This is a genomic window from Allobosea sp. GW821-FHT12C12 (genome assembly GCF_058807355.1).
Map to the genome: position 1 here is coordinate 1 of NZ_JBXAQP010000007.1, position 222,295 is coordinate 222,295.

The 222,295-nt window shown below is 67.8% G+C and carries 220 protein-coding genes, 2 tRNA genes, 2 other RNA genes and 3 pseudogenes (1 of these 227 cut by a window edge); 149 read left to right on the forward strand and 78 right to left on the reverse strand.

From position 1 onward, the window contains the following. Positions 1–115: 115 nt before the first annotated feature. The 3 genes from rimM to trmD are packed head-to-tail and all read left to right on the forward strand — an operon-like array spanning position 116 to position 1,996. Positions 116–640: a ribosome maturation factor RimM gene (gene rimM, locus AC1RRW_RS11560; protein WP_492900902.1), complete on the forward strand. Its 525-nt coding sequence runs from the start codon at positions 116–118 to the stop codon at positions 638–640. Then, positions 630–1,307: an HAD family hydrolase gene (locus tag AC1RRW_RS11565; protein ID WP_492900903.1), complete on the forward strand. Its 678-nt coding sequence runs from the start codon at positions 630–632 to the stop codon at positions 1,305–1,307. The genes rimM and AC1RRW_RS11565 overlap by 11 nt, the downstream gene beginning before the upstream one ends. Continuing rightward, positions 1,304–1,996, forward strand: a complete 693-nt coding sequence (gene trmD, locus AC1RRW_RS11570; protein ID WP_492900904.1) for a tRNA (guanosine(37)-N1)-methyltransferase TrmD — start codon at positions 1,304–1,306, stop codon at positions 1,994–1,996. The genes AC1RRW_RS11565 and trmD overlap by 4 nt, the downstream gene beginning before the upstream one ends. Here the strand turns inward: trmD and AC1RRW_RS11575 are convergent. Next, positions 1,987–2,418, reverse strand: a complete 432-nt coding sequence (locus AC1RRW_RS11575; protein ID WP_492900905.1) for a rhodanese-like domain-containing protein — start codon at positions 2,416–2,418, stop codon at positions 1,987–1,989. The two genes, trmD and AC1RRW_RS11575, sit on opposite strands and share 10 nt — an antisense overlap. Positions 2,419–2,446: 28 nt before the next feature. After that, on the reverse strand, positions 2,447–3,649 hold the full coding sequence (locus tag AC1RRW_RS11580; protein ID WP_492900906.1) for a pyridoxal phosphate-dependent aminotransferase: 1,203 nt from the start codon (positions 3,647–3,649) through the stop codon (positions 2,447–2,449). Between the two features lie 134 nt (positions 3,650–3,783). Here AC1RRW_RS11580 and AC1RRW_RS11585 point away from each other — a divergent pair, with 134 nt between their 5' ends. Further along, on the forward strand, positions 3,784–4,008 hold the full coding sequence (locus AC1RRW_RS11585) for a hypothetical protein (protein WP_492900907.1): 225 nt from the start codon (positions 3,784–3,786) through the stop codon (positions 4,006–4,008). Positions 4,009–4,289: 281 nt separating this feature from the next. Here the strand turns inward: AC1RRW_RS11585 and AC1RRW_RS11590 are convergent, their stop codons facing one another. Further along, complete coding sequence (locus AC1RRW_RS11590) at positions 4,290–4,523, reverse strand: hypothetical protein (RefSeq protein WP_492900908.1); 234 nt, start codon at positions 4,521–4,523, stop codon at positions 4,290–4,292. Between the two features lie 7 nt (positions 4,524–4,530). Next, a complete protein-coding gene (locus AC1RRW_RS11595; RefSeq protein ID WP_492900909.1) occupies positions 4,531–4,704 on the reverse strand; it encodes a hypothetical protein in 174 nt (57 codons plus the stop codon). A 139-nt stretch (positions 4,705–4,843) separates the two neighbouring features. Between AC1RRW_RS11595 and AC1RRW_RS11600 the strand changes: the two genes are divergently transcribed. Then, positions 4,844–5,314, forward strand: a complete 471-nt coding sequence (locus AC1RRW_RS11600) for a YaiI/YqxD family protein (RefSeq protein WP_492900910.1) — start codon at positions 4,844–4,846, stop codon at positions 5,312–5,314. A 99-nt stretch (positions 5,315–5,413) separates the two neighbouring features. Here the strand turns inward: AC1RRW_RS11600 and AC1RRW_RS11605 are convergent, their stop codons facing one another. Then, positions 5,414–6,226 (reverse strand): crotonase/enoyl-CoA hydratase family protein, encoded by an 813-nt coding sequence (locus tag AC1RRW_RS11605; protein ID WP_492900911.1) that lies wholly within the window; start codon positions 6,224–6,226, stop codon positions 5,414–5,416. A gap of 266 nt (positions 6,227–6,492) precedes the next feature. Here AC1RRW_RS11605 and AC1RRW_RS11610 point away from each other — a divergent pair, with 266 nt between their 5' ends. Both AC1RRW_RS11610 and AC1RRW_RS11615 read left to right on the forward strand, forming a co-directional pair. Continuing rightward, positions 6,493–7,467 carry a Bug family tripartite tricarboxylate transporter substrate binding protein gene (locus AC1RRW_RS11610; RefSeq protein ID WP_492900912.1) on the forward strand — a complete coding sequence of 325 codons (975 nt, stop codon included), beginning with the start codon at positions 6,493–6,495 and terminating at the stop codon, positions 7,465–7,467. A 101-nt stretch (positions 7,468–7,568) separates the two neighbouring features. Then, entirely contained in the window at positions 7,569–8,684 is a 1,116-nt protein-coding gene (locus AC1RRW_RS11615; RefSeq protein WP_492900913.1) for a PQQ-dependent sugar dehydrogenase, read from the forward strand. Between the two features lie 15 nt (positions 8,685–8,699). Here the strand turns inward: AC1RRW_RS11615 and AC1RRW_RS11620 are convergent, their stop codons facing one another. After that, positions 8,700–9,599 (reverse strand): DMT family transporter, encoded by a 900-nt coding sequence (locus AC1RRW_RS11620; protein ID WP_492900914.1) that lies wholly within the window; start codon positions 9,597–9,599, stop codon positions 8,700–8,702. Positions 9,600–9,688: 89 nt separating this feature from the next. Between AC1RRW_RS11620 and AC1RRW_RS11625 the strand changes: the two genes are divergently transcribed. Next, positions 9,689–10,621, forward strand: a complete 933-nt coding sequence (locus tag AC1RRW_RS11625) for a LysR family transcriptional regulator (protein ID WP_492900915.1) — start codon at positions 9,689–9,691, stop codon at positions 10,619–10,621. A 153-nt stretch (positions 10,622–10,774) separates the two neighbouring features. On the opposite strand, the gene AC1RRW_RS11630 is transcribed toward AC1RRW_RS11625, so the two are convergent. Together AC1RRW_RS11630 and carA are read right to left on the reverse strand one after the other, a co-directional pair. After that, the gene (locus AC1RRW_RS11630; RefSeq protein ID WP_492900916.1) at positions 10,775–11,107 is read right to left on the reverse strand and encodes an NIPSNAP family protein; all 333 of its coding nucleotides are present in this window, start codon (positions 11,105–11,107) and stop codon (positions 10,775–10,777) included. A 105-nt stretch (positions 11,108–11,212) separates the two neighbouring features. Next, on the reverse strand, positions 11,213–12,415 hold the full coding sequence (gene carA, locus AC1RRW_RS11635) for a glutamine-hydrolyzing carbamoyl-phosphate synthase small subunit (RefSeq protein ID WP_492900917.1): 1,203 nt from the start codon (positions 12,413–12,415) through the stop codon (positions 11,213–11,215). A 161-nt stretch (positions 12,416–12,576) separates the two neighbouring features. Here carA and AC1RRW_RS11640 point away from each other — a divergent pair, with 161 nt between their 5' ends. Next, the gene (locus tag AC1RRW_RS11640; protein ID WP_492900918.1) at positions 12,577–13,038 is read left to right on the forward strand and encodes a GatB/YqeY domain-containing protein; all 462 of its coding nucleotides are present in this window, start codon (positions 12,577–12,579) and stop codon (positions 13,036–13,038) included. Positions 13,039–13,099: 61 nt separating this feature from the next. Then, positions 13,100–13,600 (forward strand): YfjT/YkfB family phage-associated protein, encoded by a 501-nt coding sequence (locus tag AC1RRW_RS11645; protein ID WP_492900919.1) that lies wholly within the window; start codon positions 13,100–13,102, stop codon positions 13,598–13,600. 8 nt (positions 13,601–13,608) lie between these two features. Here the strand turns inward: AC1RRW_RS11645 and AC1RRW_RS11650 are convergent, their stop codons facing one another. After that, complete coding sequence (locus AC1RRW_RS11650; RefSeq protein ID WP_492900921.1) at positions 13,609–13,998, reverse strand: type II toxin-antitoxin system VapC family toxin; 390 nt, start codon at positions 13,996–13,998, stop codon at positions 13,609–13,611. Continuing rightward, positions 13,995–14,270, reverse strand: a complete 276-nt coding sequence (locus tag AC1RRW_RS11655; RefSeq protein ID WP_492900923.1) for a type II toxin-antitoxin system VapB family antitoxin — start codon at positions 14,268–14,270, stop codon at positions 13,995–13,997. Before AC1RRW_RS11655 ends, AC1RRW_RS11650 begins: the two co-directional genes overlap by 4 nt. A gap of 117 nt (positions 14,271–14,387) precedes the next feature. Between AC1RRW_RS11655 and dnaG the strand changes: the two genes are divergently transcribed. The 9 genes from dnaG (at position 14,388) to AC1RRW_RS11700 (ending at position 26,851) form a co-directional block, all read left to right on the forward strand. Beyond that, positions 14,388–16,289, forward strand: coding sequence for a DNA primase (gene dnaG, locus AC1RRW_RS11660; RefSeq protein ID WP_492900925.1), 1,902 nt, complete (start codon positions 14,388–14,390; stop codon positions 16,287–16,289). 317 nt (positions 16,290–16,606) lie between these two features. Further along, positions 16,607–18,655: an RNA polymerase sigma factor RpoD gene (gene rpoD, locus AC1RRW_RS11665; protein ID WP_492900926.1), complete on the forward strand. Its 2,049-nt coding sequence runs from the start codon at positions 16,607–16,609 to the stop codon at positions 18,653–18,655. An 18-nt stretch (positions 18,656–18,673) separates the two neighbouring features. Then, positions 18,674–19,549, forward strand: a complete 876-nt coding sequence (locus tag AC1RRW_RS11670; RefSeq protein ID WP_492900927.1) for a restriction endonuclease — start codon at positions 18,674–18,676, stop codon at positions 19,547–19,549. A gap of 298 nt (positions 19,550–19,847) precedes the next feature. Then, positions 19,848–21,395 (forward strand): acyl--CoA ligase, encoded by a 1,548-nt coding sequence (locus AC1RRW_RS11675; protein ID WP_492900928.1) that lies wholly within the window; start codon positions 19,848–19,850, stop codon positions 21,393–21,395. After that, complete coding sequence (locus AC1RRW_RS11680; protein ID WP_492900929.1) at positions 21,392–22,369, forward strand: 2-dehydropantoate 2-reductase; 978 nt, start codon at positions 21,392–21,394, stop codon at positions 22,367–22,369. The genes AC1RRW_RS11675 and AC1RRW_RS11680 overlap by 4 nt, the downstream gene beginning before the upstream one ends. 71 nt (positions 22,370–22,440) lie before the next feature. Further along, positions 22,441–22,725, forward strand: a complete 285-nt coding sequence (locus tag AC1RRW_RS11685; protein WP_492900930.1) for an HlyU family transcriptional regulator — start codon at positions 22,441–22,443, stop codon at positions 22,723–22,725. Positions 22,726–22,985: 260 nt separating this feature from the next. Continuing rightward, entirely contained in the window at positions 22,986–24,776 is a 1,791-nt protein-coding gene (locus AC1RRW_RS11690; RefSeq protein ID WP_492900931.1) for a putative bifunctional diguanylate cyclase/phosphodiesterase, read from the forward strand. Positions 24,777–24,860: 84 nt separating this feature from the next. Then, complete coding sequence (locus tag AC1RRW_RS11695) at positions 24,861–25,421, forward strand: type 1 glutamine amidotransferase domain-containing protein (protein ID WP_492900932.1); 561 nt, start codon at positions 24,861–24,863, stop codon at positions 25,419–25,421. A gap of 206 nt (positions 25,422–25,627) precedes the next feature. Then, complete coding sequence (locus AC1RRW_RS11700; protein ID WP_492900933.1) at positions 25,628–26,851, forward strand: MFS transporter; 1,224 nt, start codon at positions 25,628–25,630, stop codon at positions 26,849–26,851. On the opposite strand, the gene AC1RRW_RS11705 is transcribed toward AC1RRW_RS11700, so the two are convergent. Continuing rightward, on the reverse strand, positions 26,852–27,265 hold the full coding sequence (locus tag AC1RRW_RS11705) for a VOC family protein (RefSeq protein WP_492900934.1): 414 nt from the start codon (positions 27,263–27,265) through the stop codon (positions 26,852–26,854). A 107-nt stretch (positions 27,266–27,372) separates the two neighbouring features. Between AC1RRW_RS11705 and AC1RRW_RS11710 the strand changes: the two genes are divergently transcribed. The 9 genes from AC1RRW_RS11710 to AC1RRW_RS11750 all read left to right on the forward strand — a co-directional run bounded on the left by AC1RRW_RS11710 (position 27,373) and on the right by AC1RRW_RS11750 (position 36,110). Further along, entirely contained in the window at positions 27,373–28,401 is a 1,029-nt protein-coding gene (locus AC1RRW_RS11710; RefSeq protein ID WP_492900936.1) for a methionine synthase, read from the forward strand. Then, positions 28,391–28,783 carry a hypothetical protein gene (locus tag AC1RRW_RS11715; RefSeq protein WP_492900937.1) on the forward strand — a complete coding sequence of 131 codons (393 nt, stop codon included), beginning with the start codon at positions 28,391–28,393 and terminating at the stop codon, positions 28,781–28,783. Before AC1RRW_RS11710 ends, AC1RRW_RS11715 begins: the two co-directional genes overlap by 11 nt. Next, positions 28,776–29,189, forward strand: coding sequence for an acyl-CoA thioesterase (locus tag AC1RRW_RS11720; RefSeq protein ID WP_492900938.1), 414 nt, complete (start codon positions 28,776–28,778; stop codon positions 29,187–29,189). The genes AC1RRW_RS11715 and AC1RRW_RS11720 overlap by 8 nt, the downstream gene beginning before the upstream one ends. Before the next feature lie 126 nt (positions 29,190–29,315). Further along, positions 29,316–30,689, forward strand: coding sequence for a pilus assembly protein TadG-related protein (locus AC1RRW_RS11725; protein ID WP_492900939.1), 1,374 nt, complete (start codon positions 29,316–29,318; stop codon positions 30,687–30,689). A 156-nt stretch (positions 30,690–30,845) separates the two neighbouring features. Then, positions 30,846–32,012 (forward strand): ABC transporter substrate-binding protein, encoded by a 1,167-nt coding sequence (locus AC1RRW_RS11730; RefSeq protein WP_492900940.1) that lies wholly within the window; start codon positions 30,846–30,848, stop codon positions 32,010–32,012. A 34-nt stretch (positions 32,013–32,046) separates the two neighbouring features. After that, the gene (locus AC1RRW_RS11735) at positions 32,047–34,458 is read left to right on the forward strand and encodes a methyl-accepting chemotaxis protein (protein ID WP_492900941.1); all 2,412 of its coding nucleotides are present in this window, start codon (positions 32,047–32,049) and stop codon (positions 34,456–34,458) included. Positions 34,459–34,742: 284 nt separating this feature from the next. After that, entirely contained in the window at positions 34,743–35,276 is a 534-nt protein-coding gene (locus AC1RRW_RS11740) for a peptidase associated/transthyretin-like domain-containing protein (RefSeq protein WP_492900942.1), read from the forward strand. After that, positions 35,257–35,910 carry a ferric reductase-like transmembrane domain-containing protein gene (locus AC1RRW_RS11745; protein ID WP_492900943.1) on the forward strand — a complete coding sequence of 218 codons (654 nt, stop codon included), beginning with the start codon at positions 35,257–35,259 and terminating at the stop codon, positions 35,908–35,910. The genes AC1RRW_RS11740 and AC1RRW_RS11745 overlap by 20 nt, the downstream gene beginning before the upstream one ends. Before the next feature lie 124 nt (positions 35,911–36,034). Further along, a tRNA-Ile gene (locus tag AC1RRW_RS11750) sits at positions 36,035–36,110 on the forward strand. A gap of 16 nt (positions 36,111–36,126) precedes the next feature. Here the strand turns inward: AC1RRW_RS11750 and AC1RRW_RS11755 are convergent. From AC1RRW_RS11755 to AC1RRW_RS11775, 5 genes are all read right to left on the reverse strand, one after another. Continuing rightward, complete coding sequence (locus AC1RRW_RS11755) at positions 36,127–36,831, reverse strand: fumarylacetoacetate hydrolase family protein (RefSeq protein ID WP_492900944.1); 705 nt, start codon at positions 36,829–36,831, stop codon at positions 36,127–36,129. Positions 36,832–36,884: 53 nt separating this feature from the next. Further along, a complete protein-coding gene (locus tag AC1RRW_RS11760; protein ID WP_492900945.1) occupies positions 36,885–37,637 on the reverse strand; it encodes an ABC transporter permease in 753 nt (250 codons plus the stop codon). Between the two features lie 5 nt (positions 37,638–37,642). Continuing rightward, positions 37,643–38,443 carry an ABC transporter ATP-binding protein gene (locus AC1RRW_RS11765; RefSeq protein WP_492901138.1) on the reverse strand — a complete coding sequence of 267 codons (801 nt, stop codon included), beginning with the start codon at positions 38,441–38,443 and terminating at the stop codon, positions 37,643–37,645. 14 nt (positions 38,444–38,457) lie between these two features. Next, complete coding sequence (locus AC1RRW_RS11770; protein ID WP_492900946.1) at positions 38,458–39,276, reverse strand: ABC transporter permease; 819 nt, start codon at positions 39,274–39,276, stop codon at positions 38,458–38,460. A 171-nt stretch (positions 39,277–39,447) separates the two neighbouring features. Next, positions 39,448–40,443 carry an ABC transporter substrate-binding protein gene (locus AC1RRW_RS11775; RefSeq protein ID WP_492900948.1) on the reverse strand — a complete coding sequence of 332 codons (996 nt, stop codon included), beginning with the start codon at positions 40,441–40,443 and terminating at the stop codon, positions 39,448–39,450. A 227-nt stretch (positions 40,444–40,670) separates the two neighbouring features. Here AC1RRW_RS11775 and AC1RRW_RS11780 point away from each other — a divergent pair, with 227 nt between their 5' ends. Beyond that, on the forward strand, positions 40,671–41,369 hold the full coding sequence (locus AC1RRW_RS11780; protein WP_492900949.1) for a FadR/GntR family transcriptional regulator: 699 nt from the start codon (positions 40,671–40,673) through the stop codon (positions 41,367–41,369). A gap of 4 nt (positions 41,370–41,373) precedes the next feature. On the opposite strand, the gene AC1RRW_RS11785 is transcribed toward AC1RRW_RS11780, so the two are convergent. The 3 genes from AC1RRW_RS11785 to AC1RRW_RS11795 all read right to left on the reverse strand — a co-directional run bounded on the left by AC1RRW_RS11785 (position 41,374) and on the right by AC1RRW_RS11795 (position 44,768). Further along, a complete protein-coding gene (locus AC1RRW_RS11785; RefSeq protein WP_492900951.1) occupies positions 41,374–42,408 on the reverse strand; it encodes an amino acid ABC transporter permease in 1,035 nt (344 codons plus the stop codon). After that, positions 42,405–43,568, reverse strand: coding sequence for an amino acid ABC transporter permease (locus AC1RRW_RS11790; RefSeq protein ID WP_492900952.1), 1,164 nt, complete (start codon positions 43,566–43,568; stop codon positions 42,405–42,407). The genes AC1RRW_RS11785 and AC1RRW_RS11790 overlap by 4 nt, the downstream gene beginning before the upstream one ends. 171 nt (positions 43,569–43,739) lie before the next feature. Further along, positions 43,740–44,768 carry an amino acid ABC transporter substrate-binding protein gene (locus AC1RRW_RS11795; protein ID WP_492901139.1) on the reverse strand — a complete coding sequence of 343 codons (1,029 nt, stop codon included), beginning with the start codon at positions 44,766–44,768 and terminating at the stop codon, positions 43,740–43,742. Between the two features lie 239 nt (positions 44,769–45,007). Here AC1RRW_RS11795 and hpxZ point away from each other — a divergent pair, with 239 nt between their 5' ends. Continuing rightward, positions 45,008–45,388: an oxalurate catabolism protein HpxZ gene (hpxZ, locus tag AC1RRW_RS11800; RefSeq protein WP_492900954.1), complete on the forward strand. Its 381-nt coding sequence runs from the start codon at positions 45,008–45,010 to the stop codon at positions 45,386–45,388. An 80-nt stretch (positions 45,389–45,468) separates the two neighbouring features. On the opposite strand, the gene AC1RRW_RS11805 is transcribed toward hpxZ, so the two are convergent. After that, complete coding sequence (locus AC1RRW_RS11805) at positions 45,469–46,215, reverse strand: superoxide dismutase (RefSeq protein WP_492900955.1); 747 nt, start codon at positions 46,213–46,215, stop codon at positions 45,469–45,471. Between the two features lie 458 nt (positions 46,216–46,673). Between AC1RRW_RS11805 and AC1RRW_RS11810 the strand changes: the two genes are divergently transcribed. The 11 genes from AC1RRW_RS11810 to AC1RRW_RS11860 all read left to right on the forward strand — a co-directional run bounded on the left by AC1RRW_RS11810 (position 46,674) and on the right by AC1RRW_RS11860 (position 57,386). Next, on the forward strand, positions 46,674–48,128 hold the full coding sequence (locus AC1RRW_RS11810) for a methyl-accepting chemotaxis protein (protein ID WP_492900956.1): 1,455 nt from the start codon (positions 46,674–46,676) through the stop codon (positions 48,126–48,128). Between the two features lie 110 nt (positions 48,129–48,238). Further along, complete coding sequence (locus AC1RRW_RS11815; protein WP_492900957.1) at positions 48,239–48,706, forward strand: response regulator; 468 nt, start codon at positions 48,239–48,241, stop codon at positions 48,704–48,706. 143 nt (positions 48,707–48,849) lie between these two features. Further along, positions 48,850–49,146, forward strand: coding sequence for an STAS domain-containing protein (locus tag AC1RRW_RS11820; RefSeq protein WP_492900958.1), 297 nt, complete (start codon positions 48,850–48,852; stop codon positions 49,144–49,146). Between the two features lie 5 nt (positions 49,147–49,151). After that, positions 49,152–49,511, forward strand: a complete 360-nt coding sequence (locus AC1RRW_RS11825) for a response regulator (RefSeq protein ID WP_492900960.1) — start codon at positions 49,152–49,154, stop codon at positions 49,509–49,511. A 9-nt stretch (positions 49,512–49,520) separates the two neighbouring features. Continuing rightward, complete coding sequence (locus tag AC1RRW_RS11830; RefSeq protein ID WP_492900961.1) at positions 49,521–51,869, forward strand: chemotaxis protein CheA; 2,349 nt, start codon at positions 49,521–49,523, stop codon at positions 51,867–51,869. A gap of 2 nt (positions 51,870–51,871) precedes the next feature. After that, positions 51,872–52,381, forward strand: a complete 510-nt coding sequence (locus AC1RRW_RS11835; protein WP_492900962.1) for a chemotaxis protein CheW — start codon at positions 51,872–51,874, stop codon at positions 52,379–52,381. A gap of 75 nt (positions 52,382–52,456) precedes the next feature. Beyond that, the gene (locus AC1RRW_RS11840; RefSeq protein ID WP_492900964.1) at positions 52,457–54,439 is read left to right on the forward strand and encodes a methyl-accepting chemotaxis protein; all 1,983 of its coding nucleotides are present in this window, start codon (positions 52,457–52,459) and stop codon (positions 54,437–54,439) included. A 23-nt stretch (positions 54,440–54,462) separates the two neighbouring features. After that, on the forward strand, positions 54,463–55,314 hold the full coding sequence (locus AC1RRW_RS11845) for a CheR family methyltransferase (protein ID WP_492900965.1): 852 nt from the start codon (positions 54,463–54,465) through the stop codon (positions 55,312–55,314). After that, entirely contained in the window at positions 55,311–55,904 is a 594-nt protein-coding gene (locus tag AC1RRW_RS11850) for a chemoreceptor glutamine deamidase CheD (protein ID WP_492900966.1), read from the forward strand. The genes AC1RRW_RS11845 and AC1RRW_RS11850 overlap by 4 nt, the downstream gene beginning before the upstream one ends. Continuing rightward, entirely contained in the window at positions 55,904–56,992 is a 1,089-nt protein-coding gene (cheB, locus tag AC1RRW_RS11855) for a chemotaxis-specific protein-glutamate methyltransferase CheB (protein WP_492900967.1), read from the forward strand. The genes AC1RRW_RS11850 and cheB overlap by 1 nt, the downstream gene beginning before the upstream one ends. 10 nt (positions 56,993–57,002) lie before the next feature. Beyond that, the gene (locus AC1RRW_RS11860; protein ID WP_068180541.1) at positions 57,003–57,386 is read left to right on the forward strand and encodes a response regulator; all 384 of its coding nucleotides are present in this window, start codon (positions 57,003–57,005) and stop codon (positions 57,384–57,386) included. Positions 57,387–57,988: 602 nt separating this feature from the next. Here AC1RRW_RS11860 and AC1RRW_RS11865 read toward each other — a convergent pair. After that, positions 57,989–58,138 (reverse strand): hypothetical protein, encoded by a 150-nt coding sequence (locus tag AC1RRW_RS11865; RefSeq protein ID WP_492900968.1) that lies wholly within the window; start codon positions 58,136–58,138, stop codon positions 57,989–57,991. A gap of 58 nt (positions 58,139–58,196) precedes the next feature. On the opposite strand from AC1RRW_RS11865, the gene AC1RRW_RS11870 reads away from it, so the two are divergent. Further along, complete coding sequence (locus tag AC1RRW_RS11870; protein WP_492900969.1) at positions 58,197–59,126, forward strand: N-carbamoyl-D-amino-acid hydrolase; 930 nt, start codon at positions 58,197–58,199, stop codon at positions 59,124–59,126. A gap of 4 nt (positions 59,127–59,130) precedes the next feature. Then, positions 59,131–59,769 carry a flavin reductase family protein gene (locus tag AC1RRW_RS11875; RefSeq protein ID WP_492900970.1) on the forward strand — a complete coding sequence of 213 codons (639 nt, stop codon included), beginning with the start codon at positions 59,131–59,133 and terminating at the stop codon, positions 59,767–59,769. A 6-nt stretch (positions 59,770–59,775) separates the two neighbouring features. On the opposite strand, the gene mog is transcribed toward AC1RRW_RS11875, so the two are convergent. The 4 genes from mog to fliK all read right to left on the reverse strand — a co-directional run bounded on the left by mog (position 59,776) and on the right by fliK (position 63,272). Next, positions 59,776–60,318, reverse strand: coding sequence for a molybdopterin adenylyltransferase (mog, locus tag AC1RRW_RS11880; RefSeq protein ID WP_492900971.1), 543 nt, complete (start codon positions 60,316–60,318; stop codon positions 59,776–59,778). A gap of 73 nt (positions 60,319–60,391) precedes the next feature. After that, positions 60,392–61,522 carry a GNAT family N-acetyltransferase gene (locus AC1RRW_RS11885; protein WP_492900972.1) on the reverse strand — a complete coding sequence of 377 codons (1,131 nt, stop codon included), beginning with the start codon at positions 61,520–61,522 and terminating at the stop codon, positions 60,392–60,394. After that, positions 61,519–61,824 (reverse strand): EscU/YscU/HrcU family type III secretion system export apparatus switch protein, encoded by a 306-nt coding sequence (locus tag AC1RRW_RS11890; protein WP_492900973.1) that lies wholly within the window; start codon positions 61,822–61,824, stop codon positions 61,519–61,521. Before AC1RRW_RS11890 ends, AC1RRW_RS11885 begins: the two co-directional genes overlap by 4 nt. Continuing rightward, positions 61,821–63,272 (reverse strand): flagellar hook-length control protein FliK, encoded by a 1,452-nt coding sequence (fliK, locus tag AC1RRW_RS11895; protein WP_492900974.1) that lies wholly within the window; start codon positions 63,270–63,272, stop codon positions 61,821–61,823. Before fliK ends, AC1RRW_RS11890 begins: the two co-directional genes overlap by 4 nt. Before the next feature lie 159 nt (positions 63,273–63,431). Here fliK and AC1RRW_RS11900 point away from each other — a divergent pair, with 159 nt between their 5' ends. Continuing rightward, positions 63,432–64,457 (forward strand): aldo/keto reductase, encoded by a 1,026-nt coding sequence (locus AC1RRW_RS11900; RefSeq protein ID WP_492900975.1) that lies wholly within the window; start codon positions 63,432–63,434, stop codon positions 64,455–64,457. Between the two features lie 318 nt (positions 64,458–64,775). Here the strand turns inward: AC1RRW_RS11900 and AC1RRW_RS11905 are convergent, their stop codons facing one another. Beyond that, the gene (locus AC1RRW_RS11905; protein WP_492900976.1) at positions 64,776–65,606 is read right to left on the reverse strand and encodes an MBL fold metallo-hydrolase; all 831 of its coding nucleotides are present in this window, start codon (positions 65,604–65,606) and stop codon (positions 64,776–64,778) included. A 130-nt stretch (positions 65,607–65,736) separates the two neighbouring features. Further along, positions 65,737–66,702 carry a Bug family tripartite tricarboxylate transporter substrate binding protein gene (locus AC1RRW_RS11910; RefSeq protein ID WP_492900977.1) on the reverse strand — a complete coding sequence of 322 codons (966 nt, stop codon included), beginning with the start codon at positions 66,700–66,702 and terminating at the stop codon, positions 65,737–65,739. A 236-nt stretch (positions 66,703–66,938) separates the two neighbouring features. Between AC1RRW_RS11910 and ettA the strand changes: the two genes are divergently transcribed. The 3 genes from ettA (at position 66,939) to AC1RRW_RS11925 (ending at position 69,303) form a co-directional block, all read left to right on the forward strand. Then, on the forward strand, positions 66,939–68,591 hold the full coding sequence (gene ettA / locus AC1RRW_RS11915; RefSeq protein WP_492900978.1) for an energy-dependent translational throttle protein EttA: 1,653 nt from the start codon (positions 66,939–66,941) through the stop codon (positions 68,589–68,591). 62 nt (positions 68,592–68,653) lie between these two features. Then, the gene (locus tag AC1RRW_RS11920) at positions 68,654–68,929 is read left to right on the forward strand and encodes a type II toxin-antitoxin system Phd/YefM family antitoxin (protein ID WP_492900979.1); all 276 of its coding nucleotides are present in this window, start codon (positions 68,654–68,656) and stop codon (positions 68,927–68,929) included. Positions 68,930–68,934: 5 nt separating this feature from the next. After that, on the forward strand, positions 68,935–69,303 hold the full coding sequence (locus AC1RRW_RS11925; RefSeq protein WP_492900980.1) for a type II toxin-antitoxin system VapC family toxin: 369 nt from the start codon (positions 68,935–68,937) through the stop codon (positions 69,301–69,303). 3 nt (positions 69,304–69,306) lie between these two features. Here the strand turns inward: AC1RRW_RS11925 and AC1RRW_RS11930 are convergent, their stop codons facing one another. Beyond that, positions 69,307–70,470, reverse strand: a complete 1,164-nt coding sequence (locus AC1RRW_RS11930) for an alpha-hydroxy acid oxidase (protein WP_492900981.1) — start codon at positions 70,468–70,470, stop codon at positions 69,307–69,309. A 171-nt stretch (positions 70,471–70,641) separates the two neighbouring features. Here AC1RRW_RS11930 and AC1RRW_RS11935 point away from each other — a divergent pair, with 171 nt between their 5' ends. From AC1RRW_RS11935 to AC1RRW_RS11945, 3 genes are all read left to right on the forward strand, one after another. Continuing rightward, positions 70,642–72,870, forward strand: coding sequence for a glycoside hydrolase family 3 N-terminal domain-containing protein (locus AC1RRW_RS11935; RefSeq protein WP_492900982.1), 2,229 nt, complete (start codon positions 70,642–70,644; stop codon positions 72,868–72,870). 134 nt (positions 72,871–73,004) lie between these two features. Continuing rightward, on the forward strand, positions 73,005–73,208 hold the full coding sequence (locus AC1RRW_RS11940; RefSeq protein WP_068181288.1) for a cold-shock protein: 204 nt from the start codon (positions 73,005–73,007) through the stop codon (positions 73,206–73,208). A gap of 42 nt (positions 73,209–73,250) precedes the next feature. Next, entirely contained in the window at positions 73,251–73,862 is a 612-nt protein-coding gene (locus AC1RRW_RS11945) for an MOSC domain-containing protein (RefSeq protein WP_492900983.1), read from the forward strand. On the opposite strand, the gene AC1RRW_RS11950 is transcribed toward AC1RRW_RS11945, so the two are convergent. Next, positions 73,804–74,739 carry a DMT family transporter gene (locus AC1RRW_RS11950; RefSeq protein WP_492900985.1) on the reverse strand — a complete coding sequence of 312 codons (936 nt, stop codon included), beginning with the start codon at positions 74,737–74,739 and terminating at the stop codon, positions 73,804–73,806. The genes AC1RRW_RS11945 and AC1RRW_RS11950 overlap by 59 nt on opposite strands. Before the next feature lie 83 nt (positions 74,740–74,822). On the opposite strand from AC1RRW_RS11950, the gene AC1RRW_RS11955 reads away from it, so the two are divergent. From AC1RRW_RS11955 to AC1RRW_RS11985, 7 genes are all read left to right on the forward strand, one after another. Then, positions 74,823–76,250 (forward strand): aminotransferase-like domain-containing protein, encoded by a 1,428-nt coding sequence (locus tag AC1RRW_RS11955; RefSeq protein ID WP_492900986.1) that lies wholly within the window; start codon positions 74,823–74,825, stop codon positions 76,248–76,250. Between the two features lie 101 nt (positions 76,251–76,351). Further along, a complete protein-coding gene (locus AC1RRW_RS11960; protein ID WP_492900987.1) occupies positions 76,352–77,362 on the forward strand; it encodes an ArsR/SmtB family transcription factor in 1,011 nt (336 codons plus the stop codon). Next, on the forward strand, positions 77,362–78,276 hold the full coding sequence (metF, locus tag AC1RRW_RS11965) for a methylenetetrahydrofolate reductase [NAD(P)H] (protein WP_492900988.1): 915 nt from the start codon (positions 77,362–77,364) through the stop codon (positions 78,274–78,276). Before AC1RRW_RS11960 ends, metF begins: the two co-directional genes overlap by 1 nt. 53 nt (positions 78,277–78,329) lie before the next feature. Continuing rightward, on the forward strand, positions 78,330–78,587 hold the full coding sequence (locus tag AC1RRW_RS11970) for a hypothetical protein (RefSeq protein ID WP_492900989.1): 258 nt from the start codon (positions 78,330–78,332) through the stop codon (positions 78,585–78,587). 2 nt (positions 78,588–78,589) lie between these two features. After that, complete coding sequence (metH, locus tag AC1RRW_RS11975; RefSeq protein ID WP_492900990.1) at positions 78,590–82,342, forward strand: methionine synthase; 3,753 nt, start codon at positions 78,590–78,592, stop codon at positions 82,340–82,342. Further along, positions 82,339–82,758 carry a GNAT family N-acetyltransferase gene (locus tag AC1RRW_RS11980; RefSeq protein WP_492900991.1) on the forward strand — a complete coding sequence of 140 codons (420 nt, stop codon included), beginning with the start codon at positions 82,339–82,341 and terminating at the stop codon, positions 82,756–82,758. Before metH ends, AC1RRW_RS11980 begins: the two co-directional genes overlap by 4 nt. A 122-nt stretch (positions 82,759–82,880) precedes the next feature. Further along, on the forward strand, positions 82,881–83,450 hold the full coding sequence (locus AC1RRW_RS11985) for a flavodoxin family protein (RefSeq protein ID WP_492900992.1): 570 nt from the start codon (positions 82,881–82,883) through the stop codon (positions 83,448–83,450). A 36-nt stretch (positions 83,451–83,486) separates the two neighbouring features. Here AC1RRW_RS11985 and AC1RRW_RS11990 read toward each other — a convergent pair whose 3' ends face one another. From AC1RRW_RS11990 to AC1RRW_RS12015, 6 genes are all read right to left on the reverse strand, one after another. Beyond that, positions 83,487–84,443: a diguanylate cyclase domain-containing protein gene (locus tag AC1RRW_RS11990; protein WP_492900993.1), complete on the reverse strand. Its 957-nt coding sequence runs from the start codon at positions 84,441–84,443 to the stop codon at positions 83,487–83,489. 102 nt (positions 84,444–84,545) lie between these two features. Next, complete coding sequence (locus tag AC1RRW_RS11995) at positions 84,546–85,778, reverse strand: ABC transporter permease (protein ID WP_492900994.1); 1,233 nt, start codon at positions 85,776–85,778, stop codon at positions 84,546–84,548. Next, entirely contained in the window at positions 85,775–86,533 is a 759-nt protein-coding gene (locus AC1RRW_RS12000) for an ABC transporter ATP-binding protein (protein WP_492900995.1), read from the reverse strand. The genes AC1RRW_RS11995 and AC1RRW_RS12000 overlap by 4 nt, the downstream gene beginning before the upstream one ends. Positions 86,534–86,537: 4 nt before the next feature. Next, positions 86,538–88,205, reverse strand: a complete 1,668-nt coding sequence (locus AC1RRW_RS12005) for a hypothetical protein (RefSeq protein WP_492900996.1) — start codon at positions 88,203–88,205, stop codon at positions 86,538–86,540. Between the two features lie 124 nt (positions 88,206–88,329). Then, complete coding sequence (locus AC1RRW_RS12010) at positions 88,330–89,118, reverse strand: N-acetylmuramoyl-L-alanine amidase (protein WP_492900997.1); 789 nt, start codon at positions 89,116–89,118, stop codon at positions 88,330–88,332. A gap of 7 nt (positions 89,119–89,125) precedes the next feature. After that, positions 89,126–89,875, reverse strand: coding sequence for a TerB family tellurite resistance protein (locus AC1RRW_RS12015; RefSeq protein WP_492900998.1), 750 nt, complete (start codon positions 89,873–89,875; stop codon positions 89,126–89,128). A gap of 375 nt (positions 89,876–90,250) precedes the next feature. On the opposite strand from AC1RRW_RS12015, the gene AC1RRW_RS12020 reads away from it, so the two are divergent. Together AC1RRW_RS12020 and rnpB are read left to right on the forward strand one after the other, a co-directional pair. Further along, entirely contained in the window at positions 90,251–91,030 is a 780-nt protein-coding gene (locus AC1RRW_RS12020) for a lytic transglycosylase domain-containing protein (RefSeq protein ID WP_492900999.1), read from the forward strand. A gap of 53 nt (positions 91,031–91,083) precedes the next feature. Further along, an RNA gene (gene rnpB, locus AC1RRW_RS12025) (RNase P RNA component class A) lies at positions 91,084–91,500 on the forward strand. A gap of 164 nt (positions 91,501–91,664) precedes the next feature. Here the strand turns inward: rnpB and AC1RRW_RS12030 are convergent. After that, entirely contained in the window at positions 91,665–92,087 is a 423-nt protein-coding gene (locus AC1RRW_RS12030) for an organic hydroperoxide resistance protein (RefSeq protein ID WP_492901000.1), read from the reverse strand. 194 nt (positions 92,088–92,281) lie between these two features. Between AC1RRW_RS12030 and AC1RRW_RS12035 the strand changes: the two genes are divergently transcribed. The 20 genes from AC1RRW_RS12035 to recN all read left to right on the forward strand — a co-directional run bounded on the left by AC1RRW_RS12035 (position 92,282) and on the right by recN (position 116,906). Next, complete coding sequence (locus AC1RRW_RS12035) at positions 92,282–92,749, forward strand: MarR family winged helix-turn-helix transcriptional regulator (protein WP_492901001.1); 468 nt, start codon at positions 92,282–92,284, stop codon at positions 92,747–92,749. 342 nt (positions 92,750–93,091) lie between these two features. Then, complete coding sequence (locus AC1RRW_RS12040) at positions 93,092–93,568, forward strand: division/cell wall cluster transcriptional repressor MraZ (RefSeq protein WP_492901002.1); 477 nt, start codon at positions 93,092–93,094, stop codon at positions 93,566–93,568. Further along, positions 93,565–94,611 (forward strand): 16S rRNA (cytosine(1402)-N(4))-methyltransferase RsmH, encoded by a 1,047-nt coding sequence (gene rsmH, locus AC1RRW_RS12045; protein WP_492901003.1) that lies wholly within the window; start codon positions 93,565–93,567, stop codon positions 94,609–94,611. The genes AC1RRW_RS12040 and rsmH overlap by 4 nt, the downstream gene beginning before the upstream one ends. Next, positions 94,608–94,997 carry a cell division protein FtsL gene (gene ftsL / locus AC1RRW_RS12050; RefSeq protein ID WP_492901004.1) on the forward strand — a complete coding sequence of 130 codons (390 nt, stop codon included), beginning with the start codon at positions 94,608–94,610 and terminating at the stop codon, positions 94,995–94,997. The genes rsmH and ftsL overlap by 4 nt, the downstream gene beginning before the upstream one ends. After that, positions 94,994–96,757, forward strand: coding sequence for a peptidoglycan D,D-transpeptidase FtsI family protein (locus AC1RRW_RS12055; protein ID WP_492901005.1), 1,764 nt, complete (start codon positions 94,994–94,996; stop codon positions 96,755–96,757). The genes ftsL and AC1RRW_RS12055 overlap by 4 nt, the downstream gene beginning before the upstream one ends. Before the next feature lie 78 nt (positions 96,758–96,835). Next, a complete protein-coding gene (locus tag AC1RRW_RS12060; protein WP_492901006.1) occupies positions 96,836–98,290 on the forward strand; it encodes a UDP-N-acetylmuramoyl-L-alanyl-D-glutamate--2,6-diaminopimelate ligase in 1,455 nt (484 codons plus the stop codon). Then, positions 98,287–99,711, forward strand: a complete 1,425-nt coding sequence (locus tag AC1RRW_RS12065) for a UDP-N-acetylmuramoylalanyl-D-glutamyl-2,6-diaminopimelate--D-alanyl-D-alanine ligase (protein ID WP_492901007.1) — start codon at positions 98,287–98,289, stop codon at positions 99,709–99,711. Before AC1RRW_RS12060 ends, AC1RRW_RS12065 begins: the two co-directional genes overlap by 4 nt. 18 nt (positions 99,712–99,729) lie before the next feature. After that, positions 99,730–100,812, forward strand: coding sequence for a phospho-N-acetylmuramoyl-pentapeptide-transferase (gene mraY / locus AC1RRW_RS12070; RefSeq protein WP_492901008.1), 1,083 nt, complete (start codon positions 99,730–99,732; stop codon positions 100,810–100,812). 4 nt (positions 100,813–100,816) lie between these two features. Then, a complete protein-coding gene (gene murD / locus AC1RRW_RS12075) occupies positions 100,817–102,247 on the forward strand; it encodes a UDP-N-acetylmuramoyl-L-alanine--D-glutamate ligase (RefSeq protein WP_492901009.1) in 1,431 nt (476 codons plus the stop codon). A 609-nt stretch (positions 102,248–102,856) separates the two neighbouring features. Next, a complete protein-coding gene (locus AC1RRW_RS12080) occupies positions 102,857–103,990 on the forward strand; it encodes an FtsW/RodA/SpoVE family cell cycle protein (protein WP_492901010.1) in 1,134 nt (377 codons plus the stop codon). A gap of 4 nt (positions 103,991–103,994) precedes the next feature. Further along, positions 103,995–105,089, forward strand: coding sequence for an undecaprenyldiphospho-muramoylpentapeptide beta-N-acetylglucosaminyltransferase (gene murG / locus AC1RRW_RS12085; RefSeq protein ID WP_492901012.1), 1,095 nt, complete (start codon positions 103,995–103,997; stop codon positions 105,087–105,089). Between the two features lie 38 nt (positions 105,090–105,127). Next, positions 105,128–106,531, forward strand: coding sequence for a UDP-N-acetylmuramate--L-alanine ligase (gene murC, locus AC1RRW_RS12090; RefSeq protein WP_492901013.1), 1,404 nt, complete (start codon positions 105,128–105,130; stop codon positions 106,529–106,531). A gap of 40 nt (positions 106,532–106,571) precedes the next feature. Then, positions 106,572–107,498 (forward strand): UDP-N-acetylmuramate dehydrogenase, encoded by a 927-nt coding sequence (murB, locus tag AC1RRW_RS12095; protein ID WP_492901015.1) that lies wholly within the window; start codon positions 106,572–106,574, stop codon positions 107,496–107,498. A gap of 319 nt (positions 107,499–107,817) precedes the next feature. After that, positions 107,818–108,732, forward strand: coding sequence for a D-alanine--D-alanine ligase (locus AC1RRW_RS12100; RefSeq protein WP_492901140.1), 915 nt, complete (start codon positions 107,818–107,820; stop codon positions 108,730–108,732). Then, positions 108,729–109,664 (forward strand): cell division protein FtsQ/DivIB, encoded by a 936-nt coding sequence (locus tag AC1RRW_RS12105; RefSeq protein ID WP_492901017.1) that lies wholly within the window; start codon positions 108,729–108,731, stop codon positions 109,662–109,664. Before AC1RRW_RS12100 ends, AC1RRW_RS12105 begins: the two co-directional genes overlap by 4 nt. After that, positions 109,661–110,986, forward strand: coding sequence for a cell division protein FtsA (gene ftsA, locus AC1RRW_RS12110; protein WP_492901018.1), 1,326 nt, complete (start codon positions 109,661–109,663; stop codon positions 110,984–110,986). The genes AC1RRW_RS12105 and ftsA overlap by 4 nt, the downstream gene beginning before the upstream one ends. A 102-nt stretch (positions 110,987–111,088) precedes the next feature. After that, on the forward strand, positions 111,089–112,777 hold the full coding sequence (gene ftsZ, locus AC1RRW_RS12115; RefSeq protein WP_492901019.1) for a cell division protein FtsZ: 1,689 nt from the start codon (positions 111,089–111,091) through the stop codon (positions 112,775–112,777). Between the two features lie 315 nt (positions 112,778–113,092). Continuing rightward, positions 113,093–114,040 carry a UDP-3-O-acyl-N-acetylglucosamine deacetylase gene (gene lpxC / locus AC1RRW_RS12120; protein ID WP_492901020.1) on the forward strand — a complete coding sequence of 316 codons (948 nt, stop codon included), beginning with the start codon at positions 113,093–113,095 and terminating at the stop codon, positions 114,038–114,040. Between the two features lie 231 nt (positions 114,041–114,271). After that, complete coding sequence (locus AC1RRW_RS12125; protein ID WP_492901141.1) at positions 114,272–115,162, forward strand: outer membrane protein assembly factor BamD; 891 nt, start codon at positions 114,272–114,274, stop codon at positions 115,160–115,162. A 55-nt stretch (positions 115,163–115,217) separates the two neighbouring features. Beyond that, positions 115,218–116,906, forward strand: a complete 1,689-nt coding sequence (recN, locus tag AC1RRW_RS12130) for a DNA repair protein RecN (RefSeq protein ID WP_492901021.1) — start codon at positions 115,218–115,220, stop codon at positions 116,904–116,906. A gap of 14 nt (positions 116,907–116,920) precedes the next feature. Here the strand turns inward: recN and AC1RRW_RS12135 are convergent, their stop codons facing one another. Together AC1RRW_RS12135 and AC1RRW_RS12140 are read right to left on the reverse strand one after the other, a co-directional pair. Further along, entirely contained in the window at positions 116,921–117,439 is a 519-nt protein-coding gene (locus AC1RRW_RS12135) for an RES family NAD+ phosphorylase (protein WP_492901022.1), read from the reverse strand. Next, positions 117,432–117,800 (reverse strand): antitoxin Xre/MbcA/ParS toxin-binding domain-containing protein, encoded by a 369-nt coding sequence (locus AC1RRW_RS12140; protein WP_492901023.1) that lies wholly within the window; start codon positions 117,798–117,800, stop codon positions 117,432–117,434. The genes AC1RRW_RS12135 and AC1RRW_RS12140 overlap by 8 nt, the downstream gene beginning before the upstream one ends. A gap of 259 nt (positions 117,801–118,059) precedes the next feature. On the opposite strand from AC1RRW_RS12140, the gene AC1RRW_RS12145 reads away from it, so the two are divergent. Next, positions 118,060–120,240, forward strand: coding sequence for a DEAD/DEAH box helicase (locus AC1RRW_RS12145; RefSeq protein ID WP_492901024.1), 2,181 nt, complete (start codon positions 118,060–118,062; stop codon positions 120,238–120,240). 64 nt (positions 120,241–120,304) lie between these two features. On the opposite strand, the gene AC1RRW_RS12150 is transcribed toward AC1RRW_RS12145, so the two are convergent. After that, positions 120,305–120,460 carry a hypothetical protein gene (locus tag AC1RRW_RS12150; RefSeq protein WP_492901025.1) on the reverse strand — a complete coding sequence of 52 codons (156 nt, stop codon included), beginning with the start codon at positions 120,458–120,460 and terminating at the stop codon, positions 120,305–120,307. A 114-nt stretch (positions 120,461–120,574) separates the two neighbouring features. Between AC1RRW_RS12150 and AC1RRW_RS12155 the strand changes: the two genes are divergently transcribed. From AC1RRW_RS12155 to AC1RRW_RS12165, 3 genes are all read left to right on the forward strand, one after another. After that, entirely contained in the window at positions 120,575–121,813 is a 1,239-nt protein-coding gene (locus AC1RRW_RS12155; RefSeq protein WP_492901026.1) for an ABC transporter substrate-binding protein, read from the forward strand. Between the two features lie 122 nt (positions 121,814–121,935). Then, on the forward strand, positions 121,936–122,805 hold the full coding sequence (locus AC1RRW_RS12160) for a carbohydrate ABC transporter permease (protein WP_492901027.1): 870 nt from the start codon (positions 121,936–121,938) through the stop codon (positions 122,803–122,805). Further along, positions 122,802–123,605, forward strand: coding sequence for a carbohydrate ABC transporter permease (locus AC1RRW_RS12165; protein ID WP_492901028.1), 804 nt, complete (start codon positions 122,802–122,804; stop codon positions 123,603–123,605). Before AC1RRW_RS12160 ends, AC1RRW_RS12165 begins: the two co-directional genes overlap by 4 nt. A gap of 64 nt (positions 123,606–123,669) precedes the next feature. Here the strand turns inward: AC1RRW_RS12165 and AC1RRW_RS12170 are convergent, their stop codons facing one another. Next, positions 123,670–123,990 (reverse strand): hypothetical protein, encoded by a 321-nt coding sequence (locus AC1RRW_RS12170; RefSeq protein WP_492901029.1) that lies wholly within the window; start codon positions 123,988–123,990, stop codon positions 123,670–123,672. Between the two features lie 193 nt (positions 123,991–124,183). Here AC1RRW_RS12170 and AC1RRW_RS12175 point away from each other — a divergent pair, with 193 nt between their 5' ends. After that, entirely contained in the window at positions 124,184–124,870 is a 687-nt protein-coding gene (locus AC1RRW_RS12175) for a hypothetical protein (RefSeq protein WP_492901030.1), read from the forward strand. Positions 124,871–124,901: 31 nt separating this feature from the next. On the opposite strand, the gene AC1RRW_RS12180 is transcribed toward AC1RRW_RS12175, so the two are convergent. Continuing rightward, on the reverse strand, positions 124,902–125,702 hold the full coding sequence (locus tag AC1RRW_RS12180; RefSeq protein WP_492901031.1) for a DUF2189 domain-containing protein: 801 nt from the start codon (positions 125,700–125,702) through the stop codon (positions 124,902–124,904). A 210-nt stretch (positions 125,703–125,912) separates the two neighbouring features. On the opposite strand from AC1RRW_RS12180, the gene ligA reads away from it, so the two are divergent. The 4 genes from ligA to AC1RRW_RS12200 all read left to right on the forward strand — a co-directional run bounded on the left by ligA (position 125,913) and on the right by AC1RRW_RS12200 (position 130,100). Then, on the forward strand, positions 125,913–128,081 hold the full coding sequence (ligA, locus tag AC1RRW_RS12185; RefSeq protein WP_492901032.1) for an NAD-dependent DNA ligase LigA: 2,169 nt from the start codon (positions 125,913–125,915) through the stop codon (positions 128,079–128,081). Between the two features lie 125 nt (positions 128,082–128,206). Continuing rightward, complete coding sequence (locus AC1RRW_RS12190) at positions 128,207–129,070, forward strand: AraC family ligand binding domain-containing protein (protein ID WP_492901033.1); 864 nt, start codon at positions 128,207–128,209, stop codon at positions 129,068–129,070. A gap of 5 nt (positions 129,071–129,075) precedes the next feature. Further along, positions 129,076–129,804, forward strand: a complete 729-nt coding sequence (locus AC1RRW_RS12195; protein ID WP_492901034.1) for an AzlC family ABC transporter permease — start codon at positions 129,076–129,078, stop codon at positions 129,802–129,804. Then, the gene (locus AC1RRW_RS12200) at positions 129,801–130,100 is read left to right on the forward strand and encodes an AzlD family protein (protein ID WP_492901035.1); all 300 of its coding nucleotides are present in this window, start codon (positions 129,801–129,803) and stop codon (positions 130,098–130,100) included. The genes AC1RRW_RS12195 and AC1RRW_RS12200 overlap by 4 nt, the downstream gene beginning before the upstream one ends. Before the next feature lie 35 nt (positions 130,101–130,135). Here AC1RRW_RS12200 and AC1RRW_RS12205 read toward each other — a convergent pair whose 3' ends face one another. Beyond that, positions 130,136–131,971, reverse strand: coding sequence for an aminopeptidase P family protein (locus AC1RRW_RS12205; protein ID WP_492901036.1), 1,836 nt, complete (start codon positions 131,969–131,971; stop codon positions 130,136–130,138). A 303-nt stretch (positions 131,972–132,274) separates the two neighbouring features. On the opposite strand from AC1RRW_RS12205, the gene AC1RRW_RS12210 reads away from it, so the two are divergent. Together AC1RRW_RS12210 and AC1RRW_RS12215 are read left to right on the forward strand one after the other, a co-directional pair. Beyond that, the gene (locus tag AC1RRW_RS12210; RefSeq protein WP_492901037.1) at positions 132,275–132,502 is read left to right on the forward strand and encodes a hypothetical protein; all 228 of its coding nucleotides are present in this window, start codon (positions 132,275–132,277) and stop codon (positions 132,500–132,502) included. A 55-nt stretch (positions 132,503–132,557) separates the two neighbouring features. After that, positions 132,558–132,686 carry a hypothetical protein gene (locus AC1RRW_RS12215; RefSeq protein WP_492901038.1) on the forward strand — a complete coding sequence of 43 codons (129 nt, stop codon included), beginning with the start codon at positions 132,558–132,560 and terminating at the stop codon, positions 132,684–132,686. 149 nt (positions 132,687–132,835) lie between these two features. On the opposite strand, the gene AC1RRW_RS12220 is transcribed toward AC1RRW_RS12215, so the two are convergent. Beyond that, on the reverse strand, positions 132,836–133,783 hold the full coding sequence (locus AC1RRW_RS12220) for a 50S ribosomal protein L11 methyltransferase (protein WP_492901039.1): 948 nt from the start codon (positions 133,781–133,783) through the stop codon (positions 132,836–132,838). 136 nt (positions 133,784–133,919) lie between these two features. Here AC1RRW_RS12220 and AC1RRW_RS12225 point away from each other — a divergent pair, with 136 nt between their 5' ends. Beyond that, positions 133,920–134,417: a ricin-type beta-trefoil lectin domain protein gene (locus AC1RRW_RS12225; RefSeq protein WP_492901040.1), complete on the forward strand. Its 498-nt coding sequence runs from the start codon at positions 133,920–133,922 to the stop codon at positions 134,415–134,417. A 30-nt stretch (positions 134,418–134,447) separates the two neighbouring features. Here the strand turns inward: AC1RRW_RS12225 and AC1RRW_RS12230 are convergent, their stop codons facing one another. After that, positions 134,448–135,203 (reverse strand): SDR family oxidoreductase, encoded by a 756-nt coding sequence (locus AC1RRW_RS12230; RefSeq protein WP_492901041.1) that lies wholly within the window; start codon positions 135,201–135,203, stop codon positions 134,448–134,450. Positions 135,204–135,306: 103 nt separating this feature from the next. On the opposite strand from AC1RRW_RS12230, the gene AC1RRW_RS12235 reads away from it, so the two are divergent. Next, positions 135,307–135,714 (forward strand): winged helix-turn-helix transcriptional regulator, encoded by a 408-nt coding sequence (locus AC1RRW_RS12235; protein WP_492901042.1) that lies wholly within the window; start codon positions 135,307–135,309, stop codon positions 135,712–135,714. A 505-nt stretch (positions 135,715–136,219) separates the two neighbouring features. Here AC1RRW_RS12235 and AC1RRW_RS12240 read toward each other — a convergent pair. Both AC1RRW_RS12240 and AC1RRW_RS12245 read right to left on the reverse strand, forming a co-directional pair. Continuing rightward, positions 136,220–138,586 carry an ATP-dependent helicase gene (locus AC1RRW_RS12240; protein ID WP_492901043.1) on the reverse strand — a complete coding sequence of 789 codons (2,367 nt, stop codon included), beginning with the start codon at positions 138,584–138,586 and terminating at the stop codon, positions 136,220–136,222. A 56-nt stretch (positions 138,587–138,642) separates the two neighbouring features. Further along, a complete protein-coding gene (locus AC1RRW_RS12245; protein ID WP_492901044.1) occupies positions 138,643–139,374 on the reverse strand; it encodes an endonuclease III domain-containing protein in 732 nt (243 codons plus the stop codon). A gap of 142 nt (positions 139,375–139,516) precedes the next feature. Here AC1RRW_RS12245 and AC1RRW_RS12250 point away from each other — a divergent pair, with 142 nt between their 5' ends. Beyond that, positions 139,517–141,166: an acyl-CoA dehydrogenase family protein gene (locus tag AC1RRW_RS12250; RefSeq protein WP_492901045.1), complete on the forward strand. Its 1,650-nt coding sequence runs from the start codon at positions 139,517–139,519 to the stop codon at positions 141,164–141,166. A gap of 55 nt (positions 141,167–141,221) precedes the next feature. On the opposite strand, the pseudogene msrA reads toward AC1RRW_RS12250, so the two are convergent. From msrA to AC1RRW_RS12265, 3 genes and pseudogenes are all read right to left on the reverse strand, one after another. Next, positions 141,222–141,851 (reverse strand): annotated as a pseudogene (msrA, locus tag AC1RRW_RS12255) (peptide-methionine (S)-S-oxide reductase MsrA). Positions 141,852–141,858: 7 nt separating this feature from the next. Then, on the reverse strand, positions 141,859–142,302 hold the full coding sequence (gene msrB / locus AC1RRW_RS12260; protein WP_492901142.1) for a peptide-methionine (R)-S-oxide reductase MsrB: 444 nt from the start codon (positions 142,300–142,302) through the stop codon (positions 141,859–141,861). A 196-nt stretch (positions 142,303–142,498) separates the two neighbouring features. Further along, the gene (locus tag AC1RRW_RS12265) at positions 142,499–142,708 is read right to left on the reverse strand and encodes a hypothetical protein (RefSeq protein ID WP_492901046.1); all 210 of its coding nucleotides are present in this window, start codon (positions 142,706–142,708) and stop codon (positions 142,499–142,501) included. Between the two features lie 220 nt (positions 142,709–142,928). Here AC1RRW_RS12265 and AC1RRW_RS12270 point away from each other — a divergent pair, with 220 nt between their 5' ends. Next, positions 142,929–143,726, forward strand: coding sequence for a potassium channel family protein (locus AC1RRW_RS12270; RefSeq protein ID WP_492901143.1), 798 nt, complete (start codon positions 142,929–142,931; stop codon positions 143,724–143,726). 48 nt (positions 143,727–143,774) lie between these two features. On the opposite strand, the gene AC1RRW_RS12275 is transcribed toward AC1RRW_RS12270, so the two are convergent. After that, a complete protein-coding gene (locus AC1RRW_RS12275) occupies positions 143,775–144,335 on the reverse strand; it encodes a thioesterase family protein (protein WP_492901047.1) in 561 nt (186 codons plus the stop codon). Between the two features lie 227 nt (positions 144,336–144,562). On the opposite strand from AC1RRW_RS12275, the gene AC1RRW_RS12280 reads away from it, so the two are divergent. Together AC1RRW_RS12280 and AC1RRW_RS12285 are read left to right on the forward strand one after the other, a co-directional pair. Continuing rightward, positions 144,563–146,002, forward strand: a complete 1,440-nt coding sequence (locus AC1RRW_RS12280; RefSeq protein WP_492901048.1) for an FAD-binding oxidoreductase — start codon at positions 144,563–144,565, stop codon at positions 146,000–146,002. Between the two features lie 133 nt (positions 146,003–146,135). Then, on the forward strand, positions 146,136–149,798 hold the full coding sequence (locus tag AC1RRW_RS12285) for an AsmA family protein (protein WP_492901049.1): 3,663 nt from the start codon (positions 146,136–146,138) through the stop codon (positions 149,796–149,798). 117 nt (positions 149,799–149,915) lie between these two features. Here AC1RRW_RS12285 and AC1RRW_RS12290 read toward each other — a convergent pair whose 3' ends face one another. From AC1RRW_RS12290 to AC1RRW_RS12320, 7 genes are all read right to left on the reverse strand, one after another. Continuing rightward, positions 149,916–150,140 carry a ribbon-helix-helix domain-containing protein gene (locus tag AC1RRW_RS12290; RefSeq protein WP_492901050.1) on the reverse strand — a complete coding sequence of 75 codons (225 nt, stop codon included), beginning with the start codon at positions 150,138–150,140 and terminating at the stop codon, positions 149,916–149,918. 10 nt (positions 150,141–150,150) lie between these two features. Beyond that, a complete protein-coding gene (locus AC1RRW_RS12295; RefSeq protein WP_492901051.1) occupies positions 150,151–150,336 on the reverse strand; it encodes a DUF4169 family protein in 186 nt (61 codons plus the stop codon). Positions 150,337–150,350: 14 nt separating this feature from the next. Next, positions 150,351–151,745 (reverse strand): class II fumarate hydratase, encoded by a 1,395-nt coding sequence (fumC, locus tag AC1RRW_RS12300; RefSeq protein WP_492901052.1) that lies wholly within the window; start codon positions 151,743–151,745, stop codon positions 150,351–150,353. A gap of 26 nt (positions 151,746–151,771) precedes the next feature. Beyond that, positions 151,772–152,404, reverse strand: coding sequence for an SspB family protein (locus AC1RRW_RS12305; protein WP_492901053.1), 633 nt, complete (start codon positions 152,402–152,404; stop codon positions 151,772–151,774). A 78-nt stretch (positions 152,405–152,482) separates the two neighbouring features. After that, positions 152,483–152,869: a transfer-messenger RNA gene (gene ssrA / locus AC1RRW_RS12310) on the reverse strand. A gap of 75 nt (positions 152,870–152,944) precedes the next feature. Then, a complete protein-coding gene (locus AC1RRW_RS12315) occupies positions 152,945–153,247 on the reverse strand; it encodes a PepSY domain-containing protein (RefSeq protein ID WP_492901054.1) in 303 nt (100 codons plus the stop codon). Between the two features lie 74 nt (positions 153,248–153,321). Continuing rightward, positions 153,322–153,558 carry an EamA family transporter gene (locus AC1RRW_RS12320; protein ID WP_492901055.1) on the reverse strand — a complete coding sequence of 79 codons (237 nt, stop codon included), beginning with the start codon at positions 153,556–153,558 and terminating at the stop codon, positions 153,322–153,324. Positions 153,559–153,641: 83 nt separating this feature from the next. On the opposite strand from AC1RRW_RS12320, the gene AC1RRW_RS12325 reads away from it, so the two are divergent. The 7 genes from AC1RRW_RS12325 to AC1RRW_RS12355 all read left to right on the forward strand — a co-directional run bounded on the left by AC1RRW_RS12325 (position 153,642) and on the right by AC1RRW_RS12355 (position 159,561). Further along, positions 153,642–154,436, forward strand: a complete 795-nt coding sequence (locus AC1RRW_RS12325) for a thymidylate synthase (RefSeq protein WP_492901056.1) — start codon at positions 153,642–153,644, stop codon at positions 154,434–154,436. Next, positions 154,433–154,930 carry a GNAT family N-acetyltransferase gene (locus tag AC1RRW_RS12330; protein ID WP_492901057.1) on the forward strand — a complete coding sequence of 166 codons (498 nt, stop codon included), beginning with the start codon at positions 154,433–154,435 and terminating at the stop codon, positions 154,928–154,930. The genes AC1RRW_RS12325 and AC1RRW_RS12330 overlap by 4 nt, the downstream gene beginning before the upstream one ends. Positions 154,931–154,934: 4 nt before the next feature. Then, positions 154,935–155,456 (forward strand): dihydrofolate reductase, encoded by a 522-nt coding sequence (locus AC1RRW_RS12335; protein ID WP_492901058.1) that lies wholly within the window; start codon positions 154,935–154,937, stop codon positions 155,454–155,456. Between the two features lie 145 nt (positions 155,457–155,601). Beyond that, positions 155,602–156,777 (forward strand): FtsH protease activity modulator HflK, encoded by a 1,176-nt coding sequence (gene hflK, locus AC1RRW_RS12340; protein ID WP_492901059.1) that lies wholly within the window; start codon positions 155,602–155,604, stop codon positions 156,775–156,777. Beyond that, on the forward strand, positions 156,774–157,694 hold the full coding sequence (gene hflC, locus AC1RRW_RS12345) for a protease modulator HflC (RefSeq protein WP_492901060.1): 921 nt from the start codon (positions 156,774–156,776) through the stop codon (positions 157,692–157,694). The genes hflK and hflC overlap by 4 nt, the downstream gene beginning before the upstream one ends. 20 nt (positions 157,695–157,714) lie before the next feature. Continuing rightward, positions 157,715–157,903: a DUF2065 domain-containing protein gene (locus tag AC1RRW_RS12350; RefSeq protein WP_492901061.1), complete on the forward strand. Its 189-nt coding sequence runs from the start codon at positions 157,715–157,717 to the stop codon at positions 157,901–157,903. Positions 157,904–158,031: 128 nt separating this feature from the next. After that, positions 158,032–159,561 carry a Do family serine endopeptidase gene (locus tag AC1RRW_RS12355; RefSeq protein WP_492901062.1) on the forward strand — a complete coding sequence of 510 codons (1,530 nt, stop codon included), beginning with the start codon at positions 158,032–158,034 and terminating at the stop codon, positions 159,559–159,561. An 82-nt stretch (positions 159,562–159,643) separates the two neighbouring features. On the opposite strand, the gene serB is transcribed toward AC1RRW_RS12355, so the two are convergent. Continuing rightward, entirely contained in the window at positions 159,644–160,531 is an 888-nt protein-coding gene (gene serB / locus AC1RRW_RS12360; RefSeq protein ID WP_492901063.1) for a phosphoserine phosphatase SerB, read from the reverse strand. On the opposite strand from serB, the gene miaA reads away from it, so the two are divergent. Beyond that, entirely contained in the window at positions 160,525–161,472 is a 948-nt protein-coding gene (gene miaA / locus AC1RRW_RS12365) for a tRNA (adenosine(37)-N6)-dimethylallyltransferase MiaA (RefSeq protein WP_492901064.1), read from the forward strand. The two genes, serB and miaA, sit on opposite strands and share 7 nt — an antisense overlap. On the opposite strand, the gene AC1RRW_RS12370 is transcribed toward miaA, so the two are convergent. Then, positions 161,469–162,935 carry a GGDEF domain-containing protein gene (locus AC1RRW_RS12370; RefSeq protein ID WP_492901065.1) on the reverse strand — a complete coding sequence of 489 codons (1,467 nt, stop codon included), beginning with the start codon at positions 162,933–162,935 and terminating at the stop codon, positions 161,469–161,471. The genes miaA and AC1RRW_RS12370 overlap by 4 nt on opposite strands. Before the next feature lie 364 nt (positions 162,936–163,299). Between AC1RRW_RS12370 and AC1RRW_RS12375 the strand changes: the two genes are divergently transcribed. The 7 genes from AC1RRW_RS12375 to AC1RRW_RS12405 all read left to right on the forward strand — a co-directional run bounded on the left by AC1RRW_RS12375 (position 163,300) and on the right by AC1RRW_RS12405 (position 168,073). After that, positions 163,300–165,063 carry an acetolactate synthase 3 large subunit gene (locus AC1RRW_RS12375; protein ID WP_492901066.1) on the forward strand — a complete coding sequence of 588 codons (1,764 nt, stop codon included), beginning with the start codon at positions 163,300–163,302 and terminating at the stop codon, positions 165,061–165,063. A 117-nt stretch (positions 165,064–165,180) separates the two neighbouring features. Next, positions 165,181–165,891 carry an aspartate/glutamate racemase family protein gene (locus AC1RRW_RS12380; RefSeq protein WP_492901067.1) on the forward strand — a complete coding sequence of 237 codons (711 nt, stop codon included), beginning with the start codon at positions 165,181–165,183 and terminating at the stop codon, positions 165,889–165,891. Then, on the forward strand, positions 165,888–166,601 hold the full coding sequence (locus AC1RRW_RS12385; RefSeq protein WP_492901068.1) for a glutathione S-transferase family protein: 714 nt from the start codon (positions 165,888–165,890) through the stop codon (positions 166,599–166,601). Before AC1RRW_RS12380 ends, AC1RRW_RS12385 begins: the two co-directional genes overlap by 4 nt. Continuing rightward, entirely contained in the window at positions 166,598–167,137 is a 540-nt protein-coding gene (gene ilvN / locus AC1RRW_RS12390) for an acetolactate synthase small subunit (RefSeq protein ID WP_492901069.1), read from the forward strand. The genes AC1RRW_RS12385 and ilvN overlap by 4 nt, the downstream gene beginning before the upstream one ends. Before the next feature lie 56 nt (positions 167,138–167,193). After that, positions 167,194–167,385 carry an AbrB/MazE/SpoVT family DNA-binding domain-containing protein gene (locus AC1RRW_RS12395; RefSeq protein WP_492901070.1) on the forward strand — a complete coding sequence of 64 codons (192 nt, stop codon included), beginning with the start codon at positions 167,194–167,196 and terminating at the stop codon, positions 167,383–167,385. Between the two features lie 101 nt (positions 167,386–167,486). Continuing rightward, positions 167,487–167,867, forward strand: a complete 381-nt coding sequence (locus AC1RRW_RS12400) for a type II toxin-antitoxin system PemK/MazF family toxin (protein WP_492901071.1) — start codon at positions 167,487–167,489, stop codon at positions 167,865–167,867. Next, a complete protein-coding gene (locus tag AC1RRW_RS12405) occupies positions 167,864–168,073 on the forward strand; it encodes a hypothetical protein (protein WP_492901072.1) in 210 nt (69 codons plus the stop codon). Before AC1RRW_RS12400 ends, AC1RRW_RS12405 begins: the two co-directional genes overlap by 4 nt. Positions 168,074–168,082: 9 nt before the next feature. Here the strand turns inward: AC1RRW_RS12405 and AC1RRW_RS12410 are convergent, their stop codons facing one another. Beyond that, positions 168,083–168,631: a DUF924 family protein gene (locus tag AC1RRW_RS12410; RefSeq protein WP_492901073.1), complete on the reverse strand. Its 549-nt coding sequence runs from the start codon at positions 168,629–168,631 to the stop codon at positions 168,083–168,085. Between the two features lie 149 nt (positions 168,632–168,780). Between AC1RRW_RS12410 and AC1RRW_RS12415 the strand changes: the two genes are divergently transcribed. The 4 genes from AC1RRW_RS12415 (at position 168,781) to AC1RRW_RS12430 (ending at position 171,165) form a co-directional block, all read left to right on the forward strand. Beyond that, positions 168,781–169,455 carry a TetR/AcrR family transcriptional regulator gene (locus tag AC1RRW_RS12415; RefSeq protein ID WP_492901074.1) on the forward strand — a complete coding sequence of 225 codons (675 nt, stop codon included), beginning with the start codon at positions 168,781–168,783 and terminating at the stop codon, positions 169,453–169,455. A gap of 35 nt (positions 169,456–169,490) precedes the next feature. Then, positions 169,491–170,510 carry a ketol-acid reductoisomerase gene (gene ilvC, locus AC1RRW_RS12420; protein ID WP_492901075.1) on the forward strand — a complete coding sequence of 340 codons (1,020 nt, stop codon included), beginning with the start codon at positions 169,491–169,493 and terminating at the stop codon, positions 170,508–170,510. A gap of 151 nt (positions 170,511–170,661) precedes the next feature. Next, positions 170,662–170,850: a hypothetical protein gene (locus AC1RRW_RS12425; protein WP_492901076.1), complete on the forward strand. Its 189-nt coding sequence runs from the start codon at positions 170,662–170,664 to the stop codon at positions 170,848–170,850. Positions 170,851–170,925: 75 nt separating this feature from the next. Continuing rightward, a complete protein-coding gene (locus tag AC1RRW_RS12430) occupies positions 170,926–171,165 on the forward strand; it encodes a hypothetical protein (protein ID WP_492901077.1) in 240 nt (79 codons plus the stop codon). A gap of 245 nt (positions 171,166–171,410) precedes the next feature. Here the strand turns inward: AC1RRW_RS12430 and AC1RRW_RS12435 are convergent, their stop codons facing one another. Together AC1RRW_RS12435 and AC1RRW_RS12440 are read right to left on the reverse strand one after the other, a co-directional pair. Beyond that, complete coding sequence (locus AC1RRW_RS12435; RefSeq protein ID WP_492901078.1) at positions 171,411–171,749, reverse strand: ComEA family DNA-binding protein; 339 nt, start codon at positions 171,747–171,749, stop codon at positions 171,411–171,413. A 206-nt stretch (positions 171,750–171,955) separates the two neighbouring features. Continuing rightward, entirely contained in the window at positions 171,956–172,480 is a 525-nt protein-coding gene (locus tag AC1RRW_RS12440) for a DedA family protein (protein ID WP_492901079.1), read from the reverse strand. A gap of 199 nt (positions 172,481–172,679) precedes the next feature. On the opposite strand from AC1RRW_RS12440, the gene AC1RRW_RS12445 reads away from it, so the two are divergent. The 9 genes from AC1RRW_RS12445 (at position 172,680) to AC1RRW_RS12485 (ending at position 179,721) form a co-directional block, all read left to right on the forward strand. After that, entirely contained in the window at positions 172,680–173,558 is an 879-nt protein-coding gene (locus tag AC1RRW_RS12445; RefSeq protein WP_492901080.1) for an ABC transporter ATP-binding protein, read from the forward strand. Further along, complete coding sequence (locus AC1RRW_RS12450; protein WP_492901081.1) at positions 173,555–174,346, forward strand: ABC transporter permease; 792 nt, start codon at positions 173,555–173,557, stop codon at positions 174,344–174,346. The genes AC1RRW_RS12445 and AC1RRW_RS12450 overlap by 4 nt, the downstream gene beginning before the upstream one ends. A gap of 32 nt (positions 174,347–174,378) precedes the next feature. Next, positions 174,379–175,464: an NAD(P)H-dependent flavin oxidoreductase gene (locus AC1RRW_RS12455; RefSeq protein WP_492901082.1), complete on the forward strand. Its 1,086-nt coding sequence runs from the start codon at positions 174,379–174,381 to the stop codon at positions 175,462–175,464. A 101-nt stretch (positions 175,465–175,565) separates the two neighbouring features. Next, complete coding sequence (locus AC1RRW_RS12460; protein WP_492901083.1) at positions 175,566–176,597, forward strand: ABC transporter substrate-binding protein; 1,032 nt, start codon at positions 175,566–175,568, stop codon at positions 176,595–176,597. An 83-nt stretch (positions 176,598–176,680) separates the two neighbouring features. Next, the gene (locus tag AC1RRW_RS12465; protein ID WP_492901084.1) at positions 176,681–177,061 is read left to right on the forward strand and encodes a RidA family protein; all 381 of its coding nucleotides are present in this window, start codon (positions 176,681–176,683) and stop codon (positions 177,059–177,061) included. An 8-nt stretch (positions 177,062–177,069) separates the two neighbouring features. After that, positions 177,070–177,918, forward strand: a complete 849-nt coding sequence (gene pdxY, locus AC1RRW_RS12470; RefSeq protein WP_492901085.1) for a pyridoxal kinase PdxY — start codon at positions 177,070–177,072, stop codon at positions 177,916–177,918. A 5-nt stretch (positions 177,919–177,923) separates the two neighbouring features. Then, complete coding sequence (locus AC1RRW_RS12475; RefSeq protein WP_492901086.1) at positions 177,924–178,106, forward strand: hypothetical protein; 183 nt, start codon at positions 177,924–177,926, stop codon at positions 178,104–178,106. After that, positions 178,103–179,005 carry a PhzF family phenazine biosynthesis protein gene (locus AC1RRW_RS12480; protein WP_492901087.1) on the forward strand — a complete coding sequence of 301 codons (903 nt, stop codon included), beginning with the start codon at positions 178,103–178,105 and terminating at the stop codon, positions 179,003–179,005. The genes AC1RRW_RS12475 and AC1RRW_RS12480 overlap by 4 nt, the downstream gene beginning before the upstream one ends. Beyond that, a complete protein-coding gene (locus AC1RRW_RS12485) occupies positions 179,002–179,721 on the forward strand; it encodes an NUDIX hydrolase (RefSeq protein ID WP_492901088.1) in 720 nt (239 codons plus the stop codon). Before AC1RRW_RS12480 ends, AC1RRW_RS12485 begins: the two co-directional genes overlap by 4 nt. Before the next feature lie 23 nt (positions 179,722–179,744). Here the strand turns inward: AC1RRW_RS12485 and AC1RRW_RS12490 are convergent. The 4 genes and pseudogenes from AC1RRW_RS12490 to AC1RRW_RS12505 form a co-directional block, all read right to left on the reverse strand. After that, positions 179,745–180,367, reverse strand: a pseudogene (locus AC1RRW_RS12490) (Ldh family oxidoreductase). Positions 180,368–180,440: 73 nt separating this feature from the next. Next, a complete protein-coding gene (locus AC1RRW_RS12495; protein ID WP_492901089.1) occupies positions 180,441–182,117 on the reverse strand; it encodes an aldehyde dehydrogenase in 1,677 nt (558 codons plus the stop codon). Then, positions 182,023–182,811: an amino acid ABC transporter ATP-binding protein gene (locus AC1RRW_RS12500; RefSeq protein WP_492901090.1), complete on the reverse strand. Its 789-nt coding sequence runs from the start codon at positions 182,809–182,811 to the stop codon at positions 182,023–182,025. The genes AC1RRW_RS12495 and AC1RRW_RS12500 overlap by 95 nt, the downstream gene beginning before the upstream one ends. A gap of 1 nt (position 182,812) precedes the next feature. Beyond that, positions 182,813–183,685, reverse strand: coding sequence for an amino acid ABC transporter permease (locus AC1RRW_RS12505; protein ID WP_492901091.1), 873 nt, complete (start codon positions 183,683–183,685; stop codon positions 182,813–182,815). Positions 183,686–183,871: 186 nt separating this feature from the next. Between AC1RRW_RS12505 and AC1RRW_RS12510 the strand changes: the two genes are divergently transcribed. The 5 genes from AC1RRW_RS12510 (at position 183,872) to AC1RRW_RS12530 (ending at position 189,420) form a co-directional block, all read left to right on the forward strand. Then, a complete protein-coding gene (locus tag AC1RRW_RS12510; protein ID WP_492901092.1) occupies positions 183,872–185,092 on the forward strand; it encodes a D-arabinono-1,4-lactone oxidase in 1,221 nt (406 codons plus the stop codon). A 206-nt stretch (positions 185,093–185,298) separates the two neighbouring features. Then, positions 185,299–186,405 (forward strand): mandelate racemase/muconate lactonizing enzyme family protein, encoded by a 1,107-nt coding sequence (locus AC1RRW_RS12515; protein WP_492901093.1) that lies wholly within the window; start codon positions 185,299–185,301, stop codon positions 186,403–186,405. Continuing rightward, complete coding sequence (locus tag AC1RRW_RS12520; protein WP_492901094.1) at positions 186,402–187,466, forward strand: proline racemase family protein; 1,065 nt, start codon at positions 186,402–186,404, stop codon at positions 187,464–187,466. Before AC1RRW_RS12515 ends, AC1RRW_RS12520 begins: the two co-directional genes overlap by 4 nt. Before the next feature lie 25 nt (positions 187,467–187,491). Continuing rightward, positions 187,492–188,397 (forward strand): dihydrodipicolinate synthase family protein, encoded by a 906-nt coding sequence (locus tag AC1RRW_RS12525; protein ID WP_492901095.1) that lies wholly within the window; start codon positions 187,492–187,494, stop codon positions 188,395–188,397. 63 nt (positions 188,398–188,460) lie between these two features. Then, a complete protein-coding gene (locus tag AC1RRW_RS12530; RefSeq protein ID WP_492901096.1) occupies positions 188,461–189,420 on the forward strand; it encodes a dihydrodipicolinate synthase family protein in 960 nt (319 codons plus the stop codon). Positions 189,421–189,616: 196 nt separating this feature from the next. On the opposite strand, the gene AC1RRW_RS12535 is transcribed toward AC1RRW_RS12530, so the two are convergent. The 3 genes from AC1RRW_RS12535 to AC1RRW_RS12545 form a co-directional block, all read right to left on the reverse strand. Next, the gene (locus tag AC1RRW_RS12535) at positions 189,617–189,940 is read right to left on the reverse strand and encodes a hypothetical protein (protein WP_492901097.1); all 324 of its coding nucleotides are present in this window, start codon (positions 189,938–189,940) and stop codon (positions 189,617–189,619) included. 29 nt (positions 189,941–189,969) lie between these two features. Then, positions 189,970–190,437: an ABC transporter ATP-binding protein gene (locus AC1RRW_RS12540; protein ID WP_492901098.1), complete on the reverse strand. Its 468-nt coding sequence runs from the start codon at positions 190,435–190,437 to the stop codon at positions 189,970–189,972. A 158-nt stretch (positions 190,438–190,595) separates the two neighbouring features. Continuing rightward, positions 190,596–191,225 (reverse strand): helix-turn-helix domain-containing protein, encoded by a 630-nt coding sequence (locus AC1RRW_RS12545; RefSeq protein WP_492901099.1) that lies wholly within the window; start codon positions 191,223–191,225, stop codon positions 190,596–190,598. 243 nt (positions 191,226–191,468) lie between these two features. Between AC1RRW_RS12545 and AC1RRW_RS12550 the strand changes: the two genes are divergently transcribed. The 9 genes and pseudogenes from AC1RRW_RS12550 to AC1RRW_RS12590 form a co-directional block, all read left to right on the forward strand. Further along, positions 191,469–192,368, forward strand: a complete 900-nt coding sequence (locus AC1RRW_RS12550; protein ID WP_492901100.1) for a dihydrodipicolinate synthase family protein — start codon at positions 191,469–191,471, stop codon at positions 192,366–192,368. Positions 192,369–192,442: 74 nt separating this feature from the next. Next, on the forward strand, positions 192,443–193,810 hold the full coding sequence (locus tag AC1RRW_RS12555) for an FAD-binding oxidoreductase (protein ID WP_492901101.1): 1,368 nt from the start codon (positions 192,443–192,445) through the stop codon (positions 193,808–193,810). 121 nt (positions 193,811–193,931) lie between these two features. Then, positions 193,932–194,780, forward strand: a complete 849-nt coding sequence (locus AC1RRW_RS12560) for a transporter substrate-binding domain-containing protein (protein WP_492901102.1) — start codon at positions 193,932–193,934, stop codon at positions 194,778–194,780. Positions 194,781–194,882: 102 nt separating this feature from the next. Beyond that, positions 194,883–195,548, forward strand: a complete 666-nt coding sequence (locus tag AC1RRW_RS12565; protein ID WP_492901103.1) for an amino acid ABC transporter permease — start codon at positions 194,883–194,885, stop codon at positions 195,546–195,548. Between the two features lie 4 nt (positions 195,549–195,552). Continuing rightward, positions 195,553–196,320 carry an amino acid ABC transporter ATP-binding protein gene (locus AC1RRW_RS12570; RefSeq protein ID WP_492901104.1) on the forward strand — a complete coding sequence of 256 codons (768 nt, stop codon included), beginning with the start codon at positions 195,553–195,555 and terminating at the stop codon, positions 196,318–196,320. Between the two features lie 8 nt (positions 196,321–196,328). Further along, complete coding sequence (locus AC1RRW_RS12575) at positions 196,329–197,123, forward strand: NAD(P)/FAD-dependent oxidoreductase (RefSeq protein ID WP_492901105.1); 795 nt, start codon at positions 196,329–196,331, stop codon at positions 197,121–197,123. Next, positions 197,120–197,383 (forward strand): hypothetical protein, encoded by a 264-nt coding sequence (locus AC1RRW_RS12580; protein ID WP_492901106.1) that lies wholly within the window; start codon positions 197,120–197,122, stop codon positions 197,381–197,383. Before AC1RRW_RS12575 ends, AC1RRW_RS12580 begins: the two co-directional genes overlap by 4 nt. Then, the gene (locus AC1RRW_RS12585; protein WP_492901107.1) at positions 197,380–198,558 is read left to right on the forward strand and encodes an alpha-hydroxy acid oxidase; all 1,179 of its coding nucleotides are present in this window, start codon (positions 197,380–197,382) and stop codon (positions 198,556–198,558) included. Before AC1RRW_RS12580 ends, AC1RRW_RS12585 begins: the two co-directional genes overlap by 4 nt. Before the next feature lie 56 nt (positions 198,559–198,614). Beyond that, positions 198,615–198,983 (forward strand): annotated as a pseudogene (locus tag AC1RRW_RS12590) (IS481 family transposase); the annotation flags it as partial. A 134-nt stretch (positions 198,984–199,117) separates the two neighbouring features. Here the strand turns inward: AC1RRW_RS12590 and AC1RRW_RS12595 are convergent. Continuing rightward, on the reverse strand, positions 199,118–200,020 hold the full coding sequence (locus tag AC1RRW_RS12595) for a transporter substrate-binding domain-containing protein (RefSeq protein WP_492901108.1): 903 nt from the start codon (positions 200,018–200,020) through the stop codon (positions 199,118–199,120). A gap of 120 nt (positions 200,021–200,140) precedes the next feature. Here AC1RRW_RS12595 and AC1RRW_RS12600 point away from each other — a divergent pair, with 120 nt between their 5' ends. Then, positions 200,141–201,196, forward strand: a complete 1,056-nt coding sequence (locus tag AC1RRW_RS12600) for a proline racemase family protein (protein ID WP_492901109.1) — start codon at positions 200,141–200,143, stop codon at positions 201,194–201,196. Next, positions 201,193–202,227 (forward strand): proline racemase family protein, encoded by a 1,035-nt coding sequence (locus tag AC1RRW_RS12605; RefSeq protein WP_492901110.1) that lies wholly within the window; start codon positions 201,193–201,195, stop codon positions 202,225–202,227. Before AC1RRW_RS12600 ends, AC1RRW_RS12605 begins: the two co-directional genes overlap by 4 nt. Before the next feature lie 67 nt (positions 202,228–202,294). Here AC1RRW_RS12605 and AC1RRW_RS12610 read toward each other — a convergent pair whose 3' ends face one another. Both AC1RRW_RS12610 and AC1RRW_RS12615 read right to left on the reverse strand, forming a co-directional pair. Next, entirely contained in the window at positions 202,295–202,942 is a 648-nt protein-coding gene (locus AC1RRW_RS12610; RefSeq protein ID WP_492901111.1) for a GntR family transcriptional regulator, read from the reverse strand. A gap of 60 nt (positions 202,943–203,002) precedes the next feature. After that, positions 203,003–203,449, reverse strand: a complete 447-nt coding sequence (locus tag AC1RRW_RS12615) for a hypothetical protein (protein ID WP_492901112.1) — start codon at positions 203,447–203,449, stop codon at positions 203,003–203,005. Positions 203,450–204,015: 566 nt separating this feature from the next. Here AC1RRW_RS12615 and AC1RRW_RS12620 point away from each other — a divergent pair. After that, entirely contained in the window at positions 204,016–206,100 is a 2,085-nt protein-coding gene (locus AC1RRW_RS12620) for a M3 family metallopeptidase (RefSeq protein WP_492901113.1), read from the forward strand. A gap of 26 nt (positions 206,101–206,126) precedes the next feature. On the opposite strand, the gene AC1RRW_RS12625 is transcribed toward AC1RRW_RS12620, so the two are convergent. Both AC1RRW_RS12625 and AC1RRW_RS12630 read right to left on the reverse strand, forming a co-directional pair. Then, a complete protein-coding gene (locus AC1RRW_RS12625) occupies positions 206,127–206,462 on the reverse strand; it encodes a hypothetical protein (RefSeq protein ID WP_492901114.1) in 336 nt (111 codons plus the stop codon). 339 nt (positions 206,463–206,801) lie between these two features. Continuing rightward, entirely contained in the window at positions 206,802–207,446 is a 645-nt protein-coding gene (locus AC1RRW_RS12630; RefSeq protein ID WP_492901115.1) for a YoaK family protein, read from the reverse strand. A 356-nt stretch (positions 207,447–207,802) separates the two neighbouring features. Between AC1RRW_RS12630 and AC1RRW_RS12635 the strand changes: the two genes are divergently transcribed. Beyond that, positions 207,803–209,386, forward strand: a complete 1,584-nt coding sequence (locus AC1RRW_RS12635; protein ID WP_492901116.1) for a 2-isopropylmalate synthase — start codon at positions 207,803–207,805, stop codon at positions 209,384–209,386. Positions 209,387–209,422: 36 nt separating this feature from the next. On the opposite strand, the gene AC1RRW_RS12640 is transcribed toward AC1RRW_RS12635, so the two are convergent. Continuing rightward, complete coding sequence (locus tag AC1RRW_RS12640; protein ID WP_492901117.1) at positions 209,423–209,905, reverse strand: Lrp/AsnC family transcriptional regulator; 483 nt, start codon at positions 209,903–209,905, stop codon at positions 209,423–209,425. A 123-nt stretch (positions 209,906–210,028) separates the two neighbouring features. Here AC1RRW_RS12640 and phhA point away from each other — a divergent pair, with 123 nt between their 5' ends. The 4 genes from phhA (at position 210,029) to AC1RRW_RS12660 (ending at position 214,015) form a co-directional block, all read left to right on the forward strand. Then, entirely contained in the window at positions 210,029–210,904 is an 876-nt protein-coding gene (gene phhA, locus AC1RRW_RS12645) for a phenylalanine 4-monooxygenase (protein WP_492901118.1), read from the forward strand. Positions 210,905–211,001: 97 nt separating this feature from the next. Next, positions 211,002–212,384, forward strand: a complete 1,383-nt coding sequence (locus AC1RRW_RS12650; protein ID WP_492901119.1) for a methyl-accepting chemotaxis protein — start codon at positions 211,002–211,004, stop codon at positions 212,382–212,384. 123 nt (positions 212,385–212,507) lie between these two features. Then, a complete protein-coding gene (locus AC1RRW_RS12655) occupies positions 212,508–213,779 on the forward strand; it encodes a solute carrier family 23 protein (RefSeq protein ID WP_492901120.1) in 1,272 nt (423 codons plus the stop codon). 160 nt (positions 213,780–213,939) lie between these two features. Continuing rightward, positions 213,940–214,015, forward strand: a tRNA-Lys gene (locus AC1RRW_RS12660). Between the two features lie 91 nt (positions 214,016–214,106). On the opposite strand, the gene AC1RRW_RS12665 is transcribed toward AC1RRW_RS12660, so the two are convergent. Further along, positions 214,107–214,469, reverse strand: a complete 363-nt coding sequence (locus AC1RRW_RS12665; RefSeq protein WP_492901121.1) for a hypothetical protein — start codon at positions 214,467–214,469, stop codon at positions 214,107–214,109. A gap of 165 nt (positions 214,470–214,634) precedes the next feature. Between AC1RRW_RS12665 and AC1RRW_RS12670 the strand changes: the two genes are divergently transcribed. Then, positions 214,635–214,883: a hypothetical protein gene (locus AC1RRW_RS12670; protein ID WP_492901122.1), complete on the forward strand. Its 249-nt coding sequence runs from the start codon at positions 214,635–214,637 to the stop codon at positions 214,881–214,883. Positions 214,884–214,893: 10 nt separating this feature from the next. Here the strand turns inward: AC1RRW_RS12670 and AC1RRW_RS12675 are convergent, their stop codons facing one another. Continuing rightward, positions 214,894–216,282: a M20 family metallopeptidase gene (locus tag AC1RRW_RS12675; protein ID WP_492901123.1), complete on the reverse strand. Its 1,389-nt coding sequence runs from the start codon at positions 216,280–216,282 to the stop codon at positions 214,894–214,896. A gap of 127 nt (positions 216,283–216,409) precedes the next feature. Between AC1RRW_RS12675 and AC1RRW_RS12680 the strand changes: the two genes are divergently transcribed. Together AC1RRW_RS12680 and treY are read left to right on the forward strand one after the other, a co-directional pair. After that, positions 216,410–217,846 carry an SNF2-related protein gene (locus AC1RRW_RS12680; RefSeq protein WP_492901124.1) on the forward strand — a complete coding sequence of 479 codons (1,437 nt, stop codon included), beginning with the start codon at positions 216,410–216,412 and terminating at the stop codon, positions 217,844–217,846. 72 nt (positions 217,847–217,918) lie between these two features. Continuing rightward, positions 217,919–220,543: a malto-oligosyltrehalose synthase gene (gene treY, locus AC1RRW_RS12685; RefSeq protein WP_492901125.1), complete on the forward strand. Its 2,625-nt coding sequence runs from the start codon at positions 217,919–217,921 to the stop codon at positions 220,541–220,543. Here treY and malQ read toward each other — a convergent pair. Further along, on the reverse strand, positions 220,540–222,295 hold the 3' portion of the coding sequence (malQ, locus tag AC1RRW_RS12690) for a 4-alpha-glucanotransferase (RefSeq protein WP_492901126.1). The gene runs 305 nt beyond the window's last position; 1,756 of the gene's 2,061 nt are visible here — the last part of the coding sequence; its start codon lies beyond the right edge, outside the window; its stop codon occupies positions 220,540–220,542. The genes treY and malQ overlap by 4 nt on opposite strands.

The following is a 222,295-nucleotide window of genomic DNA, read 5'->3' on the forward strand; positions in this document are numbered from 1 at the left end:
GGGGAGAGTCGCCAAGACGATCCTTCTCGTCCCTTTCTGCACGCCCCCCCATCCCTAGCCCTTCCCCACCGCAAGCGGGGGGAAGGGGACAGGGCGGCGCTTGCGTGTGCATTCCATGACCGCCGAAAACCTCGTCCTGCTCGGCACGATCGGCGCAGCCCACGGCATCAAGGGCGAGGTCCGGATCAAGGCCTTTACCGGCGATCCGATGGCGATCGCCGATTACGGCCCGCTCAGCGACGAGAGGGGCCGCCGTTTCGAGATCGCCGAGGCGCGTCCCGCCAAGGAGGTCGTGATCGCGCGGCTGAAGGGCGTGACCAGCCGCGAGGCGGCCGAGACGCTGACCGGCGTCAAGCTGTTCGTGGCGCGCGAAAAACTGCCGCGGCCCGACGACGAGGACGAGTTCCTGCAGGCCGATCTCGTCGGCTGCGCGGTAGCCGGTCCCGACGGCGTCGCGCTCGGGACCATCACGGCGATCGCCAATTTCGGCGCCGGCGACCTGCTCGACGTCGAGACGCCCGACGGGCGCTCGGTGCTTTTGCCCTTCACCAAGGCCTTCGTGCCGGTGATCGACATCGCCAGCCGCCGCGTCGAGGCCGTTCCGCCCGAGGGCCTGTTCGAGAGCGACGATGCCAAATGAGATGCCCGTCGGGGCGCTGATCTTCGACATGGACGGCACCATTGTCGACAATATGCGCTTCCACGACGATGCCTGGGAGATCTGGCATCGCGACAACGGCCTGCCCTTCACGCGCGAAGGCTTCTTCGCCGCGACGGCCGGCAAGGCCAACAGCGAAATTCTCGGGGCCTATTATCCCGATGCCGACGCCGACGAGATCGGCAGGCTCTCCGAGGGCAAGGAAGAGCTCTACCGCGCCACCTACAGGCCGCATGTCGCGGCGCTGCCGGGGCTGCTCGCGCTGATGGACAGGGCCGAGGCCGCCGGTCTGCCGATGGCCGTGGCCTCCGCCGCGCCGCCGGCCAATATCGACGTGGTGCTGGACACGCTGGGCATCCGCGAACGCTTCGCCACCATCATCGCGCCGAGCCAGGGCTTTCGCGGCAAACCGTTCCCGGACCTGTTCCTCGGCGCGGCCGAGCGCATGGGCGTGGCGCCCGGGAACTGCATCGTCTTCGAGGATGCGCCGCTCGGCGTGGAGGCGGCGCGCCGCGCCGGCATGCGCGCCATCGCGCTGCTCACCATGCTGGAGGCGGAGGCGTTCGCCGCCTTCGACAACGTCATCGCGTCGGGCAAGGATTTCACGGCGCTGGACGGTCTCGCCGCCTTGCGTTTCTCTGGCGCATGAGCTTTCGCGCCTCGATCCTGACCCTCTACCCCGAGATGTTTCCCGGCCCGCTCGGCGTCTCGCTGGCCGGCGAGGGGCTGCGCAAGGGACTGTGGTCGCTCGACGCGCACCAGATCCGCGATCACGGCATCGGCCGGCACCGCACCGTCGACGACAACCCGGCCGGCGGCGGGGCCGGCATGGTGCTGCGCTGCGACGTGCTCGCGGCGGCGATCGACGCGGCCGTTTCGCCCGAGGACAGAAGGCCGCGCCTGCTGATGTCGCCGCGCGGACGCAGGCTCGACCAGAGTCTCGTGCGCGAGCTCGTGGCGGACGAGGGGGCGGTGATCGTCTGCGGCCGCTTCGAGGGCGTGGACGAGCGCGTGATCGAGGGGCGCGGGCTGACCGAGGTTTCGGTCGGCGACTACATCCTGTCCGGCGGCGAGATGGCGGCGCTGGTCCTGCTCGACGCCTGCGTGCGCCTGATCCCCGGCGTGATGGGCAAGGAGGCGTCCGGGCAGGACGAGAGCTTCGAGAACGGGCTGCTCGAATACCCGCACTATACGCGTCCGCGCGAATGGGAAGGACGGAGCCTGCCCGAGACGCTACTGTCGGGCGACCACGCCCGGATCGCGAAGTGGCGGCGGCAGGAGGCGGAGAGGATCACGCGGGAGCGGCGGCCGGATCTGCTCGGCAAGGCTCAGGGATAGCCATTCACCGGCAGCTTCTCCGTTAGCCAGCCACCATCCCCGAGGATTCCGCCGCGCACCACGACAAGATCCCGCCAGCCGCGCGCGGCGAGCTTCTGCAGCACCGACGCCGCCAGCCCGCCGGTGCGGTCGATCAGGGCGATGCGCTTGCCGGGATTGTCGAGCCGCAAGCCTGCCAGCCTGACCTCGAAACCGGCGCTCTCGGCGTCGAGCCGGATCGCGCCCCGGGGCACGCCGGTGTCGGCCCATTCGGCGGGCGTGCGGATGTCAACGAGGAGGATGCGGCCGGCTTTCGCCGCGTCATGGGCTTCACGCGTCGACAAGGCGGGCGATGGAGCCTGCGCCAATGCGGCCGCCAGCCCTTGAAGCGACAACGCCGCGCCCAGCAGGGCGCGGCGCGTCGTCGCGGTCTCGAGCGTCACGGGCGTCAGCCCTGCGTGGCGCAGAGCCTCAGCGCAGCTCGGCGCAGAAGCGCTGGATGCGCCGGCAGGCCTCTTCCAGCTTCTCGTCCGAGGTCGCGTAGGAGATGCGGAAGTTGGGGCCGAGCCCGAAGGAGGAGCCGTGCACGGCGGCGACGGCTTCCGTTTCCAGCAGGCCCATGACGAGGTCCTCGTCGGTCTCGATCGTCTTGCCGTTCGGCAGTTTCTTGCCGATCAGCCCCGAGCAGTCGGGGTAGACGTAGAAGGCGCCTTCCGGCGTCGGGCATTTCAGGCCGCGCGTCTGGTTCAGCATCGAGACGACGAGGTCGCGCCGGCGCTCGAACGCCTTGCGGAACACCGGGATGTGCTCCTGCGTGCCGTCGAGCGCCTCGACGGCGGCCCATTGCGAGATCGCCGATGTGCCCGAGGTCTGCTGGCCCTGGACCAGGTCCATCGCGTTGATCAGGTGCTGCGGGCCCGCCGCGTAGCCTATGCGCCACCCGGTCATGGCATAGGACTTCGAGACGCCGTTCATGGTCAGCGTGCGCTCGTAGAGGCCGGGCTCGACCTGCGCAGGCGTCACGAACTTGAAGTCGCCATAGACGAGATGCTCGTACATGTCGTCGGTCAGCACCCAGACATGGGGGTGGCGCATCAGCACGTCGGTCAGCGCCTTCATCTCGGCATGGGTATAGGCCGCGCCGGACGGGTTCGAGGGCGAGTTCAGGATCAGCCACTTGGTCCTGGGCGTGATCGCGGCTTCGAGATCGGCGGGCTGGAGCTTGAAGTCGTTCTCGAGCCTGGCCTCGCAGAAGGTCGCCGTGCCGCCGCAGAGCGCCACCATCTCGGGATAGCTCACCCAGTACGGCGCGACGCAGATCACCTCGTCGCCCGGGTTCAGCGTGGCGAGCAGGGCGTTGTAGATGACGTGCTTCCCGCCGGTCGAGACGATCGTCTGGCTCGGCTTGTAGTCGAGCTCGTTCTCGCGCTTGAGCTTGCGGGTGATCGCCTCGCGCAGCTGCGGGATGCCGGGGACCGGCGTATACTTGGTCTCGCCGCGGTTGATCGCCGCGATGGCCGCCTGCTTGATGTTGTCCGGCGTATCAAAATCCGGCTCGCCGACGGAGAGCGAGATCACGTCCTTGCCCTGCGCTTTCAGGTCGCGCGCCTTCTGCGTGATGGTGATGGTCGCAGACGGCTTCACACGCTTCAGGGCGTCGGCAAGGAAGGCCATGGCAAGGTTCTCCGGATCTCGGACGGGGCGCGCCTGGCGCAGGCGCGGGCGTGGTTTAGGGTGCCCTTGCCGGCGCCGCAAGCCAAACTCCTTGATGGCGCCGGTCAATCCGGCGAATGTCGTGCGGGATCGCGTTGCGGCACTCCTTGCCGGGGCGTGCCGACCCGAAACTCACGGATCAAGCGCGCCATGTCGAAACTCGTGAAGTTCACCGCGCCGAGCGATGGCAAGTCGTCTACAGCTTCAAGGGCGAGCCGCCCGACACGATCATCGCCTTCCGCAAGGATTTTCACCTCGTCGTGAAGGAGGACCTCGCCGAGACGGTCGCCATGCTCGACAAGGCGACGGCCGAAACCTGATTACGACGCCTGCCTGGAGCTGTTCCATGCCGAGGCTTATCGTCAAGCCGCTTCGTCGCGATGCGCGAGACGCCTAAGCACCGCGCGAACGGCGGCAGTGGTCCAGCGGCGGCGGCCATAGAGCGGGAAGCCGCGCCGGTTGAGCCGGCGGGCGATGTCGGCGGGATCATGGACGCCGACGCCGAGCAGTTGCCCGATCAGCCCGGCTGCGGCGCGCTGCGCGATCTCGGCGAGGTCGCGCTCGAGGCGGCGCGCCTGCTTGCCCGCATCGCTGTCCTTGGTCAGTGGATGCCCATGCCGAAGCTCGGCTCGACGGCGTTGGGCGAGAGCATCACGGCGTTGGGGTGGCCGCCCTCGAACAGGGCGAAGCGGATCGCCTCCTTCCTATCGCGAAAGATGCCTTCCGAACTGCCTTCGAGGTCTCGGGCGACCCAGAAGCCGCCCTTGGACTGGCCGACGAGGAAGAGATGACCCGTGCTCTCGATCACGGGCTGGAACGATGTCGATTGGCCCATGGCCGCCTCAGATCGAAAGCCAGGCGCGCAGGCCGACGACGCATGCGACGGCCAGCGTCATGACGGCGAGCAGGCCGAGCTGGGCCGCGATCACGCTCGCGACCGGGCCGCATTTGCGCTGCGAGGCATAGACCGCCTTGGCGCGGCGGCCCTGGGTGGTGTGGGCGAACTGCGTCGTCATGTTCATCATCCACCTCCATCGATGACGGCGATGTAGCTCCGGCCCCGCTAAGCTCGCCATTGTGGAAGATGCCTGCCGGCATAAGGCGGGCATAAAGACGGCTTGCGCCGCTTTGCGCTCCCTGCGATGGGCTCGGGCCATGACCAGCGCCCCGATCGCGATCTATGTCGACGCCGACGCCTGCCCGGTAAAGCCCGAGATCTACAAGGTCGCGGAGCGGCACCGCCTGCATGTCTTCGTCGTCGCCAACAGCTTCATGGCGGCGCCGCGCGAGCCCTGGATCGAGCGCGTCGTCGTCCCGGACGGGTTCGACGCGGCCGACGACTGGATCGCGCGGCGGGCGGCGCGGGGCGCGATCGTGGTCACCGCCGACATCCCGCTCGCCGATCGCTGCATCAAGGCCGGCGCGGACGTGATCGGACCGACCGGCAAGCCGTTCACCGAGGCCTCGATCGGGATGGCGCTGGCGACCCGCGACATGATGGAGGATCTGCGCGCCATGGGCGTCGCCGGCGCCGGGCCGAAACCGTTCTCGGCGCGCGACCGCTCGGCGTTCCTGCAGGCGCTCGATGTGGCGATCCAGCGGCTGAAGCGGGCGGGGTTGGGTTGAATCGTCATTGCGAGCGCGGCGAAGCAATCCAGCGTCTCGCGCTAAGCCCTCCAGGATCGCTTCGCTGCGCTTGCAATGACGGGAGGGTGTGCAAGCTCTTCAAATACTCGAAAAATCCCCGCCGCGACCCTTGCCGGCCGCAAACCGTCCCGCGCCGGCCGCGCCTTCGGTCGCGATCGTCCTGACGCCGCCGTGCCATTCGCGCGCCAGCGCCTCGCGGACTGTGAGGCCGTGACCTTCGATCGCACTCTTGCGGTCGGCCAGCATCGCGCCCCGCGGAAAGCGGGCGATCTCCTGCGCCATCGCTTCGGCCGCCGCCCGCGCCTGCCCGCGCGGCACGACCGTCTCGCACAGCCCGATGCGCAGCGCCTCGTCGGCCGGCACCTTGCGGCCGGTCATGATGATCTCGAGCGCGCGGCCCTGGCCGACGAGGCGGGGCAGGCGCACCGTGCCGCCATCGATCAGCGGAATGCCCCAGCGCCGGCAATAGACGCCGAAATAGGCGTCCTCGGCCATCACACGGACGTCGCACCAGAGCGCGAGCTCCATGCCGCCCGCCACCGCCGGACCCTCGACGGCGGCGATCAGCGGCTTGCCCATCTCCAGCCGGGACGGGCCCATGGGCCCGCGCGGCGCCGGCGCGTCGCCCGGTGGAAAGGCGAGGCCCTCGACGATCTCGTCCTCGAAACGCGCCGGATCGGTGAAGGCCTGGGCGTATTTCAGGTCCCAGCCGGCGCAGAAGGCCCCGCCCTCGCCCCAGAACACGATCGCGGCCGTCTCCGGATCGGCGTCGAGCCGCATGAAGGCCTCGTTCAGGGCGACCGCGCTGTCGGGGTCCATGGCGTTGCGCGCCTCGATGCGGCTGTGGATCACGGTCGCGACCTTGCCGTCGCGTTCGATGCGGATCGCCATGGGTGCTTCTCTCGCCCGGTTTCTCAGCCCTCATCCTGAGAAGCCGCGCCAGCGGCGTCTCGAAGGACGCTCCAGAAGGCGCTGACTGGAGCGTCCTTCGAGACGCGACTTCGTCGCTCCTCAGGATGATGGAAGCGATTGTCTTGGAGTACAGCCTACCGCACCGCACGACGGATGCACCCGGCTCTGGACGCAATGCCGCTTTGTCCGTAATCCTCTCGCGCGATCAAGCCCTTCTCCAAGAAGGGGCTTCCGGGAGGATTTTCATGTCGTATAGCCGCCGTTCCGCGCTTGGCCTGTTGGCCGGCGCCGTTGTCGCGCCGTCCGTGCTGCGCGCGCAGAGCTTTCCGTCGAAGGCGATCACGCTGGTCGTGCCCTATCCGGCGGGCGGGCCGACCGACGCGATCGCGCGTTTCGTGGCGCAGGATCTGACGGGCTCGATCGGCCAGAGCGTCGTCGTCGACAACCGGGCCGGCGCGTCCGGCGCGGTCGGCACGCGCGCCGTCGCCAAGGCCGATCCGGACGGCCACACCATCGTCTTCGGCAACAACCAGACCCATGGGAACAACATGTTCCTGCTGAAGGAGCCGGGCTACGATGCGGTCAAGGACTTCGCGCCGCTCTGCGGCGTCGGCGCGTTCGAGCATGCCTTCGTCGTGCGCAAGGATCTGCCGGCCAAGGACATCAAGGAGCTGATCGCGCTGGCGAAGGCCGATCCCGGCAAGCTCAACTACGGCTCGACCGGCATCGGCTCCGGCTCGCATCTCGCCATGGAGCTGTTCATGGCGCGCACCGGCATCAAGATGACGCATGTGCCCTTCCGGGGAGCGGCGCCGCTGGTGCAGGAGATCATCGGCGGGCGCATCGACATCGCCAATTCGACGCTGCCCTCGGTGCTGGAGCAGATCATCGCCGGCAATCTGCGCGCCATCGCGCTCGCCAGCCCCGAGCGCAACCCGCGCGCCAAGGACATCCCGACCTTGCGCGAGCAGGGCGTGAGCGATGCCGACGCAGACAGCTGGGCCGCGTTCTTCGCGCCGGTCGCGACGCCGGCTCCTGTCCTCGACCGGCTGTCCAAGGCGGTGATGGCCTCGATCGCCAAGCCGACCGTGACCGAGCAGATCCTGAAGCTGGGCTTCACGCTGAAGGTGCGCGATCCCGCCGCCTTCAAGCCCTATCACGTCGCCGAGATCGCGATCTGGGAGAAGATCATCAAGGATTCGGGCGTGAAGCCGGAGTGACGCCGCGGCGTCGATCGCAGGTTGCACCTGGCGGCTCGCGGCCTATCTCAGTTTCCAAGGTTGAAACCCGAGGAGCCGAGATGCGCGGACCTTTCCGACCCTTGCCCGCCCGAGCCCTGATCGCCGCCGCCCTGCTTGCGGCCGCGGCTCCCGCCGTCGCCCAGCAGAGCTTTCCGTCGAGCGCCGGCCCCTTGCGGGTGGAGACCGTGGCGAGCGGGTTGCAGAACCCGTGGGGCCTCGCCTTCCTGCCGGACGGGCGCATGCTGGTGACGGAGCGGCCGGGCCGGCTCAGGCTGGTCGAGGCGGACGGGAAACTCTCGCCGCCGATCACGGGCGTGCCGAACGTCATGGCGCGCGGGCAGGGCGGGCTGCTCGACGTCGTGCTCGATCCGAACTTCGCGCGGAACCGGATGGTCTATCTGTCGTTCGCCGAGCCGCGCTCGGGCGGCAACGGCACCAGCGTCGCGCGCGGGCGGCTGACCGAGCGCGGCGCCGCGCTGGAGGATGCGACCGTGATCTTCCGGCAGATGCCGACGATCGAGTCGAGCATGCATTTCGGCTCGCGGCTGGTCTTCGACCGGACGGGGGCGCTTTTCGTCACGGTCGGCGACCGTAACAGCCAGAAGGACCAGGCGCAGAATCCGGCCAACCATATCGGCAAGGTCATCCGCATCCGCCCCGAAGGCGGCGCGCCGGCCGACAATCCCAAGGTCTCGGGCTGGCAGCCGGAGGTCTGGTCGATCGGCCATCGCAACGTGCAGGGCGCGGCGCTCCACCCCGAGACCGGCCAGCTCTGGACGGCCGAGCACGGCGCGCGCGGCGGCGACGAGGTCAACACGCCGAAACCGGCCAAGAACTACGGCTGGCCGGTGATCAGCTATGGCGTCGACTATTCCGGCGCGAAGCTCGGCGAGGGCACGCAGAAGGCCGGGATGGAGCAGCCGCTGTTCTACTGGGATCCCTCGATCGCGCCCTCGGGCGCGGCCTTCTACACCGGCGAACGCTGGCCGGCCTGGAAGAACTCGCTCTTCGTCGGGGCGCTGGCCGGGCAGATGCTGGTCAGGCTCTCGACCAGCGGCGAGGCGGTGACCGGGGAGGAGCGCCTCCTGAACGGGCTCAACGAGCGCATCCGCGATGTCCGGCAGGGGCCGGACGGCTATCTCTACCTGCTCAGCGACGACGGCGGAAAGATCCTGCGGGTGAGGCCGGCGGGCTGAGCCCGCCGCCTCGTCTCAGCGCTTGAGGTTGACCAGCACGACGCCGCCCAGCGCCATCGCGCCGCCGATCAGGCCGAAGGCGGTCGGGACCTCGCCGAGCCAGACGAAGCTGATCAGCGTCGCGACCGGCGGCACGCAGTACTGGAAGTTCGAGGCGCGCGCCGCCGGCAGCCGCGACAGGGTGATCGCCCAGGTGCCATAGGCGATCAGGCTGGGAACGACCGCGAGATAGACCACGGACAGCAGCGATACGGTCGACGCGACCTGCGCCTGCCCGATCGCCGAGGGCAGGAAGGGCAGCAGCACGAAGCCGCCGATCGCCATGTTCCAGGCCGCCACCGAGAGCGGCTTGTGGCGGGAAAAGAGCGGCTTCTGGACCACCGTGCTGATGGCGTTGCAGAAGGCCGCGCCGAGGATGAGCAGCACGCTCACTCCGATCTCGGCGTCGAGCCCCTTGCCGAGCGCGATCACGCCGATGCCGGCGAAGGAGATCGCGGTGCCGAGCCAGGCCAGCCGGCCGAAGCGCTCGCCGAGCACCAGCATGGCGAGACCGGCCGTCATGATCGGGTTCGTGTTGATGATGAAGCTCGCGGGGCCGGCCGGCACGACGAGCTGGCCGAAATTCAGGAGCAGCGCGTAGCCGGCGATGAAAAGGACGCCGCCGACGAGGAAGCGCCAGATGTCGGCGCGGGCAGGGAGGCTCGCTCGGGTCAGGACGAGGAAAAGCGCGGCCGGCGCGCCGGCCATCGCGAAGCGCAGCGAGGCCATCTCGGCCGGGCCGAAGCCCGCGAGCCCGGCCCGGATCGCGGGGAAGGACGAGGCCCAGGCCGTGACCGTGAAGGTGATCGTGAAGATGAGCAGCGGATCGAGCCCGATCGCGGGCTTGGCTTTGAGGGAAGGGCAGGCGGGCGACATGGGGCTGATCCCGAATGGCTTGCGATCCACCCGATAGACGCCGCCGCGAGCTGATTGACAAACGAGCAATTCGCGTATGAGCTGTGACGATGGATCACAGCTTGCAATTGCCTCCGCTCGACACGCTGCGCGCCTTCGAGGCCTCGGCCCGCACCGGCAGCTTCTCGGCCGCGGCCGAGGCGTTGAACCTGACCCATGGCGCGATCAGCCGGCAGATCGCCAGGCTCGAGCGCTGGCTCGGCCTGCGCGTCTTCCTGCGGCAGGCGCGCGGCGTCGCCCTGACGCCGGAGGGCCAGCGGCTGCTGCAGCGGACGCAGGAAGCCTTTTCGCTGATCGCCGACACCGCCGACCGCTGGAGCGAGTCGCGCGGGGCCTCGGTGGTGCGCTTCAGCGCGACGCCGTCGGTCTGCTCGCTCTGGCTGATGCCGCGCTGGCAGACGCTGGAGGCGGGCGAGCCGCCGCTCAGGATCGTGCTGCAGGTCGATCATCGCCGCGTCGATCTCGACGAGGAGGGCATCGACCTCGCGATACGCTGCGGGCGCGGCGGCGCGCCCGGGCGTGTCTCGGTGCAGCTCTTCGAGGAATGGTGCTTCCCGATCGCCTCGCCGGCGATGGCGCGCGCGATCGGGGCGGGCCAGCCGGAGCGCCTGCTGAAGCAGCCGCTGATCCATGATTCGGACGCCGCCGGCTGGCGCGCCTGGTTCGCCGCGCATGGGCTGGACTACCGGCCGCGCCCGCAGGACCGGCGCTTCGAGGACTACAATCTCGTGCTCGACGCGGCCGCCTGCGGGCTCGGCGTCGCGCTGGCGCGGCCGCCCTTGGCCCAGAGCCAGATCGAGGCGGGACGCGTCGCGACGATCGATCCGCGGATCGCGCTCAACCCGGTCTCCTACTGGCTCGACCGCCCGCTCGGCCAGCCGCGCCCGGCGGCGGTGGCGCTGGCGGGCCGGATCGCGGCCGAGGCGGAGTTGCCGCCCGGCAAGCTGGCGGCTTTCCTGAAAAGCGAGGCGAGAGCGGCGTGAGGTCGCCCGCCCCGCTCCCGCGCGTCAGGCGGCCGGCGCTTCGGCGGCGATGCCGGCAAGGCGGGCTGAGCACCGGCGTGTGCTTTTGACGGTGAGCGATCGAGGCTCGCCGTGATCTTGTCGGCGCGCTTCAGGCGGAGGGCCAGGCGGCTGTCAACCGCCGAAGCGCGGGGAGTAGTCGGTCAGGCTCATCACCCGGTCCTCGATCGCGCCGACGAGATCGCCGGACTCGGCCGAGGTGACGCGCTTGACCTCGATCCATTCGGGATCGGCCATGAAGCTTGCCCAGCGCGCCGCCTTGGTGTGCGTGTCCTGCCAGGCGAGCAGATAGGCGAACTCGGTGCGCGCGGCGCTGGCAGTCTCCCACATCGCCACGATCTGGAAGCCGTGACGCGCCATGATGCGCATGGCGTGATCGCGGAAGCGGGCGTGGAACGCCGCCTTGTTGCGCTCGAAGATCTCGTAGATGCGAAGCTGATGGATCATGGCGGCTCGATCGCGGCGGACGTCCCGCCGGATCAACGCGGGCGGCCCCGACCGCGTTCCTGCGCCTCGGAGCGCGACAATCGCCTACTCAGCTCTTTGGTCCGCTCAGCCCTTTGCCTTCTCGCCGTCCATCATCGCGACGAAACGCTGGAACAGGTAATGGCTGTCCTGCGGGCCGGGCGAGGCCTCCGGGTGGTGCTGGACGCTGAAGGCCGGCCGGTCGGTCAGCGCGACGCCGCTGTTGGAGCCGTCGAAGAGCGAGACATGGGTCTCGACCGCATGCGCCGGCAGGCTCGCGGGATCGACCGCGAAGCCGTGGTTCATCGAGACGATCTCGACCTTGCCGGTGGTCTTGTCCTGGACCGGGTGGTTGGCGCCGTGATGACCCTGCTTCATCTTCAGGGTCCGGCCGCCGATGGCGAGCGCCATCATCTGGTGGCCGAGGCAGATGCCGAAGGTCGGGATCTTCCGGTCCAGCAATTCCCTGATCACCGGCACGGCGTATTCGCCGGTCGCGGCCGGGTCGCCCGGGCCGTTCGACAGGAAGATGCCGTCGGGCTTCAGCGCCAGGATGTCGTCCGCGCTGGCCGTCGAGGGCACCACGGTCACCTCGCAGCCGGCCTTGGAGAGCAGGCGCAGGATGTTGCGCTTCACGCCGTAGTCGATGGCGACGACCTTGTGGACGGCCTTGTCGCGCGTGCCGTAGCCGGCCGGCCAGACCCAGGGCGTCTCGTTCCAGTCGTAGCGCTGCGCCGAGGTCACGAGCGGCACGAGGTCGAGGCCGGCCATGTCGGGCAACTCGGCCGCGAGCGTCTTCAGCCGGGGGATGTCGAAGACGCCGTCCGGGCTGTGGGCCAGCATGGCGTTGGGCATGCCGTTGTCGCGGATCAGCGCCGTCAGCGCGCGGGTGTCGACGCCGCAGATGCCGACGATGTTGCGGGCCTTGAGCCAGGCGTCGAAATGGCGATGGCTGCGCCAGTTCGAGGGCTCAGTGATCGCCGCATGCAGCACGACGCCGCGCACGCCGGAGGAGGCGGCCGCGTTGACCGTCTCGGTGTCCTCCTCGTTGACGCCGGCATTGCCGATATGGGGAAAGGTGAAGGTGATGATCTGACCGGCATAGGACGGGTCGGTCAGGATCTCCTGATAGCCCGTCATCGCGGTGTTGAAGCAGACCTCGCCCGGCGCCTCGCCGGTGGCGCCGAGGCCGAAGCCCTCGAGAACGGCGCCGTCCGCCAGAACCAGGAGCGCGGTCGCGCGCGGTTCGCTCCAGCCGCTCGTCGCGGGGTTTCCTTCGGCAGCGGTCATGTCTATGTCTCGGTCCAGGCCGCAGGCGACGCGGCGAAAAGGGTGCGGGCCGCGGCTGTCAGGCCTCGAGCCCGCGTCTGGAGCGCGAGCCTTAAAGGCGCGCTCTCATGCCGTCAATCGACGCCGGCTCAGGCCGGCCGGACAGACAAGGGATAACCGTCATGACCAGCCTGCGCGAGCGCTTCACGGCCGATCTCAAGGAGGCGATGAAGGCCGGCGAGAAGGGCAAGGTCTCGACCATCCGCCTGATCACCTCGGCCCTGAAGGACAAGGACATCGAGGCGCGGGGCTTGGGCAAGGGCGAGACCACGCCCGACGAGATCCTGGCCCTGCTGCAGAAGATGGTGAAGCAGCGCCAGGAATCGATCGCGATCTACGACGCCAATGCGCGGCCCGAACTGGCCGAGAGCGAGCGCGCCGAGGTCGCGGTGATCGAGGGCTATCTGCCGAAACAGATGGACGAGGCGCAGGTCAAGGCCGCGATCGAGACGGCGATCGCCGAGACGGGCGCGGCCGCCGTGAAGGACATGGGCAAGGTCATCGGCGCTTTGCGCGCCGCTTACGCCGGCCAGATGGATTTCGGCAAGGTCAGCCCGCTGGTTAAGGGCATGCTCGGCGGCTGAGGCCGCCGGCGGCCCGATTTCGCCACATCCCGCGCCCAGTCTGCGGCGCAGGAGGATGCCGATGCCGCGCAGCACACCAATGATATTCGCCAGCGCCTGCTGCCTGCTAGCGACCGCCGGGAGCGGCTTTGCCCAGCCGGCCGGCTGGTCGACGAGCTACAATATGGGCACGCTCGCGGCCGGCGCCGCCAATGCCGAAAACGGCCGCATCACCTTCTATTGCGGCGACGGCGCCGCCGCGCGCGCCAATCCCGTGATCAAGGGCGGGCCCTATCTCGAAGTCTCGCTGCCGAAGGCTCCAGGCCTTGAGCGCGCGACCTCGCTCGATCTGGTGATCGACGGCAAGGCGACCGCGATCCCGGTCGCGGCGCGGGCCGAGGGCGAGAGCGTCTCGCTGAGCTGGACGCCGGAGCGCCGCTTCGAAACGGGCCGGATGAAGACGGTGGTCGCGAGCCTGCGCAAGGCGAAGGCGATCGAGATCAGGGCAGGCGGGCAGAGTGCGCGTTTTCCGACGGAAGGCGCGGCAAAGGCTTTGGCCGACGATCCGCTCGGCTGCCGCTGACGCGCGCGTCAGGCGCGCTCGACATCCGTCCGTGAAAAATCCTCGCCCTTGAAGAGCAGCGGCCAGCCGCGCGATGTCGCCAGCGCGTAAGCCGCGCAGTCGCCCATGTTGAGTTTCGCGGGATGGCGGCCCTTGCCGAAGCGGCGATAGGCCTCGAAGGCGAGATCGGAGAGGGGTTCGTCGAAGGGGACGATGTCGATGTTTTCCCGATGCAGGAAATCATCGACAGTGTCGGGTGACAGCCCTTTGGAGAAAGTCAGGACGATCCGGGCTTCGAGAACGTTCATGGTGGTCATCTGCCTGACGTCGGCAGCGACGAGCTGGTCCATAAAGGCGATCGCTTCCGGTTCCTCGGTCATGATCGCCACGATCGCCGAGGTGTCTACGGCGAGTTTCACCACATGCCGTTCTCGTCATAGCCGATGATGTCGTCCATCTCCTCTTTGGTCATGGAGCGCTCGGCCGGCTTGATGTCCCATTTCTCGTAGAACTCCTTCAACCGCGCGCGCCCCTCAGCGATGCGACGCTCCTTTTCCTCCGGCGACAATTCGTCCTTGTCGAGCTCGCTCCTGACGGCGTGACGCACGGCTTCGGTCAGGCTGGTGCCGCGTCGGCGGGCGAGCGTGCGCACCGCATTCTCCGTCTCCGGATCCTTGATGTTGAGCGCCATGGCTTTCTTCCTTTTGCCGGATTTTCTTTATCACAGCGCTGTGGATAGCGCCAACAACGCGGCCTCCCGCCACATCCGCGATTGGCTTCCGCCGCGCCCGGGCCCACATAGGAAATCATGAAGTTCCCGCCCTCCGTCCTGGAAGAGATCAAGGCGCGGCTGCCGGTGTCGGCGGTGGCCGGCAAGCGCGTGCGGCTGGCGAAATCCGGGCGCGAATGGAAGGGACTCTCGCCCTTCAACGCCGAGAAGACGCCGTCCTTCTTCGTCAACGACCAGAAGGGTTCGTTCTTCGATTTCTCCTCCGGCAAGAACGGCGACATCTTCAAGTTCGTGATGGAGACCGAGGGGCTGTCCTTCCCCGAAGCGGTCGAGAAGCTGGCCTCGGAAGCCGGCGTCGCGCTGCCCAAGGTCACGGTCGAGGCGCAGGTCCAGGAAGAGCGCCGCAAGGGGCTGCACGAGGTCGTCGAGCTGGCGGCGCGCTTCTTCGAGGCCGAGCTTCAGGCTGAGCGCGGCGCGGCGGCGCGGCGCTATCTGTCGGGGCGCGGGCTCGAAGGCGAGGCGCGCAAGGCGTTCCGCATCGGCTACGGCCCGCCCGACCGCTTCGCGCTGCGCGACCATCTCGCGGGCAAGGGCGTCGATGCGGCCTTGATGATGGAGACGGGGCTGCTGGTCCATGGCGAGGAGATCGCCGTGCCCTATGACCGTTTCCGCGACCGGATCATGTTTCCGATCCACGATGTGCGGGGCCGGGTGATCGCCTTCGGCGGACGCGCGATGAATGCGGAGGTCGCGGCGAAATATCTGAACTCGCCGGAGACGCCGCTCTTTCACAAGGGTTCGCTGCTGTTCAACCACCACAATGCCCGCAAGGCGGCGCATGACACCTCGCAAATCATCGTCGTCGAGGGCTATGTCGACGTCATCGCGATGGCGCTCGCCGGCTTTCCGCAGACGGTCGCGCCGCTCGGCACGGCGCTGACCGAGGACCAGCTCGGCCTGCTCTGGCGCATGGCCGACGAGCCGGTGATCTGCCTCGATGGCGACAAGGCCGGACGCAAGGCCGCAAGCCGCGCGATCGATCTCGCGCTGCCGCTGCTGGAGCCCGGCAAGTCGCTCTCCTTCGCAACGCTGCCTGACGGTCAGGACCCCGACGATCTCGCCCGTTCCGGCGGAAAGGTCGCGGTTCTCGAGGTGCTGGGCGCGGCGCGGCCGCTCGTCGACATGCTCTGGACGCGCGAGGTCGAGGCCGGGCCGCTAGATACGCCAGAGCGCCGCGCCGCCTTCGAGCGCCGGCTGAAGGAGCCGCTCGGCCAGATCCGGGACGAGGCGACGCGCCGGCATTATCGCCGCGAGATGGACGAGCGGCTGGCGCAGCTCTTCGCCAGCTCCGCCCCAGCGCGGTCAGAACGGGGCGCTGGCGGTTTCCAGCGCGGGCATGGCCAGAAGCGCGGCAACGGCCGCGGCGGCCGGCCGCCGCAGATTGCGCCTTGGGCGACCGGACTACTCACGGCTTCGAACCGGCTTACGCAGTCGAAAATCATATCGCGCGCGCGAGGGGAAGATGCGCGCGAGGCCTTTATCTTCCTAGCGCTCGCAAGCCATCCGGAACTAATCCCGCGCTGCGCCGACGAGATCGCGGAACTCGCGCTCGATGGGCCGGCGGCGGAGCGTTTCCGGCAGGTGTTGCTTGATGCGACGATGGAGCAGGGGTTGAGCGAGGCCGCGCTTGAAGAACGCCTTACCCAGCCTCGCGTTCAAGAGGCGCAGGCCGCGCTACTGGCCGTAACCAAGGCCGCGGAGCGGCTGAAACTGACGCAAGGCGCTGATCCTGAATCGGTTTTCGACTCGATTCGTCAGGCTGTCGTCTTGCATCATCGCGCGCGGACGCTACATAGCGAGCTGAAGGCAGCCGAGCGCGCATTTGCTGACGAAGCGACCGAAGCCAATTTAGCCTGGATCAAGGACGTCAAGGCCCGCCTCGAGACGATCGAGGGGACGGAGGCCATGTCCAAGGATTGACGGGCCAGGCTCGCGATGTCGTCATGGGATGCGCCGGACGCCTGGGATGGTTTACGGTTCATCAACGATGACCGGACCATCTGGCCTGGAGCATGACGCCGAAAAGTGGGAACCGGTTTTCGGATGACACAATGCTCCAACTTTTAGTTTAGAGACGGCTTCAGCTATCAGGTCGATTCGACCTGATATGATCCGGCTCTAGGTGATTTGGGTGGGGTGAGCGCGCCGGACCAGCCGGCCGCGTCGCCCTTTTATGCGTCTGCACGGTCCCGCTGGCGGGACGGTTCCGGCGCGCGGTGACTGCGGAGCGCTGATCCATGGCGACAAAAACGAGCGAACGGGACAAGACCGACCAGGTCGCGCCGGAAGCCCCTCCGACTTCCGATGGCCCGTTGCTCGATCTGACGGATCAGGCCGTCAGGCGGATGATCAAGCTCGCCAAGAAGCGCGGCTATGTCACCTATGACGAACTGAACGAGGTCCTGCCCTCGGAGGAATTCTCGTCCGAGCAGATCGAGGACGTGCTCGGCCAGCTCAGCGAGCAGGGCATCAACGTCGTCGACAACGAGGATCCCGAGGCGTCGGGCGAGGAGCGCGCGGCCGCGCGCACCGGGGCAGGCGGCGACGACGACGAGCCCGAGGGCGGCGAACTCGCCGAGACGCAGCGCTCGGCGCTGCCAGTCGAGATCAAGCGCAATCTGGAGCCGACCGAGCGCACCGACGATCCGGTGCGGATGTATCTGCGCGAGATGGGCTCCGTCGAGCTGCTCTCCCGCGAGGGCGAGATCGCGATCGCCAAGCGCATCGAGGCCGGCCGCGAGGCGATGATCGCGGGGCTGTGCGAGAGCCCGCTGACCTTCCAGGCGATCATCATCTGGCGCGACGAGCTCGTCGACGGCAAGGTCTTGCTGCGCGACATCATCGATCTCGAGGCGACCTATGCCGGCCCCGACGCCAAGAACCCGGTCCAGGCGCCGGGCGAGGGGGCTGAGCCTGGCGTTCCCGGCATCCCCGGAGAGGCTGCGCCCGCCACGCCCGAGGGCGAGGTTCCCGAAGGCGAGCTGCCGTCCGATCTCGACGACGACGACATGGAGAACAACGTCTCGCTCTCGGCCATGGAGGCCGAGCTCAAGCCGCGCGTGCTGGAGACGTTCGACTCGATCGCCGACAACTACAAGAAGCTCCGCCGCCTGCAGGACCAGGACATCGCCAACCGGCTGGAGAACACCAAGCTCTCGCCGGCGCAGGACCGCAAATACCGTAAGCTCAAGGACGACATCATTACCGCGGTGAAGTCGCTCTCGCTGAACAACAACCGCATCGAGGCGCTGGTCGAGCAGCTCTACGACATCAACAAGCGGCTGATCTCGCACGAGACGCGGCTGCTGCGCCTGGCCGAGAGCTATGGCGTCGGCCGCGAGGACTTCCTCAAGCAGCATGTCGGCGGCGAGCTCGACCCGAAATGGCTGCTGCGCGTCTCCAAGCTCGGCTCGCGCGGCTGGCGCGAATTCGTCGCGGTCGAGAAGGAGCGCATCAAGGAGCTGCGCGAGGACATCCATACGCTCGCCTCCGAGACCGGGCTGGAGATCCAGGAATTCCGCAAGATCGTGCTGATGGTCCAGAAGGGCGAGCGCGAGGCGAGGCAGGCCAAGAAGGAGATGATCGAGGCCAATCTTCGCCTCGTGATCTCGATCGCCAAGAAGTACACCAATCGCGGCCTGCAGTTCCTCGATCTGATCCAGGAAGGCAATATCGGCCTGATGAAGGCGGTCGACAAGTTCGAGTATCGCCGCGGCTACAAGTTCTCGACCTATGCGACCTGGTGGATCAGGCAGGCGATCACCCGCTCGATCGCCGACCAGGCCCGCACCATCCGCATCCCGGTCCACATGATCGAGACGATCAACAAGATCGTGCGGACCTCGCGCCAGATGCTGCACGAGATCGGCCGCGAGCCGACACCGGAGGAACTGGCGGAAAAGCTCGCCATGCCGCTGGAGAAGGTGCGCAAGGTCCTCAAGATCGCCAAGGAGCCGATCTCGCTCGAAACGCCGATCGGCGACGAGGAGGATTCGCATCTCGGCGACTTCATCGAGGACAAGAACGCGATCCTGCCGATCGACGCCGCGATCCAGTCAAACCTGCGCGAGACGACGACGCGGGTCCTGGCCTCGCTCACGCCGCGCGAGGAGCGCGTGCTGCGCATGCGCTTCGGCATCGGCATGAACACCGACCACACGCTCGAAGAGGTCGGCCAGCAGTTCAGCGTGACGCGCGAGCGCATCCGGCAGATCGAGGCCAAGGCACTGCGGAAGCTGAAGCATCCGTCACGGAGCCGGAAGCTCAGGAGCTTTCTGGATAACTGAGCGGCTGCATGACTACGCTTGGCCAAATTGCTGGGGAATCAAGATTTGGCCAAGTTAACAGCCCTTCCGAAATATCCTGACTATGTTCTCCCGACTCTAAAAACGGTCAAAGAGCGGGGCGGCTCAGCCACAATTGAAGAGATCGAAGACGGCGTTGCGGATTTTATGCAGCTTAGCGATAAGGTGCTATCAATTCCGCATGGTGACACCGGGCGAACTGAATTCCAATACAAACTCGCTTGGGTTCGCACATATCTAAAGAAGTATGGCGCTCTGGATAATAGTGAGCGCGGTGTTTGGTCGATTACTGACCAGGGTGAAAAGATCGGTGAATTGGAGGCGCGCAATGTCTTCAAAAAGATCCAAACCCAGCGCAAGGAGGCAATTCAGAAGCCGCATCCAGAGTCGGATGAGATTGATTCTGAACTAGTTGAACAGAGTTGGACTGAGCGTCTCTTAAGTGTGATCGGTGAAATGACACCGGCAGCATTTGAAAGACTTTGCCAGAGGCTTCTTCGGGAATCAGGTTTTATAAAAGTTGAAGTCACCGGAAGCCCGTCCGATGGTGGCATTGATGGAATAGGTGTGCTTAGGATGAACTTAGTTTCATTCCAAGTGCTTTTCCAGTGCAAGAGATGGAAGGGGCCGGTCGGGGCACCCGTCGTTCGTGACTTCCGGGGCGCTATGGTTGGTCGAGCCGACAAAGGTCTCATAATAACTACAGGAACATTTACTTCTGACGCACGCAAAGAGGCGACGCGGGATGGGGCCCCAGCAATTGATTTGATTGATGGCGAAAATCTATGTAATCTCCTCAAAGATAGAAAATTGGGTATTCATATTCAATTAGTTGAAGCGATAAGTGTTGATGACAAGTTTTTCCAATCAATATAGTTTTATATTTGATAAATAGACCATTTTTGTTTTGCGATTGCCTGTCTGAAAGGTTTTGATCGTGAAAATTTGGGTTAAACGCGATTAAATACTAAGAGTCTGCTTATTGAAGATGACGGTGTGGCGTGAGGTTCTGCTAGCACAGTTCCCGGCAGAGGGTTCGGATTGGGCTGCTGCGCTCCCCAATTTGCCTTCACCCGCCTGCCATGATCCTCTCCGGCCAGCGCGGCGCGAGGCATCCGGATGAAACCGGGCAGCCGATTGTGCCGCCTTGAGGAAACGAAGCGAGCGAGAAGCCATGGCCGGCCAGACCACAGCGACGATGCACGACATCCTCCAGCGCGGCGCGGACGACGCGCCGGCGATCGGCGCGCCCGGCCAGCCCTGGCTCAGCTTCGGCGGCTTGCGCGCGCTCGCGGGCGAGACGCTGGCCGCGCTCAACGGCGTCGGCATCGGGCGCAGCGACCGGGTCGCGATCGTGCTGCCGAACGGGCCGGCGATGGCCTCGAATTTCGTCGCGGTCGCCGGCGCGGCGACGGCCGCCCCGCTCAATCCCGCCTACCGCGCCGAGGAGTTCGAGTTCTACCTGACCGATCTCCAGCCCAAGGCGCTGATCGTGCAGGAGGGCGACGAGACGCCGGCGCGCGCGGTGGCGGAAAAACTCGGCGTCGCGGTGATCGTGCTGATGCCTGAGGCCGGTGGCCCGGCCGGGCGCTACAGGCTCGACACGAGCGGGCTCGCACAGGCCGCGCCGGCGGCCGGCGGTCCGGCTGAAGCCGACGACGTCGCGCTGGTGCTGCACACATCCGGCACCACGGCGCGGCCCAAGATCGTGCCGCTGAGCAACGCCAACCTCGCGGCCTCGGCCCGCCACATCGCGGCTTCGCTCGCGCTGCAACCGGACGATCTCTGCCTCAACATCATGCCGCTGTTTCACATCCACGGCCTGATCGCGGCGGTGCTGAGTTCGCTCGGCGCAGGCGCGTCGGTCTCGTGCACGCCGGGCTTCAACGCGCTCAAGGTCTTCGGCTGGCTCGAGGAGGTGAAGCCGAGCTGGTATACCGCCGTGCCGACGATGCATCAGGCGATCCTGGGCCGCGCCGCGCACAATGCCGAGCGCGTGCGCAGCGCGCCGCTTCGCTTCGTGCGCTCGTCCTCGGCCTCGCTGCCGCCGCAGGTGATGGCGGAGCTGGAAGCCGCCTTCGGCTGCCCGGTGATCGAGGCCTACGGCATGACTGAGGCGACGCACCAGATGTGCGCCAACCCGCTGCCGCCGCGCGCGCGAAAACCCGGGTCGGTCGGCGTCGCGGCCGGACCCGAGGTCGCGATCATGAATGACGCCGGCGCGCTGCTCGCGCAGGGCGAGACCGGCGAGGTGGTGATCCGCGGGCCGAACGTGACCGCCGGCTACGCCTCCAATCCCGACGCCAATCTGAAGGCCTATGCCGGCGGCTGGTTCCGCACCGGCGACCAGGGCAGGCTCGACGAGGAGGGCTATCTCTTCCTGACCGGGCGGCTGAAGGAGATCATCAACCGCGGCGGCGAGAAGGTCAGTCCGCTCGAGGTCGACACCGTGCTGATGGACCATCCGGCGGTGGCGCAGGTCGTGACCTTCGCGATGCCCCATCCCAAGCTCGGCGAGGAGGTCGCGGCGGTCGTGGTGCTGCGCGAGGGCATGAGCGCCACCGAGCGCGAGATCCGCGATTTCGCCGGTGCGCGGCTGGCCGATTTCAAGACGCCGCGCAGGGTGCTCTTCGTCGACGAGATCCCGAAGGGCGCGACCGGCAAGCTGCAGCGCGTCGGCCTCGCCCAGAAGCTCGGCCTCGGCGCGGAGGCGGCCGCGTGAGCGCTTCGCCTTCGATCTGCATCTTCGGGGCCGGCGCCATCGGCGGTTTTCTGGCGGCGAAACTGGAGGCTTCCGGCACCCCGGTCACGGTGATCGCGCGCGGACCGCATCTGGAGGCGATGCAGGCGCGCGGCCTGACGCTGCTCAGCGGCGGCGAGACGGTCGCGACGAAGCCGCGTGTCGCCGCCGATCCCGCGTCGGTCGGAGCGCAGGACTATCTCTTCATCACGCTCAAGGCGCATTCGATCGAGCCGGCGCTGCCGCAGCTCAGACCGCTGATCGGGCCGCGGACGACGATCGTCGCCGCGGTCAACGGCGTGCCCTGGTGGTATGCCTACAAGCTCGACGGCCCGTTCCGGGACCGGATCGTCACCTCGGTCGATCCTGACGGCACGCTCTGGCGCGACCTGCCCGCCGGCCAGGCGCTGGGCTGCATCGTCTATCCCGCCGCCGAGATCGCCGAGCCCGGAGTCATCGTCCACACCTATGGCGACCGCTTCACGCTCGGCGAGCCCGACGGCAGCCGCTCGGAGCGGGCGGCAAAGCTCTCCGAGCTGATGATCAGGGCGGGGCTCAAGGCCCCCGTCAGGCCGCGTATCCGCGACGATCTCTGGGTCAAGCTCTGGGGCAACATGGCCTTCAACCCGCTGAGCGCGCTCACGGGCGCGACACTCGACGTGGTCGTCGCCGACGCCGGCACGCGCGCGGCGGCGCGCGCCATGATGCTCGAGGGCCAGGCGGTGGCCGAGGCGCTCGGCGTACGCTTCGCCATCGACGTCGACAAGCGCATCGAGGGCGCTGCCGAGGTCGGACGGCACAAGACCTCGATGCTGCAGGATCTGGAGAAGGGTCGCCCGCTCGAGATCGAGGCGCTGCTCGGCGCGGTCGTCGAGATGGCCGGCTGGGTCGAGGCGCCGACGCCGATCTCGCAGGCGATCCTCGCTCTCGTGCGACAGCGCGCGGCGATGCGCTGAGCGTCGCCCGCGACCATCTGGGCAAGCGCGCCGCCGCCGCTATACTGGCTATGCAAAACCGGAGCCGCGCGATGTCCTTCCTGAAATCCCTGTTCGGCGGCAAGAAGGAGCCGGCTGCCGCGGCCGGGCCGCTCAAGAGCCTGGAACATGCCGGCTTCACCATCCATGCGACGCCGTATCGGGAAGGCGGGCAGTTTCAGCTCTGCGGCGTGGTCGAAAAGGAGATCGACGGCGTGCTGCGTTCGCACCGTTTCGTCAGGGCGGATCGTTTTCCCAGCGCCGAGGAGGCGGCGGACTTCGCGCTCGTGAAGGGCCAGCAACTCATCGATCAGCAAGGCGAAATAATTTTCAGATGATGACTTTGCGTTTTCTGTGCTAGTATTGCGCCTGACGTTTCGGCAGAAGCGTCTCCGGAGCAGCGCGAATGACGATCTCGACTGGTATTTTTCATTCTGAAATTACTGATGATCAATAAATAGGCAATCTATATTTCAAATCATTGCCCCGGACCCTCTGCCGTCGATAAAGGTGGTCGATCGAATTTTAATGATTTTTTGTCACATCTATTGCTTGATGAATGCGCGCTCCTGCATTCGTTGCCCGATGGAATGTCCTGATGCCCAAGGCGGTGGCCGAATCCGACGCCCCCGATCGCGACGACACTGTGTTCGCACGACGGATCGCGTCCGGGTTGGAGACGCTGATCGAAGGCGACCTCGGCCCAGCGATCGCCGCGCCGGGGGCCGGCCTGTCGCAGTCCTGGTTCTCGGACGTACTCGAGCACTTGCCGGCCTGCGTCTACATGACCGACCCGGAGGGGCTCGTCACCTATTACAACCGCGCCGCCGTGGCGATGGCCGGCCGCGAGCCGCGGCTGGGCGAGGACCGCTGGTGCGTGACGCATCGCCTCTTCAGCATGGATGGGGCGCCGCTCGCCCATGACGACTGCCCGATGGCGCTGGCGCTCCGCGAAGGCCGGCCGATCCGCGGCGTCGAGGCGCAGCTGGAGCGGCCCGACGGCGCGCGCGTGCCGTTCATGCCGTTTCCGACGCCGATCTTCGATCCCGCCGGCCGCCTGGTCGGCGGCTTCAACCTGCTGCTCGACATCAGCGAGCGCAAGCAGGCCGAGAAGCGGCTGGCGGAGGCGCGCCGGCGCGACATGCTGACCGGCCTGCCGAACCGGCCGGCGCTGAGCGCCCATCTGTCCCAGCGCATCGCGCAAGCGGGACAGGAGCCGGCGGGCTTCATCGTGATGCGGCTCGATCTCGACGGCTTCAAGGCGCTGAACGACGAGCACGGCCATGTCCTCGGCGATGCGATCCTGGTCGAGGCGGCCGAACGGCTGCGCGGCGTCGCCGGCGACGCCTTCCTCGCGCGGATCGGCGGCGACGAATTCGTTCTGGTCTTGGGCGCAGGCGAGGCCGATGCCGAGATCGGCGTCATGGCCGAGCGCGTGCACGGGGCGTTCGCCGCGCCGTTCCAGTTCGGCGGCGGCGCCTTCCGCGTCAGCCTCAGCGCGGGCTGCGCCCGCTTCCCGCGCGACGGCGACGACGAGATCAGGCTGGTCGCCGCAGCCAACGCGGCGCTGCATCTGGCCAGGCCCGAGGGTCCCGGCTGCGTGCGCATGTTCGATCTGGCCGAGCAGGAGCGCGAGCAGCAGCGCCTCGGCTTCCGGCGCGATCTCGGCGCGGCGATCGCGGAGGGCGCGATCGGGGTGCATTACCAGCCGCTGTTCAGGGCCGACGGCGCGATCGCCGGTTTCGAGGCGCTGGCGCGCTGGTTCGATCCGCAGCGCGGCGAGGTCGCGCCCGCGAGCTTCATCCCGGCGGCGGAGGAGGGCGGGCTGATCGCGGCGCTCGACGCCTTCGTGCTGCGGCAGGCCTGCCGCGAGGCGGCCGGCTGGGGCCAGCCGCTGCGCATCTCGGTCAACGTCTCGGCGCTGGAGTTCCAGTCGGGCGATCTCGTGGCGCGCGTCGAGGCGGCGCTCGCCGAGACAGGTCTCGATCCGGAGCGGCTCGAACTGGAGGTCACCGAAGGCGTGATGGTCACCGACGCCGACCGCGCCATGGCGACCTTCGCGCGACTGAGGGCGCTCGGGGTGCGCATCGCGCTCGACGATTTTGGCACCGGCTATTCCTCGCTGTCCTATCTGCATCGCTTCCCGCTGACGACGCTGAAGATCGACAAGAGCTTCGTCGCCAAGCTCGGCGTGACGCTGGAATCGGTCGCGATCACGCGCGCCGTGATCCAGCTCGGCCATGCGCTCGGCATCGAGGTCGTGGCCGAAGGCGTCGAGACGCCCGAGCAGCTCGACTTCCTGATCCAGGAGGGCTGCGACCTGACGCAGGGCTTCCTGCTCGGCCGGCCGCTGGAAGCGGAGGCCTGGCGCACGGCCACGGCGGCCTGAGGCGCGACATCCGGGCGCGGCCGCGGAACGATGCCGGCATGGGCCGGTTGATGAGACATATCCATCAACCAAGGAGTGATGCCGATGGGCGCCCTCACAGGGAAATCGATTCTGATCCTCGCCGCGAGCGGTTTCGAGCAATCCGAGCTCGACGTGCCGCATGCGAAGCTGAAGGAGGCAGGCGCGACCGTTGACGTCGCCTCGCTCGAGGCCGGCGAAATCAGGGGTTGGGACAAGAAGGACTGGGGTAGACCGGTCAAGGTCGACAAGACGCTCGATCAGGTCAGCGCCGACGCCTATGACGCGATCGTCCTGCCTGGCGGCCAGATGAATCCCGACACGCTGCGCGGCGAGGCTGACGCGCTGGCGCTGATCAGGAGCTTCTTCAGTCAGGGCAAGGTGGTCGCCGCCGTCTGCCATGCGCCCTGGCTTCTGATCGACACCGGCATCGCCGAGGGCCGCAGACTGACGTCCTACAAGACGATCAGGCAGGATCTCGTCAACGCCGGCGCGCAGTGGGAGGACAGCGCCGTCGTCGCCGACAAGGGCGTCGTGACCTCGCGCAATCCGGGCGATCTGCCGGCCTTCGTCGCCAAGATCATCGAAGAGGTGAACGAGGGCCGCCACGAGCGCAAGGCAGCCTGAGGTTTCGACACCTATTGCTGCAAAGCCGATACCGAGGGCCTCCCATCAAGCCGGGAGGCCCTGTCTCATCGACGGCTTCGCCTTCGCGGCCACGACTTCCATCGACGCCGGGCCGCCCTGCCGCCGAAGCGCTTGTGCGGCCTCGCGCCCGCGCCTAATCCTCGACGCAGGACGCCGCCATCCAGAAGCGGCGCTGGCGAGGAAACATGGTCTCCGACGATCCGCGCTTCGCGCCGGACTCCTCCTATGCCTGGCTCCGGCTCGCGCTCTCGCTCCTGCTCGGCGCCGTCGCCTGCGTCGGCACCTGGTCGGTCGTGGTGGTGCTGCCGACGGTGCAGGCCGAGTTCGGCACGCTGCGGGCCGGCGCTTCGCTGCCCTATACCAGCGTCATGCTCGGCTTCGGCTTCGGCAACCTGATAATGGGCCGCGTCGCCGACCGCTACGGCATCGTCGTACCGATCGTCATCGGCGCGCTCTGCCTCGGCCTCGGCTTCACGCTGGCGGGCCTGTCCGGCTCGCTCTGGCAGTTCGCCCTGGCGTATGGGCTTCTGATCGGAATAGGCGGGGCGGCGGGCTTCGCGCCGCTGATCGCCGACCTGTCGCACTGGTTCCACAAGCATCGCGGGCTCGCCGTGGTGGCCGGGGCGTCGGGCAGCTATCTCGCAGGCGCGATCTGGCCCCAGATCATCACCTGGGGCCTCAACAATCATGGCTGGCGCGCCACCCATATCGGCATCGGCATCGTGGCGCTGGCGGTGATGCTGCCGCTGGCGGTGTTCTTCCGCAGGCGGCCGAACGCCGCCTCGCTGGCCGCGGCCGAGGCGTCGAGCGCCGGCGCGCGCGGCGATCTCGGCCTGTCGCCGAATCAGCTCACGGCGCTGCTGGCCGCGGCCGGTTTCGCGTGCTGCGTCGCGATGGCGATGCCGCAGGTGCATCTCGTCGCCTATTGCGGCGATCTCGGCTACGGCGTGGCGCGCGGCGCCGACATGCTCTCGCTGATGCTGCTGCTCGGCATCGTCAGCCGCATCGGCTCGGGCTTCGTCTCCGACCGGATCGGCGGCACGGCGACGCTGGCGCTGGGCTCGGCGATGCAGGCCGTGGCGCTGTTCCTCTATCTCTGGTTCGACGGTCTGACCTCGCTCTACATCGTCACCGCGATCTTCGGCCTGTTCCAGGGCGGGATCGTGCCGATGTACGCCGTCATCATCCGCGACTACCTGCCGCCGCGCGAGGCCGGCGCGCGCATCGGCCTAGTCATGTCGGCGACGGTCCTCGGCATGGCCTTCGGCGGCTACGTCTCGGGCGCGATCTTCGACTGGACGGCATCGTATCGGGCGGCGTTTCTGAACGGGCTGGCGTGGAACATGCTCAACCTCGCAGTCGTGGCGTGGCTGATGCTGCGGGCGCGGCCGCGGCTGGCGGCGGCCTGATCAGCCGCCCGGCCGATACGTCCCGAAACACCAGAGATGGCCTTCCGGGTCCTTGCAGATGAAGTCGCGGCTGCCATAGGGCTGGTCGGTCGGCTCCATGCAGATGTCGGCGCCGGCCGCGCGCGCCCGCTCGCAGCGGGCGTCGATGTCGTCGGTCGCGACATAGGGCGAGGCGGTCGTGCCGCCGAGGTCGGCCGGGCGCGAGACCAGCTTGCCGAAGTCGTTGTTCTCGGACGAGCCGAGCATGATAACGCTGGCGCCGAGCCGCAATTCGCCGTGCAGCAGCGTCTTGCCGTCTTCGGAATAATAGGCGGCGAGTTTCTCGAAGCCGAAGGCCTCGATCAGCCAGTCGAACATGCCCGGCCCATCGGCATAGCGCAGCGAGATGCAGATCATCGGCGGTTGCGTCGGCATGATGTCTCTTTTCCCGGATCGAGTGCTTTCTCGCGGCGGCGCTTGACGCATTCCGCGCGCTGGACGATGTCGGCTCAACGAAGAAGAATCCAGCCGAGGATACGTCCATGCTCAAGACCACCATCGCCGGCAGCCTGCCGAAGCCGCTCTGGTTGGCCGAGCCCGAGAAGCTCTGGGCGCCGTGGCGGCTGGAGGGAGAGGCGCTCGAGGCGGGCAAGCGCGATGCCACCATCCTGGCGGTGAAGCTGCAGGAGGACGCGGGCCTCGACATCGTCGGCGACGGCGAGCAGGCGCGGGTGCATTTCGTGCACGGCTTCCTGACCAATCTCGACGGCATCGACTTCGCCAGGAAGACGATCATGGGCATCCGCAACGACCGCTACAAGGCCGAGGTGCCGACAGTGACCGGGCCGATCCGGCGTAAGGGTGCGGTGCACCGCATGGAGGCGGAAGCGGCCCGCGCCCACACCACGCGCAAGCTGAAGTTCACGCTGCCGGGTCCGATGACCATCGTCGACACCATCGCGGACGAGCATTATGGCCGGCGCGAGGACCTCGCCATGGCCTTCGCCGAGGCGCTGAACGAGGAGGCGCACGAACTGCAGGCGATCGGGGTCGACGTGATCCAGTTCGACGAGCCGGCCTACAACGTCTACATGGAAGCGGTCCCGGACTGGGGCATCGCCTGCCTGGAGCGCGCCGCGCGCGGCCTGACCGCGACCACCGCCGTCCACATCTGCTACGGCTACGGCATCAAGGCGAACATCGACTGGAAGGCGACGCTCGGCGAGCAATGGCGCCATTACGAGCAGACCTTTCCGGCGATCGCGAAGAGCTCGATCGGCCAGGTTTCGCTCGAATGCCGCAACTCGAAGGTGCCGCTGGAGCTGATCAGGCTGCTCGACGGCAAGGACGTGCTGGCCGGCGCGATCGACGTGGCGTCCGATGCGATCGAAACGCCCGAGGAGGTCGCGGCGACGATCCGCGCGGTGCTGAAATTCGTCGCGCCCGAGAAGCTCTACCCCTGCACCAATTGCGGGCTCGCGCCGATGTCCTTCGACGTCGCCTATGGCAAGCTCGCCGCATTGGCGCGGGGCGCGGCGCTGGTGAGGCGGGAACTCGGTCGTGCCGGTTGAGAAGAGGACCATGAAGGGCGTCACCCGTTTCGAGCATCGTCGCCAGCCGGTGATCCCGGCCAGGCGTTTCGCGCTGCGGCTCGTCCGGGCGGTGGCGCTTTATCTCGGGCTCGCCATCGTCGGCATGGCGATCGGCATGGCGGGCTATGGCCTGACCGAGGGGATGAGCACGGTCGACGCCTTCGTCAACGCGGCGATGATCCTCTCCGGCATGGGGCCGATGGGCGAACTGAAGACCGAGGCAGGGAAGATCTTCGCCGGTTTCTATGCGTTGTTCTCCGGGCTCTTCGTGGTGATCGCGAGCGGCTTCGTGCTGGCGCCGGTGATGCATCGTGTGCTCCATTCCTTTCATGTCGACGAGGGGAAGGGCGACGATGGCTGAACCGGGACTGATGCCGGAGGAGGAGCCGCGGGGCGCGCTGACGGTGCGCACCATCGCGATGCCGGCCGACACCAACGCGAATGGCGACATTTTCGGCGGCTGGGTGATGTCGCGGATGGATTCGGCCGGCGGCATCGCCGGGGTCGACCGGGCGCAGGGCCGTGTCGTCACCGTCGCGGTCGAGGCGATGACCTTCATCCGCCCGGTCAAGGTCGGCGACGTGCTCAGCGTCTACACGCAGGTCGAGAGCGTCGGCCGGACCTCGATGAAAATCCATGTCGAGGCCTGGGCGCGGCGCTTCCGCACGACGCTGCACGAGAAAGTGACGGATGCGAGCTTCACCTTCGTCGCCATCGACGAGGAGGGGCGGCCCAGGCCCGTTCCTGACCTGTCCCGTTCGGCCTAGAAAATGCGGTGAATTCTGCGACGGCGATAAGTGAATGTTCACCGCCCCGACAGGTTGAAGCAAAGCATTAACATTTGTGACAGGCGATGATGGTTTCGTTGGGTCAGGTCCACCCGAGTAGCCATCATGAGTTCGCCGATCGTCCGTATCGCCAGCCACCTCCGCCGCACGTTCGACAGGCTGCGGTCGGATGAGCGCGGCGCCATCATCCTCATGTTCGCGTTGGTGCTGCCCGTCATCCTGGCGCTTACGCTGTCGCTTGTCGACTACAGCCGCGCCGCGACGGCGCGGCAGGTCCTGCAAAGCAGCCTGGATGCGGCAACGCTCGCGGCCGCGAAGTCGACCGCGACGACCGACAGCGAAATCCAGGCCCTCGGCTTGCGGATGCTGAACGCCAATCTGGCCGCCAGCGGGCTGGGTCCGGCCAAGACCGCGACCTTCACGATCAGCTCGGATCTGCGCGTCTCCGGGTCGGCGACGTTCGACGTGCCGGCGACGGTCGCGAGCCTGATCGGCCGCTCGACCGTGCCTGTCGGCACCTCCGCGGAAGTCGCGCGCAGCTCCAACAACATCGAGGTCGGGATCGCGCTCGACATCACCGGCTCGATGGCCGGCGCGCCGCTGGCCGACATGAAGAGCGCGGCCAAGGAACTCGTCGATCTGATCGTCAAGGACGTGCAGACCCCGCATTATTCGAAGGTGGCGCTGGTTCCTTATGCGAGCGCCGTGAACCTCGGCGCCTACGCGAACACTGTCCGCGGCACCCTGACGAACGGAAGCTGCGACACCCCCGGCTGCCAGCGCTACCGCTTCTACGCCGCCGACAATAGCCGGCCGACATATGACGCCTCCACCTGCGTGACCGAACGCACGGGTTCCGAAGCCTATACCGACGCCGCACCGTCGATCGCGCGGGTCGGGCGGCAGTATATCGGCAGCCCCAATGGCGACGCCAACCGCTGCCCGAGCGCGTCCATCATCCCGATGACGACGAACCGGACCACGCTGAAGAACAGCATCGACACCTATCAGGCTCAAGGATCCACAGCCGGGAATATCGGGCTGGCCTGGGCCTGGTACATGGTCTCGCAGAATTTCGGCAGCCTGTGGCCGTCCGCGGAATCACGGCCCGCCGCCTATGGCACGCGCGACCTCATCAAGGTCGTCATCCTGATGACCGATGGTGAGTTCAACACCGCCTATGCGGACGGCGTGCTGTCGAAGGATTCCAGTTTCGGCTCCGACAGCTATCAGATCAACAAGAACGCCACCAACGGCACGTCGCACAACCAGGCCGTTGCGCTTTGCAACGCGGTCAAGCAGAAGAACATCATCCTCTACACGGTCGGATTCAACCTGAACTCGGCCAATGCCCGCAACCTGATGCAGACATGCGCCACAAGCCCGGCTCATGCCTACCTGCCCAGCAGCGGCACGGCGCTGAAGGACGCTTTCCGGGCGATCGCGCAGGAAATCAATTCGCTGCGGATCTCGCGCTGAAGCAGTGGGCAAGCCTTAAGCAAACATGAAGGCCGGGTTGCAAATACTGATTCAGAAGAATCCGATGCTTTAAGCGTTTTTTAAGCGCGTTCCCCGCACTCTGTCGGTCAGATGGCCTGATCCGATAGATCGCTCAAAAAAAGAGGGGAACGTTCCATGCTCAATCGTCGCACCGTCGTGACTGGCCTTGCCTCCGCCTCCGCCGTTTCGCTGCTTCCCAACATCGCCTTCGCCGAAACCGGCGTGACGGCAGACAAGATCGTGCTCGGCCAGGCGGCGGTGTTCGAGGGGCCCGCCAGCGCGCTGGGTCTGGGCATGCGCGACGGCCTGACGGCCGCCTTCGCCGAGGTCAACGCCAAGGGCGGCGTCGGCGGGCGCAAGCTCGAACTGATGACGCAGGACGACGGCTACGAGCCCGGAAAGTCGGTCGAGGCGACCAAGGCGCTGATCGCCAAGGACGTCTTCGCTCTCGTCGGGCCGGTCGGCACCCCGACGGCGATGGCCGCCCACCCGATCGCCAAGGAGGCCGGCCTGCCCTTCATCGGCGCCTTCACCGGCGCGGAAGGCCTGCGCGACCCCTATCTGCCGCATGTCGTCAACGTCCGCGCCTCCTATTTCCAGGAGACCGAGGTCTGGATCGAGCGCCTCGTCAAGGACAAGGGCTTCTCCAGGATCGCGATCTTCTATCAGGACGACGCCTTCGGCCGCGCGGGTCTCGCCGGCGTCAAGAAGGCGATGGAAGCGCGCAAGATGACCCTCGCCGCCGAGGGCACCTTCGAGCGCAACACGGTCGCGGTCCGTTCCGCCCTGCTCGAAATCCGCAAGGCCAATCCGGAAGCCGTCGTCATGGTCGGCCCCTACAAGCCCTGCGCCGAGTTCATCAAGCTGTGCAAGCAGGTGAAGTTCGAGCCGGTGTTCATGAACATCTCCTTCGTCGGGTCGGACGCGCTCGCCGCCGAACTCGGCGACGCCGGCGCCGGGGTCTACGTCACCCAGGTCGTCCCGCTGCCGAGCGACGCCTCGATCCCGGTGGTCAGGGCCTATCAGGCCGCGCTCGCCGCCAGCGCGGCCGCGGACAAGAAGCCCGGCTTCGTCTCGCTCGAAGGCTATCTCGTCGGCCGCACCGTGATCGCGGCGCTGGAAAAGGCCGGCAAGGAGCCGACGCGCAAGGCCTTCATGGAAGCCCTGACCAACGGCTCCTACGACTTCGGCGGGTTCAAGATGACCTTCGGCCCGAACGACAACCGCGGCTCCGACGACGTCTATCTGACGGTGATCGGCTCCGACGGCAAGTTCAAGTCGGTCACCTCGCTGACCGCCTGAGCCTCATCTTCCGCGTTGCATTCCGGAGAGTAACATGACGAAGGCCAAGAAGCCGACGCGCCAGCGCGCGCCGCTGCGCATCGGCATCGCCGCGCGCATCTACGCCGCGCTCGGCGTCCTGACCACGCTGACGCTCGTGGCGTCGGCCGTCGCCTGGCTCTCCTACGACCGCGTCAACCTGACGGTCGGCGAAATGGTCGAGCGCAAGATGCCCACCGTGGAGGCTGCGCTCGAACTCTCCCAGGCCGCGACGCAGTCGACGGCGCTGGCGCCGCGCTTCATGAGTGTCCAGTCCGTGCAGCAGCGCGCCAAGCTGACCTCCGAGCTCGATGCGATCGAGGCCAGGCAGTTCGATCTGATCCGGCGCGTGGGTCAGGTCGGCGGCGTCGACATGAAGCCCGTCCAGAAGGCGGTCGACGAGTTGTCGCGCCAGATCAACGACATCAACGACCTGACCGGAGAAAGGCTGCGCAACGCGGCCGAGATGGCGACCTCGCTCGAGCAGCTCAACAAGGTCCGCGAAGACTTCGTCAAGGCGGTCGGCACCGAGGCCGACGAGCGCCAGTTCAACGTCGTGCTCGGCATCGAAAGCGTGAAGGGGCTGACCGGCGCCGAGCTGGACGATTCGCTCAAGACGCTGAACGAGCGCGAGTTCCCGGCCTTCGACCTCGCCCGCAAGCTGGAGGCGCAGGTCAACGAGCTGATCGGCCTGCTTCGCGAGGTCGTGCAGATCGCCGACAAGTCCCAGCTCGGCATCGCGCGCGAGCGTTTCAACGCGGTCGTGATCCGCATCCGCAGGGACATGGTCGCCGCCGACAAGATCGCGCCCAATACCGCGCGAACCCGCACCATCAACGCCGTCATCGATGTCGGCGAGGGCTCGAGCGGCGTGGTCGAGGTCCGACAGCGCGACATTGTCACGCAGGACGCGATCAATGCCGGCCTGCGCGAGGTCGACCAGGCGGCCGCGGCGATGCGCGCCGAGGTCGACAAGCTCGTCAAATCCGCCCGCTCCGAGGCGGTCGCCGCCAGCGCCTCGACCTCGGCCCTGATCGAGCAGAGCAAGATGTGGCTCGGCGCGATCGGCGTCGGCTCGCTGCTGGTGGCGCTGGTGCTGTCGCTGCTCTATGTCCGCCCCATGATCGTCGGCCGCCTCAACCGGCTCTGGTCGGCGACGCGGGCGATCGCCGACGGCCAGCTCGAAACCGTGGTCGACGCCAAGGGCAACGACGAGATCTCCGACATCTCCAGGAGCGTGCTGCTCTTCCGCGACAATGCGGTGGCGCTGCGCGCCGCCGAGGCCGCCAAGATCGATGACGATCTGCGCGCCCGGGAGCAGCGCCGCGAGATGATGCAGGAGCTCGGCGCGGCCTTCGGCGCCGTGGTCAGCGCGGCCGCGGCCGGCGACTTCAGCCAGCGCGTCGCCGCGACCTTCGCGGACGCCGAGCTCAATTCGCTCGCCGAGGCGGTCAACACGCTGCTTGAAACCGTGCAGACAGGCCTGTCCGAAACCTGCGAGGTTCTGGGCGAGCTCTCGGCCGGGCATCTTTCGACGCGTGTCAAGGGGATGTACCAAGGCGCTTTCGCCGAACTCAAGACCGGCGCCAACGGCCTTGCCGACGAGTTCGAGAGCACGCTGGCGCGGCTTTCGGACACCGTTTCGGCGGTGCGCAGCGCGACCTCGGAAATCCTCGACGGCGTCACCGACCTCGCCGAGCGCACCAGCGAGGAGAGCAACGCCGTCTCGATGGCGACGAACCAGCTCGGCGCCTTCGCCGGGACGGTCAAGAAGACCGCGAGCGAAGCCGCCCAGGCGATGGGCATGGCGGAGGGCGCCGAGGCTCGCGCCCAGCAGGGCGAGAAGGTCGTTGCCTCGGCGCTGGAAGCGATGCAGCGCATCAGAAGCTCGTCCAACAAGATCTCCGAGGTCATCGCGATGATCGACGAGATCGCCTTCCAGACCAATCTGCTGGCGCTCAACGCGGCGGTGGAAGCGGCGCGGGCCGGCGATGCGGGGCGCGGGTTCGCGGTCGTCGCCTCTGAGGTGCGCAGCCTGGCCAAGCGCTCGGCCGACGCCTCCAACGACGTCAAGAAACTCGTCCAGGCCGCCCATGGCGACGTGCAGGTCGGCGTCGGCCTCGTCGAGGAGACGTCGGCGATGTTCGAGGCGATCGTGTCCTCCGTGAACGACCTGACCGGGCTGATGAACGGCATCTCGCTCACCGCCCGCAGCCAGGCCAACGACGTCTCGACGATCAGCAACGAGATCGACGGCATCGGCACCATGGCGCATCAGAACGCGGCGCTGGTCGAGGAGACCAATGCGGCGCTGGCGCTGACCGACGAGCAGACCCGCGCCCTCACCGAGCATATCGGCCGCTTCAAGTTCCGCGAGGGGCATGTCGCCGAGCACGAGGACGGCGAAATGGTGGCGCGCGCCGCCTGAGCGGGGTTGGAATTCATCGACGGGATGCCGCCGCTCCGCTGAGCGGCGGCATGCCTGTTTTTGGAATGGTCGGCGACAGGCTGGCTTTTCTCGTGCGCGCCTGAGCCGGGGCGCATGACGCGATGGTGATCGCATTCCGCCCCCGTCGCGGCCTCCGCCGGTGGACTTGGACGGCACCTCTTCGGTAGATTGACTGTTCATGAGGGCCTGACGGAGCAGGCGCATCGCTGCTTTGCCGCCTGCTCGACCTCACCTCACGTCACAGGGATCGCGAGGACCAGCCAATGACCGGAACACTCATTCAGGCTAATCGCAGAGGGCTTCTGATCGGCGCCGCCGCGGCCGGCGCCACGGCATGGCTGCCGCGCCTCGTCGGGCCCGCCGCCGCGCAGGCGCCGGCGGGCGGCTCGTTTTCGCCGACCGCGACCATGCCCGGCGGCGCCAACAACTACATCGCCAATGCGCCGCTCGTGCAGAATCTCGGGACCGGATTCGTCGCGTCGGGCGTGGTCCGCAGGGCGGGCACCGGCGCGCCGCTGTCCAACATCCGGGTTCAGATCTGGGCCGCGACCGAGCGGGGCGGGGAGCGCGAGCCGAGCAATCGCGGCAGCGTGATGACCGGCCAGGACGGGCGCTACAGGCTGGAGATTTCGCCGATCGTGCCGCAGTTCGGGCAGCCCCACATCCATATCGCCTATGACGATCCGGGCTTCGCGACACTGTTCCTGCGCCCGGTCCTGGGCAGCCGGTACGACAAGAGCATAACGGCCGATTTCGTTCTGGCGCCGACCGCCTCGAATGAGCCGCGCCGAAGCTGACGGGCGCGGGCGGGTCGCGGCCTGGCGAATCTCGGCCTGGATCGTCATGACGGCCATCGCGGTCGTGCCGGTCGCCGTCGCCGCCGCAAGCCCGTTGCAGAAGGGGCGCGAATTTCTCTGGATCACCGGCGGCATGGCCGGTGTCGTGGCGCTGAGCCTGCTCTTCGTGCAGCCGCTTCTGATGGTGGCGTCGCCGTCTTTGCCGTCGCTGCGAAACGGCGTCGATTGGCATCGCCGGGGCGGGATCGCGATCGTCGTTATGGTCGCCCTGCATGTCGGCGCGCTCTATGCCTACAGTCCCGACGACGTGACCGACGCGCTGCTGCTGGTCGCGCCGACGCCATTCTCGCTCTACGGCGTGATCGGCCTGTGGTGCCTCGCGCTGACGGCCGCGCTGGCCGCGACCCGTCGCAGATTGCGGTTCTCCTACCAGCTCTGGCGGATCCTGCACAGCGCGCTCGCGGTCGCGATCGTCGGCGCCAGCGCGGTGCATGCCATCCAGATCGAAGGCGCGATGGAAACCTATTCGAAATGGGCGATCTGCATCGCCGCCATGGCGGCGACGACCATCGGCGCGCTCGAGGTCAACGTGCTGGCGCCCTTGCGCCGCCGCCGGAGGCTTCAGCGCGGCTAGCCGCCTTGAATGCCGGCCGGCGGCCCCACGCCGCCGCCGAGTGGCGACGCGCTTTTTCGCGGCCGCGACGCTGGCTCTGCGCGCCGGTCGTGTGGTATCGAGCGGCGCGCCGAAAGCCGGGCCTGGGGGCGTAGCTCAATGGTTAGAGCCGACCGCTCATAACGGTCTGGTTGCAGGTTCGAGTCCTGCCGCCCCCACCAGCGCCGCGAGAGCGGATCAGACGACTTTCGTGGTCAGCGTACCCACGCCCTCGATATGGCCTTCCATCACGTCGCCGCGCACGACCGCGCCGACGCCGGACGGCGTGCCCGACATGATCAGGTCGCCGGGCTGCAGCTCGAACAGGCCGGAAAGGTAGGAGATCATCTCCGGCACCTTCCAGATCATGTGGTTGAGGTCGCCCTGCTGACGCGTCTCGCCGTTGACCTTCAGCCAGACCGCGCCGTTCTCGGGGTGGCCGATCGTGCTCGCGGGGACGATCTCGGTCATCGGCGCCGAATGCTCGAAGGCCTTGCCGATCTCCCAGGGTCGGCCCGCCTTCTTGCACTCGTCCTGCAGGTCGCGCCGTGTCATGTCGAGGCCGACGGCATAGCCGTAGACGTGGTCGAGCGCGCGCTCGATCGGGATATCCTTGCCGCCCTTGGCCAGCGCCACGACCAGTTCGATCTCGTGATGGACGTTGCTGCTGCGCGGCGGATAGGGGAAGTCGCCGTCGTCCAGGACGACGCTGTCGGGGTTCTTCTGGAAAAAGAACGGCGCCTCGCGATTGGGGTCGCCGCCCATCTCGATGGTGTGGGCGGCGTAGTTGCGGCCGACGCAGTAGATCCGGTGGATCGGAAAGCGGTTCTGCGTCCCCTTCACGGACACCGAGACGGGCGCGGGAGCCTGGACGACATGGCTCTGGGGCGTGGCGATATTCATGGTGTCGGGTCCTCTATTGGCTCAGGCCGGTGGTGGTGAAGGGTGAAAAGCGCTCAGCGCGAGGCGGCGTAGTAGCCGACGCTGCGTTCGAGCCGCGCCAGCCCCTCGTTGAGGGTGAAGGCGAAGGCGAAGAGCACCAGAAGCAGCGCCCAGAAGTGCTCCATCAGGAAATGCGACTGGTAGATCTCGAAGAGGGTGCCGAAGCCGACGACCGAGACCAGCAATTGCCCGATGACGACGCCCTTGACGGCGCGGATCATGCCGAGCCGGATTCCGGCCAGGATCTCGGGCAGCGCCGCCCAGAGATAGATCTTGCCGAAGGCCTGCCATGGGTTGGCCCCGAAGCTGCGCGCCATCTCGACCAGGGATGGCGAGATGCCGCGCACGCCGGCGCGGGTGTTGAGGACGATGATCCATACCGAGAACAGCACGACGGTCAGCACGATCGTGGTCTCGCCGAGCCCGAACAGCACCATGATGACCGGCACCAGCGCGCTGAGCGGGGCCGAGAGGAACAGGTTGACCCAGGGCAGCAGCAGCCGGTCGGCGATGACCGAGCGACCCATCAGGATGCCGAGCGGAACGCCGGCGCCGATCGCGATCAGGTTGCCGAGGATGAAGCTGCGCCCCGTGATCAGCAGCGCTTCCAGGAAGGACGCCGTCGGCACGATCTCGAAGACGCGCCAGACGATGCGCGAGAGCGGCGGCAGGATGAAGCCGGCGTCGGTGCGGCCGGCGATCTCCCAGAGCACGGCCCAGACCAGAAGCGCGGCCGCCATCGGCAGGCGGAAGCCCGAAATCACCATGGCGATCAATCCAGATAATGCTTGAGCTGCTGCCAGATCTCCTCGACGACATCGAGGTAGCCTGAATCGCGCCTGATCTTCTCGGGGTCGCCCTCGCGCGAGATCTTCGGCTCGATGATCGCCGAGACGCGGCTCGGCCGGCGCGACAGCAGCGCGATCCGGTCGGAGACGTAGACCGCCTCCTCGATCGAATGCGTCACGAAGATGAAGCTCTTGCCCTCGTTGGCGACGAGTTCGAGCAGCTCCTCCTGGAACTTGCGCCGCGTCTGCTCGTCGACGGCCGAGAAGGGCTCGTCCATCAGCACGACCTTGGCGTCGACCGCCAGCGCGCGGGCCAGCCCCACGCGCTGGCGCATGCCGCCGGAGAGTTCGTGCGGGAATTTCTGCTCGAAGCCTTTCAGTCCGACGCGGGCGATGTGGCGCTCGGCCGCGGCCTCGCGCTCGGAGCGGGCGACGCCGCGCAACTCGAGCCCGAAGGCGACGTTGCGCATCACGCTGGCCCAGGGCATCAGCGCGAAATCCTGGAAGACGAAGGCCCGCTCCGGCCCCGGTCCCGCGACCTCCCTGCCGTCGACTAGAACCTGACCGCCGCTATGCGGGATCAGCCCGGCGATGATCTTGAGCAAGGTCGTCTTGCCGCAGCCGGAAGGGCCGAGCAGCGTCGTCAGCTTACCCTCGGGAAAATCGAGCGAGATGCCGCTCAGCGCCTCGACGCCGCCGGGATAGGTTTTCGAGACGTTGCGGACCTCGACGACAGGACGCGTCGCGATCGGCGCGGGGCCCTTCGCCTCGAGCGGCGAAACCATGGCTTGGCCGGCGTTCATGCGCGTACCTCCGGTCGAAACAGCGTGAGTTCGATCCGCTCCAGCGCCTCGATGAACAGCACCGAGAACAGGATGATCGAGAGGATCGCCGCATACATCTTAGGGTAGTCGGCGACCGACTGGTTGTAGGAGATCAGGTCGCCGATGCCGGTCGGCGTGATCAGCAGTTCGGCGAGGATGACGCCGATGAAGGCGGCGGCGCAGCCGAGCCGGAGGCCTGCGAAGATCATCGGGCTCGCCGCCGGCAGGATGACGCGGCGTATGGACTGGCTGCGCGTGGCGAGGAAGGACCGGCTCATCTCCAGCAGCGATTGCGGCGTGTTGCGCACCGCGCCGAGCGTGTTCAGCACGATCACCGGCATCGCCATGATGCAGACGGTCATGATCTTGGCGGTCAGGCCGATGCCGTAGGCGAAGGTCAGGATCGGGATCAGCGCGGCGAGCGGCGCGGCCTGCGCGATGATGAACAGCGGCGCGATCAGCCATTCGGACGGCTCGTGCAAACCCATCAGCACGCCGAGCGAGACGCCGAGCACGACCGAGACGGCCAGTCCGATGACGAGCGGATAGAGCGTGATCAGGAAGGCCTTGAACAGGCTGCCGTCGACGACCAGGCTCTTCAGGCCCGCGAGCGTTTCGATAAAGGTCGGGAAGGCCGGACTGAGCGGAATCCGGCCGGCATATTCCCAGAGCGCCAGAGCGATCGAGAACGAGACCAGCCGCAGCGCGAGCGGATGGACAGCGAGGTCGCGCCAGTTGCGCGCGGGCGTCCGGCGCAGCGTCGGCAAGGCGGGAGCGAGTTCGGAGGTCTGCAAGGGAAGCCTCACTCGGTGCGAAAGGCGGCCGGAAGACAAACCCCGTCGTCCCGGACAAGCCGCGAAGCGGCGCCGATCCGGGATCCATCATAGGGCAGGACGGCGCTCGATGACGGATCCCTGGTCAAGCCCGGGGTGACGGCGGTGCTTCCGAGCGAAATCGACATTGCTTCAGCTGCCGAGCGCCTTGCGGGCGCGGTCGAGCGGCGCGAGATACCAGAAGTCCTCGACCTTGAGGTCCTTGGCCGGGCCCTGCATCTGGCCGGCCTCGACATAGAACTCGAAATCGGCCGCCGCGACCTCGGCGTTGCCGCCACCCGGCGCAAAGATGCCTTCCTTGGTCGCCATGGTGTAGAACCTGGTTATGCCTTCCAGCACCTCCTTGGGCTGGTCGGCCATCAGCTTGCGCTTGGCGCGCTCCTGCTCGATCACCGCCGGATTTGCGGCCATCTCGGCCCACAGCCGCATGAACTCGGTGACGACGATGTCGACCTTGGCCTCGTTCTTCTTGATCCAGTCGATCTGCCCGAACAGCGTTTCGTCCGACGCCGGCTGCGAGACGCCCGGCAGGACATGGAAGCGGTCGCCGGCCTTCTCCAGCAGCAGATTCTTGTTGGCGAGATCGACGATCGTCGCCTTGATCTGCCCCTTCATCATGCCGATGATCCGGTTCTCGGAGCCCGGCACATAGGAGCGGTCGCCGAACTGGATGCCCTCGCGCTTGGCGATGATGTTGCCGATCGCCTCGGTGCCGGTGGCGCGGGCATGGAAGGCGATCGGCTGGCCGTTCATGTCCTTCCAGCTCTTGTAGGACTTGTCGACGACGGGGAAGAAGACCAGCCTCGTGCCCTGGAAGAGGATGCGCAGCGGGGCCTTGCTCTTCTGCACCACGGCGTAGGGCGTGCCGATGCCGAGATCGGCCTGGCCGTTGATCACGGCCTGGATCGCGAGGTCCTCCTTGGCGAAATGCGTGACCTGATAGTCGACGCCTTTCTCCCTGGCGCGCTCCAGCGCGATGATCATCGACAGCGTCTCGGTCGAGAGCACGTCGCCGAGCGCGATGCGGATCTTCTCCTGCGCCTGCGCGACCATGGATCCCGCCGACAAGGCGGCGGCGATCGCGACGGCGTACAGAGCTGTGGACAGCCTTCTTCCTGGCGCTTTCATTTCAATGCTCCTCCCAGAGCGTTCTTGTTCATTGCCGCTTATGGTCGCAACCAATTCGATTTTGGCCACTGTCAGAGCGCCTATTGATCCTGTCAAGGCCGAAAATGCGCGTTGCAGCGCACCAAAATCGACAGAATCCGCCAAATCGCGCCAACCAATCCTTGAATGGTTGCAATCGCCGCAAATCCGTGAAATCAAGGATCGTTCTCGGTTGGGCCCGGTCACGCATGCTGGACAGACAAGTCGACGCCTCCCCCTCGCTCGCCATGTCGGGCGTGCTGACGCAGCTCTCGGGCTATCTCGCCGCCGCCGAACTGCCCGATGACGGGCGGCTGCCGCCCGAGCGCGAGCTCGCCGAACTGCTCGGCGTCAAGCGCACCGAACTGCGCCGCAGCCTCGCCGTGCTGGAGCGCGAGGGGCGGCTCTGGCGACAGGTGGGGAAGGGCACCTTCATCGGCCCGCGCCCGCCGCAGCTCCTCGACATCGCCGACCTCGCCGAGCGCAGCAACCCTCTGCAGGTGATGCGGGCGCGCATCGGCCTCGAACCGGAACTCGCCCGGCTCGCGGCGATCAGCGCCACGGCGATGGAGATCGCGACGCTGGCGGAGCTGAACGCCGCCTGCCGCGCGGCCGGAACCTGGCGCGAATACGAGGCCTACGACGCGCGCTTCCACCACCAGATCGCGGAAGCCGCGCACAACCCGATCCTGCTCGCGCTGCTGGAGACGCTGAACGCGGTGCGGCGGGCCGTGACCTGGGGCCGGCCGCGCCCGAGCCATCTCAGGCCGCCCGCCGATCATCACAGCTTCGCCGACCATGAGCGCATCGTCGACGCCATCGCCCATCGCGAGGCCGCGGTCGCGGCCGATGGCATGCGCCGGCACCTCCAGAACGTCGAGGACCGGCTGATCGGCCGCCAGCCTTGAGCGGTCAGCGCCGCCGCTCCAGCCCGCGGCTCCAGCGCGAGAGCGCAAAGCAGATCAGCCAGTAGATGCCGCCGGAGAAGACATAGGCCTCCATGTTCATGCCGACCCAGGCCGGGTCGGCGAGCGAGGCCTGGGCGATGCCGAGCAGATCGAGGATCGAGACGACGAGCACCAGCGTCGTGTTCTTGACCAGCGCGATGAACTCGTTGGTCATTGCCGGCAGCGAGATGCGCAGGGCCTGGGGCAGCACGATCAGCCCCGTCGCCTTCCAGTAGGTCAGGCCGAGCGCGGTCGCGGCCTCGCGCTGGCCGGCCGGCAGGGCTTGAAGTCCGCCGCGCACGGCCTCGGCCATATAGGCGGCGATGACGAGGCCGAGCCCGATCACGGCCCGCGCCAGCCGGTCGACGCCGATGCCGCCCGGCAGGATCAGCGGCAAGAGCAGCGAGGCGAGGAAGATCACCGCGATGATCGGCACGCCGCGCCAGAACTCGATGAAGATGACGCTGACGAGGCGGATGACGCGCAGGTTCGACTGCCGCCCGAGCGCGAACAGGATGCCGAGCGGGATCGCGATCAGGCTGGCATAGACCGAGATGAACAGGGTCAGCATCAGCCCGCCCCATTCGCGGGTCTCGATGGGGCGCAGGCCGTAGCCGCCGGCGAGCAGCCAGATGCCGAGTGGAGGCAGCACGACCAGCGCGGCGATGCCGAGCTTCAGCTTGAAGCGCTTCGGCGCGAGGATGATCGCGGCGCCCGACAGCGCGAACGCGATGCCGGTCAGGTCGACGCGCCAGCGCTGGTCCGGCGGATAGAGCCCGTACATGAACTGGCCGAAACGGGCCTTGACGAAGACCCAGCAGGCCCCGCCCGGTGCGCAATCGTTGCGGGTCGTGCCGGTCCAGGTCGCGTCGATCAGCGCCCAGCGGATCATCGGGACTGTGATCCAGGCGAGGGCGAGCCCGATGACCAGCGTGCCGGCCGCGGTCGCAGGCGTGGCGAAGAGGCGGTGACGCCAGAGGGTAAGGCTCGCGGCGTTCATCGCGTCACCAGCGCGATGCGGGCATTGTACCAGTTCATGAAGGCGGAGACCGCGAGCCCGATGACGAGATAGACCGCGAGCGTCATCGCGATGATCTCGATCGCCTGGCCGGTGTTGTTCAGCGCCGAGCCCATGAACAGGCTAACCACGTCTGGATAGGCGATCGCCGCCCCGAAGGACGAGTTCTTCAGCACGTTGAGATACTGGTTCGTCATCGGCGGGATCATCACCCGCAGCGCCTGCGGGATGGTGACGAGGCGCAGGATCTTCCCGCGCTGGAGGCCGAGCGCGGAGGCCGCCTCGATCTGACCGTGCGGCACGGCCTGAATGCCGCCGCGCACGATCTCGGCGATGAAGCCGGCGGTGTAGGTGACGAGCGCCGCCAGCAGCGCCACGAATTCCGGGATGACGACGAAGCCGCCGCGATAGTTGAAGCCGCGCAGCACGGGGACATCCCAGCGCGTCGCGAGGCTCGCCCAGGCGATGGCGATGACCGGCACGATCACGATGAGGACGATGCCGACGCGGATGACCGGCGGCGACCGGCCGGTCAGCGCCTGGCGTCGGCGCGCCCAGCGCAGGAAGAGCCAGTGGACGAGCGCCGCCAGCAGGATCGCGCCGAGCGCCCACTGGAAATTGCCCGGCGCATCGGGCAGCGGGATCGTCAGACCGCGATTGTTGAGGAAGGCGATGCCTAGGAGATTCACGCTGTCGCGCGGGGCGGGCAGGGCGGCGATGACGCCGAAATACCAGAACAGCACGAAGAACAGCAGCGGGATGTTGCGGACGAACTCGATATAGGCCCCGGCGATGGTCGAGAGCAGCCAGTGCGAGGAGAGCCGCGCGATGCCGAGCACGAAGCCGAGCGCGGTCGCCAGCACGATCGCGATCACGGTCACCAGCATGGTGTTGGCGACGCCGGCCCAGAACAGGCGGAAGATGCTGTCGGCCTGGGTGTAGCTGGTCAGGACGAAGGGCACGTCGATGCCCGAGGTGCGCCAGAGGAAGTCGAAGCCCGAGGCGATGCCGGCCTTGACCATGTTCTCCGAGGCGTTGCGCACGAAGAACACGGTCAGGCCGACGAGCCCGACCACGACCGCGGCCTGGTAGATCCAGTCGCGGACGCGCTTGTCGTTGATGAGGGCGATGGCTTTGGTCACGATGGGCCGGCTCGATCCAACGAACTTCATGTCGTTCCGGGGCTTCGCGCAGCGAAGAACCCGGAACCCGCGACCGGGTGAGTGCTTGAAACGGTTACCCGCCGAACGACCCGGTCGTGGGGTTCCGGGTTCATGCCTGCGGCATGCCCCGGAATGACAGAGCGACCGCTCTCACTGGAAGGGCGGCGTGAACAGGAGCCCACCCTTGGTCCACAGCTGGTTCTGGCCGCGTTCCAGCTTCAGGGTCGAGCCCATGCCGACGGTGCGCTCATAGCTTTCGCCATAGTTCCCGACCTGCTTGATGGCGTTGTACATCCAGTCGTTGGACAGGCCGAGCATCGCTCCGAAACCACCCTCGGCGCCGAGCAGGCGGCGGACCTCGGCGTTCTTCGAGTTCGCCTTCATCTCGTCGACATTGGCGGCGGTGACGCCGAGCGCCTCGGCGGCGATCTGGCCGTTCAGCACCCAGCGCACGATGGTCTGCCAGCGATCGTCGCCCCAGCGCGTCACCGGGCCCTGCGGATCGTTCGAGATCGGCTGGGTCAGGATGATGTGGTCGCCGGGGACCTTGAGCTTGACGCGCTGGCCGGCGAGCGCGCCGACGCCGGCGGTATAGGCGTCGCAGCGGCCGGAATCATAGGCCGTGATCGCGTCGTCGTTCTTCTGGAAGTTGGTGATGGTGACCTTGAGGTTGCGCTCGCGGAACCAGTCGGAGGCGTTCTTCTCCTCGGTCGAGCCGGCGGCGACGCAGACCGAGGCGCCGTCGAGATCGGCAGCCGACTTCGCGTTGGTCGCCTTGCGGACGATGAAGGTCTGGCCCTCGTAGAAGTTGATGCCCTGGAAGTTCAGGCCGAGCGTGGCGTTGCGCGAGAAGGTGATGGTCGAGTTGCGCGAGAGCAGGTCGACCTGGCCCGATTGCAGGATCGGCCAACGCTGCTGCACCGAGGTCGGCGTGAACTTGACCTTCCTGGCGTCGCCCAGCACGGCCGCGGCGAGCGCCCGGCAATAATCGACGTCGAGCCCGGTCCACTCGCCCTTGTCGTCGGCGAAGGAGAAGCCCGGCAGGCCCAGATGCACGCCGCATTCGATGTTGCCGCGCGCCTTGATGGCGTCGAGCGTCGGGCTCGGCGCGAGCTGCTGGGCTCCGGCGGCAGAGGCGGTCGCGACCAGGACGGCCGCCGCGAAAACTGTCTTCATGATCGTGTGCTCCCCGAATCCCGAAGCGGCGTTGCGCTTCCCGGCCGCGACTATGCAACAGCCGCGTTGGGAGAAACAGTCTCCGTCGCTCGATCCTGGCAGGAGCGACGGCTCTATGGCTTTGGACCGCTCAACCGGGCAAATGCGGCGCGCTCGCGATGGCTTCCCGTGTTGACCCGGTCGTCGGTTCCGGGTTCTTCGGTCTGCGAAACCCCGGAATGGCAAAGGTTCGAAGGATCATCATGAAAATCAACGATCCCGCGGTGCTCGCCGAAGTCGAGGCCGCCTTCGCGGCCTATGAGAAGGCGCTGACGACGAACGACGTCGCGGTGCTGGACACGCTGTTCAGGAATGCGCCGGAGACGGTGCGCTACGGCGTGGCAGAGAATCTTTACGGCTATGCCGAGATCGCGGCCTTTCGCGCGGCGCGCTCGCCGGTCGGGGTCACGCGCACGATCGAACGCACGGTGATCACGACCTATGGCGATGCTTTCGCCACCGCTAACACGTTGTTCCGGCGCGACAGCATGGCCGGACGGGTCGGGCGACAGAGCCAGAGCTGGATCAAGTTCCCCGAAGGCTGGCGGGTGGCCGCCGCGCATGTCAGCGTGATCGCCGAATAGACCGGCTGTCCGCGACCAAGCCCCGAAATGCAAACGCCCGGCCTCACGGCCGGGCGCGATCAAATTCATGCAATCCGAGCCTAGACCGTCAGCTTGCCGGCCTTGGCGGCGGCATAGCGCTCGTTGACCTTGGCCCAGTTGACCGTGTTCCACCAGCTTTTGAGATAGTCGGCGCGACGGTTCTGGTATTTCAGGTAATAGGCGTGCTCCCAGACATCGTTGCCGAAGAGCGGCATCTGCTTGTCCATCAGCGGGTTGTCCTGGCCGGGCTTGGTGATCAGCGCGAGCTTGCCGTCGCTGGCGACCGTGACGAAGACCCAGCCGGAGCCGAAGACGCGCAGGCCCGCCGCCTCGAAATCGGCCTTGAACTTGTCGAAGCCGCCGAGGTCCTTGGTGATCGCGGCCGCGACGTCGCCGGTCGGCGCGCCGCCGGCGTTCGGGCCCATCACCTCCCAGAACATGGTGTGGTTGGCATGGCCGCCGCCGGCGTTGCGGACCGGGGTGCGCACGGCCTCCGGCACCGACATGAGGTCGCCGAGGAGCTTGTTGAGCGGGGTCGAGGCCACGACGCCATGGTCCTTGGCGACGCCGTTCAGTCCGGCGACGAAGGCGGCGTGATGGCGGCTGTAGTGGATATCCATCGTTGTCGCGTCGATATGGGGCTCGAGCGCGGCGGCCTCGTAGGCGCGCTTGGGCAGCGAGAAGGGGCCGGCGGCCGGCGCGGGCGCGGCAGCCTGGGCCCAGACCTTCGGCGCGGCCGAGACCGCGATGGCGGCCGCGCCGAATCCGATCAGCGAGCGGCGGGAAAACGAAGTCGCGTTCGTCATGACATCCTCCGAGGGGCGGCGGCGTATGCGCCGGCGTTACCGTTGCGGTAATCGCACGGCGCGACCGCGGATGCATCGGCTCGATGCGAAGGCGACGATTTTTTCGTCGGCGACGATCGGCGTGATGCAGAGCAGGTGCGATGTAGCGCCCGGTTTCGCATGACGGCGCGGCGTCGCGGCATAATCACGCGCCGGCACAATCGCGCCCGCATCTCCTTGTTCCGCTGCTCGGCCTGTCCTGCCGATGCTGGGGGAACGGCCGCTCGTCAGCGACTGGCTCGGCCTCGTGCCGATCGTGGCCGCCTCCGGCGCGATCCTGCTGCCGTCCGGCGATACCTTGCGTGCGCAGCCTCGAGCTGCGCGAAACGTCCTTTCTTGCGCGATCCGTCTCATTAACCGCGGGTTTACCGCGTTTTGCCTAGAGTTAGCTTGCCCATAGCCTTCGGAAGCCCGCCATCATGCAAGCGCACGCCGTCAAGGCGCCCGAGCCCGCCAACGAAGACATGCCGGCCGAGGCGGGCGCTGCGCGTGCGGTGCGGGAGATCGCCGAGCGTTTCGGCAAGCTCGGCGCGGAGATTACCGATATCTCCGGCAGCATCGGCGACGTCACGCGTCAGCTCGAAGGCCAGACCGACGGGCTGCACCGGCTCGTCGTCGCGGTCGAGCAGGTTTCGCTCGCCAACCGTTCGATCGAGCAGGCGGCCGAGGGCGCGCAGCAGACGGCCTCCGTGGTCCGCAGCGGGCTCGCCCGCGTCACCGACGCGGTCAAGGTCGGGCTCAACGTGGCGCAGTCCGACATCGAGGCGCTGACGCAGGGCGCGGCGACATTGGCCTCGGCGCTCGCCGAGGCCGTCGGCGAGGCGCACAAGGCGCGCGCCTCCAGCGACGCGATCCAGTCGATCACCCGCGAAATCCAGCTGCTCTCGATCAATGCCGGCGTGGAGGCCGCCCGCAGCGGCGCGGCTGGAAAAGGTTTCGCCGTGATCGCGGCGGCGGTGAAGCAGCTCGCCGAGCAGACCCGCGAGGCGACGACGCTCGGCGCCAGGCAGCTCGACGCGCTGGTCAAGGCCGTGGACCTGCTGGCGCATAAGAGTCAGGAGAACGCCGAGACGGCGCGGCGCGCCAGCGAGCAGAGCCAGGGCATCGCGCTGCAGCTCGGCGAACTCGATTCCTTCGGCAAGTCGGTCGTCGGGCTGATCGGCAATATCGACGCGATCTCGGCGCCGACCCGCGAGAACGCCGTCGCCTTCGCCGAGGTCGGCAAGGATCTGCGCGGGCTCGTCGCCGGCGTCGACGCCTCCAGCGTCAATCTGGAGCGCGCCTCGCAGCGCACCGACCAACTGGTCTCGATCAGCGAGGCGATCCTGGGCTCCATCGCCGCGTCGGGCGTGCGGACCGCGCAGTCCGAGCTGATCGCGACCGCGATGGAGACGGCCGCGACGATCGGCGGGCTGTTCGAGCAGGCGCTGGCGCGCGGCGAGATCGCGATGGGCGACCTGTTCGACGACGCCTACCGGCCTGTCGAGGGCTCGGACCCGATCCAGCACATGACGCGCTTCGTCGCGCTGACCGACCGGCTGCTGCCGCCGATCCAGGAAGAGCTCCTGTCGACCAACGGCCGCATCGTCTTCTGCGCGGCGGTGGACCGCAACGGCTTCCTGCCGACGCATAACCGGAAGTACTCGCAGCCTCAGGGCCGCGATCCGGTCTGGAACAACGCCAACTGCCGCAACCGGCGCATCTTCGACGATCGCACCGGCCTGGCGGCCGCGCGCAACCGCAAGCCGTTCCTGCTGCAGACCTATCGCCGCGACATGGGCGGCGGCCAGTTCCTGGTGATGGAAGACCTGTCGGCCCCGATCATGGTCAAGGGCCGGCACTGGGGTGGTTTCCGCTTCGGCCTGAAGACCTGAGCGCAGACAGGACGCGGCCCTTGGCCCGCCCGCCTGCGCGTCGCCTGTATGTATTCCGTCGTGCCTTTCGTGTGTTTCGTCGCGTTGAGTGAGCCGGTCGATCAAGCGCCATGCATATCGCGCCATCCTTCCCGAACCTCTCGGTTCTGCTGATCGATCCCAGCCCGCACTACCGGCGGATCATCCGCACGATGCTCTATCAGGCGCAACTGCATCGCATCTTCGAGGCGTCGGACCTGGCATCGGCCGCGACGACGTTCATCCAGAAACAGCCCAATATCGTCATTCTCGACTGGGACCTGCCCGATTCCGGCAGCACGAAGTGCCTGGCCTCGATGCGCTCCTTCAAGACCTCGCCCTTCGCCAAGGCGCCGGTGCTGGTCATGATGGAGCGACCGGACCGGCGCTCGGTCGTCCATGCCGCCAAGCTCGGCGCGCACGAGATCATCACCAAGCCGATCTCGCCGAACAATCTCTGGGTCCATCTGTCGGGCGTGATCAACGTGCCGCGCAAATACAAGGAAGTCGGCGGCAGCATCTCGCTGGTGCCGCGCGCGATCAGCAACAGCATGTTCTGAGCGGGGCGCGCAGCGTTCCGGACACAAGCCGAAGCCAAAGCCCCAGGACGCAATTCCGCTGCGGAAACGCCCAAAAGGTTGACGGGCCGAGAACGGCTTAGCGAAATTTTTACCATTCTGGCGCGATCGTCTGCGAAGCATTCATGGGTCGCGCAGCCGTGGTCATCACAGTCTCCCTACCGCCGTTCCTGGGCCGCTCCGAGGCCGCGGCCTTCCGCAACCAGCTGCTCGTCGCGCTGGAGCAGAAGGAAAGCGTCAGCGTCGAATGCGCCGAGGCCGGGCCGTTGCCGAGCCTCTGGATCCAGCTTCTCCATTCAGCCGCCGCCAGCGCGAAGGCCAAGGGCCTCTCGGTCTCGCTGAAGGCGGCCTCGGCGGAATGCCGCCAATCCTTGCAGGCGATCGGGTTCGATCCCGCTCACAGCGCTCTCGTTCTGGAGTGATACGGATGAAAATCCTGGCCATCGACGACACCAAGACCCTGCTCAGCCTGCTCTGCCTGACGCTGAAGAACGCCGGCCACGAGGTCGCTTCCGCCGAGAACGGCGAGGAGGGGCTCGCCCAGTTCGACAAGTTCAAGCCCGATGTCGTCATCACCGACCTGAACATGCCGATCATGGACGGCATCGAGTTCACCCGCGCCTGCCGGGCGAGGCCCGCCGGCCAGAACACGCCGATCATCGTGCTGACCACGGAGAACGGAGCGGAGATCAAGGCGGAAGGCCGCCGCGCCGGCGCCAGCGCCTGGATGGTCAAGCCTTTCGAGCCCAATACGCTGCTCGGCCTCGTCGCGCGCTACCAGAACTGAGGCGGCCCCATGGATCCGTTGGCTGAACTCAAGCAGACCTTCTTCCAGGAGTGCGAGGAGCTTCTCGGCGCGCTGGAGATGAAGCTCCAGGCGCTCGACGAGGGCTCGACCGATCCAGAGGACGTCAACGCCGCCTTCCGGGCGATCCACTCGATCAAGGGTGGCGCGGGCGCGTTCGGCTGCACCGAACTGGTGTCGTTCGCGCATGTCTTCGAGGCCTCGCTCGACCATCTCCGTTCCGGCCGTGTCGCGATCGAGGATGCACCGTTCTCGCTGTTCCTGCGCTGCTCGGACGCGGTCGCCGATCTGGTCTCCGCCGCCCGCAACGACGAACCGGCAAGGCCGCGCCCCGACCTCCTGGCCGCGCTCGAGCAGGTCGGCCAGGCGCCACAGCCTGCGGCCGCCCCGGCTCCCGCAGCGGCGGCGCCGGCCACTGCCCCGGCAGCGCCCGCCGCTGCCGCCTCCGACGCGCCTCCCGGCATCGCCGCGCTCGGCAACCTGCTCGCCATGGTCGAAGCCAAGACCGGCGTCGCGCCGCCCGCGACGGCCGATTCCGGCTGGGACGACGAGCCGGCGGCCGCCAAGGCTGCGCCCGCAAAGGCCGGCCATGACATCTGCCTGAAGATCCGCCCCGAGAGCGACCTGTTCCGCCGCGTGATCGAGCCGCGCGTCGTGCTCGGTTCGCTGCCGGCCGACGACATCGTCTCGGTGACCTGCGACCTGAGCCAGGTGCCGTCGCTCGAGACGCTCGACGTCAGCGATTGCTTCATGCGCTTCACCGTGATGCTGCGCACCGAACTCTCGGTCGAGGAAATCTACAGCCGCTTCGACTTCACGCTCGCGGCCGAGGAGTTCGAGATCGAGACCGTGACGGTCGAGGCCGCGAACGACGATGCGCCCGCCCCCGTGCCGACGGCCGCCGCCGTCGCCCTGGCGGCGTCGTCGGAAGTCTCGGCCAATGTCGCGGCCGACCTGTCGGCGATCCTGGCCAGGCTCGGCCCGGCGACGGCCGTCGCGCCCGAACCCGAGATCGCGCCCAAGCCCGTTGTCGTGGCGCCTGCGCCCGTTCCGGTCGCGGCTGCGCCCGTCGAGGCCGCGCCGGTCGCGCGCGCGCCCGCCCGCGCTCCGGCCAACGACGCCGCCGCGGCGCGCCAGCGCCAGGCCGTCAGCGTGCGCGTCGATCTCGACCGCATCGACAAGCTGATGAACCTCGTCGGCGAGATCGTCATCACCCAGTCGATGCTGGTCGAATGCGTCCGCTCGCTGCCCTACGACATCTACGCCAAGACCGCCGAGGGCATCCTGACCCTGTCGCGCCAGACGCGCGAGCTGCAGGACCACGTCATGGCGGTGCGCGCGCAGCCGGTGAAGGCCGTGTTCCAGCGCATGCCGCGTCTGGTGCGCGAGCTCGCCCAGACGCTCGGCAAGGAGGTCCGCCTCGTGCTCGAGGGCGAGAACACCGAGGTCGACAAGACGATCATCGAGGAACTCGCCGATCCGCTCACCCATATGATCCGCAACTCGATGGATCACGGGCTGGAGACGCCGGACGACCGCATCGCCGCCGGCAAGCCGCCCGAGGGCGTGATCAAGCTCGTAGCCGAGCATCGCGCCGGCCGCATCGTGATCTCCGTCACCGATGACGGGCGCGGCATCGGCCGCGACAGGCTGCTCGCCAAGGCGCGCTCGCGCGGCCTCGTCGGCCAGGACGAGAAGCTCGCGCCCGAGGAGATCGACCAGCTGATCTTCGCAGCCGGCCTCTCGACGGCCGAGGTGGTCAGCGACGTCTCGGGCCGCGGCGTCGGCATGGACGTCGTGCGCCGCAACGTCGAATCGCTCGGCGGCCGCATCTCGGTCGATTCCGAACCCGGCCGCGGTTGCAAGTTCACGCTCGCCCTGCCGCTGACGCTCGCGGTGCTCGAAGGCATGGTCATCCGCTGCGGCGACGACCGCTACGTCATCCCGATCGCCTCGGTGATCGAGACGCAGCATCTCGCCTCGACGCCGATCGAGCACCTCACCTTCGGCCAGGAGGTGCTGCGCTGGCGCGGCGAGGTCACGCCGCTGCACCGTCTCGGCGCGGTGATGGGCTCCACCGGCACGCGCAACGAGAACATCATCATCATCGCCGAGACCGAGCGCGGCGACAATGTCGGCATCGCGGTCGACGAGATCGTCGGCCAGCAGCAGGTCGTCGTGAAGAGCCTCGAAGGCAATTACGGCACGGTCAACGGCGCCTCCGCCGCCACCATCCTCGGCGACGGCCTCGTCGCCCTGATCCTCGACGTCGATTCGATGCTCCGCCTCGCCGCGTCCAGCGGCCGTCTCCCTGTTCCCGCACTGAAAATGGCTGGATGACCATGACCCTTCAACTCGGCGAAAAGCACTTCTCCTCGGCCCAGGCGGAGTCCTCCGTCCGCCGCATCGTCACCTTCAAGGTCGGCGACCGGACGTTCGGCATCGATGTCGGCATGGTCCGCGAGATCAAGGGCTGGCAGACGACGACGCCGCTGCCGCATGCCGCCCCGCATGTGCGCGGCGTGCTGAACCTGCGCGGCGTCATCCTCGCGGTCTACGACCTGCGCACCTCGATCGGCCTCGGCCAGACCGAGGCGACCGCGACCCATGTCATCGTCGTCGTCGACATCGAGGACAAGGTCGCCGGCCTACTGGTCGATTCGGTGTCCGACATCGTCGACGTGCCGGTCAGCGCGGTCCGGCCCGCGCCGGATCTGGAGCGCGACGAGCACGGCCTGATCGAGGGTCTCGTCCTGCTCGACACCGACATCGTGGCGCTGCTCGACCTCGGCGCGGTGATCCGCGACGGCGGCGTCGATCCGGCCATGGTCAAGGCCGCGCGGGCGAACTGAAGGCCGCCGAAGGGGGCGGGAAGCCCCCTGTCACGGTCGAGACGGATATCGCGCCAAGAAAGAAACGCCAACGACATGCGCAGCCAGGATCCCTTTGCCAGATTGTCGGTCAGGCTGCCGCTGATGTTCGCGGGCGCGGCCGCGGCCGCGGGGGGGTCCGTGGCGGCGATCGCCTATGCGATCGCGGCGAGCCGGCTCGGCGGCCTCGTGGCGCAGGGCAAGCTCGGCGCGGCCGAGGCCGATGCGCTGCTCGGCTCCGCCCTGCCGCAGATGCTGGCCATGGGCGGCGGCGCGCTCTGCACCATTGCCGGGATCGGCTGGCTGGTGGCGCGCTCGGTCCACAGGCCGCTCGGTGCGATGAACCATGCGCTCGGGCGGCTGGCCCAGGGCGAGCCGTGCGAGATTCCCGGGCTGACGCGGGCCGACGAGATCGGCGACCTCGCGCGCGCGCTGAAGAGCGTCCATGAAACCGGGATCGAGGCCGCCCGCATCCGCGCCGCCCTCGACGATTGCCGCACCAAGATCATGGTCTGCGATGCGCAAAACCGCGTCGTCTACGTCAACAAGTCGCTGCTGAAGTTCTTCGCCGAGGCGCAGGAGGATTTCCGCCTCGCCTTTCCGGGCTGCTCGGCCAAGGACATGCTCGGCAGGGTGATCGACGCCGTCCAGCGCGAACCGGCGGCCGTCGGCGGCGATGCCCGCGCCGTGCGCTTCGCGCTCGGGCGCCGCACCGTCTCGCTGTCGCTGTGCCCGATCGCGGGCGCTGCCGGCGAGCGGCTCGGCACCGCCGTCGAATGGCTCGAACTGACCGATGAGCTCGCGGCCGCGGCCGAGGTCGCAGCCGTCGTGAGCGCCGCCGTCGAGGGCGATTTCTCGCGGCGCGTGCCGCTCGCCGGCAAGCCCGAGGCATTGGCCCAGATCGCCGACGGCATGAACCGCATCAATGGCCTGGTCGAGCAGGCGCTCGGCGAATTCGCCGGCGCGCTCGGGGGCCTCAGCGAGGGCGACCTGACGCGGCGCATGCAGGGCGACTATCGCGGGCTTTTCGCCGAGCTCAAGCAGAACCTCAACGGGACCCTCAGTCATCTCGGCGAGACGGTCACGACCATCCAGTCGAGCGCCGGCAACGTCGCTCGCGCCGCCGGCGAGATCAGCCAGGGCGCCGGCGATCTCGCCGCGCGCACCGAGGAAACCGCGACCAATCTCGAGGAGACCGCCGCCACCACCGAACAGCTCGCGGCCTCGGTCAAGCACAGCGCCGTGCGCTCGCGCGAGGCGACGGAACTCGCCGGCGAGGCGATGGGCGTCGCGAGCGACGGCCAGGCGGTCGTGGTCCAGGCGGTCGGCGCGATCGAGCGGATCGAGACCTCGTCCGCCCGGATTTCCGAGATCGTCGGCGTCATCGACGAGATCGCCTTCCAGACCAATCTTCTGGCGCTGAACGCCGCCGTCGAGGCGGCCCGCGCCGGCGACGCGGGCAAGGGCTTCGCCGTCGTCGCCTCGGAGGTGCGCGCGCTGGCGCAGCGCTCGGCCCAGGCGGCCAAGGACATCAAGGGACTGATCGTCTCCTCGAACGAGCAGGTCGGCGAGGGCGTCCGCTTCGTGCGTTCGACCGGCGCGGCGCTGGAGCGCATCGTCGCGGCGGCCGGCAAGGTCTCCGCCACCGTCGCCGAGATCTCGTCGGCCGCGGCCGAGCAGGCCCACGGCATCGAGGAGATGAGCCAGACGGTCGCCCATATGGACGAGACGACGCAACAGAACTCGGCGTTGGCCGAGCAGAGCGCGACCTCGGCCACCGAACTGATGGACGAGATCGCACGCTTGCGTTCGCTGGTCGCGTTCTTCCGCACGGACGCGGCCGGCCCGAGCCTGACCATGATGGAGCCGGCCCGGCTGCAGCGCCTCGCGCAGACCGTTCTTGCCGAAAAGACCCGTCCCGCCGCCGCTCAGGTCCCGCGCCGGCCGCAGCCTGCTTCAAACGAGCCGGCTGCGAGCCGGTCCAGCCTGCGTCGCCGCGCTGCTGGCGGCGGGCGCGCCGATGACTGGGCGGAGTTCTGATCGCGATGTCCAGGTCCAACGCCATGCCCGCCCCCCAGCCCGGCCTCGCGGACGCGACGCTGACGCGCGACGACATGGGCTTCATCTCGAAGCTGGTCTACGAGCAGGCCGGCATCGTCATCCGCGAGCACAAGGAAGCGATGACGCGCGGCCGGCTGGCGCGCCGCGTCAAGGCGCTCGGCCTGAGCTCGGTCGCCGAATACTGCGCCTTCCTGAAGTCGCCGGGAGCCGTCGACGAGATCCCCGAGCTGATCAACGCCGTCACCACCAACCACACGGCGTTCTTCCGCGAGCGGCACCATTTCGACCATCTGCGCAAGGACGTGCTGCCGAAGCTGATCAGCGAGCGCGGCGGCAAGCGCGGACGCGTCCGGATCTGGTCCTCGGCCTCGTCCTCGGGCGAGGAGCCCTACAGCATCGCCGCGATCGCGCGCGACGTGCTCGGCTCGCGCAGCGACGTCGATCTCAAGATTCTCGCGACCGACATCGACACCGACATCCTCGACCGGGCCGATGCCGGGCTCTATTCGCCCGAGCTGTTCGAGCGCTTGCCGGCCGATCTCAAACCGCTGCTCAGGCTGGACGGGGCAGGGCGCGCCGGCGAGGCCAGGATCAGCGACGACCTGCGTCGGCTGCTCACCTTCAAGCGGCTGAACCTGATCGAGAAATGGCCGATGAGCGGTCCGTTCGACGTGATCTTCTGCCGCAACGTCTTCATCTATTTCGACACCCAGACCAAGGCCTCGATCCTCGACCGCTTCGTCACGCTGCTGGCGCCGGGTGGGTTCCTCTATCTCGGCCATTCGGAATCGCTCCCGCAACCGCACGCGCAACTCAGGTTGATCGGCCGCACCATCTACGAGAGAATCCCATGAGCCTCGCCCGGTCCTCTCGCCGCTATTTCGATCCCCGTTTCGAGGCGACGATCATCACCGTCGCGCCGGGCGAGCATGAGATCACGTCGGCCAAGGACGAGATCGTGGCGACCGTGCTCGGCTCGTGCATCTCGGTGTGCATGCGCGATCCGACCGCCGGCGTCGGCGGGCTCAACCATTTCCTCCTGCCGAAGAACAATGGCGGTTCGGACGCCAGCGCCGGCGAGCGCTATGGCGACACCGCCATGGAAGTCCTGATCAACGGTCTGCTGAAGCGCGGGGCGCGGCGCGGCAATCTCGAAGCCAAGGTCTTCGGCGGCGCGCGCGTTCTGTCCGGCGCGACGATGCTGGCGATCGGCGACGGCAACATCGCCTTCGTCACCGAGTTCCTGCAGCGCGAGAGCATTCCGGTCGTCTCCAAGGATGTCGGCGGCACGCGCTCGCGGCGCATCCACTACCAGCCTGCCACCGGCCGCGCCTGGGTCCAGCACGTCCAGTCGACGGCGCGCGATCCCGAGCACGAGCAGGAAGTCGCCTACCTCAACCGGCTCAAGAGCCAGCCCGTGGTCTGCGAAGTCGAAATCTGGTGATGAGCATGATGACCTCCTCCGCCAACCCGGTGAAAGTCCTCGTCGTCGACGATTCGCTTCTGATGCAGAAGCTGATGACGCAGATCATCAACAATGCGCCCGGCTTCCAGGTCATCGGCGTCGCCGGCAGCGCCGAGGAGGGCTGGGACGCCATCCAGGAACTGCGGCCCGACATCCTGACGCTCGATCTCGAACTGCCGGGCCGGCACGGGCTGAAGCTGCTGGCGCGCGTGCTCAAGCAGGATCCGCTGCCGGTGCTGATCGTCTCGGCCTTCGGCGGACCCGGGGCCGACAACACCATCCAGGCGCTCGAACTCGGCGCGATCGATTTCATCGAGAAGCCCGACGGAACGACCCACACGCTCGAAGGCTTCATGAAGCACCTCGTCGCGGCGCTTTCGCGCGCCTCGGCGAGCCGGCGCATGTTCGCATCCGCCCGCGAGAGCGCCCCCGCGCGGCCCGCGCCCGTTCGGGAGCCGGCGCGCATCGGCGGGCGGACCTCGCTGATCGCCATCGGCGCATCGACCGGCGGCGTGCCCGCCGTCCAGGTGGTGATGCGCGACCTCGCCAGCCACCGCATCCCGATCGTCGTCGTCCAGCACATGCCTCCGGGCTACACGGCGAAGTTCGCCGCCCGGCTCGCGGCCGCGACCGGCCTCGACGTGAAGGAGGCCGCCGACGGCGACCGCCTCAGGCCGGGCATGGGCGTGGTGGCGCCGGGCGGCCCGCGCCATCTCGAGATCGAGGAGCGGCGCGGCGAGTTCATCTGCAATCTCCGCGAGGGTCCGCTGGTCAGCGGCCACAGCCCGTCCGTCGACGTGATGTTCCACTCGGTGGCGCGCAGCCTCGGCAGCCACGCCATCGGAATCCTTTTGACCGGAATGGGCCGCGACGGCGCTGACGGTTTGTTAGCCATGCGCAAAGCGGGCGCCGAGACGTTAATCCAAAGTGGGGAAACCTGTGTGGTAAACGGAATGCCGAAAGCGGCATTCGAGATCGGGGCGGCCGACCGGGTCGTGGCCCTCGACCAGATCGGCGCCGCGGTCGGGCATTTGATCGGCGAGCGCCCCCATCTGCGCACCGCCTGAGGAGAGCGTGATGAAAGCGAGAAGCGACTACAGGATCCTCGTGGTCGACGATCAGAAGAGCATGCGCGGCCTTGCGACGTATTTCCTGAAGCAGATCGAGTTCCAGGACATCGACGAGGCCGAGAACGCGCGCGAGGCCCTGATGAAGATGCAGGGCAAGCGCTACGATCTCCTGCTGCTCGACTGGAACATGGACGGGATGAGCGGCATCGACCTGCTGCGCGCCATTCGCTCCGTGCCGGAGCTGAACCAGATCAAGATCATCATGGCGACCTCGGAGCGCTCGGTCGACAAGATGGACGAGGCGACGACCAACGGCGCCGACCATTACGTCGTGAAGCCCTATGAGCTGCGCGACCTCGAAGTGCGCGTGAAGAAGGTTCTGGCCTGCTGAGCGAGGAGACTTCCGCATCCGCCGGGCGGGTGCGGCGTAGAACGGACAGCTTGGGAAAGCGGCCGTTCGGAGAGGGTGACAGATCGGGCTGGTGCCGGCTCGCGCCGAAGCGCCCGTGGTCGCCGGGAACTCTCCCGAGCCGGCCGTCGCGCCGGTTCCGGCCAAACCCGTCACGGCTCATGATTTCGGCTTCGACCGGTCGGGCGGCGGACGCTCGGAGCTCGCGGCCTATGCCGGCCGGCCACCAACCGCGGCTTCGCTGCTCAGCTCGCCATGCGGGAGGTGCCCTGGCAGCGCCATTCGCGACGCGGGCTGATGCTGCTGGCGACGCGAGCAACGATTTCGGCGGACAGGAGCCGCTCGAAGGCCGGGCGATCGCGGACTCCGCGCGCAGCCCCTATGGCGCGCCCTGTGCCTTCGCCGGGAAGGTCAGGCTGCGCGGCCCCAATGCGCTCCGTTCTATCGCCGGTGGCGATGCGCAAGCCGGCCGAGACGCCGGCGTGGAACTTCCACAAGTACCCGATCGGCCGCGGCTGATCCAGGCGATCGGCCAGGAGCCGCAGGCTTAAGCTGTGCCTGCGGCCGCCGAAAGCGGTGCTCTTTCACGACAACGGGGCATGCCCTCCGCGCAGGGTGGCTGGCGCGTTTTTCGCTCGGCCGCGGCGCACGTCGCCCTTGGCGTAGGCGCGGATCGGAGCGAGATTGCGCGCCGGCACCGCGATGCTGACGCATTCATGGACCAGTCCCTGCATGGGCCAGTTCCTGCCTTGCGCCATTCGCCCAACGATCGCCCGTTCAGACCGAGGTTCCATGTCCCGTATCCTGACCGTCGCCGCCGCCCAGCTCGGACCGATCCAGAAATCTGAAGCGCGTGAGGACGTGATCACGCGGATGATCAGGCTGATGGACCTCGCCAAGGCCAAGGGGACCGACCTGATCGTCTATCCGGAGCTTGCGCTGACGACGTTCTTCCCGCGCTGGCACCATAAGGACCGGACCGAGGCCGACCGCTGGTTCGAGACGGCGATGCCGAACCCCGGCGTGCAGGCGCTGTTCGACCTGGCGCGCCATTACAAGATGGGCATGAGCTTCGGCTATGCCGAGCTGACGCCGGAGGGGCGGCATTTCAACAGCTCGGTGCTCGTCGACAGGCAAGGCCGGATCGTCGGCAAATATCGCAAGATTCACCTGCCCGGACATGTCGAGTACGACCCCAAGCGCACGCATCAGCATCTCGAGAAGCGCTATTTCGAGCCGGGCGATCTCGGTTTCCCGGTCTGGCGGACCATGGGCGGCCTGATCGGCATGTGCATCTGCAACGACCGGCGCTGGCCGGAAACCTACCGCGTGATGGGTCTGCAGGGCGTCGAGATGGTGGTGCTGGGCTTCAACACGCCCTCGGTCAATTCCCAGCGCAACGAGGAGGCGGCCGACCGGCGCATGTTCCACCACAAGCTCTCGCTGGCGGCCGGGGCCTATCAGAACTCGACCTGGGTCGTCGCCGTCGCCAAGGCCGGCGACGAGGACGGGCATCACCTGATGGGCGGGACGATGATCGTCAATCCCGATGGCGAGATCGTCGCCCTGCTCGACGGCGAGGAGGACGGCGTGCTCGTCCACCCCTGCGATCTCGACGACACGAAGTTCGGCAAGGAGACGATCTTCGATTTCCAGCGCCATCGCCGGATCGAGCATTACGGCCCGATCACCGAACGTGTCGGCGTGGTCGAGCCGGAGTGAGGTTTTGAGCGCCTTCACCGCGGCCTTCGCCGATCTCGAACCGCGCGAGCGCTACAAGCTGCTCTGCGCCAGCGTGACGCCGCGCCCGATCGCGCTCGTCACCTGCGTCTCCAGCGACGGCGTCGTCAACGCCGCGCCGTTCTCGTTCTTCAACGTGTTCTCGGAGGAGCCGGCGTTGATCGTGCTCGGCCTGCAATACCGGCCGGGCAACCAGCCCAAGGACACCTCGCGCAACATCGCCGCCGCCGGCGCCTTCGTCGTCAACCTGGTCGACGAGGGGCTGGCCGAGGCAATGAACGTCTGTGCGATCGATTTCCCGCCGAATGTCAGCGAGATCGACGCGGCGGGCCTGTCGCTGCTGCCGGGCGTGACGATTTCCGTACCGCGGATCGCGGAGGCGCCCTTCGCGCTGGAATGCCGCAAGCACAGCACGCTGAGCTTCAGCCCGACGCGCGAATTGCTGATCGGCGAGGTCGTCCGCATTCATGCCCGCGAGGGGCTGGTCGACCCCGCGACGCTGAGGGTCAGCATGGACGCCTACAAGCCGGTCGGCCGGATGTTCGGCGACGGCTATTCGCGCCAGAACGGGCGCTTCGACCTGCGGCGCGGCACCTATGAGGAGTGGAAGGCCAAGCGTGATTGAGAGCGCTCAGCTCTTCGCCTTCCCCGGCCGGAACGCGGCGATCACCGCCGGATCGGTCTCCAGATACGGGCCCTCGATCAGGTCGATGCAGTAGGGGATCGCCGGCATCACGGCGTCGAGGCATTCGGCGATGGCGCGCGGGCGGCCGGGCAGGTTGACGATCAGCGACTTGCCGCGGATGCCGGCGGTCTGGCGCGACAGGATCGCGGTCGGCACCTTCCGCAGGCTGACCTGGCGCATCAGCTCGCCGAAGCCCGGCATCGGCTTTTCGATCACCTCCTCCGTCGCCTCGGGCGTGACGTCGCGTGGCGCGGGGCCGGTGCCGCCGGTGGTGACGATCAGGCAGCAGCCTTCCGCGTCGGCGAGCGCGATCAGCGTCTCCGCGATCAGCTTGCGGTCATCCGGGATGATTCGCGCGACCGGCGTCCAGGGCGAGATCAGGGCCTCGGCGAGATAGGCCTCGATCGCCGGGCCGCCCTCGTCGGCATAGACGCCGGCCGAGGCGCGGTCCGAGACGGTGACGATGCCGATCCTGATGGGGTTGCTCATGGTGGCCTGTCCTGCGCTGCGCCTGCGGCAGATGTGGCCGATCACGGCGCTGCCGGCTAGTCCGTTTCCACGCTCAGCGCTTCAGCCTTGCGCGCAGGCGGCGCAGCGTCTGGCGCGCGGACGCCGCCAGCTCGGGCAGGGCAGGGCGCTTGCGGCCGAGCCCGACCACGACGTTCCCGGTCAGGCGGCGCTCGCCCCAGACATAGGTTCCGGCATCGACGCCGTCGCCCGCGCCGCTGTCGAAGACGGTTGCGGGCGCGCCGGCGAAATCGGCCTGGAGCATGGCGATGGTCAGCGCGCGGCCGGGCGAATGGCGGCTTTGCGTCTCGTCATGGGCGATCTTGAGGAAATGGCGGGTGCCGGCGCTCTCGATCAGGAGCCCCATCGCGATCGGCGCGCCGTCCAGCGTCAGCGTATCGATCTGCAGACCGTCGTGCCCGGCGAAGCCTTCGGCCAGGGCGCGGAAATAGGCCGCGTCCCTGGGGCTGGAGGCGATCGCCGTGCCGGCCTTGCCCTTCCAGCCGGCGGCCTCCAGCGTCAGGAAGCTCTCCAGCGCCTCGCGCGCCGCCTCGCGGCGTCGGCGTTGAAAGCCGACCGCGCCGTGCTTTCCGATGGCGCGGAACTGCTGCATGCGCTTCTTGTGCCCGGGCCCGAGCGCGCGCCTGAGATAGGTCTCGGCCGTGTCGCCCGCCCGTGGGAGCAGCATTGGCCGCTGCCAGCGCTCGAATGCGGCCAGCCGGCTGCCGGTGACGCGGCAGGCCTCGACGAGCGCCGCGTGGCTTGGTCCCTCCAGCGGCATCAGCGGCAGGGCAAGCGTGCCCGGCAGGTCGCGAGCGGAGAGCAGATGCCGCAGCATCGCCTGCATGATGTCGTCGGCATGGTCGCGGTCGATCACGGGCGCCGACGAGACCTCGTAGATCGGCAGCAGCGGCGCGCGGAGCACGGTCGCGAAGCCGGCGCGCCAGTCTCGGACGCGCAGCATGGCCCAGATGCCGGCGAGCCGCTCCGAGCCGAGCGCCTCGTTGAACCAGACCGCGATGACGACGATGTCGGCGGCATCGACCAGTTGGGTCGCGGCGGCCACGGCCGCCGGGGCCATGTGCGGGTTGGGTTCGAGCGCGCGCGCGCACAGCTCCGCGAAGGCCGGGCCGAGCGCGGCGTAATCCGCCGGCCGGATGCGCCTGACGACGATGCCCGAGCTCAAGACCCGACACCGTCCCGGTTGGCGCGCCGCATCTCGCCGCGCATCGACAACACGAAGGCGATGACCTGCGCGGTGGCGCGGTAGAGTTCCTCCGGGATCTGGTCGTCGAGTTCGACGGCCGAGAGCGCCTGCGCCAGCACGGCGTTCTGCTCGATCGCGACGCCGTGCTCGCGCCCGGTCTCGACGATGCGCTCGGCGAGTTCGCCGCGGCCCTTGGCGGTGACGCGCGGCGCGCCCTGCCCGTCATATTCGAGCGCTACGGCGATGCGCGGGGGAGAGCGCTTGTGCGAAGGCGTCGTCATGACATCCGGTCCAGGAACTGGCCGGCGGTCGCCTGCATCACGCGCGGCTGCCCGGTGTGGATGTCGACGACGCCCTGCTCGAAGCGGGCCTGCGCCAGCGCCGCCTCCAGATCGGGCGCCGCGCCGCGCAGCATCCGGCTGGTATCCTCGCGCTCGGCCCAGAGCGTGACGTCGACCTTGCGGCCCTGCAGCGCCACCACCCCCTGCAGCGGCCCCATCGGCTCGACATCGAGCGCGAAGCGCATGCGCCAGAGCGGCCCTTCCGCAGCGCCGGCGTCGCGCCGCTCCGGCTCCTTCTCGATCCGCAGCGGCATGACGGCGTGCCCGGACTGGAAGGCGAGCGGGATCTCGGTCAGCCAGCGCTGGCCCTGGTTCGGGTCGAGCCGCGCGCCATCAAGCGGCAGCGAGGCGAACTGCGTAAGCGTCAGCCGGTCGAGCGCGGCGTCGGTCTGGTCCAGCAGCGTCTGCGCCGCCGTCAGCGGCTTGTCTCCGGCCGAGAGGCTTGGCGCGGCGGGGGGCTGGGCGCTGAGCGGGCCGTCGCGGCGCGGGGCGGCCGGTCGCGCGGAGAGATCGGGTGCGGAGGTTGCCGGATCGATGTCGGCAGCTCTGGCGGCTTCTTGCGTCTTCGCATTCGGCGTCCCGGCCAGCGTTTCGACCAGAGCCGCGAGCGCCTCCCGCAAATTCCGCAGGCTGGCCTTGAGATCGCCCCGCGGCGCGGGCTGTCCCTGCGCCTGCCGCGCCTCGAGGAAGACGCCGGAGCGCCCCACCGCGTCCTTGAGCGCCGCGGCTGTCGGCGCACGGCGCTCGGCCGGCAGGGCTTGCGCCAGCATGCCCCCTATCAGCGAGAGAAGCGGCTTCGGCAGCGCCAGCGCGACCCCGCCGCCGGCGATGCTGCGCAGATTTGCCAGAAGCGGCGCGAGGCTGTCCTGGTTCGCCAGCGCCGGCCCGAGCAGCGGACCGGCCACGGCGCGCTGGGAGGCGTTGGCGGCCTGAGCCGGGACGGTGGACTGGGCGGCGGCTGCCGGCCGCGCGCCCGGCGCGAGGGACGCCTGCACGCGCTGGAGCAGAGCCGCCGGTCCATTGGGGGCAAGCGTGGCCGGATTGTCGGGCTGGCCTTGAACCGGGGCTGGTGTCGCGGCGGTCATGCCGGCCGGCTGCGGCGGACGCACCTCCAGCAGCGTCGCGCGAAGCGCGCCGCCGCGCTGTTCCGGCGCATCGATCCGCAGCAGCAGCGTCGCGCCCGGCTGGAGCGCCGCCGCCTTGGCCCGCGGGCCGGCAAGCACGAGCGAGAACTTTTCGCCCCCGGCCTGCGCGGTGGCGCGGCCCTCGCCGTCGAGCGAGAGCAGCGTCGCCGCGAGCGTCTTGCCGGCGACCAGCCCGGTCGCCGGCTGGAGCGCATCCAGCAGCGTGGTCAGAAGCTGGTTCTGGACGAGCGCGGCGAGGTTCATACGGTCCCGGGCGTCGGCGGCGACAAGGCGGCGATGCCGCAGGGTGACAGGAAAGGTTAAGCATTTCCTTGCGCCCCGCATGGACAGCATGCGCCGCCGCGCTGGCGCGGCATGGCGCGCTGGGGCAGGGTCCTCCGCTCACGTCGCAGGAGCGCGCCCATGGAATACCGTCAGCTCGGCCGCTCGGGCCTGAAGGTCTCGCCGCTCTGCCTCGGCACGATGATGTTCGGAGGGGCGACCAGCGAGGTCGACGCCGTCACGATCATCGATCATGCACGCGAGGCCGGGGTCAACTTCATCGACACGGCCGACGTCTACACGGAGGGCCGCTCCGAGGAGATCACGGGACGCGCCATCGCGGCGCGGCGCCACGACTGGGTGCTGGCGACCAAGCTGGCGAACGCGATCGGCGAGGGGCCCAATCGCGCCGGCCTCTCGCGCAAATGGATGATGCAGGCCTGCGAGGACAGCTTGCGCCGGCTCGGGACCGACTTCATCGACATCTACTATCTCCACAAGGAGGACCATGCGACGCCGCTGGCCGAGACGGTGCGCGCCATCGGCGATCTCGTGCGTCAGGGCAAGATCCGCCATTTTGGCGTGTCGAACTACCGCTCCTGGCGCGTCGCCGAAATCTGCCGGCTCTGCGACGACCTCGGCATCGACCGGCCGGTGGTGAGCCAGCCCTACTACAACGCGATGAACCGCATGCCCGAGGTCGAGCACCTGCCGGCCTGCGGCTTCTACGGGCTCGGCGTCGCCTCCTACTCGCCGCTGGCGCGCGGCGTGCTGACCGGCAAATACGAGCCCGGCCAGGCGCCGCAGCAGGGCACGCGCGCGGCGCGTGGCGACAAGCGCATCATGCAGACCGAATGGCGCGAGGAGAGCCTCGTCATCGCCCAGACGATCAAGGCGCATGCGGCGGCGCGCGGGATGACGCCGATCCAGTTCGCCGTCGGCTGGGTGCTCAACAACAGGCTGCTGACCGCGGCCATCGCCGGGCCGCGCACGCTGGAGCAGTGGCAGGCCTATCTGGCCGCGCTCGACATCGCCTTCTCGGCCGAGGACGAGGCGCTGGTGGACGGGCTCGTGCCGGCCGGCCACCCCTCGACGCCGGGCTACAGCGATCCGGCCTATCCGCTGGAGGGCAGGCCTCGCTCGGCTCCTGCCTCGCCGACCGGGTGATGGGCCCGGCACGCTCCGCGCGATGAGCAAGGCGGCGCGCTTCGTCACCGGAGCCGGCCCGCCCCGGCGGGGGCGCGGCGCGGGCGCGGCGACAGCCTCGTCCGGGCTCGGACGACTGCTGCTGAAGCGCGCCCTCGCCGCCTTGGCGCTCGCCGGCAGCAGAGCGGCCGCAACGACGGAGATCATCAGACGGCGGGTCATGCGGACCTCCCGGACCCGTCGTCGGAATGCCCGACATTGCGCTTGCCCGACGGAACGGCCTGCAAGCAGCCTAAGCGGCGGGTTAAGGCGCGTGAGTTCCGGTTGGTCTTGCCGTCGTCAATTCCCCGGCAGCACGATGATGGTCGGCCTGGCCGGCAGGGTCGACTTGCTCAGCGTGATCGCGGGCTCGGCCTTGCGTTCGGCCGGCCATTGCCCGTCCGTCAGACGCAGGAAGCGTTCGAGGCTGGAGCCGCCGAAGAAGTGCATCGGCACCATCACCTTGGCCTGCAGGCTCTTAAGCACCTCCATCATGCCGGTCTGGTCGAGCGTGTAGCTGCCGTCGACCGGGAAGAGCACGACATCGACGCGGCCGAGCGCGCGCAGATGGCTGGGCTCCAGCGGGTGATGCAGATGGCCGAGATGGGCGACGCAGAGATCGCCGATCTCGAAGACGAACATCGAATTGCCGTCGAAATCGGTTGAGCCGGAATAACTGCGGATATTAGTCGGCACGTTGCGCACGCGCATGTCGCCGAGCGTGACGTCATGCTTGGCCGCTCCGACCCCTGCCGGATCCCAGCCCGGCAGGACGTACCTGACGCCGGGATCGGGGTTGCGCGAGTTGTGGCTCGAATGAGCCTTGTTCATCGTCGCGATGTCGGGCGTGCGCTGAGGCCGGACATAGTCGTTGTAGTCGGTCGCGGCGGTGACGCCGCCCGGCGTCTCGATGGTGAAGGTGGCGTGGCCGACGAAGGTCAGGCGGACCTCGTCCTTGGCCAGATTCGCCAGCGTCAGGTTGGCGCGCTGGATCGGCAGTTTGAGCGAGGCCATCTCCGGCCGGCAGCCCGGCGCGTCGGACTGGGCGTGGGCCGGCGAAGCCAAGCCGGAAAGGGCCAGCACGGCGCAGGCTGCCAGGGCCCGGAGCAGAAACGTCCTCGACAACTGCATGGCGCATTCCCTCATGGCCCCGACCGGGCAAAGTCTCGGGCAATTGCCGGGCCGGGGGAAGAGGGAGGCGGCTACGCTTGCGCGGTTGTGATCGCCTTCGCGGCCGTCGGCCTCGTGTCAACGCCGATCATCAGTCCTTGGCGAGTCCGAGCTCCTTGAGAACCGCGATGCCGCGCGTCACGAAGACCTTGGCGTAGGCGTCGAACTCGCCGGGCTTGTCCCAGACCGGGGTGATGCCGCGATCGGCCATCGCCTTGCGCACGTCGGGGCGCTGCAGGACGCGCTCGGCCGCGTCGAACAGGATCTTGCGGCGGTCGGCGGGCACGCCCTTCGGCGCGGCGAGCGCGAACCAGTTCTGGTAGGTCCAGTCGAGCCCGGCCTCCTTGGCGCTCGGCACGTCGGGGAAGTTCGGGTGGCGTTCCTCGGTCATCATCAGGATGGTGCGGACGCGGCCGGCGTCGAGCATCGCCTTGGCCTCGATCGGCGAGCCGGTGAAGACGGTGATGCCGCCGGCGACGAGGTCGTTCAGCGCCGGGGCGCCGCCATTGCTCGGGACCCATTTCACCGCGTCGGGCGCAAGGCCCGCCGCCTTGAGCAGCCCGCCGGAGGCGATGTGCCAGGAGCCGCCGACGCCGGTGCCGGAGCCCAGCATCGAGCCCTTCGGCGCGTCCTTCACCGCCTTGAGGAAGTCGGCCGGCGTCTTCCACGGGCTGTCGGCCTTGACCGTGACGCCGGCCGGAATGAGCGAGACGCGCGAGAAGGTGTCGACGCTGTCGAGGGTCAGGTCGCCGAGGCCGAGCGCCTTGAAGAAGGTTATCTCGGGGCTGATGCCGCCGATCGAGTAGCCGTCGGCCGTCGCGTTCGCGATCGCGCTATGGCCGGTGATGCCGCCGCCCCCGGTGCGGTTGACGACGTTGACCGGCGTCTTGAGTTCGGTCTCCAGACCGTTGGCGACGATGCGCATGACGGCGTCCATGCCGCCGCCGGCGGCCCAGGGCACGATCAGCTGGATCGGCCGGTCGGGGAAGGCAAGCGCGCTCGCCGAGGCGGCGATCGTCATGGTCAGGGCAAGCGCGGTTCTGGCGAGCAGCTTCATGGTCCGGTTCCTCCCGAAAAATCTCGGCGAGCCGCTCTGAGGCGGCCTTGGGGGCCGAGGCTAGCGGGAGGTCGCCGTCCGAGCAAGGGCGGCATGCTGTATGCAGATCGGGGGTGGGTTGCGCCATCGATCGGCAGGACAAGCCCCGCCGTTGCCACCGGCCTCCCCGTCGCCTACATACCCGCCATCATTCCCGACACGCCAGAACGCCTGTCCGCAGCGGAGCCCGCACGCCCATGTCCCGTCAGTTCATCTACCACATGCGCGGCCTGTCGAAGACCTATCCGGGCGGCAAGCAGATCCTCAAGGACATCCACCTCTCGTTCTATCCCGACGCCAAGATCGGCGTGCTCGGCGTCAACGGCGCGGGCAAGTCGACCCTGCTCAAGATCATGGCCGGGTACGACAAGGAATGGACCGGCGAGGCCTGGGTCGCGGAGGGCGCGCGCGTCGGCTACCTGCCGCAGGAGCCCAAGCTCGACGAGAGCCTGAACGTCCGCGACAACGTCATGCTCGGCGTCGCGCCGCAGAAGGCGATCATGGACCGCTACAACGAGCTGGCCATGAACTATTCCGACGAGACCGCCGACGAGATGACGGCGCTGCAGGACGAGATCGAGGCCAAGGGCCTGTGGGATCTCGATTCCAAGGTCGACCAGGCGATGGACGCGCTGCGCTGCCCGCCGGACGACTGGGAGGTCTCCAAGCTCTCGGGCGGCGAACGCCGCCGCGTCGCGCTGTGCAAGCTCCTGCTGGAGCAGCCGGAACTGCTGCTGCTCGACGAGCCGACCAACCATCTCGACGCCGAGACCACCGCCTGGCTGGAGGGCCATCTGCGGAGCTATCCGGGCGCGATCCTGATCGTCACCCACGACCGCTACTTCCTCGACAACGTCACAGGCTGGATCCTCGAGCTCGATCGCGGCCAGGGCATTCCCTACGAGGGCAACTATTCGGCCTGGTCGGTGCAGAAGCAGAAGCGGCTCGCGCAGGAAGGCCGCGAGGACGTCTCGCGCCAGAAGACGCTTGAGCGCGAGCAGGAGTGGGTCCGGGCGTCGCCGAAGGCCCGACAGGCCAAGAGCAAGGCCCGCATCCAGCGCTATGACGAACTGGTGCAGAAGGCCAACAACAAGGGTCCGGACACCGCCCAGATCATCATCCCGATCGCCGAGCGGCTCGGCAACAACGTCGTCGATTTCGAGAACCTGTCGAAGGGGTTCCAGGACAAGCTGCTGATCGACGGGCTGTCGTTCAAGCTGCCGCCGGGCGGCATCGTCGGCGTGATCGGCCCCAACGGGGCCGGCAAGACGACGCTGTTTAGGATGATCACCGGGCAGGACAGGCCGGATGCCGGCACGATCAGGGTCGGCGAGAGCGTGACGCTCGGCTATGTCGACCAGAGCCGCGACTCGCTCGACGACAGGAAGAACGTCTGGGAGGAGATCTCCGGCGGCAACGACATCATCTATCTCGGCAAGAAGGAGATCAATTCCCGCGCCTATTGCTCGGCCTTCAACTTCAAGGGCGGCGACCAGCAGAAGAAGGTCGGCTCGCTCTCGGGCGGCGAGCGCAACCGCGTCCACCTCGCCAAGATGCTGAAGGCCGGCTCGAACGTCCTGCTGCTCGACGAGCCGACCAACGACCTCGACGTCGATACGCTGCGGGCGCTGGAGGAGGCGCTGGAAGACTATGCCGGCTGCGCCGTGATCATCAGCCACGACCGCTGGTTCCTGGACCGGATCGCGACCCATATCCTCGCCTTCGAGGGCGACAGCCATGTCGAGTGGTTCGAAGGCAACTTCGCCGATTACGAGGAAGACAAGAAGCGCCGGCTGGGGATCGATTCCACCATCCCGAAGCGGATCCAGTACAAGAAGTTCTCGCGCTGAGGGCGACATGTTCAATGGAAGCAATCCGTGTTAGCTAGCTTGGCTAACACGGAGGTTCCGGGATGACCGTCGTCAATGTTCACGAGGCCAAGACGCAGCTTTCGCGCTTGATTCAACAGGCGTTGCGCGGCGAGGAGGTCGTGATTGCGCGCAACGGCGTCGCCGCTGTCAAGCTGGTGCAGGTTGCGACTATGCATGCGGCCAAGCCAAAGCGCCAGCCGGGACTTTGGGCCGGTCTGATCGAGGAAATCGATCCAGATTGGTGGAAGCCGGAGAACGATCTGACCGACCATTTCGAGGTCTACGCCGACCAGCCGGGCGATGCGCCTAAACGATGAGATATATGCTCGATAGCCATGTCGCCTTGTGGTGGCTGGGAATGGACAGTTCCAAGTTGCGGAGCCCACTGCGCGACGCCATTGCAGAGGCGGAGGCCGTCTTCGTCAGCATCGCGACCGTGTGGGAACTCGAGATCAAGCGGTCCATCGGGAAGCTCAAACTGCCGATCGACGACTGGAAACGGGTCGAGGAAGCCGGTTTGATTTTTCTTCCGATGGAACTTGCCGATGCACTACGGGCCGCGCATCTACCGCCGATCCATCGCGACCCCTTCGACCGGATGATGGTCGCGCAAGCTCTGACCCGCGACCTTACCTTGATCACGCGCGATACAAGACTGCTCGAATACGGCGTCGCAACGCTGAAAGCGTGAACTCTATCGACCTGCCCGCCGCTGCCTGTTCCCATCCGCCAGGATGCGCCCGTCGACATCCTTCACGTCCCGCAGCCCGCACAGCGCCATGGTGATGTCTAGCTCCTTGCGGATGATGTCGAGGCAGGCGGTCACGCCCGCCTCGCCCATCGCGCCCAGCCCGTAGAGGAAGGCGCGGCCGATGAAGGTGCCCCGCGCGCCGAGCGCCAGGGCCTTGATCACGTCCTGGCCGGAACGGATGCCGCCGTCGAACAGGATCTCCATGCGCCCGCCGACGGCGTCGACGATCGCCGGCAGCGCCTCGATCGAGGACAGCGCGCCGTCGAGCTGGCGGCCGCCATGGTTGGAGACGATCAGCGCGTCGGCACCGGTCCTCAGCGCCATCTCGGCGTCCTCGGGGTCGAGGATGCCCTTCAGGATCAGCTTGCCGCCCCACTGATCCTTGATCCACTGGATGTCGTCCCAGTTCAGCTTCGGGTCGAACTGCGTCGAGGTCCAGGTCGAGAGCGAGGACATGTCGGCGACGCCGCTGACATGGCCGACGATGTTGCCGAAGGAGCGTCGCGGCGTGTCGAGCATGCCGAGGCACCAGCGCGGCTTGGTCGCTAGGTTGATCAGGTTGGCGAGCGTCGGCTTCGGCGGCGCGGAGAGGCCGTTGCGAAGGTCCTTGTGGCGCTGGCCGAGGATCTGGAGATCGAGCGTCAGCACCAGCGCGGTGACGCCGGCCTTCCTGGCGCGCTGGATCAGCCTGGCGATGAAGTCGCGGTCCTTCATCACATAGAGCTGGAACCAGAAGGGCTGGCCGACGTGGTTGGCGATGTCCTCCAGCGAGCAGATGCTCATGGTCGAGAGCGTGAACGGCACGCCGGCCTTGTGCGCGGCCCGCGCCGCCAGGATCTCGCCGTCGGCGTGCTGCATGCCCGTCATGCCGGTCGGCGCGATCGCGACGGGCATGGAGACCTTCTCGCCGACCATGATCGATTCCAGCGTGCGGTCGGTCATGTCGACGGCGACGCGCTGGCGCAGCTTGATCCTGGCGAAATCGGTCTCGTTGGCGCGGTAGGTGCTCTCGGTCCAGGCGCCTGAATCGGCATAGTCGTAGAACATGCGCGGCACGCGGCGCTTGGCCATCACGCGCAAGTCTTCGATGGTCAGGGGCTGGGCCATGGTTCGTCGCCTCCACGCTTGGCTTTGCAGCCGAGGTCGCATGGAATGTCGCAGCGGGCAACCCGGATCGAGCCCGCCGGCGGCGGCCCGGCGCGACGATGCGACGGTTGAGCCATGCCGGGCGATCCTGTAGGGCGGCTGCATCCTGTTTCGATTTCAGAGAGACTGTTGATGATCCTGCGGCTGGCTGTTGTCCTGCTCGCCTTGTGCTGTCTTGCGCCGCAAGCCAATGCCCAGGCATTGTCCGTGCAGGCTCCCGCGGCGCAAGGCGTCGGCTGGAAGACCGGGCGCGATGCGGCCGCGATCGAGCGGCGCATCGACGCGCTGATCGCGCGCATGACCCTGCCGGAGAAGGTCGGGCAGCTCGTGCTGACCGGGCGCGGCGACGGCTTCGACATTCAGCGCATCCGCGACGGGCTGATCGGCGGGGTGATGAACTTCGTCGTGCCGCGCGAGATCAAGGAGGTGCAGGAGGCGGTCAGGGCCTCGCGGCTCAGGATCCCGCTGCTCATCGGGCTCGACGCCGTCCACGGCTTCTCGACCTATTTCCCGCTGCCGCTCGGCCAGGCCTCGACCTTCAACCCGGCGCTGATCGAGGCGGCGGCCTACTGGACCGGCCGCGAGGCGGCCGCCGCCGGCGTCAACTGGACCTTCGCGCCGATGGTCGACATGTCGCGCGATCCGCGCTGGGGCCGGGGGCTGGAAGGCGCGGGCGAGGACCCCTATTACGCCTCCGTCGTGGCGGCGGCGCGGACGCGCGGCTACCAGCGCGGCGGGGTCGCCGCGACGGTCAAGCACTTCGTCGGTTATGGCGCGTCGGAAGCCGGGCGCGACTACAATTCGACCTGGATCCCGACGAGCCAGCTGCACGACCTCCACCTGCCGCCGTTCAGGGCCGCTTTCGAGGCCGGTTCGATGACGGCGATGGCGGCCTTCAACGCGCTGAACGGCATGCCGGCCACGGCCAATCGCGGCATGCTGACCGGGCTTCTGCGCGACAGGTGGAAGTTCAAGGGCTTCGTCGTCTCGGATTTCGGCTCGATCACCGAATTGCGGCTGCACGGCATCGCCAGGGACGACGCCGAGGCGGCGCGCAAGGCGCTGCTCGCCGGCATCGACATGGACATGATGTCCGAGGCCTACGCAAAGCATCTCGCTGGCGAGGTCACGGCCGGCCGCGTGCCCATGGCTACGCTGAACGAGGCGGTGCGGCGCGTGCTGCGGGTCAAGTTCCATCTCGGCCTGTTCGAGCGCGCCGATGTCGACGTCGCGGCCGCGCCCGCGATGATGCAGACGCAAGCCGCGCGCGACGTCGCGCTGAAGGCGGCGCAGGAGAGCGTCATCCTGCTGAAGAACGCCGGCGACATCCTGCCGATCCGCGACGGCGTGCGCTCGGTCGCGGTGATCGGGGCGATGGCCGTGCCGGAGGACGAGCGGGTCTGGACCGACCCTGCCGGCCTCGGCCGCCGCGTCGTCCAGCCGCTGCCGGACGCGCTGCGCGAGCGGCTGCCGGCCGGGGCCGAGGTCCGCTACCAGCCGGCCTTCACAAAAGCCTGCGGCACCGAGTTCGCCGACAAGGCGGCGGCGATCGAGGCGGCCGCCGGAAGCGACCTGATCGTCGCCATGCTCGGCGAGGATTGCGAGTTCATGGGCGAGGGCGCCTCGCGCACGCAGCTCGGCCTGCCGGGCGTGCAGCAGGAACTGCTCGAGGCGCTCGTCGCCACCGGCAAACCGGTCGTGCTGGTGCTGGCGACGGGGCGGCCGCTGGTTCTGAGCTGGGCCAACGAGAAGGTCGCGGCGATCGTCCAGACCTTTCATGGCGGCACGGAAGGTCGCACCGCCATCGCCGACGTGCTGACGGGCAAGGTCAACCCGTCCGGCCGCACGCCGGTGAGCTTCCCGCGCTCGGTCGGGCAGATTCCCGTCTACTACAACCAGCTCCCGACCGGGCGGCCGCAAGTCATCCGCCAGCGTTACGAATCCATCTTCATGGACGAGGCCAACGAGGCGCTCTACCCGTTCGGATTCGGGCTGTCCTACAGCCGCTTCAGCTATGCCGATGCCCGCGTCGCCAAGCCTTCCGTCGGCGTCAACGGCACGGTCGAGGTGATGGTCGACGTGACCAATGCCGGGCCGCGCGACGGGCAGGAGGTGGCGCAGCTCTATATCCGCCAGCCTGTCGCCAGCCGCTCGCGGCCGGTGCGCGAACTGAAGGCGTTCGAAAAGGTCCTGCTACGCGCCGGCGAGACCAAGACGCTGCGATTCAGGCTCGACGCGAACCGGCTCGGCGTCCATGACGATCAGGGGCGCTATCTCGTCGAGCCCGGCCTTGTCGAGATCTGGCTCGGAGGCTCGTCCAGGGCCGATCTGAAAACGCAGGTGCTGTTGACCAAGTCTTGATCCCATGCGCCTCGCGCATGCCTGCCAATTGCTCTCGACACGAATGCGATTTCGGTCAATCCTTTCCGGGCGCGGGCCTTCGGACGCTTGCATCCGAAGCACCGCGAGACGCGATGGCTCCAGAGGATGCGGCGATGGCGACCGGAACCGTGAAATGGTTCAACACCGAGAAGGGCTTTGGCTTCATACAGCCTGCGGACGGCGGCAAGGATGTGTTCGTGCACATCACGGCCGTCAAGGAAGCCGGCTTCATGACGCTGACGGAAGGACAGAAGGTCTCGTTCGAGCTCAAGACCGAACGGGGCAAGACGGCGGCAGGCTCGCTGCAGTTGCTCTGAGCCGACCAGGCATCATTTTCCGACAAGGATCGCATCGCGGCGATGAGGACTGGTCTTGCGCGCGGCGTCGTCGCCGGCGTCTATGAAATTCCGCCCGATGCGACCGGGCCGCATCATTTCGCGACGCGCGCCTGCGGGAAGCTGACGCTCGATCTCTCCGGCATTCCCGGGGATCCGCATGGCGGCGCGACGCGGCAATCCGGCGCGCGCGAGCCATGGCTGCCGCGCGGCACGGTGCTGCGCAACGAGCGCCAGCTTTCGGCGCTCAGCGCGGAAGAACTGGCCGAGGTCGCGGGCCGTCTCGACCTCGGCGAACTGCCTCCCGAACGGATCGGCGGCAATCTTCTGGTTTCGGGGCTCGACGGCTTTTCGCGGATCGCGCCGGGCAGCCGGCTCGCGATCGGCGGCGCCTGGGGCGGCGTCGGGCATTTCGACGGCGGCGCGGTGCTGCGGGTCGAGGCCTATAACTTTCCGTGCCGGCTGGCTGGACGGGCCATCGCCGCGCAGGCCGGCCGGCCGGAGCTCGAATTCGCCTTCGTCAAGGCCGCCGCCGCCCTGCGCGGGCTGGTGCTCAGCGTCGATCTCGCCGGCTCGGTCACGCCGGGCGATGCGGTGATCGTGATGCCGCCGGCGGTGCCGAAGGTCGAAGGCTGAGCATAGGTTCTGCGCGTATGGCGAAGCGTCGCGCCGCGGCGACGCACGCCGCGACGGCGGCGCAGACGGCGAGCATCGCCGCGCTCACGGTCTCACCGAGCAGCAGCGCCGCCAGCGTCAGCCCGAAGAAGGGCTGGAGCAATTGCAATTGGCCGACCGAGGCGGTGCCGCCCTGCGCCAGGCCGCGGTACCAGAAGACGAAGCCGATCAGCATGCTGAACATCGCGACATAGGCGAGGCTGAGCCAGGCCGTGCGGCTCACGGCGCCGAAGCTCGCAGGCGCGGTCCAGAGCGTGAGCGCCAGCATCACCGGCAGGCTGAGGACGAGCGCCCAGGAGATCACCTGCCAGCCGCCGAGCCGGCGCGAGAGCCTGGCGCCTTCGGCATAGCCCAGCCCGCAGCTCACGATCGCGGCCAGCATCAGCAGGTCGCCGATCGGCGAGGCGGCGAAGCCCTGGGTCAGCGCATAGCCGACGACCAGTGCGCTGCCGAGGCAGGAGAACAGCCAGAAGGCGGGTCTCGGCAGTTCGCCGCCGCGCAATACGCCGAAGATCGCCGTCGCCAGCGGCAGGAGCCCGACGAAAACGATGGAATGGGCGGAGGTGACGTATCGCAGCGCCAGCGCCGTCAGCAGCGGAAAGCCGACGACGACGCAGAGCCCGACGACGATGAGCGGCGCGATGTCGGCGCGCAGGGGGCGGGGCTGGCGGAAGGCGAGCAGCAGCGCCAGACCCGCGGCGCCCGCGATCGCGGCGCGCGCCGCCGTCAGGAAGACCGGGTCGAACTCCGCCACCGCAAGCCGCGTCGCCGGCAGCGAGCCGCTGAAGATCAGCACCCCGATCAGCCCGTTGATCAGGCCGCTGGTCGTCTTCGTCATGGTCGCTGCTCCGCTTTCCCGCTGGATCGGCCGGGCAGGCTGGCTTATCCAGAGACAGCACAATACAGTTGGACCAAACTGTCATGGTCATGACATCGATACAATTGCCGGATCGGGACAGATCCGAAGCGGACGGCGGTACGCTGGTCGGTCGCGTCATGACGACCGTCCGGCAGCGCATCGCCGGCCGCATGCTGGCGCCGGGGGCGAGGCTGCCTTCGATCCGGGGCTTCGCCGCGACGATGCGCGTCTCGAAATCGACGGTGGTCGAAGCCTATGACCGGCTCGCCGCCGAGGGCGTGATCCAGGCGCGGCGCGGCTCGGGTTTTTATGTCGCCGGCCATGCGCCGCCCTTCGCGCTCGCCGAGATCGGCCCGAGGCTGGAGCGGGCGGTCGATCCGTTCTGGGTCTCGCGGCAGTCGCTGGAGGCGGGCGAGGCCGTGCTCAAGCCGGGCTGCGGCTGGCTGCCGGCCGACTGGCTGCCGGAGGACAATCTGCGCCGGGCGCTGCGGAACCTGTCGCGCGCGCCGGCGGAGACGCTTGGGGACTACGGCACGCCACTGGGGCTCGGCCCCTTGCGGCAACTCCTCGTCCGCCGCATGGCGCTCAACGGCGTCGAGGCCGCGCCGGACCAGATCCTGCTGACCGAATCCGGCACGCAGGCGCTCGACCTCGTCTGTCGCTTCCTGGTCGAACCGGGCGACACGGTTCTCGTCGACGATCCCTGCTACTTCAATTTCCACGCGCTGCTGAAGGCGCACCGCGTCCGCGTCGTCGGCGTGCCCTATACGCCGACCGGCCCGGACATCGCGGCTTTCGAGCAGGTGCTTGAGGCCGAGCGTCCGCGCCTCTACCTCACCAATTCCGCGCTCCACAATCCGACCGGCGCGACGCTGTCGCCGGTCACGGCGCATCGCGTGCTCAAGCTCGCCGAGGCGTTCGGGCTGACGATCGTCGAGGACGACATCTTCGCCGATTTCGAGCCGGAGCCGGCGGCCCGGCTGGCGGCCTTCGACGGGCTCGACCGGGTCGTCCAGATCGGCAGCTTCTCCAAATCGCTCTCGGCCTCGGCGCGCTGCGGCTACATCGCGGCCAGACGCGACTGGATCGAGGCGCTGATCGACCTCAAGATCGCGGCCTCCTTCGGCGCCGGCCGGCTCGCCGCCGAACTGGTGCTGGCCATCCTCAGGGATGGCGGCTACCGCAAGTATATGGACGGCTTACGCACGCGGCTGGCGCGGGCCCGGAGCGAGACCTCGGCGCGGCTTCGGGCGATCGGCGTCGTGCCCTGGATTGAGCCTCGCGGCGGCATGTTCCTGTGGTGCGCGCTGCCGCAAGGGGTCGATGCGGCGACGATCGCCCGGCAGCTTCTGGCCGAGGACATCGTGCTGGCTCCGGGGAATGTCTACAGCCTCTCCCAAGGAGCGAACGGCTTCATGCGCTTCAACGTCGCGCAATCCGGCGATCCGCGCCTGTTCAGCGTGTTGCAGCGGGCGCTGCGGCGCGGTTGACCCGGTAGGCGAGCCGGAAGCAGATTGCGCTTGCGAGTGCCTGGAAATTGACATAAAGATATCTTTATATCTTTTTTCGAGTCGTGCGGGAGTATGAGCGCTTGCGTCACACCACGCTCTCTTCAGATTTTCTGCTCGCCGGCCTGCGCGCCGCGGGCGAAGAGACGCGCCTGCGCATCCTGGCGCTGCTCTCGGAAGGCGAGCTCTCGGTTTCCGACCTGACCGATATTCTAGGCCAGTCGCAGCCGCGCATCTCGCGCCATCTCAAGCTGCTCGCGGAGGCGGGCCTGGTGCGGCGCTCGCGCGAGGGCGCCTGGGCCTTTTACCGGCTCGACGAAACCGGCACGGGCGGGGCTTTTGCCGCCTCGCTCGCGGCCTGGCTCAACCCCGCCGATCCGGTTCTCGCCGCCGATCGCGAGCGGCTGGCTGCCGTGCGCGGCTCGCGCGCCGAGGCGGCGCAGACCTATTTCGCCAATGTCGCGCGCGACTGGGATCGCTTGCGCTCGCTTCATGTGCCGGACGAGGCGGTCGAGGCCGCGGTGCTGGCCGCCGTCGGCGAGGGCACGCGCGGCGCGGCGCTCGATCTCGGCACCGGCACGGGGCGCATGCTGGAGCGGATCGCGCCGAAATTCGGCCGCGCCGTCGGCGTCGACGCCAATCACGCCATGCTGGCGGTGGCGCGCGCCAATCTGGAGAAGGCCGGGCTCTCGCGCGTCGAGCTGCGTCAGGGCGACATCCACGCGCTGCCCTTCGCGCGCGGCTGCTTCGACTGCGTCATCATCCATCAGGTGCTGCATTTCCTCGACGATCCCGGCCGCGCCGTGCGCGAGGCCGCCGCCATGCTCGGCCCCGGCGGCAAGCTCATCGTCGTCGATTTCGCCCCGCATGAGATGGAATTCCTGCGCACCGAGAACGCCCATCGCCGGCTCGGTTTTTCGCGGTCGCAGATCGCCGGCTGGTTCGCGGAAGCCGGCTTGTCCTGCGATCTCGCCGAAGAGGTCAAGGCGACAGGCGGGCAGGCGAGCGAGTTGACCGTGATGCTCTGGCGCGGCCGCGACGCCCGCGTGCAGGGCGATCTTCCGTTGCGACAAGACAGTTTCGAGGTGGCCTGATGAACGCGTTTCGCCCCAGCCGGCACGGCTCGCGCCGCCCGAAAGTCTCGTTCGAGTTCTTCCCGCCGAAGACGCCGGAGATGGAAACCGCGCTCTGGGAGAGCGTGCGCCGGCTGGAACCGCTCGGCCCCGCCTTCGTCTCGGTGACCTATGGCGCCGGCGGATCGACCCGCGAGCGCACGCATGCGACAGTCAAGCGCATGGTCGAGGAGACGGGCCTGAAGCCCGCCGCGCATCTGACCTGCGTCTCCGCCACGACCGACGAGGTCGACGAGGTGATCCGCGCCTATTGGGATGCGGGCGTGCGCCATATCGTGGCGCTGCGCGGCGACCCGGCCGGCGGGCTCGGCACGGTCTACGAGCCGCACCCCGAAGGCTATCACCAGACCTCCGATCTCGTCGCCGGAATCCGCCGCGTCGGCGATTTCGAGGTCACGGTCTCGGCCTATCCCGAGAAGCACCCGGAGGCCGCCTCGCTCGACGCCGATATCGACGCGCTGAAGAAAAAGGTCGATGCGGGTGCGACGCGCGCGATCACCCAGTTCTTCTTCGATAACGACGTCTATTTCCGCTATCTCGACAAGGTGCGCGCGGCCGGCATCGACATCCCGGTCCTGCCCGGGATCGTCCCGGTGCAGAACTTCAGGCAGACGGCGAGCTTCGCCCGCAAGACCGGCGCGAGCGTGCCGCAATGGCTTGCCGACCGCTTCGAGGGGCTGGAGGAGGACGCCGCGACCCGCCGGCTGGTGGCGGCCGCCGTCTGCGCCGAACAGGCGCTGGACCTGATCGACCGCGGCGCGACCGACCTGCATTTCTATACGATGAACAAGGCCGACCTGGTCTACGCGATCTGCCATCTGGTCGGGCTGAAGCCCGAGCGGGCGGCGGTGGCGCAGGCCGCGGCGGCGGAGTAAGGGCATCGAACGAATACCCATACGATAGAGGGTGTTTGTTGGAGGGCGACCAGATGGAAGAGTCGAGCGGTCTCATTCTTCCGATGCTGCGCGAGATGCGTGCAGAGGGCGCCGCCTTTCGTGAAGAGATGCGGTCGGACATGGCTGAGTCGAGGAAGCGACTAGGAAGCGTCCGGCAGGCCGCTTTCGGCGAATCCGTCCTTGGTCGCCATGCGGCTGCCGAGGTTGAAGAACGAATGGAGTCTTTCGAGAAGCGATTGGCCGCGCTCGAAGGCAAGCACCGAATCTTTCTAGACCCTGCGAAAGCGTGACGATGTCCGACTTCATTCCCACCCCCGTCGACGGCGCCGAGATCGAGCGCGCGCTGCGGCAGTCCGCCTCCGAGCGCATCCTCGTGCTCGACGGCGCGATGGGCACGCAGATCCAGGACCTCAGGCTGTCGGAGGCTGATTTCCGGGGCGAGCGCTTCAAGGGCTGGAACCATGACCTCAAGGGCAACAACGACCTGATCGCCCTGACCCAGCCCGCGGCGCTGCGCGACATCCATCTCGCCTATTTCACCGCCGGCGCCGACATCGTCGAGACCAACACCTTCTCCGGCACCTCGATCGCCCAGGCCGATTACGGCATGGAGGGGCTGGTCCATGAGCTGAACGTCGCGGCGGCGAAGCTCGCGCGCGAAGCGGCCGCGATCGCTCGGAAAGCCGACGGCCGCCGACGCTTCGTCGCCGGCGCGGTCGGCCCGACCAACCGCACGCTCTCGATCTCGCCCGACGTCAACAATCCGGGTTTTCGCGCGGTCACCTTCGATCAGGTGCGCGAATCCTATGCCGAGCAGGTGCGCGGCCTGATCGACGGCGGCTCCGAGCTGATCCTGATCGAGACGATCTTCGACACGCTCAACGCCAAGGCGGCGATCGTCGCGATCGAGGAGGTCTATCGCGAAAAGGGCATCCGCCTGCCGGTGATGATCTCCGGCACGATCACGGACCTCTCCGGCCGCACGCTGTCGGGCCAGACCACCGAGGCGTTCTGGAACGCGATCCGCCATGCCGCGCCGCTGACGGTCGGGCTCAACTGCGCGCTCGGCGCGCGCGAGATGCGCGCCCATATCAAGGATCTGTCGCGCGTCGCCGACACGCTGATCTGCGCCTATCCCAATGCCGGCCTGCCGAACGAGTTCGGCCTCTATGACGAGAGCCCCGATGCGACCGCCGGCATGCTGGCCGAATTCGCCGATGCGGGGCTCGTCAACGTCGTCGGCGGCTGCTGCGGCACGACGCCCGACCATATCCGCGCGATCGCGCAGGCCGTCGCCGGCAAGGCGCCGCGCCAGGCGCCGGAGATCAAGCGCTATCTGCGCCTCGCCGGGCTGGAGCCGTTCACGCTCGACGAGACGATTCCCTTCGTCAATGTCGGCGAGCGCACCAACGTCACCGGCTCGGCCAGGTTCAGGAAGCTGGTCAAGGAGGGCGACTACGCCGCCGCGCTCGACGTCGCGCGCGACCAGGTCGCCAACGGCGCGCAGGTCATCGACATCAACATGGACGAGGGTCTGCTGGATTCGCAGGCCGCGATGACCGAGTTCTGCAACCTGATCGCCTCGGAGCCGGATATCAGCCGCGTTCCGATCATGGTCGATTCCTCGAAGTTCAACGTCATCGAGGCCGGCCTCAAGACGATCCAGGGCAAGCCGATCGTCAACTCGATCTCGATGAAGGAGGGCGAGGAAGCCTTCCTCGAACATGCCCGCATCTGTCGCAACTACGGCGCGGCGGTCGTCGTCATGGCCTTCGACGAGGTCGGCCAGGCCGACACCTTCCAGCGCAAGATCGAGATCTGCACGCGGGCCTACAAGCTCCTGACCGAGCAGGCCGGCTTCCCGCCGGAGGACATCATCTTCGACCCGAACATCTTCGCGGTGGCGACGGGCATCGAGGAGCACGACAATTACGGAAACGACTTCATCAAGGCGACCAGGGCGATCCGCGAGACGCTGCCCCACGCCCATATCTCGGGCGGCGTCTCGAACCTGTCCTTCTCCTTCCGCGGAAACGAAAAGGTCCGCGAGGCGATGCATTCGGTGTTTCTCTACCATTGCATCAAGGCCGGCATGGACATGGGCATCGTCAATGCGGGCCAGCTCGGCTCCTATGACGATCTCGACCCGGAGCTGCGCGAGCTCTGCGAGGACGTCGTCCTCAACCGGCGCAAGGACGCGACCGAGCGGCTGCTCGACGCAGCGCCGCGCTTCAAGGGCGACGGCTCGGTCTCCTTCTCCGGCAAGGACATGGCCTGGCGCGAGAATCCGGTCGAGAAGCGGCTGGAATACGCGCTGGTCAACGGCATCACCGCCTTCATCGACAGCGATGTCGAGGAGGCGCGGGTCGCGGCCGAGAAGCCGCTGCACGTCATCGAAGGACCGCTGATGGCCGGCATGAACGTGGTCGGAGACCTGTTCGGCGCCGGCAAGATGTTCCTGCCCCAGGTGGTGAAGTCGGCCCGCGTGATGAAGCAGGCGGTCGCCTATCTCATGCCCTTCATGGAGGAGGAGAAGCGCCTCAACGGCGGCGGCGAACGCTCGGCCGCCGGCAAGGTGCTGATGGCCACCGTCAAGGGCGACGTCCACGACATCGGCAAGAACATCGTCGGCGTCGTGCTCCAGTGCAACAATTACGAGGTCATCGATCTCGGCGTGATGGTGCCGACGCAGAAGATCCTCGACACGGCCCGCAAGGAGAAGGTCGACATCATCGGGCTGTCTGGCCTGATCACGCCCTCGCTCGACGAGATGGTGACGGTCGCGTCGGAGATGGAGCGCGAGGGCTTCGACATCCCGCTGCTGATCGGCGGCGCGACGACGAGCCGCGTCCATACGGCGGTGAAGATCCACCCGGCCTATGAGAAGGGCCAGACGGTCTACGTGACCGACGCCTCGCGCGCAGTCGGCGTCGTCTCCAGCCTGCTCTCGCGGGACCAGAAGCCTGCCTATGTCGAGGGCGTCAAGGCCGAATACGCCAAGGTCTCCGCCGCGCATCGCCGCTCGGAGGCCGACAAGCAGCGCCTGCCGCTGGCCAAGGCCCGCGCCAACGCGTTCAGGCCGGACTGGTCGTCCCACGTTCCGCCGAAGCCGACCTTCCTCGGCACGCGTGTCTTCCGGACCTATGACGTCGCCGATCTCGTGCCGGTGATCGACTGGACGCCGTTCTTCCAGACCTGGGAGATGAAGGGCCGCTTCCCCGCGATCCTCGAGGACGAAAAGCAGGGCGAGGCGGCGCGCGCGCTCTGGGACGACGCGCAGGCGATGCTCAAGCGCGTCGTCGAGGAGCGCTGGTTCAACCCCAAGGCGGTGATCGGCTTCTGGCCGGCGAACGCCGTCGGCGACGACATCCGGCTCTATACCGGCGAAAGCCGGCAGGAGACGCTCGCGACCTTCCACGGCCTGCGCCAGCAGCTCTCCAAGCGCGACGGCAAGCCGAACCTCTCGATCTCCGACTTCGTCGCTCCGGAGGGCACGGCGCCGGACTATATCGGCGCCTTCGTGGTCACGGCGGGCGCGGAGGAGGAGCGCATCTCGGAGAAGTTCGCGCGCGACAACGACGACTACCGCTCGATCATGGTCAAGGCGCTGGCCGACCGCATCGCCGAGGCCTTCGCCGAGCGCATGCACCAGCTCGTGCGCCGCGACTTCTGGGCCTATGCGCCCGACGAGGCCTATTCCAACGAAGACCTGATCCGCGAGGAGTATCGCGGCATCCGGCCCGCGCCGGGCTATCCGGCCCAGCCCGACCATACCGAGAAGGCGACCCTGTTCGAGCTGCTGCAGGCCGAGCGCCGCGTCGGCGTCAGGCTGACCGAGAGCTTCGCGATGTGGCCGGGCTCCTCGGTCTCGGGGCTCTATCTGGCGCATCCCGACGCCTATTATTTCGGCGTCGCCAAGGTCGAGCGCGATCAGGTCGAGGATTATGCGGCGCGCAAGGGCATGGCGATCCACGAGGTCGAGCGCTGGCTCGCGCCGATCCTGAACTACGAGCCGAGCGCCTACCGGCTGGAAGCGGCGGAGTGATCGTCCGCGAGGCGACGCGCGCCGACCAGCCGCGCGTCCATGCCATCCGGATGGCCGTCACCGAGAACGTGCTTTCCGACCCGTCGAAGGTGACGGACGCGGAGGTCGGCTGGTATCGCGACAACGCGATCTTCCTCGTCGCCGAGGTCGAGGGCGATATCGCTGGCTTCATCTGCGCCAACCACCAGACCGGGCTGATCTGGGCGCTGTTCATGGATGCAGGCCATGAGGGGCGCGGCATCGGTCGGGCGCTGCTGGATGCGGCGCTGGCCGGTCTGGTCGCCGCCGGCCACGCTCAGGCCTGGCTGACGACGAGCGCGGGCACGCGCGCCGAGCGCTTCTACCGCGCCCATGGCTGGCGCGACATGGGCCGGGAGCTGGACGGACGGATCGTCTTCGTCAAGCGCCTCGGCTGAGGCGAGTCATTGTCCGGACGCCAAACCGCTCCTGCGCGCTTGCAATCACGCCGGCATTGAAGCGCCTGCCGCGCCGCAACATGTTGCGCCTCATCGAACGCAACCATCCGACAGGGGCTCACATGACCAGGATCGCCATCGTCTTCCATTCCGGCTACGGCCATACCGCCAAGGTCGCCGAGCATGTCCGGAAGGGCGCGGCCTCGGCCGGCGCCAGCGTCGATCTCGTCGCGATCGACGCCGAGGGCAACCTGCCCGACTCCGCCTGGGAGACCATCAAGGCCGCCGACGGCGTGATCTTCGGCTCGCCGACCTATATGGGCATGGTGTCCTGGCAGTTCAAAAAGTTCGCCGACGCGTCCAGCAAGCCCTGGTACACGATGGACTGGAAGGGCAAGGTCGCGGCCGGCTTCACCAATTCGGCGACGCTGAACGGCGACAAGGGCTCGACCATGGCCTATCTCGCGCTGCTCGCGGCCCAGCACAAGATGCTCTGGACCGGCAGCGGCATGCACCCGTCCAACGCCAAGGCGCATACGCGCGACGACCTCAACAATCTCGGCGGCTACCAGGGGCTGCTCGTGACCTCGCCCTCCGACGCCGGCGTGGACGAGATGGTGCCGGGCGACCTGAAGACCGCCGAGGCCTTCGGAAGAAACGTCGCCGAGGTCGTGGCGAGCGTGAAGGGCTGAGAAAGCCGACGGAGTTTCGCTCGCCGAAGGCCGTTTTCAGGACAGGGCGAAAGCCCGATCCATCCGCGGGACGGGCGTTTCGACCGCATCTCCGAACAGGCGGGCCTGGCCGCGGCCGGACGCCTTGGCGAGATAAAGCGCCGAATCGGCCTCGGCGAAGAGCCTCGGCGGATCGCGGCGATGCGACGGCTTCAGGATCGCCGCGCCGATGGAGACGGCGATCTCGATCGGCGCGCCGTTCCAGTAGACCGGGCAGGACAGCATCCGCAGGGTGTGCTGGAGGGTCAGGTCGAGATGCGGCCGGCCGAGCGGCAGGCGCAGCAGCGCCGCGAACTCGTCGCCTCCGATGCGCGCGACCATCAGCGCATCGCCGAGCGCATGGCCGAGCCGCACCGCGATCTGGCGCAGGCATTCGTCGCCGGCTGCGTGGCCGTACTGGTCGTTGATCTGCTTGAACATATCGACGTCGATGACGGCCAGGGCGGAGAGCCCCATCGTTTCGGTCTCGCGACGATGAAGCTCGTCGCACTGGCTCTCGAAAGCCCGGCGATTGGCGAGGCCGGTCAGCGGGTCGCTATAGGCCAGTTGCTTCAGCCCGGTCCACAACGCCCTTTCCTGGGTGATGTCCTGCTTCGCGCCATAGATCCGCGACGGCCGCCCATGAGCCTCGTCAACGCGGGCGCTCAGCCGCATCCAGCGTGAGACGCCGTCGGCTCCCATGATCTCGGCGTCGAGGCGGAAGCCGCCGCAGGTGACGATCGCCTCCGCGCGCAGCCGCTCCATCTGGGCCCGCGATTGGTCGGCATATTGAGCGGCGGCCGAAGGCCGATGCAAAGTCGAGCCGCGCGGCAGGCCGAAGATGTCGTAGACGCCGTCGGTCCAGGTCAGGGCCTGCGTCGACAGATCGCATTCCCACGCGCCGATCCCGGCGAGCGCGGCGGCCTGATCGTATAGACGCCTTGCTTCTTCGGCGGCGAGAAGGTTTCGGGTCAAGGGAACCTCGGTCTCGGGCGCGGCAAGCCGTGCGACGGGGTCTTGACCCGTCGTCCGGGCCCAAGACTAGGACAAGGCTGGTTAACGAGGTCTGAGCAGAGTCTATTCGCGCCTAAGCGCCTCGATCGGATCGAGCCGCGCCGCCTGCCGCGCCGGATAGAAGCCGAAGAAGACGCCGATCAGTCCCGAGACGCCGACCGCGATCAGGATCGTCTCGATCTGCACGACCGAGGGCCAGCCGGCGATGTTGGCGATGGTCAGCGCCGCCCCGATGCCGAGCGCGATGCCGACCGCGCCGCCGATGGTGGCGAGCGTCGTCGCCTCGATCAGGAATTGCGCCAGCACGTCGCGCTGGCGCGCGCCGACCGCGAGCCGCAAGCCGATCTCGCGGGTGCGCTCGGTCACCGAGACCAGCATGATGTTCATGATGCCGATGCCGCCGACGAGCAGCGAAACCGCCGCCACCGCCGCCAGGAGCCAGGACAGCGTATTGGCGGCGGCGGTCGCGGTGTTGGCGATCTCGGTCAGGTTGCGGACGATGAAGTCGTCGTCGGCGTCCTCGGTCAGGCGGTGGCGCTGGCGCAGCAGGGCGCGCGTCAGCTCGATGCCGGGCGCGATCGCCTGCTCGCTCTCGAACTTGACCATGATGGTCTGGACCGAGCGGTCCCGGGCGTAGTTCCTGCCGACGATGCGGCGGCGGCCGGTGTCGAGCGGCAAGAAGATGACGTCGTCCTGGTCCTGCCCCAGCGCCGACTGGCCCTTCGGCGCCATCACGCCGATGACCTTGAAGGGCACGTTGCGGATGCGGAACTGCTGGTCGAGCGGGTTCTGCTCGCCGAACAGGTTCTTCGCCACCGTCTGGCCGATGATCGCGACGATCTCGCCCCGGCGCAGTTCCTCGGGCTCGAACAGGCGCCCGTCGGCGACATCCCATTCGCGCGCGGCGAAGAAGTCGAGGTCGGTCGCGGTGATCTGCGTCGACCAGTTCGCGCCGGCATAGATCGCCTGGGCGCGGGTGACGATCACGGGTGCGGCGGCGACGACGCCGTCGACCTCGCGCAGCACGGCGCTCGCGTCCTCGTCGGTCAGGGTCGAGGAGGCTCCCGCGCCCAGCCGCGCGCCGCCCTGCGTGACGTTGCCGGACTGGATGATGGCGAGGTTGGCGCCGAGCGACTTGATCTGCGCGGTGACGCGTTCGCGCGCGCCCGAGCCGATCGCGACCATGGCGATGACGGCGGCGACGCCGATGATGATGCCGAGCATGGTCAGGGCCGAGCGCAAAGCGTTCGCGCCGATCGCGGAGAGCGCCGAGCGGATCGCCTCGATCAGGCTCATGCCGCGAACTCCGGCTCGGGCTCGACGGCGTGGCCGGCGTCGAGCGCGGCCAGCGCCTCGCGTGCGTCGGCGGCCTGCTGGCGCTGGTCGGAGAGCAGGTGGCCGTCGCGGAAGCGGATGACGCGGCTGGCATGGCGCGCGACCTCGGCGTCGTGAGTTACGATGACGACGGTGACGCCCTCGCCGTTGAGATCCTGGAACAGCGCCAGGATCTCGAGCGCGGTGCGGCTGTCGAGCGCGCCGGTCGGCTCGTCGGCGAGCAGCAGGCGCGGCTCGTTGACCAGCGCGCGGGCGATGGCGACGCGCTGCTGCTGGCCGCCCGAGAGCTGCATCGGCCGATGATGCGCGCGCTCGGCCAGCCCGACGCGACCGAGCGCCGCGAGCGCACGCGCCTTGCGGGTCTTGCCGTCGGCGCCGGCATAGACCATCGGCAATTCGACATTGGCGCAGGCGTCGACGCGCGGCAGCAGGTTGAACTGCTGGAAGACGAAACCGAGCTTGCGGTTGCGCAGCTCCGCCAACCTGTCGCCCGGCAGGCTCTCGACCGCGACGCCGTCGAGGCGGTAATGTCCGCCGGTCGGCCGGTCGAGGCAGCCGATCAGGTTCATGAAGGTCGATTTGCCCGAGCCGCTCGGGCCCATCACCGCGACGAGATCGCCGGCCTCGATGTCGAGCGAGACACGGTCGAGCGCCGTGACGCGGCCTGAATCGAGGTCGTAGACACGGGAGAGCTCGCGCGCTTCGATCAGGGGCATCGCGTCAGAACAATCTCGGACCGCGCGCCGGCGGGCCGCCGGCTGGCGCTGCCGGCGCGACGGGGCGGGGGCCGCCGCCGACGATCACCTGCGCGCCGTCCTTCAACTCGCCTGAGACGATCTCGGTATAGGCGCCGTCGGTCGGGCCGAGCGCCACCGGGACGGGCTTGGGCTGGCCGCCGGAGTCCAGCACATAGACGCGGCCGGGCGAGCCCGGCTGTCCGGCGGGACGGCCCTCCTGCATGATCGCCTCGAACTTCGCCCTGCGCTCGGGGTCGAGCACGGCTGCGACCTTCGTCATCGTCTCGATGCGGGCCGAGCGGAAGGCGGCGCGGCGTTCCTCCTCGGAGAGGCCGGCCATGGCCTCGCGGCCCCCGGCGCGGCGCTCCTGCAGCACGGCGGCGATCGCCTGCTTCTGCTCCGGCGTCGGCTGCAATTCGGTCTCGATGCGCTCGCGCAGCGCCGCGCCTGCGCGGTTGCCGCCGCGTCCGCCACGCTCCTCGCCTGTGGCGGCTGGTGCCGCAGCCGGTGTGGAGCCAGCCGCCGCGCCGGCCGGGCGGAAGCGCAGCGCCGCGTTGGCGACGCGGAGAACGTCGTTGCGATCCTCGGTGACGACCTGGAGATTGGCGGTCATGCCCGGCAGCAGCGCCATGTCGCGGTTCTGGACACGGACGACGCCGGTATAGGTGACGACGTTCTGGATCGTCTGCGCCCCGAGCCTGACCATCTCGACCCGGCCCTCGAAGGTCCGGTTGGGATAGGCGTTGACGCTGAAGGTGACGGCCTGCCCGGTCTTGAGGCGGCCGACATCGGCCTCGTCGACGTTGGCGTAGATGTCGATGACGCGCAGGTCCTGTGCGATCTGGAAGAGCGTCGGGGTCGAAAGCGAGGCCGCGACCGTCTGGCCGAGATCGACCTGGCGCTGGACCACGACGCCATCGACCGGCGAGCGGATCTCGGTCCGCTCGAGGTCGATCAGGATGCCTTTCAGCGTGGCGTCGCGCTGCGAGATCAGCGCCTCGCCGGACTTGACCTGGCCCTCGGCCAGCAGGATGTCGGCGTCAAGTCCGTTCAGCTCGGCCTTGGCCGAAGCGATCTGCGCCTCGCCGGAGGCCAGCGCTGCGGTCTGCACCTCGAGCTGGGTGCGGGCGGTGTCGAGAATCTGCTGGGACCCGGCGCCGCGCGAGAACAGCTCGGTCTGGCGCTCGAAGGTCCGCTTCGCATCCGCGAGTTGCGCCGCGGCGCGGTCGCGCTGCGCTTCGATGTCCTTGACCGTCGAGTTCGCCTTGATCCGCGTCGAGCGGGCGCGGTCGAGCTGGGCGCGCTTGACCAGGAGATCGGCCCGCGACTGGGCGACATCGGCCTCGGCCGCATCGCGCTTGGTCTTGATCTGGTCGCTGTTCAGCCGCGCCACGACCTGGCCGGCCTTCACCTGCGAATTATAGTCGGCGAGGATCTCGACGATCTGGCCCGAAAGCTGCGAGCCGACCAGCACGGTGGTAACCGGCGTCAGCGTGCCGGTGGCGCGCACGGCCGCCGTGATCCGCCCGCGATCGAGCGCGGCTGTGCGATAGGCCTGCTCATTGGCCGAGCCGCCGGAAGGACGCAGCGTCCAGTAACCGGCGGCAAGCGCAAGAACCGCCAATCCCGATCCGATGAGCCATTTGCGCAAGGTCGTTCCCCATCCGGCGCGGATCTGGTCCAGACCATGCGCCCTATGCGCCGGACAATGCCAGAATCCGTCATGTCAGGCGAGTTAAACTGCGGCAATGTTGCTGCAAGATGCGCGACATGGATCAGGCCGTCCGAGCGTCTTGCGTCGCCGCGAGCAGGTCGCGCAGCGTTGTGATCGTCGAGGCGTCGGCGACGCCGTCGACCTTGTCGGGCCGCCAATGGCGCTGGAAGGCGGCGACGACGGCCTCGAGCCTCTCGTCGAAGACGCCGTCGACCGCGACGCCATAGCCCAGCATCGCGAACATCGCCCGCAGCGCCTCGACCGGCTGGCCGCTTTCGCCTTTCGACAGGAACCGTCCGCCGCGGATCGGCGCGGGCTCGCTCCACAGGCCGACGCCGCCTTGCGCGAAATGCCGCCACGGGAATTTCTCGCCGGGGTCGATCTTGCGGCCGGGCGCGATGTCGGAATGGCCGAGCACGCGCTCGGGCGGAATGGACCAGCGCTCGCAGATGTCGCGGCAGAGGTTCAGCGTCGCGGCGATCTGCTCCGGCGGGAAGACGGGCAGGCCGCCGGGATGGCCGGGATTGGCGATCTCGATGCCGATCGAGCAGGAGTTGATGTCGGTCTCGCCGGCCCAGTGCGAAGCGCCGGCATGCCAGGCGCGGCGGGCTTCCGGCACGAGCTGGAGCACATGGCCGTTCTCGAAGACGAAGTAGTGCGAGGAGACCTGCGAGACCGGATTGCAGAGCCATTGCAGCGCGGAGCCGGCATCCGGCATGCCGGTGTAGTGCAGGATCAGCATGTCCGGCCGGCGCGGCGCGCCGTCGGGTGCGGCTGGCTTGCGCTCGCCGTGGTTGGGCGATGGAAACACCTTCGCCGCGAAGCGGCTGTCGGGGCTGGCCGCGCTCATGGCGGCGTCAGGCGGGCTGGATCGCGCGGGAGGCGGCCGCGCCGCGCTCGCGCTCGATCGCATCCCAGGCGGCGTTGATCGCGGCGAGGCGGCGGGTCGCGATCGCCACCGCCTCGGCGGGCAGGCCGCGCGCGATCTCGCGGTCGGGATGGGTTTCCGCGACCAGCCTGCGGTAATGCTGTTTCAGGTCGGCGTCGCTCATCTCGCGGGACGCGCCGAGCACGAGATAAGGGTCGTCGGGCCGGCGCATATGGCGGGCCTCGATCCGTGCGAAGCCTGTCTCGTCGATGCGGAAGATCGCCGCGACCTGCTGGAGATAGGCATGTTCCGCCTCGTGGATCGCGCCGTCGGCGGCGGCGATCAGGAACAGCCCGTCGAGCACGTCCTCCAGCAGCGCCGGCTCGTCGCGGAAGGCTTCCGCGATCTGGCCGGCATAGGCCTCGAAGCCGGCGCTGGTCTGCTTGGCGAGATCGAACAGCCGCGCGATCGGTTCATGCTCGCCGTCGGGCACATTGACGATGCGCTCGAACGCCGCGACCTCGTCGCGCGTCACGACGCCGTCCGAGCGCGCCATCTTGGCGGAGAGCGCGACGAGCCCGGTGGTGAAGACGAGTTCGCGCGGGGCCGGACCGAAGGGCGCGCCTTCGCGGTCGACCAGCACATGGCCGGCGAGCGCGCCGAGCAGCGCGCCAAGCGGGCCGCCGAGCACGAAGCCGACGCCGCCGCCGCCGAGAAGGCCCCAGAAGGAGGATACCATGGTCGCGGCGTCTCCCGGCCGACGGTCCCGCGCGCCCTTCGCGCCATGGCGTCCGGCCTTGACCCTTCAGCCTTAGCGCGACCCGCCGCCGCGCGACAAGGCCGGGCGCGCGGCGGTTTTCACGGCGAAACGCTCAATTAAGTCGGGAATGCGGCAGGTCTTCGCGCCGATGCTCTCCTTGGGTCAGCGCGAATCGGCGCCAGAGGGGTGGTTCGGCGAAAACTTGCGACTATTGCTGTTCCAAGTAAAATATCTGTCGGGTCAAGATAAAATATCGCCGCGCGAATACGCTTGGATGCGTCAGATTATGACCACATTCCACCAGCATCAGGCCGCTCATCCTCACATGCTCCGGAATGAAAGGCGTCCGCAAAGATGCTGACCAAGCGCTCCTATGCCTTCGCTGCCTTCGCCGTTTGCCTGGCGAGTTCCCAGTCATCCCTCGCAGACGTCAACAGCGAAACCGGCGCCCGCGATTTCATCGTCAGGCAGGCCGAGATCGAGCGCGCCAAGACGGCCGGTCCGGACGCCGCCGAGGCAGGCGAAAGCGAGAGCCGGCCCGCGGTCAAGCCGAACGCCGAGGCCCCGAAAGCCTCCGCCAAATCGGCGAGCCCCTCGGCCGTGGAGCGAGCCCGGGCCGCGTTCCAGCGTTCGATGCAGGCGACCGTCCAGATCGATCCGATCGGCTCGCGGGGAGCGCCTGTTCCTCCCGTGGCCGCCACGCCTGCCGCCAAGCCCACTCCCGTCGTCGCGACTGCTCCCGCTTTGGCCGCGCCAGCCGGCGCCGCCGGGCTCCAGGCCCTGGTGGCGCGCCATGCCGCCGCCAATGGCGTGCCCTTCGCGCTGGCCGACGCGGTGGTGCGGGTCGAGAGCCGCTACAATCCCCGCGCCGCCAATGCCGGCAATTACGGCCTGATGCAGATCCGCCATCAGACGGCGCGCGGCATGGGCTATGACGGCAGCCCCGGCGGCCTGCTCGATGCCGAAACCAATGCCCGTTTCGGCATGAAATATCTCGCCATGGCCTATCGCATGGCCGGAGGCGACACCTGCCGCACGATCATGAAATATCAGAACGGCCATATGAGCGAGCGCATGAGCGGCGCGAACCGCGCCTACTGCGCCAAGGTCCGCACCATCAGCGCGCGCAGCTGAGCAGTGGCCTGCGCGCTTGACGCAGGTCCTCACAGCGCGCACTAGCCTTCCCGCCAGTCGGCCGGACGGCCGCTCCCGGAAGAGTCCATATTCTTCCGGGGGAGGAAAGTCCGGGCTCCACGGAAACACGGTGCCGGATAACGTCCGGCGGGGGCGACCCCAGGGAAAGCGCCACAGAGATCGGACCGCCTCGCCCGGAGAGCTTCGGCTTTTCCGGCGAGGTAAGGGTGAAAAGGTGCGGTAAGAGCGCACCGCGGACCCGGCGACGGGGACGGCATGGCAAGCCCCACCGGGAGCAAAACCGAATAGGGACGATGCTCTCTCCGCGAGGGGAGGGGGGCCTGTTTCCGCGGCCTTGTCGTCCGGGTTGGTTGCTCGAGGCGCGCAGCGATGCGCGTCCCAGAGGAATGGCCGTCACGCCGGGAGCGATCCCGGCCATCCAGAACCCGGCTTACAGGCCGGCTGGCGCCTCGACCGTCGTAAATTCTACTCCGGCGGGCATCTGAAGCGGTGATCCGCGCTTCCGGTGCTCACGGACCAATGTCCGCTCCGCTCCGGTTCTCGACCTTCGCTCCAGCTACCTCTCCGGAGCGAATTTCCGATCGGCCTCGGCCGTCGCAGGCCGAGCGTTAGCTCAAGCGACCTTGAGGTCGACGTCGATGTTGCCCTTGGTCGCGTGCGAGTAGGGGCAGACGACATGGGCCTTCTGGACGAGGTCCTCGACCACGGCCTTGTCGACGCCCGGAACCGAGATCGTCAGCTTGACCGCGATGCCGAAGCCCTGGCCGTCGTCGCGCGGGCCGATGCCGACATCGGCCGAGACCCTGGCGTCGTCCGGGATTTTCACCTTCTCCTTGCCGGCGACGAATTTCAGCGCGCCGAGGAAGCAGGCCGAATAGCCGATCGAGAAGAGCTGCTCCGGGTTGGCGCCGTCGCCGCCGCCGCCGCCGAGTTCCTTCGGCGTGTTCAGCACGAGGTCGACATTGCCGCTGTCGGTCGCGGCCTTGCCTTCGCGGCCGCCGGTGGCGGACCCATGCGCGGTGTAGAGGATCTTCATCGGATTGCTCCTTCGCCGTTGTCGGAAGCGGGCCGGCGTCGCCTCGAAGTCGCGGCTACCGTCCCCTTGCAGGATCAAAATAGATAGCGCACAATCTAATTGTCAACGATCGAAACGCGCGCTCACGCGGTGTTGATGGCGTGCCCGCGCCGCGCGCTTCGATCCGGCAGGCGACTTTCATCGGGAGGAACGTCATGGCGGAGTCTGCGGTTCCGGCGCCATCGACGCCACAGGTCGAAAACCAGCTCTGCTTCGCGGTCTATCTCACCGGCCATGCCTTCAACCGGCTCTATCGGTCGGTGCTGTCCGATCTTGGCCTGACCTATCCGCAATATCTGGTCATGCTGGTGCTGTGGGAATGCGACGGGCTCGGCGTGAAGGCGGTCGGCGAGCGGCTGGCGCTCGATTCCGGCACGCTGACGCCGCTGCTGAAGCGGCTGGAGGCGGCCGGCCTGATCCGGCGCGAGCGCAGCCGTCAGGATGAGCGGCAGGTCCGCCTGCTGCTGACACAGGCTGGCGAGGCGATGCGCGAAAAGGGCCGCTGCGTGCCCGAGGCGATCGGGAAAGCCATCGCTCAGGCTCCCGCCGACCATGAGCGGCTGGCCACGCAACTGAGCGCCCTGCGCGTCGCCCTGCTGAGCGCGGCCGCCGGCAAGGCGTGACCTGCGAAAATGCACATGCCAAATGCCGGTTTTTGCACGGCGCGCGCGATCATGCCGCCTGCGCGCCGACCAAACTTCGCATGCTTACGGATACTTAACCTTAACGGGCTGTGATGCTCCGGCGGTCGTCTATCGACTGTCCGGAAACGCGATTCCATTGACGCCCATATAGGCCCATGCTATCCCAAATCACCCCGTCGAAACCGGCAGGCAAAGCTCAGGTCAAGGTCCGTGTGCCGCGCGGATTTCGGCTCAAGGACGCGCTTTGCCGGCTTCGACGGGGTATCGCGTCCGCGTCCTTTCCGGCGCGGTCAGGTCTCGTAGTGTGGCCGGGGGGCGGCGTTGACGGACCGCTTCGTCTCGAACTTCACGAACCGGCTGGACGCCAAGGGCCGCGTCTCCATCCCCGCGGGTTTTCGCGCCGTCCTGGCGAAGGACGGCTACGAGGGGCTCTACGTCCACCCCGCGCTGGAGCTCGCCGCGATCGATGCCGGCGGGCTGGCGCTGCGCCAGACGATCGACGACATGCTGGCGCGTTTCTCGCCCTTTTCGGAGGAATGGGAGTTGCTCTCGACGGCGCTGAACGGCGCCTCCGAGGTGCTCAAGGTCGATCCGGAAGGCCGCATCATGCTGGGCGAGGCGCTGAAGGCGCATGCCGGCATCGGCGACACGGTGACCTTCGTCGGGCAGGGACACAAATTCCAGATCTGGGAGCCTTCACGGTTCCAGGCGCATCTGGAGACGGCGCGGTCGCGGCTGCGCGACGTCAGGCGCTCTCTTGGCGCGCTCGCGAGCCCGTCGGGGGGCGGCGCGTCATGACGCGGCGTGGGCGCGACGAGGAGACGGCTGTCGGCGAAAGCGGACGCCATATCCCGGTCCTGCTCGACGAGGTCGTCGCCGCGCTCGCGCCGAAAGCGGGCGGGCGCTATCTCGACGGCACCTTCGGCGGCGGCGGCTATGCCCGCGCCATCCTCGACGCCGCGCCGGATGCAACGCTTTTGGGGCTCGACCGCGATCCGGGCGCGATCGCCGGCGGGGCCGGTCTCGTCAGCGACATGGCGGGGCGGCTGACGCTGTCGCAGGCGCGCTTCGGCGAACTGGCCGAGGAAGCGGAACGCTTCGGAATGGTCCCGCTCGATGGCGTGGCGCTCGATATCGGCGTCTCGTCGATGCAGATCGACGAAGCACGGCGCGGTTTCTCGTTCCGCTTCGACGGCCCGCTCGACATGCGCATGGAACGCGATGGGCGAAGCGCCGCCGACCTCGTCAACGAGGCCGAGGAGGGGCTGATCGCCAATATCCTCTACCATTACGGCGAGGAGCGCCGCTCGCGCGCCGTGGCCCGCGCCATCATCGAGGCGCGGCGCAAGGGTCCGATCGAGACCACGAAGCAACTCGCCGATCTCGTCGCCGGCATCGTCAGGGCCGAGCCCGGCGGAGCCAACCCCGCGACGCGGACGTTCCAGGCGCTGCGCATCGCGGTCAACGACGAACTCGGCGAACTGGTGCGTGCGCTTCACGCCGCCGAAGCCGTGCTCAAACCCGGCGGGCGGCTCGTGGTGGTGACCTTCCACTCGCTGGAGGACCGAATCGTCAAGCAGTTCCTGAGCGCGCGCTCGGGCCGTGCCCCGGCGGGCTCGCGCCATGCGCCGGCGGTCGCGGCCGCGGAGCCGACCTTTACGCTCGTAAGCCGGGGGCCGACCGCGCCATCCGAGGCCGAGATGCGAGCCAATCCGCGTTCGCGCTCGGCCAAATTGCGCGCCGCCGAACGCACCGATCGTCCGGCGAGTCCGGCCGAGCCGTCGCTCGTCGCGCTGTCCGAGGTTCCCGATCCTCAAGCCCGGCGGAGGCCATCGGCATGATCAAGCTGCTGCATGTCGTGGCGATCGGGGCGCTCGTCTCGTCGGCGCTCTACGCCTACACGATCAAATACGAGACGATCCTGGAAGCGGAGCAGCTCCAGAAGCTCAAGGCGAAGACGCAGCGCGAGCGCGACGCCATCGCCGTGCTCAAGGCCGAATGGTCCTATCTCAGCCGGCCCGACCGGCTGCAGGCGCTGGCCGACAGCCATCTCGACCTGCAGCCCTTCGCGATCGGCCAGGTGGTGCGCGCCTCCGACATCCCCGAGCGCGGGCCGAAGGTCGATGCGATCGGCCGCAAGCTCGAGGATTTGGGCCTCGGCCTGCCGACCGAGACCCCGAAGGACCGCAAAGCCAGCGGCGTCACCACGCCCGGAGCCCGCCCATGAGCGAGAATTCGATCATCGAGCCCGCCCAGCAGGCTCAAGCGGCGCCGCGCCGCCCCCGTCTCGGCTGGCTGCGCGCCATCTTCCGGATGAGCGGCGAGAAGAGCCAGCCGCGCGTCGGCATCGTCATCCTCGGCTTCTCGGCGCTGTTCATCGCCATCACCGCCCGCCTCGTCATGCTTGCGATCGCGCCCAACGAGCAGGTCGGCCTGCGGCGCGCGACCTCGACCGCGATCTCGGCGGCCCGTCCCGACATCGTCGACCGCGAAGGCAGCGTGCTGGCGACCGATATCCGCACGGTTTCGGTCTTCGCCGAGCCGCGCAAGATCCTCGACAAGGACGAGGCGACCGAACTGCTGACCGCCGTCCTGCCCGATCTCGACGCCAAGGACCTGCGCGACAAGCTCGCCACCAAGAAGGGCTTCGTCTGGGTCAAGCGCGAGATCACGCCGCGCCAGCAGGCCGAGGTGCATCGCCTCGGCATCCCGGGCGTCGGATTCGTGCCCGAGAACAAGCGCGTCTACCCCAACGGACCGGCGGCCGCCCATGTGCTGGGCTATGCCAACATCGACAATGTCGGCATCGCCGGCATCGAGAAATACATCGACTCGCAGGGGTTGCAGGACCTGAACGGGGCGGGGCTCGCGACGCAGGCCTCCGACCTCAAGCCGGTGCAGCTCTCGATCGACCTGCGCGTCCAGCATCTGCTGCGCGAGGAGCTGGTCAAGGGCATCGAGAAATACCGCGCCATCGCGGCGGCGGGCGCGATCATGGACGTCAACACCGGCGAGATCATCGCGTTGGTCTCGCTGCCCGACTACGACCCGAGCACGCCGACCGACGCGCAGGAGAAGGACCGGATCAACCGGATCAGTGTCGGCGTCTACGAGATGGGCTCGACCTTCAAGGCGCTCACCGTCGCCATGGCGCTCGATACCGGCAAGGCCAACATCAACTCGACCTATTCGACCGCCGGCGGGATGATGCGCTTCGGCAGCCAGGTGATCCGCGAATACAAGGGCACCGGCCGCACGCTGACCGTGCCGGAGGTGTTCGTGAACTCCTCCAACATGGGCTCGGTCAAGATGGCGCTCTCGGTCGGCGTCGAGGGCCACAAGGCCTTCCTGGCCAAGATGGCGCAGCTCGACCGGATGCGCACCGAACTGCCAGAAAGCGCCGCCCCGATCGTGCCCGGCCGCTGGGGCGAGTTGAACACCGCCACCATCGCCTTCGGCCACGGGCTGGCGGTCGCGCCGATCCAGGCGCTTGCCGCCGTCGCCGCGCTGGTCAATGGCGGCAATCTGATCCCGCCGACCTTCATCAAGCGCTCGCAGGAAGAAGCGAGCAAGCTCGGCGTGCGCGTCATCAAGCCCGAGACCTCCGAGGCGATGCGCTTCATCATGCGGCTCAACGGCGAGCGCGGCTCGGCCCGCAAGGCCGACGTCGCCGGCTATTTCGTCGGCGGCAAGACCGGCACGGCCGAAAAGGTCATCAACGGCCGCTACGCCAAGAACCGCAACTTCACGACCTTCATGGCGATCGTGCCGTCCGACAAGCCGCGCTACCTCTTCCTCTCGATCTATGACGAGCCAAAGGGCTATGCCGAGAGCGGCGGCTACTCCACCGCCGCCTGGAACGCCGGCATCACCACCGGCAAGGTGATCGAGCGCGCCGCGCCGATCCTCGGCCTGCCGCCGCGCTTCGAAGCGCCGGTCGCACCCTTCCCGCTTATGGCCAGGCTCGGAGCATGGGGCACGCGCTGAGACCGGATCGACGGGCCATGGCTTGCCCCTCGGCATGAGGGCTGAAAGGGTCGTGTCCTGCCGAATCGAGACCTGACGATGTCCTCTTACCGCCTCGGCGAGCTCTTTCCGGATGCGTTTTCGCCCGCCGAGGCGGGACGCGTCGTGGCGGGCGTCGCCTTCGACAGTCGCAAGGTGGCTTCGGGCGCGGTCTTCGTCGCGCTGGCCGGGGCGAAGGCGGACGGGGCGCGCTTCATCACCGACGCCGTCGCGCGTGGCGCGAGCGCCATCGTATCCTGCGGACCGAAACCCGCCGATCTCCCCAAAGGCGTCGCCTTTGCGCGGGTCGCCGATCCGCGGCTGGCCCTTTCGCTGGCGGCCGCCGTCGTCTATCCGCGTCAACCCGGCGCCATCGTCGCCGTGACCGGCACCAGCGGCAAATCCTCGGTCGCCGATTTCACGCGGCAGATCTTCGCGGCGCTCGGGCATGAGGCTGCGAGCCTCGGCACCATCGGCGTGGTGACGTCGAAGGGCGCGGACTACGGCTCGCTGACGACGCCGGACCCGCTCTCGCTGCACGCCTCGCTCGACCGGCTGGCGCGGACTGGCGTCACGCATCTGGCGATGGAGGCGTCCTCGCACGGGCTCGACCAGCGCCGGCTCGACGGCGTGCGCCTCGAGGCCGGAGCCTTCCTCAATCTCGGCCGCGACCATCTCGACTATCATCCGACCGTCGAGGACTATCTCGCCGCCAAGATGCGGCTCTGGCGGCTGCTGCCGCCGGGCGCGCCGGCCGTGATCAACCGCGACGAGCCGTATGCGGCCGAGGCGGCCGAGGCCGCGTCGGCCGCCGGTCACCGCCTGATCAGCGTCGGGCGCAGGGGAGAGACGCTGAGACTGGTCGCCGGCGCCCGCGACGGTTTTGCCCAGCGCCTGACGGTTGCCCATGGCGGCCGGGAGCGCGAGATCGTGCTGCCGCTGGTCGGGGATTTCATGGCCGGCAATGCGCTGGTCGCCGCAGGGCTTGCGATCGCGACTGGCGAGAATGGCGATGCGGCGCTCGCCGCCATGTCCGGGCTGACAGGCGTCGCCGGCCGGCTGGAGCGTGTGGCTGAGGTCAATGGCGGGCTCGCCATCGTCGATTACGCCCATAAGCCCGATGCGCTAGCTGCCGTTCTGTCGACGCTGCGGCCCTATGCGACGGGCAGGCTGATCTGCGTCTTCGGCTGCGGCGGCGACCGCGACAAGGGCAAGCGCCCGCTGATGGGGGCGATCGCGGCCGAGAAATCCGACATCGCCATCGTCACCGACGACAACCCGCGCAGCGAGGATCCTGCCGCGATCAGGGCCGAGATCATGGCCGCATCGCCCAGGCTCGCCGAGATCGGAGACCGTGCGGAGGCGATCCGCCATGGAGTCGGCCTGCTCGGGCGGGGCGATCTTCTGGTGATCGCCGGAAAAGGCCATGAAAGCGGCCAGATCGTGGGCGATCGCACCTTGCCCTTCTCGGATCACGAGGCCGTCAGGGCAGCCATCGCGGAGATTCACGGATGAGCGCGCCCCTGTGGAGCGGCGAGAAGCTGGCGTCGGCGCTGGGCGCGCGGCTCGTCGGCGCGATGCCGGCGACCGTGACCGGAGCCTCGATCGACACGCGCACGATCGAGCCCGGCGAGGCCTTCTTCGCGATCCGGGGCGAGGCGCGCGACGGGCATGATTTCGTCGCAGGCGCTTTGGAGAAGGGCGCCGGTCTCGCCGTGATCGACGAGGCGCATGCGGCCGCGTTCGCCGGAGCCGGTCCCTATGCGGTCGTGCCCGACGTGCTGAAGGCGATGGAGCGGGCCGGCGTCGCCCGCCGCGCCGAGCTGAAGGCCGGCGTCGTCGCCGTCACCGGCTCGGTCGGCAAGACCGGCACGAAAGAAGCGCTGCGGCTCGTGCTGTCGCGCCAGGGCAAGACCCATGCGCCGGTCGCCTCCTACAACAATCATTGGGGCGTGCCTTTGACGCTGTGCCGAACGCCGGCCGATGCGCGCTACGGCGTCTACGAGATCGGCATGAGCAATCCCGGCGAAATCCTGCCGCTGGCGAAGCTCGTCATGCCGGATGTCGCGATCGTCACGACGGTGCAGCCTGTGCATCTGGCGGCGTTTTCCTCGCTCGACGGCATCGCCGAGGAGAAGGGCTCGATCTTCTCCGCGCTGAAACCGGGGGGCGCCGCGATCCTGAACGCCGACATTCCGCAGACGGCGCAGCTGCGCCGGCTCGCCGAGGCGGGGCCGGCAGGGCGCATCGTCACCTTCGGCGAGAGCCCGGACGCCGATGTGCGGCTGCTGTCCTGCGCGCTGAAGCCGGCCGTCTCCACCGTCGACGCGGTGATCCACGGCCAGCCGGTCACCTACCGCCTCGGCAGCCCGGGCAAGCATATCGTCCTCAATTCGCTGTCCGTTCTGGCGGCGGTCGAAGCGCTGGGGGCCGATCTCGCGCTGGCCGCCCTGGCGCTGGGCGATCTCGCCCCGCCGACCGGGCGCGGCGCGCGCCAGAGCCTGCAGGCGCCGGGCGGTCCGTTCACGCTGATCGACGAAAGCTATAACGGCAACCCGGCCTCGATGCGCGCCGCGCTCGAGAATCTCGGCCGCATCCCGGTCGCAGGTCGCGGACGGCGCATCGCCGTACTCGGCGACATGCTCGAGCTCGGTCCGAGCGGGCCGGCCCTGCATGAGGAACTGGCGGACGCCGTCCTGACCAATGGGGTCGACAAGGTTTTCGCCTGCGGGCCGCTGATGCGCGGACTCTATGACGGATTGCCTTCCACCGTCAGGGGGGCTTATGCGGGCGCGGCGAGCGGGCTGGAGCCGCTCGTGCTGGACGCGATCCGGGCCGGCGACGTCATCACTGTCAAGGGATCGCTCGGCTCGCGCATGGGGCCGATCGTCAAGTCGATCACGGCGCGCTTCCCGGCCGTGCCTGCGGACGAATAGAACGAAAGTCACTGAAAGATGCTCGTCTGGCTGGCCGATTTCTCGAGCACGTTCCCGGTCCTGAACGTGTTTCGCTACATCACCTTCCGCACCGGCGGGGCGACAGCGACGGCGCTGCTCTTCGTCTTCTTCTTCGGCCCGGCCGCGATCTCCTGGCTGCGCATCAAGCAGGGCAAGGGCCAGCCGATCCGCGTCGACGGACCGGAGTCGCATCTCGCCAAGCGGGGCACGCCGACCATGGGCGGGCTGATGATCCTGACCGGGCTCTTCGCCGCGACGCTGCTCTGGGGCAATCTGCGCAATCCTTACGTCTGGATCGTGCTGATGGTGACAGCGACCTATGGCGCTATCGGCTTCTACGACGACTATCTCAAGGTGACGAAGCAGTCCCACAAGGGCTTCTCGGGCAAGGCGCGGATCACGCTCGAGGTCGCGATCGCGCTCGTCGCCTGCACCGCCATCATGCAGGTCGGCCCGCCGGCGATCTCGTCGGGATTCGCCATGCCGTTCCTGAAGGAACTGATCGTGCCGCTCGGGCTTATGTTCCCGCTGGTCGCGGCCTTCGTCGTCGTCGGGGCGGGCAATGCCGTCAATTTGACCGACGGGCTCGACGGGCTCGCCATCGTCCCGGTGATGATCGCGGCGGCGACCTTCGGCTTCATCTCCTATCTCACCGGAAACGCGATCTTCGCCAACTACCTGCAGATCCACCATGTGCCCGGCGTGGGCGAACTCTCGGTGATCTGCGGGGCGCTGATCGGAGCGGGGCTCGGCTTCCTCTGGTTCAACGCGCCGCCGGCGCAGATCTTCATGGGCGACACCGGCTCTCTCGGCCTAGGGGGGCTGCTAGGCACCATCGCGGTCGCGACCAAGCATGAGATCGTGCTCGCCATCGTCGGCGGGCTGTTCGTGCTGGAGGCTCTCTCGGTCATCATCCAGGTCTTCGTCTACAAGCGCACCGGCCGGCGCGTCTTCCTGATGGCGCCGATCCACCATCATTTCGAGAAGCTCGGCTGGACCGAGCCGCAGGTCGTGATCCGCTTCTGGATCATCTCGGTGGTGCTGGCGCTGGTCGGCCTGTCGACGCTGAAGCTGCGCTGATCCGATGACGCCGGTCACGGTCTTCGCCGGGCAGCAGGTCGCCCTGTTCGGGCTTGGCGGATCGGGATTCGCCACCGCGCGCGCGCTCGTGGCGGGCGGAACGAGGGTCGCGGCCTGGGACGACAGCCAGGCCAGCCGCGACAAGGCGGTGAGCGCAGGCATCGCGGTCGTCGATCTCGCTAGCGCCGACTGGTCAGGCTTCGTCGCGCTGGTGCTGGCGCCCGGCGTCCCGCTGACGCATCCGCAGCCGCACTGGACGGTGGAGAAGGCGAGGGCCGCCGGCATCCCCGTCATCGGGGACATCGAGCTGTTCTTCCGCGAGCGTGCGGCGAGCGCGCCCGATACCCCGGTCGTCTGCATCACCGGCACCAACGGCAAGTCGACCACCACGGCGCTGATCGCGCATGTCCTGCGCAGCGCCGGCCGCGACGTGCAGATGGGCGGCAATATCGGCGTCGCCGTGCTGGCGCTGGAGCCGCCGGCCGCGAACCGCATCCACGTCATCGAATGTTCGAGCTACCAGATCGATCTCGCGCCCTCGCTCGGCCCCACCGTCGGCATCCAGATGAACCTGACGCCCGACCATCTCGACCGGCACGGCACGTTCGAGGCGTATGGCGCGATCAAGGAGCGGCTGGTCGCGAGCGCCGATATCGCGGTGGTCGGCGTCGACGACGAGGCGTCCAAGCAGATGGCGCGGCGGCGCGCGGCGTCGGGGCGGCCGCTGGTGAAGATCAGCGGCGAGCAGCCGCTCGGCGAGGGCGTCTTCGCCGGCATCGCCGCCAATGCCGGTGCGCTCGACACCCGCATCGTGCAGGTCCGCGACGGCAAGCCGAAAATCGTGGCCAACCTTGCCGGAATCGGCAGCTTGCGTGGCTCGCACAACGCCCAGAACGCGGCGGCCGCCTTCGCCGCCTGCTTCGCTCTCGGTCTGTCGGCGGACGAGATCGCGGCGGGTTTCAGGAGCTATCCGGGACTGGCGCACCGGATGGAGGAGATCGGCCGGATCGGCCGCGTCGTCTTCATCAACGATTCCAAGGCGACCAATGCCGACTCGACCGAGAAGGCGCTGACCTCCTTCCGCGACATCTTCTGGATCCTGGGCGGCAAGGCGAAGGAGGGCGGCATCGAAAGTCTGACGCGCTATTTCCCCAACATCGCGAAAGCCTATCTGATCGGAGCCGCGAGCGACCTGTTCGCGCGGACCTTCGAGGCGGCCGGCAACGTGACCCATGAGCGCTGCGGCGCCCTCGACGTCGCGGTGGCGGCCGCGACCCGCGATGCGCTGGCGCATGGCGGGTCGGGCGAGATCGCCGTGCTGCTCTCGCCGGCCTGCGCGTCCTTCGACCAGTTCCCGAATTTCGAGGCGCGCGGGGAGGCGTTCCGGGGGCTGGTGACGGCGCTGCCGGGATTTGCGCCGTTCGTGGCGCGGTAGCGCGCGCCATCGCCACATCAGCCGCCCGTGTCGCGGCCTTTTCGAGAGGCGCTCGGAATGTCGTGCGAGCGGCATCATCGTCATTCAGACCAGGCTGCGCCTCGATATTGCGTTCCTTGCTTGCCGCAGGATCGAGAAACCTGTCGCTCGATTGAATGTGGCGCCTGCTCGAGTTCATGGAGCAGATCGCCGGTCGACAGGGCGATCACGCGCTTTGGCGGCAAGCACACGAAGCTGCGTCGGCCACGGCCGCGTTGGGCACTTCCAGAGCCGAAAGTTCACCGCGACCCTTCGAGCGTGCGGCCGGATTCGCCAGGCTCAAGACCTGAAACTCCGCGAAGACGCTCGTCGGACTGGTCGTGACCTGCCCCGGCCGGCGGCGCGCCCAGGCCACGATACCTCCGCGCCGGTTCGCGCCATATCGCGGGTGACCATGGCACGAAGCATAGCTTGTCGGCCGGGTGATGTCGGCTGTCTGGCGAGACATCCCGACGAGTTCGGGTATGGTCGACGCTGCCGATTGGAATCAAACGCTTAACCATTCGTTGACAGTATGATTCGCTACGAAGGCGTGGCCCGGCCGCGCCTTGAACGATATCGGAGCGATTCATGGTCTCGCGCGCGGAACCCAGTTTCAGCGGTCGCTGGTGGTGGTCTGTCGACCGGGTGATCCTGGGCGCTCTCGTCGCGCTGATGGTCTCTGGCGTCGTTTTGCTGATGGCGGGCGGGCCGCCCGTGGCCGAGCGGCTGGGGCTCCCGACCTTCCATTTCGTCAACCGCCAGGCAGTCTATCTCCTGGCGGCGCTCGGCATCGTGCTCGGCGTCTCCTTCATGTCGCCGCGCCAGGTGCGCCGGGCGGCGCTGCTGATCTTCATCGTCTCGCTCGCCATGGTGGTGGCGACGCTTTATTTCGGCGTCGAGGTCAAGGGCGCGCGGCGCTGGCTGACGCTGGGGCCGCTCGGCTCGATGCAGCCCTCGGAATTCATGAAGCCGGCCTTCGTCGTGCTCTCGGCCTGGGCCTTCGCGGAAGGCACGCGCCGGCCCGACCTGCCGGGCACCTGGCTCGCCTTCCTCCTACTGCCGCTGGCAATCACGCCGCTCGTGCTGCAGCCCGATTTCGGCCAGACCGTGCTGGTCAGCCTGGTCTGGTGCGGGCTGTTCTTCGTCGCCGGCCTGCACTGGTTCTGGGTGCTGGGGTTGGGCGGGGCAGGCGCATTCGGCATCCTGATCGCCTATCAACTCGTGCCGCATGTGCGCGACCGTATCGAGCGGTTCATGGACAAGGGCTCCGGCGACACATTTCAGATCGACACGGCTCTGGAGAGCTTTGCGGCAGGCGGCTGGCTCGGCAAGGGGCCGGGCGAGGGTACCGTCAAACGCATCCTGCCGGACGCCCACACCGATTTCATCTTCGCGGTGACGGCCGAGGAATTCGGCATCGTCGTCTGCATCCTGCTGGTGATGCTCTTTGCGCTGATCGTGCTGCGGTCGCTTTCTGTCGCGCAGAAGGCCGAGGACCCGTTCATGCGGCTGGCGGTAACGGGTCTGGCGCTCCTGTTCGGCATTCAGGCGGCGATCAACATGATGGTCAACCTGCGCATGATGCCGGCCAAGGGCATGACGCTGCCCTTCGTCTCCTATGGCGGCTCGTCGCTGCTCTCGCTGGCGATCAGCACCGGCTTCCTGCTGGCGCTGACGCGCAAGCGGCCACGCGCCACGGGGTATGGCGAGCACGGACGCTGACGCCATGACGAGCGGACCCCTCGTCATCCTCGCCGCCGGCGGCACCGGCGGCCATCTGTTTCCAGCCGAGGCGCTGAGCCACGCGCTCCATGAGCGCGGCATGCGCGTCTTGCTGATGACCGACACGCGCGCCGCCGAGTTCGCCAAGGGTTTTCCGGCCGAGGCGGTGCGTGCCGTGCCGGCGGCGACGCCGTCGGGACGCTCGCCGCCGAAGATGGCCGGCGCATTGCTCCAATTGGCAAAGGGCACGATCGCCGCGCGCCGCATCGTCCGCGAGCTCAAGCCCGTCCTCGTGGTCGGCTTCGGCGGCTACCCGACCGTGCCGCCGGTGCTCGGCGCGGCGCTCGGCGGCTTCCGGACCATGATCCACGAGCAGAACGCCGTAATCGGCCGGGCCAACCGCTTCCTGTCGGCGCGCGCGAGCGTGATCGCGACGGGCTTCGCCGAGGTCGGCGGCCTGTCCGCGCCGGCCAGGGCGAAATGCCGGCAGGTCGGCAATCCGGTGCGGCCCGCCGTTGTCGATGCGGCCGCGCCCTATGAGTGGCCGGGCGAAGGCGCGTTCGAACTGCTCGTCTTCGGCGGCAGCCAGGGCGCGCGCATCATGGCAGACATCGTGCCGCCGGCGATCCAGTTGCTCACCCAGAGCGAGCGGGCGCGGCTCAGGATCGTCCAGCAGGCCCGCACCGAGGACCATGACCGCGTCCACGGCATCTATGCGGGATTGGGCGTCCGCGCCGAGATCGAGCCCTTCTTCAAGGATCTGCCCGCGCGAATGGCCAAGGCCCATCTCGTGATCGGCCGGGCCGGCGCTTCGACCGTCGCCGAACTGACCGTGATCGGCCGTCCCGCCATCCTCGTGCCGCTGCCGGGCTCGCTCGACCAGGACCAGGCCGCCAACGCCGCGGTGCTGGAGCGGACCGGCGGCGCGATCCGCATCCTGCAGAGCGAGTTCTCGCCGCGTCGGCTGGCCACCGAGCTGTCGCAGCTGCTGGCGCAGCCGGCCCACTTGACGACCATGGCCGCAAACGCGAAGAGCGCCGGCATCCCCGACGCGGCGGAGCGGCTCGCCGCACTCGTCTGCGAGAGCGCCGGATTCTAGTTTCTCGCGGGTTCCAGTTTTTCAAGGATTGTCCGATCATGAAGCTGCCGCCAAAACTCGGCGCCATCCATTTCGTCGGCATCGGCGGCATCGGCATGTCCGGCATCGCCGAGGTGCTGCACAATCTCGGCTATCAGGTGCAGGGCTCGGACGCCGCCGACGGCGCCAACGTCAAGCGCCTCGCCGAGAAGGGCATTCGTACCTTTGTCGGCCACAAGGCCGAGAATGTCGGCGAGGCCGAGGTCGTCGTGGTCTCGACCGCGATCAGGCGCGACAATCCGGAGCTGACCGCGGCGCGCGAAATGCGCCTGCCTGTGGTGCGACGGGCCGAGATGCTGGCCGAGCTGATGCGTCTGAAGAGCTGCGTCGCGATCGCCGGCACGCATGGCAAGACGACCACGACCTCGCTCGTGGCGACGCTGCTGGAGAAGGGCGGGCTCGACCCGACCGTGATCAATGGCGGCATCATCAACGCCTACGGCACCAACGCCCGCATGGGCGAGAGCGACTGGATGGTGGTGGAGGCCGACGAATCGGACGGCACCTTCCTGAAGCTGCCGGCGGACGTCGCCATCGTCACGAACATCGATCCCGAGCATCTCGACCATTTCGGCACCTTCGACGCGATCAAGGCGGCGTTCCGGACCTTCGTCGAGAACCTGCCCTTCTACGGTTTCGCGGTGATGTGCATCGACCATCCGACCGTGCAGGGGCTTGTCGGGCAGATCGAGGACCGGCGCGTCGTCACCTATGGCGAGAACCCGCAGGCCGATTTCCGGCTGATCGACATCGATCTCTCCGGCGGGCAGGCCAAGTTCACGCTGCTGATCCGCGACCGCAAGCGCGGCCGCGACGAGGTGGTGCGCGACCTGGTCATGCCGATGCCCGGCCATCACAACGCGCTCAACGCCACGGCGGCGATCGCAGTCGCCTATGATCTCGGCGTGCCGGTCGAGCGCATCCGTGCGGCGCTGGCAGGCTTCGGCGGCGTCAAGCGGCGCTTCACCAAGACCGGCGAATGGAACGGCGCGCTGATCTTCGACGATTACGGCCACCACCCGGTCGAGATCGCCGCCGTGCTCAAGGCGGCGCGCGCCTCGACCAGGGGCAAGGTCATCGCGATCGTGCAGCCGCATCGCTATACCCGGCTCGCCAGCCTGTTCGACGATTTCGCCGCCTGCTTCAACGACGCCGACACGGTGATCGTGGCCGACACCTACGCCGCCGGCGAGGCGCCGATCCCCGGCGCCGATCGCGACGGCCTGGTCTCGGGCATCAAGGCGCGCGGGCATCGCCATGCCCTGGCGCTGGAAGGACCGGAGCAGCTCGCCGGCATGGTCGCGGAGCTGGCCGGGCCGGGCGACTACGTCGTGTTCCTCGGGGCCGGGAACATCACGCAATGGGCCTATGCGCTGCCGGGCGAGCTGGCGGCTCTTGCTTGACCCTTCTCCCTTTGGGGGAGAAGGGCTATAGCGCCCGGCCATGACCTTTCCCGACATCGCTCCCGATCTTCGCGCCGCCGCGCCCGCTCTGCGCGGACGGCTTCTCGCCAATCACGACATGGCAGGGCTGACCTGGTTTCGCGTCGGCGGGCCGGCGCAGGCGCTGTTCGCGCCCGCCGACGAGGACGATCTCGCTCTGCTGCTGTCGGTGCTGCCGCCCGAGATTCCGGTCACGGTGGTCGGGCTCGGCTCCAACCTCATCGTGCGCGATGGCGGCGTTCCCGGCGTCGTGATCCGGCTCGGCGGCAAGGCTTTCGGCGAGATCGCACTGGAGCCGGGCGACCGGCTTCGCGCCGGAACGGCCGTGCCGGACGTCAAGGTGGCGCGTGCCGCCGCCGACGCGTCGCTCGACGGGCTCGCCTTCTATCGCGGCATTCCCGGCTGCATCGGCGGGGCGCTCAGGATGAATGCCGGCGCCCATGGCGGGGAGACCACCGACGTGCTGGTCGAGGCGCGCGGCGTGACCCGGACCGGCGAGGTCGTGACGCTCTCCCACGCCGACATGGGCTTCACCTACCGCAACAGCGCGACCTCGACCCACGAGACCGTCTTCACCTCGGCGCTGTTCCAGGGCCGGCCGGGCGAGCAGGCGGCGATCCAGGCCGAGATGGACCGCGTCACGGCGGCGCGCGAGGCGGCCCAGCCGATCAGGGAACGCACAGGCGGCTCGACCTTCAAGAACCCGCCCGGCGGCAAGGCCTGGCAACTGATCGACGCCGCCGGCTGCCGCGGCCTGCGCATGGGCGGCGCGCAGGTCTCGGAAATGCACTGCAACTTCCTGATCAACGCCGGCGGCGCGACGGCGGCCGATGTCGAGGGGCTCGGCGAAGAGGTGCGCCGGCGGGTCAAGGAGACCTCCGGCTTCGATCTCCATTGGGAGATCAAGCGGATCGGGGTGGCCGCCTGACGGCGGCGCCCCGCCAGGGCAAGCGCAATCGCGGCAGGGCGTAAGGACTTCATCGTGGAGCAGTCCCATGACGCGCGACGCGGATCGCATCCACGGTCAACCCGCATCGCGCTCGCCGCTCCCGCTGGCAACGTCATTCGCAGGATCCGCTTAAACCGCCACAGCAACCGCCCCGATTTTGCGTCTTGTTGGCGCTGAGCTCGGCAAATCCGGCTTCGGCGCCCTTGCCCCGTCGGCATCGCGGCCTTTTCTCCAACCCCTTAACGCCGCATTAACCGTCCAAAAGCGAGGGTCGGCGCGTTGCGCATCGGGGACCCGCATGACCAAACATGTCGCAGTGCTGATGGGCGGCTGGTCCGTCGAGCGCGAGGTCAGCCTCAACACCGGCGCGGGCTGCGCCGCGGCGCTGGAAAGCGTCGGGTATCGGGTGACGCGGATCGACGCGCGGCGCGACGTGGCCGAAGTGCTGGCGCGACTGAAGCCCGACGTCGTCTTCAATGCCCTGCATGGCCGCTTCGGCGAGGACGGCACGATCCAGGGCGTGCTGGAAATCCTCGGCATTCCCTACACCCATTCCGGCGTTCTCGCCTCGGCGCTCGCCATCCGCAAGGACCGGGCGAAGACCGTAGTGGCCGCCGCGGGCGTCGCCGTGGCGCATGGCGTCAACGTCTCGCGCTTCGAGGCTGCCGAGCGCCACGTTCTGCCGCCGCCCTATGTGCTGAAACCCATCGACGAGGGCTCGTCCGTCGGCGTCGTCATCGTCAAGAAGGGTCGCGAGCATCCGCCGCAGGAGATCGCGCGGGCCGACTGGCCCTGCGGCGACATGCTGATGGCGGAAGCATTCATTTCGGGCCGCGAACTGACCTGCGCCGTGATGGGCGATCGCTCGCTCGGCGTGACCGAAATCCGCGCCGCCACGGGCGAGTTCTACGACTACGACGCGAAGTACACGAAAGGCGGCTCGATCCACATCTGCCCGGCGCAAATTTTACCAAATATTTACCAGCAGATCGAAGAGTGGTCGTTAACGGCGCATCAAGCAATCGGGTGCCGGGGCGTCAGCAGGTCGGACTTCAGATACGACGACGAGAGCGACACGCTCGTCTGGCTGGAGGTCAACACGCAGCCCGGCATGACCGAGACCAGTTTGGTGCCCGAGTTGGCCGCCCATGCGGGCATGAACTTCGGTGAACTCGTCAGATGGATGGTGGAGGACGCCTCCCTGGATCGGTGAAAGCGGGAACGGCCCTGGCCGTCCGCCGCTCGACGATCCCCGCCGCCGGCCCGCAATTGCTGGTCGGACAGCGCCCGGGCCGCTGGCTTGGGCGCTCGCGCCGCAGCGCGGTCGCGGTGCCGCTGGCGCAGCGCCTGCCGCGCCGCATCGGCACCGGCCTGGCGCTGGGCTTCCTGACGCTGAGCCTCGGCATCGGGTCCGTGCTCGGCGGCCATTTCGACAGGCTGCGCGAGGCCTACGGCGAGCCGCGCCACATGCTGGCGAAGCTGGTCGGCCTCGGCATCGACAGGGTCACCATCTCCGGCATCGCCGAACTCTCCGAGATCGAGGTGCTGATCGCGGCCGGCATCGACCCGAAGGTCTCCCTCGCCTTCTTCGACGCCGACGAGGCGCGCAAGCGCCTCGAGGCGACGCCGCTGATTCGCGAGGCGACCGTCCGCAAGCTCTATCCCGGCGAAGTCTCGATCACGCTGACCGAGCGGGCCCCCTTTGCGCTCTGGCAGGTCAAGGGCGACCTCTTCGTCATCGCCGCCGACGGCACCGTGATCGACAAGATGGATGACGGCCGCTTCGCCCACCTGCCGCTGGTCGTCGGCGCGGACGCCAACAACCGGGCCAAGGAATATCTGGCGCTGCTGGCCGAGGCCGGTCCTCTCGCGCCGCGTGTGCGCGCCGCGACGCTGATCGCCGGTCGGCGCTGGACGCTCAAACTGGACAACGGCATGGATGTACGCTTGCCCGAGACCGGCGCGCCGGAAGCGGTCAGGCGCCTCGTCGCGCTGCAGAGCGATTTGCGTCTGCTCGACAAGGACGTGCTGGCGATCGATCTGCGCCAGCCCGACCGCGTCGTCATGCGGCTCTCGGAGGAGGCGGCCTCCGCCCGCGCCGAGCAGCTCAAGACCAAGGGCAAGAAGAAGGGAGGCGAGGCATGAACCTCACGTCCCAGGGCCTGACGCCGCGGATGCGGCCGCTCTCGTCGCGCAAGAGCGCGACGCTCTCGATTCTCGACATCGGCACCAGCAAGGTCGTCTGCCTGATCGCCGAGCTGAACCCGGCCGAGGCCAACCAGCGCCTGCGCGGCCGCACCCATGTCGCGCGCATCATCGGCATCGGCCATCAGCGCTCGCTCGGCGTGAAGGGCGGCGCGATCATCGATCTGGAGAACGCCGAGCGCGCGATAAGGGCGGCGGTCGACGCGGCCGAGCGCATGGCCAAGGTCGAGGTCCAGTCGGTCGTGGTCAACCTGACCGGCGGCCGGCTCGGCTCGCAGCATTACGAAGCCGGCGTCGACCTTCGTTCCGGCTCGGTCGGCGGCAACGACGTCAAGCGCGTGCTCGCGGCGGCCGCGACCCATGCGCTCCGGCCCGGCAAGGCGGTGCTGCATGCGCTGCCGACGGGTTATGCGCTCGACGGCATTCCCGGCGTGCTCGATCCGCGCGGCCTGATCGGCAACAAGCTCTCGGTCGACATGCATGTCGTCGCCAGCGAGGCGGCGGCAGCGCGCAACGTCATGCTGGCGGTCGAGCGCTGCCATCTGGAAGTCGAGGCGGTGGTCGCGACGCCCTATGCTTCGGGTCTTTCGGTGCTGGTCGACGACGAAGCCGAAATGGGCGTCGTCGTGGTCGACATGGGCGGCGGCACGACGAGCCTCGGGGTCTTCTCCGGCGGGCATCTGATGCATGCCGACGCGATCGCGGTCGGCGGCAACCATATCACAATGGACGTGGCGCGAGGGCTCTCGACCCGCGTCTCGGCGGCCGAGCGGCTGAAGACGCTGCACGGCTCGGCGATCTCCAGCTCTTCCGACGAGCGCGACATGATCTCGGTGCCTCAGGTCGACGACGACGAGCGCGACACGCCGAACCATCTCGCCAAGTCGCATCTGATCCGGATCATCAAGCCCCGCGTCGACGAGATCCTCGAACTGGTGCGCGACAGGCTCAACGCCGCCGGCTACTCGGCCCAGGCCGGACGCCGCGTCGTGCTGACTGGCGGCGCCTGCCAGCTCACCGGCCTGCCGGAGACGGCGCGGCGCATCCTCGGCGGTCAGGTCCGCACCGGGCGTCCGCTCGGGATCAAGGGCCTGCCGGAAGCCGGCAAGGGCCCGGCCTTCGCGGCCTCGGTCGGCCTGCTGGTCTATCCGCAGGTCGCCCATGTCGAGCATTTCGAACCACGCAGCGCCGGCGCGTTCCAGCCGACGGGCATGGACGGCTATCTCTCGCGCGTCGGGCGGTGGCTCAAGGAAAGTTTCTAAAGTGTTCAGATGCGCGGGGCGTTTTTCCGGTCGCATCAAAGTCGAATCGTGGCAATCGGGACGGCTCCCGCCAGGCGCCGGACAAGGATCATAGAGGCAACCATGGCGATGAATCTGCAAGCCCCGGACATCCGGGAACTGAAGCCCCGGATCACGGTGTTCGGCGTCGGCGGCGCCGGCGGCAATGCGGTCAACAACATGATCGAGGCCGGTCTCGACGGCGTCGATTTCGTCGTGGCCAACACCGACGCGCAGGCTCTCGCCTTGTCGCGGGCCTCGCGCATCATCCAGATGGGCCTGCAGGTCACCGAGGGTCTCGGCGCCGGCTCGCAGCCGGAAGTCGGGCGGGCTGCGGCCGAGGAGGTGATCGACGAGATCCGCGATCATCTCGCCGGCGCGCACATGGTCTTCATCACCGCCGGCATGGGGGGCGGCACCGGCACGGGGGCGGCTCCCGCCATCGCCCGCGTCGCCCGCGACATGGGCATCCTGACGGTCGGCGTCGTCACCAAGCCGTTCCAGTTCGAGGGCCATCGCCGGATGCGCATGGCGGAAGCCGGCATCGGCGAGCTCAACGAGGCGGTCGACACGCTGATCGTGATCCCGAACCAGAACCTGTTCCGCGTCGCCAACGAGACGACCGGCTTCGCCGACGCCTTCGGCATGGCCGACCAGGTGCTCTATTCCGGCGTCGCCTGCATCACCGACCTGATGGTGCGTCCGGGCCTGATCAATCTCGACTTCGCCGACGTGCGCGCCGTGATGCGCGGCATGGGCAAGGCGATGATGGGAACCGGCGAGGCGCAGGGCGAGAAGCGCGCGCTCAGCGCCGCCCAGGCCGCGATCAACAACCCGCTGCTCGACGACGTCTCGATGAAGGGCGCGCGGGGCCTGCTGATCTCGATCACCGGCGGGCGCGACATGAAGCTCTACGAGGTCGACGAGGCCGCGACCCGCATCCGCGAGGAGGTCGATTCCGAGGCCAACATCATCGTCGGCGCGACCTTCGACGAATCGCTCGAGGGCACCGTGCGCGTCTCCGTCGTGGCGACCGGCATCGACAAGCCGCAGACCACCCAGGCCGAGATGGACGAGACCGAGGCCCGCATCGCCCAGGTCGCCGAGCGCCTGAAGGCGGAAGCCCGCCTGCGCACCGCGGCTCCGGCCCCGCGCCAGCAGGCGATGCCGGCCGAGCCGGCGATGGCTCCCGGCATCGAGACGCTGCGCCCCGCGGCCGCGCCCGCTCCGGTCGCCATGTCCGAGCATATCCGCATCGAGCCGGCCCAGCCGCGCCCGGTGATGGCGGTGGCGCCGGCGCTGGAGCCGGTCGCTCCGGCGGAACCCGTCATGGCGCATGCGGAGAGCTTCATCCCCCCGGTCGCCGAGCGTTCGGTCGTCCGTCCGACGCGGATGCCCCGGATCGAGGATCTGCCGGTTCCGGCGCAGAACCAGATCGCCGCCAGCCGTGGCGCGCAGGCCGTGCCGCAGCCCGCCGCCTCCGCCGACCAGAAGCGGATGTCGCTGATGCAGCGCCTCGCCGCCGTCGGCTTCGGCCGCAAGGACGAGGACGCCGCCGAGCAGCCGGCGCCGCCTATCCGCCAGGCGCCCGCCGCGCCCGCGGCCACCCCCGCGCCGAGCGCTGCCCATGCGGAATATATGCGCCGGCCGGCCCCGCCAGCCTCGCGCCCCGCCCAAGGCCAGCTCGATACGCTCGGCCGCGTCCAGCCGAATCGCAGCAGCGAGGAGGATCACCTCGAAATCCCGGCCTTCCTGCGCCGTCAGACCAGCTGAGCCGCCGGCCGGTCGTCGCCTGACTGTAGCAGGTCCCGGCGCAGAGCCCCGCGCCGGGACCTGTTCACGTCTGGAAAACCATATCTATCAATCGGATCGTCAGTATTCTCTGGCGTTCTGCGGTTGTAACAGAGCGAAAGAAAGCGTGATTTTGTCTGCCGGTCCAGGGCGCTTATGTTGCAGCTGCACTAAGGGGGACATCGGCGCGGGATTTTGCTCCGCGCCGCGCTTTCAGGGGTACCGCAAAAGGTGACTGACCGGACGCTTCCAGCAAGCGCCCCCAGCCTTCTTGCGGTCTAGGATTTGGATACCGGAATGAACTTCGATCGGCAGACCACATTGCGCGCTCCCGTGACCCTGACGGGCATCGGTGTGCACTCCGGCTCTCCCGCCACGATCTGCCTCAAGCCTTCCAGTGCGAATTCCGGCATCGTCTTCCTGCGCAAGGGCCCCGACGACGGCCCGGCCCAACTCATCCACGCCAGGCACACCAAGGTCAGCGCGACCGAGCTCTGCACCGTGATCGGCGACAAGGCCGCGGCCTCCGTCGCGACGATCGAGCATCTGATGTCGGCCTGCGCCGGCCTTGGACTCGACAACGTGCTGGTCGAGATCGACGGGCCCGAGATGCCGATCATGGACGGCAGCGCCGCCGAGTTCGTCGCCGCGATCGAGGCGACGGGCACGGTCTCGCTGAGCGCCGGCCGCCGCTATCTCAAGGTCCTGCGGCCGGTGCGCGTCGAGAACGGCCGCGCCTTCGCCGAGCTCCTGCCCTTCGATGAGGGCTTTCGCCTCGATGTCGAGATCGACTTCGACACCACGGTGATCGGCCGCCAGCGCAAGGTCTTCGATCTCGATCCGGTCGCTTACGCCCGCGAGATCTGCCGCGCCCGCACCTTCGGCTTCATGCGCGACGTCGAGCAGCTCTGGAAGGCCGGCTTCGCGCTCGGCGCCTCGCTCGACAACACCGTCGCCATCGGCGAGGACAAGGTCATCAATCCGGAAGGCCTGCGCTACGCCGACGAGTTCGTGCGTCACAAGGTCCTGGACGCGATCGGCGATCTGGCCCTGGCCGGCTACCCGCTGCAGGGCGAGTTCCGCTCCCATTGCGGCGGCCATCGCCTCAACGTGCGCATCCTCGAGGCGCTCTTCGCCGACCGCGCGAACTACGCCATCGTCGAGGCCGCTCCCGTCTACGCCGCGCCGCGCGCCGTGCAGATGGCCGCCGCCGCGCCGGCCGCCTTCGCGCCCGACATTCGCTGAGGCGCGCGCCGCCGGTCTTTCAGAACGCCGGGAAGGTCCGGGCCGCTGCTGGTCCCGCCTTCGATTCGTCGATTTTCTGTCGCATCCGGGGCTCCGGTTCCGACCGGCGCTCGGCGCAGTGGCGCAACGGTCGCGTCTGAGGTATGGCATGCGCTTCCGACCGCGGGAACGCAGCGAAAGAGGACGGACGACGTGAGCGTCAATCGGCAAAGCATTCCGACCCCCCATCTCATCGGCAGGACCGTCGCCGGCCGGATCGGCGCCGGCCCCGCGCTGGCGCTGGGCGCAGCCTTGCTGCTCGGCGGCTGCGATACGATGTCGTCGCTCAATCCGTTCGACCGGCCCGAGGTCTACAAGCCCGAGGTCGTCGCCGAGGTCCCGGCCGACAGGCTCTACAACGAGGGTCTGGCGCGGCTGCAGAACGGCGACAGCGAAGGCGCGTCGAAGAAGTTCGACGAGATCGACCGGAACGCGCCGTTCTCGCCCTATGCCAAGAAGGGCCTGATCCTCGCCGCCTACACCAACTATCAGGCGAACAAGTGGGAAGAGGCGATCACCGCCTCGAAGCGCTTCATCGCGCAGAACCCGGCCAGCCCCGATGCGGCCTATGCGCAGTACATCATGGCGATGTCCTACTTCAACCAGATCCCGGACGCGACGCGCGACCAGGAGCGCACCGAGCGGGCCATCCTGGCGCTGCAGGAGCTGGTGACCAAATATCCGAAATCGGAATACGTGCTCGACGCCAAGGAGAAGCTCCTGGTCGCCCGCGACCAGCTCGCCGGCAAGGAGATGAATGTCGGGCGCTATTATCTCGAGAAGCGCAACTATACCGGCGCGGTGAACCGTTTCCGCGACGTGATCACCAAATATCAGACCACACGCCATGTCGAGGAGGCGCTGATGCGCCTGACCGAGGCCTATATGGCGCTCGGGATCACCAACGAGGCGCAGACAGCCGCCGCCGTGCTCGGGCACAACTTCCCCGACAGCCCGTGGTACAAGGATTCCTACGTGCTGCTGGAGAGCGGCGGCCTCGCCCCGCGCGAGGATCGCGGCTCCTATATCAGCCGCGCCTTCCAGGGTTTCTCGCGGGCGGTCATCAGCCTTAACCCGTTCTGATACCTGCCGCATGAAGGCTCGCGCGCGCCCGTTCCGCTCTTCGAGCCTTTAGGCCATGCTGGCCCAACTCCTGATCCGCGACATCGTCCTGATCGACCGGCTCGACCTGTCGCTCGGCGAGGGCTTGAGCGTCCTGACCGGCGAGACCGGGGCGGGAAAGTCGATCGTGCTCGACGCCTTCGCGCTGGCGCTGGGCGGGCGCGGCGATGGGTCTCTCGTGCGCCATGGCGAGGCGCAAGGGGCGATCAGCGCCGTCTTCGACCTGCCGAGGGCCCATCCCGCGCGCAAGCTCGCGGAGGCGCAGGAGATCGACACCGATGGCGACCTGATCCTGCGCCGGGTACAATATGCCGACGGCCGCACGCGCGCCTTCGTCAACGACCAGCCGGTCAGCGTCCAGATCCTGAAGCTGATCGGGGCCGCGATCGTCGAGATCCACGGCCAGCATGACGACCGCGCTCTGACCGACGCGGGCGAGCACCGCGCCATCCTCGACGGGTTCGGCGGGCTCGAAGGGCAGGCGGCGCAGGTCGCTGCCGCGAGCGAGACGCTGAAGCGCGCGCGACAGGCCTTGCAGGCGCAGCGCATCCGCGTCGAGGCGGCGCGCAAGGAGGCCGATTTCCTGCGCCATGCCGTGGCCGAACTGACCAGGCTCGCGCCCGGGGCCGGCGAGGAGGAGGCGCTGGCCGCGACGCGGCAGGGCATGATGCAGGCCGAGAAGGTCGCAAGCGATCTCGGCGAGGCCTACGAGGCCGTCGGCGGGCAGGCCTCGCCCCTGCCGGCGCTCTCGGCCGTGCTGCGCCGTCTTGAGCGCCGCGCGGGGCAGGCGCCGACGCTGATCGATCCGTCCTGCGCCGCGCTCAACACGGCGCTGGTGGCGCTGGAGGAGGCGGGCGAGGCGCTGCAGGCCGCGATGCGCGCCGCCGAATACGATCCGCGCGAGCTGGAGCGCACGGAGGAGCGGCTGTTCGCGCTGCGCGCCGCCGCCCGCAAGTTCGACGTGCCTGTCGATGGCCTCTTGCCGCTGGCGGAGAGCATGGCGGCGGATCTCGCCGCGCTCGACGACAGCGAGGGCGCGCTCGGCCGACTGGCGGACGAACTGAAGCACGCGGAGTCGACCTTCGTCGGGCTTGCGCAGGCGCTCTCATCGGCGCGACGCGAGGCCGCGTCCCGGCTCGACGCCGCGGTGAAGACCGAACTGCCGCCGCTCAAGCTCGAACGCGCCCGCTTCATCACCCAGATCGAGACCGACGCAGCCGCGCGCGGACCGGAAGGCTTCGACCGCGTCGAGTTCTGGGTCGAGACCAATCCCGGCACCCGGCCGGGTCCGATGATGAAGGTCGCGTCGGGCGGCGAACTCTCGCGCTTCATGCTGGCGCTGAAGGTGGTGCTGGCCGAGCGCGGCTCCGCGCCGACGCTCGTCTTCGACGAGATCGACACCGGCGTCGGCGGCGCCGTCGCGGACGCGATCGGCGAGCGGCTGGCCAGGCTCGCCCGGCGCGTGCAGGTGATCTCGGTGACGCATGCGCCGCAGGTCGCGGCCAAGGCGGGCCGGCATTTCCTGATCGCGAAATCGGCGCTGGACGGCGACGCCGCCGGGCGCACCGTGACCCGCGTGACCGCGCTGGAAGAGCGGAGCCGCCGCGAGGAGATCGCCCGCATGCTGGCGGGCGCGAGCATCACGGAAGAGGCGAGGGCTGCGGCGGGGCGGCTGCTGGAGGCGGCGGGCGTCGGACGGTCATAGGTGGCCTCGCCGGATCATTCCCAGGAGCGGGAATCCTTCGGCAGGCGCTGTTCCGGATCGACGATCTCGATCCGTGGCCCGTCGATTCCGTTCCAGCGCCAGAGCGCGACGCAACTGCCGCCGGGCGACATGAAGGACGGGTAGATCACACCGTCCCAGCCATCGTTTCGCAGCCGCTCGGCGAGGATGTGCGTCGGAGGTTTGACGCCATCATCGAGAAGCGCGCGCCAGGCGACGTTATGGATGTCAGCCGGGGCGCCTGTCTCGCGCAGCCCTGGGACATCCGTCAGATCGACCAACCGGACATTGCTCAGCTTGAGTTGTGCGATCAGGGCCGGGTGCTGAACGAAGCCCTGATTGTATTCGGCCCATGCTGTCGAAAGTTCGCGCGCCGCGTAAAGGCAGGGCTGTCCGACCGCGTTCCAGCGCCCGCCGTAGCGGGCCGCGCCCTCTCCCGACAGCGGGCGATAGGACCAGCGCGGGACATAGGCCCGCCAGAGCGCCAGCGCCTGAGCCGGCCCCGGCTCAGGCATAGACCCCGGCGCGAACCGATTCGAGATAGTCGAGCACCTTCGCGCCCTTGCCCTCACGGACCAGATCGAGCGCCGTCTTGCCACCCCAGCCCGGCAGCGGCTGGTGCTTGAACCAGATCGCGGCTCGGCCTTCGTCGCCGGCCATCTCGGCCGCCATGGCGACGATGCGCACGAGCGGGCTGAGCGCGCCGTCGACCTTGCGCGCGCCGGACTTCGCCGTCAGCGTCGAGCGCGCCACGCCGATCATCGCAGCAAGGTCGCTCAGGGGAAGCCCCAGCTTTTCCGAGACGCGGCGGGCCGAGAGATAGGGCTGGCCGCTTTCACGGAAAGCCGTCGCGCTCAACTCCAGTGCCGCGGGCATGGCGCAATTCCTGCATCATTCAGTCTCTGCCTGTCCAATATGAGACCGAGACGCGCGATTATCAATCCATGTCCTGCGGTCTTTGCCGCTTCCCGTCTTGCCTCCGTGCCGCTTCCATTCCCTTTTGTCCCGATCTGCTCTATGAGCCGCGTCCAACCGATGGCCGCGCGCCGGCTTGTGCTTTTTAGTGCCGCGCGCCCGTCGTCCGATTTCATGCGCCGTTTTCGTCTCTGCGCCGTAACCTCAGGCTCGACATCCCATGTCCTTTCTTCCCACGAGCGCGCCGCTCGCACGCGCGCTCGCCGAACGCAACTATTCCGATCCGACGCCGGTGCAGAACGCCGTGCTGGAGGAGCATGCCGCCGGCCGCGACCTGCTCGTGTCGTCGCAGACCGGCTCGGGCAAGACCGTCGCCTACGGGCTCGCCATCGCGACGACGCTGCTCGGCGAGGCCGAGGCCTTCGGCCGTGCGGCCAAGCCGCTCGCCCTGATCATCGCGCCGACGCGCGAACTGGCGCTGCAGGTCCAGCGCGAGCTGGCCTGGCTCTACAAGCACGCCAACGCCCGCGTCATCGCCTGCGTCGGCGGCATGGACCCGCGCCGCGAGGCGGCGCTGCTCGACGAGGGCGCGCATCTCGTCGTCGGCACGCCCGGCCGCCTGCGCGACCATATCGAGCGCCATCGCCTCGACGTCTCGGCGCTCAAGGCCGTGGTGCTCGACGAGGCCGACGAGATGCTCGACCTCGGCTTCCGCGACGATCTCGAATTCATCCTGAAGACTACGCCGGCCGAGCGCCGGAGCCTGCTGTTCTCGGCGACGCTGCCCAAGGCGATCATCCAGCTCGCCACCAACTACCAGCGCAACGCGCTGCGCATCGAGGTGACGGGCGGTTCGCGCGGCCATGCCGACATCGAATACCGCGCCATCCGGGTCTACCCGAAGGAGGCCGAGCTCGCCGTCGTCAACCTGCTGCGCTTCCACGACGCGCCGACGGCGCTCGTCTTCTGCAACACCCGCAATTCCGTGCGCCATCTCGAGGCGATCCTGCTGGAGCGCGGCTTTTCGGCCGTGGCGCTGTCTGGCGAGCTCTCGCAGAGCGAGCGCAATTCGGCGCTGCAGGCGCTGCGCGACGGCAGGGCGCGGGTCTGCGTCGCGACCGACGTCGCCGCGCGCGGCATCGACCTGCCGGGGCTGGAGCTGGTGATCCATGCCGAGCTGCCCAACGACCCGGAGGTGATGCAGCATCGCTCCGGCCGCACCGGGCGCGCCGGCAACAAGGGCACGAGCGTATTGCTGGTGCCGGCCTCGCGCCGCCGCAAGGCCGAGATGCTGATCGCCGAGGCCAAGGTCGAGGCGGTCTGGGCCGGCCCGCCGACGCAGGACGAGATCCGCGCGCTCGACCAGGAGCGCCTGCTCAACGATCCGATCCTGACCGGCGAGCCGGCGGAGGAGGACGCCGCCATGGTCGCGGCGCTGCTCGCGGGCCGTTCGATCAATGAGATCGCGGCGGCGCTTGTGCGTGTCTACCGCTCGCGTCTGCCGGGCGCCGAAGAGGTCGGCGATCCGAATTTCGGCCGCGACACGCGGTCGGCTCGTGCTCGCGCGGACTACGCCCCGCGCGAGGGCGCGCGCTTCGGCGAGGGTCGCGAGGCCAGCCCGCGCCCGGATGCCCCACGCCACAAGGCCGGTCCGCGCGGCGACACCGTCTGGTTCCGCCTCAATATCGGCCGGAAGGACGGGGCGGATCCGCGCCAACTGCTGCCGATGCTGTGCCGGCGCGGCAAGATCACCCGCGACGAGGTCGGCGCGATCCGCATCTTCGACAAGGAGACCAAGGTCGAGATCGACGCCGGCGTGGCCGAGCGCTTCTACGAACTGGCCAGGGCGGTCGACCGCGACAGGATCGTGATCGAGCCCGTCACCGGCGAGGAAGAGCGCCGTCCGGCCAAGCCTTTCGGCGAGAAGGCGAGCCATCGACCTTCAGCTCATGCGCCCGCCGCCCATGCCGGGCCCGAGCGCGACGACGGGCGGCCGGCCAGATCGTTCGAGAAGAAGCCGTTCGAGAAGAAGCCCTACGAGGGAAAGCCGTTCGAGGGCCGCGCGCCGGAGACAAGGCCGTCCGACACCAGGGCGTTCGACGGCAAGAAGCCCTACGGGGGCAGGAAGAAGGCCTATGAAGGCAGTGGCAAGCCGTTCGGCGCGGCCAGGTCTTTCGACACGGCAACACCGTATGACCCGGTCCGCCGCGACCGGGACCAGCAGGTCGCGGATCCGAACGTGTCGTTCCGGTCAGGCCCGAGACCCGACGGCAAGCCCGCTGGAAAGTCCCATGCCGGGGGCAAGCCCGGCTTCGGCAAGCCTTACGCCGGCAAGGGCGAGAGGCGGGCCGGCAAGCCCTTCGGCGCAGCCAAGCCGTTCAAGTCGAAAAAGCCGCGCTGAAAGCGGTGCCAATCAAAACGGCCGGCGTCATGCCGGCCGTTTTCGTTTCCGTCCGACGCCGCGCTCAGCGCAGGCCGAGGAAGGACAGGATCGCGAGGACGACGACGATCAGGCCGACGATGTAGATGATGTTGTTCATGGCGAGCCCCCAGGCTTGAGCGGGCCATCGCAGCCCGCATGATGGATGCCGCGCGGTTTTGATCCGCTGGCGCGAATTCAACCGCGTCCGCTCGCGAATGTTCCCGGATCGTCGCATGCCTGTCGCAAATGCGGCTCACTTGCCCCCATCCTTCGCCGGACCTAGGCTCGGCGAAAATCATCCGGGGGAACGTCCATGAAGCTCATTCGCCACGCGGCCTCGGCCGTGCTCGTCCTGCTCGCCACCTCGCTCGGGGCCGCGGCGCAGGACCGCCTCGTCATCGCCGGGCGCGATGCCGGGTTCGCGCCCGCGCTCGCCAGGATGGTCGAGCTTTACCAGGCCAGGAATCCGGCCGTGAAGATCGAGCGGCTCGAACTGCCGGGCGGCCCGCTCTACGAGCGGCTCGCCATCGGCGCGCGCGAGAAGACAGGCGCGACCGATGTCGCAATGCTCGACGACATCTGGGCGCCGGAGTTCATGTCGCGAGGCTGGCTGACCGATCTCGACACGGTGGGCGGTCTGCCGGGCGAGTTCGTCACGTCGGCGGCGGCGGTCTCGCGTCATCCGGTCGGGACGGGCAAGCTCTTCGCCGCGCCTTTCGTCGGCAACATCGCGATGTTCGCCTATCGCAAGGACCTGCTCGCCAAGCACGGGTTCGACCGGCCCAAGAGCTGGAGCGAGGTCGTCAAGGCGGCTGAGACGATCCAGGCCAAGGAGGAGGGCGTCTCCGGTCTCGTCTTCCGCGGGCTGAAGGGCAACCCGATCGTGACCTCCTTCCTGCCGGTGCTCTGGGCGCAGGGCGGGCAGGTCGTCGACGATGCCGGCAAGGCCGTGCTCGACACGCCCGAGGCGCTGAAGGCGCTGACCCAGTTCCTGAGCTTCAAGGCGCTCGCGCCCAAGGGCGTCGAGACCTACAACGCGACAGAACTGCGCGACGCGATTCATCAGGGCCGCGCCGCCATCGCCGTCGAGATGTGGTCGTCCTGGGCCGGCTCGCTCGACGACGGCAAGGTCTCGAAGGTGGCCGGCCAGGTCGAGGTCGTGGCCTCGCCCGGCGAGGTCAAGGGGCCGGCCCCGATGCTGGGCGCCTGGCTTCTGGCGATCCCGGCCGATTCCCCCAACAAGGCGCGCGCGGCCGATTTCATCCGCTTCGTCACCTCGCCCGAGAACCAGAAGCTGATCGCGCTGGAGACCGGCAATCCGCCGACGCTGGCGGCGCTGTTCAACGACAAGGACCTCGTCGCGAAATATCGCTGGTATCCGGCCCAGCTCGAGGCGCTCAACCTCGCCCAGGCCCGCCCGCGCATCACGCAATGGGCCCGCGTCGAGACGATCCTGGGCGACTATCTCCAGCTCGCCCTGATCGGCCAGATGCCGCCGCGGCAGGCGCTGACCGAGGCGAACGCGCAGATCGCGCGGGCGCTGGCGCGCTGAGCGTCTCGTCATTGCGAGCCTAGCGAAGCAATCCAGCGGACTGGCCTCTACGCCCCCCTGGATTGCTTCGTCGCTTCGCTCCTCGCAATGACGGGGAGCGAAGACCTCGTCCGGCCCGAAGCATGATCGCCCATCACCGCCTGCTGCCCTGGCTCCTGCTCATGCCCGCCGCGCTCCTGCTCGGCGGGCTGACGCTGTATCCGCTCGGGCGGACGCTGGCCTTGTCCTTCTTCGCCACCGATTACGGGTTCGCCGATGCGAAGTTCATCGGCGTCGCGAATTATCTCGACCTGCTCGGCGACCGTTTCTTCCGGCAGGCGGTGACCAATACTGTCGTCTTCACGCTGGCCTCGACGGTCATCGAGGTGGCGCTCGGCCTTGGGCTAGCCCTGCTGCTCGATCGCGCCTTCGCCGGCCGGGGTCTCGTGATGACGCTCCTGCTCGCGCCCTTCGTGCTCTCGACCATGGTCGTCACCGCGATCTGGCGGGCCTGGTTCCATTTCGACCTCGGCTTCCTCAACAACCTGCTGCGTGCCATCGGCCTGACGCCCGTGCCCTGGCTGTTCGATCCGAGTCTCGCGCTCTGGTCGATCGTGCTGGTCGATGTCTGGCAGAGCACGCCTTTCGCCTTCCTGATCATCCTCGCGGGCCTCAGGCTGATCCCGCGCGATGTCTACGAGGCCGCGCGCATCGACGGGGCCGGGCCGTGGCGGCGCTTCCTCACCATGACCCTGCCGCTGCTCTCGCCCTATCTCTTCATCGCGGCGCTGCTGCGCTGCGTCGACAGCTTCAAGCTGTTCGACAAGGTCTATGCGATGACAGGCGGCGGGCCGGGGCAGGCGACCGAGACGGTCTCGCTCTACATCTACCGGCAGGGTTTCCGCTTCTTCGACATCGGCATGGCGTCGGCCGCCGCGATCGTGATGATCGTCGTCGCCGGTGCGCTGGCGCTGGTCTATGCCGCCTCGATGCTGCGCGGGGCCGGGCGATGATCCGGATCTCCGCCGCCTGCCTCGTCGCGCTGCTCGGCCTCGTCCCGCTGATCTGGATGGGCGCGACCTCGTTCAAGCCGCCGTCCGACTACGTCTCGTCCTCGGTCTCGCTCTGGCCGCGGACGCCGACTCTGATGCACTACCGCGCGCTGCTCGAGACCTCCGCCTGGCGGCTGGGCCTGAACAGCGTCGTCGTCGCCATCGGCACCGTCCTGCTCTCGCTCGCGGTCGCGCTGCCGGCGGCCTATGCGCTGGTCAGGCTCTCGCTGCCGCGCAAGCTCGACCTCGTCCTTCTCGGCTTCGTGCTGGTGATCAAGCTGGCGCCGCCTATCGCCTTCGCCATCCCGCTCTACCAGTTGCTGCGGGCGCTCGGCCTGATCGACAGCCATCTCGGCCTCGTCCTGGTCAATCAGATCTACGCGCTGCCCTTCGCGATCTGGATGCTGCTCGGTTTCGTGCGCGACGTTCCGGTCGCGTTCGAGGAGGCGGCGATGATGGACGGCGCCGGCTTCCTGCGCCGGACGGTCGACATCGTCGCGCCGCTCTTGATGCCGGGGCTGATCGCGACCGGCGTCTTCGTCGCGATCATGAGCTGGAACGAGTTCCTGTTCGCATTGCTCTTCGTGCAGACGCCGTCGAACTTCACCCTGCCGGCCTATATCGCGACGCTGATCACCGAGGACGAGACGCTGTGGGGTCGGCTGTCGGCGATCGGGCTTCTGGCCTCGCTGCCGGTGCTGGCGGCGATCGGCCTGGTCCGGCGCGGTTTGTTGCGCGAGGTCTCGGTCGACCAGCATTGAGCAGGTCCCGAGCGAGGGAGCCGGATCGCTCCGGCTCCCTGTCTGCGCGACGCATGGCGCATGCTCAGTAGCAGCGCCGGACCGGACGCTCGACCAGGCCGATGCCGGGAACGAAGCGGGCCTTGATCACCGTGTAGCAGCCGCCGCCGTAGAAGCCGGCATAAGCGGGGGCATAGCCCCAGCCGCGATGGCCCCAGTGGCGGCGCGGCTCGCCCCAAGGACGCGGATGACGCCAGCTGTCGCGGACATGCCCATGATGGCCGTGGCCGGGCAGGACCGTGAAGGCTTTGGCCGAACTCGAACTCGCGATCGAGCCGCCGATCAGTGTGCCCGTGCCGATGACGAAGGCGGCCGCGAGGCCGGCGAGGGTGAGGCGCTTGGTCATGTAAGTTGCTCCCTTGTTGAGGAGCCGCACCACGCCGCTCCATGCCCGTTGGTCGCGGGACAGAGCGGGAAGGTTCAAAGCCTGATGCAGAATCTTTTTTTGCTCAAAGCGAAGTAGGCTGTTGCCAGCACTACACAAATCAATCACACTTTTAGCGAGCATGACCTAGAGCTATCGATCAAGGGGTTTTAGGATGAGCCAAAAAGATCCAGTTGAGAACAAATCTTTGAGCGAGCTTGCGCCAACTCCAGTCATAAGTGAAAATATTCTAGGCGCAGCACGTGCAGCTTTTACTGTTTTTAGAATATCAATCATATTTCTAGCGCTTGTTATAATAATTCCACCTTTGATATCTGCTCTACTAGATCGACCAATATTTGTTGGCGCGAACATAATTCGGTCTGAGTACGGACCTTTTACAAATCTTTTTACACTGTATTTTGTGCATATACTTATTTTTATTGTAACAATTACTAGTGGATACATAGGATATAAATTAACAATAGCTTCTGGAGCAAGTAGCGACAATCCAATTCCGTCAGGAAATTATGCATTGTTGGCGCCGCTGATTTCTGAAGGAAAATCAGAAGCGATTGATCAGTATGTTCGTCTAAGCAGCCTGAGTGGTTTTACTGGAGGTTTTACAAAACTAGGACTGACAGGACTGCCTTTGGCTACTGTAGGTCTTACATTAATTTTTTCTTTATTGGCAATTTTGTCTTTGGTTCCGGCTCAGCAGACAAATTTTTTTGATCTTACCAAGCTGACATTGGGCGCTTTCATTGGCTCCTTCGTACAAAGGCAAGTCGAGCAACGAAGAACTGCTGCTAACGAAAAGCTAGACCAGTCTAAAGTGCAACCTCGCGAGCCTCAGCCCTAGCGGGGCTCGCGAGAGATGTTTACAAGTCCCGTCAGACCTCGACGACCTTGCGGTACAAATGCCAGCTCGCATGGCCGAGCACCGGCATGACGACGACGAGGCCGACCAGCACCGGCAGCGAGCCGAGCACGAGCAGGCCGACGATCATCAGGCCCCAGATCATCATGACGCGCGGATTGGCCTCCACGGCCGCGATCGAGGTCTTGATCGCGGTGGCGGCGTCGACGCGCTTGTCGATGATCAGCGGGAACGACACGACCGAGATCGCGAAGGCGGCGATGGCGAAGAGAAGGCCGACCGAATTGCCGACGACCATCATGACCCAGCCGTCGAAGGTGGTCAGCACGGCGTGCAGGAAGTCGCGAGCGTTGGACGTGGGTTCGAGCACAAGAAATGCGCGGTAGATGAACCAGGCGGAGGCCATCCAGGCCACGAATAGTCCGGTCAGCATCGCGCCGAGCAGGGCGATCTGGCCGATCGAGGGCGAGCGCAGGATCGCGAGGGCATGGCCCCAGGAGGAATCGATGCCCTTCTCGCGCCGCCTGCTGATCTCGTAGAGCCCGATCGCCGCGAAGGGGCCGAGCAGCGCGAAGCCGGCGATCAGCGGAAACAGCAGCGGCACGATATTGTAGCTCACCGTGAGCTGGCCGAGCAGGAGCCCGGCGACGGGATACATCAAGGCGATGAAGACGAGATGGCTCGGCTTGGCCTTGAAGTCCTCCCAGCCGCGCCAGAGCGCGTCGCGAAGATCCTGCGTGGTGATGGTGCGGATGCGCGGCATGCCGGCTTCGCGGCTTTGCGCCTGCATCATGGTTGCGTCGAGATTGGCCATGGCGTGACTCCCGGTTCGGCCCGGTTCGCCTTCGGCTTTTGACGCTATCCTCGGGTCAACAGCCTGCAGGCGTCGAGCTTCCAATTCCAAGCGGACCGATCTTACACCGGAATCGGGCGCTTGTCGCATCCACCGCGGACACGAAACCGGGAGTGGGCAGGAAAGGTTCCTGCCGTTTCCCGAACGGCCGATCTCGCCTAATAGGTGCCCATGAGCGAGTCCGACGACACCCCCGGCGAGAGCCTGCCCATCGAGAGCCTGACGGCCCGCCAGGCAAAGACCGAGCACAAGGCGCTGGCCGCCGAGATCGCCAGGGCGGATCTGGCCTATCACCAGAACGACGCCCCGATCCTCGACGACGCCGCCTATGACGCGCGTCGCCGCCGGCTCGTGGCGATCGAGGAGGCCTTTCCGGCCCTGAAGGGAACAAACGCCGTCAGCGGCCAGGTCGGCGCGAAGCCGTCGTCGAAATTCGCTAAGATCAGGCATCGCGTGCCGATGCTGTCGCTCGGCAACGCCTTTGCCGACGAGGACATCGCCGAGTTCGTGCAGCGGGTGCGCGGCTTCCTCGGCATGAAAGGCGATGTCGCAGGCCCGGCCTTCACCGCCGAACCGAAGATCGACGGCCTCTCGCTCTCGCTGCGCTACGAGAGGGGCGAACTCGTCCATGCCGCGACGCGCGGCGACGGCGAGGAAGGCGAGGACGTCACCGCCAACGCCCGCACCATCGCCGAGATCCCGCACCGGCTCGCCGGACAGGATGTGCCCGACATCGCCGAGGTCCGCGGCGAGGTCTATCTCCGCCATGACGACTTCGCCGGCATCAACCAGCGGCAGCGCGAGAAGGGGCTCGCGGAGTTCGCCAATCCGCGCAACGCCGCGGCGGGCTCGCTGCGCCAGCTCGACGTCTCGATCACCGCCGCGCGGCCCTTGCGCTTCTTCGCCTATGCCTGGGGCGAGATGCCGGACAAGCCGGCGCAGACGCAGGCCGGCGTCGTCGCGGCCTTCGGGCGCTGGGGCTTCAGCATCAACCCGCTGATGGCCCGCTGCGAAACCGTCGAGGAACTGCTGGCGCGCTACCGGCTGATCGAGGAGCAGCGCGCCACGCTCGGCTACGACATCGACGGCGTGGTCTACAAGGTCGACGACCTGGCCTTGCAGGCGCGCCTCGGCTTCGTCTCGCGCGCGCCGCGCTGGGCGATCGCGCACAAGTTCCCGGCCGAACTGGCGACCACCGTGCTGGAGGCGATCGACATCCAGGTCGGCCGCACCGGGGCGCTCTCGCCGGTGGCTCGGCTCAAGCCCGTCACCGTCGGCGGCGTCGTCGTCACCAATGCGACGCTGCACAACGAGGACTATATCCGCGGCTTCGATTCGAGGGGTGCGCCGATACGCGACGGCTCCGACATCCGGATCGGCGACACGGTGACGGTGAAGCGCGCCGGCGACGTGATCCCGCGCGTCGAGGCTGTCGACCTGTCGAAGCGCCCGGCCGATTCCAAGCCCTATGCCTTTCCGACGGCCTGCCCGATCTGCGGCAGCGATGCGGTCCGCGAGCACAATCCGCGTTCGGGCAAGGAGGACGCCGTGCGACGCTGCACCGGCGGCCTGATCTGCGCGGCTCAGGCCGTCGAGCGGCTGAAGCATTTCGTCGCGCGCGACGCGCTCGACATCGACGGGCTCGGCGACAAGCAGATCGAGCTCTTCCATGCCGACCCCGATCTGCCGGTGAAGGAACCGGCCGACATTTTCACGCTTGCGGAGCGCGATGGCGCGAACCTCAAGAAGCTCAAGGACAAGGAAGGCTTCGGACCGCAGAGCGTGGCCAAGCTCTTCGCGGCTATCGAGGATCGCCGGACGCCGCCGCTCAACCGGTTCGTCTTCGGGCTCGGCATCCGCCATATCGGCGAAACCAATGCGCGGCTGCTGGCGCGGCATTACGGTTCGTTCGAGGCCTTGCAGGCGGCCGTTATCGCGGCCGCCGATCCGGCCGCGCCGCAACGGCAGGAGCTCGATGCGATCGACGGCGTCGGCCCGACCGTGGTCGAGGCGCTGCTGCAGTTCTTCGCCGAGGCGCATAATCAGGAGATGCTGACCCGCCTGCTGGCGCGGGTGACGCCGCAGCCGCTGGAGGCGGTCGCCTCGGTCAGCCCCGTCGCCGGCAAGACCGTCGTCTTCACCGGCGCGCTGGAGCGGATGACGCGCGACGAGGCCAAGGCGATGGCGGAACGGCTCGGGGCCAAGGTCGCCGGCTCGGTCTCGTCGAAGACCGACCTGCTGGTGGCGGGTCCGGGCGCGGGCTCGAAGCTCAAGGACGCGGCCAGGCACGGCGTGCAGGTGATCGACGAGGCCGGCTGGTTCGAGCTCGTGGGCCAGTAGTCAACAGGCGGTCGGCGGTCGGAGCATTGGTTGGAGGCCCTGTCGGGCGGTCGCCGGCTGCCGCTGGTCCTTCCCATCACTTTTCTTCAAGACAGCCTGGCGCGATTCCGCTCTAACCTCGCGCCATGAATCTGATCAGCCAGGCGCAGGCCCTGCACGAGACGCCGCCGCGGGCGGGCGAAAGCGCGCACCTGTTCACCGCGCCGCGCTTCGACGGCCTGGAATTCCTCGCCGCGACCTTCCGCACCCACGCCTACGCGCCGCATGCCCACGACACCTATGCGATCGGGACGATCGAGCATGGTTGCGAGGTCTGGCATGCGCGCGGCCGGAAACTCCATGCCGGGGCCGGCGATATCGTCATGAACCAGCCTTTCGACGTGCATGACGGCGCGCCGAGCGATGGCGGATACCGCTACCGGATGAGCTATCCGGCGATCGGACTGATGCAGGAACTGGCCGGCTCGCTGAGCGGGCGCGAGGCGATCGGCATCCCCTTCTTCCGCGAGCCGGTGGTGAAGGACGCGATCGGGGCGGCGCTGTTCTCCGCCGCGCATCGGCTGCTGGAGGAGGGCGGCGACGCGCTCGCCGGCGAGGAGGCGCTGCTGCGCGCCTATGGGCATATGCTGGCGCGGCATGCCGACCTTTCGATCCGGACGGTCGGCGCGGAGCAGGGTCCGGTTTCGCGCGTCAAGGCGCTGATCGAGGCGCGCCATGACGAGGATCTGTCGCTCGCCGATCTCGCAAGCGCCGCCGGGCTGCCGCGCCACCATCTGATCCGCGCCTTCCGCCGCGAGACGGGCCTGACGCCGCATGCCTGGCTGGTCGATCTCAGGGTGCGGCGCGCCCGCGAGCGGCTGCGGCGCGGCGAAAGCCCGGTCGATGTCGCGGCCTCGACGGGCTTCTGCGACCAGGCGCATCTGACGCGCGCCTTCAAGGCGCGGCTCGGCGTGACGCCGGGCGTCTTCCGCGCCGCCCATCTCTCCTGAAGCCGATGCCGAACTCACCCTCCTCGCGGGATGCCCGTCTGGGTTTTTCCGACGTCTGGCCGGCCATGCTGGCGGCGGCGCCCTTCGCGCTGCTGTTCGGCGCGCTGGCCTCCGGCAAGGGCCTGTCGCCGCTCGAGGTGTTCCTGATGAGCGCGCTGGTCTTCGCCGGCGGCGCGCAGTTCGCCGCGGTCGAGCTCTGGGCGACGCCCGCCCCGGTCGCGGCCCTGATCTTCTCGACGCTGCTGATCAACGCTCGCCATGTCCTGATGGGCGCGTCGCTCGCGCCGAAGCTCGGCCGGTTCTCGCGCTGGCAGAAATGGCTCTCTCTCGCCTACATGGCGGACGAGAACTGGGCGCTGGCCGAAAAGCGGGCGTGGGCTCAAGAGCTGACGCCGGCCTATTGGTTCGGCATGATCGTGCCCTTCGTCGGCTGCTGGCTGACGATGACGACGCTCGGCGCGGTCATCGGGCCTGCCTTCGGCGATCCGCGTCGCTTCGGGGCCGATTTCGCCTTCACCGCGATCTTCATCGCTCTCACCGCCGCGTTCTGGAAAGGCCGCGTCACGGCCTGGACGGTGGCCGCGGCCGGCATCGGCTCGGCGCTGACCTACCGGCTCGCCGGGCCGCCCTGGCATGTGCTGGCCGGCGCGCTCTGCGGGTTGGCGGCGGCATGGTGGGCAGCCGGATCGGAGACGCCGGCCGGCGTGGCGGAAGCGGAGGAGGGCGCGCGATGACGATCGATCCGCTCAACCTCATGGCGATCCTCGGCATGGCGATCGTGACCTATGCGACACGGGTCGCAGGCCTTGCGCTGGCCGGGCGGCTGAACCTTTCGGCGCGCGCGCAGGCCGCGTTCGACGCGATCCCGCCGGCGGTGCTGATCGCCGTGATCGCGCCGAGCGCGCTCGCGACGGGGTGGGCGGAGACGATCGCCGCGGCCGTGACGGCGCTGGCGGCGACGCGGCTGCCGTTCCTGGCGGTGGTCGTGGTCGGCGTGGCGGCGGTGGTGGGGCTGAGGACCGTGCTCTGAATCCTTCTCCCCCGCATGGAGAAGAAGGAAGGCTCTCACAACGGCAGGCACGCCTTCTCGAGCCAGTCCTTCGTCTCGCCCTCGACGGAGCTTGCGAGGTTGCTCCAGACCTGGGCGTGATAGGCGTTGATCCAGGCGATCTCGCCGTCGTCGAGCAGCTTCAGATCGATCAGCGCGCGCTCATAGGGGCACCAGGTGATGGTCTCGAAACCGTAGATGGCGCGGTCGCCGCCGGGGATCGCGCGCTCCTCGACGACGATCAGGTTCTCGATGCGGATGCCGTATTCGCCCTGCTTGTAGTAGCCCGGCTCGTTGCTAAGGATCATGCCGGGCTCGAGCGGCGTGGCGCCCAGCTTCGAGAGCCGCTGCGGCCCCTCGTGAACCGAGAGGTAGCTGCCGACGCCGTGGCCGGTGCCGTGGTCGAAATCCAGCCCGGCCTGCCAGAGCGGCAGCCGCGCCAGCGCGTCGAGCTGCGCACCGGAGGTGCCCTTGACGAAGACGACGCGCGAGATGGCGAGATGGCCCTTGAGCACGCGGGTATAGCGGTCTCGCATCTCGTCGGTCGGCTCGCCGACGGCCATCGTCCGGGTGATGTCGGTGGTGCCGTCCTCGTATTGCCCGCCGGAATCGACCAGAAAGATGCCGGGCGTGATCGGCAGGTTGCTCGCCTGCGTCACGCGGTAATGCGGCAAGGCGGCGTTGGGGCCGGCGCCGGCGATGGTGGTGAAGGAGACGTCCTTCAGCAGCCCGGTCTTCAGTCGCTCGGCCTCCAGCGCCGCGACGGCGTCGATCTCGGTCAGTCCGCCCTTGGCCGCCTCGCGCGCCAGCCATGACAGGAACCTCACCATCGCCGCGCCGTCCCGCAGATGGGCGGCGCGGGCGCCGGCGAGTTCGGCCGCGTTCTTGCGCGCCTTCATCAGCGCGATCGGATCGGGGCCGGCGTCAGGCGTGCCGCCGGCGTCCCCGATGATCGTGGCCAGCGCGGAGGCTCCCGTCGCCGCGTCGAGCCGGACCTTCGCGCCGGCCGCGCCCAAGGCCTCGAGCCGCGCCCTGAGCGCGGCGGGCGGGGCGATCTCGCCGACCGCGCCGATGGCGTCGCCAGCCTCGTTGGTGATCTTCTCGGCCGCGAGGAAGACGGTGGGCCGGCCCTCGCGCGGCACGATGGCGTAGCCGAGCGGCAAGGGCGTGTGCTCGACATCGCCGCCGCGCACGTTGAAGGTCCAGGCCAGCGCATGCGGATCCGAGACCACCAGCGCATCGACCTTCGCCTTGATCAGCGCCTCCTGGATGCGCGCCAGCTTTTCGGCCGGGCTCTCGCCGGCGAAATCGGCGCGATGCGCCTTCACCGGCGCGGCCGGCGGGGCAGGGCGGTCGCTCCAGAGCGCGTCGATCGGATTGTCCGCGACCGCCACCAGCGTCCCCCCGATGGACGCGACCGCCTTCTCCAGCCTGGCGACGCCGTCGACGGTATGGAGCCATGGATCGTAGCCGAGCCTGCCGCCGGCCGGCAGGTTCTGCTCGATCCAGCGCTCCAGCGGCGTCTCCTCCATCCTGGTCGGGGTGACGACGGCGGCATCGGTCTGCGCGGCGGACTGGATGGTGTAGCGCCCATCGACGATCAACACCGCCTTGTCGGCCAGCACGATCGCCGCTCCGGCCGAGCCGGTGAAGCCGGTCAGCCAGGCGAGGCGCGCCATGTGGGCGGGCACATACTCGCCCTGGTGCTCGTCGGCGCGCGGCACGATGAAGCCGTCGAGTTGCTGCAGCGCCAGCGCCTCGCGCAAGGCGGCGATACGGGGCGCGACCTGGGCCGGGTCGCTCGGCTCGGTGAAGGACTGGAAGCGGCAGTCGGCGGCGGACGATTCGGTCATGACGGGTCCGAAGGGGGTCGTTTCCGGCATGGTCGCGGTTCGGGCTGGCGAAGGCCAGCGGAAAAGCGGCATTCGCGCCTGCTTTCTTCGCGGGCCGACGCTGCCCTGCGATAAGGCGGGCTGCCGCTTTGCTATGCGATCAGCGCAATCGTTAACGAAAAGCGACGCTGAGCATGCATTCAGTGCATATCTCGCATCTGCGAAATCACCTTCTCGCAAGTGCGAATAGCATCCACTTTAGTCGCATAAGAGAACGAGGAAGCGACCGGGACTGTCCTTCGTTTCACTGTTGGAGAGACCCTCATGACGTATCTGACGAACACCACCGCCTCGCTGCTGGCGTCCGAGGCCGCCCTATCGACCGGCCCGAGCTTTTGGCAGCGCCTCTACGTCGCGATGATCGAAAGCCGTCGCCGCTCCGCGATCCGCGAGCTCCGCGCGCGCTCCTACCTCGTCAACGAGGCCGAGATCGTGCTCGGCGGATTCCCTTCCGCCGCGCTGAAAAACCACGCTCTGCCGTTCAACCGTTGATCTCTTCTCGCCGCGGGCGGCCTTCATGCCCCGCGGCCAACACTGGACCATCACCATGATCGCCATCGTCAAGCACGCCTATCACGGGGTCGTCGACGCCGTCCGTTTCGCCGCCGCCGTCTGGCGCGATGCCCGCGCCCTGCAGGCGGAAGCCGAAACCAAGTATGGCCACAGCGGCTTCTGACCGAACGTTTCTTCGCGAGGCCGGCCGTCTGACGCGACGGCTGCGCTTCCGGTGCTCACGGACATAAGTCGGCTGCGCTTCTCGACCGCCAAGCCAGTCGGCGCCGCCTGGCGAAGACTCGTTTCGGTCGGTCCGCGGGGGCGAAAATCCTATCGAAGGCGGCGTGGTCTCGGGGCCGCGCCGCCTTTTCTCATGACCAGCGTCGCCCAACCCTCGCGCAGCGACTTGCGGGCGAGAAAAAGCCCCTGATGCCGGTAGGCCGAGACGATGCCGGCGACGTCCATGGCCAGCAGGCCTGACAGGATGACCGCGCCCTCGTCGCCGAGCCCGCGTGCGATCGACGGTGCGAGCCGGCGCAAGGGCCCCGCCAGGATGTTGGCGAAGACCAGGTCGAAATGACGCGGCCGGTTCGCCTTGGCATGGCGCAGGCCCGGCGCGACATAGAGATCGAGCCCGTGCGGGGCGTGGTTGACGCGGGCGTTGTGCCCCGCGACCTCGACCGCGACCCTGTCGATGTCGCCGGCGACGACTTTTCTCCTGATCTGCTTCGCCAGCGCGAGCGCGAGAATGCCGGTGCCCGTGCCGACATCGATGGCGTTGCGCGGGCGGCGTCGTTTCAGTTCCACGTCGAGCGCCAGAAGGCAGCCGGCGGTCGTGCCATGATGGCCGGTGCCGAAGGCGAGCGCGGCCGGGATCTCGATGCCGACATCGTTGATCCGCACAGCCTCGCGGTCATGCGCGCCATGGACCAGAACACGGCCGGCGCGCACGGGCTTCAGCCCGTCGAGCGAGGCCGCGACCCAATCCTGCTGGTTCACCGTGGCGAAGGGCGTCGCGTCGACGGCGTCGCCGACGATCGGGCGCAGCATGTCGCGCACCGCCGCCTCGTCGGGATGCGTCGCGAAATAGATCTCGACCTTCCAGGGCGCGTTGAGCGACAGCGTGGTGACGCCGTTCTCGATCTCGAAGGCCGAGATCGCGGTCTCGGTCGGATCAAAGACCTCGCCCAGAAGCTCGGTCAGCGCGCGCGCCTTCTCGCCGGAGGTGGAAAGTTCGAGGACGGTCGCGACCGTCGATGGCAGCAGGCCTTCGCGCATGGGCTGCGCTTAGCAGCGCGCCTTCGCTTTGTCATGCGCTGCGATGGCAATCGGCCTTGACGGAAGCCTCGGTTTGAGGACGGATCAGGACAAGATGCCGATCAATCGCCCCGCCTGCGCCTTGCCGAGTTAAACGATGACCATGCCCCGCCTCTGGACTGTCGCCGCACTGTTTCTCTCAATCGCAGCCCTGTCTGCTTCTCCGGCGACAGCGCAGGACTACCGAAAACTTTCGACGCAATGGCAGGGCACGGAGCGGCCGCTCGACATCGTCAATGGCGGCCGCAACAACAACATGGCTCATCTTGCCGATGCCGACGACGTCAGCGGGCAAAACTGGCGGATCAGGCGCGAGGGCAACTATAGCCGCCTGACGACCCAGTTCCGCGGCGACCGGATGTGCCTCGACGTGAATAATGGCGGCCCGCTCAACAACTTCGTCAGCCTGCAGCCCTGCGGCGATTTCACCGGGCAGTTCTGGCAGATGCGGCGCGAAGGCGAGTGGCTCCGACTGACGACCGAGTTCCGCGGCCGCGACATGTGCCTCGACATCGTCAATGGCGGCGCGCAGGACGGCATGGCGAAGCTCGCGCCCTGCGGGAATTTCTCGGGGCAGTTGTGGCGGCTGGATTGAGGGCGCCAGCCGCCGGGCCCTGACCTTCAGTCAGTGCTGCGCGTTCACCATCGCGAAAACGGTATCGATATTGCCGGTTCGCTCGGCAAGCCGCAAAGGCTTGCACCGCTCTACGATGATCTCGTCGGCTTCCGGCTGCGTCTCGAGGATCGTCATCACCTCGGCCATGAAATCGGCGAGCGGCATTGCTGCCGCATCGACCGCCTGCTCCGGCCCGCGCAGCTCGGTCTGGACGTAGGGCGGAGCGAGCTCGATGACCTGCGTCGAGGTGCCTCTCAGCTGATGGCGCAGCGACATCGAGAAGGAATGGATCGCGGCCTTGGTCGCGCTGTAGGTCGGCGTGACCGCGAGCGGCACGAAAGCGAGCCCCGAGGAGACCGTCATCACCGTCGCCTGCCGCTGCTTCAGCAGATGCGGCAGCAGCGCCGCCGTCAGCCGGATCGGGCCGAGCAGGTTGGTGGCGATCGTCTCCTCGGCGACAGCGAGATGATCGGTTGTCGCCGTGACATCCTCGTCCTTCATGATGCCGGCGTTCTGGATCACGACGTTCAGCGCCGGGAAGCGCGCGACCGCCTCGCGGGCGAATGTGTCGATGTCGGCCTTGTCCTGGATGTCGAGCAGCATCGACGCCATGCCGGGATTGGCCTCGGTGACGTTGTCCAGCGCTGTCTCGCGGCGGCCGGCGATGATGACCGTGTTGCCCTTGGCGTGAAGCGCCTCGGCGAGCGCGCGGCCGATGCCGGAGCCGCCGCCGGTGATCAGGATGGTGTTGCCAGTGATGTTCATCGCAATGCCCTTTCGTGGTTGCGTGAAACACAGCTAGGGCCGATGCTCTCCAATCGAAAGAAGGCACCTGAAAGTTCTATAGGCACCAAAAGGAGAGTGTCTGATGGAGATGATCCGCAAGGCGGTGTTGCAAGCCGGGCTGCAGCATCCCGAGGTCAGCCCTGCGGTCGAGGCGCTGGTCCGAGACGTGATCGCGCAGGTGGCGGACAAGTGGACGATGCTGGTGCTGGAGACGCTGGAAGAGCACGGCACGCTGCGCTTCACGCAGGTTAGCCGCATCGTCGGCGGCGTCAGCCAGAAGATGCTGACCAAGACGCTGCGCCAGATGGAATGCGATGGGCTGATCACGCGCACCGTCCATCCCGTGATCCCGCCGCATGTCGACTACACGCTGACCGAGCTCGGCAGCGAACTGACAGCGGCCTTCTGCGGCGTCTGGGTCTGGGCGGAGACGTACTACGCGCAAGTGGAGCAGGCGCGGGTGGCGTTCTGGGCGCGAGAAGGGCGGTGATGTGCAGGTTTTAGCGGCTCTGGATACCCTCGCAGGACAATTGATCGCGGCCGCTTTCATACCGCCGGCGATTGCCGTGAAGCATGTTCTTATGGTCAGCACAGCAGCCATTGGCCTTGTGTGGCTTGCAGAGCAGACAGCCGGCACGGGCCGATTTCGGACGTTTGCGTTTGTGGTGCATGGGAAACTCCACGCGACCACGATAAAGAGTGGAGGCGTCTATTTGCTAATCCATGTATCGGACGATCAAGAAGAACGGTCTGCGGTTGTCTCGATCATGCTTTGTACTAAACGGGGAGTCTTGAGCCAAAGATGGGCTTGATACAGCGAATGGTCGAATTCTCCATCCGCCGCGATCCCTGGGTCAACCCGATTCAGCATATTTACGATCTCGTTTGAACTCAGCAGCCCTTTGTCCCGAAGCAAAACAAGCAATTCGCGCATGGCCGTCAACGCAGCTATCGATGCCGGTGAATCTGGCGTTCCAACCTCCCCATCGCCGATCTCACCCCGCCTTCTGCACAAAGCTGTCCAGCACCATCTTCCGGCCGGCCTTGTCGAAATCGACCGTCAGCTTGTTGCCGTCGACGCTCGCCACCGAGCCGTTGCCGAACTTGACGTGGAAGACGCGGGCGCCGGCGTCGTAGGCCGATGAGCCGCTCGACTTGGCGGTCAGTTCGCCCTCGATCAGCAGCGGGCCGCGCTGGCGGTTGCCGCCGAACCCGAAGCCGCTGCCGCTCTCGGAAAAGCCCGAGCCGCCGCCCGCCTTCGCCCTGTTCTCCTGCGCGCGCTGCCAGCCCGGCGTGTTGTAGCTGGAGCCGAAGCTCTCCATGCGGTCGAAGCGCGAGGCGCCGTAGCCGCCCTGAGAATAGTTCGTCGCGGCCTGCACCACCTCGACATGATCCTCCGGCAGTTCGTCGATGAAGCGCGACGGCAGGCTCGACTGCCAGAGGCCGTGGATGCGGCGGTTCGAGGCGAAATAGAGCTTCAGCCGCTTGCGCGCCCGGGTCAGGCCGACATGGGCGAGGCGGCGCTCCTCCTCCAGCCCGGCGCGGCCGTTCTCGTCGAGCGCGCGCTGGTTGGGGAACAGGCCTTCCTCCCAGCCGGGCAGGAAGACGGTGTCGAACTCCAGACCCTTGGCCCCGTGCAGGGTCATGATCGAGACGCGCGCCGCGCTCTCGCCCGTGTCGGCGTCCATCACCAGCGAGACGTGTTCGAGGAAGGCGGGCAGGTCGGGAAACTCGTCGAGCGAGCGCACCAGTTCCTTGAGGTTTTCGAGCCGGCCGGCGGCGTCGGCCGAGCGGTCCTTCTGCCACATCTCGGTGTAGCCGCTCTCCTCCAGCACGAGCTCGGCGAGCTCGCCCTGGCGCATATGTTCGGAGCGGGCGCTCCAGCGAGCGAAAGCCTCGACCAGCTCGCGCAGGGCCGTGCGCGCCTTGGGCTTGAGCTCGTCGCTTTCGACCACGACGCGGGCCGCCTGCAGCAGCGAAAGCTGCGAGGCGCGGGCGTGGTTGTGGAGGATCTGGATGGTCGCGTCGCCGAGCCCGCGCTTGGGCTGGTTGACGATGCGCTCGAAGGCGAGATCGTCGGAGGCGGAGACGACGCAGCGCAGATAGGCCATGGCGTCGCGGATCTCGGCGCGCTCGTAGAAGCGCGGGCCGCCGATGACGCGATAGGGCACGCCGGTCTGGACGAAGCGCTCCTCCAGCTCGCGCATCTGGGCGGAAATCCGCACCAGCACGGCGATCTCGGTGAGATTCTCGCCCCTGGACTGCATCGCCTCGATCTCGTCGGTGATCAGGCGGGCTTCTTCCTGGCTGTCCCAGGCGCCGGTGATCGTGACCTTCTCGCCGGCCTCGTCCTCGGTGCGCAGGGTCTTGCCGAGCCGGCCTTCATTCTTCGCGATCAGCTTCGAGGCGGTGGCGAGGATGTGCCCGGTCGAGCGGTAGTTGCGCTCCAGCCGGACCACGGTCGCGCCCGGAAAATCGTGCTCGAAGCGCAGGATGTTGTCCACTTCCGCGCCGCGCCAGCCATAGATCGACTGGTCGTCGTCGCCGACGCAGGCGATGTTGCGGCGTCCCTGGGCGAGCAGCCGCAGCCAGAGATACTGGGCCGTGTTGGTGTCCTGATACTCGTCGACGAGAATGTAGCGGAAGCGCTCGTGATAGGTCGCGAGAACATCCGCATGCTCGCGGAACAGCGTCAGGCAGTGCAGCAGGAGATCGCCGAAATCGACCGCGTTCAGCGCCTTCAGCCGATCCTGATAGGCGGCGTAGAGCTTGCCGCCCTTGCCGTTGGCGAAGACGGCGGCCTCGCCCGGCGCGACGTCCCTGGGCGCGAGGCCGCGGTTCTTCCAGCTGTCGATGAAGCCCGCCAGCATGCGGCCGGGCCAGCGCTTCTCGTCGATGCCCTCGGCCGCGATGACCTGTTTCATCAGCCTGATCTGGTCGTCGGTGTCGAGGATGGTGAAGTCCGAGCGCAGGTCGAGCAGCTCGGCATGACGGCGCAGGATCTTTGCCGAGATCGAATGGAAGGTGCCGAGCCAGGGCATGCCCTCGGCGACGGGGCCGACGAGATGGGCGACTCGCTCCTTCATCTCGCGAGCGGCCTTGTTGGTGAAGGTCACCGAGAGGATCTGCGAGGGCCACGCCTTGTTGGTCGCGATCAGATGGGCGATGCGGGTGGTCAGCACGCGGGTCTTGCCGGTGCCCGCGCCGGCGAGCACCAGCACGGGCCCGTCGGTCGCCTCGACAGCGAGGCGCTGCTCGGGGTTCAGCCCGGCGAGGTAGCCGGCCGAGGGCGCGGCCTGCGCGCGCGCGGCGAGCCCGCCCGGGCGCGGCTGTGGGGCTGAGGTGAGGCGGTGGTCTGACAAGATGCGCGACGCCTGATCGTGATTCGTTCCGCGGCCAATATAGGGTGTCGCATCGCCTATTGCTGTGCCCGGCGCGACGAAATTGACTGACTGCGCCGCGCCGCGCCGGCCATCGCCTTGCAGCGTTGGCGGATCGGGCAATCGCGGCAGCGGGCGCGACCGGCCCGGCAGATGGTCTGGCCGAGACGCTTCATCACAACATGAAGCTCCGCCAACTCCATGGCGGTCCAGCGATCCGACATCGCCATGACGGTCTCATAAGCGGTTCGGGCGTCGGCCTTGCCTCGGACGAATCCAAACCGGCGCAAGATCCGCAGGACATGCGTGTCGACGACGAAGGCCGGCATCTGCAATGTGCTGAAATTGAGCGTGGACGCGGCGACCTTGCGGCCGACGCCGGGCAGGCGCTCAAGCCATGCCAGCGCGCCCGTGACGCCGAACCCGGCGAGGAACGAGAGATCGAAATCCGGACGGCTGGCCGCGATGGCGCGAAGCGCGGTGCCTAGACGGGCCGCCTTGACGTCTGGAAACGTCACCTCGCCGATGACGGCTTCGATATCCTCTTGCGGGGCCGTAGCCAGATCGTCCCAATCCCGATAGGTTTCGACGAGCCGCCGGTATGCCCGCAGCGAAACCTCGTCGCGCGTGCGATTGCCGATGGACGATTTTACGAGCTGACCGATCGGGGTTCGCGCGCGGATCGGATCAGGCCGGCCGAAGTACGAGCCAAGCCGGTCGCGCAGCCAAATCATATCCTCCATGGCGCCGAAGCCGAATGTCGTCTGCATGACTCGATCATAAGAACATAAAGTGAACATAACAAGCGACGCCGCGCTCACGAAGCTGTGCCATCATCGAAGCGTTGCAGTCTTGGCAGGCGACATGGTTGCGGCTGGTCCGCATCTCGGCGAGCAATCGAAGGAGCGGCAGATGCGGTCGGCGATTTCTGCGGGGCAGGCTCACCCTGTCGGCAATCAGGCCCCGCCGCTCGCGGACTACAATGCCTATGTCGTCGATCCCGTGCTGCCGGCGGTGATGAAAGCCTTCGGCGCGGACTGGGCGAGCGGGCGGCTGCACGAGGCCGGGCGCACCGTCGGCGCGGCCGAGACGCAGGAGCTGGCGCGGCTGGCCAACCGCTTCCCTCCGGAGCTAAGGACGCATGACCGCTTCGGCAATCGCATCGACGAGATCGCCTTCCATCCGGCCTGGCACGAGCTGATGGGGCTCGCCATCGGGCAGGAGACGCATGCGCTGTGCTGGAACGAACCGCGCTCCGGCGCACAGGTCGCCCGCGCCGGGTTGCAATATCTCTGGTATGGCTGCGAAAGCGGCGTCTGCTGCCCGATCAGCATGACCTTTTCCGCCATTCCCGTGCTGAAGCAGGATGGCGCGCGCTGGGCGGAATGGGGCGCGCTGGTCGCCTCGCGTCGCTACGACAAGCGGCAGGGGCCTGCCGCGTCGAAGCGCGGCGCGACGGTCGGCATGGCGATGACCGAGGTGCAGGGCGGCTCCGACCTCCGGCAGACGCAGGCGGTCGCCTCCGACAATCGCGACGGCACGTTCTCGATCAGCGGCCAGAAATGGTTCTTCTCGGCGCCGCATTCGGATTTGTTCCTGACGCTGGCCCGGACGGAGGAGGGCGTGTCGTGCTTCGTCGTGCCGGGCTGGCTGCCGGACGGTCCACGCAACGGCGTCGCTATCCAGCGGCTCAAGGATAAATGCGGGAACCGCTCGAACGCGTCTTCGGAGGTGGAGTTGCGCGGCGCGATCGGCCATCTCATCGGCGAGCCGGGGCGCGGGCTGCGCGCCGGGCTGTCGATGAACCACAACACGCGGCTCGACATCGCCGCCGCCTCGGCAGGGCTGATGCGGCAGTCGGTGGCGCAGGCCGCCCATCACGGCGCCCATCGCTCGGCCTTCCAGCGGAGGCTGATCGACCAGCCGATCATGCAGGCCGTGCTGGCCGATCTCGCGATCGAGGCCGAGGCCGCCGCCTGGCTGGCTTTCCGGCTGTTCGCGGCGGTCGACCGTCAGGACATTTCGGAGAGCGAGCGACTGCTGGCGCGGATCGGCGCGCCGATCGCGAAATACTGGGTGGCGAAACGCACGCCGGCCGTGGTCGTCGAGGCGCTGGAATGCATCGGCGGCAACGGATACATCGAGGAGCACCCGCTGGCGCGGCATTATCGGGAGGCGCCGCTCAATTCGGTCTGGGAGGGTTCCGGCAACGTCATCTGCCTGGACGTGCTGCGCTCGCTGGAGCGGGAACCGGGCTCGCTCGCGGCCGTGCTGGACGAGTGCGCCGCCGCGCGCGGGGCGGACCGGCGCTATGACGCCGCGCTTGCGGCGCTGCAGAGCGATCTGCCGGAGCTGACCCGCCATGAGGGGCAGGCCCGGCGGCTGGTCGAGCGGCTGGCGTCGATGCTGCAGGGCTCGCTGCTGTTGCGACACGCCGCGCAGGATGTCGCCGACGCCTTCGTCGCGACGCGGCTCGCGGGGGGCTGGTCCGGTCATTTCGGAGCGCTTCCGGCAGGGCTCGACGCGGCGGCGCTGGCGCGGCGGGCGGCGCCAGCCCTGTAGCGTCCCGCGCTACGCCCCGTGGCTCGCTTCGCTGCGCTCGCGATGACGGCTTTGCTTACGATTGCCCGCCGCCACCCGCCTCCGCGCCCCAGAGTTCGTTCAGCCGGCTGTCGCGGCCGCAGCCGCCGCGACAGATTTTGTAGCGGATCTGGTTCGTCTTGTAATAGTCCTGATGGTAGTCCTCGGCCGGGTGGAAGGCCGTCCGCGCGACGATCTCGGTCGTGATCCTCGACTTGAAGCGGCCTGTCTCGAGTTCCGTCTTCGAGGCCTCGGCCAGTTTCCTCTCCTGCTCCGAGCCGTAACAGATCCCCGCCCGATACTGGCTGCCCTTGTCGCAGAACTGGGCGTTGGCGGTCAGCGGGTCGTGGTTGCGCCAGAAGACTTAGAGCAGCTTCTCATAACCGATTTTCGCCGGATCGTAGACGATCCTGATCGCCTCGGCATGGCCGGTCTTGCCGGCAGAGACCTCCTTGTAGGTCGGCTCGGTCGTGTAGCCCGAGGTTTAGCCCGATGTGGTCGAGATCACGCCCGGCACAGCGTCGAAGGGCGGCTCGATGCACCAGAAGCAGCCGCCGGCGAAGATCGCCGTGGCGGTCGCCGGCCTGGCCGGCTGCTGGGCGAGGCCGGCGGTCGAGAGGCCAAGGCCCGCCGCGATGGCGAGCCCGGCGAGAATCGTGCGGCGCATGTCCGCCTCAGGCCTGCGAGCCGTCGGCGGGGGCGAAATCCATCGCGACGCCGTTCATGCAGTAGCGCTGTCCAGTGGGCGGCGGCCCGTCGGGGAAGACATGGCCGAGATGGCCGCCGCAGCGCGCGCAATGCACCTCGGTGCGCGACATCAGGAAGGAGTTGTCCTCGGTCGTCGCGACCGCGCCCTCGAGCGGCCTGTCGAAGCTCGGCCAGCCGGTGCCGCTCTCGAACTTGGTCTGGTTGGTGAAGAGCGGATTGCCGCAGCCGGCGCAGGAAAAGGTGCCGGCGCGCTTCTCGAAATTGAGCGCGCAGGAGCCCGGCCGCTCGGTGCCGTGCTCACGCAGCACGCGGTACTGCTCGGGCGTCAGTTTCGCGCGCCATTCGGCGTCGGTCAGCTCGACCTCGAAATGCTCGTCCCTCTTCTTCGTCTCGCCGCCGAACAGGCTCATCAGACCCATGATGCGTCTCCCTTTTCAGAACGATCGGGCGCGTTGCGCGCCGATCATCGTGCTTGAACAGCAATATGGCGATCGCGGCTGCGATTTCAGCCCCTTGCAGGCTCAAATCGCTTCACGATCCCGTCCGGGGGGGGCGCGTTATCGTGTCATCCTCACCGCCCTCATTCTTCGAGACGGCCCTGCGGGTCTACTCAGGACGAGGGCCGAAGGAGAGCGCCTCGGGCGTGGTCGCCTTGCCGCCGGGATCGGGCGTGTTGAAGGCGGCGTCGGGCGTCACCCGCGCGCTGTTCGACCCGGGCTGCCGGTGGCGTTCAGGATGGCGCTGCGGCGCTGGCTCGGCTGACGCCGCGCGAACTCCCGCCGTGAGCGAGGCGCTGGCGCAGTCGACCGGCTTCATCGCCGTCAGCCGGCCACTCTCTGTCGGCTATGCCAGACAGACGCGGGTCCAGCGCCCGCGGCCTGAGTCCGCCCAGGCTGGACGCTTCTCGCGGGCGCATGCTAGATCGCCGTGCGTCCTGACGGACGCAAAGTGACGATCTATCTCCTTGTTCAAGCATCGGATTTTTCCAAAAAGCGGATTCCACTTTTTGGTCCGACGCTCTAGCGGCTTCGCGATGATGAATGCGTCCGGCGACACCGAAACTCCGACCGGCCTCGCCGCGCTGAGCGACCGGCTGCGCCAGCTCTTCCACGGCCAGTCGCCCGCGGCGCTGCGCTTCCAGCTCGCAACGACGGTCGTCGACATCCTGATCATCGCCTTCTTCATCGCGACGCCGCTGATCCGCGACAGGCCGGCCTTCCTCTGGATAGACTATTCCGTCGCCTTCATCCTGATCGTCGAGATCGTGGCGCGCCTGCTCGCATCGACCAATGGCTGGCGAACCCTGCGCCAGCCGACGATGCTGCTCGACCTGCTCATCCTGGCGACCCTGCTGGCGCCGCAATGGCTGGAGAATTTCGGCTTCCTGCGCATCCTGCGGCTGTGGTCGCTCTCGCAACGCGGCGTGCTCTGGCAGCAGCTGAGGGCGACGCGCTACCGCGAATGGGAGGACGTCTCGCGGGCGCTGATCAATCTCGCGACGTTCCTGTTCGTCGTCACGGGCTTCATCTACACCTTCTTCTTCATGAGCCGGCCCGGCCTCGAGGGCTATGTCGAGGCGTTCTATTTCACCGTCGCGACCGTCACGACGACCGGCTTCGGCGACATCACCCTGCCCGGCATCGCCGGCAAGCTGACCTCCGTCGCGGTGATGATCGTCGGCATCTCGCTGTTCGTGCGGCTGGCCCAGGCGGTGTTCCGGCCGACCAAGGTGACATTCGCCTGTCCCGAATGCGCGCTGCAGCGCCACGAGCCCGACGCCGTGCACTGCAAGGCCTGCGGCCATCGGCTGCGCATTCCAGATCACGACGATTGAGCGGAGCGCGCTCGCGTTCGGCCATTCTCGGAGGGGCTATCGCCGGCTCTAGTGCCGCGTCTCCGGCTCGCGCTCGCCGGTCATGCCCCCGACGGCGATCGCGGTCTTCCTCGGCATGCCGATGATCCGGCCGATGGTGTCCGGCAGCGGCATCATGCTGTGGGCGGCCTTCATCAAGGCGAGGTTCGCCAGAACGTCGGGCGGGAAGGGCGAGACCTTGCGGGTCGTCATGTCGACATGCAGCGCGAGGTTCTCGCTCGTCGCGGCGAGCCAGCCCTCGGTCGCGTGGCGCATTTCGAGATAGTAGTGCAGGCGCTTCTCGTCGAAGGCGATCAGCTGCGCGGTGACGCGGACCTGATCGCTCTCGGTCAGCTCGCGCTTGTAGAGGACATGGCATTCGGCCGCGAAGAACGAGGCATGGCGCGCGTCGACATAATCCTGGTCCAGGCCGGCCAGCGCAAAGACCTCGTCGACCGCGCGGTCGAACAGCACATGATAGAAGGCCATGTTGAGATGGCCGTTAAAGTCGATCCATTGCGGCTCGACCGGCATGGCGGACGAGACGAAGGGGGCGGAGAACAGCGCCGGAGCGCGGATGTCGTCGTGCATGGCTACCTCCTCTCTCCCCTTCGGCAAAGTATCGGCGGGCCGCGCGGTTCCGCTCGCGATCTTGACTCATCGGTCACGCAGCTCCGGGTCGGCTCGTCGTCGCTACAGGAGACGCCGCTCCGGACCGGCGTCGCGCGAAACACGCATGCGCGTTTGCCCGTGTCGTCAAAAGCGGCGCGTCTGCTATGAAGACCGGCATAGTAAAGATTCAAAATCGGATTATGACAATGAGCCTGGCCGCCGCCGCACCGCAACGGACCCCTGCACCGCCCGCATCGCTTCCCCCTCGGCCAGAGGCCATCCAGGCGCTGACGCGCGCGCTCGCGGCGCGGTTCGGCAACCGGCTCGTCACCAGCCTCGCGGTGCGCCGGCAGCATGGCCACACCCTGACCTGGATCCCGAATCAGCCGCCGGACGCCGTCGTCTTTCCCGATTCGACGGAAGAGGTCGCCGAGATCGTCGGCCTTTGCGCCGAGCATGGCGTGCCGGTCATCGCCTTCGGCGCCGGCACCTCGCTGGAGGGCCATGTCAACGCGCCCTATGGCGGCGTCTGCATCGACATGGCGCAGATGAAGCGGATCGTCGCCGTCAATGCCGAGGACCTCGACTGCGTCGTCCAGCCCGGCCTCACCCGCAAGGAGCTGAACGAGCATCTGCGCGACCAGGGTCTGATGTTCCCGATCGACCCCGGCGCCGACGCCTCGATCGGCGGCATGACGGCGACGCGGGCCTCCGGCACCAACGCCGTGCGCTACGGCACGATGAAGGACAATGTGCTGGCCCTCACGGCGGTGATGGCGGACGGCGCGATCGTCCGGACCTCGACGCGGGCGCGCAAGACCTCGGCCGGCTACGACCTGACCCGGCTGCTCGTCGGCTCGGAGGGAACGCTCGGCGTCATCACCGAGATCACGCTGAAGCTGCACGGCATACCCGAGGCGATCTCGGCCGGGGTCTGCCCGTTCCCCTCGGTGAAGGCGGCTTGCGACGCGACCATCCTGACCATCCAGACCGGGCTGCCGGTGGCCCGCATCGAGCTGCTCGACGACGTGATGATCCGTGGCGTCAACCAGTATTCCAAGCTCGGCCTGCCCGAGACGACCATGCTGTTCGTCGAGTTCCACGGCTCGGACGCCGGCGTGAAGGAGCAGGCCGAGCGCTTCGGCGAGATCGCGCGCGATTGCGGCGGCGGCGCTTTCGACTGGGCGACCAAGGCGGAGGACCGCTCGCGCCTCTGGCAGGCGCGGCACGACGTCTACTGGGCGGCGCGCGCGCTCAGGCCCGGCGCGGAATCGGTCGCGACCGATGTCTGCGTGCCGATCTCGCGGCTCGCCGAATGCGTCGAGGAGACCAAGCGCGACATCGAGGCGAGCGGGCTGATCGCTCCGATCGCCGGCCATGTCGGCGACGGCAATTTCCACACCCAGCCGCTGGTCGATCTCGCCGATCCCGACGAGGTCGGGCGCGCCCAGGCCTTCGTCGACCGGCTGGTGAAGCGGGCGCTCGCGATGGGCGGCACCTGCACCGGCGAGCACGGCGTCGGCCAGAAGAAGATGAAATATCTCGAGCAGGAGCACGGCGCCGAGGCGCTGGCCGTGATGCGCACGCTGAAGCGCGCGCTCGACCCGCAGAACATCCTCAATCCGGGCAAGATCGTCGCCCTGTGACGACCTGACGCCGTCCCGCCCGCGCGCACGGGTCGAAATGTCGTGATGTCGCCGCGACTTGCCGACATAATCCTGTCCGCTCGACCGCGCCGTGATAAGCACGGCGCGACGGAACAGAGGATGTGGCCCTCCGGTGCGTGAGACCCTGACAGTCCTTGCCGGCCTGATGGTGCTGACGCTGCTCGCCGCCCTGATCGGTCCGGGCTTCGTCGACTGGCGGGACTACCGGCCGCAGATCGAGGCGCGGCTGGGCACGGCGCTCGGCGTCCAGACGACGGTCGCGGGCGGCATCGGACTCAGGCTGCTGCCCTCGCCGCGGCTGACCTTGGCCGACGTCCGTATCGGCGCCGCGGGCGATGCGACGAGCTCGGTCTCCGTCGAGAAGCTCGAAGCCGAGCTTGCGCTGGGTCCGCTGGCGCGCGGCGACATCAGGCTGTCGGACGTGCGGGCCGACGGCGCGACTGTGTCGCTCGTGCTCGACGAGGCGGGCGGCGTCCGCCTGCCGGCGCGTATCGGAACAGGCCTGCCGGCGCAGACCAGCCTCGATCGTCTGAGCCTGCGCCGTTCGGCGCTGATCTGGCGCGAACCCGGCAAGGCGGCGGTGACGCTGGCTCCGGTTTCCGCCGAAATGTCGGCGGTCGGGCTGACCGGCCCCTGGCGCGTCGAGGGCGAGGTCGACGGCGCCTCCCTGCGCGTCTCGACCGGAGCGCTGGAGAGCGACGGCCGCCTGCGCGCCAAGGCGACGCTGACCGGCGAGGAGACGCAGATCGGCTTCGACGGCGCGTTTCTGCTCCCGGTGACGACGGACGGCCTCGGGCTTGGGCTCGAAGGCGCGTTCTCGATGTCGCCGGGCGGGGCGCTCGCCTTGTCCGGAAAGGTCAGCGGCGGGCCGCGCCAGCTCGATCTTTCGGGGCTCGTGCTCGACATCGCCGGCGGCGCGGGGCGGCTCGAAGGCGAGGGCCAGTATCTTCCCGGGCGCAATGCCGGCTCGCTGGCGCTGCGGGCGCGCCGGCTCGACGGCGACGCGCTCGGCGTCGCGCTGGCCGAGCGGCCCGGCGCGGTGCGGGCGCTGCTCAACCTGCCGGGTCCGATCGATCTCGGGCTCGATCTCGAACAGCTCGTCTGGCGCGGCGAGGATTTCTCCGCCTTCGGTCTGCGCGGGCGGCTCGACGCCAACGGCCTGAGCGAAGCCTCGGCTTCGGTCAGGATCGCCGGCGCGCTGATCGGCGCGAGCGGTGCGCTCGATGCCGGCGGCGCGGCCGGCCGTCTCAGCCTCAAGGCCGAGGATTCGCGCCGCGTCGCATTGGTGTTGGCCCGCGCAGGCCTCGATCCGGCGCTGGTCGATCCGGTCGCCGGGCTGGGACGGATCGATGCCGACGCGGTCGGGGCCTTCGACGGCAGCCGGCTCGGGATCGAGCGCCTGCTGGTCACCGGCTCGTCCGGGATCAGGCTCGAAGGCTCCGGCGACATCCTGCCCGATCGGGTCTCTGCCAGGCTCGCCGTGCAGGGACTCGACCTCAACACGCTGCCGCCGGGCGAGAGTTTCGCAGGCCTGGCCGGCGCACGCGACCTCTCCCTCGACCTCGCCCTGACCAATGCGCGCTTCCGCGGCGCGCCGCCAGGCAGCGCCAGCCTCGTCGTCCTGCGCGAAGGTGCGAACTGGCGGCTGGACCGGCTGGCGATCGAAGGCTTCGGCGGCGTGTCCGTCTCCGGCGCCGGCGCGCTTCTGAGCGAGGGCGGCGAAATCGCCGGCCGCATCCGCGCGCCACGTTTCGAGGCCTTGGCCGCGCTCGCCGGGCCGTTGCTGCCGGATACCGCGCGGCAGGCCCTGGCGCGAACCAGCGACGGGTTGTCGCGGCTCGATGCGCGCTTCCGGCTGACGCGGGCGACGGGCGGCGAAACCGGCCTCGTCGTCGACGGCGCGGCTCAGGCCGGGCGGCTCGTGCTCGACGGCCGGCTCGATCCCGCCGGGCAATGGCGTGGCGGCTCGCTCAGATTCGACCTGGCCGACCGCCGGCAGGTCTTCGCGGCGCTTGGACTGCCAGTCCCACAGCGCGGCGGACAGGGGCTGCTGACGCTGTCGCGCGAACAGGACCGCCTGACCGCGAGCCTGGCCGGGCCCGGCCTTTCGCTGGCGATCGAGGCCGGGCAGGCTGCCGCCTCGCGATTGATCGTGCAGGCGGAGGGGCCGGGCCAGATCCTGCCCGAAGGCCCGGCGCGGTTCCTGCCGGACGGGCTTTTCGACGCCCATGCCCGGATCGGCTTCGCACCCGATGCGATCTCGCTCGACGATCTCGTCGCCAATCTCGGCGCGACGACGGCGCAGGGCGCACTCATGCTGCCGCGCGAAGGCGCGATATCCGGGCGTCTGGCCCTGCCACAGCTCGATCTGCGCGGACTGATCGCGGGCGCGCTCGGGGCGGCGCCTGCTCCAGCCGGGGCGGTCTGGTCGACGGCGCGCTTCGGCGCGCCGGTCCCGCTCGGCAATCAGGGGCTTTCGCTCGCGATCGAGACGGCCGCTCTCGTCGCGTCGGATGGGGCGCCGCTGCGCGATGCGCGTTTCACGCTGGCGGCGGACGCCGACGGCATCAGGATCGAGGGGCTGAGCGGGGCCTATGGCGGCGGCAGCGTCGCGGGTCGGCTCGGCCTGCGGCGCGAGGGCGGGCTTGCCCAGCTTTCGGGGCAGCTCGACCTTGCGCAGGTCGATCTCGCGGGCCTGACCGGAGGTGCGCTGACCGGGCGCCTGTCCGGCCGCGTCGAGGCCGGCGGCTCGGGCGAGAGCCCGGCGCGGCTTGTGGCGGGGCTCGGTGGAGCAGGCGGCGTGACCCTGACGGGCGCGAGCCTGAGCCGGTTCGATCCGGCGGCCTACGACCGGGTCATCGCCGCCACTGGCGAGGATGCCTCCGAAAGCGAAACCGCTCGTTTGCAAGGACGGCTCGGCGAGGCGCTCGACCGCGCCGCCTGGTCGCTCGGCGACGTCAGCGTGCCCTTCACACTGGCCGGTGGTCTGATGCGGCTGCAGCCGTTTTCGTTCGAGCGCGCCGGCCTGCGCGCCGAAGCGAGCGGCATCGTCGATCTGCGGGCGGCGAGCGCGGATCTGCGGCTCGCCCTGCGGCCGCTGGGCCCGCTGCCCAAGGGCTGGCCGGGCGATGCGCCTCAACTCGGCGTGGCCTGGCGCGGGCCGCTCTCGACGCTCAGGCGCGAGACCGATGTCGGCGCGCTTTCCAACGCGGTTGCGGCCCGTGCGCTGGCGCGCGAGATCGAGCGGGTCGAGGCATTCGAGGCCGATGCGCGCGAGCGGGCGGCCCATTCCCGGCGCCTGCGGGCCGAGCGGGAGACGCGCGAGAACGAACGCAGGCTCGCCGAATTCCTCAAGGCCGAGGAGGAGCGGCGGATCGCCGAGGAGAAGCGCGCGGAAGAGCAGAGGCGGGTCGAGGAGGCGCGCCGGCTGGTCGAGGAGAAGCGGGCCGAGGAAGCCAGGCGCGCGGAGGAGGCGCGCAGGCAGGCTGAGGACAGGCGGGCCGAGGAGGCCAGGCGGGTCGAGGAGGCGCGGCAGGAAGCCGAAATCCGCCGCAGGATCGAGCGGGCCGAAACCGAGGAGCGCGCCCGCGCGGCCCGAGCCTCCGCACCCGTCGATCAGCCTGGCCCGATCATATTGCCCGGCGCGCCGCGCGAGCCCTTCACCAATGCGCCGGCGCAGCCCTCCCAGCCCGGCGCCGTGCTGCAGCCCCTGCCGCCGCCGCTCGAGATCCAGCCCGTGCCGCGACCGCTTTCGCGGACGACGCAGCCAAACTGATTCAACGCGCCGAGACCGCGATTCAGGATCCTGCGGCGCCGATTCAAGCCGCTGTCGGCCTGATTCAATATTGCTGTCCAACCTGCTGGAAACAGAGGACGTTCGTGCTGACGCGGCTCAGCCTTGCCCGGCGAGCCCGCGATAATGCGCCAGAGCGTGAAGCCGGAGCGCCGCGGACAGATTGACCGCGCCGCGGCGCTGGTCGACCTCGCCGACCAGCGCCGCGACCGGGCGTCCTTCGCCGGCGGCGATCTCGCGCAAGGCCTCCCAGAACGGCTCTTCCAGCGAGACGCTGGTGCTGTGGCCGGCGATCACCAGAGAGCGCTTGCGCTCCGTGCTCATGCGTCGATGCTCATGGGGATTCCGGCTTCAGCCGGTGACCGTCGAGATCGCGCGCCGCCTTGTCGCGTTCGGCTTCGGCGAGTTGCCGTTCGGCCTTGGTCCGGCCGAAGGCGATGCGGTTCTGCTGCGCCTGCGCCTCGGCGTCCTGCCTGGCGCGCTGCTTGCGGGCGCGGCGCAGATTGACGATCTCGGTCATCCTTCGCTCCTGGCTCAGCCGGCTCCCAGCATCCGCTCGGGCTTCACAGTGTTGTCGAAGAGATCGGCGTCGACGCCGGCCGACAGGGCCTCCTCGCGCAGCGTCGTGCCGTTGTGATGCGCCGCCTTGGCGATGGCCGCCGCCCGGTCGTAGCCGATGGCGGGCGCCAGCGCCGTGACCAGCATCAGCGAGCGGGAGAGCAGGTCGGTGAGCCGCTCCTCATTGGCGACGATCCCCTCGACGCAATGGACGCGGAAGCTCTCGGCGGCGTCGGTCAGAAGCCGGACCGAGCGCAGGAAGGCCGCCGCGATCACCGGCTTGAAGACGTTCAGCTCGAAATGGCCCTGGCTCGCGGCGAAGCCGATCGTCGCCTGGTTGCCGTGGACCTGCGTCGCGACCATGGTCAGCGCCTCGGCCTGGGTCGGGTTGACCTTGCCGGGCATGATCGAGGAGCCCGGCTCGTTCTCCGGCAGGCTGATCTCGCCCAGCCCCGACCGCGGGCCCGACCCCATCAGCCGGATGTCGCTGGCGATCTTGAACAGGTCGGAGGCCAGCGCGGCGAGCGCGCCATGGCTGCCGGCAAGCGCGCCATGGCTCGCCAAGGCCTCGAACAGGTTTCCGGCCGGGCGGAAGGGCCGGCCGGTCAGCGAGGTCAGTTCCTTGGCGAACATCGCGGAGAATCGGGGATGGGTGTTGAGCCCGGTCCCGACGGCGGTGCCGCCCTGCGCCAGCGCATGAAGCCCGTCGAGCGAGGCCTCGATGCGCACGATGCCAAGCCGGGTCTGCGCTGCGTAGCCCGAGAATTCCTGGCCGAGCGTCACCGGCGTCGCATCCTGGAGATGGGTGCGGCCGATCTTGATCAGATGCCTGAAGCTCTCGGCCTTTCTGGAGAACGCCTGCTCCAGCGCGCGCAGCGACGGCAGCAGCTTCTGCGAGAGTTCCAGCACGGCCGCGATGTGCATCGCGGTCGGAAAGCAGTCGTTCGAGGACTGGCCGCGATTGACGTGGTCGTTGGGATGGACCGGGCTCTTGGCGCCGAGGCCCGCGCCGAGGCGCTCATTGGCGCGGTTCGCCAGCACCTCGTTGACGTTCATGTTGGTCTGGGTGCCCGAGCCCGTCTGCCAGATCACGAGCGGGAAATGGCCGTCGAACCTGCCGGCGAGCGCCTCGTCTGCCGCGCTGCCGATCGCGCCGGCGACACGCTGGTCGATCAGCCCGAGGCGCGCGTTGACATGGGCGGCGGCCTTCTTGACCAGCACGAGCGCATGGATCAGCGGCAGCGGCATCCGCTCCGCCTCGCCGCCGATCCTGAAGTTCTCGAGCGAACGCTGCGTCTGCGCGCCCCAGTAGCGGTCGGCGGGCACGTCGATCGGCCCGAAGGAATCGGTTTCGGTGCGCGTCGTCGTCATGGGCCAGGCCGCTCGGGTTTCTGCGTTCAGGTCTTCTTGCGGAAGGAATCGAGGCTGACGACCTGGGCGCTGCCGCCATCCTCGGCCGCGTCGTCGTCGCTCTTGTGCGGCCCCTTCCTCGGGGCCGCCTCGACCGTGCGGTCCGGGTTCTTCGCCGAGATCGCCGGCACTGGCGCAGGGTTGGTCTTGGCCGGAAGCCTGGCCGGCAGGGCGGCCGGAGCGATCGCCGGCTCGGAGCCCGCGCCGCGCGGCGTCCTGTTGTGCGTCGCGTCCTTGTCAGTGGGCGCCGCCGCCTCGGCTGCTTCCTGCGTTTCGAACTTCAGGCCGAACTGGACCGACGGATCGAAGAAGGTTGTCACCGCGTCGAACGGGATCAGCAGCCGCTCGGGCACGCCGGAAAAGGACAGGCCGACCTCGAAGGCGTGCTCGCTGACGTTCAGATCCCAGAACTGGTGCTGCAGGACGATCGTCATCTCGTCGGGGTGCTTTTCGCGCAGCCGCTGCGAGACGCGCACGCCGGGCGCGGTCGTCCGGAAGGTGATGTAGAAATGGTGCTCGCCCGGCAATCCGTCGCGCCCGGCCTCGGTCAGAATCTTGCGCACGACCCCCTTCAGCGCGTCCTGCACCATGAGATCGTAGCGAAGAATATCCTGTGCCATAGAGCCTTGCGTTCCGTTTCACCCGCCCAAGGCTCCGGCAGGACTTCATGTCCCGATGCCGAAAACCGGGCTCAAAAAAGTGGAGGCTTCTGTTGCCAGGCGCCTCCGGGCCCCGCCTTACGTCGCTAAACGGAAGGACTTAGGTTTGGGAACCAGCACCGCTTACGCGGCGACGGCAACCCGAGCATCGTTGTCGTTGGCAACTATGCGTTAGCCCTGTAACGGCGGAACCATACCGAGCAAAAGAACGACCTTTACACCCTCGTCGATCCTATTTCGCCCCCGCCAAAGCCCTGCTGCCCAAAGGAGGCAGGATGCCCCAAAGCTCGCGCCGCAGGGCTTTGGTGGAGGCGCCGGGTACCGCCCCCGGGTCCGAAAGGCTTATTTCGACGCTCGTTTATCGCCATAGCCGATCTTGCGAACGGCACGGTCAATATAGGGGCTGTGCGCGTCGGGGGAAAGGGACGGTTTTCCCTTTCTCCGGCTCAATTTCATGGGGCTGGTTCGCGGGGTCCGTTCAGGCCGCGCGATGCCGGTCGATCAGGGACGAATGGCGGCCGAGGCCGGGCGGTCGCGCTCCATCTTGATCACGGCGCCGTCGCTGGCCTTCAGGTCGACCTCGATCTTCGCGCCGGCCGCATCCTGGCCCTCGATCTCCCATTTGCCGTCGTCGAGTCGGATCTTCTGGACGCGAACCACGCCGTTCTCGGCGGCGATGCGGCGCGCCTCGTCCATCGAGATCGCGGGCTCGCGCGGCTGGATCGGGGCCTGCGCCGCGGCCTGGACGCCGAGCGCCAGCAGCGCCGCGAACGCCAGAACCGGGCCGATGGTGCGAATTGACATGACGGATCTCCTCGAGCAGCGCCTGATGAAGCCAACAGCGCCGCGCCGGCTTTGTTCCAGGCGTCGGGTGGCCATCAGACTGGCGCGGGACGGTGGATGGCGACGCCCGCGCCGAGCAGCGCGATGCCGAGCATCTCGACCGGGCCAGGCCATTGCCGCAGCACCAGCGCGCCGACCACCGCCGCGACGACCGGCAGCAGGCAGAGCATCAAGGCGAAGGTCGCGCGCGGCAGCCGCGCCATCGCCAGTTGGTCGCAGACATAAGGAATGACCGACGAGAACAGCTCGACGCCGAAGGCGGCGGCGAGCAACGGCGGGTCGCCGAAGGCTGCCGTCGCTTCGCTGAAGCCGACCGGCTGGGCCGCAGCCTCGAATCCCGCTAGAAGCTAACGCTATGCGCCAGTATCACGACCTGCTCCAACGCGTGCTGACCGACGGCGTCCGCAAGGACGACCGCACGGGAACGGGCACGCTCGCCGTCTTCGGCCACCAGATGCGCTTCGACCTCGGGGAGGGCTTCCCGCTGGTCACGACCAAGAAGCTGCATCGGAAATCGATCATCCACGAGCTGATCTGGTTCCTGCGCGGCGACACCAATGTGCGCTACCTGCGGGAGAACGGCGTCACGATCTGGGACGAATGGGCCGACGCGGATGGCGATCTCGGCCCGGTCTATGGCCGGCAATGGCGTTCCTGGCCGGCGCCCGACGGTTCCACGATCGACCAGATCGCCTGGCTCGTGAACGAGATCAGGCGCAATCCGGATTCGCGCCGGCTGATCGTCTCGGCCTGGAACCCGGCCGATATCCCGAAGATGGCGCTGGCCCCGTGCCACTGCCTGTTCCAGTTCTTCGTGGCGGATGGAAAACTGTCCTGCCAGCTCTACCAGCGCTCGGCCGACGTCTTCCTCGGCGTGCCCTTCAACGTCGCGAGCTATGCGCTGCTGACCCATATGGTGGCGCAGGTGACGGGCCTTGGCGTCGGCGATTTCGTGCATTCCTTCGGCGACACGCATCTCTATGTGAACCATCTCGACCAGGCGAGGCTGCAGCTATCCCGCGAGCCGCGCCCGCTGCCGACGCTGAGGCTGAACCCGGCCGTGAAGCGGCTGGAGGATTTCTGCTTCGACGACGTGACGATCGAGGGCTACGAGCCCCATGCCGCGATCAAAGCCCCGATCGCGGTATGAGCCTGACGATCCGTCCCGCGCGGCCAGACGAGCCCGGCCTCGTCCTCGACTTCATCCGCGAGCTCGCGGTCTATGAGAGGCTTCCCGACGCGGTCGTCGCGACCGAGGCCGAGGTCGCGGCTTCGCTGTTCGCGGATCATCCGCGCGTCTTCTGCGACATCGCCGAATGGGACCGCGAGCCGGTCGGTTTCGCGGTCTGGTTCTACACCTATTCGACCTTCTCCGGCCGTCACGGCATCTGGCTGGAGGATCTGTTCGTGCGCGAGGCCGCGCGCGAACGTGGCATCGGCAAGGCGCTGATGGCCGGCCTCGCCCGGCGCTGCCTCGACGAGGGGCTGACGCGGCTCGCCTGGTGGGTGCTGAACTGGAACGAGCCCTCGCGCGCGTTCTACCGCTCGCTCGGCGCCAGGGCGCAGGACGAATGGACGGTGAAGCGGCTCGATGGTGACGCGCTGACGCGATTGGCGTGGCATTCGTCTGCGCGAGGCGCTTGAGGCCATGGCCGATCTGCCCATCGTCATCGTCGCCGCTATCGCCGACAACCGCGTCATCGGCGACGACAACAAGCTGATCTGGCGGCTGAAGACCGATCTCCGGCATTTTCGCGGGCTGACGCTCGGCCGTCCCATCCTGATGGGCCGCAAGACCTTCCTGTCGATCGGCAAGCCGCTGCCGGGTCGCGAGACCGTCGTGCTGACGCGCGATCCGGGTTTTGCCGTCGCGGGCGTCCATGTCGCGGCGTCGCTGGAAGACGCTCTCTCGCTCGGGCAGAGGCGCGGCGCGAAGCTCGGCGCCGATTCCGTCGTGGTGGCCGGCGGCGCAGAGGTCTATGCGCATGCGCTGCCGCTGGCCGAGCGGCTTGAGCTGACCTTCGTCCATGCCGAGCCGGCGGGCGATGCCCTGTTTCCCGAATGGGACAGGACCGCGTTCGAGACCGTCTCCCGCGAAAGCCATCCGCGCAGCGCCGACGACGATCACCCCTTCACCTTCGCGACGTTTCGCCGCCGTGCTCCGGGCTGAGTTCCCCTCGACGATGAAGAGGTTGCGCCGTTGACGAATCCGTGGCCCATGCCCAAGTCAGCGCCACGCGCATGCAAGGGCGCTGACAAACGGCCGCCTTTCGCCTATGGCTCGGCAGGTCAGAGATAAGGGGACGGCGCAAGTAATGCCTTGGAGCAACCAGAGCGGCGGTGGCAACAACGGGGGTGGACCCTGGGGCCAGCGCGGGGGAAGTGGCGGCGGCGGCCCGTGGGGCGGCGGCTCTGGCGGCGGCAGCGGCGGTGGCGGTGGTTCTCCACCCGATCTGGAAGAAATCCTCCGGCGCAGCCAGGACCGGCTGAAGAACCTGATGCCGGGCGGCAGCCTCGGCGGCCGCGGGCTGATCTTCGGCGCGCTGATCATGATCGTGATCTGGCTCCTGACCGGCTGGTATATCGTCCGCCCGAACGAGGTCGGCCTCAATCTCCGCTTCGGCAAGTTCATCGGCAAGACCGGCGAGGGCCTGAACTACAACTGGCCCTATCCGATCGGCAGCGTGATCAAGCCGCAGGTCACCAACATCATCACCACCGAGGTCGGCTTCCGCACCGTCGAATCCGTGCGCGCCTCGCGCCAGAGCGACGTGACGGAAGAGAGCCTGATGCTGACCGGCGACGAGAACATCGTCGACATCGACGTGATCGTGCAATGGCAGGTCGATCCGGCCCAGCCCGAGAACTACGTCTTCAACATCCAGGATCCGCCGGGCACCGTGAAGGCCGTGGCCGAAAGCGCGATGCGCGAGATCATCGGCCGGCGCAACATCCAGCCCGTGCTGACGACCGATCGCGCCGCGATCGAGGCCGAGGTGCGCCAGCTCATGCAGGACACGCTCAACACCTACAATGCCGGCGTCCAGATCCGCCTCGTCCAGCTTCAGAAGGTCGATCCGCCGCAGCAGGTGATCGACGCCTTCCGCGACGTCCAGGCGGCCCGCGCCGACCAGGAGCGCCTGCGCAACGAGGCGCAGACCTACGCCAACCGCGTCGTGCCTGAGGCGCGCGGCCGCGCCGCGCAGCTCGTGCAGGGGGCAGAGGCCTACAAGGACCAGACCGTCGCCGAGGCGCTCGGCCAGGCCAGCCGATTCAACGCCGTCTATGCGCAATACAAGAACGCGCCGGCCGTGACCCGCGAGCGTCTCTTCCTGGAGACGATGGAACGGGTGATGGGGGGGACCGACAAGATCATCCTCGACCAGAACAGCAATGGCGGCCAGGGCGTTGTGCCTTATCTGCCCCTGAACGAACTCCAGCAACAGCGCCGCCCGGCCCCGGGCGCGCAGCAGGGGGGAGCGATCCGATGAACGGCTCGATCATCCGCATCGGCCTGCTCGCCGTCCTCGCGATCGCGGCCGTGGTCTTCTACGCCATGACCTTCGTGGTGCAGCAGACCCAGTCCGCCCTCGTCCTGCGCTTCGGCGCGGTTCGCAGCGTCGTCACCGAGCCCGGCCTGTATTTCAAGCTGCCGGCGCCGTTCGAGCAGGTCACCCTGCTCGACAACCGCATCCTCGACCTCGACCTGCCGGCCCAGGAAATCATCGCCTCGGACCAGAAGCGTCTCGTGGTCGACGCGTTCACGCGCTACCGCATCTCCGATCCGCTGCGCTTCTATCAGGCGGTCAACAACATCCCCCGCGCCAACTCGCAGCTCGCCTCGATCGTCAACGGCAATGTCCGCAGCGTGCTGGCCGAGGCGAGCTTCACCGCGATGGTCCGCACCGACCGCTCGCGGCTGATGAACCGCATCCGCGACGACGTGAACCGCGAAGCGGCCCGTTTCGGAATGACGGTGGTCGACGTGCGTCTGCGCCGGGTCGATCTGCCGGCCGCCAACTCGCAGGCCGTGTTCCAGCGCATGCAGACCGAGCGCCAGCGCGAGGCGGCGGAAGCGCGCGCGCTCGGCGGCCAGCAGGCCCAGGAGATCCGGGCGCGGGCGGAACGCGATTCGACCGTGATCGTCGCCGAGGCGCAGCGCCGCTCCGACGAGATCCGCGGCGAGGGCGAAGGCGAGCGCAACCGCGTCTTCGCCGAGGCCTTCGGCAAGGATCCGGAGTTCTTCTCGTTCTACCGCTCGATGCAGGCCTACGAGGCCAGCATCAAATCGGGCGATACGCGAATGGTGCTGTCGCCGGATTCACCGTTCTTCCGCTTCTTCAACGGGCCCAACGCGCAGCGGCCGGCGACGTCGCCGGCGGGCGCGGCGGCTCCGGCGCAACCCTGATGAACGCCTGAGCGCCGCGCATGCTGGATTTCATCGCGGCGCTCGGGCTGGTCTTCGCCATCGAGGGCATCCTCTTCGCGGCGGTGCCCAATCTCGCCAAGGATGCGCTGCGCAGCGCCGCAGAAACGCCTGTCGACCGGATGCGCCTGATCGGAATCGGCTCTGCCGTGCTCGGCGTGTTTCTTGTATGGTTGGCGCGGAGCGGCTGAGTCCCCGTGCTCCGACGGCTGCGTGATGACATGATCGTGCGTCGCCCTTCCGCCGCATTTTGAGGTTCACTCTCCGCCAGCGTTCCGCGCTCCAGCGGCTTCGACAGATCTTTCAGCGAGGACCAGAGATGGCACTGAAATCCGCTTCCGCCTCCCGGCCCGTTCGGTTCGCGCTCGCAGCCGGCGTCGCAGCCCTCGCCCTGGGCGCGGCCCCCATGCTGGCTCCCGTTCAGGCCAACACGCCGCTGCTGACCGGGCAGGCTTCGCTCGCCGATCTCGTCGACCGGGTGATGCCGGCGGTCGTGAACATCTCGGCCGTGACCACCGCCGACACGCGCAACCGCACCTTGCCGCAACTGCCGCAACTCGGCCCCGACACGCCATTCGGCGACCTGTTCGAGGAATTCTTCAACCGGCGCGGCCAAGGCCAGCAGGGGCAGGGCCAGCAGGGCGAGCGCCAGTCGCCGCAGCAGCGCCGCTCGCAATCGGCGGGCTCGGGCTTCGTCATCGACGCCTCGGGCATCGTCGTCACAAACAACCACGTCATCGGCGACGCCAACGAGATCACCGTGATCTTCGGCAACGGCCTGCGCCTCAAGGCCGAGGTCGTCGGCAAGGACGCCAAGGTCGATCTCGCCGTGCTGCGGGTGAAGCACGACAAGCCGCTGCCGGCGGTGAAGTTCGGCGATTCCGACGCGATGCGGATCGGCGATCCCGTCATGGCGATCGGCAATCCGTTCGGGCTCGGCGGCTCGGTCTCGTCCGGCATCGTCTCGGCCCGCAACCGCGACATCAGCCAGGGTCCCTACGACACCTATATCCAGACCGACGCCGCCATCAACAAGGGCAATTCGGGTGGGCCGCTGTTCAACATGGCGGGTGAGGTGATCGGCATCAACACCGCGATCCTGTCGCCGACCGGCGGCTCGGTCGGCATCGGCTTCGCCGTGCCGTCCTCGCTCGCGACCAACATCATCGACCAGCTCAAGGAGTTCGGCGAGACGCGGCGCGGCTGGCTCGGCGTGCGCATCCAGAGCGTCGACGACGCCACCGCCGAGGCGCTCGGCCTGGGCACGGCGCGCGGAGCGCTCGTCGCAGGCATCGACGACAAGGGCCCCGGCAAGCCGGCCGGCCTCGAGATCGGCGACGTCGTCGTCAGGTTCGACGGCAAGGAGGTCAAGGATTCGCGCGACCTGCCGCGCATCGTCGCGGCGACGCCGGTCGGCAAGGACGTGCCGGTCACCGTGATGCGCAAGGGCAAGGAACTGGTCAAGACGGTCAAGCTCGGCCGCCTCGAGGATGGCGAGAAGGTTCAGCCGGCCTCGGCCCGCACGCCGGCCGAACCGCCCAAGCCCGCCGTCACCACCGCGCTCGGCCTCGAATTCTCGCCGCAGACCGAGGATCTGAAGAAGCGCTACTCGATCAAGGACGGCGCCAAGGGCGTCGTCATCACCAAGGTCGATCCCAACTCCAACGCCGCCGACAAGCGCATCTCCGTCGGCGAACTGATCGTCGAGATCGGCCAGGAGGCGGTGAACAGCCCCGAGGACGTGACCAAGCGCCTCGACGCGCTGAAGAAGGAGGGCAAGAAGTCTGCACTGCTGCTGGTCTCGAACGCCCAGGGCGAGGTCCGCTTCGTCGCAGTGTCGATGAACTGAGGCGCTTCATCCCGTTGCAATCAGGGCGGCCCTTCGCGGCCGCCCGTTTTCGTTCTGGTCGCCGCACGGACGGTGGAGCAGGTCAGCCTCTCGCAATCTCGTCGCCGCGATAGCCCTGCGCATAAAGCAGCGCCGTCAGATCGGCATGGTCGAGCCGGGCATGGGCGGCTGCCGCCACCGCCGGCTTGGCGCGGAAGGCGACGCCGAGGCCGGCTTCTCCCAGCATGGCGAGGTCGTTGGCGCCGTCGCCGATGGCGAGCGTCATCGACTGGTCGAGTCCGCGCTCGGAGCGCAGCTCGATCAGCGCATCGAGCTTGGCCTGCTTGCCGAGGATCGGCTCGGCGACCTCGCCGGTAAGGACGCCATCCCTTGCCAACAGCGTGTTGGAGCGATGTTCGTCGAAGCCGATCGTCGCGCCGATCGGCCCGGTGAAGACGGTGAAGCCGCCCGAGACCAGGGCCGTGTAGCCGCCATGGGCGCGCATGGTCGCCACCAGCGCTTTGCCGCCTGGCGTCAGGGTGATGCGCTCGCGGATGATCTCGTCGACGACGGCCAGCTTCACGCCCTTCAGCAGCGAGACGCGCTCGCGCAGGGCCGGCTCGAAGGCGATCTCGCCGCGCATGGCGCGTTCGGTGATGCCGGCGACGAGGTCCTTCAGTCCGACACAGGCCGCGAGCTCGTCGATGCATTCCTGCCCGATCATGGTCGAATCCATGTCGGCGAGGAACAGCGCCTTGCGGCGGGTCGCTGCCGGCTGGACGATGATGTCGACGGCCGCGTCCGCCAGCGCCGCACGGATGTCGGCTTCCAGCATGCGGTCGTCGGCGGTTTCGCAGAACAGGTCTGCGGCGATCTCGCCGTCGAGGCGCTGGGAGCGCGTCGCCCGCGCGGCTTGCGCGACGCTCGCGAGCAGGGCATCGCTCAGCAGGGCCTGACCATGGGCGGAAACCAGCGTGGCGACGCGTGTCATCGGAACCTGAGCAGAAGAACGGGGAAGGGGCCGTCAGGGCGGTGCTCATCGCAGGTCCGACCGCGAGCGGCAAGTCCGCCCTGGCCACCGCGATCGCGCGGCGTTGCGGCGGAACCGTGATCAACGCCGATTCGATGCAGGTCTATCGCGATCTGCGTGTGCTCAGCGCGCGGCCGGATGCCGCCGAGGAGGCTGCCGCGCCGCATCGTCTCTACGGCCATGTCGACGGGGCGGTGAACCATTCGGCGGCGCGCTATGCGCAGGACGTCGCGCCGCTGCTGGGCGAACTGGAACGGACCGGGTCGTTGCCCGTGCTGGTCGGTGGCACGGGGCTCTATTTCAAGGCGCTGACCGAAGGCTTGTCGCCGATGCCGCCGGTTCCGGACGATGTGCGGTCCGGGTTTCGCGCTCGCGTCGAGGGTCGGGATACCGGCTTGCTGCATGCCGAGCTTGTGGAGCGCGACCCGGAAATGGCGGAGCGTCTGCGGCCGGGCGACCGGCTCAGGATCATGCGGGCGCTGGAGATCGTGCTGGCGACGGGCCGTTCGCTTGCCAGTTTCCAGGGCCAGCGCGAGCCGGGCCCGCTTGCCGAAGGCCGGCTGCTGCGGCTGTTCGTGATGCCGGCGCGCGAGGAAGTGCGGGCGCGCATCGACCTGCGTTTCGAGGCGATGATGGCGCGGGGCGCGCTCGACGAGGTGGCGGCCTTGCGCGAGCGCGAACTCGATCCGCTGCTGCCGGTGATGCGGGCGCACGGTGTGCCGGGGCTGGTCGCCCATCTCGATGGCAAGCTCAGCCTTGCGGAGGCCGTGACGCGCGGGCAGGCCGATACGCGCACCTATGCGAAGCGGCAGGTCACCTGGTTTCGCCATCAGATGGCGGGCTGGCAGGCGGTGGCGCCGGAGGCGGCGCTTGCCGTCGCGCTGGCAGGGCTGGAGCCTTAGGCGGCGACAAAGATGGCATCGGCCTCGGCGAGGCAGATGCGGTCGCGGCCCTCGTTCTTGGCGCGATAAAGGGCGCGATCCGCCCGCTCGATGAAGGCGGTCAGCGCCTCGCCCCGCCGACCGGCGGCGACCCCGAGGCTGGCCGAGACCTTCAGGGCCAGCGTTTCCGAAACAGGCAGCTTGCGCCGCGCCAGTTCGTCCTGGATACGACGCGCCGTTCGCAGCGCCATCGCGGTGCCGGCACGGGGGATGAAGACCGCGAACTCCTCGCCGCCGAAGCGGCCGACGAGGTCGCGACCCGGCCGCGCGATGCCAAGCAGCAGATCGGCGAAGGCGCGGATCACGGCATCGCCGGCGGAATGGCCATGGCTGTCGTTGACACTCTTGAAATGGTCGAGATCGACGATGATCAGCGCGGTGTCCTCGCCGGCCGCGGCGCAGTCGGCGATCGCGGCATTGGCCTTCTCGATGAAGGAGCGCCGGTTCAGGAGCGCGGTCAGCGGGTCGGTCTCGGCGAGGCGACGCAGTTCCTGCTCGCGCTCCTCGCGCTGACCGATCTCCTGCGAGAGCGCCCGGCGGGTGGCGCGCTCGCGGCCGATCTCGAGCGCCAACGTCGCGGCGCGGCTCTGCAGGGTCTGGTTGGCGACCATCAGGTCGGTGATATCGGTCATCGTCATGACCAGCCCGTCGCCGAGCGGCGCGAGCGCGAGCTGCAGCCAGGTCAGCTTGCCGTCATGGATGAACGAGGTTTCGATCATGTCGGGGCGGCGCAGTTCGATGGCGTAGAGACAGCGCCGCCAGATCGAGTCGTCGGCCAGGAAGGGCAGGGTCTCGCGCGCGTCGCGGTCGAGCAGGCTTTCCTCGGGCCGCCCTGCCATGGCCGAGGCCCGGCGATTGGCGGTGATGATCAGGGTGCGCTCGATGTCGCCGTCCTGGGTGCGGATCGCGTGCAGCGCGACGATGCCCGAGGGCGAGGTGTCGAGAACGGTCATCAGCAACTCCTCGCGGAATTGCAGCGGACGGCTGAAGACCACGAGGAAACGCTCGCCATTGGCCGCCGTCGTCGGCATCAGCAGCCGCTCCCAGAGGCAGACCCTGACCGTCTTCAACGAGCGATGGACGGTATAGGCCGGCTTTCCGTCGGCCAGCGCCTGGTCGAAGGTCGCGATGCTGAAACGGGCGACCTGCGGCGACATCCCCGAGATGCGCTCGCCGAGCTGGTCGTCGCCGACATAGCGCATGATCTCGCGGCCGTAATGGACATAGGCGTAGTCGCCGTCGCCGGTCGGCCTGACGATCATCAGATCCTGCCCGAAGCCTGCGAAAATCTCGTCGAGAAAGGCCTCGTGCGGCGCGCCCGCTTCCGAGCCCTGTCCATGCCGCACGAACCGGCCGAGCAGTCCTGCGATCTCCGGCGCATGCGCGCGCGCCGTGATGTTCTCGGTATGCACTTCCTGGTACATCGACGCTCCCGGGCGAGACAGGTGATCCTATCCAGCCCGTCTTGAAAAAGTGTTCCCTAGACTCGCGGTTTTCGGCGGCTGACGCAAAGGAGGCTTCAGGACTGTTTCCGGTCCGCCATCGAGGTCTGTCGGCTCTTGACCGGACCACGATGCTCGTCTAGCGTCCCGCAACATCTCGGAAAGGGCGTCTGGCGCGATGCGCGAGCTTATTATCGTACGGGTGCGCTGGTAGGGGCCGGGTCCGCAGAGGAGCCGCGCGTCCCCGACGCCAGCGCACGTCCAGGCCCCTCGCAGGGCCTTTTTTATTGCCCGTTTTCCGCCGATCCCGACCGATCCAACCGAACGAACCGCGCAGGAGACCGTTATGAGCGAGATGATGACCGGCGCCGAGATGGTCGTCCGCGCGCTTCAGGACCAGGGCGTCGAACATCTGTTCGGCTATCCCGGCGGCGCCGTGCTGCCGATCTATGACGCGCTGTTCCAGCAGGACAAGGTCAAGCACGTCCTCGTCCGCCACGAGCAGGGCGCGGTCCACGCGGCCGAGGGGTATGCACGCTCCAGCGCCGGCAAGGTCGGCTGCGTCCTCGTCACCTCCGGGCCGGGCGCGACCAACGCCGTCACCGGCCTGACCGACGCGCTGCTCGATTCGATTCCGATCGTCGTCATCACCGGCCAGGTTCCGACGCATCTGATCGGCTCCGACGCCTTCCAGGAATGCGACACGGTCGGCATCACGCGCTCCTGCACCAAGCACAACTACCTGGTGAAGAGCATCGCCGACCTGCCGCGCATCCTGCACGAGGCGTTCTTCGTCGCCGCCAACGGCCGGCCGGGTCCGGTCGTCGTCGACATCCCGAAGGACATCCAGTTCGCCACGGGCCTCTACAGCCGCCCGCGCGACAACCAGCACAAGACCTACCGCCCGACGGTCAAGGGCGACCTGAACAAGATCAGGGCCGCGGTCGAGCTGATGGCGAAGGCGCGCAAGCCCGTGTTCTACACCGGCGGGGGCGTGATCAATTCGGGTCCGCACGCCTCGGCGCTGCTGCGCGAACTGGCGCGGCTGACCGGCTACCCCGTCACCTCGACGCTGATGGGATTGGGAGCTTTTCCGGCAGCCGACAGGCAATGGCTCGGCATGCTGGGGATGCACGGCACCTACGAGGCGAACCTCGCGATGCATGACTGCGACGTCATGATCAACATCGGCGCGCGCTTCGACGACCGCATAACGGGGAGGCTCGACGCCTTCTCGCCGCACTCGAGGAAGATCCATGTCGACATCGACCCGTCCTCGATCAACAAGAACGTCAAGGTCGACATCGGCATCATCGGCGATTGCGCCCACGTGCTGGAGGACATGGTCCGGATCTGGCGCGAGACGAGTCCGCAGGTCGACAAGGCGGCGCTGACCGCCTGGTGGACGCAGATCGAGGGCTGGCGCGGCAGGAACAGCCTCGGCTACAAGAACGCGACCGACATCATCAAGCCGCAATACGCCGTCCAGCGGCTCTACGAGCTGACCAAGGGTCGCAATACCTATGTCACCACCGAGGTTGGCCAGCACCAGATGTGGGCGGCGCAGTATTTCCATTTCCAGGAGCCCAATCGCTGGATGACCTCCGGCGGCCTCGGCACCATGGGCTACGGCCTGCCGGCCGCCATCGGCGTTCAGATGAGGCATCCCAAGGCGCTGGTCATCGACATCGCCGGCGAGGCCTCGATCCTGATGAACATGCAGGAGATGTCGACGGCGGTGCAGTATCGGCTGCCGGTCAAGATCTTCATCCTGAACAACGAGTACATGGGCATGGTGCGGCAGTGGCAGGAACTGCTGCATGGCGGGCGCTATTCCGAAAGCTATTCGGAATCGCTGCCGGACTTCGTCAAGCTGGCGGAGGCCTATGGCGGTCACGGCATCCGCTGCTCGGATCCGGCCAAGCTAGACGATGCGATCATGGAGATGATCGAGACGCCAAAGCCGGTGATCTTCGACTGCCTCGTCGCCAAGCAGGAGAACTGCTTCCCGATGATCCCGTCGGGCAAGGCCCATAACGAGATGATCCTGCCCGATTTCGAGGGCGATACCGGCGACATCATCGACGCCAGGGGCAAGCAACTGGTTTGAGGTCTTCCGTCATTGCGAGCGCGGCGAAGCAATCCGGGGGGGTGCGTGGGGCCTCTGGATTGCTTCGTCGGCCGCGCCTTCTCGCAATGACGGGCCGCGCCCGACAAAGAGGATGACATGACGACCATCGGCCTGATCGGCGGGATGAGCTGGGAATCGACGGCGGTCTATTACCGCATGCTCAACGAGGGCGTGCGCGCCCGCCGCGGCGGGCTGCACTCGGCCGACGTGCTGCTGCATTCGCTCGATTTTTCACCGATCGCCGAGATGCAGGCGAAAGGCGACTGGGACGCCGCCGGCGATGTGCTTGCCGAGAGCGCGCGCCGGCTGGAGCGGGCCGGCGCCGGCTGCATCGTGCTCTGCACCAACACCATGCATAAAATCGCCGACAGCATCACAGGCGCGGTGCGCGTGCCGTTCCTCCATCTGGCCGACGTGACCGCCCGCGCGATCAGAACCAGCGCCGCGCGCAAGCCGCTGCTGCTGGCGACTCGCTTTACCATGGAGCAGGCGTTCTACCGCGACAGGCTGGCCGCGCATGGCGTCGAGGCGGTCGTTCCGGGCGAGGCCGAACGCGCCGAGGTGCATCGCATCATCTACGAGGAGTTGTGCCGGGGCGTGATCAGGCCCGCTTCCAAGGCGCGCTATCTTGCGATCATCGCGGACGCCGTCGCCAATCATGGCGCTGACGGCGTCATCCTGGGCTGCACCGAGATCGGGCTGCTGATCTCGCAGGCCGATACCGTGCATCCGGTGTTCGACACGACGGCGCTGCATGTCGAGGCTGCGCTGGATTTCGCGCTCGATGCGGAGCAGGCAGCGCCATGAAACTCGTCATCGCCAACAAGAACCACTCGTCCTGGTCGCTGCGGCCCTGGCTGCTGCTGACCGAGTTCGGCATCCCGTTCGAGGAGGTGCTGATCCCGTTCGCACGGGCGTTCGACGATCCGGAATGGAAACGCGCCGTTTCGGTCTTCACGCCCGGCGGCAAGGTTCCGGCGCTCGTGGATGGCGAGATCCAGGTCTGGGAATCGCTGGCGATCATGGATCATGTCGCCGACACGCATCCCGATCTCGCGATCTGGCCGCGCGATCCGGCGGCGCGGGCGATGGCGCGCTCGGTCGCGGCCGAGATGCATGCGGGTTTCGCGGCGCTGCGCGGGGCCTGCCCGATGAACCTCGCCTGGATCCATCCGGCCAGGGATCGCGGGCCCAGGGTCGCGGCCGATGTCGCCCGCATCCGCACGATCTGGCGTGACGCGAGGGAGCGCTTCGGCGCCGGCGGTCCGTTCCTGTTCGGCGCGTTCGGCGCGGCCGATGCGATGTTCGCGCCGGTGGTCTGCCGCTTCGTATCCTACTCGATCGCGCTCGACCCTGTCTGCGCCGCCTATGCCGAGGCCGTTCAAGCAACGAGAGGCTTCCAGTCCTGGCGCATGGCGGCTTTCGCCGAGCCCTGGATCATCGCCGAGGACGAAGCGCCCGAACCCGTCCTGACCGATTTCCGCCCTCATCTCAGCCGAAGCCGAGCCCTGTCATGAACACCTCCTCGCATTACCCGACCGCCCCGACCTCGCAGCCGATCGCCCGCCACACGCTTGCCGTCACGGTCGACAACGAGCCGGGCGTGCTGGCGCGCATCGCGGGACTGTTCTCGGGACGCGGCTACAATATCGAGAGCCTGACGGTCTCCGAGACCGAGCACGAGAAGCACATCTCGCGCATCACCGTGGTGACCTCGGGCACGGAAAACGTGATCGACCAGATCAAGGCCCATCTCGACCGGCTGGTGCCGGTGCACCGCGTCGTCGACCTTACCCTTCAAGGTGAGGCGCTGGAGCGCGAGCTGGCGCTGGTCAAGGTCGTCGGCAAGGGCGAGCACCGGGTCGAGGCGATGCGGCTCGCGGCGGCGTTCGGCGCGCGCACGCTCGACGCCTCGCTGACTTCCTTCGTCTTCGAGCTCACCGGCTCGACCGACGAGATCGAGCGCTTCATCAAGCTGATGACGGTGGTGGGGCTGACGGAGGTCTCCCGCACCGGCATCGCCGCGATGAGCCGGGGACCGGAGGCGATGTGAACTCTTTGGATATCCAAGCGATCGTAGTAAGGATATCCGGAAAAGAGCTTTGCGTTATGAAGGTGCAAGTCGCGAAATGGGGTAACAGCACGGCTGTGCGGTTGCCGAAAGCAGTGGTGAAGCAGCTCAAACTTCACCCGGGCATGACGATGGAAGTTTCGGTTGGGGAGGAGGCGATCCTTCTGACGGTTGCCTCTGCGGATGATGACGCACGCCCCTTGCAGGGACGACCCAACCCTACCCTGTGACGTTGGAGTGGATGATAGAGGAGGCGGAGCGCCTTGGCGGCATTGAGAACGCCCCGCGAGACGATGTCGACTGGCGCCCGATGTCGGCTCCGAGGTGATCTATGACGACTACAACCCGCGCAAGCGGGCATCCTGAGCCCGGCGAAGTCTACTGGGTCGATCTCGACCCGGTGCTCGGATCGGAGCAAGGCCGACGACCTGTCATCGTTTTGTCTGACGATTCGCTGCACGGCATCTCGTCACGAATACTGATCTGCCCGATCACAGCGAATTCCCAGCCTTGGCCCACGAAGGTTGCGATTCCAGCGGGTTGCGTGGTGCGCGGCTTCGTGCTGACTGACCAGGCGCGCATGATCGATCGTGACGCGCGAAAGCTTCGCCTGATAGGGCGGCTGCCCGAGGCGGTAACGCTGCGCGTCAAGCACCGTGTTGCGGCATACGTGACCATCATACCCATTACCGATTCATCACAGTTGTCATGACGCTCAACCAACTCGCGCTCGCACTCGGCATCCTCGGGTTCGGCTGCTTCGCCTGGCCGATCCTGCAACGGCTGTCCGGACGCGCCGAGCCCGAAGCGCCCGGCAGCGGCAAGAGCCTGCGCTCGCCGATCTGGTGGGCGGGTTTCATCCTGACGATCGCGGCGATCTTCCTGCAACGCATGGCGAGCCAGCAGGCCGGCGGCTGACGGCCGGGATCAGCCCCTGAAGCCGCCCTCGTCGAGAAACTCCTGCTCCTGCGTCGTGGTCTCGCGGCCGAGCACCGGATTACGGTGCGGGAAGCGGCCGAAATCGCGGATGATGTCGCGGTGGAGCACGGCATATTTCACGCCGTCGCGATCGTCCGAGGCGTCGCAGAGCGCGATGCAGCGTTCCTGGGCAGCCAAATCCTCCGCATGCATGAAGGGCAGGTAGAAGAAGCGGCTTTCCGGCGGCTGGAATGCCCTGTCGAAGCCCTTGGCGATGGCGCGTTCGGCGATCACCAGCGCCGATGCGTCGGTGGCGAAGGCGCGCGGGCTGCCGCGGAAAAGGTTGCGCGGAAACTGGTCGAGCAGGAGCAGCAGCGCGTAGACGCCCTCGGGCGCGCCTTCCCATTCCGAAAGCGCGCCGGCGGCCGCGGCTTCGTGCATCGGCAGAAAGCGCTCGCGGATGGCGTCGTCGAAGGCCGCGTCCTTGGCGAACCACTTTTCGGGGCCGGCCTCGCGCCAGAAGGCGAGGATGTCTTCGATCGTAGCGGTTTCGGGCACCGACGGTCCTTCATCGCGAATGTTGCGGACAACCGGCGAAATGTGGTCGCCGCGCGACATGCGCAAGGCCTCTTGCGTTCCGGCCGGCGACGCGCTAGTGAGCCGAACCGTAACGTACGGTACACTTAAATTCCGCGGCGGAAGAGACGATGGCGGCGACGGCCAGGCCCCCAGACAGCGAGCCGGAAGAGCCCACGGCCCGCCAGCAGGCCGTGCTGGACGCCGTGCTGTCGCTGATGGTGGAGGAGGGCGACCGGCTCACCATGAACGCCGTCGCACGCCGGGCGAGCTGCTCCAAGGAGACGCTCTACAAATGGTTCGGCGACCGCGACGGGCTTTTGACCGCGACGGTGCGATGGCAGGCGGCGCGGGTCCGGGCCGGGGCCTATGATCGCCAGACACTCGACATCGCGACCCTGCGCGACAGCCTCAGGGACTTCGCCGCCAACTGGCTGAGCGTGATCTCATCCCCGACCTCGATCGCGCTCAACCGCCTCGCCATCGGCCACGCGGCTTCGCGGAAGGGCAATCTCGGCGGCATCGTGCTGGCCAATGGCCGCTTCGCCATCGGCGAGCGGCTGCGGCCGGTGCTCGAAGCCGGGCGGGAGGCCGGGCTGCTCGCCTTCGACGACGCCGAGACGGCGTTCCGCACCTTTTTCGGCCTGGTCGGCCGCGACGTGCAGATCCGGCTGCTGCTCGGCGACGCGCTCGTGCCGACGCCGGCCGAGATCACGCGCGACGCAGGCCGCGCCACCGACCAGTTCCTCGCACTTCACGGCGCGGTCAGGTTCTCGAAAGACGACCTGGCCGCGCCGAAAGCCTGAAGAAACCAGCCAGAATCCAAGGAAGGACCATCGAAATGCGCGTCTATTACGATCGTGATGCCGACATCAACCTGATCAAGGGCAAGAAGGTCTGCATCGTCGGCTATGGCTCGCAGGGCCATGCCCACGCGCTCAACCTACGCGATTCCGGCGTCAAGGATGTCGTCATCGCCCTGAAGGCCGGCTCGCCGACGCGCAAGAAGGCCGAAGAGGCCGGCTTCACCGTGATGACGCCGAGCGAGGCCGCAAAGGTCTCCGACGTGATGATGATGCTGACGCCGGACGAGCTGCAGGCCGACATCTATCGCGACGAACTCGCGGCCAACATGAAGGAGGGCGCCGCGCTCCTGTTCGCGCACGGCCTCAACGTGCATTTCAACCTGATCGAGCCGCGCAAGGACCTCGACGTGCTGATGGTCGCCCCCAAGGGCCCCGGCCACACGGTCCGCTCGGAATATCAGCGCGGCGGCGGCGTGCCGACCCTGATCGCGATCCATCAGGACGCGACCGGCAACGCGCACGATCTCGGCCTGTCCTATGCGTCGGCGAATGGCGGCGGTCGCGCCGGCATCATCGAGACCAACTTCAAGGAAGAGTGCGAGACCGACCTGTTCGGCGAGCAGGTCGTGCTCTGCGGCGGCCTGGTCGAGCTGATCAAGGCCGGTTACGAGACGTTGGTCGAGGCCGGATACGCGCCGGAGATGGCCTATTTCGAGTGCCTGCACGAGGTGAAGCTGATCGTCGACCTGATCTACGAGGGCGGCATCGCCAACATGAACTACTCGATCTCGAACACGGCCGAGTTCGGCGAGTACGTCACCGGCCCGCGCATCATCACCGCCGAGACCAAGGCCGAGATGAAGCGCGTGCTGGCCGACATCCAGTCGGGCAAGTTCACCCGCGACTGGATGCTGGAGAACAAGGTCAACCAGACCTCGTTCAAGGCGACGCGCGCGCGCATGGCCGCCCACCCGATCGAGGAGGTCGGCGCCAAGCTGCGCGACATGATGCCCTGGATCAAGGCCAAGGCGCTCGTGGACAAGACCAGGAACTGAGCCCGCCGCTTCAAGGCGTGTGGCACGGCAAGGCGGGCGCCGCGAGGCGCCCGCTTTTTCCGGTCGTCAGCCTGCATGGAACACTTGGTTAATCGAGGCGTTCTCATGGCCAGACAGGAATTCGGCCAGCCAGGATCATGCGGAGGCGATCATGAATCGGGAGCAGGAATTGACGGTCAGGGAACGGGCGGCGCGGGAAGCCTGGTCCAGCCATGTCCAGGACGATGCGCAGCGCGTCACCGTCCTGCAGGACGACGGCGAGGACTGGCCGCTCCTGACCTTCCTCTTCGGTGGTCTCGCTCTCGCGCTGGTCGTCAATACGTTCATCGGCCTGATCTGAGCCTTTGAAAATCCATATCGGGCCAGCAGCGGACGGCAGCGGCGCGTTCGATCAACCGGAAGATGGAGGTCGATCATGATCGATCACGAACAGCGTCCGGCCCGATCGACACAGGACTCGGACAGGACGGAGCCGGCGACGCAGCGGTCCCGCGTCGAACCGAGCCAGCTCAACCAGGTCGATGACGGCCCGACCGTCGAGACGCCGGTCGAGGCTCGAGGCGGCCTGCTCGGCAGGCCGGTGGCAATGGTCTTGCTGATCAGTCTCGTGCTGGCCGTGCTCGCCGGCGTGTTTCTCGGCGCGGTTCCGCTCTGACGAAAGGATTTCCATATCTGCAACTTGAGGAGGGTGTCATGCATCATCTCAAACTGCTCGACGCACAGGCGGTCGCCTGGCTCGCCATGGGTTCGTCCTTCGCGCTGACGGCCGCCGTCGTCGCCGGACTGATCCGCTTCTGAGGTCGCACGGACCTTCGATATCGCCATCATTACAAAAGAGGGCCCGGCGGAGCGATCCGCCGGGCCCTTGCCTTGATGGCGCCCTGGCGGGCGACATCCCGATCAGAAGCTGATTTTGTCCTTGATCTCGGCCTCGACATTGGCCGGCAGGACATTGCGCTTCACCAGATCGTCGAAGTTCTTGAACTTCGCCTTGGCGCGCTCCTCGATGATCTTCTTGGCGCGGGCGTCGCCGATGCCCTTCAGCGTATCGAGTTCGGCGGCGGTTGCGGTGTTGATGTTGATCTTCTTGACGACCGCGGCAGGCTGGGCGGCGGCCGGAGCCGGAGCCGTCGCGGGAGCCGCGGGGCGAGCCGGCGTCGCGGGAGCCGTCGCCTGGGCGAAGGCGGGGCCGGACGCGATGGCGAGCATGACGATGCTGGTGACGAGACGCGAGATCATGATGAAATCCTCAAGGTCCGTCCCGGATGATGGCTATCGGTCGGGCGCCGGGCACGCCTGCCGACCCGGCCTGCCGGGTCATCCGGCCGCCGATCGCGCCAGGTTGCCGCTGGAATGCGACATCGTCCCGAGGCGATGGAGCGACCATCGGCGGTTGCGGCTGAACGGCGTCTGAAGCCGCCATTCAGCCAATCGTCATGGGCCTTTCAGCGCGCCATGAACTCGGCAAGGCGGCCCGCGCCATAGAGCAGGCTGAAGCCCCACGCGGCCGACGCCACCCAGTTGGCCAACTGGAACGGCCAGAACGGCATCTTCACGATGCCGGCGACGATGGCGATGACGGCTCGCAGCGGCCCGAAGAAATGGCCGATCAGGATGCTGAGCACGCCCCATTTCTCGAAGAAGGCGTGGCCCCGTTCGAGCAGTTGCGGATTCTTGTTGAGCGGCCAGTAGTCGCCGACGCGCGGCCCCAGGATCAGCCCGGCCCAGTAGGAAAGCCAGAAGCCCAGGCCCGCGCCGGCGGTCGCCGCGAAAGCCAGCGGGATCAGGTTCAGCCCGGAGGCGCCCGCGACCGCGCCGAAGGCGGTGAAGAACACCGTGGCCGGCACCAGCCAGGACAGCACCGCGACGCATTCGGCGAAGGCGACGAGGAAGACGATCGGGATCGCCCATTGCTGGTTCGCGCGCATGAACTCGACGAGCCACTGCATCCAGAGTTCGAGTTGCTGCATCGATCGGGAATCCTCGCGGGCGGGCGAAGGCTTATCGCTGCGTCCGTGCCGTCGCGCAATCGCCCGCATGCGGCAGCCGCAACGAAATTGCGGTTCCCACTTTCCCGCGCATTGCTTTATCGTGCCGCGCAACCAGGAATTCGGAAAGAGTGGCCGACGCGGCGGACGCCCGGACGCCGCCATCGGGGAAACAGGTTTCATGACGTTGCAGGACAACCCGCGTCAGGCGGCGGGGGCGGGTAGCGCGTCCATCGATCCCCCGGCGGTGGCGCTTGGCGGGCTCGACATCACCTTCCACATCGAGGGCGGCCAGCGCTACAAGGCGGTGACGGGGATCGACCTTTCGGTCGCGGCCGGCGAGTTCGTCTCGGTGGTGGGGCCGACCGGCTGCGGCAAGTCGACCTTGCTCAACGCGGCCGCCGGCCTGCTGACGCCCTCGGCCGGAACGGTCGGCATCTTCGGCAAGCCGCTCGCCGGGCTCAACCGCCGCGCCGGCTATCTCTTCCAGGCCGATGCGCTGATGCCGTGGAAGACCGCGCTCGACAACGTCAAGGTCGCGCTGGAGCCGATGGGCGTCTCCGATACGGAAGCGGACAGGCGCGCCCGCGACTGGCTTGCCCGCGTCGGCCTGCGCGCCTTCGTCGACCGCTATCCGCACATGCTCTCGGGCGGGCAGCGCAAGCGCGTCTCGCTCGCGCAGATGCTGATCCGCGACCCCGAGATCCTGCTGATGGACGAGCCTTTCGGGCCGCTCGACGCGCAGACCCGCCAGATCATGGGCAATCTCCTGCTCGATCTCTGGTCGAAGGACCGCAAGGCGCTGATCTTCGTGACGCATGATCTGGAAGAGGCGATCTCGCTCTCGGACCGGGTCGTGGTGATGTCGGCCGGGCCGGCCGCCGGCATCGTCGCCGACTACAAGGTGCCGCTGCCGCGCCCGCGCGACATCGCCGAGATCAGGCTGGAAAAGGCCTTCCACGAGATCCACCGCGACATCTGGGCCTCGCTGCGCGTCGAGGTGCAGAAGGCCTATGCGATGGGCGACGGGCGCGATCTGGTCGAGGGAGAGCCGTCATGAACCGCGCCAGACTGCTCGGCCTGCAAGTGCTGGTGATGGTCGTCTTCCTGCTGGCCTGGCACGTCGTCACGGCCTATCCGATCATGGGCGACGTCAAGACGATCCAGTTCTTCTTCTCGACTCCGGGCGCGGTGCTCGCCCGCACCTGGAAGACGCTCGCCGGCGCCGAGATCTACTGGCATCTCGGCATCACCCTGACCGAGACCGTGCTCGCCTTCGCCATCGGCTCGGCGGCCGGCATCTTCTTCGGCTTCACCTTCGCAAGGCGCGAATTGCTGGCGGCGGTGTTCGACCCCTACATCAAGGCGGCCAACGCCCTGCCGCGCGTCGTGCTGGCGCCGATCTTCGCGCTCTGGTTCGGGCTCGGCATCTGGTCGAAGGTCGCGCTCGGCTTCACCCTGGTCTTCTTCATCGTCTTCTTCAACGTCTACCAGGGCGTGCGCGAGGTCTCGCCGACGGTGCTGGCGAACGCCCGCATGCTCGGCATGAACGAACGGCAGCTCTTCCGGCACGTTTACTGGCCCTCGGCGCTGACCTGGATGTTCTCCTCGCTGCACACCTCGGTCGGCTTCGCGCTCGTCGGCGCGGTGGTGGGCGAATATCTCGGCTCCTCGGCCGGGCTCGGCTACAAGATCCAGGAGGCGGAAAGCGTCTTCGACGTCACCGGCGTGTTCTCGGGCATGCTGATCCTGACGATCGTCGTCATCGGCATCGACGCCCTGGTGACGCTGGTCGAGAAGCGCCTGCTGGTCTGGCGGCCGGGACACAGCTCGACCACGACGGTCTGAGGCCTGCGCGGCCAGCGGCAGGGAATACGGAAATGGACAGAACGGAGCGCCATACCGCGTTTTGCCGCCGCTTCGGGCTGCAGGTCCCGATCCTGCTCGCGCCGATGGCCGGGGTGCCCGCGCCGGACCTGTCGGTCGCGGTCGCCAATGCCGGCGGCATGGGCGGTTGCGGCGCGCTGCTGATGAAGCCCGACGACATCCTCGCCTGGCAGGAACGCTTCCATACGGCGAGCAACGGCGCGAGCCTGATCAATCTCTGGATTCCCGATCCCCCGCCGGCACGCGATGCCGCGCACGAGGCGCGGCTGCGCGACTTTCTCGGCGAGTTCGGCCCCGCCGTTGCGCCCGAGGCCGGGGATGCGCCGCTGCAATCCTTCGAGGCGCAGTGCGAAGCGCTCATCGCGGCGCATCCCGCGGCCGCATCCTCGATCATGGGGCTGTTTCCGCCCGAGGTCGTGGCGCGGCTGAAAGACGCCGGCATCGCCTGGTTCGCAACAGTGACGACCGTGGCCGAGGCGCGCGAGGCAGAGGCCGCCGGCGCCGATGTCCTGGTCGCGCAAGGCGCGGAAGCCGGCGGTCATCGCGGCGCGTTCGACGCAGGCCTGGCCGAGCGCCAGGCGGTCGGCCTGATGGCCCTGCTGCCGTCCGTCGTCGATGCGGTCGCGTTACCTGTCGTGGCCGCGGGAGGCATCGGCGATGGCCGCGGCGTTGCGGCGGCGCTGGCGCTGGGCGCCAGCGCGGTGCAGATCGGCAGCGCCCTGCTGCGCGCGCCCGAGGCGAGGATCAACCCGGCCTGGGCGCAGGCGCTGGGCGCGACCCCGCCGGAGGGCACGGTGGTCTCGCGCGCCTTCAGCGGTCGTGCCGGGCGCAGCATCGCCACGCGCTACGCGCTCGCCGCGCTCTCGCCCGATGCGCCGTCGCCCGCGCCCTATCCGGTGCAGCGCGGGCTGACGGCCGCGATGCGCGACGCGGCCGCCGCCGTTGGCGATGTCCAGCGCATGCAGGCCTGGGCCGGTCAGTCTGCGGCGCTGGGACGCGCCGAGCCCGCGGCCGACGCGGTCACGCGGATCTGGCGTGAGGCCGCCGCGATCCTGGCCGTGCCGGAGCGGATCGGCTGAGCTTGCGGACGGGCCGCCTTGCCCTGCCGCGTCGATCTCGCCTATCGTCGCGTCAACGGCGCTCCCGGAAGGCGCCGATCCAGTCAACCGGAGGAATTCCCATGACGTTCTCACGCCGCGCGGCGCTGGCCGCGCTCGCCCTCACCACCGCGCTTGGCTTCAGCGCATCAAGCGCGCTCGCCCAGAACGCCGAGAAGCCCAAGCTGACGCTCGGCGTCGGCGGCAAGCAGCTGCTGTATTATCTCCCGCTGACGATCGCGGAGAAGAAGGGCTTCTTCAAGGAGCAGGGGCTCGATGTCGAGATCAACGATTTCGGCGGCGGCGCGAAGTCGCTGCAGGCGCTGGTCGGCGGCTCGGTCGACGTCGTGACCGGGGCCTATGAGCACACCATCCGCATGCAGGCCAAGGGCCAGGACGTGCGCGCCGTGGTCGAGCTCGGGCGCTTCCCGGCGATCACCATAGCGGTGCGCAAGGACTTGGCCTCCAAGGTCAAGTCGGCGGCCGACTTCAAGGGTCTGAAGATCGGCGTCACCGCGCCCGGCTCCTCGACCGCGCTGACGGTGCAATACGCCATGGTCAAGGCCGGGCTGAAGGCGACCGACGCCCCGATCATCGGCGTCGGCGCGGGCGCATCGGCGGTCGCTGCGATCAAGCAGGGCCAGGTCGACATCATCTCGCATCTCGACCCGGTCACCTCGAAGCTCGAGGCCGATGGCGACATCGTCCCGCTGATCGACACGCGCACCGAGGCCGGCACGCGCGCGCTGTTCGGCGGATCGAACCCGGCCGCCGTGCTCTATCTCAAGGGCGATTTCGCCGAGAAGAACCCGGTGACGACGCAGAAGCTCGTCAACGCCTTCGTCAAGTCGCTGAAATGGCTGGAGACGGCCAAACCCGAGGATGTCGCCGACCTCGTGCCGGCCGAGTATCATCTCGGCGACAAGCCGCTCTATCTCGCCGCCGTCAAGAACTCGCTGGAGAGCTATTCGCGCACCGGCATCTCGACGCCCGAGGCGCAGCAGAGCGTCTACGACGCGCTGAAGCTGCTCGATCCGGAGCTGGCGACATCGAAGGTCGATCTCAAGACGACCTTCATCGACACCTTCGCCAAGAAGGCGGCGGCGGGCTCCTGATCGATCCCGTCAAGACTTTCAATTGGTCACGCGGAGGGCGTCCGGCCTAGGCTGCGGCGCCCTTTCCCATTCGCGAGGCCGCCATGCTGAAAGCCCATGATCCCGCCACGATGTTCGCGCCGGTCGGCCCCTATTGCCATGGCGTCGAGGTTGTCCAGCCGACCCGGTTCCTGTTCAGCAGCGGCACCATGGGTCTCGACAAGGCGGGCCGCGCGCCGGACGGCGTCGAGGCGCAGCTGGAGACCGCCTGGGATAATCTGAAGGCGATCCTGACCGAGGCCGGCATGGATGTCGGCAACATCGTCAAGGTGACGACCTATCTCGCCGACCGTTCCCTGCGCGGGCCGGCGACCGCCTATCGACAAGCCGTGCTTGGCGAGCATAAGCCTGCCGTGACGACGATGGTCGCCGGGCTCCTGCAGGACGACTGGCTCGTCGAGATCGAGATCGTGGTCGCGGCCTGAGACCGAGCATGAACATCCTCTCCATCCAGTCGCATGTCGCCTATGGCCATGTCGGCAACGCCTCGGCCGTGTTTCCGATGCAGCGGCTCGGCGTCGAGGTCTGGCCGATCCATACGGTGCAGTTCTCCAACCACACCGGCTATGGCGCATGGAAGGGCCGCGTCTTCGACGGCGGCATGATCGACGAGGTGATGGAGGGCATCGCGGAGCGCGGCGTGCTGCCTTCCTGCGACGGCGTGCTGTCGGGCTATATGGGCTCGGCCGATATCGGCCACGCCATCCTCTCGGCGGTCGGGCGCGTGCGCGCCGCCAATCCCAAGGCGGTCTATTGCTGCGATCCCGTCATCGGCGATGTCGGGCGCGGCGTCTTCGTGCGGCCGGGCATCCCGGAGTTCATGCGCGAGCAGGCGGTGCCGGCGGCCGACATCGTGACGCCGAACCAGTTCGAGCTCGAACTGCTGACCGATATCGAGATCAGGACGATCGCCGACGCCCATCGCGCCGTCGAGACATTGCGCGACGCCGGGCCGAAGACCGTGCTGGTGACCTCGCTCGTCACCGAGGAGACGCCGGACGACGCGATCGACCTGATGGCCGCCGATGCGCGGGGAGCGTGGCGGGTGCGCACGCCGAAGCTCGACGTCAGCGTCAACGGCGCGGGCGACGCGATCGCGGCGCTGTTCTTCGTGCATCATCTGCGCGAACAGTCGGCGGCGAGCGCGCTCGCCAAGGCCGCGGCCTCGATCCACGGCCTGCTGAAGCGCACGAAGGAGGCGGGTTCGCGCGAGATCCTGACGGTGGCGGCGCAGGACGAATTCGTCACGCCGTCGCAGCGGTTCACCCCGGAACCGATCTGACGCGGATGAAGCCGCGCATCGGCGCCTTCAACGGCGAGAACCTGCTGACTCGCCATCGCTTCCAGCCAAGCGGGCGGCTCGCGACCAACGGCGACCGTTACCCGCGCGCCGGCCGGGACCGGCCGAAGGCCTCCGACCACTGCCCGCTGACGATCGACCTGATGATCGCGGAAGGATCACGCTCATGACGCGCCGCTTCGTCACGCTCGACGTCTTCACGACGCGGCGCCATGCCGGCAATCCGCTGGCCGTGGTGCTCGACAGCGAAGGCCTGGACACCGCCGCGATGCAGGCGATCGCGCGCGAGTTCAACCTGTCGGAGACGGTGTTCGTCGCGGGCCCGACCAATCCGGCCAACCGCGCCGCGATCCGCATCTTCACGCCGGCGCAGGAGCTGCCCTTCGCCGGCCATCCGACCGTGGGCACGGCGGTGCTGCTGGCGCTGCGCGACCATGCCGGGGGGCGCGGCGCGGACATTCTGACGCTGGAGGAGAAGGTCGGGCTCGTGCCCTGCGCCGTCATGGTGTCGGACGCGGTCTCGGGCAGCGCCGTGTTCACGCTGCCGAAGCTGCCCGAGCGCCTGGAGCAGGCCATTCCGCTTGCCGATCTCGCCGGGGCGCTCGGGCTCGACGCAGCCGCGATCGGCTTCGAGGGGCATGAGCCCGGCGCCTTTTCGGCCGGCGTCGCCTATACGCTCGTGCCGGTCGCGGACCGGGACGCCGTGGCGCGCTCGCGCCCGGCCGGCGAGGCGTTCGAGCGCGCCTTCGCCGCCGCGCCGAATCCGAACGCCTTCGTCTATTGCCGCGACACCGCCGAGGCCGGCCATCACTACCACGCCCGGATGTTCTGGCCCGGCGCCGGCGTGCTGGAAGATCCGGCGACGGGCTCGGCGGTCGCGGCCTTCGCCGGGGCGGTCATGGCCTTCGACAAACCGGGCGACGGCGAGCATCGGTTCGTGATCGAGCAGGGCTACGAGATGGGCAGGCCCTCGCGGATCGCGCTCGAGCTCGGCGTCTCGGGCGGCGCGCTGGTCTCGGCCCGTATCGGCGGCTCGGCCGTCCTGGTCAGCGAAGGCACGCTGCTGTGAGCGGCGTCGTCGATGGCGAGATCGTCGCCCTGTCCAGGGTCGAGGCGCGGATCGAGCCCTATGACTGGGTCTTCGCCCGCGAGCGCGCCGGCTACATCGCGGCGCATTGGGCCAGAATCAGCGCGGGCAAGCCGGCGATGTTCAACGGCCGCATCATGCTGCAGCACCGCGGCGCGATCGAGGACGGCGTTTTCCACGCCGGCTATTTCGAGACCGACTATGCGAGCTTCATGGCCTGGCGCGACCTCGGCCATCCCGGCCCGGTCGTGCGCAACGGCTACGCCATGGCGGCGCTGCGGGCGAGCGACGGCGGCTTTCTCTGCGGCGTGATGGGCGAGCACACCGCCAATGCCGGAAAGGTCTATTTCGCCGCCGGCACGCCGGACCGCGAGGACCTGCGCCCCGACGGCTCGCTCGATCTCGCCGGCAGCGTGACCCGCGAACTCCGCGAGGAGACCGGGCTGGCGCTGGACGAGATCGCGGTCGAGGAGAGCTGGACGGCGGTGATCCTGACCGGGCGGGTCGCCTTCATGCGGCCAGTGTCCGTGCCGCTGCCTGCCGAGGCGGCGCGCGAGCTGATGCTGGCGCGGATCAGGCAGCAGGACGAGCCCGAGCTTTCCGGCATCGTGATCGTCCGCAGCCTCGGCGATTGCGAGCGCTACGACATGCCGCCTTTCATGCGGCGCTATCTGGCCCATATCTACGGGCAGGATTGAAGACTTGCGCCTCCCTCGGCCCTTCATCCCGAGGAGCCGAGGCACGCGGCGTCTCGAAGGATGTTCCAGGAGGCTCCTGCTTGAGCTGGAGCATCCTTCGAGACGCGCTTCCGCCGAGCGCTCCTCGGGATGAGGGGGCGGCGCGGCCAGGCGTAGGCGAAGGGATTGGCGCCGAAGACGGGGGCGTGTCCACCGGAGGGCGCGACCCAGGCATGGCTCGGCGTCAACGCGATCGCGGCCAGGCCTTGCTTCGCCACGGGCTCGACCTCGGCCCAGAGCGCCGAGAAGTGATGACAGTTGTTGATAGCCAGCGCGGCAAGGCCTTGCCTGCGGGATTTCTCGATCGCAAGGCCGATGCCGGCATATAGGCGGGCGGGGAAAAGCCACGGTCAGCATCGACCTTGACGGTGCCGGGAGCGAGGTCCGTCACCGTCGGCGTCGCAGCCTTGTTGACGCGTCCCGCGTTGACGGAGTGGGCGCAACCGATCAGGCGATAGAGGCCATGCGATTGGCACTCGTCGCGCTGCGCCCGCATGATGACATCGGCGACAGCCTCGGACTGTTCCGCCCCGAGCCCCGTCCGGCGCAGGATCGCCAGGCCAAGCTCCTCGGCCTCGATGACGCTGATGGTGACCTTCTCCGTCATCGCCCTCTTTCGTCCCCCCGGCGTCGACCGATCCGCGGCAGGCCGGGGCGGCCTGCGGCGGATGGCTATGGTCTCAGGAAAGCGATACCCAGATCGTCTTTAGCTGCGTGTACTGGTCGAAGGCTTCGATGCCCTTGTCGTAGCCACCGAATCCCGAGGTCTTGTAGCCTCCGAACGGCGTCGAGATATCGCCTTCGCCATAACCGTTGACGGCGACCGTCCCCGCCTGGACCTTGCGCGCCATGCGAATGGCGACGTTGATGTCGTTCGAGAACACCGTCGCTGCCAGGCCATAGGCCGTATCGTTGGCCAAGCTGACGGCGTCCTCTTCGGTATCGAAGCCCATCACCGCGACGACGGGGCCGAAGATCTCGTCACGCGCGATCTTCATGGTCGGCGTGACGTCGTCCATGACGGTCGCCTCGACGAACCAGCCCCCCGTTTCCTGAAAGACCCGGTTGCCGCCGGCGGCGATCTTCGCCCCTTCCTGCGTCGCGGTCTCGATCGCGCCGAGCACGCGCGTCAAGGCCGCGGCCTCGACCAAGGGGCCGAGCTTCGTCGAGCGATCGGTCGGTGGGCCGACCTTCCATTGTTCGGACGCCTTCACGAGCGCCCGCACGAAGGCGTCCTTGATCGATGTCTGCACCAGGATACGGGAGCCGCAGGTGCAGTTCTGGCCCATGTTCCAGAACGCCGCACCGGCAAGGTTTTCCGCGATCGTCTCCAGCCGATCGCCGACGTCGGCCATCACGATCTGCGGGCTTTTGCCGCCGCATTCGAGCACGATCTTCTTGAGGTTGCTGTCCGCCGAGTAACGCAGGAACTGGCGTCCGATTTCGGTGGAACCCGTGAAGGTGAGCATATCGATGTCGGGATGAAGGCCGAGCGCCTTGCCGGTCACATGGCCAAGGCCGGGCACCACGTTGAAGACGCCCGCCGGCACGCCGGCTTCGAAGGCGAGCTCGGCGATGCGCAGCGTCGAAAGAGAGGCGAGCTCCGCCGGCTTGACGACGATCGAGTTGCCGGAGGCGAGCGCGGGCCCGATCTTCCAGGACAGGGTTCCCGCCGGGAAATTCCACGGCAGCACCATGCCGACGACGCCGACCGCCTCGCGTACGATCAGGCCGAGATTGCCTTCCCCCGTCGGCGAGATCTTCCCGAAGACCTTGTCGATCGCCTCCGCATACCAGCGGATGTTGTTGACGACGTCGGGAAGGTCGAGATTTTCGCAGTCCCACAGCGGCTTTCCGGCGTCGATCGAATCCAGGTGCGCCAGTTCAGCGGCATTCGCCTCGACGAGCGAGGCGAAGTTCAGGAGGATGCGCTTGCGCTCCCTCGGCTCCAGGGCACTCCACACGCCGGTCCGAAAGACCGAGCGGGCTGCCTTGACCGCCGTGTCGACATCCTTGGCGGAACAGGCCGATATCCTGTTCAGCAGCTTTCCCGTGGCGGGATCGAGATTGTCGAAGACCGCACCGTTTTCAGCGTCGGTCCAGGCCCCGTCGATGAAGGCCTTTGTTCTCACCGTATCCGGAAGGCAGGTCATGAACACTCCGTGGATCTGAAACGAAATTCCGGCTTGCCAACCGCTTTTGCCGATTGCATGCCGCGACTGGGATCGGCGACGCGTGTCGCACCCTGCCGAATGGCGGCAGCTAGAGAACCTTGCCGAGGAAGGCCTTGGCGCGCACCGTCCTGGTGTTGCCGAAGAGTTCGCCGGGGCTGCCCTCTTCGACCACGACGCCCTCATCCATGAACACGACCTTGTCGCAGACCTCCCGGGCGAAGCCGAGCTCGTGCGTGACGACGATCATGGTCATGCCCTCCGCGGCGAGCCGGCGCATCACCTGCAGGACCTCGCCGACGAGCTCGGGGTCGAGCGCACTGGTCGGCTCGTCGAAGAGCATGAGCTTGGGCTTCATCGCGAGCGCCCTGGCGATCGCGACGCGCTGCTGCTGCCCGCCAGAAAGCGTCCGCGGATAGGCGTCGGCCTTGGCGCTGAGCCCGACCTTGGACAGCAGGTCGCGCGCATGACCGATCGCCTCGGCCTTCGGCGCCTTGCGCACATGCATGGGCGCCTCGACGATGTTCTGCAGCACGGTCATGTGCGGGAACAGGTTGAAGCTCTGGAAGACCATGCCGATGTCGGCGCGCTGGCGCGCGACTTCCGCCTTGTTCATCTCGTAGAGTTTGCCGGCGTGCTGGCGGTAGCCCACGAGTTCGCCGCCAACCTGAAGCAGGCCCCCGCTCAGCTTCTCGAGATGATTCATGCAGCGCAGGAACGTGCTCTTGCCCGATCCGGACGGGCCCAGGATGCAGCACACCTTCCCGTAGTCGACCGTCAGATCGACGCCGTTCAGGACCTGGTGGCTGCCAAAGGCCTTTTTCACACCGCGCGCGACGACGGCATGCTCACCAAGGGACGATTTTGGCAATTCCGACATGTCAGGCCTTTTTCCCGCTCTCGACGTCGTCCGAAGCGTCAAGAGCGTCCACGCTGGCCCGCCGATCACTCTTTCCGAAATGACGTTCCAGGAAGTGCTGGCCGATCGACAGAACGGTGGTCAGCACGAGGTACCAGATCGAGGCGACGATCAACAGCGGTATGGTCTGGAAGTTGGCGGTGTAGACGAGCTGGGCCGAATAGAGCAGTTCCTGCAGTGCGATCACGCTCACGAGCGAAGTCGTCTTCAGCATGCCGATCAACTGGTTTCCGGTCGGCGGAATGATCACCCGCATGGCCTGAGGCAAGATGATGCGCGCCATGACGCGGTAGCTCGACATGCCGAGCGCTTCGGCCGCCTCGCGCTGCCCGGGCGGCACGGAGTTCAGCCCCGAGCGCACGATTTCGGACATATAGGCGCCCTCGTTGAGCCCGAGGCCCAGGAGCGCCGCGACATAAACGGTGATGTAGACGTTCGCGTCGAACGATCCGAGCGAGGGTCCGAACGGGAAGCCGATGGTGATCATCGGATAAAGCGCCGAAAGATTGTACCAGAAGATCAGCTGCACGAGCAGAGGGGTGCCGCGGAAGACCCAGAGATACCCTGAGGCGATGGCGCCGAGCACGGCATTGTTCGAGATGCGCATCAGCGCGATGACGGTGCCAAGCACGACGCCGATCACCATGGCGGCGATGGTCAGCAGGATCGTCGCGACGAGCCCGGCGATGATGACCTTGTCGAGCAGAAATTCCGCGACGACGTTCCACTGAAAGCGCGGGTTGGTCACCATCGAGGTGATCAGGCCTGCGAGCAGGACGGCGAGCACCCCGGCCGCAACCCAGCGACCATAATATCTGAGCGGAACGACCGGCATCGTCTCGACGTCCGGCCTTTTCGGACTACCCACTCTATTCGTCACGCGGCGTACCCCTGAACGTCATTCGAATGCAGGTAGCGCTCTCAGCACCGCCATGGTAATCGGTAACCGATAGCCGTTTAGATAGACCTTGGTGATGGCTGTCGTCAAGCTGGGTTCGGTGGACGGATGAGGAACAGTGACATGCGCGGGGCGATCTGGACGAACTGGGGCCGCAACCAGACCTTCGAGGCCGGCCATGTCGCGACGCCTGAGACAGAAGACGAAGCCATATCGCTCATTCGCGACGCGGTGCTCGACGGGAAGAACGTCCGTGTCGCCGGCGGCGGCCATTCCTTCACGCCGATCGTCGAGACCTCCGGCCTGCTCATCGATCTGCGTCGGCTCACAGGCGTCATCTCAACCAGCGCCGAAGACCGGCACGCGGAAGTCCGGGCCGGCTCGACGCTTGCGGCACTCGGGGAACCACTCTGGAACGCACGGCTAGCGCTCGCCAATCAGGGCGACATCGACGTCCAGTCGATCGCCGGCGCGGCGGCGACCGGCACGAAAGGCTCGGGTTCGAACTTCGGCTCCATCTCGTCGATGGTGAGAAGCATGCGGGTCGTCGACGGCCTCGGCGAGGTCGTGGATATCGACCAGACCGACATCGAGGCGCTGAGAGCGGCGCAGGTCTCGCTCGGCCTGCTGGGGCCGGCGCTCAGAATCGGACTGGAACTCGTCCCCGCCTATCGTCTGAAGGAGGAAAACATCGTTCTGCCCATGTCGGAAGTCTTTCGGCAGTGGGATCACCTGACGTCGGAATTCCGGCATTTCTCGTTCTGGTGGATGCCCACCGATCGCTCGGCGCATCTTTACAAGCTCGGAGAGGTTCCGGCCGATCACTGCTTCGTCAAGCTGCTCCGCGAACTGCCCTATGTCGATCACGACATGCCGGCCGGCGAGGTCAACAGCCGGACAGACCGCGCCTACCGCATCTACCCCGACGGAACCACCGTGGCCGAGTTCCACGAGCTGGAATACATGATCGACGCCGCCGATGGCCGCCAGGCGGTCGAGACCATGCAGACGCTGATGCTGAAGCGGTTTCCCGCGGAAATCTCGCCTTTGCAGATTCGCTGGCAGAAGGCCGACGAAGGCTTTCTCTCGCCTCAGTCGGGCCGGCAAACCATGTCCGTCTCCGTGTCCGGCGAGATCGGTCGCGACTACTTCCCCTTCCTGCGGGCGGTGGATGCCGAGCTGCGCCAGTTCAAGGCCCGCCCGCATTGGGGCAAGCTGCATTTTCTCGATCGCGAGCGCGTCCGGGACCTTTATCCCGACTACGAGCGTTTCGAGGCCGTCCGGCGCCGGCTGGACCCGCATGACCTCTTCCTCAACGCGCATCTTGCCAGCCTCTTCGGCTGAGCTTCCGGCCCGGCTCGATTGCCTCCTGTCGAAGCGGAGGGCTCGCGCCGATCGTTCGTCTCCTGGCGAACGATCGGCTCCCGAATGAGCATGCCGGACGCTCTTCAGAAACGCCGCGACGGCCCGCGCCATCGTCAGCGCTTGCATTGACAAAGACATGGTGACGGGTAATATGTTACCTATTACCAATCACTCTTGAGATACAAATGCACATCGCCGCAATCGAAGTTTACGGCTACGAGCTGACCTATGCGCATGGCGAGTACGTCATGTCGGGAGGGCGCGCGGCGCAAAGCCAGGCCTCGACCCTCGTGCGGATCATGACCGACGGGGGTCTCGAGGGCTGGGGCGAAAGCAGCACGCTTGGCGGCACCTATCTTCCGGCTTTCGCCGAAGGAACGCGCGCGGGCATCCGGGCGATGGCGCCGTTTCTGATCGGCCTCGACCCCACGAACCTCAACCTGGTCAGTCGGGCGATGGATGCCCAGCTCCTCGACCAGAACAGCTCCAAGAGCGCCATCGACATCGCCTGCTGGGATCTTGTCGGCAAGGCTGCGGGCCTTCCGATCGCCACGCTTCTCGGCGGCGTCGCCCAGCCTGATTTCCCGCTTTACGAAGCGGTGCCGCTCGCTTCGCCGGAAGAGATGGCGGCCTTCGTGCGCATGCGCGGTGCGGTCGGCATCAACCGCTTCCAGGTGAAGGTCGGCAACGATCCTTATGAGGATGCCGCGCGCACGAGGAGCGTCGTCGCAGCCTGCCCCGGCGATGCGGTGATCGTCGCGGATTCGAACGGCGGCTGGAATCTCCAGGCGGCCATCGTCGCCGTTCGCGAGCTGGCAGGCCTCGACATCTATGTGGAGCAGCCCTGCCGCGACACCGCCGACTGCGCCATCGTCCAGAAGATGAGCACACTGCCGCTGGTGATGGACGAGTCGGTGCTCAACTCGGCCGAGCTCTACCGCGCGAAATACGAGGCCGGCGCCGGCTCGGTCAACATCAAGCTCGCACGCGTCGGTGGAATCACGGGGGCCCAGCGCATGCGGGCGCTGGCCCAGGATCTCGGCATGACGATCTGCATCGAGGATGTCTGGGGCGGAGACGTCACGACCGCGGCCGTCTCGCATGTCGCGGCGAGCACCCGGCCCGACGCCCTGCTGCACGCCTCCTTCTTCAACGACTGGACCAAGGAGCATGTCGCGGGATACGCCCCGCGCTCCCAAAACGGCCGCGGCAAGGCCCCCACCGCCCCCGGCCTGGGCATCACCGTCGATGCCGCCTCCCTGGGCAAGCCTCTCTTCGCGGTGACCAGATGACGACATCCTCGCGCTTTCTGCCGAGCTCCGCCATCGCATGGCTCGACCGCGCCGAACGTCAGGAGGTCCTGGCGGTCGATTCCCATACCGGCGGCAATCCGACCCGCATCGTCCTGTCGGGCATCGACCTGCCCGATGACGTCGCGACCGTGGATGCGGCCCGCGCCTGGCTGCGCGACCATGCCGACCATTGGCGGCGCCGGCTCGTGCACGAGCCGCGCGGCGGCGGGCTGACCTGCGCGGTCCTGCCCATCGCCTCGCAGGAGGATGGCTGCGACATCGGCGCGGTGATCCTGGAGCCCGGCTCCTACCCGCCGATGTGCGGCCACTGCATGATCGGCTTCGCATCCGTCATCATCGAGATGAACCTTCTGCCCGATCTCTGGCAGGACGATGCGTTGGCCACCCGATTCGCGATCCGCACCCCGGCGGGTCCGGTGGGCGTGACCGCGCGCCGGGAGAGCGGCACGTTCACGACCGTCACCCTGACGAACGTGGAGTCCTTCACGGTCAAGCGCGACGACATCGAGGTCGATGGCCGCACCATGCCCGCCGAGCTGCTCTATGGCGGGGATTACTACATATCCGTCGATGCGAAGAGGATCGGTCTCCCGCTCGACAGCGCCAATGCGACCGAGATCGTGCGCCTGGCCAGGCTCCTGCGTGAAGCCTATACAGCGGGCCCGGTCGTCGACCCGGTTTCGGGCGCGGAACTCGACGTCTATCAGGTGCTCTTCTACGAGCATGATCCGGCCATGCCCGACCGCGCCAGGATCGTCGTGGTGGCGCCGCCCGGCGTCATCGACCGCTCGCCCTGCGGAACCGGCACCAGCGCGCTCTTCGCCAAGCTCGTGACCGAAGGCAAGCTGGCGGCCGAGGATATCTTGACCACCGAAAGCATCATCGGCTCCACCTTCACGGTCACTGCCGCGAAGGTCCGGCCGACCTCCGCCCGCCGCTTCATCACGCCCGCCCTCACCGGACGTGCCTATATCAACGGCTTCCTGCTAATCGCTTCGGATGCCGGGGATGCGCTGGCCGACGGCTTTGCTCCCCTTTGACACTCAGATTCTGGAGATTTCCGGCATGACCCTCAAGGGCGTACTGTCCGCCATCGTGACCCCCTTCACCGCCGATGGCGAGCGGATCGACGAGAAGGCGCTGCGAAGGCTCGTCGACCAGAACATTGCGGACGGTGTGGATGGCTTCGTGCCGGCCGGCGGAACCGGCGAATTCTCGGTGCTCTCGCAGCAGGAGCGGTTGCGGCTGGTCGAGATCGTGGTCGAACAGACGGCCGGGCGCGCGACCGTTCTCGCCCATACCGGCGCCACCTCCTCGCGCGAGGCGGTCGAATTGTCGAAACATGCCGAACGCGCCGGCGCCACCGCGCTGATGCTCGCGACGCCCTATTACGAGCCGATCGGCTTCGACGAGGCCTTCGCCTACTACGCCGCGGTCGCGGATGCGACCACGCTGCCGATCTGCGCCTACAACTTCCCGCCGGCGACCAGCCTGCATCTCGACGTGGATTTCACGCTGCGCCTCGCCCGTGAAATCCCGCAGGTCAGGTACATCAAGGACTCGTCCGCCAACATCGCCCAGATGACGACCTTCCTCTGCGACCACAGGGACGAGATCGGATTCTTCAATGGTGAGGACGTGCTGATGCTGCCGGCACTCGTCATGAAGGCGCCCGGCATGGTGATGGGCATCGCCAATTTCATGGGCCCCGCACTTGCCAAGCTCCAAAAGGCGAGCGACGAAGGCGACGATGCGACCGTCCTTTCCGTCTGGCGCGAAATCCTGCCCGTCATCCGCTATGTCGGTTCGCGCCGGTACAACAGCGGCGTCAAGGCAGGCTGCGAGTTGCTCGGCCTACAGGTGGGACCCGTCCGCGCGCCGATCCCGCAATACGCGCCCGAGGAAGTCGCCGGCCTTAGAAGCCTGCTGTCGGCGATCGATTCTTCACTGCTGACGAAGGCCGCGCAATAGTCCTCACGGCGACGACGATGTGCCGTCGGTATCATCAAGAACAAGCAATTCGAGGATGTTCCTATGCAATCCCAGATCTTCTCGGGCGTGATCCCCGCACTGATGACGCCCTGCAAGGCTGATCGGACCCCCGACTTCGATGCGCTGGTGCGCAAGGCGAAGCAGTTGATCGCTGAGGGCATGTCGGCCGTGGTTTATTGCGGCTCGATGGGCGATTGGCCGCTGCTCAGCGACGCGCAGCGGATGGAAGGCGTCCAGCGGCTGGTCGAGGCCGGCGTTCCGGTCATCGTCGGCACCGGCGCGGTCAACACCGCCTCGGCCGTCGCCCACGCGGCTCATGCGCGGAAAGTCGGCGCCAAGGGGCTGATGGTGATTCCGCGGGTGCTCTCGCGCGGCTCCGTGATCGCCGCCCAGAAGGCGCATTTCAAGGCGATTCTCGCCGCCGCGCCGGACCTGCCGGCCGTCATCTACAACAGTCCCTATTACGGCTTCGCCACGCGCGCCGACCTGTTCTTCGCGCTGCGCGCCGAGCACCCCAACCTTGTCGGCTTCAAGGAATTCGGCGGGCCGGCCGACATGCGCTACGCCGCGGAGAACATCACCAGCCGCGACGACGACGTTTCCCTGATGATCGGCGTCGATACGGCAGTCTTCCACGGCTATGTGAACTGCGGCGCGACAGGCGCGATCACCGGCATCGGCAACGTCCTGCCGAAAGAGGTCATCCGTCTCTGCAAGCTCTCAGAAGCTGCGGCCAAGGGCAACGCCGACGCCTGCCGGCTGGCCCTGGAACTCGAACAGGCGCTCGGCGTGCTGTCCTCCTTCGACGAGGGTCCCGATCTGGTTCTCTATTTCAAGCACATGATGGTGCTGAAGGGCGACGCGGAATACGCGCTGCACTTCAACGAGGCCGATGCCTTGTCAGAAAGCCAGCGTGGCTATGCAAAGACGCAGCTCCGGCTCTTCGATAGATGGTATGCCGACTGGTCGCGGCAGTTTATCTCCGAAGATAGGGCGGCCTGAGAGAATATGAAACGTCGGCCGGTAAAGCTGAGACCCGGCTAAGGTTAAAGCGTTTCCGGCCTTATGCGAAGCAGTTCAAACGGGCGAACCGGGCGCTGCGCTCGCTTCGAATCATGCCGGCCCATGTCGTCCGCGACATCGGCCGCGGGATCGCGGATCGCCAGCTATGGTTGAGGCTTTTGCGTGCCGCTGTCGCTCATTCGTCAGGTGCGGCATCAGCGGCAACGCGAGCGCGGCTGGAAAATCTCTGCACGCGCCCGAGGTGGAGCGCATTGGCAAAGGAAAGGCTCACAAGCCCTACGAGTTCGGCGTGAAGGTCTCGGTCGCGACGCCGCTCAACCGCTGCCGTTGCGGCCAGTTTTGTCGCCCATGTGAAGGCGATGCCGGGCAATCCGTATGACGGGCGCACGCTCGCGACCGTCATCCCCGAGATCGAGACCAGCGTCGGCGTCAGCCTGACGAAGATCATTGCCGACGCCGGCTGTCGCGGCCACAACGCGCCGCAGGACAAGGCGCTCACGGTCTATGTCGCGGGCCGGAAACGCGGCCTCAACCCGCTATCAAGCGCGCCTTCAAACGATGCTCGGCCGTCGAGACCGTCATCGGGTGGACGATGTCCAGCATCCGGCGCGTGCGCGCCTCCGTCTCGGCCCGCGCCATGCCGGCCATGCGCAGGCCGAAGGCGACGTTCTGCCCGACCGTCATGTGCGGGAACAGGCTGTAGTTCTGGAAGACCATACCAAGCTTGCGCCGCTGCGGCGGGTCGAAGGTCCTGTCTTCGCCGCGGATCAGAACCTGTCCGGCATCGGGCAGCTCGAAACCGGCCACGATGCGCAGCGTCGTCGTCTTGCCGCAGCCGGAAGGGCCGAGCAGGGCGCACATCTTGCCGGCAGGCACGTCGATCGAGGTGGGCTGGAGAGCGACGACACTGCCGAAGGATTTCCGCACACCAAGGAGACGCAGGCCTGGCTCGGCCTGCGGTGCGAATGACTGCGCCCTCGGCGTCGATTGCGTCATTTTCCTCTTGTGCGGAGGCTAGGCCAAGATTTTTATCACCAGCAACAGAAAAATTCTGAAACGACAAAATTTTTCTAAAAGGACAAATTAGGCGGATAGGTGCATCGAGCCTTGCCTCCCCAACCTCAGGGGAGGCGCGGGCGCTCCACTTTGCGGCGTCAGAGATCGACGAGGACCCAGAGGACAACTGCGTTGGTTGGCCCCTTCGATGTCCAGGTATGTTCGGTGGTGGCGTCGTAATAGACCGAGTCGCCCTTGTGCAACTCCAGCGGCTCGTAAAGGCGGCTGTGTACGATCAGCGCGCCCTCCATCACCATCACGAAAATCTCGGCGTCGGATTTCGCCCAAGCCGCGTATTCGTCCGGCGAGCGCGCCGTCACCGTCGTCAGGATCGGCGTCGCACGCTTGTTCTTGAGATCGGCGCAAAGCAGGACGTTGTTGCAGGTTCCGGTGGTATGCTTGCTGCCGCTTCCGGCCCGGCTGATGCTGCGGCGTCCCGGGAAGCTGATGGCGCTGCCGTCCTGGTCGTTTGACAGCAGCATCACCAGCTCGACATCCAGCCCATGGGCGATGCGCTGCATCGTCGAGATGGTCGGCGAAAGCTCGTTGCGTTCGATCTTCGAGAAGGCCGAGGCGGATACGCCCGTCATCGCGCTGACGTCCTGAAGCGTCAGGCGGCGGCTCTTGCGCAGCTTGAGCAGGCGCGCGCCGACATTGACGGCGCGAAGCTCCTCGCTTTCCGGAGGTTCGACCGTATCACCCCGCTCCGCCAATGAAATTTCCGGCATGCCGCTTCTCCGTTCGGGTTCCTCCCGCACCCTTCGTCATAAGCACCGGCGGTGGGGATGAAAAGGGAGAGGATATCTCTTCCTCTAGCAATTTTCGTATTAGACATTTTATGTATTTTCATATTGACAGCCTCTCGCATCTGGACGAGCCTCCGTTTCCGAGGATGCGCCGGCAATGAAACCGGTCGCGCCGGCGAGAGGCCGATGCGCGACGGCGGCGGCATCGTGCCAGGGATGCTTCGGATGAAACTCACGCACGACACACTCAGCGGTCTCTACACCGCGATCGTCACGCCTCTCGATGTGGGTGGCGCCGTCGACATCAAGGGTCTTCGGGATCTCGTCCGCTTCCAGCTTCGCGCCGGCGCCGCCGGCATCGTGCCGATCGGCGGGACGGGCGAGTACCCGGCCTTCTCTCGGGCGGAGCGTCGCGACATTGTCGCCGCCTGTGTCGATGCCGCTGACGGCAAGCCGGTGATCCCGGGCGTGCTCTCGACCGGCTTCGAGGACGCGCTCGAAGCGGGCCGCGACTTCGCGGCCGCCGGCGCGGCCGCCGTCATGACGGTCACCCCCTATTACGCTCCGGGCTCCCAGGACGGCATGCGCGCCTATTTCCGGAACTATCGCGACGCGCTCGACCTGCCGGTGATGCTCTACCAGATCCCGCGCCGCACGACCGTCGCGGCCTTCGCCGACACCGTCCAGGCGATGGCCGAGGACGGCTCGATCATTGGCATGAAGTATTCGTCCTACGACATGCCGGACTTCATCCGCACGGTAAAATATGCCGGCGACAAGATCGCGATCCTCTCGGGCGAGGAGCCGCTTTTCGCCACCCATGTCGCGCTCGGCGCCCGTGGCGGCGTGCTCGCCTCCGCCACCATCTACCCGAGGATCTGGATTGAGATCTTCGAGCTCGCCCGTCAGGGCAAGCTCCAGGAGGCGCTGAAGCTGCAGGACAAGATCGATCCGGTCGTCGACTCGATCTATGCCGAGACCAATCCCGGGCCTCTCAAGCAATACATGGCGCTCGCCGGCATGCCGGTGGGCGGCGTGCGTCTGCCGCTGCTGGGGCCGAGCGTCGAGACGCTAGCCAAGCTCAAGGTCGCCGCCGCACAGGCCAAGGCCACCAGCCTCGCATGAGCGGAGACCGGGTCGTGATCGAGAAGCTTCGCAGGATCGTCGGCGAGAAGGGGCTGATCACCGATCCGGCGGAGATGGAGCCCTGGCTCACCGACTGGCGCCAGCGGCGGCGCGGGCGGGCGCTCGCCATCGTCCAGCCGGCCTCGACCGAGGAGGTTTCCGCGGTCGTCGCGCTCTGCGCGGCGGAGGGACAGCCGGTCTTTCCGGTGGGCGGCAATACCGGGCTCTGTTTCGGCGCGGTGCCCGAAAGCGACCGCAGCGACAAGCCCGGCATCATGCTGTCGCTACGCCGCATGAACCGCATCCGTGCCGTCGATCGGGCGACGGCAATCGCCACAGTCGATGCCGGCGTAGTGCTCGGCGATCTGCACGATGCCGCCGCCGCGGCAGGACGCCAGTTCCCGCTCCATCTCGGCAGCGAGGGTAGCGCCCAGATCGGCGGGCTGATCTCGACCAATGCCGGCGGCACCGGCGTCGTCCGCTATGGGCCGATGCGAGATCTCGTCGCCGGGCTGGAAGTGGTGCTGCCGGACGGGCGCGTGCTCGCGGACCTGGTGGCGCTACGCAAGGACAACACCGGCTATGTGTTGCGCCATCTCTTCATCGGCGCGGAAGGCACGCTCGGCATCATCACCGGCGCGGCGCTCCGGCTGCATCCGCAGACGCCCAACACCGCCCATGCCTGGGTTGCCGCGGCCAATCCCGCAGCCGCCGTCGCCCTGCTGGCCTCCCTGGAGGATCGCGCCGGCTCATATATCCAGGCCTTCGAGCTGGTCTCCGCCTCGCAGTTCGAGCTGGTGCGCAAGCATGCCGAGCGCGCGCGCTTCCCCTTCACCGCAATTCCAGCCTGGTCGGTCCTGATTGAGCTCGGCAGTGAGGACGGAACCACGGATCTCCAGACCATCCTCGAGGAGGTTATCGGCGCCTCGCTGGAAAACGGCGAGGCGGCCGATGCCGTTGTCGCCACTTCCGAGCAGCAGGCTGCCGAGTTCTGGCACATCCGCCACTCGGTCTCCGAGGCCAACAAGAAGGAAGGCATCAGCATCACCCACGACGTCGCCGTACGGTCCTCGGATGTCGCCTCCTTTATCGCAGCAGCGGACAAGGTCGCAGCCGAACGCTATCCGCAGGCACTGACAGAAATCGTCTGCCATCTCGGCGACGGCAATGTGCATTTCATTTTGATGTTCCAGCGCGAATTCTGGGAGTCGCTGCCGGACGAGGAGGCATTTGCCCTCGAGGTCGAGCGCGCGATCCACGACGTCGCGGCCCGCTTCGGCGGCACCTTCAGCGCCGAGCACGGCGTCGGCCGCAAGCTGACCGAGGAGCTGGAGCGCCTGGCCGATCCGCTGCGCTACGAGCTGATGAACAAGCTCAAGACACTGTTCGATCCGCAGAACCTGATGAATCCGGGCGTCTTGCTGGCGTCGAAGACCGCCTGAGGACGACGAGATTGCGCTGCCGCCCGCGGTGAGGGGTTGCAGCTCACGAAAGCCCGCCGGGGAAGCGGGGCCTGCTCACCGACAAGACGAGGTTGCACCTCATAACAACGGGAGAAAGACCATGACGACGCGCAGGGATTTGGCAGGGCTCATCGGCGCCGGCGCAGTTGCCGCCACCGCCCTCACACTGGCCGCCAGCCGGGCGGAAGCGCAGGCGGCGGCCAAGAATACGTTCGACCGCGTGGTCGCCAACAAGAAGCTGCGCCTCGGCGCCGTCACCTCCTCGGCGCCCTGGTTCATCAAGGACCCGGCCAGCGGCAAATGGGGTGGCCATTTCTATACCATCGGCGCGGCGCTCGCCGCCGACATGGAAGTCGAGCTCGAGCTCGTCGAGACGACCTGGGGCAATGCGGTGCTCGATCTCCAGGCCGACAAGATCGACATCATGTTCGGCCTCAACCCGACGCCGAAACGCGCCATGGCGGTCGATTTCTCCACCACCGTCTACGACAGCGCACTCGTGGTGATCGCCAAGTCTGGCTTCGAGCCGAAGAGCTGGGCCGACATGAACAAGCCCGAGGTGAAGATCTCGGTGGACGTCGGCTCGGCGCATGACCAGATCGCCAGCAAGCTCTGCCCCAAGGCACAGATCACGCGGTTCAAGACCATCAACGAAGCCATGCTGGCGCTGCGCAGCGGGCGCGTCGATGCACAGTGCATCTTCTGGATGGGCGGCGTGCGCGCAGTGAAGGCCGATCCGGCGCTCGGCAAGGTGATCGTGCCGCAGCCCTTCTTCGGCTCGACCTCGAATGCCGCCTTCCGCCGCGAGACGGACAAGACCTGGCGCGATTTCGTCAACACCTGGATCGTCTATGCCCGCGGCCTCGGGCTGGTGCGCGAGGCCGTGATCACGAGCCTCGACCAGGTCGGTGTCACGGCCGAGGATCTGCCGCCCGGCATCACACTCTGAGTTCTTCTCGGCGTCCCGCCGTTGGCGCGGGACGCCCTCTGATCGCATTCCTGCTAACGGCCTCGCGCACGGGGCCGCGAGCCGCGTGCCAACGGGGTGGGCATGGAATACACTTGGAACTTCGACATCGTCTGGAATTATCGCTGGATCTTCCTGACCGGAACCGGCGTGACGATCGGCATCACCATCGCGGTTGTGGTGCTCGGGCTGATCGCCGGACTCGTCGCCGGCATCGCCCAGCTCTCGCGCTCGCCGGTGCTGCGCTGGCTGTCCTGGGCCTATATCGAGATGTTCCGGCTCACGCCGCTGCTCGTGCTGCTGCTGTGGTTCTACTACGCGCTGCCGATCATGACCGGCATCAAGCTCGACGCGGTGACCGCTTCGATCGTCACCCTGACCCTCTATGGCGGGTCGTTCTACGCCGAGATCATCCGCGGTGGCATCGTCTCGATCGATACCGGCCAATCGGAAGCCGGGCTGGCGCTGGGCATGACACCGGCCCGCGTGATGCGCCGCATCGTGCTGCCGCAGGCCGTCAAGCGGATGATTCCGCCGCTGATGAACCAGTCGATCATCCAGTTCAAGAACACCTCGCTCGTCTCGGTGCTCGCGGTGCCGGACCTGCTCTACCAAGGGCAGGTCGCGGCGATGGACACCTATCGCGCCCTCGAGGTCTACACCGTGATCGCCGCGATCTACGTCATCGTGCTGCTGCCGCTGACGGCGATCGTCAAACGGGCCGAAAAGCGGCTCGCCCAGAGCAATTGAGGCGATGGCGATGAGCTACAAGATCGAGGTCTCCGGCCTGCGCAAGAGCTTCGGCTCGCTGACGGTCCTGCGCGACATCAACCTCAAGGTCGAGTCCGGCCAGGTCGTGGCGCTGATCGGCCCGTCCGGCTCCGGCAAGTCGACCCTGCTTCGCTGCCTCAACCTGCTCGTCATGCCCGAAGGCGGCAATGTCCGGATAGGCAAGGACAGCTTCGCCTTCGGCGAAGGCTCTAAGCTGCCGGCGGTCCGCGAGCAGGCACGCTTCCGCTCCAGCACCGGGATGGTCTTCCAGCACTTCAACCTCTTCCCGCACATGACGGTCGTCCAGAACGTCATGGAGGGGCCGGTCTCGGTCAAGGCGATGCCGAAAGCGCAGGCCGAGGAGCTCGCACGCAAACTGCTCGCCAAGGTCGGGCTCAGCGACAAGATCGACGTCTTCCCCAACAAGCTCTCGGGCGGCCAGAAGCAGCGCGTCGCCATCGCCCGCGCGCTCGCCATGGAACCGGAGGTCATGCTCTTCGACGAGGCGACCTCGGCGCTCGATCCGGAGCTCGTCGGCGAGGTGCTCGGCGTGATGCGCGATCTTGCCGCCGAGGGCATGACCATGATCATCGTCACTCATGAGATCGGCTTCGCCCGCGAGGTCGCCGACCGCGTCGTCTTCATGCGCGACGGCGTCATCGTCGAGGAGGGGCCGGCGCGCGAGGTGATCGGGGAGCCCAAGGAGGAGGTGACCAAGGCCTTCCTCAGCCACTTCCACAATCGCGGCTGAGACAGGTCATGCCGAAGGACGCGCCGCTGACCGTCGCCATGATCGGCGCCGGCATCGTCGGCTTGTGCGCGGCGCTGGAGCTCCTGCGCGCCGGCCATCATCTCCTGCTGGTCGAGCCGGGCGAGCCCGGCGGCCGGCAGGCGGCCTCCTACGGCAATGCGACCTGGATCAACCCCGCCGCGGCGATCGTGCCGGTTTTCCTGTCGGGGCTCTGGCGCAAGGTGCCCGGCTTTCTCTTCGATCGAACCGGGCCTTTCACGCTGCGCTGGCGCGACCTGCCCCGGCATGCCGGCTGGCTCGCCCGCTGCGTCGCCGCCTGCGCGCGCCAGCGCTATCCGTTTTGCCGCGACACCGTGACCGAGCGCAAGGCTTACGCGGATGAGGCCGGCGTCGGGCACCTGACCCGGCAGGAAAGCCTGATCTATGTCTATCCGGACCGCGCCGCCTTCGCCGCGGAAAGCCGGATCTGGGCGATGCGCCGCGATCCCGGCGTCCGCTTCAGCGAGATCGAGGAGGCGGAGCTGCGCCGTCTTCTGCCGGAGCTGTCGCCGGCTTACCGCTTCGGCGCCCGGCTCGACGCCGCCGGGATCGACCGCTGGATGGGCAACCGCCCCTCGACGCCGGACGGCCTGCCCTGCATCGGCATCGCTTCCGGCTCGGCCGATATCGTGCATGCTTTCGGCCATGCCCACACCGGACTGACCCAGGCGCCGGCGCCGGGCAAGCTCGCCTCCGCCCTGATCGGCGGGCGCAAGCCGCCCTTCGATCCCGGCCCCTATTCCGCCCGGAGATTTTCCCGATGAGCGAGCGCCTGCTCTATCTCTCGCGCAGCGATGTGAAGGCGCTGGCCATCGCGACCGGTGCGGCGCGCGAATCCGCGCTCCAGGCTTTTCGCGATCATGCCGCGGGGCTGAACCGCAGCCTGCCCAAGAGCGCGCTCATGCTTGGGCGGGGCCATGGCTTCCAGGCGATGACGGCGGCCTCGCGGGCGGACCGGATCGCGACCCTGAAATGGGTTTCGATGACGCCGGTCGGCCCCGGCAGCCCGAGCCTGCCGCGATGAGCGCCAAGTCGCCCTTCGCCGATATTCTCAATGTCGCGGATGCGCGCCGCGCCGCCAGGCGCCGCCTGCCGCACGGCCTGTTCGAGTATATCGACCGCGGGAGCGAGGACGAGATCTCGATCAGGACCAACCGGAGCCGGCTCGATGCGATTCGGCTTTCGGCCGCCGTGCTGGTCGATGTCTCGCGGCGCTCGACCGAAGCGCTGGTCCTGGGCCAGCGCCAGCCTCTCCCCCTGGTGATCGCCCCCACCGCCGTCGCCGGACTGATCTGGCACGATGGCGAGATCGCGATCGCCAAGGCCGCGGCGACGGCCGGCATCCCCTTCTGCGTCTCGACGCAATCGATCACGCCAATCGAGCGCATCGCGGCCGAGTCCGGCGCGCAGCTCTGGTTCCAGCTCTATGTCTGGAAGAACCGGCAGCGCATGCTGGCGCTCCTCGACAGGGCCTGGGCGGCCGGAGCGCAAACGCTGGTCCTGACCGTCGACACGGCTCTCGGCCCCAACCGCGAATACAACCAGCGCAACGGCTTCGGCATTCCCCTCAAGGCATCGCTGCGCGCCGCCATCGACTTGATGCTGCATCCGCGCTGGACGGCCAGCGTAATGCTGCGCTCGCTCGCCGCCTCCGGCGTGCCGACCTATGCGCATTATCCGGACGAGTTCCGCACCCGCCTCGGCAGGGTCGCGCTCTCCGATGAGATCGACCTCGCCCAGGATGTGACCTGGGACGACGTCCGACTGCTGCGTCAGCGCTGGCAGGGCAAGCTCATCCTGAAGGGCATCCTGCGCACTGAGGACGCTCGCATGGCGCTCTCCCATGGCGTCGATGCCGTCGTCGTCTCGAACCATGGCGCGCGCAATCTCGACTGCGTGCCCGGGCCGGCCGAGGTCCTGCCGGGCATCGTCGAGGCCGTCGGCGGCCGCATGGAGGTTCTCGCCGACAGCGGCGTACGGCGCGGCGCCGATGTCGCACGTTTCGTCGCGCTTGGCGCCAGCGGCGTCCTGATCGGACGGGCGCCGCTTTACGGCGTGGCGATAGGCGGCACGGCCGGTGCCGGCCGCGTGCTCGATCTGCTGGCGCGCGAGCTCGGCATCGCCATGGCGCTGCTCGGGGCCCGCAACCTCGCCGAGCTGCGTGTCTACGAAGCCGGAAAAGCTCTGGAAGAGGCCTAGGTGTTTGATCCCGGTTTTGATGGCGCAGTCTTTTCGCGCGAGTGGAAGGATGCGCTATGGGCCAGGTTCATCACGGGAGCGCCACGACGACAGCGGCGGTCCGTCGGGCGATACGGCATGGTCAGGCGAGCCCGAGACACCTCGCGACGCGCTACGGCATCAACCCGGAGACGGTCGCGAAGTGGAGGAAGCGGGTCTCGGTCGCCGATCCGCCGACGGGGCCGAAGACCTCGACCTCGACGGTGCTGTCGATCGAGGAAGAGGCGGTGATCGTCGCCTTCCGGCGGCACGCGCCGCTGCCGCTGGATGACTGTCTCTAGGCGCTTCAGGCGACGATCCCGACGCTGACGCGGTCATCCCTGCATCGCCGCCTGCGGCGCCACGGGATCAGCCGGCTGGCGGAGCCCATCGGCAACATCCCGCCGGCCGAGGCCGAGGCACGCTACCACGCCATACCGGAGAAACCAGCCATGGCGGCGTGACTCAAACGAAACGGCCTCCGGCAAACCCGGCGCAGTCAGTAATCTACAGCTCGATAACCTTCAAGTCCGTGACGCCATCAGTTCGCGTAAGAGGGCGGCTGATCGCCTTTGCGGTAGATTGTCGGATTGTCGATCATTCCGTACTCGGTTCCCCAGCGCTTGTGAATCCTCTCATAGGCGCCGTTTTTGATCAGGTGCAGATATGCCGCCTGAATGGCCTTCAGCAACCCATCACTGTCATCGGTCCGCGCAACCGCCGTGGCCGTCGGGCCGCCGCCAACCTTGCCTGTCGCCAGGAAGGGCTGGCCCTGCGCGATCATGGTGAGACCGACTTCCCGGCCAGTCAGAACGGCATCGACGCGACGGCTGGAGAGAGCGAGCACCGCATCGGACATCGCCGGAAAGTTGCTGACTTCAGGCGCCGGCTTTCCGGCGTCCTCGCAGCGCTTTTTGCCCGCGTCCATTGCCGGCACGCCCGACGAGCCGGCGAGGATTGCGACCTTGCGTCCGCAAACGTCCGCAAGCCCTTCGGGCTTGAACGTGCTGTCCTTGTTCACCAGGAAAGCGTTGAAATTGCTCCATTCGGTGACGAAATCGGCCACTTCGAGGCGATCTTGCCGCACGAAATATTCGCCCATGCCGATATCGTACCTCTTGGCCTGAAGGCCGAGGAGAATCGCCGGGAAATCCATCGTGGCGATCACCGGCTTCAGGCCCATGGTTTGGGACACCGCGGTGACCATCTCGGGGATCATCCCGACCTGCTTGCCGTCGACGGTGAAGGAATAGGGCTGGTATTTCGTCATCGTCGCGATGTTGAGGGTGCCTCGCGCCTTGATGCTTGCCGGCACCAACGCCACGACGGCCGGATCGGGTTGGACCGCAGGCACTTCGCCAGGCGGCAAGGACTGGCCATGAACGACCGACGTCACAAGCAATGATCCAACGAGAGCGGTGAGGATGGTCTTGAACGGCTTCATGATGGCTCCCGACGTTTGGTTATTGGTGACATATCAACGATAACCCATAACCAAGCCAAGTCAACTTGATATGTGATCGATTACCGGCTATTGGTATTTCGAACGCCTTCCGGAGGGCCGATGCGGTCTCGATCTCACTTTTCCGTCGTCGACATGCATTCTGCAGGCGCTCAGGCACGTGTCGTCATCGGTGGCGCACCGCAAGCGGCCGGAAAGACCATCGCCGAAAAGCGGCTGTATCTGCAGCGGAACTTCGATCATGTCCGCAAGCTCCTGATGTATGAGCCGCGCGGCGGGCCGCAGATGAGCGGAAGCCTGATCGTGGAGCCCTGCGATCCGCGCGCCGATGTCGGCATCATCTTCATCGAAAGCGGCGGCTGGCTCACCATGTGCGGCGCCGGCACGATCGGCGCGGCGACCGCGCTCGTCGAGACCGGGATGTTTCGACCGACCGGGCCGCAGACGACGATCGTGTTCGACACGCCGGCGGGTCTGGTCAAAGCGCTGGTCGATGTCGAGGACGGCAGCGTGAAAGGCGTTTCGCTTGAAACCGTTCCGTCCTATCTCGCCGTCCGGGATCATGCGATCGAGATGCCTGACTACGGCCGCGTGGAGGTCGATATCGCGTATGGTGGCAATTTCTACGTGATTGTCCCCGCCGATCGCTTCGGGGTCGAGATAAGGCCGGAGAACGCCGAGCGCCTCGTGAGCGTAGGCCGGGAGGTACGTGCGCTCGCCAATGCCGGCATCTCGGTCAAGCATCCTCTGGAAACATCGAGCGCGGCCATCCCAAACCTGATTTTTACCGGGCCGGGGCTGCGGGCAGGTGCGCACCGCAATCTCGTCCTGTTCGGGGAGGCCGGCGTCGATCGCTCACCGGGAGGAACTGGCACCTCCGCACGCATGGCGCAGCTTTACGGACGAGGCGAACTCGGTCTCGAAGAGACGTTCATCCATGAGAGCATCATCGGTTCGGTCTTCGAGGGTCGGCTGATCGGCACGCAGGATGTTGTCGGGGTCTCCATGGTGCTGCCCTGTTTCAAGGGACGTGCCTTCGTCATCGGGATGCGCGATTTCTATCTCGACCCCGAGGATCCGTTCCAGGAAGGTTTCGGCGTGGGTTACGCAGCCGATGCCAAGCGTCCCGACACATCGATCAGCGAGGACTTCGCGTGAAATCGGTCGTTCAATACCCGGTCGTCGACGCGCATAGCGCAGGCGCCCCCGCACGGGTGGTGGTGGGCGGAGTTCCTCCGGTTCCCGGCAGCACGATCGCCGAGAAGCGCGAACACCTCATGCAGAACCACGACCAGATCCGCAAGCTCCTGATGTACGAGCCGCGCGGCAGCTCGGAAATGTGCGGCAGCATCCTGATGCGGCCCTGCAACGACGCGGCGGATATCGGGATCGTCTTCATCGAGACGGGCGGCTGGCCGACGATGTGCGGAGCAGGCACCATCGGCGCCGCCACCGTCATGGTCGAGAACGGCTATGTGGACGCGGCCGAACCGCTCACCCGCATTATCTTCGACACACCCGCAGGGCTGGTGACGGCAGAAGTCGAAGTGGTCGCAGGCGCCGTGAAGGGCGTCACCATCGAGAACGTCGCCTCCTACATGATCAAGCCGGATCAAGAACTCGATGTGCCCGGCTTCGGCACCGTATCGGTCGATATCGTTTTCGGCGGCAACTACTATGCGCTCGTCCCGGCTGCGTCGCTGGACCTGAGGGTCGAGCCCGGCCATGCCGAACGGCTGGTCGTCGCCGGCCGGGCCATCCGCGACGCAGTCAACCGCGATCTCGTCCTGACCGACACGGTCGCAGGGCGCGATTTCCGCGTTCCGATGGTCATCTTCACCGAAGAGCGGAACGAGGGCGGCACCTACCGCAATCTGGTGTTCTTCGGCGAATCCGGGGTCGATCGTTCTCCCGGCGGCACGGGAACGTCGGCCCGGATGGCACAGCGCCATTTCCGCGGCGAGCAGGCGGTGGGCGAACACTTCCCCCATGAAAGCATCATCGGCTCGGTCTTCGAAGGAACGATCGCCGAAACGAAGATGCTCGGCAACGTCCCGGCGATTGTGCCGAAGATCCGCGGGCGCGCCCATATCATCGCCCAATCCACCTTTCTGCTCGATCCGGAGGATCCCTTCGCGGAAGGTTTCGGCGTCGGTTATGCGAGCGATGCGGCAGGCCCGCCCATCTGAGCGGGGGAACGCAAAGCGCGGGACATTTGCCCCGCTCTCGATCCCCTGACGTGGAGCAGCAGCTGGCTTACCCGGCCCAATCGCCCAGGAGATGGCCGAGGTGGTCGGTCATCAGCTTGGCCGTCAGCTTCTTGTCGCCAGCGAGGATCGCATTCAGGATCGGATGGTGCTCTTCGGCGGATTGCACAAGCTGCCCGCGTTCGGACAGCGCCTTCAGCCCGTATTGGCGGGTCTGCTCGCGCAGGTTGGCGACGATCGACACGAGATGGTCGTTGTCGAGCAGTTCGAGCAGGCCGATGTGGAACTGGCGGTCGAAATCGAGGTATCCGACGACGTCTCCGGCTTTGGCGCAGTCCACCATATCCGATGCGATCTTGCCGAATTCGGCCTTTCGCGCCGCGACCTTCTCATTCGTCGCCGCAAGGCGTGTCATCGAGGGAATTTCGAGAAGCAGCCTCAGATCGTAGACGTTACGCCGCTCCTTGTCGCTCAGGGGGACGATCCGGAAGCCGCGGTTCCTGACCGTTTCCATCAGCCCCTGATTGACGAGCGTCAGCATCGCCTCCCGAACCGGGCTGTTCGAGACGCCTAGCTCGGTCGCCAAGGCCGCGGCCGAGTAAATCTGTCCGGGAGCCAGGTCGCCTGAAACCAGTCGCAGCTTCAGGATCGCGAGAGCCTGCTCGCGGAGATTGTTCTGCTGCAATTGAATTTCCATAGCCGATCCGCAATATCGCTTATCGATAACATGCAATAGCAGCGGACCTTGGCATTTGCACTAGCCAATATCAATTGGGGACCATGCCGACGCGCGGAGGCGCAAAGCTTCGATGAGTTCGGCGATCGGGTGCAGAAGCATACCGCCGCCGACCGGCAGCCGCGCATCGACCGAAGCCGGTATCGTCAGGCAAGATTCTGGATCGGAACGGGTTTGGCCGTCTCCCTGCCAGCCAGAGCCAGCAATTCGCAATACAGGTCTCGGGCGATGCCAATGCCGTGACGCGCCGTCCGCTCGCGCGCTTCGTATCGTCGCTGCGAGGGCAATCGCGCGCCCTGCCCGGTAATGGGCAGCGAAAAGGCTTTCGGCACGTGCGAGAGCGCGATCGAGGTCGCGTCCGAGGAACATGGTCGGATCGAGCACGATGATCAGCTCGCCATGAAACGGCGAAGCGTCGATACCATGATCGGCCCGTCTGGATTCGAGGCTCAGGAGGTCGCCGATCATCGCCCGCCAGCAACTCGACCATCGCCGCGAGCACGCACCCCTTGTGGCCGCCGAAAGTCAACATGGCTACATTCAAGGCCTCAGCGGCATCGCTGGTCGGTGCGCCCGGCTGTCGACTGCATGGACTGCCGGAATCGGCAGGCCAGCTCGTCGATGAAGTTCGGTCTCGCCGCGTGCCGTGGCGCTGGTCGCGAAGTCGAAGACCAAGGGATGAGCCTCTCGACCAGCACCGCGATCGCGTCGCCGTCACGCTTGACGAAGAACGCTTCCCCGCCCGGCCGCACATACATGCACGTCCAGACGCTCCTTCGACACGTCGATCCCAACAAACACGGTGGCGTCCATCCCGTCCCATCCTTGCGCAAGCGGGCTTCGTCTCATACGGCCCAAGCGACTGTTCGGGGTCGATGGATCGGAAGGCGAAGACCCAGGCTCATCCACGGGCTTGAAAACCCTCAGGGGCGTCGGCCCTTCGCCTGCCACCGCAACCGCAAGTGTAGCAGAAGAGGCGCAGTGAGAGTTACAAGGGGGGCTGGTTGAGACCAATGAGCAGGACCGGGACCGACATGACGGATAATTCGCTTGCCCTCGAGGCGCTGCCGCTGCCGGCCGACAATCCCTTCGCCGCGCGCTGGGAGACGCCGTTCGGCCTGCCGCCTTTCACCGCGATCACGCCCGAACATATCCGCGCGGCCTTCGAGGCTGGCTTCGCGCGGCACCGGCAGGAGATCGACGCGATCGGCGCGGACTCGGCCACGCCTGACTTCGCGAACACGATCGAGGCGCTGGAGCGGGCCGGGCGGGGCCTCAGCCGCATCGGCGGGGTGTTCTACAACCTGACCGGAGCCGACACGAACCCGGCGCTGCAGGCGATCGAGCGCGAGATGTCGCCGGTCGCCTCGCGCCACTGGTCGGCGATCATGATGGATCCGGGTCTGTTCGCGCGGGTCGATGCGGTCTTCGCACAGCGCGATGCGCTCGGCCTCGACGCCGAGCAGTTGCGGCTGCTGGAGCGGACGCATCGCGGCTTCATACGCTCGGGCGCGCAACTCGATGCGACGGCCAAGGCGCGGCTGGCGGCGATCAACGAGCGGCTGGCCGAACTCGGCACCAATTTCGGCCAGAACCTGCTCAAGGACGAGGCCGATTATGCGCTGGTGATCGCAGACGAGAGCGGGCTTTCTGGCCTGCCGGAGTTCCTCAAGGCGGCGATGGCGCGGGCGGCCGCCGATCGCGGCCATGAGGGCAAGCATGCGGTGACGCTGTCGCGCTCGATCATCGAGCCGTTCCTGACCTTCTCGACACGTCGCGATCTGCGCGAGGAGGCCTTCGCCGCCTGGAGCAGGCGCGGCGAGACGGGCGGCGCCAGCGACAACCGCGCCCTCGTCGCCGAGATGGTGAAGCTGAGGGCCGAGAAGGCGAAGCTGCTGGGCTTTCCCACCTTCGCCCATTTCAAGCTCGACGACACCATGGCCAAGACGCCCGCAAACGTCCGCGAGCTGCTCGAACTGGTCTGGACGCCGGCCAAGGCGCGCGCGGCGCAGGAGGCCGCCGACCTCGCGGCACTGGCGCAGAGCGAGGGCGAGAACGGCCCGATCCGCCCGTCCGACTGGCGTCACTACGCCGAGAAGGTGCGCCAGCGGACCTATGCGCTCGACGAGGCGGTGCTGAAGCCCTATCTCCAGCTCGACCGCATCATCCAGGCTGCTTTCGACGTCGCCGGCAAGCTCTTCGGGCTCGCCTTCGCGGAGCGGCGCGATCTCGCCGGCTACCACCCGGACGTCCGCATCTTCGAGGTGACGGAGGCGGCGAGCGGCCGGCATATCGGCCTTTTTCTCGGCGACTATTTCGCGCGTCCGTCGAAGCGTTCCGGCGCCTGGATGAGCGCCTTCCGCGGCCAGCGCAAGTTCGACGGCGAGACCCGGCCGATCATCGTCAACGTCTGCAACTTCGCCAAGCCGGCGGAGGGCAAGCCGGCGCTGCTCTCGATCGACGACGCCCGGACGCTGTTCCACGAATTCGGCCATGCCCTGCACGGGCTGCTTTCCGATGTGCGCTACGGCTCGCTCGCCGGCACCTCGGTCTCGCGCGATTTCGTCGAACTGCCCTCGCAGCTCTACGAGCACTGGTTCCTGACGAAAGAGGTGATGCAGGAGTATTGCCGGCATGCCGAGACCGGCGAGCCGATCCCCGACGCGCTGATCGAGAAGATCAAGCAGGCGCAGACCTTCAACCAGGGTTTCGCGACGATCGAATATACTTCTTCCGCGCTGGTCGATCTCGCCTTCCACTCGCTGGAAAACCCCGGCGAGATCGATCCGCTCGCCTTCGAGGCGCAGGAACTTGCCCGCATCGGCATGCCGGCCGAGATCACGATGCGCCACCGCACGCCGCATTTCGCCCATGTCTTCTCGGGCGACGGCTATTCGGCCGGCTATTACAGCTATCTCTGGTCGGAGGTGATGGACGCCGACGCCTTCAACGCCTTCCAGGAGGCGGGCGACGTGTTCGCGCCGGATCTCGCGGCGAAGCTGAAGCGCTACATCTATTCGGCCGGCGACACGCGCGACGCGGCCGAGGCCTACACGCTGTTTCGCGGCCGGATGCCGACGCCGGACGCGCTGCTGGAAAAGCGCGGGCTGGCGGCGTAGCCCGGTCGCTCCGAAGAGGGAAGGGCCTAGCCCGGATATCCGAACTTAGACTTCGTCGATCTGATCTGGCGGATCGCGCCGCCCTCGTTGCCGGCGGCGCAGCTTTTCCGCGCGGTCTCGATCTCGGCGCTGACGCGCGTATGAACGCCCTTCGTCGTGTGGCCGGTGGCGAGATCGTTGTCCATCACCGCCTGGAAGCGCTCGACCTCGCCGGAGCAGCCCGAGCCGGTCGGCATGCGGAAGGTGTTGGGCGTCACGCCGGTCGCGGCCTGCTCGGGCGAAGGGGCAGGGGGCGGGCCGGACGGCGTCTGGCAGGCGGCGAGCGTAAGTCCGCAGGCGATGAGGGTGGCTGTAGCGCGCATGGCGGACTCCGGATCGACATTCGCAGACAAGACTGCCTGGTAGCCGAGCATGTCCGATTCCCGGCGCCAGGCAAACGGCGCGCGCGTCGGCACAGTGCGGTCGATCAAAGGACCCGGAATGGACCGATACAGAGCGCGGACACGCCGACGCCGTCGGTCTTCGCCGACTATTTCCAGTTCTACCTGCTGGACGAATCCGTCGACGAGGATTTCGGCGCGCTCTGGGACGACGAGGCGGTCGAGCGGCTGCTCGCGGTCGGGCGCTCCAGCATCGGCGAATGCCCGCTTTCATCCGCAAGGCGCGCACCGGGGCCAGCTGATGACCGGGCAGCCAGCCGTTCAGTCGATTTCGTGCGGCAGCGAGAGCGAACCCAGCGCCAGCACGAAGCTGAAGGCGGCCGAGAGCCAGATCGCGGCGCTGCCGAATGCGCCATAGGCCAGAGCGCCGGCGACCGAACCGACGGCAAGGCCTAGCCAGAGCGTGAAATTGCGCAGCCAAGCCAGTTTCGGGCCGCCGGTCAGCGCATTGGCGATCTGCTGGCCCATCTTGACCAACGTGCCCGTCATATAGGTCACGCCGATCGTGACCTCGCCATTGCGCTGGAAGACGCAGTTGGAGGCGGCCATCGCCAACACCAGAGCGAGAGTGCTGGCCGGCTGGTTGCCGATGGTCTCGCAAACAGCAGCCGCGGCCAGACACAGCGTGACCCAGGCCAGTACGGCGACGCGCCGCCAGCGTCCCGCGGCCTTCGCCAGGAGGGCGCCGATCACCACGCCGCCGACGAAGGCTGCAAGCAGGCCGCCGGCGATGGCGATACCGGTCGAATCGAGGCGGGCGACATCGACCCCGAAGCGCGTCGTGTTACCGGTCATGAACGAGACGAAGAAGCCGCCGAGGCTGATGAAGCCGATGGCGTCGATGTAGCCGGCCAGCGCCGAGAGCGCCGAGGCCAGGCCGATGGTGCGGCGTCGATACTCTGCCAAGATGGCCCTCCAAGTATGCGGGCTTGCCGCCTTGCAGGGTCGCGAGCGCTTTGCAAGGCGCAGCTTGCGTCGCCCCCCTGCAATCAGTTATGCAAGATTCAGTCGAAGAGGAACGCTCGTGGCCGCATCCGCCACCCATGCCGAGAGCCTTGACCGCGCCGTCGCGCGGGTGGCCCGCATGTGCGTCCCGGATCTGCGCGCCTCCGGTCTTGGCCTGCTTCTTCTCCTTAGCCGCCCCTGAGGGCCGGCCGGGCATGCATGCCTGGGCGCTCAGGGGAGTGACGAGAACCGCCTTCAGACAATCTTGGCGCCAGCCTCACATCGCAGCGCGGCGCACCCTCTCCAGGATGACGACCATGACCGACCAGACCAATCCCGCCGCATCGCCCGCACCCGCCTTTCCCAAGGACCGGGTGCTGATCTTCGACACCACCTTGCGCGACGGCGAGCAGTGCCCCGGCGCGACCATGACCTTCGAGGAGAAGCTCGAGGTCGCCGATTTCCTCGACGCGATGGGCGTCGACATCATCGAGGCCGGCTTCCCGATCGCCTCGGACGGCGATTTCGAGGCCGTCTCCGCGATCGCCAGGCGGATCAAGCGCGCGACCGTCGCGGGGCTGGCCCGCGCCGGGCAGAAGGACATCGACCGCGCCGGCGAGGCGGTGAAGGGGGCGGTCAAGCCGCGCATCCACACCTTCCTGTCCACCTCGCCGGTGCACATGAAATACAAGCTGCAGAAGTCGCCCGAGGAGGTGCTGGAGCTGGTCCGGTCCTCGGTGACGCGGGCGCGCAACTGGGTCGAGGACGTCGAGTGGTCGGCCGAGGACGGCACCCGCACCGAGATGGATTTCCTCTGCGCCTGCGTCGAGACCGCGATCAAGGCCGGCGCGACCACGATCAACATCCCCGACACGGTCGGCTACACCACGCCGGACGAGTACCGCGCCCTGTTCAAGACCGTGCGCGAGCGCGTTCCGAACTCCGACAAGGCGATCTTCTCGGTGCATTGCCACAACGATCTCGGCATGGCGGTCGCCAATACGCTGGCCGGGCTGGAGGGCGGCGCGCGCCAGATCGAATGCACCATCAACGGCATCGGCGAGCGCGCCGGCAACGCCGCGCTGGAAGAGATCGTGATGGCGATCCGCACCCGCTCGGACGTGCTGCCCTACGAGACCGGCATCGAGGCCCATCTGCTCAACCGCGCGTCGAAGCTGGTCGCGACCGCGACCTCCTTCCCGGTGCAGTACAACAAGGCGATCGTCGGCCGGAACGCCTTCGCCCATGAGAGCGGCATCCACCAGGACGGCATGCTCAAGCACACCCAGACCTACGAGATCATGACGCCGGAATCGGTCGGGGTGTCGAAGACCTCGCTGGTGATGGGCAAGCATTCCGGCCGCGCCGCCTTCCGCTCCAAGCTGAAGGAGATGGGCTACGAGCTCGGCGACAACCAGCTGGAGGACGCCTTCACCCGCTTCAAGACGCTGACCGACCGCAAGAAGCATGTCTATGACGAGGACATCGAGGCGCTGGTCGACGAGAACATCGCCTCGGCGCATGACCGGGTGCGGCTGGTTTCGCTGACGGTGATCGCCGGCACGCGCGGGCCGCAGCGCGCGACGATGAAGCTCGAGGTCGAGGGCCGCATCGTCACCGAGGAGGCCGAGGGCAACGGCCCGGTCGACGCCGTCTTCAACGCGATCAAGGCGATCGTGCCGCACGAGGCGGCGCTGGAGCTCTATCAGGTCCATGCGGTGACCGAGGGCACGGACGCGCAGGCCGAGGTCTCGGTCAGGCTGTCGCAGGAGGGCTCGCTGGTGACAGGGCGCGGCGCCGATCCCGACACGCTGGTCTCGTCGGCCAAGGCCTATCTGGTGGCGCTGAACAAGCTCGTCGCCCGGGGCGCCCGGGTGCATTCGCAGGTGGCCGCGGAGTAGCGGCCTCCGTTCGCGCGTTCCGACCGGCTGGCCCGTTCACACGGGCCAGCCGCGATCCGGCTTGATTTCCGACAGCACGAAGGACGAGCGCATGTCGGCGATGCCGGGCAGCGTCAGCAGGCGCTGCATCGCGAACTCGCCATAGGCCTCGATGTCGCGCGCGACGATGTGGACCAGAAGGTCGCATTCGCCGGTCATGGCGTGGCAGGACACCACCTCCTCGAAGGCCTTGAGCTTCTCGACCAGACGCGTGCGCCAGTCCGGGTCGGATTGAGCGAGCTTGACGAAGGCATAGGCCTCGACGCCATGGCCGAGCGAGCGCCGGTCGATCCGAGCGCGATAGCCGGCGACGATCCCGGCGTCCTCCAGCGCCTTGAGCCGGCGCAGGCAGGGCGAGGCCGCCATCCCGATCTCTTCGGCGAGCGCCGCATTGGTGATGCGCCCGTCGCGCTGGAGCGCGCGCAGGATGCGCCTGTCCGTCCCGTCCAGCTTCACGGGGTCGATGGGCGCTCTTGGCATGATATGACCCTGTTCTGCGAGTTCAGGTCATATATTGCCGATATTATGTGTGCCCGACAAGATTTTGTCAGGACATGACGCTTGGGCGGCGCGATCATCGGGTAGGAAACCGAGGGCTTCGCCATGTCATCCGACCCGTTCCTCCGCGCCGGCCTGCGCGCCGATCAGGTTCCGGCCGATTTCGTCGTCGACCAGCGTCACGATGCCTATTCGCCAATCGATCACGAGACCTGGTCGCGGCTGCACCGACGCCAGGCCGAGCTGCTGCGCGGCCGCGTCTGCAACGAATTCTTCGCCGGGCTCGATGCGCTCGGCATCGCGGCCGATGGCATTCCCGATTTCAAGGCGATGAACCGCGTGCTGAAAGCGGTGACCGGCTGGGAGGTCGTGGCGGTGCCGGGGCTGGTCCCGGACGAGGTCTTCTTCGGCCATCTCGCGGCGCGGCGTTTCCCGGCCGGGTTCTGGATCAGGCGGCCCGAGGAGTTCGACTATATCGAGGAGCCCGACATCTTCCACGACGTCTTCGGGCATGTGCCGCTGCTGATGAACCGCGCCTATGCCGATTTCGTCGCGGCCTATGGCGAAGCAGGGCTTCGGCTGAGCGACCCCGCCGATCTGGCGCGGCTCGCCCGGCTGTACTGGTACAGCGTCGAGTTCGGGCTGATCGAGACGGCGGCGGGACTGCGCATCTTCGGGGCCGGGATCGCCTCCTCGCCCGGCGAGACCCTGTTTGCGCTGGAAAGCGCCTCGCCGCACCGGATCGGTTTCGATCCCGTCAGGGTGATGCGCACACGCTACCGCATTGACGATTACCAGCAGAGCTATTTCGTGCTGCCGGGCTTCGAGGCAATGCCTGCGCTGGACGAGGCCCGCCTGCGCACGGCCATGGCGCAGGCCGCCGCCAAGGCCGAGATCGATCCGTCGGTCGTGCTGCCGCGCGACGCCGTGGTCAGCCGCGGCGACGGCAGTCGCCATGCCGCCGTGAAGATTGCATCGTGATCGCACGTCTGCCGAGGCGCTTCGCGCATGCGATCGTCGATTGGCGGCGGCCGATTTGGTGACGCAGCGTTAATCATGAGCTTCTATCGTCGCTGGCATGTCATCGCCCGACGACCAGACGCCGGATACGGCCGCCTCGTTGCGGTCAGGCTCGCCGCAGTCGCGCTTCCCGGTGATGGGAATCGATCCGGCGACGCTCCAGCTCGCGCGCAGTCTGTGCGACGTGGTGAAGCCCGCGCTTGCGCCGGGCGTCAAACTTCATTTCGACCGCCTGGGCCACCATGCGCAGATGGCAGAGGCGGCGCAGCGCTATGGCCAGAAGCTTCAGCAACCTCTGTCAAGTCACGGAGCGAGGGTTTTCGACGCGAAGTTCGACGAGGCCTATCTGCGCTCGCTCGGCGAGGTCGTCACGGCCGAGGCCGAGACGCCTTTCGGCGCCCGCGGCCATGCGGTCATGATCCTCTCGGCGGTGCGGTCGGCCTTTCCCGAGATCGGCCGCCGCCACCGTTTCTCCGGGCCAGCCACAGCCAAGGCCTGCGTGAAGATCGTCGAATTGCTGATGGTCGATCTTGCCTGCGCGATGGAGATCGTCGGGCAGAAGCAGGAAGCACAGGCCATCCGGCGCGGCGCCGAGATCGAGGCGCTGACGCAAGAGTTTCGTCAGAGGGTCGGCGAGGTCTCCGAGGCCGCGACGCAGGCCTCCGGCACCCTGGACAAGGTCGCGGTCAACTGCGCCCATGTCTCGCGCAGCGCCGGCCAGAGCATGACGGCCAGCCGCGAGAGCCTGGGCCGGGTCAGCCATGTCGTGTCGCAGACGGCGATCTCGACCGAGCAGCTCAGGCAGTCGATCGGCGAGATCGACCGGCGCACGCGCGAGGGCACGGGCATCGCGCGGGAAGCGGTCGCCGCCGCCGGCGAGGCGCAGGAGACGATCGAAAGCCTCGCCGGTCTCGTCGGCGAGATCGGCTCGGTCGTCAGCATGATCTCCGATATCGCGGCGCAGACCAACCTGCTCGCGCTCAACGCCACGATCGAGGCGGCCCGCGCCGGCGAGGCCGGGCGCGGCTTCGCCGTCGTCGCGTCCGAGGTGAAGGTCCTGTCCTCGCAGACGACCAGCGCGACCGGCACGATCGCGGCCCGCATCGACGCCATCCGGGCCGCGACGGAACGCTGCGTCGGCTCGATCGGCCGCATCGACGCGGCGGTGAAGGGCATGGCCGACGTGTCGTCCGCCATCGCCGGCGCGCTCGGCGAACAGCTCGCGGTGACACAAGGCATGGCGCGGGACGCGCAGGCGACCTCGGGCGAGGTCGAGATCGCGCTCGATCTCGTGGCGCAGACCTTCGGCGCCGTGCAGCGCGTCGGCGCGTCGGTCGAGGAGATGAACGCCCGCTCGGCCTCGGTCGGCAATGTCGCCGACGATCTGGCGCGCAGCCTGAACGACTTCGCGGCATCGGTGGCGCAGCGGCTCGCAAGCTGAGCCTGGGCGCGCGATTCCTGTGGACGCATAGCCCTCCCGGCTTGGCGCGGGCGTGATCCTTGCCTGTCATCGCTCCAGAGCGAGGCGCGCGGCATGTTGCCGTGCCGGCTGGAGACGATTGCGATGGGCTATTTCCCGAACTGGACCCTGAAGACCTCCGGCGCGGTGATGCCGGACGAAAGGCTGCCGGCTGCGCAAAGTTTCATCGCCGGGCTGCAGCATGTCGTCGCCATGTTCGGCGCGACCGCGCTGGCTCCGATCCTGATGGGATTTGATCCGAACGTCGCGATCTTCTTCTCAGGCGTCGCGACGCTGCTCTTCTTCGTTGTCACACGCGGGCGGTTGCCGAGCTATCTCGGCTCGTCCTTCGCCTTCATCGGCGTCGTCATCGCCGCGACCGGCTATGCCGGCCCCGGCCCCAACCCCAACATCGGGTTAGCGCTCGGCGGCATCATCGCCTGCGGCGCGCTCTATGCGCTGATCGGCGTGCTGGTGCAGGCGATCGGTACGGCCTGGATCGAGAAACTGCTGCCGCCGGTGGTAACCGGCGCGGTCGTCGCCGCGATCGGCCTCAATTTGACGGCGGTTGCGATGAACATGATCTCGGCCAGCGCCTACACCAAATGGATCGCGCTGTTCACAGTGGTCGCGGTCGCCCTGGTCGCGGTCTACGGCAAGGGACTGGCTCAACGGCTGCCGGTGCTGATCGGCGGCCTTGCCGCCTATCTGCTCTATGCCGTGTCGGCCGCGAGCTTCGGCGCGCCGTCGATCGATTTCGGCCGCGTCGCGGCGGCTGCGTGGTTCGGCCTGCCGAATTTCGTCGCGCCCGTGTTCGAGTTCAAGGCAATGGCGCTGATCGCGCCGGTCGCGATCATCCTGGTCGCCGAGAATCTCGGCCACATCAAGGGTATCGCCGTGATGACCGGCCGCAATATGGACCACCTTATCGGGCGCGGTTTCATCGCTGACGGCGTCGCGACGATGATCGCGGGCTCGGGCGGCGGCACGGGCGTCACCACCTATGCCGAGAATATGGGCGTGATGGCGGTGACGCGGGTCTATTCGACGCTGGTTTTCGTCGCGGCCGGCGTCATTGCGCTGCTTCTCGGCTTCTCCCCGAAATTCGGCGCGGTCATCGGCACGATCCCGGTCGCCGTGCTGGGCGGGCTCGCTGTCGTGGTCTTCGGACTGATCGCCGCGACCGCCGGTCGGATCTGGGTCGAGAACGAGGTCGACTTTTCCGATCCGAAGAACCTGCTGACGGTGGCGACCGCGCTGATCCTCGGCGCCGGCGATCTCAAGCTGCCGCTGTTCGGCTTCGAACTCGGCGGCATCGGCACGGCGACCTTCGGGGCGATCGCGCTCTATCACCTGCTGAACCGCAAGCCTGCCTGAACCGCAAGTCTGCGTGACGCCGGCACGGCTCGTCGAACCAGCCGCGGCCAGCCGCACAGTTTTATTGCGGGCATGGGTGGACAGGGCCGGGGGGCTTTGCTACACGGCCGGCCTGCCTGACGCGGCTTTCGCCACAGAGGGCCTGCGCGTCGTGGCGTATGGGTGATTAGCTCAGTTGGTAGAGCAGCTGACTCTTAATCAGCGGGTCGTAGGTTCGAGCCCTACATCACCCACCACGGATTTTCCGACATCGCCGATGATCGCCGCCTTCCGGGCCGGCTCGCCATGGCGCCGGCTGCCCCCGCGAGCAGCCGGCGCGCGACGGGCTCAGCGACGGAAGACGTTGCCGCGCTTCGTGCCGAAGCCGGGAATGTCGCATTTGCAGATCGCGTTGATCGGCGAATAGGTCGGGCAGTTGCCGCGCGAGGTCACACAGACCAGGGCGCCACCGCCGCCACCCGCACCGCGCCGCGGCCGAGAATCGAAGTCGCCGTCATAGCGCGGCCGACGCCGTTCCTCCTCGTAGCGCGGACGGCGGTAGCCATCGTCGAAATCGCGCCGGGGGCCGCGCTCGTAATAGTCGCCGCGCGGAGGGCCGCGATAGGGATCGTAATACTGCGCGCCGGCCGGCAACAGCGAGCCAAGGAGCGTGACGCTGGCAAGCGCGACGAGCGAAAGACGTTTGAGCATCGTAATCCCCTGGAGTCTATGGCGATGAATGTTTCACGCCGCGGATGAACGGCCAATGAGCGAAACGCGGCAGGATGCCGTCCGATCCATCGGCTCGATCAAAACCGCGGCTCCGCCGAACCTTGGCGACGGTAACGCGTTCAGGGAGAAGGAGGAACCCTCGCCATGACGCATTCCGCATCTCCAGAGCCCGGTTCGCCGACCAGTCCCAATCCCATGCCCGAGGCTCCACCGCCGCAGCCCGCGACCGTGCCGCCTTCACCGCCGGTCGAATCGCCGCCAGACGCCGAGCCGATCGGCATTCCCGCCGGTCCGCCGCCCGAGCAGCCGCCGAACGCACCGCCGGAAGCGCCGCCCACACCGCCGATCGAGCTGCCGCCGAATCCGCTGCGGCAGCCACCGACGACGGCGTGAAAGAAGAGACTCAAAGGGGCGGGCGGTCGCCCGCGCCGAGGTCCCAATAGAGCCCTGCCATCAACCCGAGCCCCTCGCGGGCGAGCGCCGTCGGGAGATGCTCGTCGGGGGCATGCTGCGAGCAGCCCGGATAGGAATGCGGCACCCAGATGGTGCGCAGCCCAAGAATGTCGGCGAAGATGTCGTTGGGCAGCGAGCCGCCGAGATTGGGCAGCAGCGCCGGCGTCTTGCCGGTCGAGCGTGCGATCGAGGCCACCGCCCATTTCACCCAGGCGTCGTCAGGATCGAGACGGGTCGCGTTGAAGATCTCGTCGCGTGCGAGCGTGACTTCGACCATGCCGAGGCCCTGGCGCCGGAGATGGCGGCGCAGCGCCGGGATGACCTCGACCGGATCGATGCCGACGACGAAGCGCAGCTGGCAGCGAGCCCAGGCGCTCGGCGGCACGGCGTTGACAGGTGTCTCCGGCACGCCCGACTTCATCGCCAGAACGTCGAAGGAGCACCAGCCGAAGACCTGCTCGGCCGGCGACAGGCCGGGCTCTCCCCAGTTCGGGTCGATGACGGGACCATCGGGTCCGCCATCGATCTCGCAATCGGCCAGCGCCCTGCGCACGGCCGGCGGCAGCTCCTCCGGCACCCATTCATGGATGCGGATCTGCCCGGTCGGCGAGGCGATCGAGGCGATGGCATGGGCGAGCTGGATCGCGGGGTCCGAGAGAATGCCGCCCCAATTGCCGGAGTGATGGCCGCCTTCGCGGGCCACGATCGAGAGATCGAAGGTGACGCCGCCGCGCGTGCCAAGGAAGACGGTCGGGCGTTCGGCGTTGAGGCGCGGACCGTCGGAGCCGATCAGCACGTCCGACCTGAACAGCGCCTTCTGCTCCTCGCAGAGTTCGCGCAGGCCGGGCGAGCCGCATTCCTCGCCCATCTCGATCAGATACTTCGCGTTGAAGCCGAGCTTGCCGCGCGAATCAAGAACCGCGCGCAAGGCGTTGATATTGATGAGGTGCTGACCCTTATTGTCGACGACGCCGCGGCCGTACCAGCGGTCGCCGCGCTCGGTCAGGGTCCAGGGCGAGAGGCCGTCGCTCCACTGCGCGTCCAACCCACGGATGACGTCGCCATGGCCGTAGCCGAAGATCGTCGGCAGGCCATCGCCCTCCATGCGCTGGGCGAACAGGAACGGCCCCTTGGCGCGCGGATAGTGCAGGATGCGGCAATCGAAGCCGAGGCTCTCCAGCAGCGGCCGCATCTCGGTTTCGAGATAGGCCGCCAGCACCGGGGCGCGCTCCGGGTTCTGGCTCTCGGTCGGCATGGCGACGAGCCGGGCGAGATCGCTCCTGAATCGGCCGGAGTCGAAATAGTCCTGCGCATGCGCGATGGCGGCGGCGCGTGTCATGGGCAATGTCTCCGGTGCGGCGAGCTGGGGCCGACTTTGCCCAGCCGGAGCGCCACCTGCCAGTGCAAAGATCGCTGGCGAAGCTGCGCGCCTCGCAATGCGGCGGGCGAGGCGATAGAGGTCTGCGATGCCCGATCCCACGCAGACGCGCGACAGCCAAAAGCTCTTCACTCCCCACCCGCACCAGCTGATAGCGCGCGACGCCATCCTCGCGGCGCGCGCGGCCGGCGCGGCGGGTTTTCTGCTCGGCGACCTGACCGGGCTCGGCAAGACTCTCTCGGCCTGGCTCGCGCTCTCGGCGATGCCTGAGGACGAGGTGCTGGTGATCTGCCCCAAGGGCGCGATCCCGCAATGGCGGCGGACCATGGCGCTGTCCGGGTTGCCGGCGAAGCGCGTCACGCTGATGAATTTCGAGAAGACAAAGTCGCTGCTGAGCGTCCCGGTCGACAGCAGAAAGCGCTCGACGCGGGCGAAGAACAACGAGCTCGCCAGGCTAGGCATCCCGAAGCGCATCTGGCCGCTGGTCGTGATCGACGAGGCCCACCGCATCCGCAACCCGAATTCGCAGCAGGGGCTGGTCTGCCGGCAGATGGCGGCGGCCGCCCGCTTCACGATCTATATGAGCGCGACAGCCGGCCAGTCGCCGCACGAGTTGTCCTATCTCGGACCGCTGCTGGCGCGCGCCGCCGAGATGCCGAGCGCCGATCTCGACGGGTTTCGCGCGCTGATGAAGGGGCTCAAGATCGGCCGGGCCAAGGGCCGCTGGAAGAACTGGAGCTGGCAGCCCAACGAGACCGACCGCAAGGCGATGGCGGATTTGCTCTATCGCGGCGCGAACGCGATCGGCCTGCGCCGCCGGCCCGAGGAGATCGCCGGCTGGCCCGAGGTCCAGCGCGAGCTTGCGCCGGTCGCGCTCGATGCCGCCGCGCGAAAACTCTACGACGCGACCTGGCGCGAATTCCGCAAGGAGTTGGGGCTCGCCGGAGGCTCGACCCGCAAGCCGCGGGGCTGGGCCGCCGATCTGCGTTTCCGCCAGAAGGCGAGCCTGCTGCGGATCCCCGGCACGGTCGACTTCTGCGACGACCTGCTCGGCAATGACGAGCAGGTCGCGGTTTCGGTCGCGTTTCTGGAAACCGGTGCGATGCTGGCGGACGCTTTGCGCGGGCGCGGCTGGCGCGTCGGCGAGATCAACGGCGAGCGTTCGGGCATCGTCAACGAGCAGACCCGCATCGTCTTCCAGACCGGCGGTCTGGACGCGGTGATCTTCACCGTGACCGAGTCGATCTCGCTGCATCGCGGCGAGATGACCGGCGGCGAGCGCGAGCGCTCGCTCGTCGTCCACGACATGCGCCATTCCGCGATCCAGCTCCAGCAGATCGAGGGGCGCTGCCACCGCGACGGCCAGCATGCGACGATCTTCTACGCCTATGCCGAGGACACGGTGGAGGAGGCGGTCGCCGCGACCGTGATCGCGCGCATGGCGGCGATGGAGGGGCTGGCCGGCGACGACACGCATCTGCTCGACGCGATCGCCGGCGTGGTCGAGGCGCGAGCCGCCGCCTGACGGGGAACAAGCGCGGGCGTCTCCGGTTCAGCTTGCGGCCCGCCTCGCGGCCGACAGCCTGAAAGCCCGACGATGCCGGATGCGCCGCAGCGCCCCTCGACCCCTGCCTCCTCCCTGCCGCGTGCGACCTACCGCCTGCAGTTTCACAAGGGCTTTCCGTTCTCGGCCGGGCGCGACCTCGCCGGCTATCTCGCCGAGCTTGGCATCAGCCATGTCTATTCCTCGCCGATCCTGACGGCGCGGGCCGGCTCGCAGCACGGCTACGACGTGGTGCGCTACGACGCCATCAATCCGGAACTCGGCGGCGAGGAGGGCTTTCGCGAGATGGCGGCGGCGCTGCGCGAGCATGGCATCGGCATCATCCTCGACATCGTGCCGAACCATGTCGCGGTCGGCGGAGCCGACAACCCGATGTGGCTCGACCTGCTCCAGCACGGTCGCGCCAGCGCCTATGCGAGCTGGTTCGACGTCGATTTCGACACGCCGGACAAGGAACTGGCCGGCAAGGTCCACGCTCCCTTCCTCGGCGAACCCTACCGCAACGTCCTGGCGGAAGGCGGGCTCGCGCTGATCACGCGCGAAGGGGGCGGCTATGCGATCGCCCATGGCGAGCACCTGTTCCCGATCCGGCCCGAGGACGAGGCCGGAATCGCGGCGGCCGGCATCGGCGCCTATGACGATGCGGCCAAGCTGGACGCGCTAATCGCGAAGCAGAACTTCCTGCTCGACTGGTGGCGCAACGCCGGCGACCGGATCAACTGGCGGCGCTTCTTCGACATCACCCAGCTCGCCGCGATCCGGATGGAGGAGCCCGCCGCCTTCGCCGCCAAGCACGCGCTGGCGCTCAGGCTCTACGCCGAGGGCGTGATCGACGGTCTGCGCATCGATCATGTCGACGGCCTCGGCGACCCGGCCGGCTATTGCCGCAAGCTCAGGAGCGAACTCGATGCGCGGCGGGGCGAGCGTCCGCCCGGAAGCGGGCAGGGCAGGGCCTGGCTCGTCGTCGAGAAGATACTCGCTTCGGGCGAGCATATCCCGGCGGACTGGAACGTCGACGGCTCGACCGGATACGACTTCATGGACCAGGTCTCGGCGTTCCAGCACAAGCCCGAGGCGCGCGCGCCGCTGTCGGCGCATTGGGCGGTGATCAGCGGGCGGCCGCGCGATTTCCACGGCGAGGAGGAGATCGCCCGCCACGAAATCCTGTCGCATGGCTTCGACGGGCAGCGCGAGCGCCTGATCGACGCGCTCGAACAGGCCGGCGCCGAGCATCGCGACGGCGAGGGCATCACGCGCGCCGCCCTGCGCCGGGCCGTCACCAGCCTGATCGTGCAGATGCGGGCCTATCGCAGCTACGCGACCGGACAGGATGACGGCGTCGGCGCGGGCGAGCGGCTGCAGGCCGCGCTCGACGCCGCGCTCGCCGCGCCGCTAAGCGATCCGCCGGCGCTGCGCTTCGTCGCCTCGGTGATGGCCGGGCAGGGCGAGGAGGGCCTGCGACCCTCGCGCGTCACCGCGATCCGGCGCTTCAACCAGCTCACCGCGCCGCTGGCCGCGAAGGCGGTCGAGGACACGGCCTTCTATCGCTATGGCCGGCTGCTCTCGCGCAACGATGTCGGGTTCGATGCCGGCGTGCTCGGGCTCGACGTCGAGGCGTTCCACGCGATGATGCAGGCGCGCGCGACTCATCTGCCGCGCTCGCAGCTCGCCACCGCGACCCATGACCACAAGCGCGGCGAGGATGTCCGGGCGCGGCTCGCCGTGATCAGCGAGATGCCGCGGGCCTGGATCGACGCGACCGAGCGCTGGAGCATTCTGAACGCGGGGATACGGCCGGACGGCTTCGACCGGGCCGACGAGTACATGCTCTACCAGATGATGGTCGGAGCCTGGCCGCTCGGCCTCGCGCCCGATGACGCCGCCGGGCTCGAGGCCTTCGCCACGCGCCTGGCGGCCTGGTCGCGGAAGGCGCTGCGCGAAGGCAAGCTGCGCTCGGGCTGGGCCGCGCCGAACGAGGCTTACGAGAACAAGGCGGAGCTCTTCATCCAGGCCGCTTTGATGCCGAGCCAGAGCGCGGACTTCCTCGCCGAGACGGGCGCCTTCGTCGCTCTTATCGCGCGTCCCGGCGCGCTGAACGGCCTGGTTCAGATGGCGCTGCGCTGCCTCGCGCCCGGCCTTCCGGACACCTATCAGGGCACGGAGTTCTGGGATTTCAGCCTGGTCGATCCCGACAATCGCCGGCCGGTCGATTTCGGCGCGCGCCGGATCGCGCTGGCGCAGCGCCTGACGCTCGACCTGCTGGCGGAAAGCTGGCGCGACGGCCGGATCAAGCAGACCATGCTGCGCAAGCTGCTCGCGCTGCGCCAAGGCGATCCGGAGTTGTTCGGCGAGGGCAGCCACGAGCCATTGGCGGTCACAGGCGAGCGCGCGGAAAACGCGATGGCGTTCCTGCGGCGCTCTGGCGATCGAGCCGCGCTCGTGGTCCTCGCCCGCTGCTGCGCCGGCGGCATGGCCGGCGGCGAGGCGATCGTGCCGGACCGGGCCTGGTGGGGGGATACGCGGGTCGTGCTTCGGGATGCGGAGGCCGCATGGGAGGCGGTCGTCGGCCCCGAACTCGCCGCTACGGGCGACCTGCTTCTAGCCGATGCGTTGCCCGTCGTGCCCGTCGGCGTCTGGTCGCTGCGCGGGAGCGGCTAGCTCCCGCTATCGCGCGGCGGACCGAGATGGCGCAGCCTCGCCTGCACCGCCCCGCCGTCGAGCAGCGCGCCGGCATCCCCGTCCAGCCTGTGCCGCCAGTTCGGTTTTTCCGTCGTGGTGCCCGGCACGTTGGGCTGGTCGCGCAGGCCGAGCGCGTCCTCGATCGCGAGCAGCTTCAGCGTGCAGGGCGTCTTTGCGACATAGCGGATCGCGGCGTCGACAACCGGGTCGGGGTCGTCGGGCGCGGGCCGCTCGCCCTGGACCAGTCCGGCGTTCTCGAAGGAGCCCCAGAGCAGCCCGCGATTCCAGGCGCGCAGATCCTGCGCATCCCGATCGTCGGCGGGTTCGATATCGGCTCCGGCCCACCAGCCGGCGGTGGCGATCAGGTCGTGCGTCGTGGTCAGGGCGGCGGCGGCGGGGTCCCAGTGCTCGGGCTGGATATAGCCATGGTCGTTCTTCTCGAAGCGCAGCACGCGCAGGCCCGCGACGCCCTGCTGGCGCAGATAGTCGCGAAAGCCGTCCGGCAGGGTGCCGAGATCCTCGCCGATGACGATCGCCCTATGCCGCCAGGATTCGAGCGCGATCAGCCTAAACAGCGTCTCGGACGGAAAGGTCACGTAAGCCCCGTCGAGCGCGCTCGTCCCCTCTGGCACGAGCCAGAGCCGGCTCATGCCCATGACGTGATCGATGCGGATGCCGCCGACATAGCGCAGGCTGGCGCGAAGCGTCTCGATGAAGGGCGCGTAGCCGGAGGTCGCGAGCCCGCGCGGCGAGAAAGTGGTCAGACCCCAGCTCTGGCCCTCGGCCGAGTAATAGTCAGGCGGCGCGCCGACGCTCAGGCCGCCGAGCACCTCGTGCTGGCGGCTCCAGGCGTGGCTGCCGGCCCCGTCCATCCCGATGGCGAGATCGGCGATCAGGCCGACGTTCATCCCGGCCTCGCGGCAGGCCTGCTGGGCCTGGCCATAGGAGCGGCCTGTCAGCCATTGCAGGAAGATCTGGTGGGCGATCTCGTCGGGACGCTCGGTCGCGAAGGCCGCGACCGCTTCGCCGTCCGGGTCGCGGTAGCCGGCCTCCCAGTCGCGCCAGCTCCAGGCGCCAGGGTCGCGCTCGAGCTGGGCGGCGTGCAGCACCTCGAAAGTCGCGTGCGCCCGCAGCAGCGGCGAGGCATCGGCGAGATAGCGCTCGAATTCATGACGCGCCGGCTCGGGCGCGCGATCGGGGTCGCGCAGCACCTCATAAAGCCCGCGCAGCAGGCGCTGGCGCAGCGGCGTCGCGGCGACCCAATCGACCTGGCGCAGGCCGGCGAGCCTCGCCATGTCCTCGCCGAGGCCTGACCGCTCGACGATCGCCTGGACGAGATCCTCCGGAAAGGCCGTCGTCGGATCGGCATGGAGCGGATTGAAGAACAGGCGGGTCGACGGCGAGTACGGGCTGAAATGGCCGGGCTCCGCGCCGTAGAGCGCATGGACCGGGCTGATCGCCAAAGCCTGCGCGCCGCGCGCCGCCGCGCTTCGTCCCAGCGCCGCGACGCCGCCGAAATGGCCGATGCCGCCGTCGCCGTCGCTCCGCAGCGAATAGATCTGCGCCGCCAGCCCGAAGCCGTTCCGGCCATTCAGGTCGGCGAAGGTGATGCAGCGCTCTGGCGCGGTCGCGACGGTGAAGTCGCCATCGGCCGTGCGGACGGTGTGATAGCCCGGTTCGTCGAAGGCCGGCAGCAGCAGCGAGCCGTCATAGCCTTCGCTGGTGGTGACG

Coding starts and splice junctions, on each gene's coding strand:
- AC1RRW_RS11865 (WP_492900968.1), bottom strand. CDS start 58,138: ATGCAGGGACTGGTCCATGAATGCGTCAGCATCGCGGTGCCGGCGCGC.
- hflC (WP_492901060.1), top strand. CDS start 156,774: ATGAACGGCTCGATCATCCGCATCGGCCTGCTCGCCGTCCTCGCGATC.
- AC1RRW_RS12665 (WP_492901121.1), bottom strand. CDS start 214,469: ATGCTCAAACGTCTTTCGCTCGTCGCGCTTGCCAGCGTCACGCTCCTT.
- AC1RRW_RS12065 (WP_492901007.1), top strand. CDS start 98,287: ATGAGCGCGCCCCTGTGGAGCGGCGAGAAGCTGGCGTCGGCGCTGGGC.
- AC1RRW_RS12380 (WP_492901067.1), top strand. CDS start 165,181: ATGACGACCATCGGCCTGATCGGCGGGATGAGCTGGGAATCGACGGCG.
- AC1RRW_RS12450 (WP_492901081.1), top strand. CDS start 173,555: ATGAACCGCGCCAGACTGCTCGGCCTGCAAGTGCTGGTGATGGTCGTC.
- AC1RRW_RS11695 (WP_492900932.1), top strand. CDS start 24,861: ATGGGCGCCCTCACAGGGAAATCGATTCTGATCCTCGCCGCGAGCGGT.
- ftsZ (WP_492901019.1), top strand. CDS start 111,089: ATGGCGATGAATCTGCAAGCCCCGGACATCCGGGAACTGAAGCCCCGG.
- AC1RRW_RS12495 (WP_492901089.1), bottom strand. CDS start 182,117: ATGAGGGCGTCGTGGTCGAAGAGGGCAGCCCCGGCGAACTCTTCGGCA.
- dnaG (WP_492900925.1), top strand. CDS start 14,388: ATGAAGTTCCCGCCCTCCGTCCTGGAAGAGATCAAGGCGCGGCTGCCG.
- AC1RRW_RS12030 (WP_492901000.1), bottom strand. CDS start 92,087: ATGAAGATCCTCTACACCGCGCATGGGTCCGCCACCGGCGGCCGCGAA.
- trmD (WP_492900904.1), top strand. CDS start 1,304: ATGAGCTTTCGCGCCTCGATCCTGACCCTCTACCCCGAGATGTTTCCC.
- AC1RRW_RS12080 (WP_492901010.1), top strand. CDS start 102,857: ATGGTCTCGCGCGCGGAACCCAGTTTCAGCGGTCGCTGGTGGTGGTCT.
- AC1RRW_RS11820 (WP_492900958.1), top strand. CDS start 48,850: ATGGGTCGCGCAGCCGTGGTCATCACAGTCTCCCTACCGCCGTTCCTG.
- AC1RRW_RS12205 (WP_492901036.1), bottom strand. CDS start 131,971: ATGACCGAATCGTCCGCCGCCGACTGCCGCTTCCAGTCCTTCACCGAG.
- AC1RRW_RS11970 (WP_492900989.1), top strand. CDS start 78,330: ATGGAAGAGTCGAGCGGTCTCATTCTTCCGATGCTGCGCGAGATGCGT.
- AC1RRW_RS12425 (WP_492901076.1), top strand. CDS start 170,662: ATGAATCGGGAGCAGGAATTGACGGTCAGGGAACGGGCGGCGCGGGAA.
- AC1RRW_RS11920 (WP_492900979.1), top strand. CDS start 68,654: ATGACCGTCGTCAATGTTCACGAGGCCAAGACGCAGCTTTCGCGCTTG.
- AC1RRW_RS12295 (WP_492901051.1), bottom strand. CDS start 150,336: ATGACCGAGATCGTCAATCTGCGCCGCGCCCGCAAGCAGCGCGCCAGG.
- AC1RRW_RS12500 (WP_492901090.1), bottom strand. CDS start 182,811: ATGTCGGAATTGCCAAAATCGTCCCTTGGTGAGCATGCCGTCGTCGCG.
- AC1RRW_RS11710 (WP_492900936.1), top strand. CDS start 27,373: ATGCTCAAGACCACCATCGCCGGCAGCCTGCCGAAGCCGCTCTGGTTG.
- AC1RRW_RS11640 (WP_492900918.1), top strand. CDS start 12,577: ATGACCAGCCTGCGCGAGCGCTTCACGGCCGATCTCAAGGAGGCGATG.
- recN (WP_492901021.1), top strand. CDS start 115,218: ATGCTGGCCCAACTCCTGATCCGCGACATCGTCCTGATCGACCGGCTC.
- AC1RRW_RS12290 (WP_492901050.1), bottom strand. CDS start 150,140: ATGAGCACGGAGCGCAAGCGCTCTCTGGTGATCGCCGGCCACAGCACC.
- AC1RRW_RS12180 (WP_492901031.1), bottom strand. CDS start 125,702: ATGGCCAATCTCGACGCAACCATGATGCAGGCGCAAAGCCGCGAAGCC.
- AC1RRW_RS12220 (WP_492901039.1), bottom strand. CDS start 133,783: ATGCGCGAAGGCCTGCTGCCATCGACGGTCGCGACCGTCCTCGAACTT.
- AC1RRW_RS11785 (WP_492900951.1), bottom strand. CDS start 42,408: ATGAACGCCGCGAGCCTTACCCTCTGGCGTCACCGCCTCTTCGCCACG.
- AC1RRW_RS11985 (WP_492900992.1), top strand. CDS start 82,881: ATGACCAGGATCGCCATCGTCTTCCATTCCGGCTACGGCCATACCGCC.
- AC1RRW_RS12215 (WP_492901038.1), top strand. CDS start 132,558: ATGATCGCCATCGTCAAGCACGCCTATCACGGGGTCGTCGACGCCGTC.
- AC1RRW_RS12100 (WP_492901140.1), top strand. CDS start 107,818: ATGACCAAACATGTCGCAGTGCTGATGGGCGGCTGGTCCGTCGAGCGC.
- AC1RRW_RS12195 (WP_492901034.1), top strand. CDS start 129,076: ATGCCGAACTCACCCTCCTCGCGGGATGCCCGTCTGGGTTTTTCCGAC.
- AC1RRW_RS12530 (WP_492901096.1), top strand. CDS start 188,461: ATGCAATCCCAGATCTTCTCGGGCGTGATCCCCGCACTGATGACGCCC.
- AC1RRW_RS12570 (WP_492901104.1), top strand. CDS start 195,553: ATGGCGATGAGCTACAAGATCGAGGTCTCCGGCCTGCGCAAGAGCTTC.
- AC1RRW_RS11730 (WP_492900940.1), top strand. CDS start 30,846: ATGCTCAATCGTCGCACCGTCGTGACTGGCCTTGCCTCCGCCTCCGCC.
- msrB (WP_492901142.1), bottom strand. CDS start 142,302: ATGAGCCTGTTCGGCGGCGAGACGAAGAAGAGGGACGAGCATTTCGAG.
- AC1RRW_RS11760 (WP_492900945.1), bottom strand. CDS start 37,637: ATGGTGATTTCGGGCTTCCGCCTGCCGATGGCGGCCGCGCTTCTGGTC.
- AC1RRW_RS11645 (WP_492900919.1), top strand. CDS start 13,100: ATGCCGCGCAGCACACCAATGATATTCGCCAGCGCCTGCTGCCTGCTA.
- AC1RRW_RS11950 (WP_492900985.1), bottom strand. CDS start 74,739: ATGACGAAGACGACCAGCGGCCTGATCAACGGGCTGATCGGGGTGCTG.
- AC1RRW_RS12325 (WP_492901056.1), top strand. CDS start 153,642: ATGCGCCAGTATCACGACCTGCTCCAACGCGTGCTGACCGACGGCGTC.
- murB (WP_492901015.1), top strand. CDS start 106,572: ATGACCTTTCCCGACATCGCTCCCGATCTTCGCGCCGCCGCGCCCGCT.
- AC1RRW_RS12355 (WP_492901062.1), top strand. CDS start 158,032: ATGGCACTGAAATCCGCTTCCGCCTCCCGGCCCGTTCGGTTCGCGCTC.
- AC1RRW_RS11745 (WP_492900943.1), top strand. CDS start 35,257: ATGAGCCGCGCCGAAGCTGACGGGCGCGGGCGGGTCGCGGCCTGGCGA.
- AC1RRW_RS11860 (WP_068180541.1), top strand. CDS start 57,003: ATGAAAGCGAGAAGCGACTACAGGATCCTCGTGGTCGACGATCAGAAG.
- AC1RRW_RS12445 (WP_492901080.1), top strand. CDS start 172,680: ATGACGTTGCAGGACAACCCGCGTCAGGCGGCGGGGGCGGGTAGCGCG.
- AC1RRW_RS12265 (WP_492901046.1), bottom strand. CDS start 142,708: ATGAAGCCGGTCGACTGCGCCAGCGCCTCGCTCACGGCGGGAGTTCGC.
- AC1RRW_RS12395 (WP_492901070.1), top strand. CDS start 167,194: ATGAAGGTGCAAGTCGCGAAATGGGGTAACAGCACGGCTGTGCGGTTG.
- AC1RRW_RS12625 (WP_492901114.1), bottom strand. CDS start 206,462: ATGCGCGCTACAGCCACCCTCATCGCCTGCGGACTTACGCTCGCCGCC.
- AC1RRW_RS12020 (WP_492900999.1), top strand. CDS start 90,251: ATGCTGACCAAGCGCTCCTATGCCTTCGCTGCCTTCGCCGTTTGCCTG.
- AC1RRW_RS11805 (WP_492900955.1), bottom strand. CDS start 46,215: ATGACGAACGCGACTTCGTTTTCCCGCCGCTCGCTGATCGGATTCGGC.
- AC1RRW_RS11630 (WP_492900916.1), bottom strand. CDS start 11,107: ATGATCCATCAGCTTCGCATCTACGAGATCTTCGAGCGCAACAAGGCG.
- ilvC (WP_492901075.1), top strand. CDS start 169,491: ATGCGCGTCTATTACGATCGTGATGCCGACATCAACCTGATCAAGGGC.
- AC1RRW_RS12335 (WP_492901058.1), top strand. CDS start 154,935: ATGGCCGATCTGCCCATCGTCATCGTCGCCGCTATCGCCGACAACCGC.
- AC1RRW_RS11815 (WP_492900957.1), top strand. CDS start 48,239: ATGCATATCGCGCCATCCTTCCCGAACCTCTCGGTTCTGCTGATCGAT.
- AC1RRW_RS12415 (WP_492901074.1), top strand. CDS start 168,781: ATGGCGGCGACGGCCAGGCCCCCAGACAGCGAGCCGGAAGAGCCCACG.
- AC1RRW_RS12235 (WP_492901042.1), top strand. CDS start 135,307: ATGGAGATGATCCGCAAGGCGGTGTTGCAAGCCGGGCTGCAGCATCCC.
- AC1RRW_RS12350 (WP_492901061.1), top strand. CDS start 157,715: ATGCTGGATTTCATCGCGGCGCTCGGGCTGGTCTTCGCCATCGAGGGC.
- AC1RRW_RS12145 (WP_492901024.1), top strand. CDS start 118,060: ATGTCCTTTCTTCCCACGAGCGCGCCGCTCGCACGCGCGCTCGCCGAA.
- AC1RRW_RS11595 (WP_492900909.1), bottom strand. CDS start 4,704: ATGACGACGCAGTTCGCCCACACCACCCAGGGCCGCCGCGCCAAGGCG.
- ligA (WP_492901032.1), top strand. CDS start 125,913: ATGAGCGAGTCCGACGACACCCCCGGCGAGAGCCTGCCCATCGAGAGC.
- AC1RRW_RS12465 (WP_492901084.1), top strand. CDS start 176,681: ATGCTGAAAGCCCATGATCCCGCCACGATGTTCGCGCCGGTCGGCCCC.
- AC1RRW_RS12440 (WP_492901079.1), bottom strand. CDS start 172,480: ATGCAGCAACTCGAACTCTGGATGCAGTGGCTCGTCGAGTTCATGCGC.
- AC1RRW_RS12560 (WP_492901102.1), top strand. CDS start 193,932: ATGACGACGCGCAGGGATTTGGCAGGGCTCATCGGCGCCGGCGCAGTT.
- mraY (WP_492901008.1), top strand. CDS start 99,730: ATGCTCGTCTGGCTGGCCGATTTCTCGAGCACGTTCCCGGTCCTGAAC.
- AC1RRW_RS12585 (WP_492901107.1), top strand. CDS start 197,380: ATGAGCGCCAAGTCGCCCTTCGCCGATATTCTCAATGTCGCGGATGCG.
- AC1RRW_RS11765 (WP_492901138.1), bottom strand. CDS start 38,443: ATGGTTTCGCCGCTCGAGGCGAAGGGCCCCGCGCCGATCGCGACGCGT.
- AC1RRW_RS12460 (WP_492901083.1), top strand. CDS start 175,566: ATGACGTTCTCACGCCGCGCGGCGCTGGCCGCGCTCGCCCTCACCACC.
- AC1RRW_RS11940 (WP_068181288.1), top strand. CDS start 73,005: ATGGCGACCGGAACCGTGAAATGGTTCAACACCGAGAAGGGCTTTGGC.
- AC1RRW_RS12225 (WP_492901040.1), top strand. CDS start 133,920: ATGACCATGCCCCGCCTCTGGACTGTCGCCGCACTGTTTCTCTCAATC.
- metH (WP_492900990.1), top strand. CDS start 78,590: ATGTCCGACTTCATTCCCACCCCCGTCGACGGCGCCGAGATCGAGCGC.
- AC1RRW_RS12170 (WP_492901029.1), bottom strand. CDS start 123,990: ATGACCAAGCGCCTCACCCTCGCCGGCCTCGCGGCCGCCTTCGTCATC.
- AC1RRW_RS12250 (WP_492901045.1), top strand. CDS start 139,517: ATGCGGTCGGCGATTTCTGCGGGGCAGGCTCACCCTGTCGGCAATCAG.
- ettA (WP_492900978.1), top strand. CDS start 66,939: ATGTCCCGTCAGTTCATCTACCACATGCGCGGCCTGTCGAAGACCTAT.
- AC1RRW_RS12480 (WP_492901087.1), top strand. CDS start 178,103: ATGACGCGCCGCTTCGTCACGCTCGACGTCTTCACGACGCGGCGCCAT.
- AC1RRW_RS11755 (WP_492900944.1), bottom strand. CDS start 36,831: ATGAATATCGCCACGCCCCAGAGCCATGTCGTCCAGGCTCCCGCGCCC.
- ftsA (WP_492901018.1), top strand. CDS start 109,661: ATGAACCTCACGTCCCAGGGCCTGACGCCGCGGATGCGGCCGCTCTCG.
- AC1RRW_RS11705 (WP_492900934.1), bottom strand. CDS start 27,265: ATGCCGACGCAACCGCCGATGATCTGCATCTCGCTGCGCTATGCCGAT.
- AC1RRW_RS12650 (WP_492901119.1), top strand. CDS start 211,002: ATGTCATCGCCCGACGACCAGACGCCGGATACGGCCGCCTCGTTGCGG.
- AC1RRW_RS11690 (WP_492900931.1), top strand. CDS start 22,986: ATGCCCAAGGCGGTGGCCGAATCCGACGCCCCCGATCGCGACGACACT.
- AC1RRW_RS12200 (WP_492901035.1), top strand. CDS start 129,801: ATGACGATCGATCCGCTCAACCTCATGGCGATCCTCGGCATGGCGATC.
- rpoD (WP_492900926.1), top strand. CDS start 16,607: ATGGCGACAAAAACGAGCGAACGGGACAAGACCGACCAGGTCGCGCCG.
- AC1RRW_RS11870 (WP_492900969.1), top strand. CDS start 58,197: ATGTCCCGTATCCTGACCGTCGCCGCCGCCCAGCTCGGACCGATCCAG.
- AC1RRW_RS11590 (WP_492900908.1), bottom strand. CDS start 4,523: ATGGGCCAATCGACATCGTTCCAGCCCGTGATCGAGAGCACGGGTCAT.
- AC1RRW_RS12635 (WP_492901116.1), top strand. CDS start 207,803: ATGACCGACCAGACCAATCCCGCCGCATCGCCCGCACCCGCCTTTCCC.
- AC1RRW_RS12305 (WP_492901053.1), bottom strand. CDS start 152,404: ATGGCACAGGATATTCTTCGCTACGATCTCATGGTGCAGGACGCGCTG.
- AC1RRW_RS12580 (WP_492901106.1), top strand. CDS start 197,120: ATGAGCGAGCGCCTGCTCTATCTCTCGCGCAGCGATGTGAAGGCGCTG.
- AC1RRW_RS12545 (WP_492901099.1), bottom strand. CDS start 191,225: ATGCCGGAAATTTCATTGGCGGAGCGGGGTGATACGGTCGAACCTCCG.
- AC1RRW_RS11810 (WP_492900956.1), top strand. CDS start 46,674: ATGCAAGCGCACGCCGTCAAGGCGCCCGAGCCCGCCAACGAAGACATG.
- AC1RRW_RS12400 (WP_492901071.1), top strand. CDS start 167,487: ATGACGACTACAACCCGCGCAAGCGGGCATCCTGAGCCCGGCGAAGTC.
- AC1RRW_RS12000 (WP_492900995.1), bottom strand. CDS start 86,533: ATGCCCCTGATCGAAGCGCGCGAGCTCTCCCGTGTCTACGACCTCGAT.
- AC1RRW_RS11580 (WP_492900906.1), bottom strand. CDS start 3,649: ATGGCCTTCCTTGCCGACGCCCTGAAGCGTGTGAAGCCGTCTGCGACC.
- ilvN (WP_492901069.1), top strand. CDS start 166,598: ATGAACACCTCCTCGCATTACCCGACCGCCCCGACCTCGCAGCCGATC.
- AC1RRW_RS11845 (WP_492900965.1), top strand. CDS start 54,463: ATGCCCGCCCCCCAGCCCGGCCTCGCGGACGCGACGCTGACGCGCGAC.
- AC1RRW_RS11600 (WP_492900910.1), top strand. CDS start 4,844: ATGACCAGCGCCCCGATCGCGATCTATGTCGACGCCGACGCCTGCCCG.
- serB (WP_492901063.1), bottom strand. CDS start 160,531: ATGACACGCGTCGCCACGCTGGTTTCCGCCCATGGTCAGGCCCTGCTG.
- AC1RRW_RS12505 (WP_492901091.1), bottom strand. CDS start 183,685: ATGCCGGTCGTTCCGCTCAGATATTATGGTCGCTGGGTTGCGGCCGGG.
- AC1RRW_RS11930 (WP_492900981.1), bottom strand. CDS start 70,470: ATGGCCCAGCCCCTGACCATCGAAGACTTGCGCGTGATGGCCAAGCGC.
- fumC (WP_492901052.1), bottom strand. CDS start 151,745: ATGACGACGACGCGCACCGAAACCGATTCCTTCGGGCCGATCGACGTG.
- AC1RRW_RS12280 (WP_492901048.1), top strand. CDS start 144,563: ATGAGCCTGGCCGCCGCCGCACCGCAACGGACCCCTGCACCGCCCGCA.
- AC1RRW_RS12515 (WP_492901093.1), top strand. CDS start 185,299: ATGCACATCGCCGCAATCGAAGTTTACGGCTACGAGCTGACCTATGCG.
- rsmH (WP_492901003.1), top strand. CDS start 93,565: ATGACGCGGCGTGGGCGCGACGAGGAGACGGCTGTCGGCGAAAGCGGA.
- AC1RRW_RS12565 (WP_492901103.1), top strand. CDS start 194,883: ATGGAATACACTTGGAACTTCGACATCGTCTGGAATTATCGCTGGATC.
- AC1RRW_RS12510 (WP_492901092.1), top strand. CDS start 183,872: ATGCGCGGGGCGATCTGGACGAACTGGGGCCGCAACCAGACCTTCGAG.
- AC1RRW_RS12430 (WP_492901077.1), top strand. CDS start 170,926: ATGATCGATCACGAACAGCGTCCGGCCCGATCGACACAGGACTCGGAC.
- AC1RRW_RS12385 (WP_492901068.1), top strand. CDS start 165,888: ATGAAACTCGTCATCGCCAACAAGAACCACTCGTCCTGGTCGCTGCGG.
- ftsL (WP_492901004.1), top strand. CDS start 94,608: ATGATCAAGCTGCTGCATGTCGTGGCGATCGGGGCGCTCGTCTCGTCG.
- AC1RRW_RS12555 (WP_492901101.1), top strand. CDS start 192,443: ATGGAGCCCTGGCTCACCGACTGGCGCCAGCGGCGGCGCGGGCGGGCG.
- AC1RRW_RS12155 (WP_492901026.1), top strand. CDS start 120,575: ATGAAGCTCATTCGCCACGCGGCCTCGGCCGTGCTCGTCCTGCTCGCC.
- AC1RRW_RS12010 (WP_492900997.1), bottom strand. CDS start 89,118: ATGAGCGCGGCCAGCCCCGACAGCCGCTTCGCGGCGAAGGTGTTTCCA.
- AC1RRW_RS12675 (WP_492901123.1), bottom strand. CDS start 216,282: ATGACACGCGCCGCCGCCATCGCGCATGCGCAGGACTATTTCGACTCC.
- AC1RRW_RS11995 (WP_492900994.1), bottom strand. CDS start 85,778: ATGAGCCTGATCGAGGCGATCCGCTCGGCGCTCTCCGCGATCGGCGCG.
- murD (WP_492901009.1), top strand. CDS start 100,817: ATGACGCCGGTCACGGTCTTCGCCGGGCAGCAGGTCGCCCTGTTCGGG.
- AC1RRW_RS12060 (WP_492901006.1), top strand. CDS start 96,836: ATGTCCTCTTACCGCCTCGGCGAGCTCTTTCCGGATGCGTTTTCGCCC.
- AC1RRW_RS11655 (WP_492900923.1), bottom strand. CDS start 14,270: ATGGCGCTCAACATCAAGGATCCGGAGACGGAGAATGCGGTGCGCACG.
- AC1RRW_RS12455 (WP_492901082.1), top strand. CDS start 174,379: ATGGACAGAACGGAGCGCCATACCGCGTTTTGCCGCCGCTTCGGGCTG.
- AC1RRW_RS11890 (WP_492900973.1), bottom strand. CDS start 61,824: ATGACGACGCCTTCGCACAAGCGCTCTCCCCCGCGCATCGCCGTAGCG.
- AC1RRW_RS11775 (WP_492900948.1), bottom strand. CDS start 40,443: ATGAAAGCGCCAGGAAGAAGGCTGTCCACAGCTCTGTACGCCGTCGCG.
- AC1RRW_RS11740 (WP_492900942.1), top strand. CDS start 34,743: ATGACCGGAACACTCATTCAGGCTAATCGCAGAGGGCTTCTGATCGGC.
- AC1RRW_RS11675 (WP_492900928.1), top strand. CDS start 19,848: ATGGCCGGCCAGACCACAGCGACGATGCACGACATCCTCCAGCGCGGC.
- AC1RRW_RS12405 (WP_492901072.1), top strand. CDS start 167,864: ATGACGCTCAACCAACTCGCGCTCGCACTCGGCATCCTCGGGTTCGGC.
- AC1RRW_RS12575 (WP_492901105.1), top strand. CDS start 196,329: ATGCCGAAGGACGCGCCGCTGACCGTCGCCATGATCGGCGCCGGCATC.
- AC1RRW_RS12615 (WP_492901112.1), bottom strand. CDS start 203,449: ATGATCGGCGACCTCCTGAGCCTCGAATCCAGACGGGCCGATCATGGT.
- AC1RRW_RS12165 (WP_492901028.1), top strand. CDS start 122,802: ATGATCCGGATCTCCGCCGCCTGCCTCGTCGCGCTGCTCGGCCTCGTC.
- AC1RRW_RS11835 (WP_492900962.1), top strand. CDS start 51,872: ATGACCCTTCAACTCGGCGAAAAGCACTTCTCCTCGGCCCAGGCGGAG.
- AC1RRW_RS12140 (WP_492901023.1), bottom strand. CDS start 117,800: ATGCCCGCGGCACTGGAGTTGAGCGCGACGGCTTTCCGTGAAAGCGGC.
- AC1RRW_RS12210 (WP_492901037.1), top strand. CDS start 132,275: ATGACGTATCTGACGAACACCACCGCCTCGCTGCTGGCGTCCGAGGCC.
- AC1RRW_RS12600 (WP_492901109.1), top strand. CDS start 200,141: ATGCGGTCTCGATCTCACTTTTCCGTCGTCGACATGCATTCTGCAGGC.
- AC1RRW_RS12595 (WP_492901108.1), bottom strand. CDS start 200,020: ATGAAGCCGTTCAAGACCATCCTCACCGCTCTCGTTGGATCATTGCTT.
- AC1RRW_RS12190 (WP_492901033.1), top strand. CDS start 128,207: ATGAATCTGATCAGCCAGGCGCAGGCCCTGCACGAGACGCCGCCGCGG.
- AC1RRW_RS11935 (WP_492900982.1), top strand. CDS start 70,642: ATGATCCTGCGGCTGGCTGTTGTCCTGCTCGCCTTGTGCTGTCTTGCG.
- AC1RRW_RS12655 (WP_492901120.1), top strand. CDS start 212,508: ATGGGCTATTTCCCGAACTGGACCCTGAAGACCTCCGGCGCGGTGATG.
- carA (WP_492900917.1), bottom strand. CDS start 12,415: ATGACCGCTGCCGAAGGAAACCCCGCGACGAGCGGCTGGAGCGAACCG.
- AC1RRW_RS11830 (WP_492900961.1), top strand. CDS start 49,521: ATGGATCCGTTGGCTGAACTCAAGCAGACCTTCTTCCAGGAGTGCGAG.
- AC1RRW_RS12175 (WP_492901030.1), top strand. CDS start 124,184: ATGAGCCAAAAAGATCCAGTTGAGAACAAATCTTTGAGCGAGCTTGCG.
- AC1RRW_RS12680 (WP_492901124.1), top strand. CDS start 216,410: ATGCCCGATCCCACGCAGACGCGCGACAGCCAAAAGCTCTTCACTCCC.
- AC1RRW_RS12435 (WP_492901078.1), bottom strand. CDS start 171,749: ATGATCTCGCGTCTCGTCACCAGCATCGTCATGCTCGCCATCGCGTCC.
- phhA (WP_492901118.1), top strand. CDS start 210,029: ATGTCATCCGACCCGTTCCTCCGCGCCGGCCTGCGCGCCGATCAGGTT.
- AC1RRW_RS12540 (WP_492901098.1), bottom strand. CDS start 190,437: ATGACGCAATCGACGCCGAGGGCGCAGTCATTCGCACCGCAGGCCGAG.
- AC1RRW_RS12315 (WP_492901054.1), bottom strand. CDS start 153,247: ATGTCAATTCGCACCATCGGCCCGGTTCTGGCGTTCGCGGCGCTGCTG.
- AC1RRW_RS12015 (WP_492900998.1), bottom strand. CDS start 89,875: ATGGTATCCTCCTTCTGGGGCCTTCTCGGCGGCGGCGGCGTCGGCTTC.
- murG (WP_492901012.1), top strand. CDS start 103,995: ATGACGAGCGGACCCCTCGTCATCCTCGCCGCCGGCGGCACCGGCGGC.
- AC1RRW_RS11905 (WP_492900976.1), bottom strand. CDS start 65,606: ATGCAGTTGTCGAGGACGTTTCTGCTCCGGGCCCTGGCAGCCTGCGCC.
- AC1RRW_RS12525 (WP_492901095.1), top strand. CDS start 187,492: ATGACCCTCAAGGGCGTACTGTCCGCCATCGTGACCCCCTTCACCGCC.
- AC1RRW_RS12620 (WP_492901113.1), top strand. CDS start 204,016: ATGACGGATAATTCGCTTGCCCTCGAGGCGCTGCCGCTGCCGGCCGAC.
- AC1RRW_RS11735 (WP_492900941.1), top strand. CDS start 32,047: ATGACGAAGGCCAAGAAGCCGACGCGCCAGCGCGCGCCGCTGCGCATC.
- AC1RRW_RS11605 (WP_492900911.1), bottom strand. CDS start 6,226: ATGGCGATCCGCATCGAACGCGACGGCAAGGTCGCGACCGTGATCCAC.
- AC1RRW_RS11850 (WP_492900966.1), top strand. CDS start 55,311: ATGAGCCTCGCCCGGTCCTCTCGCCGCTATTTCGATCCCCGTTTCGAG.
- AC1RRW_RS11685 (WP_492900930.1), top strand. CDS start 22,441: ATGTCCTTCCTGAAATCCCTGTTCGGCGGCAAGAAGGAGCCGGCTGCC.
- AC1RRW_RS12245 (WP_492901044.1), bottom strand. CDS start 139,374: ATGCAGACGACATTCGGCTTCGGCGCCATGGAGGATATGATTTGGCTG.
- AC1RRW_RS12035 (WP_492901001.1), top strand. CDS start 92,282: ATGGCGGAGTCTGCGGTTCCGGCGCCATCGACGCCACAGGTCGAAAAC.
- rimM (WP_492900902.1), top strand. CDS start 116: ATGACCGCCGAAAACCTCGTCCTGCTCGGCACGATCGGCGCAGCCCAC.
- metF (WP_492900988.1), top strand. CDS start 77,362: ATGAACGCGTTTCGCCCCAGCCGGCACGGCTCGCGCCGCCCGAAAGTC.
- AC1RRW_RS12550 (WP_492901100.1), top strand. CDS start 191,469: ATGAAACTCACGCACGACACACTCAGCGGTCTCTACACCGCGATCGTC.
- AC1RRW_RS12670 (WP_492901122.1), top strand. CDS start 214,635: ATGACGCATTCCGCATCTCCAGAGCCCGGTTCGCCGACCAGTCCCAAT.
- AC1RRW_RS11780 (WP_492900949.1), top strand. CDS start 40,671: ATGCTGGACAGACAAGTCGACGCCTCCCCCTCGCTCGCCATGTCGGGC.
- AC1RRW_RS11625 (WP_492900915.1), top strand. CDS start 9,689: ATGGATCACAGCTTGCAATTGCCTCCGCTCGACACGCTGCGCGCCTTC.
- AC1RRW_RS11700 (WP_492900933.1), top strand. CDS start 25,628: ATGGTCTCCGACGATCCGCGCTTCGCGCCGGACTCCTCCTATGCCTGG.
- AC1RRW_RS11925 (WP_492900980.1), top strand. CDS start 68,935: ATGCTCGATAGCCATGTCGCCTTGTGGTGGCTGGGAATGGACAGTTCC.
- AC1RRW_RS11825 (WP_492900960.1), top strand. CDS start 49,152: ATGAAAATCCTGGCCATCGACGACACCAAGACCCTGCTCAGCCTGCTC.
- AC1RRW_RS11840 (WP_492900964.1), top strand. CDS start 52,457: ATGCGCAGCCAGGATCCCTTTGCCAGATTGTCGGTCAGGCTGCCGCTG.
- murC (WP_492901013.1), top strand. CDS start 105,128: ATGAAGCTGCCGCCAAAACTCGGCGCCATCCATTTCGTCGGCATCGGC.
- pdxY (WP_492901085.1), top strand. CDS start 177,070: ATGAACATCCTCTCCATCCAGTCGCATGTCGCCTATGGCCATGTCGGC.
- AC1RRW_RS11610 (WP_492900912.1), top strand. CDS start 6,493: ATGTCGTATAGCCGCCGTTCCGCGCTTGGCCTGTTGGCCGGCGCCGTT.
- AC1RRW_RS12160 (WP_492901027.1), top strand. CDS start 121,936: ATGATCGCCCATCACCGCCTGCTGCCCTGGCTCCTGCTCATGCCCGCC.
- AC1RRW_RS12270 (WP_492901143.1), top strand. CDS start 142,929: ATGAATGCGTCCGGCGACACCGAAACTCCGACCGGCCTCGCCGCGCTG.
- treY (WP_492901125.1), top strand. CDS start 217,919: ATGCCGGATGCGCCGCAGCGCCCCTCGACCCCTGCCTCCTCCCTGCCG.
- fliK (WP_492900974.1), bottom strand. CDS start 63,272: ATGAACCTCGCCGCGCTCGTCCAGAACCAGCTTCTGACCACGCTGCTG.
- AC1RRW_RS11900 (WP_492900975.1), top strand. CDS start 63,432: ATGGAATACCGTCAGCTCGGCCGCTCGGGCCTGAAGGTCTCGCCGCTC.
- AC1RRW_RS12055 (WP_492901005.1), top strand. CDS start 94,994: ATGAGCGAGAATTCGATCATCGAGCCCGCCCAGCAGGCTCAAGCGGCG.
- AC1RRW_RS11720 (WP_492900938.1), top strand. CDS start 28,776: ATGGCTGAACCGGGACTGATGCCGGAGGAGGAGCCGCGGGGCGCGCTG.
- cheB (WP_492900967.1), top strand. CDS start 55,904: ATGAGCATGATGACCTCCTCCGCCAACCCGGTGAAAGTCCTCGTCGTC.
- AC1RRW_RS12610 (WP_492901111.1), bottom strand. CDS start 202,942: ATGGAAATTCAATTGCAGCAGAACAATCTCCGCGAGCAGGCTCTCGCG.
- AC1RRW_RS11945 (WP_492900983.1), top strand. CDS start 73,251: ATGAGGACTGGTCTTGCGCGCGGCGTCGTCGCCGGCGTCTATGAAATT.
- AC1RRW_RS12520 (WP_492901094.1), top strand. CDS start 186,402: ATGACGACATCCTCGCGCTTTCTGCCGAGCTCCGCCATCGCATGGCTC.
- AC1RRW_RS11955 (WP_492900986.1), top strand. CDS start 74,823: ATGGTCATGACATCGATACAATTGCCGGATCGGGACAGATCCGAAGCG.
- AC1RRW_RS11620 (WP_492900914.1), bottom strand. CDS start 9,599: ATGTCGCCCGCCTGCCCTTCCCTCAAAGCCAAGCCCGCGATCGGGCTC.
- AC1RRW_RS11725 (WP_492900939.1), top strand. CDS start 29,316: ATGAGTTCGCCGATCGTCCGTATCGCCAGCCACCTCCGCCGCACGTTC.
- AC1RRW_RS12475 (WP_492901086.1), top strand. CDS start 177,924: ATGAAGCCGCGCATCGGCGCCTTCAACGGCGAGAACCTGCTGACTCGC.
- AC1RRW_RS11910 (WP_492900977.1), bottom strand. CDS start 66,702: ATGAAGCTGCTCGCCAGAACCGCGCTTGCCCTGACCATGACGATCGCC.
- AC1RRW_RS12135 (WP_492901022.1), bottom strand. CDS start 117,439: ATGCCTGAGCCGGGGCCGGCTCAGGCGCTGGCGCTCTGGCGGGCCTAT.
- AC1RRW_RS12230 (WP_492901041.1), bottom strand. CDS start 135,203: ATGAACATCACTGGCAACACCATCCTGATCACCGGCGGCGGCTCCGGC.
- AC1RRW_RS12330 (WP_492901057.1), top strand. CDS start 154,433: ATGAGCCTGACGATCCGTCCCGCGCGGCCAGACGAGCCCGGCCTCGTC.
- AC1RRW_RS12275 (WP_492901047.1), bottom strand. CDS start 144,335: ATGCACGACGACATCCGCGCTCCGGCGCTGTTCTCCGCCCCCTTCGTC.
- hflK (WP_492901059.1), top strand. CDS start 155,602: ATGCCTTGGAGCAACCAGAGCGGCGGTGGCAACAACGGGGGTGGACCC.
- AC1RRW_RS12370 (WP_492901065.1), bottom strand. CDS start 162,935: ATGTACCAGGAAGTGCATACCGAGAACATCACGGCGCGCGCGCATGCG.
- mog (WP_492900971.1), bottom strand. CDS start 60,318: ATGAGCAACCCCATCAGGATCGGCATCGTCACCGTCTCGGACCGCGCC.
- AC1RRW_RS11565 (WP_492900903.1), top strand. CDS start 630: ATGCCAAATGAGATGCCCGTCGGGGCGCTGATCTTCGACATGGACGGC.
- AC1RRW_RS12375 (WP_492901066.1), top strand. CDS start 163,300: ATGAGCGAGATGATGACCGGCGCCGAGATGGTCGTCCGCGCGCTTCAG.
- hpxZ (WP_492900954.1), top strand. CDS start 45,008: ATGAAAATCAACGATCCCGCGGTGCTCGCCGAAGTCGAGGCCGCCTTC.
- AC1RRW_RS12640 (WP_492901117.1), bottom strand. CDS start 209,905: ATGCCAAGAGCGCCCATCGACCCCGTGAAGCTGGACGGGACGGACAGG.
- lpxC (WP_492901020.1), top strand. CDS start 113,093: ATGAACTTCGATCGGCAGACCACATTGCGCGCTCCCGTGACCCTGACG.